The sequence below is a fragment of the Polynucleobacter sp. MWH-Braz-FAM2G genome (genome assembly GCF_018687635.1).
Classification (GTDB): Bacteria; Pseudomonadota; Gammaproteobacteria; order Burkholderiales; family Burkholderiaceae; genus Polynucleobacter.
Genome location: NZ_CP061300.1, coordinates 1894195 through 2124880 on the forward strand (window position 1 = coordinate 1894195; position 230686 = coordinate 2124880).

The 230686-nt window shown below is 44.4% G+C and carries 235 protein-coding genes, 2 tRNA genes, 1 other RNA gene and 1 riboswitch (2 of these 239 running past the window's edge); of the genes, 105 read left to right on the forward strand and 133 right to left on the reverse strand.

The genetic code is table 11. The features are described 5' to 3' along the window. The 3 genes in view from glcF to proC are tightly spaced (each overlapping or abutting the next) and all read left to right on the forward strand, a layout consistent with a single transcriptional unit that may run on beyond the window. Positions 1 to 231, forward strand: the end of a protein-coding gene (gene glcF, locus FD973_RS09570) for a glycolate oxidase subunit GlcF (RefSeq protein ID WP_215323249.1). The gene continues 1047 nt to the left of window position 1, outside the view; the window shows 231 of its 1278 coding nt (coding positions 1048–1278); its start codon lies beyond the left edge, outside the window; the stop codon is at positions 229 to 231. After that, complete coding sequence (locus FD973_RS09575) at positions 228 to 953, forward strand: YggS family pyridoxal phosphate-dependent enzyme (RefSeq protein WP_215323251.1); 726 nt, start codon at positions 228 to 230, stop codon at positions 951 to 953. Before glcF ends, FD973_RS09575 begins: the two co-directional genes overlap by 4 nt. Beyond that, a complete protein-coding gene (gene proC / locus FD973_RS09580) occupies positions 950 to 1819 on the forward strand; it encodes a pyrroline-5-carboxylate reductase (RefSeq protein ID WP_215323252.1) in 870 nt (289 codons plus the stop codon). Before FD973_RS09575 ends, proC begins: the two co-directional genes overlap by 4 nt. Here proC and ubiA read toward each other — a convergent pair. Together ubiA and recG are read right to left on the reverse strand one after the other, a co-directional pair. After that, on the reverse strand, positions 1816 to 2679 hold the full coding sequence (gene ubiA, locus FD973_RS09585; RefSeq protein WP_215323253.1) for a 4-hydroxybenzoate octaprenyltransferase: 864 nt from the start codon (positions 2677 to 2679) through the stop codon (positions 1816 to 1818). The genes proC and ubiA overlap by 4 nt on opposite strands. Before the next feature lie 10 nt (positions 2680 to 2689). After that, the gene (gene recG, locus FD973_RS09590) at positions 2690 to 4777 is read right to left on the reverse strand and encodes an ATP-dependent DNA helicase RecG (protein ID WP_215323255.1); all 2088 of its coding nucleotides are present in this window, start codon (positions 4775 to 4777) and stop codon (positions 2690 to 2692) included. Positions 4778 to 4807: 30 nt separating this feature from the next. Here recG and queA point away from each other — a divergent pair, with 30 nt between their 5' ends. The 5 genes from queA (at position 4808) to secF (ending at position 10330) form a co-directional block, all read left to right on the forward strand. After that, positions 4808 to 5854: a tRNA preQ1(34) S-adenosylmethionine ribosyltransferase-isomerase QueA gene (queA, locus tag FD973_RS09595; RefSeq protein ID WP_215323257.1), complete on the forward strand. Its 1047-nt coding sequence runs from the start codon at positions 4808 to 4810 to the stop codon at positions 5852 to 5854. Next, positions 5851 to 7008 (forward strand): tRNA guanosine(34) transglycosylase Tgt, encoded by a 1158-nt coding sequence (tgt, locus tag FD973_RS09600; RefSeq protein ID WP_215323259.1) that lies wholly within the window; start codon positions 5851 to 5853, stop codon positions 7006 to 7008. The genes queA and tgt overlap by 4 nt, the downstream gene beginning before the upstream one ends. Before the next feature lie 133 nt (positions 7009 to 7141). After that, a complete protein-coding gene (yajC, locus tag FD973_RS09605) occupies positions 7142 to 7468 on the forward strand; it encodes a preprotein translocase subunit YajC (RefSeq protein WP_215323261.1) in 327 nt (108 codons plus the stop codon). Between the two features lie 24 nt (positions 7469 to 7492). Further along, positions 7493 to 9352 carry a protein translocase subunit SecD gene (gene secD, locus FD973_RS09610; protein WP_215323263.1) on the forward strand — a complete coding sequence of 620 codons (1860 nt, stop codon included), beginning with the start codon at positions 7493 to 7495 and terminating at the stop codon, positions 9350 to 9352. Between the two features lie 3 nt (positions 9353 to 9355). Next, on the forward strand, positions 9356 to 10330 hold the full coding sequence (gene secF, locus FD973_RS09615; RefSeq protein ID WP_215323265.1) for a protein translocase subunit SecF: 975 nt from the start codon (positions 9356 to 9358) through the stop codon (positions 10328 to 10330). 10 nt (positions 10331 to 10340) lie between these two features. On the opposite strand, the gene FD973_RS09620 is transcribed toward secF, so the two are convergent. Together FD973_RS09620 and purB are read right to left on the reverse strand one after the other, a co-directional pair. Then, complete coding sequence (locus tag FD973_RS09620) at positions 10341 to 11702, reverse strand: 3-deoxy-D-manno-octulosonic acid transferase (RefSeq protein WP_251368769.1); 1362 nt, start codon at positions 11700 to 11702, stop codon at positions 10341 to 10343. After that, positions 11699 to 13078 carry an adenylosuccinate lyase gene (gene purB / locus FD973_RS09625; RefSeq protein ID WP_215323267.1) on the reverse strand — a complete coding sequence of 460 codons (1380 nt, stop codon included), beginning with the start codon at positions 13076 to 13078 and terminating at the stop codon, positions 11699 to 11701. Before purB ends, FD973_RS09620 begins: the two co-directional genes overlap by 4 nt. 95 nt (positions 13079 to 13173) lie before the next feature. Here purB and FD973_RS09630 point away from each other — a divergent pair, with 95 nt between their 5' ends. Further along, positions 13174 to 13788 (forward strand): glutathione S-transferase N-terminal domain-containing protein, encoded by a 615-nt coding sequence (locus FD973_RS09630; protein WP_215323268.1) that lies wholly within the window; start codon positions 13174 to 13176, stop codon positions 13786 to 13788. Positions 13789 to 13825: 37 nt separating this feature from the next. On the opposite strand, the gene mnmA is transcribed toward FD973_RS09630, so the two are convergent. Further along, positions 13826 to 14959 (reverse strand): tRNA 2-thiouridine(34) synthase MnmA, encoded by a 1134-nt coding sequence (gene mnmA, locus FD973_RS09635; RefSeq protein ID WP_215323269.1) that lies wholly within the window; start codon positions 14957 to 14959, stop codon positions 13826 to 13828. Between the two features lie 176 nt (positions 14960 to 15135). Here mnmA and FD973_RS09640 point away from each other — a divergent pair, with 176 nt between their 5' ends. From FD973_RS09640 to FD973_RS09655, 4 genes are all read left to right on the forward strand, one after another. Further along, a complete protein-coding gene (locus FD973_RS09640) occupies positions 15136 to 16266 on the forward strand; it encodes a Re/Si-specific NAD(P)(+) transhydrogenase subunit alpha (RefSeq protein ID WP_215323270.1) in 1131 nt (376 codons plus the stop codon). 24 nt (positions 16267 to 16290) lie between these two features. Then, the gene (locus FD973_RS09645; protein WP_068320920.1) at positions 16291 to 16629 is read left to right on the forward strand and encodes a proton-translocating transhydrogenase family protein; all 339 of its coding nucleotides are present in this window, start codon (positions 16291 to 16293) and stop codon (positions 16627 to 16629) included. 33 nt (positions 16630 to 16662) lie between these two features. Further along, positions 16663 to 18030, forward strand: a complete 1368-nt coding sequence (locus FD973_RS09650) for an NAD(P)(+) transhydrogenase (Re/Si-specific) subunit beta (protein ID WP_215323275.1) — start codon at positions 16663 to 16665, stop codon at positions 18028 to 18030. 151 nt (positions 18031 to 18181) lie between these two features. After that, positions 18182 to 19390, forward strand: coding sequence for an HD-GYP domain-containing protein (locus FD973_RS09655; protein ID WP_215323277.1), 1209 nt, complete (start codon positions 18182 to 18184; stop codon positions 19388 to 19390). Between the two features lie 91 nt (positions 19391 to 19481). On the opposite strand, the gene groL is transcribed toward FD973_RS09655, so the two are convergent. Further along, positions 19482 to 21134 carry a chaperonin GroEL gene (groL, locus tag FD973_RS09660; protein WP_215323279.1) on the reverse strand — a complete coding sequence of 551 codons (1653 nt, stop codon included), beginning with the start codon at positions 21132 to 21134 and terminating at the stop codon, positions 19482 to 19484. Positions 21135 to 21162: 28 nt separating this feature from the next. Next, positions 21163 to 21453 (reverse strand): co-chaperone GroES, encoded by a 291-nt coding sequence (locus FD973_RS09665; protein ID WP_072582790.1) that lies wholly within the window; start codon positions 21451 to 21453, stop codon positions 21163 to 21165. Between the two features lie 316 nt (positions 21454 to 21769). On the opposite strand from FD973_RS09665, the gene FD973_RS09670 reads away from it, so the two are divergent. The 4 genes from FD973_RS09670 to dacB all read left to right on the forward strand — a co-directional run bounded on the left by FD973_RS09670 (position 21770) and on the right by dacB (position 27283). Continuing rightward, the gene (locus FD973_RS09670; RefSeq protein ID WP_215323280.1) at positions 21770 to 22612 is read left to right on the forward strand and encodes a diguanylate phosphodiesterase; all 843 of its coding nucleotides are present in this window, start codon (positions 21770 to 21772) and stop codon (positions 22610 to 22612) included. Continuing rightward, positions 22612 to 23235, forward strand: coding sequence for a response regulator transcription factor (locus tag FD973_RS09675; protein ID WP_215323281.1), 624 nt, complete (start codon positions 22612 to 22614; stop codon positions 23233 to 23235). Before FD973_RS09670 ends, FD973_RS09675 begins: the two co-directional genes overlap by 1 nt. A 6-nt stretch (positions 23236 to 23241) precedes the next feature. Further along, the gene (locus FD973_RS09680) at positions 23242 to 25668 is read left to right on the forward strand and encodes an ATP-binding protein (RefSeq protein ID WP_215323282.1); all 2427 of its coding nucleotides are present in this window, start codon (positions 23242 to 23244) and stop codon (positions 25666 to 25668) included. A gap of 109 nt (positions 25669 to 25777) precedes the next feature. Next, entirely contained in the window at positions 25778 to 27283 is a 1506-nt protein-coding gene (gene dacB, locus FD973_RS09685) for a D-alanyl-D-alanine carboxypeptidase/D-alanyl-D-alanine-endopeptidase (RefSeq protein WP_215323284.1), read from the forward strand. On the opposite strand, the gene FD973_RS09690 is transcribed toward dacB, so the two are convergent. The 7 genes from FD973_RS09690 to FD973_RS09720 all read right to left on the reverse strand — a co-directional run bounded on the left by FD973_RS09690 (position 27229) and on the right by FD973_RS09720 (position 34766). Continuing rightward, on the reverse strand, positions 27229 to 28323 hold the full coding sequence (locus FD973_RS09690) for an L-threonylcarbamoyladenylate synthase (RefSeq protein WP_215323286.1): 1095 nt from the start codon (positions 28321 to 28323) through the stop codon (positions 27229 to 27231). The genes dacB and FD973_RS09690 overlap by 55 nt on opposite strands. 2 nt (positions 28324 to 28325) lie before the next feature. Next, positions 28326 to 29510 (reverse strand): 5-(carboxyamino)imidazole ribonucleotide synthase, encoded by a 1185-nt coding sequence (locus FD973_RS09695; protein WP_215323289.1) that lies wholly within the window; start codon positions 29508 to 29510, stop codon positions 28326 to 28328. A gap of 4 nt (positions 29511 to 29514) precedes the next feature. Beyond that, the gene (gene purE, locus FD973_RS09700) at positions 29515 to 30009 is read right to left on the reverse strand and encodes a 5-(carboxyamino)imidazole ribonucleotide mutase (protein ID WP_215323290.1); all 495 of its coding nucleotides are present in this window, start codon (positions 30007 to 30009) and stop codon (positions 29515 to 29517) included. A gap of 75 nt (positions 30010 to 30084) precedes the next feature. After that, the gene (locus tag FD973_RS09705; protein ID WP_215323292.1) at positions 30085 to 30984 is read right to left on the reverse strand and encodes a phosphoribosylaminoimidazolesuccinocarboxamide synthase; all 900 of its coding nucleotides are present in this window, start codon (positions 30982 to 30984) and stop codon (positions 30085 to 30087) included. Between the two features lie 7 nt (positions 30985 to 30991). After that, positions 30992 to 32056 carry a class II fructose-bisphosphate aldolase gene (gene fba / locus FD973_RS09710; protein WP_215323294.1) on the reverse strand — a complete coding sequence of 355 codons (1065 nt, stop codon included), beginning with the start codon at positions 32054 to 32056 and terminating at the stop codon, positions 30992 to 30994. A gap of 57 nt (positions 32057 to 32113) precedes the next feature. Beyond that, positions 32114 to 33550, reverse strand: a complete 1437-nt coding sequence (gene pyk, locus FD973_RS09715) for a pyruvate kinase (protein ID WP_215323295.1) — start codon at positions 33548 to 33550, stop codon at positions 32114 to 32116. A 4-nt stretch (positions 33551 to 33554) separates the two neighbouring features. Then, positions 33555 to 34766, reverse strand: a complete 1212-nt coding sequence (locus FD973_RS09720; RefSeq protein ID WP_215323296.1) for a phosphoglycerate kinase — start codon at positions 34764 to 34766, stop codon at positions 33555 to 33557. 209 nt (positions 34767 to 34975) lie between these two features. Between FD973_RS09720 and FD973_RS09725 the strand changes: the two genes are divergently transcribed. Genes FD973_RS09725 through FD973_RS09745 form a run of 5 tightly spaced genes read left to right on the forward strand, consistent with a single transcriptional unit; the run spans position 34976 to position 38264 of the window. Then, on the forward strand, positions 34976 to 35899 hold the full coding sequence (locus FD973_RS09725; protein ID WP_215323298.1) for a branched-chain amino acid transaminase: 924 nt from the start codon (positions 34976 to 34978) through the stop codon (positions 35897 to 35899). A gap of 22 nt (positions 35900 to 35921) precedes the next feature. Beyond that, positions 35922 to 36110 carry a zinc-finger domain-containing protein gene (locus FD973_RS09730; protein WP_215323299.1) on the forward strand — a complete coding sequence of 63 codons (189 nt, stop codon included), beginning with the start codon at positions 35922 to 35924 and terminating at the stop codon, positions 36108 to 36110. 44 nt (positions 36111 to 36154) lie between these two features. Then, positions 36155 to 37192 carry a lipopolysaccharide heptosyltransferase II gene (waaF, locus tag FD973_RS09735; protein WP_215323300.1) on the forward strand — a complete coding sequence of 346 codons (1038 nt, stop codon included), beginning with the start codon at positions 36155 to 36157 and terminating at the stop codon, positions 37190 to 37192. Between the two features lie 17 nt (positions 37193 to 37209). Beyond that, positions 37210 to 37644 carry a nuclear transport factor 2 family protein gene (locus tag FD973_RS09740; RefSeq protein WP_215323301.1) on the forward strand — a complete coding sequence of 145 codons (435 nt, stop codon included), beginning with the start codon at positions 37210 to 37212 and terminating at the stop codon, positions 37642 to 37644. A 5-nt stretch (positions 37645 to 37649) separates the two neighbouring features. Then, positions 37650 to 38264 (forward strand): DUF2946 family protein, encoded by a 615-nt coding sequence (locus FD973_RS09745; protein ID WP_215323305.1) that lies wholly within the window; start codon positions 37650 to 37652, stop codon positions 38262 to 38264. Here the strand turns inward: FD973_RS09745 and FD973_RS09750 are convergent. Continuing rightward, positions 38261 to 39961 carry a M48 family metalloprotease gene (locus FD973_RS09750; protein ID WP_215323308.1) on the reverse strand — a complete coding sequence of 567 codons (1701 nt, stop codon included), beginning with the start codon at positions 39959 to 39961 and terminating at the stop codon, positions 38261 to 38263. The genes FD973_RS09745 and FD973_RS09750 overlap by 4 nt on opposite strands. A 23-nt stretch (positions 39962 to 39984) precedes the next feature. Here FD973_RS09750 and moaC point away from each other — a divergent pair, with 23 nt between their 5' ends. Further along, positions 39985 to 40464: a cyclic pyranopterin monophosphate synthase MoaC gene (gene moaC / locus FD973_RS09755; protein WP_215323310.1), complete on the forward strand. Its 480-nt coding sequence runs from the start codon at positions 39985 to 39987 to the stop codon at positions 40462 to 40464. A 68-nt stretch (positions 40465 to 40532) separates the two neighbouring features. On the opposite strand, the gene FD973_RS09760 is transcribed toward moaC, so the two are convergent. The 11 genes from FD973_RS09760 to FD973_RS09810 form a co-directional block, all read right to left on the reverse strand. Next, positions 40533 to 41204, reverse strand: a complete 672-nt coding sequence (locus FD973_RS09760; RefSeq protein WP_215323312.1) for a class I SAM-dependent methyltransferase — start codon at positions 41202 to 41204, stop codon at positions 40533 to 40535. A gap of 77 nt (positions 41205 to 41281) precedes the next feature. After that, positions 41282 to 42214: a 2OG-Fe(II) oxygenase gene (locus tag FD973_RS09765; RefSeq protein ID WP_215323320.1), complete on the reverse strand. Its 933-nt coding sequence runs from the start codon at positions 42212 to 42214 to the stop codon at positions 41282 to 41284. 95 nt (positions 42215 to 42309) lie between these two features. Continuing rightward, on the reverse strand, positions 42310 to 42846 hold the full coding sequence (locus FD973_RS09770; protein WP_305798636.1) for a pilin: 537 nt from the start codon (positions 42844 to 42846) through the stop codon (positions 42310 to 42312). Between the two features lie 118 nt (positions 42847 to 42964). Then, a complete protein-coding gene (locus FD973_RS09775; RefSeq protein ID WP_215323323.1) occupies positions 42965 to 43672 on the reverse strand; it encodes a TerC family protein in 708 nt (235 codons plus the stop codon). Positions 43673 to 43784: 112 nt separating this feature from the next. Beyond that, complete coding sequence (sucD, locus tag FD973_RS09780) at positions 43785 to 44678, reverse strand: succinate--CoA ligase subunit alpha (RefSeq protein ID WP_215323329.1); 894 nt, start codon at positions 44676 to 44678, stop codon at positions 43785 to 43787. Positions 44679 to 44693: 15 nt separating this feature from the next. Next, complete coding sequence (sucC, locus tag FD973_RS09785; RefSeq protein WP_215323331.1) at positions 44694 to 45863, reverse strand: ADP-forming succinate--CoA ligase subunit beta; 1170 nt, start codon at positions 45861 to 45863, stop codon at positions 44694 to 44696. 188 nt (positions 45864 to 46051) lie between these two features. Further along, entirely contained in the window at positions 46052 to 46570 is a 519-nt protein-coding gene (recX, locus tag FD973_RS09790) for a recombination regulator RecX (protein WP_215323333.1), read from the reverse strand. 4 nt (positions 46571 to 46574) lie between these two features. Continuing rightward, positions 46575 to 47660 (reverse strand): recombinase RecA, encoded by a 1086-nt coding sequence (recA, locus tag FD973_RS09795; protein WP_371816888.1) that lies wholly within the window; start codon positions 47658 to 47660, stop codon positions 46575 to 46577. 124 nt (positions 47661 to 47784) lie between these two features. Then, complete coding sequence (locus FD973_RS09800) at positions 47785 to 48318, reverse strand: DUF2878 domain-containing protein (protein ID WP_215323338.1); 534 nt, start codon at positions 48316 to 48318, stop codon at positions 47785 to 47787. Between the two features lie 52 nt (positions 48319 to 48370). Continuing rightward, positions 48371 to 48447: transfer RNA gene (locus FD973_RS09805), tRNA-Met, on the reverse strand. Positions 48448 to 48515: 68 nt separating this feature from the next. After that, positions 48516 to 48950, reverse strand: a complete 435-nt coding sequence (locus FD973_RS09810; protein ID WP_215323340.1) for a hypothetical protein — start codon at positions 48948 to 48950, stop codon at positions 48516 to 48518. Between the two features lie 57 nt (positions 48951 to 49007). Here FD973_RS09810 and FD973_RS09815 point away from each other — a divergent pair, with 57 nt between their 5' ends. Further along, positions 49008 to 49325, forward strand: coding sequence for a DUF6150 family protein (locus FD973_RS09815; protein ID WP_215323347.1), 318 nt, complete (start codon positions 49008 to 49010; stop codon positions 49323 to 49325). A 17-nt stretch (positions 49326 to 49342) separates the two neighbouring features. Then, positions 49343 to 49954, forward strand: a complete 612-nt coding sequence (locus FD973_RS09820; protein ID WP_215323348.1) for an MOSC domain-containing protein — start codon at positions 49343 to 49345, stop codon at positions 49952 to 49954. Between the two features lie 66 nt (positions 49955 to 50020). On the opposite strand, the gene FD973_RS09825 is transcribed toward FD973_RS09820, so the two are convergent. Next, positions 50021 to 51691 (reverse strand): MFS transporter, encoded by a 1671-nt coding sequence (locus tag FD973_RS09825; RefSeq protein ID WP_215323349.1) that lies wholly within the window; start codon positions 51689 to 51691, stop codon positions 50021 to 50023. A 334-nt stretch (positions 51692 to 52025) separates the two neighbouring features. On the opposite strand from FD973_RS09825, the gene FD973_RS09830 reads away from it, so the two are divergent. From FD973_RS09830 to FD973_RS09845, 4 genes are read left to right on the forward strand one after another with little or no spacing between them, the layout of a single operon-like run. Continuing rightward, positions 52026 to 53111 (forward strand): TRAP transporter substrate-binding protein, encoded by a 1086-nt coding sequence (locus FD973_RS09830; protein WP_215323350.1) that lies wholly within the window; start codon positions 52026 to 52028, stop codon positions 53109 to 53111. Positions 53112 to 53131: 20 nt separating this feature from the next. Beyond that, positions 53132 to 53674, forward strand: a complete 543-nt coding sequence (locus FD973_RS09835; RefSeq protein ID WP_215323351.1) for a TRAP transporter small permease subunit — start codon at positions 53132 to 53134, stop codon at positions 53672 to 53674. Next, complete coding sequence (locus tag FD973_RS09840) at positions 53674 to 55116, forward strand: TRAP transporter large permease subunit (RefSeq protein WP_371816889.1); 1443 nt, start codon at positions 53674 to 53676, stop codon at positions 55114 to 55116. The genes FD973_RS09835 and FD973_RS09840 overlap by 1 nt, the downstream gene beginning before the upstream one ends. 39 nt (positions 55117 to 55155) lie before the next feature. Then, positions 55156 to 56754, forward strand: coding sequence for a gamma-glutamyltransferase family protein (locus FD973_RS09845; RefSeq protein WP_215323353.1), 1599 nt, complete (start codon positions 55156 to 55158; stop codon positions 56752 to 56754). Here the strand turns inward: FD973_RS09845 and FD973_RS09850 are convergent. Then, positions 56741 to 57370, reverse strand: a complete 630-nt coding sequence (locus FD973_RS09850) for a trimeric intracellular cation channel family protein (protein ID WP_215323355.1) — start codon at positions 57368 to 57370, stop codon at positions 56741 to 56743. The genes FD973_RS09845 and FD973_RS09850 overlap by 14 nt on opposite strands. 94 nt (positions 57371 to 57464) lie before the next feature. Between FD973_RS09850 and maiA the strand changes: the two genes are divergently transcribed. Continuing rightward, a complete protein-coding gene (gene maiA / locus FD973_RS09855; protein WP_215323356.1) occupies positions 57465 to 58145 on the forward strand; it encodes a maleylacetoacetate isomerase in 681 nt (226 codons plus the stop codon). Here maiA and FD973_RS09860 read toward each other — a convergent pair. Genes FD973_RS09860 through FD973_RS09870 form a run of 3 tightly spaced genes read right to left on the reverse strand, consistent with a single transcriptional unit; the run spans position 58116 to position 60842 of the window. Then, a complete protein-coding gene (locus FD973_RS09860; RefSeq protein ID WP_215323357.1) occupies positions 58116 to 59021 on the reverse strand; it encodes an AEC family transporter in 906 nt (301 codons plus the stop codon). The genes maiA and FD973_RS09860 overlap by 30 nt on opposite strands. Before the next feature lie 38 nt (positions 59022 to 59059). Then, positions 59060 to 59584, reverse strand: coding sequence for a gamma carbonic anhydrase family protein (locus FD973_RS09865; protein WP_215323358.1), 525 nt, complete (start codon positions 59582 to 59584; stop codon positions 59060 to 59062). Between the two features lie 55 nt (positions 59585 to 59639). After that, a complete protein-coding gene (locus FD973_RS09870; protein ID WP_215323359.1) occupies positions 59640 to 60842 on the reverse strand; it encodes an ammonium transporter in 1203 nt (400 codons plus the stop codon). A 136-nt stretch (positions 60843 to 60978) separates the two neighbouring features. On the opposite strand from FD973_RS09870, the gene FD973_RS09875 reads away from it, so the two are divergent. Beyond that, positions 60979 to 61341 (forward strand): Rap1a/Tai family immunity protein, encoded by a 363-nt coding sequence (locus FD973_RS09875; RefSeq protein ID WP_215323360.1) that lies wholly within the window; start codon positions 60979 to 60981, stop codon positions 61339 to 61341. 44 nt (positions 61342 to 61385) lie between these two features. Then, positions 61386 to 61673: a glycine zipper domain-containing protein gene (locus tag FD973_RS09880; protein WP_215323361.1), complete on the forward strand. Its 288-nt coding sequence runs from the start codon at positions 61386 to 61388 to the stop codon at positions 61671 to 61673. Positions 61674 to 61729: 56 nt separating this feature from the next. Here FD973_RS09880 and FD973_RS09885 read toward each other — a convergent pair whose 3' ends face one another. Together FD973_RS09885 and FD973_RS09890 are read right to left on the reverse strand one after the other, a co-directional pair. Continuing rightward, complete coding sequence (locus FD973_RS09885; protein WP_215323366.1) at positions 61730 to 62119, reverse strand: OsmC family protein; 390 nt, start codon at positions 62117 to 62119, stop codon at positions 61730 to 61732. A 45-nt stretch (positions 62120 to 62164) separates the two neighbouring features. Beyond that, entirely contained in the window at positions 62165 to 62575 is a 411-nt protein-coding gene (locus FD973_RS09890; RefSeq protein ID WP_215323368.1) for a rhodanese-like domain-containing protein, read from the reverse strand. A 58-nt stretch (positions 62576 to 62633) separates the two neighbouring features. Between FD973_RS09890 and FD973_RS09895 the strand changes: the two genes are divergently transcribed. The 9 genes from FD973_RS09895 to FD973_RS09935 all read left to right on the forward strand — a co-directional run bounded on the left by FD973_RS09895 (position 62634) and on the right by FD973_RS09935 (position 72609). Continuing rightward, the gene (locus tag FD973_RS09895) at positions 62634 to 63896 is read left to right on the forward strand and encodes a putative Na+/H+ antiporter (protein WP_215323370.1); all 1263 of its coding nucleotides are present in this window, start codon (positions 62634 to 62636) and stop codon (positions 63894 to 63896) included. 65 nt (positions 63897 to 63961) lie between these two features. After that, positions 63962 to 65308 (forward strand): tRNA (N6-isopentenyl adenosine(37)-C2)-methylthiotransferase MiaB, encoded by a 1347-nt coding sequence (gene miaB, locus FD973_RS09900; RefSeq protein ID WP_215323371.1) that lies wholly within the window; start codon positions 63962 to 63964, stop codon positions 65306 to 65308. Continuing rightward, a complete protein-coding gene (gene ybeY, locus FD973_RS09905; RefSeq protein WP_215323375.1) occupies positions 65298 to 65771 on the forward strand; it encodes an rRNA maturation RNase YbeY in 474 nt (157 codons plus the stop codon). The genes miaB and ybeY overlap by 11 nt, the downstream gene beginning before the upstream one ends. A gap of 30 nt (positions 65772 to 65801) precedes the next feature. Then, positions 65802 to 66641, forward strand: a complete 840-nt coding sequence (locus FD973_RS09910; protein ID WP_215323381.1) for an HlyC/CorC family transporter — start codon at positions 65802 to 65804, stop codon at positions 66639 to 66641. Between the two features lie 8 nt (positions 66642 to 66649). Beyond that, positions 66650 to 68182 (forward strand): apolipoprotein N-acyltransferase, encoded by a 1533-nt coding sequence (gene lnt / locus FD973_RS09915; protein ID WP_251368770.1) that lies wholly within the window; start codon positions 66650 to 66652, stop codon positions 68180 to 68182. 59 nt (positions 68183 to 68241) lie between these two features. After that, entirely contained in the window at positions 68242 to 69132 is an 891-nt protein-coding gene (gene glyQ / locus FD973_RS09920) for a glycine--tRNA ligase subunit alpha (RefSeq protein ID WP_215323382.1), read from the forward strand. Positions 69133 to 69159: 27 nt separating this feature from the next. Next, positions 69160 to 71298: a glycine--tRNA ligase subunit beta gene (glyS, locus tag FD973_RS09925; RefSeq protein WP_215323383.1), complete on the forward strand. Its 2139-nt coding sequence runs from the start codon at positions 69160 to 69162 to the stop codon at positions 71296 to 71298. Continuing rightward, positions 71295 to 71867, forward strand: coding sequence for a D-glycero-beta-D-manno-heptose 1,7-bisphosphate 7-phosphatase (gene gmhB / locus FD973_RS09930; RefSeq protein ID WP_215323389.1), 573 nt, complete (start codon positions 71295 to 71297; stop codon positions 71865 to 71867). Before glyS ends, gmhB begins: the two co-directional genes overlap by 4 nt. 7 nt (positions 71868 to 71874) lie before the next feature. Next, positions 71875 to 72609, forward strand: a complete 735-nt coding sequence (locus FD973_RS09935; protein ID WP_215323391.1) for a 1-acyl-sn-glycerol-3-phosphate acyltransferase — start codon at positions 71875 to 71877, stop codon at positions 72607 to 72609. Between the two features lie 34 nt (positions 72610 to 72643). Here FD973_RS09935 and rsmA read toward each other — a convergent pair whose 3' ends face one another. From rsmA to FD973_RS09955, 4 genes are read right to left on the reverse strand one after another with little or no spacing between them, the layout of a single operon-like run. Next, complete coding sequence (gene rsmA, locus FD973_RS09940; RefSeq protein ID WP_215323393.1) at positions 72644 to 73420, reverse strand: 16S rRNA (adenine(1518)-N(6)/adenine(1519)-N(6))-dimethyltransferase RsmA; 777 nt, start codon at positions 73418 to 73420, stop codon at positions 72644 to 72646. Positions 73421 to 73423: 3 nt separating this feature from the next. Next, positions 73424 to 74431, reverse strand: coding sequence for a 4-hydroxythreonine-4-phosphate dehydrogenase PdxA (gene pdxA, locus FD973_RS09945; RefSeq protein ID WP_215324785.1), 1008 nt, complete (start codon positions 74429 to 74431; stop codon positions 73424 to 73426). Continuing rightward, positions 74406 to 75863, reverse strand: a complete 1458-nt coding sequence (locus tag FD973_RS09950) for a peptidylprolyl isomerase (protein WP_251368771.1) — start codon at positions 75861 to 75863, stop codon at positions 74406 to 74408. The genes pdxA and FD973_RS09950 overlap by 26 nt, the downstream gene beginning before the upstream one ends. After that, positions 75860 to 78382, reverse strand: coding sequence for an LPS-assembly protein LptD (locus FD973_RS09955; RefSeq protein WP_215323395.1), 2523 nt, complete (start codon positions 78380 to 78382; stop codon positions 75860 to 75862). Before FD973_RS09955 ends, FD973_RS09950 begins: the two co-directional genes overlap by 4 nt. A 33-nt stretch (positions 78383 to 78415) precedes the next feature. Here FD973_RS09955 and FD973_RS09960 point away from each other — a divergent pair, with 33 nt between their 5' ends. From FD973_RS09960 to ruvB, 10 genes are all read left to right on the forward strand, one after another. After that, complete coding sequence (locus FD973_RS09960; protein WP_215323401.1) at positions 78416 to 79417, forward strand: aminoglycoside phosphotransferase family protein; 1002 nt, start codon at positions 78416 to 78418, stop codon at positions 79415 to 79417. Between the two features lie 13 nt (positions 79418 to 79430). Then, on the forward strand, positions 79431 to 80147 hold the full coding sequence (gene murU, locus FD973_RS09965; protein ID WP_215323403.1) for an N-acetylmuramate alpha-1-phosphate uridylyltransferase MurU: 717 nt from the start codon (positions 79431 to 79433) through the stop codon (positions 80145 to 80147). Continuing rightward, positions 80140 to 81507 (forward strand): aminopeptidase P N-terminal domain-containing protein, encoded by a 1368-nt coding sequence (locus FD973_RS09970; RefSeq protein WP_215323405.1) that lies wholly within the window; start codon positions 80140 to 80142, stop codon positions 81505 to 81507. The genes murU and FD973_RS09970 overlap by 8 nt, the downstream gene beginning before the upstream one ends. Before the next feature lie 16 nt (positions 81508 to 81523). Next, positions 81524 to 82681 (forward strand): FAD-dependent monooxygenase, encoded by a 1158-nt coding sequence (locus FD973_RS09975; RefSeq protein ID WP_215323408.1) that lies wholly within the window; start codon positions 81524 to 81526, stop codon positions 82679 to 82681. Positions 82682 to 82844: 163 nt separating this feature from the next. Beyond that, the gene (gene dusB / locus FD973_RS09980; protein ID WP_215323409.1) at positions 82845 to 83861 is read left to right on the forward strand and encodes a tRNA dihydrouridine synthase DusB; all 1017 of its coding nucleotides are present in this window, start codon (positions 82845 to 82847) and stop codon (positions 83859 to 83861) included. Between the two features lie 52 nt (positions 83862 to 83913). After that, entirely contained in the window at positions 83914 to 84153 is a 240-nt protein-coding gene (locus FD973_RS09985; RefSeq protein ID WP_068319558.1) for a helix-turn-helix domain-containing protein, read from the forward strand. A gap of 46 nt (positions 84154 to 84199) precedes the next feature. Next, positions 84200 to 85780 carry a bifunctional phosphoribosylaminoimidazolecarboxamide formyltransferase/IMP cyclohydrolase gene (gene purH, locus FD973_RS09990; protein ID WP_215323411.1) on the forward strand — a complete coding sequence of 527 codons (1581 nt, stop codon included), beginning with the start codon at positions 84200 to 84202 and terminating at the stop codon, positions 85778 to 85780. Positions 85781 to 85813: 33 nt separating this feature from the next. After that, a complete protein-coding gene (ruvC, locus tag FD973_RS09995; protein WP_215323413.1) occupies positions 85814 to 86329 on the forward strand; it encodes a crossover junction endodeoxyribonuclease RuvC in 516 nt (171 codons plus the stop codon). A gap of 38 nt (positions 86330 to 86367) precedes the next feature. Next, positions 86368 to 86949: a Holliday junction branch migration protein RuvA gene (gene ruvA, locus FD973_RS10000; RefSeq protein ID WP_215323414.1), complete on the forward strand. Its 582-nt coding sequence runs from the start codon at positions 86368 to 86370 to the stop codon at positions 86947 to 86949. A gap of 42 nt (positions 86950 to 86991) precedes the next feature. After that, positions 86992 to 88062: a Holliday junction branch migration DNA helicase RuvB gene (gene ruvB / locus FD973_RS10005; RefSeq protein WP_215323416.1), complete on the forward strand. Its 1071-nt coding sequence runs from the start codon at positions 86992 to 86994 to the stop codon at positions 88060 to 88062. Here the strand turns inward: ruvB and tyrS are convergent. Next, entirely contained in the window at positions 88059 to 89291 is a 1233-nt protein-coding gene (gene tyrS / locus FD973_RS10010; protein ID WP_215323418.1) for a tyrosine--tRNA ligase, read from the reverse strand. The genes ruvB and tyrS overlap by 4 nt on opposite strands. 76 nt (positions 89292 to 89367) lie before the next feature. Between tyrS and FD973_RS10015 the strand changes: the two genes are divergently transcribed. Continuing rightward, complete coding sequence (locus FD973_RS10015; RefSeq protein ID WP_215323419.1) at positions 89368 to 90495, forward strand: anhydro-N-acetylmuramic acid kinase; 1128 nt, start codon at positions 89368 to 89370, stop codon at positions 90493 to 90495. A 15-nt stretch (positions 90496 to 90510) separates the two neighbouring features. Here the strand turns inward: FD973_RS10015 and erpA are convergent, their stop codons facing one another. The 4 genes from erpA to rplM form a co-directional block, all read right to left on the reverse strand. Next, positions 90511 to 90885 carry an iron-sulfur cluster insertion protein ErpA gene (gene erpA, locus FD973_RS10020; protein ID WP_215323421.1) on the reverse strand — a complete coding sequence of 125 codons (375 nt, stop codon included), beginning with the start codon at positions 90883 to 90885 and terminating at the stop codon, positions 90511 to 90513. A 68-nt stretch (positions 90886 to 90953) separates the two neighbouring features. After that, entirely contained in the window at positions 90954 to 92012 is a 1059-nt protein-coding gene (gene argC, locus FD973_RS10025) for an N-acetyl-gamma-glutamyl-phosphate reductase (RefSeq protein ID WP_215323424.1), read from the reverse strand. Between the two features lie 137 nt (positions 92013 to 92149). Further along, positions 92150 to 92551: a 30S ribosomal protein S9 gene (gene rpsI / locus FD973_RS10030; RefSeq protein WP_215323426.1), complete on the reverse strand. Its 402-nt coding sequence runs from the start codon at positions 92549 to 92551 to the stop codon at positions 92150 to 92152. 9 nt (positions 92552 to 92560) lie between these two features. After that, positions 92561 to 92989 carry a 50S ribosomal protein L13 gene (gene rplM / locus FD973_RS10035; RefSeq protein ID WP_011903721.1) on the reverse strand — a complete coding sequence of 143 codons (429 nt, stop codon included), beginning with the start codon at positions 92987 to 92989 and terminating at the stop codon, positions 92561 to 92563. A gap of 419 nt (positions 92990 to 93408) precedes the next feature. On the opposite strand from rplM, the gene FD973_RS10040 reads away from it, so the two are divergent. After that, a complete protein-coding gene (locus FD973_RS10040; protein ID WP_215323428.1) occupies positions 93409 to 93831 on the forward strand; it encodes an OsmC family protein in 423 nt (140 codons plus the stop codon). Here FD973_RS10040 and rnpB read toward each other — a convergent pair. From rnpB to FD973_RS10105, 13 genes are all read right to left on the reverse strand, one after another. Beyond that, positions 93832 to 94138, reverse strand: an RNA gene (gene rnpB / locus FD973_RS10045) — RNase P RNA component class A. It lies immediately after the preceding gene. Positions 94139 to 94197: 59 nt separating this feature from the next. After that, the gene (gene pyrC, locus FD973_RS10050) at positions 94198 to 95256 is read right to left on the reverse strand and encodes a dihydroorotase (protein WP_215323430.1); all 1059 of its coding nucleotides are present in this window, start codon (positions 95254 to 95256) and stop codon (positions 94198 to 94200) included. Between the two features lies 1 nt (position 95257). Next, positions 95258 to 96610 (reverse strand): glycerate kinase, encoded by a 1353-nt coding sequence (locus FD973_RS10055; RefSeq protein ID WP_215323432.1) that lies wholly within the window; start codon positions 96608 to 96610, stop codon positions 95258 to 95260. A 9-nt stretch (positions 96611 to 96619) separates the two neighbouring features. Continuing rightward, on the reverse strand, positions 96620 to 98443 hold the full coding sequence (locus FD973_RS10060) for an ABC transporter ATP-binding protein/permease (protein WP_215323434.1): 1824 nt from the start codon (positions 98441 to 98443) through the stop codon (positions 96620 to 96622). A 37-nt stretch (positions 98444 to 98480) separates the two neighbouring features. After that, complete coding sequence (gene nudB / locus FD973_RS10065; RefSeq protein ID WP_215323436.1) at positions 98481 to 98924, reverse strand: dihydroneopterin triphosphate diphosphatase; 444 nt, start codon at positions 98922 to 98924, stop codon at positions 98481 to 98483. A 22-nt stretch (positions 98925 to 98946) separates the two neighbouring features. Next, positions 98947 to 100746: an aspartate--tRNA ligase gene (gene aspS / locus FD973_RS10070; RefSeq protein ID WP_215323437.1), complete on the reverse strand. Its 1800-nt coding sequence runs from the start codon at positions 100744 to 100746 to the stop codon at positions 98947 to 98949. Between the two features lie 15 nt (positions 100747 to 100761). Beyond that, positions 100762 to 101415 carry a DUF502 domain-containing protein gene (locus tag FD973_RS10075; RefSeq protein ID WP_215323440.1) on the reverse strand — a complete coding sequence of 218 codons (654 nt, stop codon included), beginning with the start codon at positions 101413 to 101415 and terminating at the stop codon, positions 100762 to 100764. Between the two features lie 55 nt (positions 101416 to 101470). Beyond that, positions 101471 to 103054 (reverse strand): ubiquinone biosynthesis regulatory protein kinase UbiB, encoded by a 1584-nt coding sequence (ubiB, locus tag FD973_RS10080; RefSeq protein ID WP_215323443.1) that lies wholly within the window; start codon positions 103052 to 103054, stop codon positions 101471 to 101473. A gap of 2 nt (positions 103055 to 103056) precedes the next feature. Then, entirely contained in the window at positions 103057 to 103677 is a 621-nt protein-coding gene (locus FD973_RS10085) for an SCP2 domain-containing protein (protein ID WP_215323445.1), read from the reverse strand. A 53-nt stretch (positions 103678 to 103730) separates the two neighbouring features. Beyond that, entirely contained in the window at positions 103731 to 104639 is a 909-nt protein-coding gene (locus FD973_RS10090) for a Tim44 domain-containing protein (RefSeq protein ID WP_215323446.1), read from the reverse strand. A gap of 68 nt (positions 104640 to 104707) precedes the next feature. After that, positions 104708 to 105451, reverse strand: coding sequence for a bifunctional demethylmenaquinone methyltransferase/2-methoxy-6-polyprenyl-1,4-benzoquinol methylase UbiE (gene ubiE / locus FD973_RS10095; RefSeq protein WP_215323447.1), 744 nt, complete (start codon positions 105449 to 105451; stop codon positions 104708 to 104710). After that, a complete protein-coding gene (locus FD973_RS10100; protein WP_215323449.1) occupies positions 105451 to 105849 on the reverse strand; it encodes a gamma-butyrobetaine hydroxylase-like domain-containing protein in 399 nt (132 codons plus the stop codon). The genes ubiE and FD973_RS10100 overlap by 1 nt, the downstream gene beginning before the upstream one ends. After that, positions 105849 to 109688, reverse strand: coding sequence for an FAD/FMN-binding oxidoreductase (locus FD973_RS10105; protein WP_215323451.1), 3840 nt, complete (start codon positions 109686 to 109688; stop codon positions 105849 to 105851). The genes FD973_RS10100 and FD973_RS10105 overlap by 1 nt, the downstream gene beginning before the upstream one ends. A 134-nt stretch (positions 109689 to 109822) precedes the next feature. Between FD973_RS10105 and ilvA the strand changes: the two genes are divergently transcribed. The 3 genes from ilvA to queF are packed head-to-tail and all read left to right on the forward strand — an operon-like array spanning position 109823 to position 113128. Then, positions 109823 to 111343, forward strand: a complete 1521-nt coding sequence (gene ilvA / locus FD973_RS10110) for a threonine ammonia-lyase, biosynthetic (protein ID WP_215323453.1) — start codon at positions 109823 to 109825, stop codon at positions 111341 to 111343. A 15-nt stretch (positions 111344 to 111358) separates the two neighbouring features. Then, on the forward strand, positions 111359 to 112267 hold the full coding sequence (locus FD973_RS10115) for a 5'-nucleotidase (protein WP_215323455.1): 909 nt from the start codon (positions 111359 to 111361) through the stop codon (positions 112265 to 112267). A 33-nt stretch (positions 112268 to 112300) separates the two neighbouring features. Beyond that, positions 112301 to 113128: an NADPH-dependent 7-cyano-7-deazaguanine reductase QueF gene (queF, locus tag FD973_RS10120; RefSeq protein ID WP_215323458.1), complete on the forward strand. Its 828-nt coding sequence runs from the start codon at positions 112301 to 112303 to the stop codon at positions 113126 to 113128. Positions 113129 to 113224: 96 nt separating this feature from the next. Here queF and ssb read toward each other — a convergent pair whose 3' ends face one another. Both ssb and FD973_RS10130 read right to left on the reverse strand, forming a co-directional pair. Then, the gene (ssb, locus tag FD973_RS10125; RefSeq protein ID WP_215323460.1) at positions 113225 to 113680 is read right to left on the reverse strand and encodes a single-stranded DNA-binding protein; all 456 of its coding nucleotides are present in this window, start codon (positions 113678 to 113680) and stop codon (positions 113225 to 113227) included. Positions 113681 to 113767: 87 nt separating this feature from the next. Beyond that, on the reverse strand, positions 113768 to 114946 hold the full coding sequence (locus FD973_RS10130; RefSeq protein ID WP_215323462.1) for an MFS transporter: 1179 nt from the start codon (positions 114944 to 114946) through the stop codon (positions 113768 to 113770). A 37-nt stretch (positions 114947 to 114983) separates the two neighbouring features. On the opposite strand from FD973_RS10130, the gene uvrA reads away from it, so the two are divergent. Then, positions 114984 to 117884, forward strand: a complete 2901-nt coding sequence (gene uvrA / locus FD973_RS10135) for an excinuclease ABC subunit UvrA (protein WP_215323464.1) — start codon at positions 114984 to 114986, stop codon at positions 117882 to 117884. A gap of 42 nt (positions 117885 to 117926) precedes the next feature. Here the strand turns inward: uvrA and FD973_RS10140 are convergent, their stop codons facing one another. Further along, on the reverse strand, positions 117927 to 119909 hold the full coding sequence (locus FD973_RS10140; RefSeq protein WP_215323465.1) for a monovalent cation:proton antiporter family protein: 1983 nt from the start codon (positions 119907 to 119909) through the stop codon (positions 117927 to 117929). Positions 119910 to 119920: 11 nt separating this feature from the next. Between FD973_RS10140 and FD973_RS10145 the strand changes: the two genes are divergently transcribed. From FD973_RS10145 to rapZ, 9 genes are all read left to right on the forward strand, one after another. Beyond that, the gene (locus tag FD973_RS10145) at positions 119921 to 120913 is read left to right on the forward strand and encodes an SIS domain-containing protein (protein ID WP_215323467.1); all 993 of its coding nucleotides are present in this window, start codon (positions 119921 to 119923) and stop codon (positions 120911 to 120913) included. A 35-nt stretch (positions 120914 to 120948) separates the two neighbouring features. After that, entirely contained in the window at positions 120949 to 121521 is a 573-nt protein-coding gene (locus FD973_RS10150; RefSeq protein ID WP_215323469.1) for an HAD family hydrolase, read from the forward strand. Positions 121522 to 121524: 3 nt separating this feature from the next. Next, entirely contained in the window at positions 121525 to 122166 is a 642-nt protein-coding gene (gene lptC / locus FD973_RS10155; protein WP_215323471.1) for an LPS export ABC transporter periplasmic protein LptC, read from the forward strand. 10 nt (positions 122167 to 122176) lie between these two features. Continuing rightward, on the forward strand, positions 122177 to 122743 hold the full coding sequence (gene lptA, locus FD973_RS10160) for a lipopolysaccharide transport periplasmic protein LptA (RefSeq protein ID WP_251368773.1): 567 nt from the start codon (positions 122177 to 122179) through the stop codon (positions 122741 to 122743). Continuing rightward, complete coding sequence (gene lptB / locus FD973_RS10165; protein WP_215323473.1) at positions 122740 to 123507, forward strand: LPS export ABC transporter ATP-binding protein; 768 nt, start codon at positions 122740 to 122742, stop codon at positions 123505 to 123507. Before lptA ends, lptB begins: the two co-directional genes overlap by 4 nt. A gap of 191 nt (positions 123508 to 123698) precedes the next feature. Beyond that, the gene (gene hpf, locus FD973_RS10170) at positions 123699 to 124022 is read left to right on the forward strand and encodes a ribosome hibernation-promoting factor, HPF/YfiA family (protein WP_012358449.1); all 324 of its coding nucleotides are present in this window, start codon (positions 123699 to 123701) and stop codon (positions 124020 to 124022) included. Between the two features lie 33 nt (positions 124023 to 124055). After that, a complete protein-coding gene (locus tag FD973_RS10175; protein ID WP_215323475.1) occupies positions 124056 to 124517 on the forward strand; it encodes a PTS sugar transporter subunit IIA in 462 nt (153 codons plus the stop codon). Next, a complete protein-coding gene (gene hprK / locus FD973_RS10180; protein WP_215323477.1) occupies positions 124514 to 125500 on the forward strand; it encodes an HPr(Ser) kinase/phosphatase in 987 nt (328 codons plus the stop codon). The genes FD973_RS10175 and hprK overlap by 4 nt, the downstream gene beginning before the upstream one ends. 3 nt (positions 125501 to 125503) lie before the next feature. Continuing rightward, positions 125504 to 126394 (forward strand): RNase adapter RapZ, encoded by an 891-nt coding sequence (gene rapZ, locus FD973_RS10185; protein ID WP_215323479.1) that lies wholly within the window; start codon positions 125504 to 125506, stop codon positions 126392 to 126394. Here rapZ and mutY read toward each other — a convergent pair. Both mutY and mutM read right to left on the reverse strand, forming a co-directional pair. Further along, positions 126339 to 127484: an A/G-specific adenine glycosylase gene (gene mutY, locus FD973_RS10190; protein ID WP_215323480.1), complete on the reverse strand. Its 1146-nt coding sequence runs from the start codon at positions 127482 to 127484 to the stop codon at positions 126339 to 126341. The genes rapZ and mutY overlap by 56 nt on opposite strands. Further along, complete coding sequence (mutM, locus tag FD973_RS10195) at positions 127469 to 128305, reverse strand: bifunctional DNA-formamidopyrimidine glycosylase/DNA-(apurinic or apyrimidinic site) lyase (protein ID WP_215323481.1); 837 nt, start codon at positions 128303 to 128305, stop codon at positions 127469 to 127471. The genes mutY and mutM overlap by 16 nt, the downstream gene beginning before the upstream one ends. A gap of 35 nt (positions 128306 to 128340) precedes the next feature. Between mutM and FD973_RS10200 the strand changes: the two genes are divergently transcribed. From FD973_RS10200 to pth, 6 genes are all read left to right on the forward strand, one after another. Further along, positions 128341 to 129828, forward strand: a complete 1488-nt coding sequence (locus FD973_RS10200; protein ID WP_215323483.1) for a lipoprotein insertase outer membrane protein LolB — start codon at positions 128341 to 128343, stop codon at positions 129826 to 129828. A 6-nt stretch (positions 129829 to 129834) separates the two neighbouring features. Further along, positions 129835 to 130713 (forward strand): 4-(cytidine 5'-diphospho)-2-C-methyl-D-erythritol kinase, encoded by an 879-nt coding sequence (ispE, locus tag FD973_RS10205; protein ID WP_215323485.1) that lies wholly within the window; start codon positions 129835 to 129837, stop codon positions 130711 to 130713. 5 nt (positions 130714 to 130718) lie between these two features. After that, positions 130719 to 130795, forward strand: a tRNA-Gln gene (locus tag FD973_RS10210). A gap of 53 nt (positions 130796 to 130848) precedes the next feature. Continuing rightward, positions 130849 to 131814 carry a ribose-phosphate pyrophosphokinase gene (locus FD973_RS10215; RefSeq protein WP_371816861.1) on the forward strand — a complete coding sequence of 322 codons (966 nt, stop codon included), beginning with the start codon at positions 130849 to 130851 and terminating at the stop codon, positions 131812 to 131814. 136 nt (positions 131815 to 131950) lie between these two features. After that, positions 131951 to 132595, forward strand: coding sequence for a 50S ribosomal protein L25/general stress protein Ctc (locus FD973_RS10220; RefSeq protein ID WP_215323487.1), 645 nt, complete (start codon positions 131951 to 131953; stop codon positions 132593 to 132595). Between the two features lie 106 nt (positions 132596 to 132701). After that, entirely contained in the window at positions 132702 to 133292 is a 591-nt protein-coding gene (pth, locus tag FD973_RS10225; RefSeq protein ID WP_215323489.1) for an aminoacyl-tRNA hydrolase, read from the forward strand. A 16-nt stretch (positions 133293 to 133308) separates the two neighbouring features. On the opposite strand, the gene FD973_RS10230 is transcribed toward pth, so the two are convergent. From FD973_RS10230 to FD973_RS10250, 5 genes are read right to left on the reverse strand one after another with little or no spacing between them, the layout of a single operon-like run. Further along, positions 133309 to 133575 carry a YfhL family 4Fe-4S dicluster ferredoxin gene (locus FD973_RS10230; RefSeq protein ID WP_215323491.1) on the reverse strand — a complete coding sequence of 89 codons (267 nt, stop codon included), beginning with the start codon at positions 133573 to 133575 and terminating at the stop codon, positions 133309 to 133311. 16 nt (positions 133576 to 133591) lie between these two features. Beyond that, the gene (coaD, locus tag FD973_RS10235) at positions 133592 to 134089 is read right to left on the reverse strand and encodes a pantetheine-phosphate adenylyltransferase (RefSeq protein ID WP_215323493.1); all 498 of its coding nucleotides are present in this window, start codon (positions 134087 to 134089) and stop codon (positions 133592 to 133594) included. A 36-nt stretch (positions 134090 to 134125) separates the two neighbouring features. Then, a complete protein-coding gene (gene rsmD, locus FD973_RS10240) occupies positions 134126 to 134761 on the reverse strand; it encodes a 16S rRNA (guanine(966)-N(2))-methyltransferase RsmD (protein WP_251368774.1) in 636 nt (211 codons plus the stop codon). Further along, entirely contained in the window at positions 134736 to 136073 is a 1338-nt protein-coding gene (locus tag FD973_RS10245) for a pitrilysin family protein (RefSeq protein ID WP_215323495.1), read from the reverse strand. Before FD973_RS10245 ends, rsmD begins: the two co-directional genes overlap by 26 nt. Further along, the gene (locus FD973_RS10250) at positions 136070 to 137437 is read right to left on the reverse strand and encodes a pitrilysin family protein (RefSeq protein ID WP_215323496.1); all 1368 of its coding nucleotides are present in this window, start codon (positions 137435 to 137437) and stop codon (positions 136070 to 136072) included. The genes FD973_RS10245 and FD973_RS10250 overlap by 4 nt, the downstream gene beginning before the upstream one ends. A gap of 63 nt (positions 137438 to 137500) precedes the next feature. Here FD973_RS10250 and ftsY point away from each other — a divergent pair, with 63 nt between their 5' ends. Both ftsY and rpoH read left to right on the forward strand, forming a co-directional pair. Next, positions 137501 to 138391, forward strand: a complete 891-nt coding sequence (gene ftsY / locus FD973_RS10255) for a signal recognition particle-docking protein FtsY (RefSeq protein ID WP_215323498.1) — start codon at positions 137501 to 137503, stop codon at positions 138389 to 138391. Positions 138392 to 138484: 93 nt separating this feature from the next. Beyond that, positions 138485 to 139408: an RNA polymerase sigma factor RpoH gene (rpoH, locus tag FD973_RS10260; protein WP_215323499.1), complete on the forward strand. Its 924-nt coding sequence runs from the start codon at positions 138485 to 138487 to the stop codon at positions 139406 to 139408. Between the two features lie 19 nt (positions 139409 to 139427). On the opposite strand, the gene FD973_RS10265 is transcribed toward rpoH, so the two are convergent. The 5 genes from FD973_RS10265 to FD973_RS10285 are packed head-to-tail and all read right to left on the reverse strand — an operon-like array spanning position 139428 to position 143478. Further along, on the reverse strand, positions 139428 to 140012 hold the full coding sequence (locus FD973_RS10265) for an SCO family protein (RefSeq protein WP_215323501.1): 585 nt from the start codon (positions 140010 to 140012) through the stop codon (positions 139428 to 139430). A gap of 7 nt (positions 140013 to 140019) precedes the next feature. Then, positions 140020 to 140913: a heme o synthase gene (cyoE, locus tag FD973_RS10270; RefSeq protein ID WP_215323503.1), complete on the reverse strand. Its 894-nt coding sequence runs from the start codon at positions 140911 to 140913 to the stop codon at positions 140020 to 140022. Continuing rightward, positions 140910 to 142037 carry a heme A synthase gene (locus FD973_RS10275; RefSeq protein WP_215323505.1) on the reverse strand — a complete coding sequence of 376 codons (1128 nt, stop codon included), beginning with the start codon at positions 142035 to 142037 and terminating at the stop codon, positions 140910 to 140912. The genes cyoE and FD973_RS10275 overlap by 4 nt, the downstream gene beginning before the upstream one ends. Continuing rightward, positions 142037 to 142693, reverse strand: coding sequence for a hypothetical protein (locus FD973_RS10280; RefSeq protein ID WP_215323507.1), 657 nt, complete (start codon positions 142691 to 142693; stop codon positions 142037 to 142039). Before FD973_RS10280 ends, FD973_RS10275 begins: the two co-directional genes overlap by 1 nt. Next, the gene (locus FD973_RS10285; protein WP_251368776.1) at positions 142690 to 143478 is read right to left on the reverse strand and encodes an SURF1 family protein; all 789 of its coding nucleotides are present in this window, start codon (positions 143476 to 143478) and stop codon (positions 142690 to 142692) included. Before FD973_RS10285 ends, FD973_RS10280 begins: the two co-directional genes overlap by 4 nt. Before the next feature lie 24 nt (positions 143479 to 143502). Here FD973_RS10285 and FD973_RS10290 point away from each other — a divergent pair, with 24 nt between their 5' ends. Continuing rightward, a complete protein-coding gene (locus tag FD973_RS10290) occupies positions 143503 to 143715 on the forward strand; it encodes a twin transmembrane helix small protein (protein WP_215323508.1) in 213 nt (70 codons plus the stop codon). A gap of 63 nt (positions 143716 to 143778) precedes the next feature. Here FD973_RS10290 and FD973_RS10295 read toward each other — a convergent pair whose 3' ends face one another. The 7 genes from FD973_RS10295 to FD973_RS10325 form a co-directional block, all read right to left on the reverse strand. Continuing rightward, positions 143779 to 144633: a cytochrome c oxidase subunit 3 gene (locus FD973_RS10295; protein ID WP_215323510.1), complete on the reverse strand. Its 855-nt coding sequence runs from the start codon at positions 144631 to 144633 to the stop codon at positions 143779 to 143781. 29 nt (positions 144634 to 144662) lie between these two features. Beyond that, the gene (locus FD973_RS10300; protein ID WP_114690197.1) at positions 144663 to 144857 is read right to left on the reverse strand and encodes a DUF2970 domain-containing protein; all 195 of its coding nucleotides are present in this window, start codon (positions 144855 to 144857) and stop codon (positions 144663 to 144665) included. Then, positions 144854 to 145438 carry a cytochrome c oxidase assembly protein gene (locus FD973_RS10305; RefSeq protein WP_215323512.1) on the reverse strand — a complete coding sequence of 195 codons (585 nt, stop codon included), beginning with the start codon at positions 145436 to 145438 and terminating at the stop codon, positions 144854 to 144856. The genes FD973_RS10300 and FD973_RS10305 overlap by 4 nt, the downstream gene beginning before the upstream one ends. A 14-nt stretch (positions 145439 to 145452) precedes the next feature. Further along, a complete protein-coding gene (locus FD973_RS11105; RefSeq protein WP_215323514.1) occupies positions 145453 to 145668 on the reverse strand; it encodes a cytochrome oxidase small assembly protein in 216 nt (71 codons plus the stop codon). After that, complete coding sequence (gene ctaD, locus FD973_RS10315; protein ID WP_215323516.1) at positions 145568 to 147187, reverse strand: cytochrome c oxidase subunit I; 1620 nt, start codon at positions 147185 to 147187, stop codon at positions 145568 to 145570. Before ctaD ends, FD973_RS11105 begins: the two co-directional genes overlap by 101 nt. 43 nt (positions 147188 to 147230) lie before the next feature. Continuing rightward, positions 147231 to 148388: a cytochrome c oxidase subunit II gene (gene coxB / locus FD973_RS10320; RefSeq protein ID WP_215323522.1), complete on the reverse strand. Its 1158-nt coding sequence runs from the start codon at positions 148386 to 148388 to the stop codon at positions 147231 to 147233. 179 nt (positions 148389 to 148567) lie between these two features. Beyond that, positions 148568 to 149365, reverse strand: a complete 798-nt coding sequence (locus FD973_RS10325; RefSeq protein ID WP_215323524.1) for a class I SAM-dependent methyltransferase — start codon at positions 149363 to 149365, stop codon at positions 148568 to 148570. A 236-nt stretch (positions 149366 to 149601) separates the two neighbouring features. Here FD973_RS10325 and FD973_RS10330 point away from each other — a divergent pair, with 236 nt between their 5' ends. Beyond that, a complete protein-coding gene (locus tag FD973_RS10330) occupies positions 149602 to 150132 on the forward strand; it encodes a ComF family protein (RefSeq protein WP_251368777.1) in 531 nt (176 codons plus the stop codon). A 10-nt stretch (positions 150133 to 150142) separates the two neighbouring features. Further along, positions 150143 to 150613 (forward strand): tRNA (uridine(34)/cytosine(34)/5-carboxymethylaminomethyluridine(34)-2'-O)-methyltransferase TrmL, encoded by a 471-nt coding sequence (gene trmL / locus FD973_RS10335; RefSeq protein ID WP_215323526.1) that lies wholly within the window; start codon positions 150143 to 150145, stop codon positions 150611 to 150613. A 22-nt stretch (positions 150614 to 150635) separates the two neighbouring features. Here the strand turns inward: trmL and FD973_RS10340 are convergent, their stop codons facing one another. The 4 genes from FD973_RS10340 to FD973_RS10355 are packed head-to-tail and all read right to left on the reverse strand — an operon-like array spanning position 150636 to position 152914. Next, positions 150636 to 151658 (reverse strand): NAD(P)H-dependent glycerol-3-phosphate dehydrogenase, encoded by a 1023-nt coding sequence (locus FD973_RS10340; protein WP_215323528.1) that lies wholly within the window; start codon positions 151656 to 151658, stop codon positions 150636 to 150638. Between the two features lie 24 nt (positions 151659 to 151682). Next, entirely contained in the window at positions 151683 to 152204 is a 522-nt protein-coding gene (gene secB, locus FD973_RS10345) for a protein-export chaperone SecB (RefSeq protein ID WP_215323530.1), read from the reverse strand. Between the two features lie 32 nt (positions 152205 to 152236). Then, positions 152237 to 152491, reverse strand: a complete 255-nt coding sequence (grxC, locus tag FD973_RS10350) for a glutaredoxin 3 (RefSeq protein ID WP_215323533.1) — start codon at positions 152489 to 152491, stop codon at positions 152237 to 152239. A gap of 9 nt (positions 152492 to 152500) precedes the next feature. Then, positions 152501 to 152914 (reverse strand): rhodanese-like domain-containing protein, encoded by a 414-nt coding sequence (locus FD973_RS10355; RefSeq protein WP_215323534.1) that lies wholly within the window; start codon positions 152912 to 152914, stop codon positions 152501 to 152503. 22 nt (positions 152915 to 152936) lie between these two features. On the opposite strand from FD973_RS10355, the gene gpmA reads away from it, so the two are divergent. From gpmA to FD973_RS10370, 3 genes are read left to right on the forward strand one after another with little or no spacing between them, the layout of a single operon-like run. Further along, positions 152937 to 153626: a 2,3-diphosphoglycerate-dependent phosphoglycerate mutase gene (gene gpmA / locus FD973_RS10360; protein ID WP_215323535.1), complete on the forward strand. Its 690-nt coding sequence runs from the start codon at positions 152937 to 152939 to the stop codon at positions 153624 to 153626. A gap of 11 nt (positions 153627 to 153637) precedes the next feature. Next, entirely contained in the window at positions 153638 to 155095 is a 1458-nt protein-coding gene (locus FD973_RS10365) for a S41 family peptidase (protein ID WP_215323537.1), read from the forward strand. 23 nt (positions 155096 to 155118) lie between these two features. Then, entirely contained in the window at positions 155119 to 155871 is a 753-nt protein-coding gene (locus FD973_RS10370; protein ID WP_215323539.1) for a HesA/MoeB/ThiF family protein, read from the forward strand. Positions 155872 to 155875: 4 nt separating this feature from the next. Here FD973_RS10370 and ptsP read toward each other — a convergent pair whose 3' ends face one another. The 8 genes from ptsP to FD973_RS10410 form a co-directional block, all read right to left on the reverse strand. Continuing rightward, positions 155876 to 157627, reverse strand: a complete 1752-nt coding sequence (gene ptsP, locus FD973_RS10375) for a phosphoenolpyruvate--protein phosphotransferase (protein WP_215323541.1) — start codon at positions 157625 to 157627, stop codon at positions 155876 to 155878. A 6-nt stretch (positions 157628 to 157633) separates the two neighbouring features. Continuing rightward, on the reverse strand, positions 157634 to 157903 hold the full coding sequence (locus FD973_RS10380) for an HPr family phosphocarrier protein (RefSeq protein ID WP_215323543.1): 270 nt from the start codon (positions 157901 to 157903) through the stop codon (positions 157634 to 157636). Positions 157904 to 157919: 16 nt separating this feature from the next. Continuing rightward, positions 157920 to 158342 (reverse strand): PTS sugar transporter subunit IIA, encoded by a 423-nt coding sequence (locus FD973_RS10385; RefSeq protein WP_215323545.1) that lies wholly within the window; start codon positions 158340 to 158342, stop codon positions 157920 to 157922. A 2-nt stretch (positions 158343 to 158344) separates the two neighbouring features. Next, the gene (gene gshB / locus FD973_RS10390) at positions 158345 to 159286 is read right to left on the reverse strand and encodes a glutathione synthase (protein WP_215323546.1); all 942 of its coding nucleotides are present in this window, start codon (positions 159284 to 159286) and stop codon (positions 158345 to 158347) included. 27 nt (positions 159287 to 159313) lie between these two features. Beyond that, positions 159314 to 160612: a glutamate--cysteine ligase gene (gene gshA, locus FD973_RS10395; protein ID WP_215323548.1), complete on the reverse strand. Its 1299-nt coding sequence runs from the start codon at positions 160610 to 160612 to the stop codon at positions 159314 to 159316. Positions 160613 to 160716: 104 nt separating this feature from the next. Further along, positions 160717 to 162213 carry an ammonium transporter gene (locus FD973_RS10400; protein ID WP_215323550.1) on the reverse strand — a complete coding sequence of 499 codons (1497 nt, stop codon included), beginning with the start codon at positions 162211 to 162213 and terminating at the stop codon, positions 160717 to 160719. 13 nt (positions 162214 to 162226) lie between these two features. Beyond that, the gene (locus FD973_RS10405; RefSeq protein ID WP_011903792.1) at positions 162227 to 162565 is read right to left on the reverse strand and encodes a P-II family nitrogen regulator; all 339 of its coding nucleotides are present in this window, start codon (positions 162563 to 162565) and stop codon (positions 162227 to 162229) included. Between the two features lie 24 nt (positions 162566 to 162589). After that, positions 162590 to 163507, reverse strand: coding sequence for a TorF family putative porin (locus FD973_RS10410; protein WP_215323552.1), 918 nt, complete (start codon positions 163505 to 163507; stop codon positions 162590 to 162592). Between the two features lie 262 nt (positions 163508 to 163769). Here FD973_RS10410 and FD973_RS10415 point away from each other — a divergent pair, with 262 nt between their 5' ends. Further along, a complete protein-coding gene (locus tag FD973_RS10415) occupies positions 163770 to 164024 on the forward strand; it encodes an accessory factor UbiK family protein (protein ID WP_215323554.1) in 255 nt (84 codons plus the stop codon). A gap of 32 nt (positions 164025 to 164056) precedes the next feature. On the opposite strand, the gene FD973_RS10420 is transcribed toward FD973_RS10415, so the two are convergent. Genes FD973_RS10420 through FD973_RS10450 form a run of 7 tightly spaced genes read right to left on the reverse strand, consistent with a single transcriptional unit; the run spans position 164057 to position 168739 of the window. After that, positions 164057 to 164641: a hypothetical protein gene (locus FD973_RS10420; protein WP_251368778.1), complete on the reverse strand. Its 585-nt coding sequence runs from the start codon at positions 164639 to 164641 to the stop codon at positions 164057 to 164059. Beyond that, positions 164634 to 165644, reverse strand: coding sequence for a lipoyl synthase (gene lipA, locus FD973_RS10425; protein WP_215323556.1), 1011 nt, complete (start codon positions 165642 to 165644; stop codon positions 164634 to 164636). Before lipA ends, FD973_RS10420 begins: the two co-directional genes overlap by 8 nt. Then, a complete protein-coding gene (lipB, locus tag FD973_RS10430; protein ID WP_215323558.1) occupies positions 165641 to 166285 on the reverse strand; it encodes a lipoyl(octanoyl) transferase LipB in 645 nt (214 codons plus the stop codon). Before lipB ends, lipA begins: the two co-directional genes overlap by 4 nt. Positions 166286 to 166293: 8 nt before the next feature. Beyond that, a complete protein-coding gene (locus FD973_RS10435) occupies positions 166294 to 166569 on the reverse strand; it encodes a DUF493 family protein (protein ID WP_371816890.1) in 276 nt (91 codons plus the stop codon). Positions 166570 to 166581: 12 nt separating this feature from the next. Next, the gene (locus FD973_RS10440; protein WP_215323560.1) at positions 166582 to 167295 is read right to left on the reverse strand and encodes an alpha/beta hydrolase; all 714 of its coding nucleotides are present in this window, start codon (positions 167293 to 167295) and stop codon (positions 166582 to 166584) included. A 24-nt stretch (positions 167296 to 167319) separates the two neighbouring features. Further along, entirely contained in the window at positions 167320 to 167628 is a 309-nt protein-coding gene (locus FD973_RS10445) for a ferredoxin (RefSeq protein ID WP_215323561.1), read from the reverse strand. 16 nt (positions 167629 to 167644) lie between these two features. Then, on the reverse strand, positions 167645 to 168739 hold the full coding sequence (locus tag FD973_RS10450) for a VanZ family protein (RefSeq protein WP_215323562.1): 1095 nt from the start codon (positions 168737 to 168739) through the stop codon (positions 167645 to 167647). Between the two features lie 37 nt (positions 168740 to 168776). On the opposite strand from FD973_RS10450, the gene FD973_RS10455 reads away from it, so the two are divergent. Together FD973_RS10455 and FD973_RS10460 are read left to right on the forward strand one after the other, a co-directional pair. After that, positions 168777 to 169562 carry a biotin--[acetyl-CoA-carboxylase] ligase gene (locus FD973_RS10455; RefSeq protein WP_215323563.1) on the forward strand — a complete coding sequence of 262 codons (786 nt, stop codon included), beginning with the start codon at positions 168777 to 168779 and terminating at the stop codon, positions 169560 to 169562. After that, complete coding sequence (locus FD973_RS10460) at positions 169559 to 170371, forward strand: type III pantothenate kinase (RefSeq protein ID WP_215323564.1); 813 nt, start codon at positions 169559 to 169561, stop codon at positions 170369 to 170371. The genes FD973_RS10455 and FD973_RS10460 overlap by 4 nt, the downstream gene beginning before the upstream one ends. Here FD973_RS10460 and rfaE2 read toward each other — a convergent pair. Next, entirely contained in the window at positions 170368 to 170856 is a 489-nt protein-coding gene (gene rfaE2 / locus FD973_RS10465; protein ID WP_215323565.1) for a D-glycero-beta-D-manno-heptose 1-phosphate adenylyltransferase, read from the reverse strand. The genes FD973_RS10460 and rfaE2 overlap by 4 nt on opposite strands. Before the next feature lie 106 nt (positions 170857 to 170962). Between rfaE2 and FD973_RS10470 the strand changes: the two genes are divergently transcribed. The 5 genes from FD973_RS10470 to FD973_RS10490 all read left to right on the forward strand — a co-directional run bounded on the left by FD973_RS10470 (position 170963) and on the right by FD973_RS10490 (position 175747). Next, positions 170963 to 171520 carry a glutathione peroxidase gene (locus tag FD973_RS10470; protein WP_371816891.1) on the forward strand — a complete coding sequence of 186 codons (558 nt, stop codon included), beginning with the start codon at positions 170963 to 170965 and terminating at the stop codon, positions 171518 to 171520. After that, positions 171517 to 172893: an NAD(P)/FAD-dependent oxidoreductase gene (locus tag FD973_RS10475; protein ID WP_215323567.1), complete on the forward strand. Its 1377-nt coding sequence runs from the start codon at positions 171517 to 171519 to the stop codon at positions 172891 to 172893. Before FD973_RS10470 ends, FD973_RS10475 begins: the two co-directional genes overlap by 4 nt. A gap of 3 nt (positions 172894 to 172896) precedes the next feature. After that, positions 172897 to 173682 (forward strand): DUF1365 domain-containing protein, encoded by a 786-nt coding sequence (locus tag FD973_RS10480; RefSeq protein ID WP_215323568.1) that lies wholly within the window; start codon positions 172897 to 172899, stop codon positions 173680 to 173682. 137 nt (positions 173683 to 173819) lie between these two features. Continuing rightward, positions 173820 to 174974, forward strand: a complete 1155-nt coding sequence (locus tag FD973_RS10485) for a cyclopropane-fatty-acyl-phospholipid synthase family protein (RefSeq protein WP_251368779.1) — start codon at positions 173820 to 173822, stop codon at positions 174972 to 174974. After that, the gene (locus tag FD973_RS10490) at positions 174971 to 175747 is read left to right on the forward strand and encodes an SDR family oxidoreductase (protein WP_215323570.1); all 777 of its coding nucleotides are present in this window, start codon (positions 174971 to 174973) and stop codon (positions 175745 to 175747) included. The genes FD973_RS10485 and FD973_RS10490 overlap by 4 nt, the downstream gene beginning before the upstream one ends. A gap of 28 nt (positions 175748 to 175775) precedes the next feature. Here FD973_RS10490 and FD973_RS10495 read toward each other — a convergent pair whose 3' ends face one another. The 3 genes from FD973_RS10495 to argS are packed head-to-tail and all read right to left on the reverse strand — an operon-like array spanning position 175776 to position 178809. After that, complete coding sequence (locus FD973_RS10495; RefSeq protein WP_215323571.1) at positions 175776 to 176423, reverse strand: thiol:disulfide interchange protein DsbA/DsbL; 648 nt, start codon at positions 176421 to 176423, stop codon at positions 175776 to 175778. Then, positions 176420 to 177043 carry an SPOR domain-containing protein gene (locus tag FD973_RS10500; protein WP_215323572.1) on the reverse strand — a complete coding sequence of 208 codons (624 nt, stop codon included), beginning with the start codon at positions 177041 to 177043 and terminating at the stop codon, positions 176420 to 176422. Before FD973_RS10500 ends, FD973_RS10495 begins: the two co-directional genes overlap by 4 nt. A gap of 38 nt (positions 177044 to 177081) precedes the next feature. Continuing rightward, positions 177082 to 178809: an arginine--tRNA ligase gene (gene argS, locus FD973_RS10505; RefSeq protein ID WP_215323573.1), complete on the reverse strand. Its 1728-nt coding sequence runs from the start codon at positions 178807 to 178809 to the stop codon at positions 177082 to 177084. Between the two features lie 35 nt (positions 178810 to 178844). Between argS and FD973_RS10510 the strand changes: the two genes are divergently transcribed. Beyond that, complete coding sequence (locus FD973_RS10510; RefSeq protein WP_215323574.1) at positions 178845 to 179162, forward strand: DUF1840 domain-containing protein; 318 nt, start codon at positions 178845 to 178847, stop codon at positions 179160 to 179162. Here the strand turns inward: FD973_RS10510 and metH are convergent. Further along, positions 179159 to 181909, reverse strand: a complete 2751-nt coding sequence (metH, locus tag FD973_RS10515) for a methionine synthase (protein WP_215323575.1) — start codon at positions 181907 to 181909, stop codon at positions 179159 to 179161. The two genes, FD973_RS10510 and metH, sit on opposite strands and share 4 nt — an antisense overlap. Next, positions 181906 to 182970 carry a homocysteine S-methyltransferase family protein gene (locus tag FD973_RS10520; RefSeq protein WP_215323576.1) on the reverse strand — a complete coding sequence of 355 codons (1065 nt, stop codon included), beginning with the start codon at positions 182968 to 182970 and terminating at the stop codon, positions 181906 to 181908. The genes metH and FD973_RS10520 overlap by 4 nt, the downstream gene beginning before the upstream one ends. Before the next feature lie 75 nt (positions 182971 to 183045). On the opposite strand from FD973_RS10520, the gene FD973_RS10525 reads away from it, so the two are divergent. Next, complete coding sequence (locus FD973_RS10525) at positions 183046 to 183495, forward strand: PhaM family polyhydroxyalkanoate granule multifunctional regulatory protein (protein WP_215323577.1); 450 nt, start codon at positions 183046 to 183048, stop codon at positions 183493 to 183495. Here FD973_RS10525 and FD973_RS10530 read toward each other — a convergent pair. Beyond that, positions 183407 to 184492 carry an MBL fold metallo-hydrolase gene (locus FD973_RS10530; RefSeq protein ID WP_215323578.1) on the reverse strand — a complete coding sequence of 362 codons (1086 nt, stop codon included), beginning with the start codon at positions 184490 to 184492 and terminating at the stop codon, positions 183407 to 183409. The two genes, FD973_RS10525 and FD973_RS10530, sit on opposite strands and share 89 nt — an antisense overlap. On the opposite strand from FD973_RS10530, the gene FD973_RS10535 reads away from it, so the two are divergent. Further along, positions 184485 to 184715, forward strand: coding sequence for a DUF1289 domain-containing protein (locus FD973_RS10535; RefSeq protein ID WP_251368780.1), 231 nt, complete (start codon positions 184485 to 184487; stop codon positions 184713 to 184715). The genes FD973_RS10530 and FD973_RS10535 overlap by 8 nt on opposite strands. Positions 184716 to 184718: 3 nt before the next feature. Here the strand turns inward: FD973_RS10535 and FD973_RS10540 are convergent, their stop codons facing one another. Continuing rightward, positions 184719 to 185702: an MDR family oxidoreductase gene (locus FD973_RS10540; protein ID WP_215323580.1), complete on the reverse strand. Its 984-nt coding sequence runs from the start codon at positions 185700 to 185702 to the stop codon at positions 184719 to 184721. An 87-nt stretch (positions 185703 to 185789) separates the two neighbouring features. Here FD973_RS10540 and FD973_RS10545 point away from each other — a divergent pair, with 87 nt between their 5' ends. Genes FD973_RS10545 through FD973_RS10555 form a run of 3 tightly spaced genes read left to right on the forward strand, consistent with a single transcriptional unit; the run spans position 185790 to position 187287 of the window. After that, positions 185790 to 186086, forward strand: coding sequence for a hypothetical protein (locus tag FD973_RS10545; protein ID WP_215323581.1), 297 nt, complete (start codon positions 185790 to 185792; stop codon positions 186084 to 186086). A 10-nt stretch (positions 186087 to 186096) separates the two neighbouring features. Further along, the gene (locus tag FD973_RS10550) at positions 186097 to 186606 is read left to right on the forward strand and encodes a flavin reductase family protein (RefSeq protein WP_215323582.1); all 510 of its coding nucleotides are present in this window, start codon (positions 186097 to 186099) and stop codon (positions 186604 to 186606) included. A gap of 18 nt (positions 186607 to 186624) precedes the next feature. Further along, positions 186625 to 187287, forward strand: a complete 663-nt coding sequence (locus tag FD973_RS10555; protein WP_215323583.1) for a glutathione S-transferase family protein — start codon at positions 186625 to 186627, stop codon at positions 187285 to 187287. A 17-nt stretch (positions 187288 to 187304) separates the two neighbouring features. On the opposite strand, the gene FD973_RS10560 is transcribed toward FD973_RS10555, so the two are convergent. From FD973_RS10560 to FD973_RS10595, 8 genes are all read right to left on the reverse strand, one after another. Continuing rightward, entirely contained in the window at positions 187305 to 190340 is a 3036-nt protein-coding gene (locus tag FD973_RS10560; protein ID WP_215323584.1) for an efflux RND transporter permease subunit, read from the reverse strand. A gap of 7 nt (positions 190341 to 190347) precedes the next feature. Next, the gene (locus FD973_RS10565) at positions 190348 to 191487 is read right to left on the reverse strand and encodes an efflux RND transporter periplasmic adaptor subunit (RefSeq protein ID WP_371816892.1); all 1140 of its coding nucleotides are present in this window, start codon (positions 191485 to 191487) and stop codon (positions 190348 to 190350) included. Between the two features lie 169 nt (positions 191488 to 191656). After that, a complete protein-coding gene (locus FD973_RS10570) occupies positions 191657 to 193195 on the reverse strand; it encodes an efflux transporter outer membrane subunit (RefSeq protein WP_215323585.1) in 1539 nt (512 codons plus the stop codon). Positions 193196 to 193324: 129 nt separating this feature from the next. Then, a complete protein-coding gene (gene glmS, locus FD973_RS10575; RefSeq protein ID WP_215323586.1) occupies positions 193325 to 195157 on the reverse strand; it encodes a glutamine--fructose-6-phosphate transaminase (isomerizing) in 1833 nt (610 codons plus the stop codon). Further along, positions 195157 to 196668, reverse strand: coding sequence for a bifunctional UDP-N-acetylglucosamine diphosphorylase/glucosamine-1-phosphate N-acetyltransferase GlmU (gene glmU, locus FD973_RS10580; RefSeq protein WP_215323587.1), 1512 nt, complete (start codon positions 196666 to 196668; stop codon positions 195157 to 195159). Before glmU ends, glmS begins: the two co-directional genes overlap by 1 nt. Further along, on the reverse strand, positions 196665 to 197573 hold the full coding sequence (gene ttcA, locus FD973_RS10585) for a tRNA 2-thiocytidine(32) synthetase TtcA (RefSeq protein WP_215323588.1): 909 nt from the start codon (positions 197571 to 197573) through the stop codon (positions 196665 to 196667). The genes glmU and ttcA overlap by 4 nt, the downstream gene beginning before the upstream one ends. Before the next feature lie 30 nt (positions 197574 to 197603). Beyond that, entirely contained in the window at positions 197604 to 197999 is a 396-nt protein-coding gene (locus FD973_RS10590; protein ID WP_215323589.1) for a dihydroneopterin aldolase, read from the reverse strand. Positions 198000 to 198021: 22 nt separating this feature from the next. After that, complete coding sequence (locus FD973_RS10595; protein ID WP_215323590.1) at positions 198022 to 198840, reverse strand: SDR family oxidoreductase; 819 nt, start codon at positions 198838 to 198840, stop codon at positions 198022 to 198024. Positions 198841 to 198865: 25 nt separating this feature from the next. On the opposite strand from FD973_RS10595, the gene FD973_RS10600 reads away from it, so the two are divergent. Beyond that, positions 198866 to 200053 (forward strand): class I SAM-dependent methyltransferase, encoded by a 1188-nt coding sequence (locus tag FD973_RS10600; RefSeq protein WP_215323591.1) that lies wholly within the window; start codon positions 198866 to 198868, stop codon positions 200051 to 200053. Between the two features lie 16 nt (positions 200054 to 200069). On the opposite strand, the gene FD973_RS10605 is transcribed toward FD973_RS10600, so the two are convergent. From FD973_RS10605 to FD973_RS10615, 3 genes are read right to left on the reverse strand one after another with little or no spacing between them, the layout of a single operon-like run. Then, entirely contained in the window at positions 200070 to 201194 is a 1125-nt protein-coding gene (locus FD973_RS10605; protein WP_215323592.1) for a polynucleotide adenylyltransferase, read from the reverse strand. Next, a complete protein-coding gene (locus FD973_RS10610; RefSeq protein ID WP_215323593.1) occupies positions 201194 to 202102 on the reverse strand; it encodes a complex I NDUFA9 subunit family protein in 909 nt (302 codons plus the stop codon). Before FD973_RS10610 ends, FD973_RS10605 begins: the two co-directional genes overlap by 1 nt. Positions 202103 to 202133: 31 nt before the next feature. Next, positions 202134 to 204092 (reverse strand): lytic transglycosylase domain-containing protein, encoded by a 1959-nt coding sequence (locus tag FD973_RS10615; protein WP_215323594.1) that lies wholly within the window; start codon positions 204090 to 204092, stop codon positions 202134 to 202136. Between the two features lie 83 nt (positions 204093 to 204175). Between FD973_RS10615 and FD973_RS10620 the strand changes: the two genes are divergently transcribed. Beyond that, complete coding sequence (locus FD973_RS10620; RefSeq protein WP_215323595.1) at positions 204176 to 204802, forward strand: 5-formyltetrahydrofolate cyclo-ligase; 627 nt, start codon at positions 204176 to 204178, stop codon at positions 204800 to 204802. On the opposite strand, the gene metF is transcribed toward FD973_RS10620, so the two are convergent. From metF to metK, 3 genes are all read right to left on the reverse strand, one after another. Continuing rightward, on the reverse strand, positions 204791 to 205621 hold the full coding sequence (gene metF, locus FD973_RS10625) for a methylenetetrahydrofolate reductase [NAD(P)H] (protein WP_215323596.1): 831 nt from the start codon (positions 205619 to 205621) through the stop codon (positions 204791 to 204793). The two genes, FD973_RS10620 and metF, sit on opposite strands and share 12 nt — an antisense overlap. 33 nt (positions 205622 to 205654) lie before the next feature. Beyond that, positions 205655 to 207100: an adenosylhomocysteinase gene (ahcY, locus tag FD973_RS10630; protein ID WP_215324792.1), complete on the reverse strand. Its 1446-nt coding sequence runs from the start codon at positions 207098 to 207100 to the stop codon at positions 205655 to 205657. A 61-nt stretch (positions 207101 to 207161) separates the two neighbouring features. Next, positions 207162 to 207274, reverse strand: a riboswitch (S-adenosyl-L-homocysteine riboswitch). A gap of 84 nt (positions 207275 to 207358) precedes the next feature. Then, the gene (gene metK / locus FD973_RS10635; RefSeq protein ID WP_215323597.1) at positions 207359 to 208525 is read right to left on the reverse strand and encodes a methionine adenosyltransferase; all 1167 of its coding nucleotides are present in this window, start codon (positions 208523 to 208525) and stop codon (positions 207359 to 207361) included. Between the two features lie 202 nt (positions 208526 to 208727). Here metK and FD973_RS10640 point away from each other — a divergent pair, with 202 nt between their 5' ends. The 3 genes from FD973_RS10640 to dapF are packed head-to-tail and all read left to right on the forward strand — an operon-like array spanning position 208728 to position 211417. Then, the gene (locus tag FD973_RS10640; RefSeq protein WP_215323598.1) at positions 208728 to 209588 is read left to right on the forward strand and encodes a lysophospholipid acyltransferase family protein; all 861 of its coding nucleotides are present in this window, start codon (positions 208728 to 208730) and stop codon (positions 209586 to 209588) included. Positions 209589 to 209603: 15 nt separating this feature from the next. Further along, entirely contained in the window at positions 209604 to 210503 is a 900-nt protein-coding gene (locus FD973_RS10645; RefSeq protein ID WP_215323599.1) for a lipid A biosynthesis acyltransferase, read from the forward strand. A gap of 59 nt (positions 210504 to 210562) precedes the next feature. Next, positions 210563 to 211417 (forward strand): diaminopimelate epimerase, encoded by an 855-nt coding sequence (gene dapF / locus FD973_RS10650; RefSeq protein WP_215324793.1) that lies wholly within the window; start codon positions 210563 to 210565, stop codon positions 211415 to 211417. Between the two features lie 12 nt (positions 211418 to 211429). On the opposite strand, the gene pyrE is transcribed toward dapF, so the two are convergent. Further along, complete coding sequence (pyrE, locus tag FD973_RS10655) at positions 211430 to 212098, reverse strand: orotate phosphoribosyltransferase (RefSeq protein WP_215323600.1); 669 nt, start codon at positions 212096 to 212098, stop codon at positions 211430 to 211432. Between the two features lie 8 nt (positions 212099 to 212106). On the opposite strand from pyrE, the gene FD973_RS10660 reads away from it, so the two are divergent. Then, the gene (locus FD973_RS10660; protein WP_215323601.1) at positions 212107 to 212889 is read left to right on the forward strand and encodes an exodeoxyribonuclease III; all 783 of its coding nucleotides are present in this window, start codon (positions 212107 to 212109) and stop codon (positions 212887 to 212889) included. A 17-nt stretch (positions 212890 to 212906) separates the two neighbouring features. On the opposite strand, the gene FD973_RS10665 is transcribed toward FD973_RS10660, so the two are convergent. The 12 genes from FD973_RS10665 to gatC form a co-directional block, all read right to left on the reverse strand. Then, on the reverse strand, positions 212907 to 214238 hold the full coding sequence (locus FD973_RS10665; protein ID WP_371816862.1) for an MFS transporter: 1332 nt from the start codon (positions 214236 to 214238) through the stop codon (positions 212907 to 212909). Further along, positions 214231 to 214824: a methionine biosynthesis protein MetW gene (gene metW, locus FD973_RS10670; protein WP_215323602.1), complete on the reverse strand. Its 594-nt coding sequence runs from the start codon at positions 214822 to 214824 to the stop codon at positions 214231 to 214233. Before metW ends, FD973_RS10665 begins: the two co-directional genes overlap by 8 nt. Beyond that, positions 214821 to 215960, reverse strand: coding sequence for a homoserine O-acetyltransferase (locus FD973_RS10675; protein ID WP_215323603.1), 1140 nt, complete (start codon positions 215958 to 215960; stop codon positions 214821 to 214823). Before FD973_RS10675 ends, metW begins: the two co-directional genes overlap by 4 nt. After that, a complete protein-coding gene (gene slmA, locus FD973_RS10680) occupies positions 215957 to 216607 on the reverse strand; it encodes a nucleoid occlusion factor SlmA (protein ID WP_215323604.1) in 651 nt (216 codons plus the stop codon). Before slmA ends, FD973_RS10675 begins: the two co-directional genes overlap by 4 nt. Positions 216608 to 216617: 10 nt before the next feature. Then, a complete protein-coding gene (gene argB, locus FD973_RS10685; RefSeq protein WP_215324795.1) occupies positions 216618 to 217520 on the reverse strand; it encodes an acetylglutamate kinase in 903 nt (300 codons plus the stop codon). Between the two features lie 13 nt (positions 217521 to 217533). Further along, entirely contained in the window at positions 217534 to 217911 is a 378-nt protein-coding gene (dksA, locus tag FD973_RS10690) for an RNA polymerase-binding protein DksA (RefSeq protein ID WP_215294376.1), read from the reverse strand. Positions 217912 to 218129: 218 nt separating this feature from the next. Beyond that, the gene (locus FD973_RS10695) at positions 218130 to 219194 is read right to left on the reverse strand and encodes a GTP-binding protein (RefSeq protein WP_215323605.1); all 1065 of its coding nucleotides are present in this window, start codon (positions 219192 to 219194) and stop codon (positions 218130 to 218132) included. Between the two features lie 68 nt (positions 219195 to 219262). Continuing rightward, positions 219263 to 220264, reverse strand: a complete 1002-nt coding sequence (locus FD973_RS10700) for a tyrosine recombinase XerC (protein WP_215323606.1) — start codon at positions 220262 to 220264, stop codon at positions 219263 to 219265. Further along, the gene (locus FD973_RS10705; protein WP_215323607.1) at positions 220245 to 220919 is read right to left on the reverse strand and encodes a DUF484 family protein; all 675 of its coding nucleotides are present in this window, start codon (positions 220917 to 220919) and stop codon (positions 220245 to 220247) included. Before FD973_RS10705 ends, FD973_RS10700 begins: the two co-directional genes overlap by 20 nt. Positions 220920 to 220945: 26 nt before the next feature. Then, positions 220946 to 222415, reverse strand: coding sequence for an Asp-tRNA(Asn)/Glu-tRNA(Gln) amidotransferase subunit GatB (gene gatB / locus FD973_RS10710; RefSeq protein WP_215324796.1), 1470 nt, complete (start codon positions 222413 to 222415; stop codon positions 220946 to 220948). Further along, a complete protein-coding gene (gene gatA / locus FD973_RS10715; RefSeq protein WP_215323608.1) occupies positions 222415 to 223932 on the reverse strand; it encodes an Asp-tRNA(Asn)/Glu-tRNA(Gln) amidotransferase subunit GatA in 1518 nt (505 codons plus the stop codon). The genes gatB and gatA overlap by 1 nt, the downstream gene beginning before the upstream one ends. Then, entirely contained in the window at positions 223929 to 224222 is a 294-nt protein-coding gene (gatC, locus tag FD973_RS10720; RefSeq protein WP_215323609.1) for an Asp-tRNA(Asn)/Glu-tRNA(Gln) amidotransferase subunit GatC, read from the reverse strand. Before gatC ends, gatA begins: the two co-directional genes overlap by 4 nt. A gap of 61 nt (positions 224223 to 224283) precedes the next feature. On the opposite strand from gatC, the gene FD973_RS10725 reads away from it, so the two are divergent. Genes FD973_RS10725 through rodA form a run of 5 tightly spaced genes read left to right on the forward strand, consistent with a single transcriptional unit; the run spans position 224284 to position 229857 of the window. Then, positions 224284 to 225327: a rod shape-determining protein gene (locus FD973_RS10725; RefSeq protein ID WP_215323610.1), complete on the forward strand. Its 1044-nt coding sequence runs from the start codon at positions 224284 to 224286 to the stop codon at positions 225325 to 225327. A 24-nt stretch (positions 225328 to 225351) separates the two neighbouring features. Then, positions 225352 to 226287 (forward strand): rod shape-determining protein MreC, encoded by a 936-nt coding sequence (gene mreC, locus FD973_RS10730; protein ID WP_215323611.1) that lies wholly within the window; start codon positions 225352 to 225354, stop codon positions 226285 to 226287. Beyond that, a complete protein-coding gene (gene mreD / locus FD973_RS10735) occupies positions 226284 to 226808 on the forward strand; it encodes a rod shape-determining protein MreD (RefSeq protein WP_215323612.1) in 525 nt (174 codons plus the stop codon). The genes mreC and mreD overlap by 4 nt, the downstream gene beginning before the upstream one ends. Before the next feature lie 8 nt (positions 226809 to 226816). Then, positions 226817 to 228724 (forward strand): penicillin-binding protein 2, encoded by a 1908-nt coding sequence (mrdA, locus tag FD973_RS10740; RefSeq protein WP_215323613.1) that lies wholly within the window; start codon positions 226817 to 226819, stop codon positions 228722 to 228724. Further along, on the forward strand, positions 228706 to 229857 hold the full coding sequence (rodA, locus tag FD973_RS10745) for a rod shape-determining protein RodA (protein WP_215323614.1): 1152 nt from the start codon (positions 228706 to 228708) through the stop codon (positions 229855 to 229857). The genes mrdA and rodA overlap by 19 nt, the downstream gene beginning before the upstream one ends. A gap of 82 nt (positions 229858 to 229939) precedes the next feature. Here rodA and FD973_RS10750 read toward each other — a convergent pair whose 3' ends face one another. Together FD973_RS10750 and FD973_RS10755 are read right to left on the reverse strand one after the other, a co-directional pair. Then, the gene (locus FD973_RS10750) at positions 229940 to 230224 is read right to left on the reverse strand and encodes an HU family DNA-binding protein (RefSeq protein ID WP_087908896.1); all 285 of its coding nucleotides are present in this window, start codon (positions 230222 to 230224) and stop codon (positions 229940 to 229942) included. Positions 230225 to 230337: 113 nt separating this feature from the next. Continuing rightward, positions 230338 to 230686: the 3' portion of a hypothetical protein gene (locus tag FD973_RS10755; protein WP_215323615.1), read on the reverse strand. The gene runs 17 nt beyond the window's last position; only the last 349 of its 366 coding nucleotides appear in the window; its start codon lies off the right edge, out of view — the gene reads right to left on this strand; its stop codon occupies positions 230338 to 230340.

A 230686-nucleotide genomic window follows, 5' to 3' on the forward strand; every position in this document is an offset into this window, starting at 1 on the left:
CTTTGCTGTGGATCCGCCGGAACCTACTCTGTCACCCAACCAGAACTATCCGAACAACTTCGTAACAATAAGCTAGCTCATCTTCATGCTGCGTGCGAAGAATCAGGTGCCGAAGTGATTGTTTCTGGAAATATCGGTTGCATTACGCATTTACAGCAAGAAAAAACTCCAGTGGTTCATTGGATAGAAATAGTAGATCAGCTAATCAGCAACTCAGTCAAGGCCTCATGAATTCCATCGTAGTTAATTTGCTGCAAGTCAGAGAGCGTATCGAACTTGCTGCCTTGGCAGCAAATCGAGAGCCCGAAGAAATCGAACTATTAGCTGTTAGCAAAACCTCTCCTGCATCTGCTGTAGAAGAAGCTATGCATGCTGGCCAATCTGCATTTGGCGAAAACTATGTTCAAGAGGCCGTAGAAAAAATTGAAAAGCTTGCCAAACTACGTCCTTGGCTTATATGGCATTTCATTGGTCCATTGCAAAGCAATAAAACAAGAGAGGTTGCGCAACATTTCGATTGGGTTCATAGCGTGGATCGCCTTAAAATTGCTGAGCGCCTATCCATGCAACGCGGCGAGTTTCCCGATTTACCACCTCTGCAAGTATGCGTTCAACTTAATGTGAGCGAAGAAGATAGTAAAAGTGGCGTCTCTTTGGAGGAAGTTGAAGCCCTATGCAACCAAATTACCTCTTTGCCCAATTTGGTTCTCAGAGGTTTAATGGCCATTCCAGCACCTACCTCGGACATCCATCAGCAACGCCAGGCATTTGCAGTCGTACGGGATTGTTTTAAACGGATACAAGTAGCCCACTCCACAGAGCTGGGATATCAATTTTTTGACACGCTTTCAATGGGAATGTCAGATGACCTAGAAGCTGCCATTCAGGAAGGCAGTACTATGGTTCGAGTAGGCACAGCCATTTTCGGGAAGCGGGATAAGATTAACAAATGAGCACAAACAAAATTACCCAAATTAATAGCAACGCACATATTACTTTCATTGGTGGCGGCAATATGGGGCGCGCCCTCATTAGCGGTCTACTTACCAGTGGATTTGAACCCAACCAAATCTCCGTTGTAGAAGCTAACGCAACAACCGCCTTAAAGCTATATGAAGATTTTGGTGTACAAGGTATTGGCGCACTAGAGCAAATTGCTTTTGACTTCTCAAAAAATAATGTAGTTGTGATGGCAATCAAGCCTCAAGACTTTAATGTTGTTGCTAAAGGACTAGCCGCCAAACTAAAGCATGCAAGCGCTCCAGGTCCATTAATTTTGAGCATAGCAGCCGGAATTCGATTGAAGGATATGAGTCGTTGGCTTGATCACACACGTTGCGTTCGCGCCATGCCAAATACGCCAGCATTAATTGGCAAAGGAATTACTGGTCTATTTGCGGATGCTGCCGTAGATCAGTCTGACCGCGCTCTAGCAGAAACCATTTGTAATGCAGTTGGCCAAGCAGTTTGGGTTGCAGAAGAAAAACTGATGGATGCGGTCACAGCTGTTTCAGGCAGTGGTCCTGCTTATGTTTTTGCATTTTTAGAAGCAATGCAATCAGCTGGCGTTAAGCTTGGTTTAGATGCTCATACTGCTCGCAAACTGGCTTATGCAACGCTTGAGGGGGCTACGCAACTTGCCCATAATTCCGATGAGCATGCTGGTGTATTACGCGAAAGAGTAACCTCCAAAGGTGGCACCACTGCTGCTGCACTTGATGTGATGAAACAACATGGCTGGCATGAGATTTTAGAAAAAGCAATTGATGCTGCTAGTCAACGTGGCAAGACTATGGGTGATGAACTGGGTAAAAGCTAGCTAATAGCCATCCCCAATACAATTCCAATAAATAAAAATCCACCCAACCAATTGTTGTGACGGAATGCCTTAAAGCAATCCTCTCGATTGCGCGTTGATACCAACTTCAGGTGATAGATAGCGCAAGCCAACGCTGGAAACCAACCTAATAAATAATAATTACTTAAACCCGCCAATTGAGCGACGCATAACTGACTCAAAAATAGCATTCCATAGCAAATCGCTATAGCGATGACATCGTTATTTCCAAATGTAATCGCTGATGTGCGTAGCCCTAAACGCAAATCATCATCACGATCTACCATTGCATAAGCTGTGTCATATGCAATTGCCCAAAAAATATTTCCAATAAATAAAATCCAAGCCTCTAAGGGTATGAAATCCAAAATAGCGGCGTATGCCATCGGTATCCCAAATCCAAAGGCAATACCTAAGACAGCCTGAGGCATAGCAAAAAAACGTTTGGTAAAGGGATAAATAAAGGCTACTAACAACGCAAGAACTGATAGTTGCTTTGTAAATATATTCAAGGGTTGAATCAGCAAAAATGCAAGAAAGGCTAAAAAACTAGCAACTGCTATGGCTTCTTTGCCTGAGATTTTTCCACTGGTTACAGGGCGACCCTCTGTTCTTTTGACATAGCGATCAAAGTCACGATCAGCATAGTCATTGATTGCGCAACCCGCACTGCGCATTAAAAACGTACCTACTACAAATATCGCCAGAATAGATAAATCTGGCATACCACTACTAGCGAGCCAGAGAGCCCAAAGTGTTGGCCATAACAATAAGAGCGTTCCAATAGGCTTATCTAGCCTAATTAAATACCCGTAAGAAATAAATCGTTCTTTTAAATTCATGGGGTAATTATCAAGCCTTTAAAAATTCCGCGCGAGATCCAAGCCAGCGCTCTAAATGGCGCTCTACAAGCTCAGCATGTTCGGCAAGTAATCGCTCGGCTGCCTTTTGAGCAAGCTCAATTAACCATGCATCTCGTTGTAAATCAACAAAACGCAACATAGCATCACCCGATTGTTTGGCCCCAAGGAGTTCACCAGGACCACGTAGAGTTAAGTCACGCTCAGCAATCACAAACCCATCGGAAGTTTCACGTAAGGTTTGGAGTCGTTCTTTTGCGGCCATCGATAGTGGTTCTGCATACATCAAAATACAGACTGAATCTGCCGAACCTCTCCCTACACGACCACGTAATTGATGAATCTGAGCATAACCAAAACGCTCAGCATGCTCAATTACCATCAAAGCAGCATTCGGGACATCAACCCCCACCTCTATTACTGTAGTGGCTACGAGGAGCTGAATTTCATTTGCCTTGAAAGCGGACATAACTGCCGCTTTTTCTTCCGCCTTTAATCTTCCATGCACCAAGCCAACGTTGAAATTTGGTAACGCTTGCGTAAGCTGTTCAAAGCTTTCTACTGCTGTTTGTAATTGCAAGGCTTCAGACTCTTCGATTAGTGGACAAACCCAATACGCTTGTAAGCCTTTGGATAACCAGCTTTGCAATCCTTTAATGACTTCATCACGACGCGTAGCCTTAACCACCTTAGTGGCAATCGGTTTGCGACCAGGAGGCAGCTCATCGATAACGGAAACATCCAAATCGGCGTAGTAAGTCATCGCCAAAGTACGAGGTATTGGAGTAGCTGACATCATTAACTGATGGCAGTAAAACAATTCAGATCCAACACGTTGCTGAATCTCTAACCGTTGCCTCACGCCAAACCGATGTTGCTCATCAATCACAGCTAAACCTAAGTTTGCGAATCTAACACTTTCTTGTATTAAGGCATGCGTACCAATAATCAGTTGCGCTTGCCCACTCTCAATTGCTTCTTGCGCCAATCTTTTCTCTTTTACTTTTAAGCTTCCTGATAACCAAGCAATCTGAACTCCTAGAGGCTCAAACCATTCTTTCATTTTGAGATAATGTTGTTCAGCCAAAATCTCAGTTGGCGCCATGATGGCAGCTTGATAGCCATGATCTATTGCACGGGCGGTAGCCAAGGCAGCCACCACAGTCTTACCACTCCCAACATCTCCCTGAAGCAATCGATTCATTGGAAAGGATTTGGAAAGGTCATTGCTAATTTCTAACCAAACACGCTCTTGTGCGTTCGTTAATTTAAAAGGTAATGCTTTTAGCAAACCCTCTTCAATACTTTGCTTGGCAGCTTTATTCCGTACTTCGTCTTGGATTTTTGAAAAACAAGGCGCATGTCGCTCACGACGAATAGCATGAGCGCGTTTTAAAGAAATTTGCTGAGCAAGAAGCTCTTCAAACTGAACTCGACGCCATGCAGGATGAGTACGCTCTAGCAATAATTGGGTATTTGCATCTGCAGGCGGCTGATGCAAATAAGTGATCGCTGATTGCAGAGTAGGCCATTCATTACCAGGCAATAACTCTGCCATGAGTTTTTTTGGCAGGAACTCTGCCAAACTTTCACTCAAACTAGGTTCACGTAAAGCCTGGTTAACTGCTTTACGAATAATGGATTGCGAAACTCCAACGCTAGCTGGGTAGACCGGAGTCAAACTAGTTGGCAAAGGAGCATCTGGAGCAACAGCCCTTACGCTAGGGTGAACCATTTCTGGACCCTGAAAACCCTCACGCACCTCTCCGCGCACCCGAATGTTCACGCCTACTGCCATTTGCTTTTGCTGGCTAGGATAAAAATTAAGAAAACGTAGATTTAAGGTTTCGGTTTCATCTTCAATCGTGACCACCATCTGTCTTCTAGGCCGAAATAAGACTTGATTGCGTATGACCACCCCTTGTGTCTGGGCTGGGTTAAATCTCCCATGAAGAATAGCCTCTTCAATAGTCAGTAACTCAGTTTCATCCTCATAGCGCGATGGCAAGTGCAAAGCAAGGGCCATTGGGCTGTCTAAACCCATCTTTTGGAGTGTGCTTGGCGCTTGTTTAGTAGTCATCGTTAAAATCTAATACCTGATGGTAATGCTATGCAACTCTCCGACTTCAATTACGAACTCCCGCCCGAACTAATCGCCCAATATCCATTGGCGAATAGAACTGACAGCCGCCTCTTAGAGGTCAAGACTGATGAGTCAAATCGCGTCGAACTGCATGATAGACAGTTTAAGGACATTCTTAGCCTAGTTCAGCCTGGGGACTTATTGATCTTTAATGACACAAAAGTGATTCCAGCTCGACTGCACGGCAAAAAAAAGACTGGCGGAAACGTTGAGATGCTCATCGAGCGTATTAGCGGAGAAAAACAAGCCTGGGTTCAAATTAGAGCCTCAAAAGTGCCAAAGATAGGTAGTACTGTTCAAATTCACAATCAGATGGGCGAATCCTTTCCAGTCGAGATGATCGGCTATGACGGGCGTTTTTATGAAGTCCGCTTTCCTGAAGATGTTCTTTCACTACTCGAGCGATTTGGCGAGCTACCCCTACCGCCCTATATTGAGCACCAACCTGATAATGAAGACGCACAACGCTATCAAACTGTAGTAGCTAAAAATCCAGGGGCAGTTGCAGCCCCAACAGCAGGTCTTCATTTTGATGAAGCGATATTGAAAAAAATTCAAGATTTCGGGGTGAACCAAGCAACAGTCACCCTACATGTCGGAGCGGGTACATTTACACCCGTGCGCGAAGAAGACCTCTCAAAACATAAGATGCACTATGAATGGTTCTCCATTCCCAATGAAACTTTGCGGGCAATTGAAACTACAAAACAAAATGGTGGGAGAGTCATTGCAGTAGGAACGACGAGCCTACGGGCGCTAGAGAGCCACGCAGCCAGCGGGAAAAGTAGCGGCGAGACTAATCTCTTCATCACACCAGGCTATCAATTTAAAACGGTAGATTGTTTGCTAACAAACTTTCATCTGCCAAAATCTACCCTACTAATGTTGGTAAGTGCTTTTGCAGGAATGGAAAACATTCGCGCAGCTTATCAACACGCCATTCAACAGAAGTACCGTTTCTTCAGTTATGGAGATGCGATGTTTCTTTGTCGACTCGAGAATGTAAAGCCATGACTAAACCAGTTCACTTTAATATCCTTGCACGCGACTCACAAAGTCCTGCCCGTCTTGGCCAACTTGACCTCCCTCATGGAAGCGTGCAAACACCGATCTTTATGCCAGTTGGCACATATGGCACAGTAAAAGCAATGACGCCACGCGACCTTCATGAAGCTAAGGCACAGATTATTCTAGGCAATACTTTTCATCTTTGGCTGCGACCTGGATTAGACGTCATTAAAAAACATGGCGGTCTACATCGTTTCATGGGCTGGGATAAACCCATCCTGACTGACTCAGGGGGCTTTCAAGTATTTAGTCTGGGCGCATTACGTAAGATTTCTGAGGAGGGCGTTACTTTTGCCTCCCCTATCAATGGCGACAAATTATTTATGTCTCCAGAGGTTTCCATGGAAATTCAGGCAGTTCTCAATAGTGATATTGCTATGCAGTTTGATGAATGCACCCCTTACGAAATGAAGGGACAACCCACTTCCGAAAAAACTGCCCGCTCCTCTTTAGAGATGTCTTTACGTTGGGGTGACCGATCCTTGAAACGCTTCCGTGAATTGAATACGGGCAACGGGCTCTTTGGCATTGTTCAAGGTGGCATGTTTGAAAACCTGCGTGAATTTTCTTTGGATGCTGTTAGTCAGCAAGGTTTTGATGGGATTGCTATTGGCGGGCTCTCTGTTGGGGAGCCCAAACCAGAATTTGAGCGTATTTTGAATTTCACCGCCCCAAAATTACCAGAACACATGCCCCACTATTTAATGGGGGTAGGCACTCCAGAGGATCTGATATTGGGAGTGAGCTTAGGTATCGATATGTTTGATTGCGTCATGCCTACCCGCAATGCCCGCAATGGCTGGCTTTTTACCCGCTTTGGTGACCTCAAACTACGTAATTCTGGGTACAAGGATGATGATCGCCCAGTAGACCCTACCTGCGGCTGCTATACCTGCCAAAACTTCACTAGGTCCTACTTAAATCACCTCCAAAAGGCGAATGAAATCCTCGGATCGCAGCTCAATACCATCCACAATCTGTCCTACTACCTACAACTCATGTCTGAAGTACGTGAAGCCCTCGGAAAAGACCGTTTTAGTGCTTATCGAGAGGAATTTCATAATAATCGTCAGCGAGGCGTCGAACCTGGGCAGGACTAATAGCCCCGTGGAGGGCAAAACCCTCGGCAAATCACCTCCAAAGCCCCACACAGTTTAGAATTGCGGGTTACGACTCAGGTTTCAAGGTCGAAAAATAAAGCAGTTTTTTATAGGTAATTAACGGAGGTTTTGTATGTGGATTAGTAACGCTTTTGCCCAAGCTCCTGCAGCGGGCGCAGATTCCGGTGGCTTGATGAGCTTCCTCCCATTAATTTTGATGTTTGCTGTTTTGTACTTCATCATGATTCGCCCACAAATGAAGCGTCAAAAGGAAACCAAAGCAATGTTGGACTCACTGGCTGTTGGTGATGAAGTGGTTACTGTTGGAGGCATTATGGGTAAAGTGACTGCGCTCAAAGACCAAGTGGTAACCGTTGAGATTTCTGCAGGTACTGAAGTGCAATTACAAAAAGGTGCTGTTTCCACAGTATTGCCAAAAGGCACACTGAAGTCCGCTTAATTTGTTTGTTTAAAAGTAATTAATATGAATCGTTACCCTCTCTGGAAATATCTAGTCATCGCTGTTGCCCTACTGATCGGCGGACTATATTCACTACCCAATTTTTATGGAGAGGCTCCAGCGGTTCAGGTATCGTCTGCCAAACCAACCATTAAGGTTGATTTGGCAACGCAATCTCGCGTAGAGAAGATTCTCACTGAAGCGGATATCCCTAATACGGGCATTTTCTTTGAAGTAGCTGGCAATGTTGGCTCTATCAAAGTTCGCTTTAACAATACTGATATTCAATTGCGCGCACGTGATCTCTTGCAGCAAAAATTAAACGTTGACCAAGCAGACCCAAATTACACAGTCGCATTAAATTTACTATCGAACACACCAGGCTGGCTAAATGCAATCAACGCACTTCCTATGCCGCTAGGTCTTGACTTGCGGGGAGGTGTTTACTTCCTCCTACAAGTAGACATGAAGGGTGCGGTCCAGAAAAAGGTTACCTCTTTAGCGACAGATATTCGCAGTCAATTACGCGATAAGAATATTCGGCATCAAGGAATCGATCGCGGCGCTGATTTCATTTCCATCAACTTTGGCAGCATTGCGGATGCGGATACCGCACGTTCAGTTTTAATGACAAGTCAACCTGAGTTAATTTGGCAAGTAAAGCCAACTGGCCTATCCCCAAAACTTGTTGGTGAATTTAAGCCTGCTGCATTAAAAGAAATTCAAGATAACGCAGTTAAACAAAACATCATCACCTTAAATAAGCGTGTAAATGAATTAGCTGTCAAAGAACCAGTTATTCAACAACAAGGTGCTGAGCGAATTGTGGTGCAATTACCCGGCGTTCAAGACACCGCAAGAGCCAAAGATATCATTGGTCGCACAGCTACTCTTGAAGCTCGTTTAGCAGACCCTCTAGTTTCAACAATTGCTATCGGTGAAACGCCGCCTCCTGGAATGGACACATTCCGCTTTGGTGAAAACCGTCTAGGTGTGTTTAAAAAGTCAGTGATCTTTAGTGGTGACCGCATTACCGATGCCAGTGCTGGCTTTGATCAGAATCAACGCCCTGCCGTCAATATTTCATTGGATGCTGCTGGCGGCCGCGTCATGCAAGAAGTGACTCGGGAGAATATTGGCAAGCCGATGGGCATGATCCTATTTGAAAAAGGCAAAGGTGAAGTATTAACCATCGCCACCATTCAAAGTGAATTCGGTTCCAAGTTCCAGATTACTGGCCAACCCACTACAGAGAGCGCAAATGACCTAGCACTCTTATTACGTGCGGGCTCTTTAGCTGCGCCGATGGAAATTATCGAAGAGCGCACTATTGGACCTAGTCTTGGCGCCGAGAATATTGAGAAAGGTTTTAAATCTCTTCTCATTGGCTTTAGTGCGATTGCCATTTTCATGATGGCCTACTACTTGTTATTCGGCACATTTTCTGTTGTCGCTTTAGCGGTCAACTTATTGCTATTGATTTCTGTTCTCTCAATGCTTCAAGCAACCCTTACATTACCTGGTATCGCAGCGATGGCATTAGCTCTGGGTATGGCGATTGATTCGAACGTATTGATTAACGAACGTATCCGTGAAGAGCTGCGCAATGGTGCATCTCCACAAACAGCGATTGCTGTGGGTTTTGATAAAGCGTGGGCAACAATTTTGGACTCCAACGTAACCACTTTAATTGCAGGTCTAGCACTTTTAGCATTCGGTTCTGGTCCCATTAAAGGCTTCGCTGTAGTCCACTGCTTGGGCATTTTGACTTCAATGTTCTCCGCCGTCTTCTTCTCACGTGGCCTTGTCAATCTTTGGTACGGCAGACATAAGAAGATTCAAAAACTCGCTATTGGCCAAGTTTGGCGCCCTCAGGAGAAGTAAGCCATGGAATTTTTTCGCATCAAAAAAGATATCCCTTTCATGCGCCATGCTTTGGTGCTTAATGCGATCTCTTTTATTACCTTTTTAGCCGCCGTCTTCTTCCTTTGGCATAACGGCCTACACCTCTCCATCGAATTTACTGGTGGCACGGTAATGGAAGTGACTTATCCACAAACTGCCCCTTTAGACTCAATTCGAGAAAAGGTTGAAAAGTTAGGTTACGCAGATACTCAGATTCAAAATTTTGGTAGCTCACGCGATGTGATGATTCGCCTGCCGCTACAAAAAGATGCTGAAGGAAAGTTAATCTCTTCTGCCGATCAAAGTAATGCAGTGATGCAAGCGTTAGACCCTGCAAGCTCAGGAGCTAAGCTCCAGCGAGTGGAGTTTGTAGGTCCACAAGTTGGCCAAGAATTGGCTATCGATGGATTAAAAGCCCTGGTCTTTGTAATCATCGGCATCGTTGTATATCTCTCATTTCGCTTTGAGTGGAAGTTTGCGGTTGCCGGCATTATTGCGAATTTGCATGATGTGGTCATCATTTTGGGCTTCTTTGCCTTCTTCCAATGGGAATTTTCACTTTCCGTTTTGGCGGCAGTACTTGCTGTACTTGGCTACTCAGTCAATGAATCCGTAGTTATCTTTGACCGAATTCGCGAGAATTTCCGTAAATATCGCAAGATGAATACCCGCGAAATTATTGACAACGCCATCACCAGCACGATTAGTAGAACCGTAATTACTCACGGAAGCACTGAAATGATGGTTTTAGCAATGTTAATCTTCGGCGGCCCTACACTCTTCTACTTCGCCCTAGCTCTGACTATTGGTATTTTGTTTGGTATTTACTCTTCAGTTTTCGTAGCAGCCGCATTGGCCATGTGGCTAGGTGTTACACGCGAAGATTTAGTCAAGGGCGAGAGAAAACCAGATGATGACGCCCGCAAAGATGATCCTAATTATGGGGCTCGGGTTTAACTAGAAACGTCTAGTTAAATGAAAAGTTTTGGCTTTCAAGGGCAGCTAAGATTCTTTTAGTTGCCCCTTGATGCTCTACCGAATAAGTTTTTGCGGCCGCACTCATCCTTGCAAGTTCGTCCGCATTGGTAAGCAACTCTTTCAAGGACTCCATTAAAGCAATAGGTTGGGTCAAGATCAACTCACCCTTAATTCGCTTTGCTGCGCCACTTTCAATCGCATCTAAAGTAGCCTGCTGAAAGTTATAGGTATGCTCACCCAGCAAAACAGGACAACCTGCTGCGCATGCCTCAATCAGGTTTTGACCTCCAAATGGCAACAGACTGCCGCCCATAAGCACCAAATCGGAGGCGCTGTAATACATAGGCATCTCGCCCATGGAATCGCCCAAGACAATATCTAATCCAGCGCACTCACTTGGAATGCCTGTCCACTCACTGCGACGGCGAAACTTGAATCCAGCATTCAAAATCTGATCCGCCACTTCTGGAAAACGCTCTGGATGACGTGGCACCAAACATAACAAAGGCACGATTGGAAAAGCATTGCTTAATAACAAGTCTTTCCAGGCCTTGAGTATGATTGCTTCTTCACCGTCACGCGTGCTGGCAGCGCACACCATTAAGCGTTGACTAGCATGTAATTCTTGGTGCCAAATTTTTCCCTGCTCCACAAGCACAGGATCAAGTGGCACATCAAACTTTAGATTTCCTACTATCTGGACATTTTGAACATCGAGACTGCGGTAACGATGTGCATCAAATTCTGTTTGCGCCAAGATGCCCACAAAAGCCTGAAATAATGATCGTCCTGCCTTGCCAAATCTATTTATACGACGCGCACTTCTCTCCGATAAACGGGCATTTACCAAGAACAGTGGCAATCTAATTTCTTTGCAACGAAAGACAACAGTTGGCCACGCCTCCGTCTCCATAAAAAGGCCGAACTTTGGCCTAAAGGTCTTGAGAAAATGCTCAACAGCCCAGCAAATGTCATACGGCAAATAAACCTGTTGAATTTGACCGGAGGCTATCTGCCTAGCAAATAACTGCTTTCCTGTGCGACGCCCATTTAATGTCATATGGGTCAGCAAAATAGATTCGCCTCTAGCTAGATAGGCTTCAATTAAGGGTTGAGCAGCGCGAGTTTCTCCTACCGATACGGCATGAATCCAGACAGAGCCCTTATTAATTGGCTGACTATACCCAAAACCAAGACGCTCTGGAATGTGATGCAAATAAGAAAAGGCATGGCGAGCTCGCCAAGCTAAACGCACAAAGGCAAATGGCAATAAGAGATGCCATAACAACTGATAAATAGCAAACCAGATTCGGGGTCGTGCCCCGTAGTCTGAATTGGTGGTCAAACTCACTTTTTAAGACGTTCGGTCAACTCGACCGCCTTACCCAAATAGGAAGATGGAGTCATTTCCAGTAAGCGTGCTTTTGCATCCTCTGGAATCTTCAAACCACGAATAAAAGTTTGTAAATCGGCTTGATTGATGCCCTTACCGCGAGTTAATTCCTTAAGTTGCTCATAAGGATTCTCTATGCCATAACGACGCATCACGGTTTGCACTGGCTCGGCCAATACTTCCCAGCAAGCATCTAGATCAGCAGCGATTGCAGCATAATTTACCTCTAGCTTGCCTAGTCCACGCAAAGCGCTGTCGTAGGCCAAAACACTATGGCCAAATGCAGGGCCTAGGTTACGCAAAACTGTGGAATCAGTGAGGTCACGCTGCCAACGAGAGATAGGTAATTTTTCGGCAAGATGACGAAGCAATACATTGGCAACGCCTAAATTGCCTTCAGAATTCTCAAAGTCAATTGGGTTAACTTTATGTGGCATCGTGGATGAACCTATCTCACCCGCTTTTGTGCGCTGCTTAAAATATCCAACAGAGATGTAAGCCCAGAAATCACGATCCATGTCCAAAAGTATCGTATTGGCACGAGCAATTGCATCAAAGAGTTGTGCCATGCCATCGTGCGGCTCAATCTGAATTGTGTACGGATTAAAGGTGAGACCTAGTCTGTTTTCCACTACATTCTTGGAGAAATTCTCCCAATCAAACTCAGGATATGCCGATAGATGAGCGTTGTAGTTTCCAACAGCACCGTTCATTTTTCCAAGCAATGGCACAGCAGCTATAGCGTCAATGGCGCGCTCTAAACGCTTAGCAATATTTGCAATTTCCTTTCCTAACGTACTTGGCGAAGCAGGCTGACCATGAGTGCGAGAGAGTAATGGAACCTTGGCGTGCTCAATAGCCAAATCAGTTAGAGCAGATAAGACTTTTCTAAGTTGCGGCAAAAGTACTTCATCTCGTGCGCCACGCAACATCAAACCATGGGAAGTATTATTGATGTCCTCTGAGGTACAAGCGAAGTGAATAAACTCACTCGCCTTTAATAAATCAGGACGCCCTGCAACTTTTTCTTTTAAAAAGTATTCAACCGCTTTTACGTCATGATTGGTTACAGCTTCGATATCTTTAATGCGCTGTGCATCGGCATCAGAAAAATTTTCTGGAAGAGAGAGCAAAAAAGCTTCATCTGACGCATTGATTTTTGGAACATCAGGCAAGCCAGCGGCAGCCAAAGCTAAGAGCCAATGAATTTCCACAAAAACACGTTGACGCATAAAAGCCGCCTCAGAAAGCCAAGGACGCAAACTATCCAGCTTTCCAGCGTAACGGCCATCTAGAGGTGAAAGAGCATTGAGGGTTGAAAGCGGCTGACTCACGAATATTGCCTTTACTTTGAATATGTCTATAAAGGCTAATTTTAATGCGTTCCGCAGGTCAGCAAACCTCAAATAGGATAGCTATACTTGAGCCCATGAAACTAATCGGATCCCTTACTAGCCCATACGTACGCAAAGTACGCATCGTTTTTAACGAGAAAAAGGTTGATGTTGACCTCGAACTAGAGAATGTCTGGGCTGCAGACACCAAAATTTCCCTAAATAACCCCCTCGGGAAGGTTCCCTGCCTTATTTCAGATGATGGAGAGGCTATTTATGACTCTCGCGTCATCGCCGAATATGCTGATGGCCTAAGCCCTGTTGGTAAGCTAATTCCAACAGATAACCGCGAACGGGCTTCAGTTAAAACCTGGGAAGCCCTAGCCGACGGTGTCATGGATGCCGGAATATTGGCTCGCTTGGAGCGCACCTTACGTCCGGCGGAGCAACAAAGTCAATCCTGGTATGACCGCCAAATGGGAAAAATTGATGCAGCCCTTCGTCAAATGTCGGAACGGCTTGGTGAAAATGCTTGGTGTCATGGCAATCAAATGACATTAGCCGACATTGCCGTTGGTTGCGCAATAGGTTATTTGCTATTCCGCTTCCCTGAAGTGAAATGGCAAATGCAATATCCAAATTTAAATAACTTGTATCAAAAGTTATTGCAGCGCCCTTCCTTTATTGAAACGGAACCACCTGCAGCGTAGTGATAAAAGCCAATCAAAACTGATTGGCTTTTTTGTATCAGACATCTATAGATGCAACTGATGAGGAAATAATTCCGCCACCAAGACAAATATCTCCGTCATAAAGAACGGCAGATTGCCCAGGTGTTACTGCCCACTGCGCATCTGGAAAACTTAAGTCAAAACTTAAAACTTCTTCATTCGCGCTAAACGTACATGCTGAATCTGCTTGACGGTAACGCGTCTTGGCTGAATAGTTCCCAGGTGTTGGCGCTACGCCAGAGATCCAACTTGCATCCATTGCAGAAAGCCTGTGAGCCAATAGCCATGAGTGTTCGTGGCCTTGTGCTACATAGAGCGTGTTATTAGGAACGTCCTTGCGTGCCACGTACCAAGCATCGCCATTGCCATCTTGACTACCACCCAAACCAATCCCCTTGCGTTGACCCAAGGTAAAAAATGCCAACCCCATATGCTCACCAACAGTCTTTCCCTCTGTCGTTTTAATCGGGCCTGGAACTCGTGGTAGATAGCGATTTAAAAATTCTCTAAAAGGACGCTCACCAATAAAACAAATGCCAGTGGAGTCCTTCTTTTTTGCATTATGTAAGCCAATTTTTTCGGCAATTTTTCTGACTTCCGTTTTTGGAATTTCACCAAGTGGAAACATGACGTTCGCTAATTGTTGCTGCGTTAAGCGGTGCAAGAAATAACTTTGATCTTTACTAACATCAACAGCTTTCAATAACTGCACTTTGCCACCCTGATGTCTTACACGTGCATAGTGGCCCGTAGCAATAGCGTCTGCCCCTAGGCTCATAGCATGATCGAGGAAAGCCTTAAATTTGATTTCAGCATTACATAAAACATCTGGGTTAGGCGTTCGCCCAGCGGCGTATTCACGCAAAAAATCAGCAAATACGCGTTCACGGTATTCAGCAGCAAAATTAACTGCCTCAACATCAATTCCGATCATATCGGCTACCGAAACTACGTCTAACCAGTCCTGACGCGCCGAACAGTACTCGTCATTGTCGTCATCCTCCCAATTCTTCATAAAAAGGCCAACCACTTCAAAACCCTGCTGCTTAAGCATCCAGGCTGCAACAGACGAATCTACCCCACCAGACATGCCAATAACGACTTTTTTGGCCTGGGAGGGTGGGTTTGAGGAAGAATTGAGCGAAGTCATCAAAAAATGCGAAAATCCAATATAAGCTGTTAAGCCATATTGTAGAAGTCTTAGCCCGTATTCACAGGATTTAGGGCAAAAACCAAGCATGCGGACGTAGGGGTAAGTAGATAGGTGTAAAAACGCCTATCTAATTAAAATAGATTTTTTATAAATTTTGCTTTTGGAGACATGCCATGCGCATAGGAGTGCCACTGGAAACAAGGCCTGGGGAAACTCGAGTAGCCGCCACACCAGAAACCGTAAAAAAATTCATTGGACAAGGTCATACTGTTGTCATCCAGAAGGATGCTGGGGTAAAAGCTAGCCAACCTGATTCGGCCTATGAAGCTGTAGGCGCAACTATTGGTAGCGCATCTGATGCATTCGGCGCGGAAATTGTTCTCAAAGTACGCGCCCCCGAAGCAGCTGAATTGCAGCAGATTAAATCTGGTTCTGTGCTTCTAGGTATGCTCGACCCATTTGATAACGACATGATTGCAGCCATGGCAGCACAAGGTATTACTGCATTCTCCTTAGAAGCTGCTCCACGTACAACTCGCGCCCAAAGCATGGACGTTTTATCCTCGCAAGCAAATATTGCTGGCTACAAAGCAGTCATGGTTGCCGCTAATGAGTACCAACGTTTTATGCCAATGCTCATGACTGCTGCAGGAACTGTTAAAGCAGCTCGTGTACTCATCTTGGGTGCTGGCGTTGCTGGTTTACAGGCAATTGCAACCGCAAAACGTCTTGGTGCTGTGATTGAGGCATCAGATGTACGTCCTGCCGCTAAAGAACAAATCGAATCATTGGGCGCCAAATTTGTCGATGTTCCTTACGAAACTGATGAAGAGCGTGAGATCGCTCAGGGCGTAGGCGGTTATGCTCGCCCGATGCCTGAAGCATGGATGAAGCGCCAAGCTGCTTTGGTTGCTGAACGCGCTCAACAGGCTGATATTGTGATTACTACTGCATTGATTCCTGGACGTAAACCTCCAGTCTTGTTGCATAGCGATACCGTTGCCAATATGAAACCTGGCTCTGTAGTGATTGACTTGGCTGCAGGCAAAGGCGATAACGGTTCAGGCAATTGTCCACTGACGCAGGCAGATAAAGTGATCGATGTGAATGGCGTAAAAATTGTGGGCTATACAAACTTAGCTAGCATGGTTGGTGCAGATGCATCTGCACTCTACGCACGTAACTTACTTGATTTCATGAAGCTCATTGTGGACAAAGAAGCTAAGCTGGTAATTCCAAACGATGACGATATCGTTACAGCTTGCTTAATGTGTCGCGATGGCCAAGCTATCCGCAAAAACTAAAAGCAAAAATACTAAGGAAACATTATGGATCTCGCTGCCTTTCAAAGCATCCTCACCGTTCAAAACATCACCGTATTCGTATTAGCCATTTTTGTTGGTTATCACGTTGTTTGGAACGTTACTCCCGCATTGCATACTCCCCTCATGGCGGTGACTAATGCCATTTCAGGCATCATCATCGTTGGTGCATTGCTACAAACTGAAGTTATCGGTGGCGATGAAATCACACTCACTAGCATCATTGGTGCTATTGCAGTGTTTCTCGCATCTATCAATATTTTTGGTGGCTTTATGGTCACCCGTCGCATGCTTGAAATGTTCAAGAAAAAAGCCCCAAAAGCTGATGCGGCTGGAACTAAATAAATCTAGAACAAGACCTATAAAGAGACCAAAACTATGTCAAACATAACCGCTATTTCTTATCTCATTTCATCGGTGTTGTTCATCCTCGCTTTGCGTGGCCTATCTTCACCAACCACTTCACGCCAAGGCAATACCTTCGGCATGATTGGCATGTTGTTAGCAGTCATTACCACCTTCTTTATTCCCGACTTCAAGCCAGTGATCTCTCTAATTGGGGTTGCTATTGTGGGTGGCGCGATCATCGGAACGATTGCTGCTAAGCGCGTTCAAATGACTAAGATGCCTGAGTTGGTTGCATTGATGCACTCATTTGTTGGTTTGTCAGCAGTATTAATTGCAATTGCTGCAGTATTCAATCCAGCACATGCCCATACCGGCGCACAAAAGATCGAACTCTTCATTGGCGCATTTATTGGTGCGATTACTTTCACCGCATCTGTAATTGCGTTCGGCAAGTTGTCAGGCAAAGTTAGCGGTAAGCCAGTTAGCTTTTCTGGTCAACACTTGCTCAACCTGATTTTGGCTGTATCAATGGTAGGAGCTGGTATTGCTTACTACATGACAGATAGCCATGCAGCCTTCTTGGGTATGTGCGCAATTGCATTGGTGTTAGGTGTGACATTAATCATTCCTATCGGCGGTGCCGATATGCCTGTAGTTGTGTCGATGCTTAATAGCTATTCCGGTTGGGCGGCAGCAGGAATTGGTTTCACACTAAATAACCCAGTATTGATCATTGCTGGTGCTTGCGTAGGCTCATCTGGCGCCATCCTCTCATACATTATGTGTAAGGCGATGAATCGCTCTATTCTGGCTGTACTTCTCGGTGGTTTCGGTGCCGAAGCAGCGGCAGGCGGTGGCGATGATGGTGGCCCCAAGAATTACAAAACAGGCTCACCTGAAGACGCAGCTTTCCTCATGGAAAATGCCGATACAGTGATCATTGTTCCTGGTTATGGCTTAGCAGTGGCACGCGCTCAACACGCATTGAAAGAATTGACTGAGAAGTTGACGCATCATGGCGTCACTGTGAAATATGCCATCCACCCAGTGGCTGGTCGTATGCCTGGTCATATGAACGTACTCTTGGCTGAAGCGGAAGTTCCATACGATCAAGTATTTGAAATGGAAGATATCAACAGTGATTTTGGTCAGGCTGATGTAGTTTTAGTGCTTGGCGCCAATGACGTGGTGAATCCTGCTGCACGCACACCAGGTAGTCCAATTTTTGGAATGCCAATCTTGGAAGCATTTAAAGCAAAAACAATTATTGTTAATAAGCGCTCTATGGCAGCTGGTTATGCTGGCTTAGATAACGAACTCTTCTATATGGATAAAACCATGATGGTCTTCGGCGATGCAAAGAAGGTCGTAGAGGATATGGTCAAGGCTGTTGAGTAATTCAAATAAGGCCCTACTTTGTAGGGCCTTATTTTAATATCACCCTAAAAATAATTCATATTCCCCAATAAGGGGTATTAGGCTGGTAAATCATATTAATCACCCCCTTGGGATTAATATGAGCTGTACTCTTAGATAAGTTTCACATCCCATGACCCCCGAATTTATTAGTCAATTTAAAGAAGATAAAAGAGTGTGGGCTTTGGCAGCATACGTCAACGCCTCTCGTGTTCTTATTCGCGCAAAATCCATAGATGAATTAATAAGCGGTGTTTGCGAAGGAATTACGAACCAGCCTCCCTATGTTCTGGCCTGTGTAGGTCTTTTTGAAGAACCTCCGAGCAAAACCATCAAGATTGTTGGTAAAGCAGGTAGCGCTCATAAGTATGCAGAAGGTCTATCTTTAAGCTGGGATGAAAATGATGCGCTCGGCCAAGGACCAACGGGCATTTCAATTCGAGAACGTAGACCTATCATCCTAAGTGACTCTGAGTCAGCAACAAACTATGGTGCATGGGTTAAAAGGGCGAGAGATAACGGCATTAGAAGCAGTATTTCAATTCCACTATATGAGGAAAATACCCCTCAAGGAATATTCATCGTCTACGCAAGCAAACCAAACACTTTTGGCGAAGCTGAAACTAAATTATTTGAGGTTCTTGCAGAAGAGCTCTCTTATGGAATCAATAATTTAAAACAACAAGAAAAACTACGAGAGGAAACTCTCTCAAAGGTCAAACTTCAAGAAGCGCTTTTAAATTCCTTTCAACTAGCAATATCAGCAATTGCTACCACTCTCGAGCTACGAGACCCATACACAGCTGGTCACCAAAAAAGGGTTGCTGATATTGCAGTAGAAATTTCAAAAGAACTCGGGCTCGCCCACGAAACAATACAAAGTGTCAAATTGGCTGCTTTAGTTCACGATATTGGAAAAATATCCGTACCCATTGAGTACTTGACTAAACCAACCAAGTTAAGTGCTCTTGAGTTTGCTGTAATCAAAGAGCATGTAGAAAAAAGCTATGAGATATTAAAAGACATACCTTTTCCCCTTCCAATTGCCACCATTGTTAGACAACATCATGAAAGAGTAGATGGCTCGGGCTATCCTTTTGGCCTCAAGAATAATGAGATTTTGCTCGAGGCTAAGATTCTAGCGGTAGCTGATGTCATTGAATCTATGGCAACAGATCGACCCTATCGATTTGCTGTTGGGCTAGAAAAATCGATTTCTGAGATTCTCAATAAATCAGGCACTTTGTATGATCCTGATGTAGTAAATGCTGTTAAATCACTTCATGAGAGAGGTGTATTTAAGGCCCTAAGCGCGCATCCGCGAACGGGACTTGAGAATTAATTAAAGTGTATATAAATATAAATGAAAAACGCCTGGTCTTTTGAACCAGGCGTTTTTGTTTCTACAGCAAAATTGCTAAGAGCTAGGGCTATTACATCATGCCGCCCATACCACCCATGCCGCCCATACCACCCATATCAGGCATGCCGCTTCCAGCAGACTCATCCTTAGGTGCATCGGAGATTGCACAATCAGTCGTCAACAAGAGACCAGCAACGGAGGCTGCATTAACTAATGCAGTTTTAGTTACCTTAGTAGGGTCAATAACACCTTGTGCAACTAGATCGCCATATTCACCAGTAGCTGCGTTGTAACCATTATTGCCAGTACTTGCTTGCACGGCATTAACCACTACACCAGCATCTTCACCAGCATTGCTGACGATAGTGCGCAATGGTTCTTGCATAGCGCGCAATACGATATTGATACCTGCATCTTGATCAGCGTTATCGCCTTTCAAACCTTTGATGCCCTGCATCGCACGAATTAATGCTACGCCACCGCCAGGAACGATACCCTCTTCAACTGCTGCACGAGTTGCGTGTAATGCATCATCAACACGAGCTTTCTTCTCTTTCATTTCCACTTCAGTAGCAGCACCAACACGAATCACTGCAACACCGCCAGCCAACTTAGCCACACGCTCTTGCAATTTTTCTTTATCGTAGTCGCTAGTTGCTTCTTCGATCTGAACACGAATGTTCTTCACGCGAGCTTCAATCGCTTTGGCATCGCCTGCACCGTCAATAATGATGGTGTTCTCTTTACCTACTTCGATACGCTTCGCTTGACCCAAGTGCTCAAGAGTTGTTTTCTCAAGTGTGAGACCAATTTCTTCAGCAATCACTGTGCCGCCAGTCAAAATGGCGATATCTTCCAACATTGCCTTACGACGGTCGCCAAAACCTGGAGCCTTAACAGCACAAGTCTTAATAATGCCGCGGATGTTGTTCACAACTAAAGTAGCCAAGGCTTCGCCTTCAACGTCTTCTGCAATGATCAACAATGGACGACCAGATTTAGCTACTTGCTCAAGCACTGGGAGCAAATCACGAATATTTGCAATCTTCTTATCAAACAAGAGGATGTATGGGCTCTCCAATACAGCAACTTGTTTTTCTGGTTGATTAATGAAATATGGGGAGAGATAACCACGGTCAAACTGCATACCCTCAACCACTTCAAGTTCGTCCTCTAAAGACTTACCATCCTCAACCGTGATAACACCTTCTTTACCTACTTTTTCCATTGCTTCTGCAATACGCTGACCAATACTGTGGTCGCTGTTCGCAGAGATAGAACCTACTTGAGCAATTTCTTTAGTGGTGGTGCAAGGCTTGCTGATTTTTGCAAGCTCATCAATTGCGGAAGTAACAGCCTTATCAATACCGCGCTTGAGGTCCATTGGATTATGGCCTGCAACAACATATTTCATGCCTTCGCGTACGATTGACTGAGCCAAAACTGTAGCGGTGGTAGTACCGTCACCGGCGATATCAGCAGTTTTAGAAGCAACTTCCTTAACCATCTGCGCGCCCATATTTTGAAGCTTATCCTTCAGTTCGATTTCTTTAGCTACGGATACGCCGTCTTTAGTAATAGTTGGTCCACCAAATGAACGCTCTATCACCACGTTACGACCTTTAGGTCCCAATGTAGTTTTTACCGCGTTAGCAAGAATATTCACGCCTTCGACCATCTTGGTGCGGGCGTTATCTCCAAATACAACGTCTTTTGCTGCCATGATTAAATTCCTCTCTTAAATACCGAAATTACTTCTGTACAACAGCCATGATGTCGTCTTCACGCATCACGATGAGTTCTTCACTGTCAACTTTTACTGTTTGGCCTGCATATTTGCCAAATAAAACGCGATCGCCCACTTTGACGTCTGGTGCGTTTAATTTGCCGCTGTCATCGCGCTTGCCTGGGCCTACTGCCAATACTTCACCTTGATCAGGCTTTTCTGCAGCAGCGTCAGGAATAATGATTCCGGAAGCAGTTTTTGATTCTTGATCTAAACGCTTGATGATTACGCGATCATGTAAGGGACGCAAATTCATCTCTTCTCCTATGTTAGTAAGTGTTAACTAATTAAATAAACTATATAAATCAATGCTTTAAAATCTCAATACCTGCAAGTCAGTAGTGATTTATGAATAAATCACCCTTTTAGCACTCGCTGATAGGGAGTGCTGATTATATAGGTGTGATTCCCACTATTTCAAGGGCATATCACCATAAATTCTTTAAGGATTAAGCCCCTAGATATACTGTGGACAGGCTGGTAGGTCATTTCCTACAGATAAATAAGCCTAAAGCCCTTACCCCTCCAATTCGTCCTGCCTAGACTGGATAGTCACCGATTGGAGAATGCTGATGAGCCCGAAATCCCGGCTGTACACGCTTGTAAAGGCATGGAAGAACAAACCCTTCCAAGAAGTACGAGACGCCTGTGGCGATCCATGGCTTGGCATAAGTAGCCAAGCCCTTGAAGAACACCAATCCTGGTCCAAGCGACAAGCGATTAGTCATGAACCCATATTTAACTGCAAGGGAGAAAAGCTGACTGGATCTTTATTTAGGCCGCTTCTTAATGCCACGGATATGCAATTACTACGTCTGTTTATGGAAGGCCTAGACACTATTGCATATTGGTATCGCAGTGGACGCTTAATCCCTGGAATACTGCCAATGCCTATACATGCAATTGCCTCTAGTAAATATATAGATGCAATGAGTGAGTTAATCCTGAATTCACGCCTTCCAGTTGGATTGGTTGCCGTCGGAATTTGGTCTACACCAGAAATTGATATTTCAGATGCCTGCAAAGAAGGTCTTCTTCGCTTGCGACGTCTTGGTGTTTTGCTTCACCACCTGAATTTCACAGGAAATGTTGACGAACTGCGGTGGATTAAGGAAATGCAAATGGAGGGTGTTCATATTGATATGAAGCAAATGCGTGAACACGTACTAGCCAGCAATGTCCTTTCTCAATTAAGAGAATCCCCCTACTCAGCAACACAAATTTATGCAAGCAATATTGGGCTGATAAATGATTTAGAAAACGCCACCTCGCTGATTGCCGACCATGCTTATGGTGGACTCATGATGTCCCCAGTAAGTCGCCATCAAATGCTTCAAATTAACGATAGTCGTATCGCTAAAGCCATTTTTTCGCTGCACCCTCATCAACACCTAAACCAAAATGGAGACAAGTAATGAGAAAACGCGTGATGTTGGTAGATGACCATCCAGCAATGCTGATGGCTCTTAAAAGTATGTTGCAAGATCAGTTGCTATTTGAAATAGCAGGACAGGCTCAGAACGGGGAGGAATGCCTCAGATCCATGAAAGAGGTTAATCCCAATATGGTGATACTGGATCTAGATATGCCAAAGACTGATGGGTTTGATGTCATACGACGCATTGGATTGATGTACCCAGATGTTCGGATGTTGATTCTCTCAAGCATGGATGAGGCTGTCTATGGGGGAAGAGTACGCTCCTTAGGCGGCCATGGATTTGTCAATAAAACTGCTGGGGCTGATGTCATCCTGGCAGCCTGCGTCGCCATCTCCCAAGGTTACAACTTCTTTACTCATGGCAAAAATGGAAATAGCTCATTAAGTGATAACGATAAGCTAGCTCTAATTTCTGACCGAGAATTACAGGTGATGAAGTACCTAGGCAAAGGAAATACCAATCAACAAATTTCCGACATGCTACATATCAGCAATAAGACAGTAGCAACTTATAAAACAAGAGTTTTTGACAAATTAGGCATAAACAATATTGCTGATCTTATCTTGTTCTGTCGCATGAACAACATTATTGAAAGCTAAGTAAGAATGCATCGATCCATTGTCAGAATTGCTCTGTTAACCCTACTAAATGGGTTCATCAGCAACGCCTCTGCGAATACGTTCACCCAAAAGGAACAACAGTGGATCGATGCCCACCCTGTAGTCAAATTTAGCATTCACGAAAAATATGCGTCTTATTTAGAGGCCGATGAAAAAGGTGAATATGGAGTATTTCATGGACTTTTAAGCAAGCTTAGTGAAATGACTCAGCAAGAGTTTTTACCCAAATGGCGCAAGAGCGAACAAGAAGGATTGCAACAAATTGCAAACGGTGATGTTGATTTCATTATTGATCCACCCTCCCTCGACGATGAGTATCTTAAATTTGGATCACTATCCGAGGCAATTTTTTGGGGTCACGATGTCATTCTGACCAATTTGCCTAAGAATTCTCTCGCAATTAATCCGCATAATGTTGCCTACTTTGATCGAGGTTTTGAAAATCCTCCAGCACCAAAAAACACATATGCCAATATCTCTAGTCATATAGATAAACTCATTTTTGATTTACTAAAGAAAGATATTGAAGCGCTTGTCCTGCCAATTCGCCTCGCGCATCAATTGGCAAAAAAATTCAATGGCGACAAACTGCGGATTGATGGCCTATATAGTAGAGAACCTTTTGAGTACCGTTGGCTTATCTCACATCAAGACAGCGCTCTACATGACGTATTAGACAGATTCTTAAGCAACCTAGATCCAATTGAATCACGTCAAATATTTAGCCTCAATCAAGCCGCTTTTGACACAGCTCCTCAACCCCATGTGATTGCCTTACCCTGGCTCTCCACTTTTGGCATTCTGATTCTCGGATGTAGTTTGCTCTGGCGCTTTCATCAGAAACACGCCCTTCAAAAACAGGAGGCTGAGCAGCTAATTTCTTCAAAAGAACAGGCAGAAAATGCCAATGCCGCCAAGTCTGCCTTTCTAGCCACCATGAGCCATGAAATCCGAACTCAAATGAACGCCATTTTGGGCGTACAGGAGCTATTACTTAACAGTCCACTTCCTAAAAATGAAAAAGCTTTACTCACCAGTGCACATTCTTCAGCAGAATCTCTCTTAGGAATTCTGAATCAAGTTTTAGACCTATCAAAAATTGAGGCAGGCAAACTCACCCTCAATATTGAGCCCTGCAATCTCAAGGCCTTGATCAATAACATTGATTCAGCATTCTCAACGGTTGCCCAAAAGCAAAATTTAAGGTTACTCACCATTCAGGATCCCCGTATTGCAGAAGTGTTGCTATTTGATTCCTTGCGTTTGCGGCAAATACTGCAGAACCTTATTAGCAATGCGATCAAATTTACAGAAAAAGGTGAAATCTACTTCTCAATTAACGTGCTAGCAGATGACCACGCTGGTCAACTCATTGAGTTCCGAGTAATTGATACAGGAGTTGGCATGGGTACAGAAGACATTGCAATTGCACTACAAGCTTTTGAACAAATACCGGGGCATAGCGAACAAGCAAACGGAACTGGCTTAGGCTTAACCATTACCAATCATTTAGTGACCTCTATGAATAGCCAGCTATATTTTGAGAGTGCGCCCGGACTTGGCAGCAACATTCATTTTTGTGTCGCCCTCCCACGTACTGGCATAGCTGCCACTGGATGCAAAACTTTAGAACATGCGAATACTTCTAGGAAGCTGACATCTAAGAATATTCAAAGTTATGAGAATCCGATAAAAGCCTTAGTAGTAGAGGACCACCCCGCAAGTCGTCAGATTATTTCTCTGCAACTTCAAGCATTAGGCATTGAAGCTTCAGTTTGTGAGAACGCCTCTACTGCGATAGAGCTACTTAAGCAAAATCATTTTGATCTCCTTCTTACTGATCAATCCATACCTGGAATGCAAGGTTCTGACCTAGCTAAATACATTCGTGATTTAGGCTATCAAGATCTAATAATCATAGGTATTACAGCTGATATTTATGCTCTTGATTCACGTCATCAATTTCTTGCTGCAGGCATGAATGGCGTTTTGATTAAACCTTTAAGCTTGCAAACATTAGACAATGAAATTTCAAGGCATTTCATTTGTGACGCAATTGAATCCCAATCAAAGCCCCCAAAATATTTGGGAGAGTATCTTGGTGGGACTTTCTCACAAATGCTTGAAAAGAAACCAGAATACTTATTAGCCATCCTCGAAGAAATTAAAAAAGTTCATGATGAAACACTATTAATTCTGAAATCAGATGAGGTAAGCGAGGAATCCTTTGCTGCTTTGGTTCATAAAGTTAAAGGGGGTGCTCAGATTTTAGAATTTAAGAACTTTATTCGGTCCATCTCCGCTCTCGAGAATGAAGGCAATTTACCTTGTAAAGTAAGCGCCTTTATTCAATTACTGGAAACAGAGAATCAGTTAATTGAACAAAAAATGCTGCTAATTCCCTTAAGCTAATTTCACTCCTAAAGCGACTGGTAAAGCATAAACCTCTTCCTATATAGGGACTGGGTTTATCCTATTACTAATGTATTCATCATTTAAGTCGCCCCTCACTTTAACAAGAATGCTCTTAGTAGCAAGTTGGTGCCTGTTCGCATACTCAGCAAGCGCAAATGATCGCCGCAGCACAATGCCACTTCCTTCGGCAGTTACCAGTAGCCTAGAGCGCAATCAAATACCTTTCGACACATTTAGCGCCGCTGTAGTGGAGATTGAACCAGGTCCCGCAGGGAAACATACGGCCAAAAAGGTTCTAGACTGGCGCGCTAACGATCCAATGAATCCAGCTTCAACAATGAAGCTACTTACTACGCTCTCTGGTCTAGATATATTGGGACCTCAATACCGTTGGCGCACGAATGTATATACCGATGGCCTCATTCGTCAAGGCACTCTCAAAGGCAATTTGTATTTACAGGGAACCGGCGATCCAAAGCTTGTTCCAGAAGAGCTGGCTAAGATGATGAAAGACCTTCAAGCCTTAGGTATACAAAAAATAGATGGAAACTTATTTTTTGATCGAAGTGCTTATGCGCCAAGTGTGATGGAACATAACACGATTGATGGTGAAGCCTTAAGAGCTTATAACTCTCCCCCAGACCCATTGCTTTATGCATTTAGAACGCTTTCATTTCAGCTAGGAAAATCACGAACCGCCGACTTCATTGATATTAGCTATTCCCCTGCACTCTCCCAGTTAAAAATATCAAATCAAATGCAGTTAGTAGACCGCTCATGCGATAACTGGAAAAGCAATATTCGTTTTAATTTGGATCCTGAGGGCATAAGCAATACCGACCAACCCCTCACTGCCCAATTTTCAGGCGCATTCCCAAGTTCCTGCAAGGGAGTGAACTTTAACGTCGTTGCCCTAGATGCAAATACTTTTTTAACTCAAGGATTTGCAGCCGCCTGGGAATTGGCTGGTGGCACCTGGACTCGGCCCCCAGTTGGCAAGAATGCAACCGTACCTTTGGCAGCAAGATTGCTCTTACAGTTTGAGGGCATTCGATTGGCAGATGATGTACTTGATATTAATAAGTACTCTAATAATGTGATGGCACGCCAACTTCTTCTCACATTAGCATTGGAGAAAATGGGAAAGCCAGCTACTACTGCCAATGGAGAGATGGTTATCCAGAGTTGGCTTAAACAAAATGGTTTGGAATTTCAGGGGCTTGTTATTGAAAACGGCTCAGGCTTATCTCGCAACGAGGCTATCTCAGCCAATCAGATGAACCAACTCTTGTTGACAGCTCGCAACCTACCCGTGGGCGATATTTTCTATAACAGCCTACCGATTGCCGGCACTGACGGCACTATGCGCAATCGCCTGATGACTCAATTACGAAAGTTCTTGCATCTAAAGAAAAAGCCTGAAGCTAGAATTAAAACGGGCTCGCTTGCAGATGTCAGGGCAATCTCGGGTTACGTGTTGAGTAAATCTGGCAAGATGTACGCAGTAACCTCATTCATTAACCACCCCAATGCTTGGAGAGGCTTAGAGGCCCATGATCAATTGCTCTCGTGGTTATTAGAGGATGGTCCAGAACCAAAACATGCGCGCTGAAGTCGATCTCTAACGCCATCCCATTCTTCACCAGCTGGTGGCTCAGGAAACAAAATTAAGTCCCAGCCCTGCTGATCCAAGTCACGTAAACATCGATACAAACGACTTGCAAAAACAGTACTATCGCTTGATACCTCCACCTCTTCAAAACGGGCGGATGGATGACCATCATGACTTAGAGAAGATTCGGAATCCCAAACCGCAACTGCAACCCGAGATTTAGTGTCAGGAAATTCACTTAATGCATCTAAGACACGACCTGATGCATATAAACGCAAAGGTGTAGTTGGCGCGTAATGGGCTTTGAGACTTCCAGATACCTTAGGAAGAACTTTCTCTTCGTTACTCGTTTTATTTTCTCCAGGTAGGTATACCTTTACGCCTGTCTTAGACAGAATCTCACCCGGAGTAATGGCGCCCGGCCTAAGAAGCACAGCCCCCTCACCAGAAGAGAAGTCAACAATCGTTGACTCAATCCCAACCTTGCAATCTCCACCGTCCAGCACCATCAAATCGAGCATACCTTCAAATTCTTCTCGAACATCAGCTGCACTAGTAGGTGAAACCTTGCCAAAACGATTGGCCGAAGGCGCTGCAACTGCACCTTTAAATTTACGCAATAGTTCTTTTGCTATTGGATGTGCAGGAGCGCGGATTGCCACTGTATCCTGCCCACCAGTCAGCTCATTTAAGACGCTTTTATCCTTTTTAAAAACAAGCGTAAGAGGTCCTGGCCAAAATTGATTAATCAGCTTTAAGGCATCTTCAGAAACATCTCGCGCCCAAGGAGCCAATAATGCAACCCAATCAATTTGCGTTTGATCAAATTTATCGGGAGCAGCCAAATGAACGATTAATGGGTGATTTGAAGGACGCCCTTTAGCGGCAAAGATTTTCTTAATAGCTTCAGGATTTCTAGCGTCAGCAGCCAAACCGTAAACAGTCTCAGTTGGTATGGCGACCAATCCACCATTTCGCAAGGTTTGAACCGCTTCATCAATCACTGCAGAAGAATGCAGTGGCGCACTATCGCTAGACATTTCTAGGGCTCAATACCTAATTCAGTAGCAACAGCTGCACAGTTCTGACGAGCTTCGTTCAACGCCTCACCAAGACAATTAATATGCCCCATCTTTCGACCAATACGCGGTGCGGATTTGCCATAAAGATGCAATTTGGCATCAGGGTGAGCCAGCACTTTATTCCAAGCTGGTTCACGAGCCTTATCTTCACTACCCTCAAACCAAAGATCGCCAAGAAGATTCAACATTGATACGGGTGCAAGTTGACGGGTATCACCCAAAGGCAGTCTAGCCATCGCCCTTACTTGCTGCTCAAACTGACTACTAACACAAGCATCCATGGTGTAGTGTCCGGAATTATGCGGGCGTGGCGCGATTTCATTGGCCACAATATCACCGCTCTTTAATACAAAAAATTCAACGCAAAGCACACCTACATAATCAATCTTTCGAATCAGCGCTTTTGCTGCATCAATAATTTTTTTCTCTTGAACTGGCTTGAGTGAGGGTGCAGGCACTGTTGAGGTGTGCAAAATTCCATTTCGATGAATATTCTGCGAGACTGGATAAGCCACCACCGCATCATCATAACCACGCACAACTAAAGCTGATACTTCAAAATCTAAATCCATGCGCTTTTCTAGAACACATGGCACGCGCCCAAACTCATTCCACGCTGTAGTTAATTCTTCTACGGTATAAACAGTTGCCTGACCTTTGCCGTCATAACCCATGCGAGCAGTTTTTAAAATTCCTGGGAAAAGCTCATCGGAGACATGGGCAATATCAGCATCATGCTCAATCACAAAGTTAGGTGCTGGACCTATATTCGTTTCTGATTTCCAGGTCGCTAAAAATTTTTTCTCGGCCACACGGTTTTGTGCCAAAGAGACACAACTACTACGGGGTGCCACAAAAACACCCAAGGCCTCTAATTCATCCAACGCTTGAGCCGGAACATTTTCAAATTCAGTGCTTACTGATGAGCACAACGCAGCCATTTCTTTTAATGCGGCACTATCCGTGTAATCAGCTTGAATGAATTTTTCAGCAATAGAGCCAGCAGGACTGTCTGATCCAGGATCTAAAACACAAACCTTATAACCCATAGCTTGCGCAGCTTGAGTAAACATACGACCCAATTGACCGCCACCTAAAATTCCTAAATACGAACCCGGCAAGATGGGTTCCAAACGATCGACCATCTAATTAATATCCCGGCAAATTCATAGAACGTGCTGTATCAGACTGCTTTGCACGGAAATCTTCTAATCGTTTAGATAAGGCAGCATCATGCAAGGCCAAACCCGCAATGACATGAAGAGCAGCATTAGCAGCACCCGCCTCGCCAATCGCAAATGTTGCAACCGGAATTCCTTTAGGCATTTGAACAATCGAATACAAAGAATCTTCACCGCGCAAATATTTACTAGCGACTGGAACGCCATAGACAGGAACAATTGTTTTTGAAGCGAGCATGCCCGGTAAATGAGCGGCACCGCCTGCGCCAGCGATAATTGCTTGTAGACCGTTAGCTTGGGCTTTTTCAGCATACTGAAACATGTCATCTGGCATACGATGGGCGGAGAGTACTTTAGCTTCGTGAGCAATGCCGAATTGTTCGAGCATTTGAGCCGCATGCTGCATGGTGTCCCAATCTGAATTGGATCCCATTACTATTCCGACGATTGGCTTTTTGCTCATTTACTCCTCCAAATACCCCAAAAATTAACTGCGAACTCCCAAGAGTAACTATTATCCCCGAGTTAGACTGCTTCGTTAAGCCTTCTCAGTAAGCCTATTCAAAGCTTCGCGATACTTTTGGGCAGTCTTTTCAATAACATCAGCGGGTAATTGCGGTGCCGGAGCCGTTTTAGGCCAAAGCTTGCCATTGACCATGGCTGTTTCCAGCCAATCACGCACAAATTGTTTGTCATAAGAAGGTGGGTTTGAGCCTACATAATATGTTTCTGCTGGCCAAAAGCGAGAGGAATCGGCGGTAAGAATTTCATCCATTAGGACCAATTCACCATTGGTATCCAAGCCAAACTCAAACTTAGTATCAGCAATAATGATTCCTCGGGTAGCAGCATATTCAGAGGCCTCTTTATACAGACGAATACTTACTTCCCGAATTTGATTGGCTAACTTCTCGCCAATTAAATCAACCACTTTTTCAAATGAAATATTTTCATCATGCTGACCAAATTCAGCTTTAGCTGCAGGTGTAAAAATTGGTTCGGGTAATTTTTGAGCGTTTTCCAAGCCGTCTGGCAAAGCAATCCCACAAACCCTGCCAGTTTCTTTGTAATCTTTCCAACCACTACCAGCCAAATAGCCACGCACAACCGCCTCTACCAAAATTGGTTTTAAGCGCTTAGCAACCACAGCACGACCTTTGACCTGATCTACCTCATCAGCAGCTACTACCGTCGCTGGATCAATACCAGTCAAATGATTTGGGATTACTGCCGCTAATTTATCGAACCAAAAATTGGCCATCTGATTCAGCACCACACCCTTTTCAGGAATAGGTTCACCCATCACAACATCAAATGCAGAGAGTCGGTCAGTTGTAATCATCAACAACTTGTCATCACCTAATGCATAAACATCTCGCACCTTACCTTTAGATAACAGTGGTAAAGACTTAATAGAGGTAGCGTACAAAGCGGGCATATTTAAATCACTTCACAATTTGAGTTAATTTACCGCTCTTATAAAGCTCAGCCATTTTTTCTAGGGGAATTGGTTTAATTTTGGATGCTTGGCCTGCAGATCCAAAAGCCTGGAAACGTGCAATACAAATCTTCTTTGCTGCTTCACGAGCCGGCTTTAAGTAGTCGCGTGGGTCAAACTTGCTGGGATTTTCAATAAAGTAACGACGAATCGCACCTGTCATAGCTAAACGAATATCTGTATCGATATTGATTTTGCGAACACCATTTTTAATTCCCTCTTGAATCTCTTCAACCGGCACACCGTAAGTCTCTTTCATATCGCCACCAAATTCACGAATCTCAGCGAGCAATTCTTGAGGAACACTGGAAGAACCATGCATCACTAAATGCGTATTGGGAATGCGCGCATGAATTTCTTTAATGCGATCGATCGCCAAGATATCGCCTGTAGGCTTTTTACTGAATTTGTACGCCCCGTGACTTGTACCAATAGCAATTGCTAAAGCATCGCACTGAGTCGCTTTCACAAAATCAGCTGCTTGTTCAACATCAGTCAACAATTGCTCGCGAGTCATCGTGCCATCAGCCCCATGACCATCTTCCTTATCACCCTTCATGGTTTCTAAAGAACCTAGCACCCCTAATTCAGCTTCAACCGTAACCCCAATAGAATGAGAAAACTTCACTACCTCCTTGGAAACATCCACGTTGTACTCGTAACTAGCTACGGTTTTGCCATCAGCTTCTAGTGAACCATCCATCATCACGCTAGTAAAACCGCTCTTAATCGCTGCCATGCAAACTGCAGGACTTTGACCATGATCTTGATGCATAACTACTGGAATATGTGGGTAAGCCTCAACAGCTGCAGAAATCAAATGACGCAAAAATGCTTCCCCAGCGTATTTACGAGCACCTGCTGAAGCTTGCATGATGACTGGGGAATCGGCTTCATTAGCCGCTTCCATAATTGCCGTTACTTGCTCTAAGTTATTTACATTAAATGCGGGCAGACCATAACCGTTTTCCGCCGCATGATCCAAGAGTTGTCTTAAAGATACTAAAGCCATGATGTTCTCTTATTAAATGTTGATTTTGGTTTATATAAATATGCTCTAAATACAGCTCTACTTCACATGCACAATTTTGAGAGTATTGGTGCCACCAGGTTCACCCATAGGCTCGCCAGAGGTCAGTACAACGGTATCGCCTTTTTTGACGGCGCCTGATTTTTTTAGGCAGGCTTCCACTTCTTGTAATGCGGTATCACGATCCTTGGTGTAGTCCAAACCAATTGGAGTGACATTGCGATAGGTGCTTAGTGCACGCTGGGTTGCTATCTTCGATGTCAAAGCGAAGATCGGCACGTGAATATTGTGACGACTCATCCAAATTGCTGTTGAGCCTGAATCGGTCAATGCAGCAATTGCATCCGCATTGAGATGGTGCGCTGTAAATAAAGCGCCTAAGGCAATCGTTTGATCAATACGAGTGAATGTTTTATCCATGAAGTCGGTATCGAGCTTCACGCGATCTGACTTTTCTGCTTCAACGCAAATCTCAGCCATCGCTTTAATGGTTTGCACCGGATACATACCTGCAGCAGATTCAGCGGACAACATTACTGCATCCGTACCATCCAATACAGCATTAGCCACGTCGCTCACTTCGGCACGAGTAGGGACTGGAGCATTAATCATGGACTCCATCATTTGCGTAGCAGTAATCGTAAATTTATCCGCTTCAAGCGCCCAAGCAATCATGCGTTTTTGCAAAGCGGGCACTGCCGCATTCCCAACTTCAATCGCCAAGTCACCCCGTGCGACCATAATCCCATCGCTTTCAGCAATAATACTTTTGAGCGCTTCTGGCTCAATTGCCTCTGCGCGCTCCACCTTAGCAATAGTTCTCACTTTGCCAACGCCATGCTTAGCACTCGCGGCATCAGCCAGCTTTCTGGCATAAGCCATATCAGCACCATCCTTGGGAAAGCTAATTGCCAAGAAATCTACCCCCATTGCAATTGCAGCATCCAAATCGGCAATATCTTTTTCAGTCAGAGCGGGAGCCGTTAAACCACCACCAGCACGATTGATTCCTTTGTTATTGGAAAGGGGTCCACCCTGCTCAACAATAGTAAAAATTTCACCACCTTTGACGCCATCGACGCGCAATACCACCAATCCATCGTTCAATAAAAGACGATCGCCTGGCTTTACATCGTTTGGCAGCTCTTTGTAATCAAGGCCAACACGATCTTGATTACCTAATTCACAGGCAACATCGAGGATAAATTTATCCCCCTCTTTAAGCTGAATTTTGTTATCAGCAAATTTACCTACCCGAATTTTGGGGCCCTGCAGGTCAGCCATAATGCCCACTTCTTTACCCGCCTCAGCAGAGATAGTGCGGACTAAATCATGGCGTGCTTTGTGGTCTGCGACTGTACCATGGGAAAAATTCATTCGGACCACATCAACACCAGCACGGATCATGTCACGCAAAACATCAGGCTTTTCAGAAGCTGGCCCTAAAGTTGCAATGATCTTGGTTGCTCTAAGCATATATTTAGTCTTTCGCCCTCTCGGCAAGCACTGCAAAGGCTGGCAAAGATTTGCCTTCTAAAAATTCAAGGAAGGCACCGCCACCAGTTGAGATGTAATCCACTTGATTTTCAATGCCGTACTTAGCGATAGCCGCCAATGTATCACCACCGCCAGCGATAGAAAACGCAGGTGAATGCGCAATTGCTGCCGCTAACATTTTCGTACCACCACCAAATTGATCAATTTCAAATACGCCCAATGGACCATTCCAAACAATCGTGCCTGCATGAGCAAGCATGATAGATAAACGCGCGGCAGTTTTAGGACCAATATCCAAAATCATGTCATCTTCAGCCACTTGATCTGAAGGCACACGATTTGCACGGGCTAATGGAGATAATTCATTTGCTACTACGACATCTTCTGGAATCGGCACATGGGCACCACGCTTTTCCATGATCTCCATGATTTCTCTAGCCTCATCGACTAAATCAGGCTCGGCAAGCGATTTTCCAATTGGCAAACCTTTAGCCAGCATGAAGGTATTAGCGATACCACCTCCAACAATTAGTTCATCTACCTTTTCGGATAAAGCTTTCAATATGGTGAGCTTAGACGAAACTTTCGAGCCTGCCACAATCGCCACTAAGGGACGCTTTGGACTAGCTAGTGCACGACTGAGGGCATCTAATTCAGCCGCCATTAATGGTCCAGCACAAGCAATCGGTGCAAATTTAGCTACGCCATTCGTGGTTGCCTCAGCACGATGCGCAGTTCCAAATGCATCATTCACATAAACATCACATAACGCAGCAATCTTTTTGGCCAAATCGTCGTTATTCTTTTTTTCGCCTACATTTAAACGACAGTTTTCTAACAGAACAACTTCGCCAGGCATCACCTCAAATCCGCCATCGACCCAATCGCTAATTAAAGGCACTTTACGACTAAGCAAAGCAGCAATACGATCAGCTACAGGAGCTAAGCTATCTTCCGGCTTAAATTGACCCTCAGTAGGGCGACCCAAATGCGAAGTCACCATTACAGCCGCTCCAGCGTCCAAACACATCTGCACCGCTGGCATGGATGCCCGAATACGAGTGTCCTCGGTAATATTTCCAGCATCGTCTTGAGGAACATTTAAGTCAGCGCGGATCAAAACCCGCTTACCCTTCAATTGACCTGATTGAGCTAATTCACTTAAACGCTTAACTTTAAATAAGGATTCCGGCATGAGTTTTAGGTAAATATGTAGGTTTATTGGGAGACCTCCATTCTAAATGCTCTAGCCTGCCCACCCCTGAAGATTCAAGCCAACAGACCACCCAGCCTGCTCTACAATAAGGACTAATGCGTTCTTGGCTAGAAAAGTTAAATCTGCCAGCCAAGTGACCAGCTAAAACCGTTTTTACAGATATTTAACAGATACAAAAGGTAAAGAAAATGTCGATGTCCGACCGCGATGGCTTTATTTGGACTGATGGGAAGCTAATTCCTTGGCGTGAGGCCAATATTCACGTGCTTACGCACAGTTTGCACTACGGAATGGGCGTATTTGAGGGCATTCGGGCCTATAAAACCCCCCAGGGAACGGCTATTTTCCGCCTTCCAGAACATGTAAAACGCCTATTTAACGGCACCAAAATCTTCCAAATGAGCATGCCATATAGCCAGGAGGAGATTACCAAGGGCATTATCGACGTCGTAAACAGCAATAAGCTTGAGGCCTGCTACATCCGCCCAATCATCTTTATTGGCTCTCAAAAGCTAGGCATCTCCCCAAAAGGGAATTCCATTCATACTTCTATCGCCGCTTGGGAATGGGGTGCTTATTTGGGTGAAGATGGCATCAATAAGGGTATTCGGGTTAAGACCTCCTCCTTTACCCGTCACTTTGTCAACTCTTCTCTAGTTCGCGCCAAGGCCTCTGGTTACTACATCAATTCTATTTTGGCTAATCAAGAAGTGACTGCCAATGGTTACGATGAAGCCTTATTGCTGGATACAGAGGGTTATGTTTCCGAAGGATCTGGAGAGAACGTCTTTATGGTGAGCAACGGCATTGTGTATACGCCGGATTTGGCCTCTTGTTTAGATGGCATTACCCGCAACTCTATTATTCAAATCGTAAAAGATTTGGGCCTTGAGTTGCGTGAAAAGCGCATTACTCGAGATGAAATCTATTCTGCTGATGAAGCGTTTTTTACCGGTACAGCTGCTGAAGTGACCCCTATCCGCGAGTTGGACGACCGCACCATTGGTGACGGCAAGCGTGGCCCAATTACAGAAAAAATTCAGAAAACGTATTTTGATGCTGTATATGGGCGCAATGATAAATACAAATCTTGGCTCACATACGTGAAGTAATTTCAGCGATCAGGAACAGCATATGACTCAAGCACAAGCAACCATGGTGGATGGCAAGGATTTACCTTTGCACTGTCCTACCAATCAAACTCCAGCATGGAACTCTCACCCACGAGTCTTCCTAGACATTACCAAAACCGGTGAAGCTAAGTGCCCGTATTGTGGCGCAGAGTACAAACTTATTCCCGGCACTGAACCACACGGTCACTAAGTCCATCAGCGTCTTCATAAAGACGCTGAATCGGCAAACATTACATGAACGGTATTTTGATTGTCGCTCCCAATTGGATTGGGGATGCCGTAATGACTCAGCCTTTACTGGCAAGCCTTAAGCAGCAATTTCCAGAAGCAAATATAGATGTACTTGCCAGTACTTGGGTGGCACCCATTTATCGCGCCTGCCCTGAAGTTTCAGAAGTTATCGAAGCAAAATTTGAGCACAAACAACTGCAATGGGGTTTACGCAAGCAACTAGCTAAAGAGTTATCAGCAAAAAAATATCAGGTCTGCTTTGTATTACCCAATAGCTTCAAGTCAGCTCTGATCCCATGGCTGGCTAATATTCCTCTACGCATAGGTTATCGTGGTGAGCTACGTTTTGGACTCATTAATCTATCCCTAGATAACCCAAGCAAAATTAATCGCCCACCCATGGTGGAACACTATCTTGCATTAAGCAAGCTACTAAATAGCGAACTAGCAACAACGGCAGACAACCCTTCACCTAAATTGTGCATCTCTGCAACAGCAAAACTTTCTGTTCTGAATAAATTTAATGACGTCAATTTTGATCCCACCAATACATACGTCATGTGCCCTGGAGCAGAGTATGGCCCAACAAAACGCTGGCCAATAAGTCACTTTGCTGAGTTAGCCAATAAATTAGTAACCCTCAATCCAGACGCCCAAATAATTCTCTTAGGGGGAAAAGCTGATCATGAGCTTGCTGAAGAAATTTGCGCAAAGGCCCATAAAGATAGCAAGATTCACAATTGGTGCGGCAACACAACTCTTGATGAGGCAATTGCCCTGATTGGCATGTGCAAAGCGGTTATTAGCAATGACTCTGGGTTAATGCATATCGCAGCAGCACTGCAAACACCCCAAGTCGCTATATTTGGGTCAAGTGATCCAGCCCATACACCTCCACTATCAAACAAGGCAAAAGTGCTTTGGTTAAATCTACCATGCAGCCCCTGCCATAAAAAAGTGTGTCCGTTAGGTCATTTAAATTGCTTAAATGACATTCTCCCTGACCAAGTATTCACTACACTCAAGACATTGCAGTCATAACTCAGGAAACGTAAGCCATGTCCAAACTTGCCAGACTCTTTCACAACGCTGATGATGTCGTTGATGCTTGGCGAGATGCCCTACGACATCGAGATGTTCAAGGAGCATTAGATATTTGGTTAGATGATGACTCTATCACCTGCGTTCTTCCTGAGGGTCATCGCTTAACCGGACATGCAGAAATCCGTGAGGGTTTAGAAAGACTTCTTAGTAAGCAAGCTTTATTTTTAGAGCCAATTGCTTGTATTAGCCACTCCATATTAGGAGCTGCTATATATGACACTACAGAAGCAGTTCATTTCAGAGCCGATCAAATCGAAGCTGAATTCTTTCTCAATATCACCTTGGTTCTTCTGCAGGATAGCGCTGGTTGGCGGATAGCCCATTTACATGCGAGTCACTCTACGGAAGAAACATTCGATTCTCCTTTAACACCGCACGGTCTTCACTAAATACCATGGATGATCAAGTGCTGCGGTCGCTAATGAAGTGGCCAAATGTGCCTGACTGTTTTGGCTGGCTCGCTCTAGACCGACGTGGGCAATGGCGTATGCGTGATGAATTCACGCAGCAAAACAATCTACCAGGTCAAGTTATTCAACACAGTGTTTTAAGTGAATTTATTTCACGCAACTATGCATGCGATACACGCGGAAGGTATTTCTTCCAAAACGGTCCTCAGCGTGTTTTCATTACTTTGGATGCAACACCTTGGATTGTTCGCATACACCCTAGCAAAGCGGGACATGAGCTGATTACACAATGCCATCATTCAATTGAACCTTGCGGTGCTTTAAGCGATGAAAACGGAAATATTTATATCCTTGGCGAAGCGAACCAAACTATTTATGAGGAAGCAAAGGATAGTCAATTTATCAAAAAAATTATGCTGACAATTGCTTTATTGCATGATCACGATCTTGATCATTTTTCTGAGCTTGCCAAGTTACATGAAGAGGCCTGTAGCTTTGGAGGATCATGGAATTGGAATGGAAAACGACTCTCTCTTGACCCCGTCCACTCTGGAGGGCTCTCCACGCGCTTTCACTTTATTAAAAAACCAACCGCTTAACCAGGGGCTTGCTTGCCCTGCTCCTTGAGCTCCTCTTGATATTGTCTTTGCATCTCACGTAGACGAGCATCAATACTGGATCCTTGATAAAAATCAGCGCCGCCAGCTGAGCGAGCAATACGAAGCTGCTCAATTGCCGAAGGCCAAGCCCCTTCCAATGCATACTTTTCGCCAAGAGCGTAGTGGCGCATAGGCACATTATTCGCTTGATCATAGGCCTTGGAAAGTAAAGACCACCAGACGATTTCATTCGGCTGAGATTTGGTACGAGATTTCAACCAATTAATTGCATCATTAGTGCGCCCGAGCTTAAGATCAGCACTAATCATGGCAGCGCCTGCCGCATAAGATTGTGGATAAGCTCGAAGTGAGGCTTGAGCAATTTGTAACGCCTCTTCACCTTTACCTTTGGCCAAAGCTAATTCAGATGCGGTGATATCTAATGCAAGGCTTTGCTTTTGATTAAGCAAATCAGATGCAACTCCCTTTTGAACAATATTACGAGCCTGCTGTAAATCAGACTCTGCTTGATCTATTTTTCCTTGACGTTGCGCTATTAGGGCCAAGCCATAAAAGCCTTCAAGCTGCTTTCCTATTGGCTGCTGCTTACTCAAGCTGTCAAATGTATTTTTTAAGTCATACATCCCGCTGGAACTACCAGATTGTTCCATGCGCGCCCGAGCTTTTATAAAATAGAACTCTGGGGATATTGTTAAATTGCCTTTGACAACCGTCCGTGCCCTATCTTGCATATCGGCAATCCGGTCAGTAGTTAACGGGTGGGTACGGACATAACCTGGAACCCCTTTATCCATAATTCCCGTTGCTTTTTGCAAACGCTGAAAAAAGCCAGGTGCGCCATTCACATCGTATCCACTAGCATTCAAAATCTGAAAGCCAATACGATCAGCTTCGCGCTCTGCATCTCGGGAGTATGACAGTTGATTATTAACAGCAAGGGCTTGACCACCTTGCATCAATCCAGCTGCTGCCGATGGATTGCGCGAAGCAGCTAGAGCCCCTAAAACCATTCCAGCTAAGGCAAGCATCATATTAGTGGTTTGTTTGTCCATTTGACGAGCAAGATGGCGTTGCAAGACGTGACCTGTTTCATGCCCCATGACTGAAGCTACTTCAGAATCACTTTCAGCACTCACTAGTAAACCAGTATGGAACCCGATAAATCCTCCGGGTAACGCAAATGCGTTAATACTGCTATCCCTTACAGCAAATACTTCAAAGTTATACGCACCACTTCCTTGTTCATTCGCACCGCCCAATTGCAATTTCTTTGCAGCTTGTAATAAACGACGCTCCATCTGATTTAAAAAATCATAGATGAGCAAATCATTTGAATAGTCAGCGTCTGGACGTATTTGACGCATGATCATCTCGCCATATTTACGTTCATCGAGTCTTGTTAAAACGTCTCCTCCAGGATCCCCCATATCGGGCAAGACAATAGTTGGCTGACTTTGCATTGAACTGCGAGTTGGTGCATTAGCAGGACGCGCGTCAGGTGACTGCATCGCCCGGCCAATATTTTGAAGAGCCGCTGAATTTCCCTCCACGGAGACATCCCCAACAGGTGAAGCGGAATACACCGGAAATCCAGAGCAAGCTAAAGCCAACATCAACTGAACTGTCAAAATACGGCGCAAAAGTGAGGTTTTTGTGACTGGCTTTATTTCTTGCATCTCTATATGGTAAAACTTATCCCATGAACAAACTAACTCATTTTGATGCCAGTGGGCAAGCCCATATGGTAAACGTTGGGGATAAACCAAGCACCCATCGTATTGCAATAGCTAGCGGCAAGATTAAGATGCTTCCAGAGACCTTCGAGATGGTGAACGCTGGCACCCATAAAAAAGGTGATGTACTGGGTATAGCCCGAGTTGCAGGCATCCAAGCATCTAAAAAGACATCTGAGCTTATTCCACTCTGTCATCCCCTAGCACTAACCCATGTTAGCCTAAGCTTTGAAACCATTCCCAATGAAAGTAGCATCAACTGCCAGGTCAGAGCGGAAACTACCGGTCCCACTGGCGTAGAAATGGAAGCCCTCACCGCAGTCCAAGTCGCCCTACTCACTATTTATGACATGTGCAAAGCCGTAGACCGTGGCATGGTGATAGGAGATGTCAAACTACTCGAGAAGAGTGGTGGCAAGAGCGGGGAATGGACATCAAATAACTAATATCATCTAGTTAAACACACTAGATAGTGCGACACTTAAAAATGAACTGCAGAATAAACTTTTAAAAACTACTTTTTAACAGCTTTCACCAAATACTGGTGAGACAAAGCATCTTGCATTGCTTCTGACGCATTACCGCCCGCACGTGTTGCCATTCTTTGAATAATGCTTAAATAATTTTCTCGACTTGTATCCTCGACAATTCTACCCGTGAGGTCCACAATTTTATAGCCAGTAGATTCAAACAGCTCAACAATAGTTTTTCTAGTAAACCATCTTAAATGAGTCCTATCTAGCAATCCCATATCTTGATATCTAAAGTTACCCAAGCTAATATCAACTTGAATACTCCAGTGCTGAATATTAGGGATGCAAGCAACAATACAACCATCATCAGGCAAGATTTGATGTATTTTTTTAAGGCACCCCCAAGGGTCTTTTAAATGCTCTAGAACATCTGCAAAAATCCAACACTGTATATTGGAGCTTTTCAACCAAAAAACTTCATTCAAAAATTCAATATCACCAACTAAAACATTGTCACAATATCTTTTAGCGAGCTGTGCATAGCTATCCTCAATCTCTAGCCCATCATATACACAATTAGGATTTATTTTTTTATATTCACGCGCCAATGCACCACTAGAGCATCCAACTTCTAATAAATATTTTATATTTGATGGAATAATTTTCAGTAAATCGAGATTTGCGATCTCATGCATAGGAGTTTGACTAGACATAATTTTTTCGAATAGCAAAGAACATAAATAATAGGCTGATTGAGTAAGTGACTGGCAAATTGACTAAGAATTTAAGGCTAAGATTTCCGACGTCTTTTACTTTTAAGGTAGCTCAAACCTGACTTAATACGCCGATATATAAATGGTGGCAATAAAAGCTTAGGATTCAATATTACCGGCGGAATCCAATCTCTCTTATAGTTTTGAGCATTAAATGCTAATACTTGCTTTCTAATTTCGGGACCATCCGTTGGCCTAGCAGCATACATGGTTGAGTGAGATGGCAACTCCTCATACACTTTTTTTGAAGCGGTATAGTAGTAAAGAGCAATTGATCTTCGCTTTATATGATCGGGCGTATTGAGTGGGTCTGGATGACCATGATATGAATCCGCGTCAGTATTAAATATTACGCATCTATTAAATATAGGCGCCACAGATCTAACTTTATGCTTCATATTCCTGTCCCAAACTTCTAGATACCCCCCATAACTTTCATTCCAATCTTTATTGAGATAAATAAGAACATTTAACCTTCTATTTAAATGCAATCTTTCATTAACCCTAAAATCGGCATGAATCCCAAGCTGACCTCCTCTAGAGGTCTCATGAAATCCTCCGCCCGCAAAATATGGATCGGGAATAATGCCACTAATAGTAGTTAAACCTTCTAAAAACTGCAAAAATGAAGCTGAATTAAAAAAATCAAATGATCTTCTTACAAAGTCATTGCAGTCGTTCGGAAATATTTGCCTCTTATGATGTCCCGCGTAGTGGCCCTCATGCATTACATCACCATCTAAAGCTTCTAGAGGAAAATTTGCCAATATTTTGTCAGCCAAATCTGTTGGCAAAAAATTATCAATGACTATGTGTGGGTAAGGTTCTGCAAAACAATATGATCCAGACAACTCTTCGCCAATTTCTCTTGCTTCTTTTAGGGATAAATTCAGCCCAGAATCAAATGAAATAGGCAAAGTACGACTAATGATTTCAGAGTCTTGAGTCATATTAAAGTTAATAATTTATCTTATGTTTATAAGAATAATATATGAAATGAAAGTCGCTTTTCAGCGACTTTCATTGCTACTACAGACTAATCAATTTATTTCCCAATTCTACATTCCGATGGCAGCAGCTGAGGAAGCAGGTTTGTTTCTGTAGATCTACATGACCAGCCTCCAGACCATGTAGAACCCTCAGACTTAGATAAATCTAAAGGCTTTGGCACGTTGGCATCAGGTTCGTTAGTTGGAATCAAATGCAAGGTATTCTTTCCATCTGGAGCAACGCTGATCTGGTAATCAATGGCAATTGCACCTGATGGAGTAATTTCTATTAGCTTCACACTACGAGTAGGCGAAAAAGTAAATGCTCCATTTGTAGCATCATCCATAGGCACAGTACCACGACTAGCAAATGCTTCTGTTACCGCGAGTTTTGCACTAGAAGATAAGTTCAGCCCCTCCACCACACGACTACGTGCAATGTAATCTTGGTATTGAGGCACTGCAACAGCCACCAAAATTCCAATGATCGCAACTACTACCATCACTTCAATAAGAGTAAAACCTGCCTGACCAATATCCTCCCGATCTTTTTCATGCGCCTTAACATCTAAATTGTTTAACTTGCTTTGCATATTTTTCATCTCCTTGTTAAATGACTCATCATCCAACTTAGACCTCACAGCAACAAGTCAACTGAACATAAAAAATGCCGGCATTCTTTGCCGGCATTTCTGATTTGAGAAGAGGAAATTATGCCGCTTCTTTATTCTTTTGCTTCTTTTTTAGATATGTACCAACCAACAATACGATGGCAACTCCAATACCCTCAAAGATCATATGAGCATCTTCTAATGCCGCCTGAATAGATTCCTTGATGGCAGGATCCTCAACCAACATTCCACCGGCCAACAAGCCCAGCAAACCAGCGCCAAGGGTAATGATGATCGGGAAGCGATCCATTACTTTCAGTAGCATGGCACTACCAAAAATAATGAGAGGAATGGAAAGGCCTAATCCAATAATCAATAAAACCAGACGTGTTTCTTCTGGCCCCTTTTGAGCTGCAGCAGCCACAGCTAAAACATTGTCCAAACTCATTACCAAATCTGCTACCAAGATCGTGCGAATTGCACCCCAAATATTTGGGTGAGCATGCATATCCTCTTCCTCGCCGCTATCAGCTAATAGCTGAACACCAATATAAAGAAGCAAGATAGCGCCAATAATCTTCAAATAGGGCAATGTTAATAACTGAACCGCTGTAATAGTAAGAACAACTCGCAAAATGATAGCGGCAGCACTACCCCAAAAAATCGCCTTCTTTTGTTGAGCGGGGGGCAAATTACGTGATGCTAGAGCAATCACGACTGCGTTATCACCAGATAGCAAAATGTTCGCAACAATAATTGACAAAAGTGCGGCCCAAAATGCTGCCCCTGAAAATACTGAGAAATCCATAATGTCTCCTACGTTTTTAATGTTTTATTTATGTTTTATATGCTAATTACTTCAACTACTATTACTTCAAAAAAGAATGCTGACAAATCAGCATTCTTTTCCTTATTACAAATTACAACATGGCTTTCAATAAAGCAGCCATTTCTGAAGGATTCCTTGTTACCTTAAATCCACACTCCTCCATTACAGCGAGTTTGGCATCTGCAGTATCAGCTCCACCAGAGATCAATGCGCCAGCGTGACCCATGCGCTTACCTGGAGGCGCTGTTACACCAGCAATAAAACCAACAACTGGTTTTTTCATATTGTCTTTACACCAACGAGCAGCTTCTGCTTCGTCAGGACCACCGATTTCACCAATCATGATCACAGCGTCTGTGTCTGGATCTTCGTTAAACATTCTCATGATGTCAATGTGCTTCAAACCATTAATTGGGTCACCACCAATACCTACTGCAGTGGATTGACCTAAGCCAATAGCAGTTAACTGACCAACCGCCTCATAAGTCAAAGTGCCGGAACGGCTAACAACACCAATACGACCTTTCTTATGAATATGACCAGGCATGATGCCGATCTTGATTTCATCAGGAGTAATAATTCCTGGGCAGTTAGGACCAAGCAATAAAGTCTTCTTGCCGCCAGCAGCTTCTTTGGCGTGCATCTTGTTACGAACTTCAAGCATGTCGCGCACTGGAATACCTTCAGTAATACAGATTACGAAATCGAGGTCAGCTTCAACAGCTTCCCAGATTGCAGCAGCAGCACCCGGAGGCGGTACATAAATTACAGAGGTTGTTGCGCCAGTTTGTTGAGCCGCTTCTTTAACAGTCGCATAAATTGGAATATTAAAAATAGACTCGCCTGCTTTTTTAGGATTTACACCAGCAACAAAACAATTCTTGCCGTTTGCGTATTCTTGACATTTTTCAGTATGGAACTGACCTGTCTTACCAGTAATACCTTGTGTGATGACTTTGGTGTTTTTATTGATCAAAATAGACATATTGAAATTCCTGGATTATTTGTTTTTGGCAACAGCGGCAACTACCTTAGTAGCAGCTTCAGCCATTGAATCGGCGCTAATAATTGGCAAACCAGAGTCTGCAAGAATCTTCTTGCCCAACTCTTCGTTTGTACCCTTCATACGCACTACCAAAGGCACTGTGAGGTTTACTGCTTTACATGCAGTAACAACTCCATCGGCGATCACGTCGCAACGCATAATGCCGCCGAAGATATTTACCAAAATCGCCTCAACGCTCTTGTTTTTCAACATAATCTTGAATGCTTCGGTTACCTTTTCTGCTGTAGCACCACCGCCAACGTCCAAGAAGTTTGCAGGCTCGCCACCGAACAACTTAATAGTGTCCATAGTTGCCATTGCCAAACCAGCGCCGTTCACGAGACAGCCAATATTTCCATCTAATGAGATATAGGCAAGGTCAAACTTAGAAGCTTCGATCTCAGCTGCATCTTCTTCATCGATATCACGATAAGCAACGATTTCCGGATGACGGAACAATGCGTTTGGATCAAAGTTAAATTTCGCATCCAAGGCCTTGATCTTGCCATCACCTTCAAGAATCAATGGGTTAATTTCAACCAATGAAGCATCGGTATCCCAATAGGTCTTGTACAAGTTTTTGAATACATCGCGTGCCATCGGAATAGAGGCTTCAGGGACGCCAATACCTCTAGCAACGATGTCACAGTCAGCATCGGTCAAACCAATCAATGGATCAACAAATACTTTAATAATTTTTTCTGGATGAGTTGCTGCAACTTCCTCAATGTCCATACCGCCTTCACTGGAAGCCATGATCACATTCTTTTGCGTGCCACGGTCAGTCACGATACTGAAGTAATACTCTTTTTTAATATCAGCGCCATCTTCGATCAATAGGCGATTTACTTTTTGACCTTCAGGTCCAGTTTGATGCGTCTTGAGCTGCATGCCCAAAATTTCAGAAGCATATTTTTTTACTTCATCCATGCTCTTAGCCAATTTCACACCGCCGCCTTTACCGCGACCACCAGCATGAATCTGAGCTTTAACAACCCATACAGGGCCACCCAGTTTTTCAGCAGCTTTCACTGCCTCATCAACACTAAATGCAGGAATGCCATTAGGAACAGGCACATTGAATTGGCGAAGAAGTTCTTTGCCTTGGTACTCGTGAATTTTCATAATTACTCCGAAACGGTATCTTTTTTAGCAAGCGATGAGGATAAGTAAAACCGATGTCGCGACAATCTCATACTTACTCTTAAACTGGCTAAATATGCCAAATTTGAATAAATGCGAACGGCTTGACCGACTCCATAAGTCTATCATGCTGCGATGCCGCAAATAGCGATTCTAGATCCGTAATTGCCCTAATTAGGGCTCTGACCACCAATGATTTTGGCCACCACTTCCGAACTAAAACCTTTTGAAGCCAAAAACCGATACTGTCTGGCTCGCTCCTTCTGATCTTGAGCACATACCCCGTATTTCTTGGCCCAAAGATCATAAGCCCGCTGAAACTCAGTTTCCTTCAAAGTATTTAGCAACTTGGCAGACTGTTTTGAATCAACCCCAGCTCTTTCAAGCTCATCAGCTATCTTGCGGATTCCATAACGTTCACTTCGGCGGCGAACCAAGGCCTCTGCAAAACGTTCATCAGACAGCCAGCCCCGAGCCTCAAAATCATCCAAAACCGCATCGATCTGAGATGCTCTGGATTCTGGTGTTTGCTCTGCTTGATCCTCTACTATCTTGCTCCATCTGACTTCCGATTCCATCAGTTTGGCAGCTAAATTTTTACGGCTATATTCTCGAAGCGACAAAAGGCGCAAAGCCCGAGCTTTGAGACTCGGGCTTTGTTTTACTTTCTTACCACCTTGATCAGGCATCGAATTATTCGACTTCTTCTTCCTCGCCCAGCACATCCGTTACCACCGCTGAACCAGTTTTAACACCTAATTTCTCACGGATCTTTGCTTCGATATCTTGGGCAATTGCTGGGTTTTCTTTTAAGAACTCACGAACATTGTCTTTACCCTGACCGATACGATCGCCGTTATAGCTATACCAAGAACCTGACTTTTCAATGAGGTCAGCTTCAACCCCCATATCAATAATTTCACCCTCTCTAGAAATACCAGCGCCATACATGATGTCAAAAATGGCTTCACGGAATGGAGGTGAAACCTTGTTCTTAACTACCTTCACGCGTGTTTCGTTGCCAACAACCTCATCACCTTTTTTGATGCTACCAATACGACGGATATCTAGGCGCATAGAAGCATAGAACTTCAGAGCATTACCGCCAGTGGTTGTTTCTGGAGATCCAAACATCACACCAATCTTCATACGAATCTGGTTAATAAAGATTACTGTTGTGTTGGTACGTTTAATAGCCCCAGTCAATTTACGCAAAGCCTGACTCATCAAGCGCGCTTGCAGGCCTGGCAAAGAGTCACCCATATCACCCTCGATCTCGGCCTTTGGAACCAATGCAGCAACTGAGTCAATGACAATTAAATCGATAGAGCCTGAGCGCACTAACGCATCAGCAATTTCTAAGGCCTGTTCGCCAGTGTCTGGCTGAGAAATCAAAAGATTATTTACATCAACACCAAGACGAGATGCGTACTGCACATCTAAGGCATGCTCTGCATCGATAAACGCACAGGTACCACCAAGCTTTTGCATTTCAGCAATCGCATGCAATGTCAGCGTTGTTTTACCGGAAGATTCTGGGCCGTAGATTTCAATCACGCGTCCGCGTGCAAGACCACCCACTCCAAGAGCAATATCCAATCCGAGTGAACCGCTCGATACCACCTGAATATCTTGACCAATTTCAGCATCACCCAATCTCATGATTGAGCCTTTGCCGAATTGTTTCTCAATTTGCGCCAGTGCCGCTGTTAATGCTTTTTGCTTGTCTCCGCTCATTCCTTCAAATTCTGAAGAGGCTGATTTTCTTTTGTCATCCAAGGCCATTTTTATTCCCTTTTCGCTATGTACTGGGCTTTTTCCCGAAGTTTTATCTACTGTGTAACAACTTAATGGTTACTGTATATAAAAACAGTACTATTTGCAAGCAACTTTTCAGTCGAATTTACGGATTGTTTATTAGGCCACGTTCGATTGGAGTGCGATCCCAATAGAAAAAGAGGGGAATTGCGACTGCCCAAACCACTCCAACCAAAGCAAATCCAATCATTTGGCCACCAGGAGCCCACATTCCAGCGCCCATCCGAATACCGGCTTCATAAGACATGGGACCGCAAATACCCCCTAAAACAGCCCCTAAAACTGGTCTACCTCTCAACCAACTCAAAGAGCCATTAATCGTAGTCGCAACCAATGCCCACAATACCCACATCCAAATTGGCGATAAATATGGGGATGGCCAGGCATCCTGAAAATCAAGATATCCCAAATGCATGATCAGGGTATCAGCCACCAATCCAAATATAAAAGCTTTAAATAAAAGACTTATTTCAGTTTTTGATGAAGGGGAGCGCCAAGCATGGAAAGCAATATAGGAGAACGTACCAAGCACCGCCCAAAGCACGTCTTTATTGGCTGCGCCTAGTACACAGGCAAACCAGCCGAGCTGGAAAATAACAAAGTTCCAAAATTTAGCCATTCCCAGCACCCTAAGAAAAAGGCCACTGCTAATGGGCAATGGCCTTTTGATTTGGTGGCGAATCAGGGATTTGAACCCCGGACCTGCGGATTATGATTCCGTCGCTCTAACCAGCTGAGCTAATTCGCCGAACTCGCTATTGTAAATGATCAGACTTGATCTGTCTAAGGGACGCCTACCCAGTCGACTAAAACCTCTTATTTGATCAAAAAAGTACTAACACTCTCTTCGCGCCCATAAAAGACATTAAATTCAATCTTCTTGGCCAAAAAAAGCTTTTTGAGCACCTCATCTTTGTTATCAAAAATAATCGCGGTTTGCTCAGGGTATCTTGAGAAAGGGTCGCTAGTAACCTCTACCACCATTCCGTCTATTTTAATTTGCTTAATTGATCGCTTATATAACTTATCAGGTCGTATAAAAATTAAACGTTTTACATACTTATCCAATACAAGCTTTTGACCCTGTTCATTTGTCTTGTAGTAATAAATCAGTTCTTCTTTGCCATTAGTAGTCATATCGCGCTCTTCATCCCACTTGGCAGAAACATTCTGACTCGCTAATACGCCTAGAAATATCAAAGCCAATTCAATGGCGACAATAATGACTTTCGTTCCAAATAAATTTCTCATTTAGTTATCTTAGTCCAACCAACACATAAAATGCAGAAGGCATAATATTCTTCAATCATGAGCTTACGATCAATTTTTCTTGTTTCAATGATGTTAAATGCCTGCATGCACACTTACGCATCTGCAGCTCAAATCTTCATCACCAATTACCCATCGGAAGCGACCGCAAAAGTCTTCATCACCAAATATCCATCGGAAGCAAATTGCATCGTATATGACACTCAATATTCCAGCGATAACGAACCTGGTGTCTGGTTTTATACCAAGTATAAAAGTGATGCTCGTGCGGTGATTTATTACACTCAATACAAGTCTGAGGCTGATCTTATTGTTTATTTCACCAAATACAAAAGTGATGCTCGCTGTCGCTTTTAAAAGGAATCTCTTCTTAGATGAAAATTCTTTCTATCTCTGCTGGCAAGGTGGCACCCTTATTTGGCAATCACCACCCAAATTACAAGCTAGTTGCCTCAGCGATTCATAAAAAAGCAATCAGTACTTTAGAGAAACCGAGCCCCATAGAAATTACTACGCTTGGCATAAAAGGCGATGAGCAGGCCGATCTATCGGTACATGGCGGTTTGGAAAAAGCTATCTATGTTTACCCCGCGGAGCACTATGCTTTTTGGAATGAATTACTTACACGTGAAACGAATAAGTCAGTTGATTTGCAATATGGCGCCATTGGTGAGAACTTCACTATCGAGGGCCTTTTAGAATCAGAAGTTTATGTCGGTGATCGATTGCAAATTGAAGATCTAGAATTTGTAGTAACAAAACTCCGTGAGCCTTGCTTCAAATTCAATGCTGCCGTAGCTTATAAGGGCGCATCTAAAGCGATGCTCCAATCGGGCTTTAGCGGCTGGTATCTCAGAGTATTAAAAACCGGAACTCTATCTGCTGGCGCTGAAATTACGCTCATCCCAGGTTTAAGAGAAACATCCATTGCCCAGCAAAATAAAAAACTCCTGAATAACCGCAACCAAAAAGATTTATGGGAATAAAAAAACCCGATCATTTCTGATCGGGTTTCTTATTTAATGCAGACTTAAGAATCTTAGTAGATCCGCTTAGTCACGTGCATAGATGTCTACGTCTTTAGTTTCACGTACAAACAGTGTACCGATTACCAATGTCATCGCAGCGATGATGATTGGGTACCAGAGACCATAGTAAATGTTACCGTTTTGCGCCACCAAAGCGAAGGAGATCGTTGGCAACAAGCCACCGAACCAACCGTTACCAATGTGGTATGGCAAGGACATAGAGGTGTAACGAATACGGGTTGGGAACATCTCAACCAACATCGCAGCGATTGGGCCATAAACCATGGTTACCAAGATCACTAAGTACACCAACAAGAGCAATACAGCAACGTAGTTAACGCCAGCTGGATCAGCTTTGGTTGGGTAACCCTCTTTTGTCAAAGCTTCACGAATTGCCTTCTTGAATTCAGCATCTTTCGCTTTGGCTTCAGCTGGGTCCATTCCGACTGGTGAGTAACCAGGAATCTCAATATCACCAATCTTCACAACAGCATTTGTACCTGCTGGCGCTGGAATCGTTGAATAGCTAGCAGAGTTTGATGCCATCACTTGTTTTGCGATATCGCAAGAGCTGGTGAACTTAGCTGTACCGGTTGGGTTGAATTGGAAAGTACACTGAGCTGGATCAACAGTAATCGTTGCAGGCGCAGTAGCCATTGCCTTTTCCAACGCTGGATTAGCGTAGTGTGTCAAAGCGTTAAACACGGAAACTGGAGTGTTAGGGATGTAAGTAATTACAGCCAATAACAAACCGCCCATGATGATCACTTTACGACCAATCTTGTCAGACAAGCTACCAAAGACTACGAAGAATGGTGTGCCGATTACTAACGAAGCAGCAATCAACAAGTTTGCAGTCTTAGGATCTACTTTTAATACCTGTGTGAGGTAGAAAAGAGCATAGAACTGACCTGTGTACCAAACCACTGCTTGACCTGCAACCAGACCAAACAATGCCAAGATAACAATCTTCAAGTTCTTCCATTGACCGAATGACTCAGACAAAGGAGCTTTTGACAATTTGCCTTCTTCTTTCATCTTCTTAAATGCTGGTGATTCATTCATGGACAAACGAATCCATACAGAAATCGCCAACAATGCGATAGAAACGATGAAAGGAACACGCCAGCCCCAAACGTCAAAGTCTGGACCAGTGAATTCACGAGTGAACAAAATCACGAGCAAGGAGAGGAACAAACCTAAAGTAGCGGTTGTTTGAATCCAAGCCGTGTATGCACCACGACGACCATGAGGGGCATGTTCTGCTACATAAGTAGCAGCACCACCGTACTCACCGCCCAAAGCCAAACCTTGAAGCATACGCAATGCGATCAAGATCACTGGAGCGGCAACTCCGATAGTTGCATAGTTAGGCAGAATACCCACGATGAAAGTTGCGCCACCCATCAATAAGATGGTTACCAAGAAGGTATATTTACGACCAATCAAATCGCCTAAGCGACCGAACACCAACGCGCCAAATGGGCGCACGATGAAGCCGGCAGCAAACGCTAACAAAGCGAAAATGAAGGCAGAACCTGCATCTAGGCCTGAGAAGAATTGCTTAGCAATAATTGCCGCAAGTGAACCGTACAAGTAAAAGTCATACCACTCAAAAACCGTACCCAAAGAGGATGCAAAAATAACTTTGCGTTCTTCAGCGGTCATTGGGGCTGCTTTGTGTGCTGTTGACATCAGTAGCTCCTAACTATTTTTATTAAATAAAAAACAACGGGTTGATTATGCTTTGAAAAAAATCAAAGAAATCCATTACTTAGGGTAATTCCCCATCAAATCGACTCGGGGTTTTCCCGAAAAAGTGTGGATTTGATGCAACTCTCTAAATCCATGATTACTTTAGGGTTTTGCACTATTTAATAGCAATGTGCACAAGCCAGGTGCAGACTGATTGAAGCAAGTGCAATACCTTCATTTTGTCAATTTGCAGTTCTATTTAATTGTGACTGAAGTAAATAAAAGGCATTACTAAAAATGCCATCAAATAAATATTACATAAGGAGCAACTCAAATGAAAAGACGTGACTTTTTAGGTAAGACCGCACTTGGCGCTGCTGCAGGAGTTTTAGCTGCACCAGCAATTGCACAATCTATGCCAGAAGTGAAATGGCGCTGTGCCTCTAGTTTTCCCAAAAGCTTAGATACGATTTATGGTGGCGGGGAATTTATTTCTAAACGAGTAGCCGCTCTAACCGATGGCAAATTTCAGATTCGCATCTTCGGTGCCGGTGAAATCGTTCCCGCATTCGGAACTGTGGATGCAGTTCAGCAAGGTACTGTGGAATGCACACATACAGCTGGCTATTACTTTGTTGGCAAAAACAAGACTTTTGCTTTTGATACTACCGTCCCTTTTGGCATGAATCAGCGTCAGCAAAATGCATGGATGTATTGGGGAGGTGGCCTTAAGCTCCAGCGCGAATTCTTACGCGACTACAACATCATTTCTTTTCCAGCAGGTAATACTGGTACTCAAATGGGCGGTTGGTTTAAAAAGCCTGTCAAAACGGTTGCGGATCTCAAAGGCCTCAAAATGCGGATCGCTGGCCTTGGTGGTGAAGTGATGGCTCGCCTCGGTGCCATCCCACAACAAATTGCAGGTGGCGATATTTACCCAGCACTCGAAAAGGGAGTAATTGATGCAGCCGAATGGGTTGGTCCATATGATGATGAAAAGTTAGGTTTTTACAAGATCGCACCTTACTACTACTACCCAGGTTGGTGGGAGGCTTGCTCGATGTACTCCATGTATGTCAACATCAAGGAATGGGAAAAGTTACCTAAGCAATATCAAGAAGCTCTAGCTTCAGCCTGCGCCGAATGCAATATCGACATGATGGCTGAGTACGACTACAAAAACCCAATCGCCCTACAAAGCTTAATTAAGAATGGCGTGAAGTTGCAATCCTATTCAACAGATATTATGAAAGCAGCCTCTACAGCTGCTTTCGAAATGTATGAAGAAGAAGCGGCCAAAAATCCATCATTCAAGAAAATTTACGAGCCTTGGAAAAAATTCCGCAACGATCAAATGTTGTGGAACAAAGTGGCTGAGCAAACCCTCATGAGCTTCATGCTAACCAATCCCGTCAAATAAACCTTAAGCGAGCAACTGAAATGCCAAAACAATTTTTAGTTTTTGCAAATTTCATTGATCGCCTAAATGACCGTTTTGGAGTCTTAGCAAGTTGGATGGTTCTTATTGCCGTACTGGTTAGCACTGCAAATGCGCTAATTCGGTACGGCTTCAACATAAGCTCAAACGGTTGGTTAGAAGCGCAATGGTATTTGTTTGCGGGCATGGTGATGTTTGGTGCAGCCACTACATTTCGCCTAAATGAGCACGTTCGAGTCGATGTGCTTTATGCCTTATATCCCAACAAAGCCCGCCTCTGGCTAGATTTCTGGGGAGGAATTGTTTTTTTTCTACCCATGACCGTCATCATTGGCTACTACTCTTGGGAATTTTTTATTACCTCAATCGTTCAAGCTGAAACCTCCAGCAATCCAGGTGGCCTCATTCGTTGGCCGGTGCGCGGTGTGATTACTTTGGGCTTTTTCTTATTAACGCTTCAAGGCATCTCAGAAATCATCAAACGCTACGCCGCCATTATCGGCATGATAGAGATCGATCCTAAATACGAAAGACCCCTCCAATGATTAGCCAAGATTTAATGGCCCCCATCATGTTTGGGGGATTGATTGTATTTTTATTACTCGGATATCCAGCCGCATTCTCACTGGGTGCTGTTGGTTTATTTTTCTCCTTAATCGGCATTGAAATGGGCATGTTTCAGCCCACCTTCTTGCAAGCATTACCAGATCGAGTGTTCGGCATTCTTTCGAATGACCTGTTGTTGTCAATCCCCTTCTTTACGTTTATGGGTGCGATTCTCGAGAAGTGCGGACTAGCAGAAGATATGCTTGAAGGTTTGGGTCAATTATTTGGCCCCATTCGAGGCGGTTTAGCCTATGCGGTAATTATTGTTGGCGCAATCCTTGGTGCGATTACTGGAACAGTAGCTGCCTCTGTAATTGCAATGGGCTTAATCTCTTTGCCGATCATGTTGCGCTATGGCTACAACCCACGCGTTGCAACGGGTGTGATTGCGGCTTCTGGCACGATTACGCAATTGATTCCACCTTCACTTGTTTTAATTGTGTTGGCTGACCAGTTAGGCAAATCTGTTGGCGACATGTATGCCGGCGCAATTGGCCCATCGATTATTCAAGTAGTGTTGTTCTGCTTATTTATCTTTTTCTTATCTATTTTTAGACCACAAGATGTACCGGCTTTACCGCCCGAAGCACGCCCAAAAATTGATTGGAAATTATTTAAGCGAATCTTATGGGGGATTGTTCCTTCCATTGCTCTCATCTTCTTAGTGCTGGGAACCATCTTGATGGGTCTAGCCACTCCAACCGAAGGCGGTGCTATGGGATCTGTCGGCGCATTAGTGCTCGCTGCCATGAATAAGCGCCTAGAAAAGCCTTTAGTTTGGGAGGCAATGACTTCTACCATGCGCATCAACGCTATGGTGATTTTCATTCTGATCGGCTCAACAGTGTTTGGATTGGCGTTCCGCGGGGTCGATGGTGATCTTTGGATTGAGCATCTTCTATCAGGTCTGCCAGGCGGTCAGGTTGGCTTCCTTATTGTGGTGAACTTGTTTGTTTTCTTCTTAGCCTTTTTCTTGGATTATTTTGAAATTGCATTCATTATCATCCCGCTATTGGCCCCAGTCGCAGACAAGCTCGGCATAGACTTGATTTGGTTTGGCGTGTTATTGGGTGCAAATATGCAGACCTCCTTTATGCATCCGCCGTTCGGATTCGCATTGTTTTATTTGCGAGGAGTAGCCCCCAAATCACTAAAGAGCTCTGATATTTACTATGGAGCACTTCCATGGGTTGGACTACAGCTCATTTTGGTTGCCATCATCATTTTCGTTCCTGAAACAGTCACTTACTTTGTAGATAAACCAACCGCTGTTATCGATGCAAACAGCCCATCAATCGATCCATTGGCTGGGGTTGAACAAAATGAAGTCACTGTAGACTCAAGCTCAGAGATAGAACGTCAATTGCGAGAAAATAAATAGCTATTGCTCATAGCAAAATAACGATAGAGGGGTTTGACGATGCAAGCAAAGTGGGGTATCAGAGGGATGGCGGTAGCGCCGCACTCCCTCGCATCCGAATCAGCATTAGCGGTTCTTAGGGAAGGTGGCAATGCATTGGAGGCAATGGTGGCTGCTGCCGCAACCATTGCAGTTGTCTACCCTCATATGAACTCTATTGGAGGAGACTCATTTTGGGTGATTCATTCTCCAGGCAAAGCAATGGGGGGTATAGATGCCTGTGGAGCTGCTGCTGGATTAGCGACTAAACAGTGGTATGCAGAGCGAGGTATCACTAAAGCAATTCCCTTTCGAGGGGCTGTTGCAGCAAATACTGTGGCGGGCACCATCTCAGGCTGGGGCGCTGCTCATCAGCTTTCTAAACAAGGCTTAGGTGGAAAGATTCCGTTGGCACGTTTATTAGCTGATGCAATTCATTACGCAGAAGCTGGCGTTCCAGTCACCTTCAGCCAATCCAGTCTGACGGCAAAAAAGCGTGAGGAACTAAATCCTATTCCTGGCTTTGCAAAAACTTTCTTGGTTAACGGCAAAGCACCTGAGGTAGGTAGCATTTTTAAGCAAGAGCGACTTGCGAAAACCTTACGTCAAGTTGCACGTAAAGGTACCGATGATTATTACCGTGGTGAGCTTGCAGAATTATTGGCTAAAGAATTGACCGAAATTGGTAGCCCCCTTCGCCTTGACGACTTGCGACGTCATCATGCCAAACTCATAGACCCTTTGGAACTTAAACATAGCTTAGGCAATGTTTACAACATGATTCCACCAACACAGGGTGTTGTGTCTCTCATGATCATTGGCATCTTGGATCAATTGAACTTAAAACGCTTCAAAGTCGACAGCGCTGAATATGTCCATCATTGCGTAGAGGCAACTAAGCAGGCATTTAAGATCCGCGATCAATTTGTGACTGATCCCGCTTATATGACTAAAAATGCGCAATCTTTTCTGTCTCCAGCGTTCTTGAAAAAGCTGGCTAAGAATATTGATCCCAATAAAGCACTCCCTTGGGGCCAAGGGAAAGGTCCGGCAGACACTATTTGGATGGGGGTAATTGACGGTAATGGCAATTGCGTATCGTTCATTCAGAGTATTTATCACGAGTTCGGCGCCGGCATTGTGCTACCCAAGTCAGGCGTGAATTGGCAAAACCGAGGATGTAGTTTTTCTTTAGATCCAAAAACTCTTAATCATCTTGAGCCCTACAGAAAACCATTTCATACGCTGAATCCAGCGATGGCTTTATTTAAGGATGGCCGTTCGATGGTTTATGGAACGATGGGTGGAGATGGTCAACCACAAACTCAGTGCGCAGTATTTACGCGGACTGCAACTTATGGTCTGGATCCACAAGATGCGATTAGCCGCCCCCGCTGGTTACTTGGACGAACCTGGGGACAAACAAGTGATAGCTTAAAACTGGAGTCACGCTTTAGTCCTTGGGTAGCAAAAGAACTGCATGCGCTAGGTCATGAGATTGAAATGCTGGATGCTTTTGATGAGACTGTAGGGCATGCGGGTTGCATTATTCGAGATCCTTCAGGAACCTTGCGAGGCGGATGGGACCCTCGAAGCGATGGTGCAGTTAGCGCGTTTTAGTAATAAACATTTTGGGTACGCGCAAATTCCAATGAATTGCTGCTGCGCGTAACCCAAATGTTCCGAGCATGCATATTACTGATCCCTCAACTACAAACTGAGGCATGAAATTTAATATCAATACATATGCACAACATCCCAATGTCACTGGAATTGCATAAAGCTCGTGTGACATGAGCAATGTTTTTCTACCTGCCAACACATCGCGCAATAAGCCACCACCAATCGCAGTAATCACCCCCAAAATAACTGGCGCAACTGGCAAACCAAAATCTAGATTCGAAGCCTTATCCGCACCCTGTATTGCAAAGAGTGCCGCACCAAAACCATCGATATATAGCATCCAGCGATAAATCTGAGGCTGAGTAAAAAAAGATTCGGCAAAGAAAGTAATAACACTGGCAACGATAGCAAGCCAAACATAGATTTGGCTTTCAGACCAGAACACAGGTACTTCTAAAATAATATCGCGTATAGTTCCGCCACCAATCGCAGTAATCAAACCAAGCACCAATACCCCGAAGAGATCGACACCGCGATCTGCAATGGCCAAGACTCCCGTCACCGCAAAGGCCATGGTAGCGATAATTCCAATCCAGTAGCTGATATCTTGCATATGAATGAGTCTATAAAGTGCTTGGCTTAAATTCGAATCTAATTAACTAACCTCAATATACTATTAAAGAAATAAATTCATATAAGGTATTGATATGACCCCTAAGCTTTATAGCTTCTGGCGTAGCTCTGCCGCATTTCGAGTGCGTATCGCCCTCAATCTTAAAGGCTTGGATTATGAAGTAATCCCTGTTCACCTTAGCAAAAATGGCGGCGAACAATTGAGTGAGGTTTACAGCAATAAAAACCCCAATCACCTAGTACCCCTATTTGAAAATGGGGAACAAAGTATTCACCAATCATTGGCAATTATTGAGTACCTTGAAGAGATTCAAGCAGAACCGGCGCTTTTACCGACGCTGGCCATTGATAGAGCTTGGGTTCGCTCAGTAGCTATGGATATTAGTAGCGATATTCATCCGCTTAATAATTTAAGGGTACTTCGGTATCTCGTTAAAAAACTTGGCGCAAGCAATGAAGCTAAAGATGAGTGGTATCAGCACTGGATCAAAATAGGTCTTGAAAGCTTGGAGAAGCAATTAAGCAGTGACCCCAGAAAAGGTAAATTCGCCTACGGCAACCAACCAAGTTTGATTGAAATCTGTTTAGTACCCCAAATATTTAATGCCCTAAGTGCCAAGGTAGACGTAAGTCCATTTCCCACCATCATGCAAATTTATGATGAATGTATGAAGTTAACTGCTTTTATCGATGCATCTTGGGAAAAACAAATTGATGCTGAAGGATTAAATCCGACTGCCCCACCACAAAAATAATGAGATTGTCAGCAAGGAGCACACGGTAGTAATCAATACCACACGAGAAATAACACTACCATCTGCCTTGTAATACTGAGCCAACATAAAAGGTCCAGTGCCTGTCGGAAGAGCGCTCAAAATAACCGCCGCACTAACCCATAAATCAGATAAGCCCAATATAGGACTGGCTATTACCCAAGCAATTAAAGGTTGCAAAATTAACTTTGCCAAACTAATGCCCCATGCCTGAGTTGGTGCAGTTGTACTTTTTTGTATCAGAAACAAACCAATTGAAACAAGGGCACACGGTGTTGATGCAGCAGCTAAGAATGTAATGACCTGCGCAATCGGATCATACAAAGTCAAGCCACTAGAGGCCCACACCAAACCAGCAATCGGAGCTATTAATAATGGATTGGTGCAGAGAGATTTAATAACACTCCACACAATCTCATGAAACTTCTTGTGTGACAAGACACCAATTTCGATGAGCACTGTCGCCAAAGCAAACATTACAAAGACGATGAAGGTAGAAATAATCGCCGGCGCCAAACCATCTTGACCAAGAGCAAGTACGCACAACGGAATGCCCATATACCCAGTATTTGAGTAAGACGCACTGAGACCATCAAAACTTGCTGCTGCTAAATCTCGATTGCGCATCCAACTCATGAGCAACACCAAAAGAAAAACAATTAAACAGCTTAGAAAAAATGCAGCAATGAAATCTAGTTGCCAAAGTGTTTGCCAACCACTACTAGCAGCAAAACTAAAGAGTTGTGCCGGCAATGCTAGCCAAACAACAAATCGATTCAACTCAACCGAAGCATTTATACCCAACTTGCCAGAACGCCCTCCAATATACCCAATCAAAATGAGTAAAAAAACGGGCAAAACTACATTAAATACGTAGAGCAAAATTAATGGATGGGTTAAGAAATTTTCTTGAGCGTCTTGACATAACGCTGTGCATTTTGAACATAACGCTCAGCAATATCGTGAATGCCTTTTATTTGCTCGGACGTTAACTGTTTAACCGCCTTGGCAGGACTTCCTAAAATCATGGAGCCCTCTGGAAATTCTTTTCCCTCGGTCACCAGCGCACCTGCGCCCACCAAACAATTTTTACCGATCTTGGCTCCATTCAAAATGACAGCGCCAATACCAATCAAACTGCCATCGCCAATCCGACATCCATGAAGCATCACTTGATGCCCAACGGTTACACCCCTACCAATCATAAGTGGATATCCAGGATCGGTATGCAAAACAGATGCATCTTGTACATTACTGCCCGCCCCAATTTGAATGAGATCGTTATCGCCACGGATAACTACTTTAGGCCAGATACTGGCATCTTGATGAAGTTCTACTTTGCCGATAACTTCCGCACTTTCAGCAACCCAAGCGCCCTCAGATAATTGAGGGACATTTCCGTCTAGTTCAAATATAGCCATGACTCATTATAGGTATGAATCAGGCTATAGATGAACGACCATGTATTAGAGAAAATTACCAGTTTGGCTCACGATCAGGTGTTGAAGAAATACGATGCACACTTAAATCAGCGCCTTCAAATTCTTCTTCCTGGGACATGCGAATACCCAAAACTGCTTTAAGCGCGCCATATACTACAAACCCGCCGATCAATGCAATGCCAACTCCCAACGCACTCCCAATCAGTTGGCCAGTAAAGGTGATACCGCCAATCCCACCAAAAGCTTTTGTTCCGAAAATACCAGCGGCTAGTCCACCCCATAAACCGCACAATCCATGTAGTGGCCAAACTCCAAGAACATCATCCAGCTTCCAGCGGTTTTGTACCAAGGTAAACATATAGACAAACAAGCCACCCGCAACCAAACCAACAAATAAAGCGCCCAAAGGATGCATTAAGTCAGAGCCAGCACAAACGGCTACAAGTCCAGCGAGCGGACCGTTATAGGTAAATCCAGGATCGTTACGACCTACCACCCAAGCAGCCAAGGTTCCACCAACCATCGCCATTAGGGAATTCATCGCAACCAAGCCGCTAATTTTGTCAATTGTTTGCGCGCTCATCACGTTAAAGCCAAACCAACCTACCGCCAAAATCCATGCACCTAAGGCCAAGAATGGAATGCTCGATGGTGGATGAGCAGAGATTTGACCCTCTTTTGTATAGCGTCCGCGACGAGCCCCTAAAAGAATCACTGCTGGTAAAGCAATCCACCCACCGACCGCATGAACCACCACCGACCCAGCAAAGTCATGAAACTCTTCACCCGTCAAACCTTTAATCCAAGCCTGAATACCATAGTGCTGATTCCAAGCAATACCCTCAAAAAATGGATAAACAAAGCCAACCAATACAAACGTAGCTACTAACTGAGGATTAAATTTAGCCCGCTCGGCAATGCCACCCGAAATGATTGCAGGGATAGCTGCTGCAAAAGTCAGCAAGAAGAAAAACTTGACCAACTCATAGCCATTCTTTTCTGCCAGCAACTCTGCGCCAGAGAAAAAGTTCACTCCATAAGCAATGCTGTAGCCAATAAAGAAATAGGCGATTGTTGATACTGCAAAGTCCACCAAAATTTTGACTAAAGCATTCACTTGGTTTTTCTTGCGCACTGTTCCTAACTCTAAGAACGCAAACCCAGCATGCATGGCAAGAACCATAATTGCACCGAGCAATATAAATAGCGCATCACTACCTGACTTCAAAGTTTCCATGAATTTCCCCCCTTATTTTTTGCATCATTATGGGGAATTTAAAAACCTAAAAGAGTGCAAATTGCACCTATTTAGTGCACCAATTGGTCATTTATTTGGTTTATTATCATTTCTACACATACTTAAGGGAGAACCCATGAAGAAATTCCTCGTTGCCATGGCTGTAATTGGCGCATTTTCAGGTGTTGCACAAGCCGAAGAAAAAGTTCAAGTGCTTAGTACTCAAGAGCTCGTAAATGTTTGTAAATTGCCAGCAAGTCCAGAATCCCGAAGTTTCTGCATTGGCTACACTACGAGCGTTTATGACACTTATTTAGTGACACGTCATCCACAACGTGCCAAGCCATTCATTTGTGTAAAACAACCTGCACCACAACGCGATACAGTGATTGCAGATTTTGTTAAGTGGGCTGGAGAAAATCCTCAAACTGCTGATAAACCTGCCGCAGGTGTTGTTATGGGCTATTTAGCTTCTCGTTTCCCTTGTGGCAAAAAATAAGCAACAACACTAACCCAATTCAAAATATTTAAGGATTAGATGATATGAAAAAAATTATCGCCATTACAGCTGCTGCTGTAGCAATTACAGGCTGCTCTGGTATGAGCAATACTGAGCAACGCACTCTTTCAGGAGCATCCATTGGAGCGGTTGTTGGTGGTGTAGGTACAGCCATTTTCCACGGCAATCCAATTTGGGGTGTAGTGGGTGGTGCAGCTGTGGGTGCCGCATCAGGTTATGCATATGACGCATACAAGAAAAATGAAGGTGCCAACTATAACGCTGGTTATAACGCTGGTAAAAATAATCAGCCTAATAGGGCTCCTAACTAAGCTTTATTAATCAGCCCTTTTGGGCTAGATTTAAGCATCACTAAACCCAGCTTGTTTTAATTTACAAGCTGGGTTTTTATTTGGATTTGACCTGCTAGTGCTTTGTGAATCGGGCACTTGTTTGCTATCTCCAACAAACGGTCTTTTTCTTCCGAACTGAGATTTCCTAGCAACTGAATATCTCGAGCAAACATCTCAATATCATTTGCGCGTTCGATATCGACTGTAACAATCGCATTTTCCAACTCCATGCCTTTGCGACCAGCATACATCTTCAAAGTCATTGATGTGCAGGCTGCTAATGCTGCCCCAAGATATTCATGCGGACTAGGTCCAGTTCCAGAACCGCCCTTAGATACTTCTGCGTCAGACAAAAAGTGAAGATCGCCAGTTGTCAATTTCTGCTGTAATGGCCCTTCACCAAATTGCGAAATTACTTTTCTCATAGAGAACCTAAAAAATAAATGAAATGATTGAATTACAGGCTCAAATTAACCAGCATGTGGCTTGCTAGTCTTTTCTACTACCGGGAGTTGCGCTTTCTTCCAAGCACTAAACCCACCCTCTAAATGACAAATATTAGGTACACCCATTCTTTGCAAAGTTTGAGTGGCCAATGATGAACGCCAAGCAGACGCGCAATACAAAATCAGTCGCTTGCCTTCGCCAAAAATAGGCTTGAAATATGGGCTATCAGGATCCACCCAGAACTCCAACATCCCTCTGGGCGCATGGAAGGCATTCGGAATCATACCGTCTCGCTCCAACTCTCGTAGATCACGAATATCTACAAATACCGAATGGGGATCATCTAAAAAATGCTGCGCTCTATCTAAGGGCACTGTCTCAATCTCAGACATGGCACTCTGAATTAACTCCTGATGACCAATCTTTAATTTCATCAAAATCTCCTAAACTCACAATGCTTTACTCACTTCAAGCACCTGCTACCATTCTGCTATGAACTTTACTCCAACAGAACTTGGCGCAAGCATTATCTTTGCAATTGCCGTCTTACATACCTTTTGCACGGGTTATTTTGAATCGCTTGCTAAAAAATCTGTACGCCATGCGGGACTTTGGCATCTTTTGGGTGAGGTCGAGATTGTTTTTGGTTTTTGGGCGGCCATCCTAGTTATCTTCATCTCCATATATGATGACCTCAACACAGCAAAAACCTTTTTAAATCATCGCAATTTCACTGAACCTCTTTTTGTCTTTGCGATCATGATTGTGGCTGGCACAAAGCCCATTCTATATTTCGCAACGAAAATTTTGCATGTCTTAGCCAATGTATTGCAGGGTATATTTCGAATCAGAAGTGCGCCAGCTTTATATTTTCTAACTTTAGCGATTACTCCGCTATTAGGTTCTGTGATTACTGAACCAGCGGCGATGACTTTAGCGGCATTTTTATTGCGTGATTTAGTCTATCGCCATCAATGTACTAAAGCGCTTCTATTTGGCACGCTTGGCGTGCTGTTTGTAAACATATCAATTGGCGGGACGCTGACTAACTTTGCGGCGCCACCCGTTTTGATGGTGGCTTCTACTTGGGAGTGGAGTTCGGCATTTATGTTTGCTAACTTTGGCATTGAATCCTGTATTGCCATTTTCATCAATGCTGCTACTGCCACACTTCTATTTCATCGTCAGCTAATTGAATCGGATAACAACAAGAAAGAAGCGAAAGTTCCACTAGCTGTCATTCTGATGCACTTATTATTCTTATGTGGGGTCGTAGTATTTGCACATGACCCAATTATTTTTATGTGGATTTTGCTTTTCTTTATTGGCTACACAACAGCCTACCCGAAGCATCAAACGCCACTGATTTTGAAAGAGGCACTTCTAGTAGGCTTTTTCTTGGGTGGTCTTGTGGTGCTTGGTGCACTACAAGGATGGTGGCTACAACCAGTATTAGAGATGATGAGCCCTACGGCGGTCTTTTATGGCAGTCTCGTTCTAACTGCTTTTACAGACAATGCCGCCCTAACCTATCTGGGCTCCTTGGTAACTGGAACCTCTCCAGAATTTAAACTCGCACTAGTGGGTGGAGCAGTGGCAGGCGGAGGTTTAACAGTGATTGCCAATGCGCCCAATCCCGCTGGAATTGCCATCCTACGCAATCATTTCCCCAATGGCGCAGTTTCAGCCGTCTTTTTATTATTAGGTGCCATACCACCCACCATAGTAGCTATCTTGGCTTATCGACTCATCTAGGGCAACCAAATACTTAGGCGGTAAAATCTGAGCTTCGCCCCCAGCTATAAACCTGAGAACGGCATATGAAAAAGCTCTATATCAAAACCTTTGGCTGCCAAATGAACGAGTATGACTCGGGCAAGATGGCAGACCTTCTGCATGCCGATGAAGGCATGGTCATGACTGATCGACCAGAAGACGCCGATGTGGTTCTTCTCAACACTTGCTCGATTAGAGAGAAAGCAGAAGATAAAGTTTTCTCTGATTTAGGTCGCCTACGTGAACTAAAAAAAACGAAGCCCAACTTATTAATCGGAGTTGGTGGATGTGTAGCCAGCCAAGAAGGTCAGCAAATAGTTAGTCGTGCGCCTTATGTTGATGTTGTCTTTGGTCCACAAACATTACACCGCCTTTCCGATCTAATCACACAACGTCGCAATACCGGCATCCCTCAAGTAGATATCTCCTTCCCAGAGATTGAAAAATTTGATCACCTACCAGCATCACGGCAAACCCGTGGCTCAGCTTATGTATCCATCATGGAGGGTTGCTCTAAATATTGCAGCTATTGTGTAGTTCCCTATACCCGTGGCGAAGAAGTATCGAGACCTTTTGATGATGTGCTGACAGAAGTGGCGGGGCTCGCTAGCAAAGGCGTTAAAGAAATTGTCTTGCTGGGCCAAAATGTGAACGCCTATCTTGGCAAGATGGGTGATACAGAAGAAATCGCCGACTTTGCTCTTTTGATTGAATACATTGCTGATATTCCTGGAGTGGAACGCATTCGCTTTACCACCAGCCACCCCAAAGAATTTACACAACGCCTAATTGATGTCTACGCCAAGGTGCCAAAGCTAGTAAGTCATCTGCATTTGCCCGTGCAACATGGATCCGATGCCATGCTCTCTGCAATGAAGCGCGGTTATACGGCATTGGAATTTAAGAGCATCATTCGAAAAATGCGTGCCGTTCGCCCTGACCTCACTCTCTCTAGCGATTTCATTGTGGGATTTCCGGGTGAGACAGAGGCTGATTTTGAGAAGTTACTCAAGATGGTGAAAGAGCTTAATTTTGATAATAGCTTTTGCTTTATCTTTAGTCCACGCCCTGGCACTCCGGCAGCCAATTTAAATGATGACACGCCATATGAAGTTAAGCTTAAACGCCTGCAAACTCTATTAGCTTTAGTTGAGGATCAAGCCAACCAGATTAGCCAAAAAATGTTGGGCAATACTGAGAGAGTATTAATTGAAGGGCTTGCCAAGGATGGCATCAATTTACAGGGACGCGCTGAAAATAATCGCGTCATTCATTTCACTCCCCCAACGCAAGACATCGACGGTCTCATTGGTCAAATGGTGGATATTCGCATTACTGAGGTCCTCAACTACACTTTGAGAGGCGAACTGGTAGAGGCGCATGTCAACTAAGAACATACCAGCTTCGCCGAAACTAGCAATTGATTTTCAATATGCTAGTCCTGCAATTGAATCTACCCTTAACAAAATTGCCTCTGCTACTTTAATAAAAAAATGGGTAAAGAGCGCTATACCAACTAGCGGCTTAATTACTCTACGATTTGTAAATACCGCCGAAGGCAAAAAATTAAACTTTGCTTTTCGAAAAAAAGACTACGCAACCAATGTGCTCACCTTTCCTTATGAGCTTTCTAAAAAAACTGTGGTCGCAGATATCGTCTTTTGCCTGCCAGTTCTACAAAAAGAGGCAAAAGCTCAAGGTAAGCTTTTAAATTCACATTTAGCGCACTTAATTATTCATGGATGTCTGCATGCACAAGGCTATGATCATGAGTCAGCACGAGATGCCAAAAAGATGGAGGCTCTAGAAATCCAAATTCTTCAAAAATTGGGCTTTGCCAACCCGTATTCCTGATTTGCAATATTTCTGCGCTATTCTTGCTATATGCCTGACCCCAACAAATCCCTTTTAGACCGTTTGGCTGATTTTTTAACTCCACAGCCAATCGAACCCAGTGAACGCCGTCGAGAGCTCATTAATACCCTGCGTGAAGCGCAAGCCGAGGGATTGATTGATGCAGATGCCCTCTCTATGATCGAGGGAGTTTTTCAGGTGGGTCAACTTTGCGCCCGTGACATTCTTGTTCCCCGTGCGCAAATTGACTGGATTGATATCAATAAACCACTACCTGAAATTATCAAAAGCGTAATTGAAGCCGCACATTCTCGCTTTCCTGTGTTTGAAGGAAGTAGGGACAATGTCATTGGAATTTTGCTAGCTAAAGACCTATTGCGTCACGCAACTGAAAATGACTTCCAAGTGCGGGACTGGTTACGTCCAGCAGTATTTATTCCGGAGTCTAAAAGACTGAGCGTCTTGTTACGCGACTTCAAAGACAATCGAAATCATTTAGCGATTGTGGTTGACGAATACAGTGGCGTAGCTGGAATCATCACCATTGAAGATGTGCTTGAGCAAATTGTTGGTGATATTGAAGATGAACATGACATTGATGAAGAAGCTGATAATCTGATTGCCCTAGATAACGGCGACATTCGGGTTAAAGGCATCACTGAGCTTGAGCAATTTAATAAAGCCCTTGGCACTCATTTTGAAGTTGAGGATATCGAGACAGTGGCAGGCCTAGTAATTCAACATCTAGGTCGCGTCCCCAAAATGGGCGAACTCGTCCAAATTGACAATATTGAATTTGAAGTACAACGTGCTGACCCAAGACAAATTCATATTCTGTTAGCACGACAAATAAATAAGAAATCAGACTGAGACTTAGATTGTTAGATCAACACTCTTATCAACAGCATATTAGCGTCAAAATCTTTTCAGTATTTCTGCTGTTTGCGTTGGGCGCAGTTTTGGCCGCGAGTGCTGAATTAACATATGGCGGTTGGATTCAGATCCCCATTCTCAGCATTCTTTGGTGGCGCCTTGACTCACCTGTAGCCAATACACTTAAGAAACAATTCGGACTCGGCCTCTTATTCGGCATTGGTTATTTTGTTGTAGGTCTTTGGTGGATCTATATTAGCCTTCATGATGTTGGCGGTATAAACGCACTACTGGCTTGCATTGGCGTACTTTTGCTCTCAGCCTATGTTGCACTTTATTTTTCTTTAGCTACGCTTGCCATTTCAGCATTTAGCAAGAACCGGCTAACGGGTCTATTTTTGGCGGCAAGCTGGGTTCTTGCGGAATTTTTGCGCGGCTATATCTTTACTGGCTTCCCTTGGATGGGCTTTGCTGAGACACAGTTCAATGGCCCATTTGCTCCTATAGCACCTTTCTTTGGTGGTCTTGCCTGCACTTTTTTGGTTATATGGACATCCTGGGAAATCTATCAACTTCGCAAACATATAACTTCGAGCCTACTGCTAATTACATCTGCATTAGCTATCTCGCTATTCGCAAGCTCATTTAGCTTTACTAAGCCTACTGGGGAGCCAATTAGCGTAAGACTTATTCAAGGAAACTTTGAACAAAGTCTCAAATTTAATCCCCAAGCAATTGGGCAACAAATAGATTTTTATACCCGGGAAATCACAAAAGAAGCTGCCAATCTCATCATCATTCCCGAGACCGCCTTTCCATGGCCACAACCAAATTTACCGTTTGGCCTTTTGCAATATTTACAAACTTTTTCCAATAGTAGCGGCAGCAATATTTTGCTTGGTTTAATCGGGGAGGTGCCAAAAGAAAACGGGGTGCAGTATTCCAATCGTGCGACTGGACTTTCCCCCAATCAGCCTCCTTATCAATACGATAAATCACACCTTGTTCCTTTTGGAGAATTTATTCCTCCTGGATTTCAATGGTTTGTTAAAGCCTTTCATGTACCAATGAGTGACTTTGCTAGGGGCGATTTGAAACAAGCACCGCTCACCATTGTTCGCAAAGGTCAAGACGACCTTCATGCAGCCATTACGATTTGTTATGAGGATGTCTTTGGCGGCGAGCTAGCTTATCGCATACAAAATAGTGATAAGCCTGTTAATTTATTAATTAATATGACCAATCTTGCATGGTTTGGAGACTCCCAAGCGCCCACCCAGCAACTCAGACTTTCACAATTACGCTCGCTGGAAACCGGTCTTCCCGCCTTACGCGCTACCAACACGGGCATAACGGCGGTTTTAGGTCCTGATGGCAAATTACTGCAATCGCTCCCAGAATTTACCCAAACTACCTTGAGTGCCAACGTACAAGCTTATGCTGGAAAGACGCCCTATGTTATTTGGGGCAATTTACCAATTTTGGTTCTTTCGTGCCTGCTACTGCTCTGGGGTCTGATTCGTCATAGACGTTTTTGAGCATTTTTAACTCTTGAGTACCATAGCCATGTAAAATCAATGGCTTAGCTAGGTTAATCATGCTTACTTTTCAGCAAATCATTCTCAAACTACAAGATTATTGGGACCAACAAGGTTGCGCCCTATTACAACCCATCGACCTTGAGGTAGGAGCAGGCACATCCCATACCGCAACTTTCCTTCGGGCTATTGGTCCTGAACCCTGGAAGGCGGCTTATGTTCAGCCATCCCGCAGACCAAAAGATGGTCGTTATGGCGAGAACCCAAATCGTCTACAGCACTACTACCAATACCAGGTAGTTTTAAAACCAGCCCCTGACAATATTCTCGATCTATATTTGGGGTCTCTTGCCGCATTGGGCTTGGACCTCAAAGAAAATGACGTCCGCTTTGTAGAAGATGACTGGGAGAATCCGACTTTAGGAGCTTGGGGTTTAGGTTGGGAGGTCTGGCTCAACGGCATGGAAGTAACCCAATTTACCTATTTCCAACAAGTCGGTGGCTTAGATTGCAAGCCTGTTCTTGGCGAAATCACATACGGTATTGAACGTTTAGCAATGTATATACAGAACTGCTCAAACGTCTATGACTTAGTTTGGGCTGATGGCATCTCATATGGTGATGTGTATCACCAAAATGAGGTTGAGCAATCTTGCTATAACTTTGAGCACTCAAATACTGATCTGCTATTTGTTAATTTCACTAACTATGAAAGTGAAGCGAAGCGTTTAATGGAAGTTCCACTAGCGCTGCCTGCATATGAAATGGTTCTCAAGGCAGCGCATACATTTAATTTGCTCGATGCTCGCGGCGCCATCTCAGTTACTGAACGTGCAGCCTATATCGGACGCATTCGCAATCTTTCTCGGGCCGTTGCTCAAGCCTACTTTGAGTCTAGAGAAAAACTAGGCTTTCCTATGTGTCAACGTCAAGCTAAAGCACAGGCTTAAGCGTATCAAGATTTCTGCATTCCACTTATGAGCACATCTAATTCAAAACCTCAATCAGCTACTTTATTGATTGAAGTATTTACCGAAGAATTACCTCCGAAGTCATTGCGCCGTCTAGGTGATGCTTTTAGTGCAGGCATCTTTGCAGCACTCAAATCTGCTGGATTAGCAACCGAGTCATCACTGGTGACTGGCTTTGCAACACCACGCCGCTTAGCAGTTCAAATCACTAATGTTCTAAATCAAGCGCCGGATTATCCAGTCCGTGAAAAACTCCTGCCAACCAGCATTGCTTTTGATGCTGAAGGCAAAGCAACCCCACCTTTACTCAAAAAATTAGGTGCACTAGGATATGCAGATGTTGACCTCACCACCTTAGAAAAAGCTGGTGAAGGCAAGAATGAAGCGCTTTATCTGAATGTCATCGCCAAGGGCGCCGCTCTTGAACAAACAGCTCAAATGGCACTCGAGCAGACGTTGAATAAGTTACCGATTGCAAAAATGATGCATTACCAAGTGCCGCAGAAAGATGGTCAATTGGCTGACGTCCAATTTGCTCGTCCTGCTCACCGCATTATTGTCCTACATGGGGATGCTGTGCTTAATATCAGCGCACTAGGTATCAAGGCAAATCATCAAACCGAAGGGCATCGCTTTTTAGCACCTGGAATTATCACTATTAATAATGCGGATCAGTACGAATCTGAACTGCAATCTAAAGCTAAGATCATCCCCAGCTTTAGCAAACGTCGTGACCAAATTGAATCTGCTCTTTTAAAAGCGGCTGGCGATGATTTGGTGTTGATGCCAGAAAGCCTTCTTGATGAGGTAACCGCTCTTGTTGAATGGCCAGCTATTTATGAATGCCACTTTGATCAAGAATTCTTGGAAGTTCCACAAGAATGCTTGATTTTGACCATGCAAACCAATCAAAAGTACTTTGCATTGACCGATAAAAATGGCAAGTTACGTAATCGATTTTTAATTGTCTCCAATATTGAAACCAAAAAGCCTGACGCCATTATTTCTGGTAACGAGAGAGTTGTACGCCCCCGTTTATCTGACGCTCGCTTCTTCTTCCAGCAAGATCAAAAGCGCCCACTAGCTTCACGCATAGCTGATCTAGGCAAGGTGGTTTATCACAACCAGCTTGGTAATCAGCTAGATCGTACCAAGCGGGTTCAAGGACTTGCAATTGGAATCGCCAAAAAACTAGGTGTCGATGAAAAGTTGGCCTCACGTGCTGCTGAAATTGCTAAAACAGACCTATTAACCGATATGGTTGGTGAGTTCCCAGAATTACAAGGAATTATGGGTCGTTATTACGCAACTCATGATGGTGAGCATCTTGATGTAGCTAGCGCTTGTAGCGAACACTACATGCCACGCTTTGCTGGTGATGAGCTACCGCAAACACAAACTGGCACTATTTTGGCAATTGCTGACAAACTAGAAACACTGGTAGGGATTTGGGGTGTAGGACTTGCGCCCACTGGCGATAAGGATCCTTATGCACTGCGCCGTCATGCCCTCGGCATCTGTCGTTTGCTTTTGGAGAAAAATCTTTCGCTCAATTTGCCAGATCTTATTGAGATGGCTCGCGCCCAGTTCTCTCAAGCAGACGTGCAAGAGAAAGCAAATACGGCTGATATCTACGCATTCATTATTGATCGTTTACGCGCCTATCTAAGAGACCAATCGGTTGCTGGTAAAGCATTCACTAGCGCTGAGATTGACGCTGTCCTCAGCCAAGAGCCAGCGCAAATCAATGATTTGATTGAACGCTTGAGAGCATTGCGTGAATTTAATGCTCTTGAAGAAGCTGCTCAGCTTGCTGCCGCCAATAAGCGTATTAGTAATATTTTGAAGAAGACCTCCACTGCCATACCGGCAACTTGCTCAGAAAAATTACTGCAAATACCAGCAGAGGCTACATTACATAAGGCCCTAGAAGCAGTTACTCCAGCACTCACTGCTGCTTATGAAAAACGACAGTTTGTGGAACTCTTAAGATCTCTTGTAGCCTTGAGTAAACCTATTGACCAATTTTTTGCCGATGTCATGGTCATGGATCCAAATACCGAGTTACGCGATAACCGTTTAGCGCTCTTGCAACAACTTCACCAGAAAATGAATCTCGTTGCCGATCTCGGCAAACTAGCATGAGCACTGGCTCCTCTAAACTGATAATTCTGGATCGCGATGGCGTGATCAACGAGGATCGCGATGATTATGTGAAGTCGGTAGACGAGTGGATCCCCATACCTGGCAGTCTAGAAGCAATCGCCCTATTAAATCAGGCCGGTTATCAAATTGCCATTGCAACTAACCAATCCGGACTTTCTAGAGGTTATTTCAGCATTAACGATTTGCATGCCATGCATAGCAAAATGGAAGCATTGTTAAAGCCCTTGGGCGGACGTATCGATAGTATTTTTTTCTGTCCTCATCAGGATGCCCACCAATGCGATTGCCGTAAACCAGCGCCTGGTCTCATGAAAGAGATCGCATTACGCTACAAGAAGATTGATAGCACTCACCCTCTTGCTGGCGTTCCCATAGTTGGAGATTCTTTACGTGATCTACAAGCTGGAGTGGCTTTAGGAGCAACACCTCATTTAGTACTGACTGGAAAAGGCCAAAAGACGATGGCAAAAGGTGACTTACCTGCAGGCACACAAATACACGCTGATCTACTAGCATTTGCAAATACACTTTTAGAAAATAAGGTTTAGAACAGACATGATGTTGATTCGCTCCATCCTCTTCGCTTTATTTTTACTGGTGTTCACTCCCATTTGGTCAGTACTCTGCTTGCTGGCTTTTCCATTTTTGAACCCAGAAAATCGCTACACCTTCATTGGACTCTGGAACAAAATAGTGATTGCCTTATTAAAGCCACTGTGTGGAATTCAGTATGAGATCCGCGGCATGGAAAATATGCAGGCTGTCCTAAACGAGCGCGTCATTATCTTAAGCAAACATCAGTCTGCTTATGAAACGATTGCTTATATTGCTTTGCTACCCAAGCAACTTTGTTTTGTTTTTAAACGTGAGTTACTTTGGATCCCATTTTTTGGCTGGGCTTTGGCTCTGCTGAAAATGATCCACATAGATCGTTCTAATAAACAGAGTGCAGCCCATTCAGTAGCAACTCAGGGTCGTAAACGCTTGAGTGAAGGTAAATGGATTATGCTTTTTCCGGAAGGCACTAGAACCCCTACAGGGTCTACTAAGCCATATCGCAAAGGTGGTGCACGTCTAGCGAGCGCTACTGATGCTTTGGTTATTCCGATTGCACATAATGCCGGTCGCTGTTGGCCAAAAAATAGTTTTCTAAAACATCCTGGCACAGTGATTTTTTCAATTGGACCGGCAATCAACTCAGCCAATAAATCAGCGGAACAACTTCAACAAGAGGTAGAGAGTTGGATTGAAGCTGAAATGCGTGTAATTGATCCCACTGCATACAAATAAAAATACTGTTTTAAAGATTGGCGCCTAAGCAGAATTAAGCCGCTTGGATCTTTGCCCACTCAATGTACCGGTCTACTGAAATGTCTTGAGCTCTCGACTTGAGCTCTTCATCTGTCAAGCCTAATTGCTCCGAAAATACTTGCAAATTGGTACGCAACATTTTTCTTCTTTGGGAAAATGCAGCTGCCACAATCTTCTCTAAAGAACTCCATTGCACTTCGGTTAATGAAAAATCTCTTCTTGGAATCATGCGTACCACAGCAGAATTCACCTTGGGGTGAGGTTCAAAGGCTTCAGGAGGCACCTCCAACACCAATTCCATATCGTAGCGGGCTTGTAGCATGACAGATAAGCGGCTGAAATCAGAGCTACCCGCCTTCGCGACCATTCTTTCAACCACTTCAGCTTGCAACATAAATACTTGTTCATCAATAAAATTAGCGGCAGAAACTAAATGAAATAGCAATGGTGATGAGATGTTGTAAGGCAAGTTACCAACAACCTTACATAAGCCTTGTTTGCTTAAACGATTTTGAGCCCATGCCAAGAAATCAAATTTAAGGGCATCGCCCTCAATCACGTTGAGGCCCTTAAGATTCTTTTCATTCCAAAAAGCTACTAAATCACGATCAATTTCTAAGAGGTCCAACTGATCAAGACTACTTAACAAAGGCAGCGTTAAGGCACCAAGACCAGGTCCAATTTCGATAACATGCATATCCGAACTAGGATTGATGAGCGAGACAATCGAATAAATAATTCCGTTGTCTTGTAGAAAGTTTTGCCCAAATCGTTTACGTGCGCGATGCATGAATTAGTTTAGCCTTTGTTGATTAAGGGCTAATTGATAGGCTAAACGAAGGGCTTCAAGCATGCTACCAGCGTCCGCTATTCCTTTACCCGCAATGTCCAAGGCCGTTCCGTGATCTACCGATGTGCGAATAATCGGCAACCCGAGAGTGACATTGATTCCATTTCCAAATGTCACAAATTTAAAGGGTGCCAAGCCTTGATCATGATAAATTGCAATGAACGCATCGACTTTGGAGATGGATTCAGCATCAAACATCGTATCGCCTGGATGAGGACCAGATACATTCACTCCCAACTCTTTAGCCGCTTCGATTGCAGGGGTAATAATTTCTATTTCTTCCCGCCCTAAATGACCGGACTCCCCAGCATGGGGATTTAGACCAGCCACACGAATTAATGGTTTAGCAATGCCAAATTTTTTTTGTAAATCTTGATTCACGATTTGAATCGTATTTAATATCAACTCATAACTTAGGGCTTGTGGCACCTCTTTTAAAGGAAGGTGTGTTGTAGCTAAAGCAACTCGCAAATCTCGCGGAGCCGTTAGCCCCAGAAAACCATTGGGTAATTGGGCGCATAACATCATGACTACATGAGAACTATTGCAGCGTTGCGCCAAGTACTCCGTATGCCCCGTAAAGGGTGTGCCAGCGTCATTGATAATACTTTTTTGAAGTGGTGCGGTTACCATGGCATCATAGCGACCTTGCAAGCACCCATCGATAGCGTAGTTCAATTGATTAATAACATACGAGGCATTATCAACATTTAAGAGGCCCGGCGTTACAGTCGCCCCCAGCGAAATTGGATGAAATTGCAGCCTATCCAATAACTCTGAGGAAATACCTTTGGGCACTAAAAATAATGTTTTATCGCCCAATAAAGTAATCTGAACATTAACTTGTTCACGCAAAAAATCTAGTGAAGCTACAAGAGAAACTTCAGGCCCTACTCCAGCTGGCTCGCCAGTACTTACAACGAGATTAACGTGGCGGGCTACTTGCTGCATCATCCACATTCAGAATTTTTACAGTTGCGTTATCACGCAGCTCTCGCAACCATTCTTGGTAAGCTTGCTCAAATTTTCTTTCACGAATTGCCGCACGGGCAAATTGACGTTGCTTTTCGACAGTAAGCTGGCCTTCACGACGATCCAACACTTGTATCAAATGCCAACCAAATTCAGTTTTTACTGGGTTACTTACCTCACCAATTTGCAAACGATTCATTGCCTGCTCAAACTCGGGAACCAGGTCACCAGGACTCATCCAACCCAACTCCCCGCCATTTTGAGCGGAGCCATCTTCAGAATATTTTTTTGCTAGTTCTGCAAAATCAGCAGTCTTAGCGCGAATCTGATCGCGATAACCTTGCAAACGTCTCTCTGCGTCTTGATCAGTTAAACCAGGGCGACTCCGCAACAAAATATGACGAGATAAGGTTTGTGTGATGGGAATATTTTGTGGCATGTTTGAACCAGAAACTGGAGTAGCAGCCTGCTGTGGGGGAGGACTTGCTCCAACTGCACGTCTATCCAACACTTTAAGTACGTGATAGCCCGCAGGACTTTTCACCACAGTATTAGCCACTTGCCCACCACCAGTGTTGCGAATTGCCTCATAAAATAATTGAGGCAATCGATCGGCAGTACGATATCCCAACTCCTGAAACTTGATCTTCGGATTATCTTTTGCTGCCATAGCACCCAATTGCAAGAAATCAACATCTCCACGAGCATCTTTTAAAAGAATGTCGGCTTTCTTCTTTGCATCAGCCTGAGCACCAGCACCAGCATTAGCATCTACAGGGATAAATATCTGCGCAACATCAATCTCCTCGATATCACCTTTGCCAGCTGGAACAGAACGCGATGCGCCAACCGCAGTCATAGCGCGCGTACGATCGGCAATAAAGTTATCAATCTCAGCATCGGATATTTTGATCTTTGCTTCAATTTCGCGCTCTCGATATCGGCTCACCATAATATCGTCTCGCAAAAGTTCCTTATATCGCTCAAACGTTGTACCAGAAGCGTTTACCTTAGCCTTAAACTCGGCATAAGTAGACTTATTTTTTGCAGCAAGATCCGCAATTATCTTATCCAACTCTTTATTACTAACCCTAATTCCTTCTTGCTCAGCATTTTGCAATTGAATTTTTTCAAGAATTAGGCGATCCAAAACTAATTTTCGCAACGATCCATCTTCGGGCAATTTAACACCTTGCTTTTTGAGAACTGCAATTCGATCATCGATTTCCTTGCGTGTTACAAAGCCAGTATTAACCACTGCGGCAACACCATCTATATTTCGTATCTTAGAGTCAGCAGAAATATTCGACTTTGCTGCATCTTGAGCAAAGGACATATTCACCAATAAACAGAGGCCAAAAAAAATGGTGTGAATAATAATTTGTTTAAAGCGAATCACAGAAAGCATCATTGATAATTCTCGTATATTGATGGTGGTATAGGCTTAGAGGTGGGCATATATCCTGGAACATTTAACTTCATGATATCAACTGGATTGCTTCCAGCGCTAGCAAAGCCCCTAAATTCAACCTGAAAAAGCACTTGGGTTGTCGTAATTTGAGAAGTATTAAGCACCTGAGAATAGGCTCCGCGGAAAGTCCAGCAATCCCTGGTCCACTCCAAAGCCACTAAAGTATTCAATGTTTTAGTGGTCAGCGCATCATATCCCCAGCGGCCCAAAACAGAAATTTCCTTAGTAATAGGCCACTGTCCAGAGATATTGTATTGATCTGTAGTGGTAGCGGCTGGCACAAATGACTGATTATTTTGTATAGATGCCTGTACTGGTGGAGACCAGACATTTCGGTAGCCAAAATTTAGACTTCTGCCTTGAGTTGGCCGCCAGCTAGCACCAACCGTTGTCTGTACGAATCGATTCAACTGAGTGTTGTATTGCCCGAATACATCCGCACTGAAATTACCTAGCAAGCGAAGAGATCCCGAACCTAGAGTGTCTGAATAAGTGGTGGGATTGGCAATATTTCCATTTAGACCTACTCGCTGTCCAGTGAATTGCTGCTTTTGCGCGAGAGTTACATTTGCACGTTCAGTACCCGTATTTGCCTCAATCATGCGGCTTGTTAAACCAAGCGTGGCCGCATTACTGTCTGCAATACGGTCATTACCAATAAAAGTATTTTCACTAAAAATTTGAGAGATACCAAAACCCGCATCTGCTGTATCGAATAATGGGGTTTGGGCTTGACTCTGATAAGGGGTGTAAACATAAAATGCGCGAGGCTCCATCGTCAACAACATATCTCTACCAAAGAAGCCCTTCAATTCTTTAGCATCTCTTTCAAAAGCCAAGCCAGAATCTAGACTTAGGGTTGGGATAGTAAAACCTTGAGCTACTGGTGCGCCACCAGTTATAAATGGGGTGGCATTATATGTATTGGATTGAAAGCTCACCTTAGGAGTAATGTAATAGCCTGGCGTTATTTGCGGCAAGGACATCGCCCCTTTAATAACAGTCCTATCTGCTTGACTATAAACACCAGGAGCAGTAGCAGCTAAGTTGCCGCCGATGTTATAAGAAAATCTTGTGAAGTCAGTTGAAAATGTTGTTGCCGGGCCGGTGGGCAACGTAATGTATTTTCCACTTGTATCTGCGACTGCTGGAGTAAGGCGGTTGTTATAGGTAGCGTTAATATTTGGCAACACGTTATATGGTGCTTGTACCGTAGAGGTGGGATCAGGCTGCAGAGTTTGAAAACTCAAAGCTCTAGCTGATACAACCCAATTACTTAAACTACCAGTCAATCCCTTTGTTGTTCCAATTTCTTGGCGAAACTGGCTAGTTACAGATCCAGCAATACTTTGAGAAAAATCTGTAGGATATAAATTATCGGAAACGCGAGACATATTAGCGTAAGCAGTCCATGATCCTGGCAATGGCACCCCACCCGGCGCAAGTCCACCGCTAAAGACCTGTCGTTGTTGCCAGTCGTAACGCCAGCGACTGGTTCCTGTTTTATTGTCATGAGCCAGATAATCGCCAGCCAAGATTCCGCTATATTTGGTATCTAAAAAACGATAATTGGCACCCAACTGGAGTCCACGCTCAGCCATATATCGTGGCAATATCAATAAATCTCTATTTGGCGCAATATCAACATAGTATGGTTGGGTAATATCAAATCCATTATTTGAGTTATAACCTGCTACCGGAGCCAAAATACCAGAACGACGCTGATTCGAAGTCGGTGCAGTGAAATACGGAACATAGGCAATCGGCACATCAAAGAAACGCATCACCCCATGCGTCCCCACCATTTCTTTTTGCTCGTTATCAATTTCTAATTTGTCAGCCGTGAAATACCAATCCATATTTTGAGGGGTACAGGTCGTATAAGTAGCCTTATCAAATATAAAAATATCGGAATTTTCTATTGTTATTTTATTTGCTGTACCGTTTCCCCGGGTATCCCGAAGTTCATATGTCGGCGTTTCCATTTGACCTTCACGAGCATCTACCTTAAATTGCGCTGTTGGCCCTTTAAGACTTGTATTCCCTTTGGACAATTCAACATTGCCTACTAAGTCAGCAATATCAGTATCAGGGTCATAAGTAATTTCATCGGCTTTAATTACTGTGCCATTACGACGAATTTGTGCTCGACCTTTCAAATTCATCTGGCGATTAACAACACCATCAATCGAATCGCTAGATGTAAAAGTAAGCGCTTTGTTGTCATCCAATGGAAGCCCAACACGCAATTGATCATCCAACTTTAAAATAGTGACATTACCGCGATCCGGTAGCAAAACAGTATTAGCGCCAGCCTGAGAAACTGGGGGTAAAGGTGCAGGGGCCTGAGCGCGTCCGAAGTGGGCAAATTGAAGCAATGCCACCCCCATCATCACGCGCAGGGTTACATGCAAAAAAAGAGGGGCGCAAAGGCCGGCGCGACGGCGATAATGACTCATAGATACAGACCCGCCTTATTATACGAATCGACCATGACTGACTCACGCTTAAACACCCTACGTAACTGGCTAAAGGCCCTAGAAGCTAGCTGGCAATTAGATCTCGACACTTTGGTACCAGCTTCCGCGGATGCCAGCTTTCGGCGCTATTTCCGAATTGAGTCAAAAAAGCCCGATTTCAGCACTTTAATCGTGATGGATGCTCCGCCTGAACATGAGCCCTTAGATGCCTTTATTAAGGTCGACTTATTGCTCACAGTAGCGGGTTTAAATGCACCCAAAATCCTCGAGCAGAATCTTGAAAAAGGCTTCTTATTGCTAAGTGATTTGGGAACCAAAACTTACCTAGCGGAACTCAACAACGAAACGGCAGATCATCTCTATACAGATGCAACACATGCATTGGTTTTGATGCAAAAAGCTAGCAAGCCAGATGTATTGCCAAACTATGATGAAGCCCTTTTGCAACGCGAGCTGGATCTATTTCCTGATTGGTATCTAAAGAAGCATCTCAATATTGAGCTCAATGCCCAACAAACAGAGCAATTACAAAAAACGTTTCAACTGATCATTAAAAACAATTTAGCTCAAGCCAAAGTGTATGTTCACCGAGATTATCATTCACGTAATTTAATGGTGACAGAAATCAATAATCCTGGCGTGATTGACTTTCAAGATGCTGTCTACGGACCAATTACTTATGATGCCTCCTCGCTATGGCGTGATGCTTACATAGCCTGGCCAGAGGAACGAGTAATTGATTGGGTCATTAAATTTTGGGAAGAAGGTCGTAAAGCAGGCTTACCAATGCCAGATGATTTTGGACAGTTCTATCGCGACTTTGAGTGGATGGGATTACAGCGTCACCTGAAAGTTCTTGGCATCTTTGCAAGACTATTCCATCGTGATGGCAAGGATGGCTACCTTAAAGATATTCCCCTTGTTCTTGAGTATGCGATTGCCTGCGCAAATCGATATATCGAATTAAAACCCTTAGCGCGACTTCTAGAGTCCACGCGTACTGCTAAAGATTAGCCAATCATTCACGATGCTTATGAGTAATCCCATTCCTTGCTTTTTGCTAGCCGCTGGCAGAGGCGAGCGCATGCGTCCTCTCACGGACAACTTACCCAAACCCTTGCTCAGCATTCAAAATAAATCCTTGTTGGCATGGCATTTAGAGACTCTATCTAAAGCAAAGATTCAAGAAGTGGTCATTAATCACGCCTGGTTGGGTGAAAAAATTGAATTGGCATTAGGAAACGGACAGCAATTTGGTCTTCATATCCAGTACTCTCCTGAGGGTAGCGCTTTAGAGACGGCTGGCGGCATTTGTAAGGCGCTTCCCATCATTGCACCCAAAGATTACTTTCTGGTGATTAATGGCGATGTATTTAGCCCCAACTTGCCTGTAGACCAACTTTTAGAGACTGCCTCCAATATGCGTATGGATGCAAATAAACCTTTAGCACACTTATTAATGGTCCCAAACCCAGTTCAGCATCCAGAGGGGGATTTCTACCTCCGTAACTCCACAGTAAGTAATGCTGCATCAGAGGGCGCTGAAAAACTAACCTTTTCAGGCATTGGGATTTATCACAAAGACCTTTTCCAAGATCTTGAAATAGGGATACCAGCCAAGCTAGCGCCCCTTCTAAGAAAGGCAATGGAGCAAAATAAAGTGTCCGGTGAAAAATATATTGGTCCATGGCACGATGTAGGTACACCACAACGCTTACAAGAGCTCAACGCAGCATATGAATAAAACAGATATTTATCGACTTCGTAGAAATCAACTAGCGGAACAAATTTTTGCTAAAACTGGAGGTGGAGTTGCCATCATTTCTACCGCCCCTGAACTTACCCGCAACCGCGACAGCGAATTTCCTTATCGCCATGACAGCGATTTTTATTACCTAACAGGCTTTGAAGAGCCAGGCGCCACTCTAGTTATGAAGGTTGGTAAAAGTGGAAATCACTTTGAAGTTCAATCTCATTTGTTTTGCAGACCCAAAGATCCAGAACGAGAAATTTGGGATGGTATTCGCCTTGGCCCTGATGCGGCCCCGGAAACATTGGGCATTGAATTTGCTCATAGCAATCAGGAGTTAGATCAAAAATTAAATGACTTATTGGCTGACCAGAGCGCTCTATATGTTCGTCTAGCTGATAGTGCGGAATCTGATAGACGCCTACGTCACTGGATGAAACAAGTTCGAGCACAAGCTCGCTCTGGAGTAAATGCACCTTCTCAACTTCATGATATTGATGCGATGATTCATGAAATGCGTCTGTTTAAAAACGTTCATGAAATTGACATCATGCGTCGTGCTGCAGCCATCTCGGCTCGCGCCCATATCCGTGCGATGCAAGCCTGCAAGCCAGGCATGAGGGAATATCAACTTGAAGCAGAGCTACTACATGAATTTCGTAATAGCGGGGCTCAATGTGTTGCCTACAACAGCATAGTTGCTGGTGGCGCCAACTCTTGCATTCTTCACTATCGCGCTGGTTCAACCGAATTACGTAGTGGTGAACTATGCTTAATTGATGCGGGTTGTGAGCTTGATAGCTATGCATCCGATATCACGCGCACATTTCCTGTAAATGGTAAGTTTTCAGGTCCGCAACGCGCTCTTTACGATATTACTTTGGCAGCTCAGGAAGCCGCTATTGCCATGACAAAACCAGGTAATACTTTTATGCAACCACACGAAGCGGCACTGCAAGTATTAACCCAAGGTTTGTTAGATGAAAAACTATTAAAGCTTACTGAGCTGGGTTCGCTTGAGAACGCCATTGAAACAGGCGCTTACCGTCGCTTTTATATGCACCGCACCTCACATTGGTTAGGGATGGACGTGCATGATGTTGGCTCGTATCGCGAATCCGCCCTAGAATCATCTGGCGCCGATAAGCCTTGGCGCATCTTAAAGAGTGGCATGGTGATTACTATTGAGCCGGGCCTCTATATCAGACCAGCAGACGATATAGATGAAAAGTTTTGGAATATTGGCATTCGCATTGAAGATGATGCCGTCTTAAATGATGCTGGATGTGAGTTGATATCCCGTGGCGTACCCGTCAAAGCAGATGAAATTGAAGCAATCATGAAAAACGTATAACAATTTCTGAATAAAAATGAATTCCTCCAATTGCGATATCTTGATTCAAGGCGGCGGTCCAGTTGGACTAGCTTGTGCCGCATGGGTGCTGCAAAAATTTCCTGATGCGAATATCACATTACTGGATCGCAACCCAAAGGGTGACGATGAATTAGCCAATGCTGATAGTCGTGGCATAGCCCTCTCACATGGCAGCAAAATATTGTTAGACACGATTCAGGCATGGCCAAAAGAATCTGCCGAAATACATCAAGTACATGTTTCGCAAGCCGGACGTTTTGGCAGAGCACTAATGACACGTGAAGAGCTCAAGCAAGATGCGCTAGGACATATTATTCGTTACCGTGATATACACATCACACTACGTCAAGCCTTGCGATCCGTACAAACTTCGAGTCCAAACTTTGTGTGGAAGCATAATCAAAAAGAATCAGAAGAAAATCAGATTCATGCGAAATGTATCGTGCATGCCGAGGGCGGCTTATTTAAAAATCAAGATTGGGTTGAATCCGGTCGCGATTACAGTCAATCAGCTCTTGTGGGTTTGGTTGAAGTAGAGAATGCAACACCCCATCAAGCGTGGGAACGATTTACCGCAGAGGGTCCTCTAGCAGTTCTACCAAGTCATTATGGCCCCCATATTTTGAACCTCATATGGTGCGGCTCACCCGAATCTTCACAATACCGATTACAACTCAATGATGTGGATTTCCTATCTGAATTGCAAAAAGAATTTGGTTCACGTATTGGACGTTTTATGAAAGTACAGGATCGACGTCTATATGAACTCGGCTTAAATTATCGAAAAGAAATTATTAAAGATAATCACGTTTGGATCGGCAATGCCGCTCAAACTTTGCATCCAGTTGCTGGCCAAGGATTAAATCTAGGATTGCGTGACGCCTTTTTGTTAGCAGAAAAATTGGTGGGAATATTCTCCAGCCCATTAGAAGGACAATATCCTGCGGACATAGATAAAGCACTTCAAAGCTATGCTCAAAGTCGCAAAGCCGATAGAACAACAACCATAGGGCTTACTGACTTTATGGCCAGGGTCTTCACGTCAAATCTAGCCCCAGTAGTGCTTGCCCGTGGATTAGCCTTAAGCGCCCTTCAGTGGCTTCCACCTGTTAAAACAGCCCTAGCACGACAGATGATGTTTGGCAGGCGCTAAAGACCTAAAATAGGCTCCAAAACCAAAGTCTTCTTTATTTGATTCAGGACAAGTAATCTGCCTAAAAAATAGGCAGATTTGGGCTTGAGTATGCTAAAGTGACATGCTTTGGGTCTAAGCAACCCGCCCAACAGCGAAATACTCAGCTCTCAAACCTTTTTAGATGAAGATTGGCTCCCACCAGCTTGCAAATAAGCTATTTGTTGCCCCTATGGCTGGGGTTACAGACCGGCCTTTTCGTCAACTTTGCAAAAAATTAGGGGCTGGCTATGCCGTCTCTGAAATGGTGGCCTCAAATGCCCTGCTTTGGAAGAGTGAAAAGACGCAACGTCGCGCAAACCATATTGGTGAATTCAAACCTATTGCAGTACAAATTGCAGGCGCTGATCCAGCGATGATGGCTACCGCTGCAAAAATGAATGTTGATCATGGCGCGCAAATTATTGATATCAACATGGGCTGCCCAGCCAAAAAAGTATGCAATGTTGCAGCAGGCTCTGCCTTGCTTCGCGACGAACCTCTAGTGCGGCAAATTTTAGAAGCCGTCATAAAAGCTGTGGGCGTTGGCCCGGATGCTGTACCAGTCACTTTAAAGATTCGAACTGGCTGGGATCGTGAACATAAGAATGCCATCGAGATTGCACGTCTTGCAGAAAAATCTGGCATCTCCATGCTGACCGTTCATGGGCGCACACGCGCTGATTTGTATCACGGCGAAGCTGAATATGAAACCATCACCGCTGTCAAAAATTATGTAGATATACCAGTAGTGGCTAATGGTGACATTAATAGCCCAGAAAAAGCGGAACATGTATTAAAAATCACTGGGGCTGATGCCATCATGATTGGTCGAGCCGCTCAGGGGAGACCATGGATTTTCCGCGAAATCAATCACTATCTCGAAACAGGTGACAAGCTTCCAACACCAGAGATCAATGAGATACAGGCCATCATGAATGCGCATCTCCTAGATCACTATGAGTTTTATGGCGAGCATATTGGCCTTCGCACCGCCCGTAAGCATATTGGTTGGTACTGCAAAGGACTTCGTGATTCTCACGCCTTTCGCCAGCGCATGAATACTGCGGACGATTGCAAAACACAATTACAAATGGTGAATGATTACTTTGATGAAATGAAATCTCATTCTGACCGCTTGCTATTTTTAGAGGCTGCATAGTTCTTGTGATCAATATTTTTCTTATTTTTAGTTCTTGCATTGATAGATTTTTATGACCAATAAGCACCCAATTACCGAATGCATCGAAACCCAATTACAGGGTTACCTAAATGATCTCAAAGGAACAGCGCCAACTGATATCTATCAAATGGTGTTGGCCGTCGTAGAAAAACCCATGCTTGAATTAGTGATGCAGCATGCTAAACAGAATCAATCTTTAGCAGCGCAATATTTGGGCATTAATCGCAATACTCTTCATAAGAAGCTAGTTGAGCATCAACTTCTCAAGTAAATAGAATCACATAGCCCACTCCTTTTCATTTAAAACTACGAAAACCATGATCCGTACAGCCCTCCTCTCCGTTTCCGATAAAAATGGCATAGTGCCTTTTGCAAAGTCCCTTCATGAACAAGGCATAAAGCTCATCTCTACGGGCGGGACTGCAAAACTCTTGGCTGAAAATAATCTCCCCGTCGTTGAGGTTTCCTCCTTGACCAAATTTCCGGAGATGCTTGATGGTCGTGTCAAAACACTTCATCCGATGGTGCATGGGGGCTTATTGGCTCGCAGGGATTTTCCAGAACATATGGCGGCGTTGAAGGAGCACGGTATCGACACCATCGATATGCTCGTGATTAATCTTTACCCTTTTAATGAGACTGTTGCAAAAGAAAAATGCTCGTTTGAAGATGCCGTTGAAAATATTGATATTGGCGGACCCGCTATGTTGCGTGCAGCAGCCAAGAATCATCAAGATGTGACTGTCTTGATTTCACCAGCGGATTACGCGCCTATCTTAGCTGAAATGAAAGCCAATAAGAATGTGGTTTCCTACAAGACAAATTTAGCTTTAGCTAAGAAAGTATTTGCGCATACCGCTCAGTACGATGGCGCTATTGCCAATTATCTTTCTTCATTAGGCGATAACTTGGATCACAAAACACGCTCTGCTTATCCAGAAACTTTGAATCTTGGTTTTGAAAAAGTACAGGAGATGCGTTATGGTGAAAACCCCCACCAATCTGCAGCCTTCTACAAAGACATCTATCCAGTTGATGGTGCGCTGGCGAACTATAAACAATTACAAGGCAAAGAGCTTTCCTATAACAATATTGCAGATGCTGATTCTGCTTGGGAATGCGTCAAGAGCTTTACTGGCAACACGGGTGGCGCTTCAGCTTGTGTCATTATTAAGCACGCCAATCCTTGTGGTGTCGCTGTTGGTGCCACACCCCTTGAAGCCTATCAAAAAGCGTTTAAAACTGATCCAAGCTCAGCTTTCGGCGGCATTATTGCTTTCAACGTACCGTGTGATGGCTCAGCCGCAGAAGCAATCTCTAAGCAATTTGTAGAAGTATTAATCGCCCCTAGCTTTAGCGATGAGGCAAAAGCTATTTTTGCAACCAAACAAAATGTACGTTTACTAGAGATTCCTTTAGGAACAGCATTTAATACTTATGATTTCAAACGCGTTGGTGGAGGGTTGTTAGTGCAATCTCCTGATGCAAAGAATGTTCTTGAAAATGAAATGCGTGTTGTTAGCAAGCGTCTACCTACTCCAAGTGAGATGCATGACATGATGTTTGCGTGGCGTGTTGCTAAGTTCGTAAAATCTAATGCCATCGTTTATTGCGCTAATGGCATGACTCTTGGCATTGGCGCAGGTCAAATGAGCCGTGTAGACTCTGCGCGCATGGCTAGCATTAAGGCTGAAAATGCCGGCTTGAGTCTTAAAGGTTCAGCAGTGGCTAGTGATGCATTCTTCCCATTTCGTGATGGCTTGGATGTAGTTGTAAATGGTGGTGCAAGCTGTGCAATTCAGCCCGGAGGTAGCATGCGTGATGATGAAATTATTGCTGCAGCCAATGAACATGGCATTGCAATGATCTTTACCGGTACACGTCACTTCCGTCACTAAACACACAAGCAATACGAGATCGCTCTAACTAATATGCGCTGGATTGGTATCGACCCAGGATTGCGTACAACTGGTTTTGGCGTCATTGATGTTGATGGCCAAAAACTGACCTACGTAGCCTCTGGAACGATTGAGAGTGGCGATCCAGCCAAGGGATTGCCCGAACGACTGGGCATCCTTTATGCAGGAATTAAAGAGGTTCTAGAAACTTATCATCCAGAATCCGCAGCAATAGAAGAAGTTTTCTTAAATGTTAATCCTCGTTCGACCCTTATGCTGGGCCAAGCTAGAGGTGCTGTAATCGCCGCTCTCGTCTCAGAAAAACTACCTGTTGCTGAATACAGCGCACTTCGGGTCAAGCAAGCGATCGTGGGAACTGGTCGCGCAGCTAAACCTCAAGTACAAGAAATGGTTAAACGTTTGCTACGCCTCAATCGCGCCCCAGGAGCAGATGCATCCGATGCTTTAGGTGTTGCCATTTGCGCGGCACATCATGCGCAACTACCAAAAGCAATTACTACAGCTTTAGCACCTAAGAAACGCCGTTAGTAATAAATATTCAATACATTACAGGTTAAGATCTCTCTATGATTGGTCGAATTCAAGGTACCCTCGTTTCAGTACATCCCCCTCGGCTCTTGGTCGATTGCCAAGGCATTGGGTATGAAGTAGACGTACCAATGAGCACCTTGTACCAATTGCCGCAAACAGGCCAGAAAATCACACTTCTTACCCATTTCCAGGTGCGCGAAGATGCTCAGCAGCTTTTTGGCTTTGCAACCGAGACAGAGCGAGAAGCTTTTAGACAACTGATTAAGATTAGTGGCGTAGGTTCCCGTACAGCTTTAGCAGTTCTTTCTGGCATGAGCGTCAATGAGTTGGCTCAAGCCATTGCTTTGCAAGAAGCTGGTCGACTTACTCAGGTTCCGGGGATTGGCAAGAAAACGGCGGAGCGACTCTGCCTGGAACTTAAAGGTAAGCTAGCTCCTGATCTTGGCGTTACAGGTGGCAAACCTGCAGCGATTGAAGCTAGCAGTGAAGTTTTGCAAGCACTCTTGGCTTTGGGCTACTCAGAAAAAGAGGCGCTATTGGCGCTCAAACAAATTCCATCCGATACCGAGGTATCGGATGGAATCCGCATGGGTCTAAAGTATTTATCTAAGGGCTGACATTAAATAGAAGCTTTCTTCAATAAGCACTAAACTTGTGGCATGGCCATTCATACAGACGACCTCAACTCAATTCCTGAAGATTTACCAGAAGGTAATGACCGCATTGTGAGTGGTTCTGCTGGTAATGCTGAAGCCGTCTTTGAAAGGGCGCTCCGTCCAAAGCATCTCGATGAATATGTTGGTCAAAGCAAAGCGCGTGCCCAATTAGAAATTTTTATTAGCGCCACCCGAGCACGCAAAGAGGCATTAGATCATGTGCTTCTATTTGGTCCTCCAGGACTTGGCAAAACCACTCTTGCTCACATCATCGCAAGAGAGCTTGGAGTAAATTTACGCCAAACAAGTGGTCCAGTGTTAGATCGCCCTGGAGACTTGGCCGCCTTACTCACAAACCTAGAAGAAAACGATGTTCTCTTTATTGATGAGATTCATCGCCTTTCTCCAGTAGTAGAAGAAATTCTATATCCTGCACTGGAAGACTATAGTCTTGACATCATGATTGGTGAAGGCCCTGCAGCACGCAGCGTCAAAATTGATCTCAAACCCTTTACCTTAATCGGTGCAACCACTCGTGCCGGCATGCTGACCAATCCATTGCGCGACCGTTTTGGTATTGTGGCAAGACTTGAGTTCTATACCACCGAAGAGCTGACAAAAATTATTGATCGTTCAGCCACTCTATTAAAAGCGAATATCGATCCAGATGGTTCTGTAGAAATTGCTAAACGTGCACGCGGTACTCCGCGTATTGCCAACCGCTTGCTGCGTCGCGTAAGAGACTATGCCGAAGTAAAAGGTACAGGAACCATTACCAAAGCCATGGCTGATGGCGCCCTCAAAATGCTTGATGTAGATCCAAGCGGCTTTGATGTGATGGATAGAAAATTACTGGAAGCGATCTTGCATAAGTTCGATGGCGGCCCAGTCGGCATTGATAACTTAGCGGCAGCGATTGGTGAAGAACGCGACACCATAGAAGATGTCCTAGAGCCATATTTGATTCAACAAGGTTATTTACAAAGAACTTCGCGTGGCCGAGTGGCTACCCGTCAGGCTTATGAGCACTTTGGCTTAACGCCACCAAGCGGTAATGCCAGCCTAGATATTTAAACTAAGGTTACTTTCGCAAACTTGCGTTTACCAACCTGAACTACGTAAGTTCCAGCCTCTACTTTTAACTGTTTATCAGCAATCGTAACGCCATCAATCTTCACGCCATTCTGCTCAATATTGCGGTTAGCCTCCGATGTGGATGGAGCCAAACCAGCTGCCTTTAACAGATTCGCAATTTGTATTGGAGCGCCAGAAAGACTTACTTCGGGAATATCATCAGGCACCCCACCTTTAGCACGGTGATTGAAGTCCTCTAAGGCTTTTTCTGCGGCAGCTTGTGAATGGAAGCGGGCGACAATCTCTTGCGCAAGAAGCACTTTGCAATCTTTTGGATTGCGACCAGCGGCAACTTCTTGCTTCATTAAATCAATCTCAGCCATTGGTCTAAATGAAAGCAAGGTAAAGTAATCCCACATCAAATCATCAGAGATGCTTAAGAGTTTTCCAAACATATCGCCCGCGGGCTCGCTGATACCAATGTAATTACCTTTGGATTTACTCATTTTCTCAACGCCATCTAGACCAACTAGAAGCGGCATGGTCAAAATACATTGTGGCTCTTGGCCATATTCACGTTGGAGTTCACGACCAACTAAAAGATTAAATTTTTGATCAGTGCCACCTAACTCTAGATCACTTTTGAGCGCAACGGAGTCATAGCCCTGCATCAGCGGATACAAAAATTCATGAATGGAAATTGGCACGCCATTGCGATAGCGCTTCGTAAAGTCATCACGCTCTAACATACGCGCAACAGTATGTTTAGCAGCAAGCTGAATCATGCCACGCGCGCCTAATGGGTCACACCACTCACTGTTGTAACGCACTTCGGTTTTAGAGGGATCAAGCACCATGCTGGCCTGTCGATAATAAGTTTCTGCATTGACAGCAATTTCTTCGGCAGTCAAAGGAGGACGCGTAGCATTACGACCAGATGGATCACCAATCATGCTAGTGAAATCACCGATCAAGAAAATAACGGTATGCCCCAAATCTTGTAACTGACGCAATTTATTCAGAACTACTGTATGTCCCAAATGAATATCTGGCGCAGTAGGATCTAGACCTAATTTAATCCTCAAGGGAGTCTTGGTAGCCTGACTTCGAGCCAACTTCTGGACCCAATCGGCCTCAACCAATAGCTCATCACAACCACGTTTTGTAACTTCAAGCGCTGCAAAGACTTCGGGGGTCAAAGGATATTTTGGTTCTAGTTTGTCCGTCATGCTGATTCGGCTTACTGATTCAGTTAAATTAGTAGTTAAATTGCTAAAGCATAATTGTCGCATTCCTGAGAGCCACATGAACAAACCCCATTCCCTCTATATTGGCCTAATGTCTGGCACGAGCCTAGATGGGATAGATGCCGTTCTTGCCAAGATAGGGTCAAATGGGGAGACGAGTGCCTTGGACGCTATAAGCACCCCCATCTCCCCCGATCTCCGTAAAGCCTTATTTGAGCTTCAAAGCCCTGGACCAAACGAGCTTCATCGGGAAAAACAGGCTGGGAATGCTTTGGCTCTAGCCTATGCAAATACAGTGAATCAGCTCCTCAAAAAGACTAATTTAAAGGCCTCCGATATAGCCGCGATTGGCGCTCATGGACAAACTATTCGCCACCAGCCCCATCTTGGTGACATGGCTTACACGCACCAAACTCTCAATGCTGCCCTCTTGGCAGAGAAAACTGGCATTGATGTCATTGCTGATTTTAGAAGCCGTGATATCGCTGCAGGTGGTCATGGCGCACCATTAGTACCCGCTTTTCATGCACAACAATTTCCTTCATCTGAAAATTTAGCCATTCTGAATATTGGCGGAATCGCAAACCTAACATTGCTACCTCAAGATGGCGAGGTATCTGGTTTTGATTGTGGCCCCGGCAATATGCTGATGGATGCCTGGATCCATGAACATCAGGGCAATACATTTGATAAAAATGGTGAATGGGCATTGCAAGGAAGTGCCAATGAATTACTGCTCATGAAAATGTTGGCCGACCCTTACTTTGCCAAAACTCCACCAAAGAGTACAGGTAGAGATGATTTTCATCTTGCTTGGTTACAAGAAAAATTGGGGGATGAAAATTATCTTGCTGAAGATGTGCAAGCTACCTTACTACATTTGACAGTTGACTCAATTTTAAAATCTTTGCTACGGCACGCCCCGCAAACCCAGAAGCTGATTGTCTGTGGAGGTGGCGCTAAAAATATTGCTCTCATGAATTTACTTCATACCAAGGCACAACTTCTATTTAAATACCCACTAGAAATTTCCACGAGCGATTCGGCTGGGATCGATCCACAGCTAGTTGAAGGTCTTGCTTTTGCATGGCTTGCATGGGCTCATAAAGAAAAACGGCCGGCTAACTTGCCAGCCGTTACAGGCGCTAAAGGGCTTAGAATTTTGGGCGCTTGTTATCCAGCTTAATTAAATTCGGTTTATTTAAGCCGAGAAAGAAGATCCACAACCGCAAGTTGTAGTTGCATTTGGATTCTTAATCACAAACTGTGAACCATTGATATCTTCTTTGTAATCAATTTCTGCTCCAACCAAGTATTGGAAGCTCATTGAATCCACCAATAAAGTAACGCCGTTCTTTTCAAAAAGAGTGTCATCTTCGTTCACAGCATCATCAAATGTGAAACCATATTGAAATCCTGAACAACCACCACCTTGAACGAATACTCGGAGTTTCAACTCTGGATTACCTTCTTCCGCAATCAAGTCAGCTACTTTTGCAGCAGCGCTATCCGTAAACACTAACGGAGTTGGTGGCTCAGCCAAGTCTTCTGCGGGTTTTGTCGCTAATTCAGTCATGATTTACTCCTAATTCAAAAAGCAATGTCTTATTTTAGGCTTTTAATGTCCAGTTTGCTGAAGGGTCATTATGGAGAGACGGCTATCTGGGTAAGGCCTGTCGTTTCTGGCAAGCCAAACATCAGATTCATGCACTGCACACCTTGACCAGAGGCGCCCTTAACCAAGTTGTCTTCTACAACCAAAATAACTAAAGTATCGCCTCCACCAGGCCGATGAATTGCTATGCGAATGCCATTACTACCACGTACAGAACGCGTCTCTGGGTGGCTGCCTGCTGGCATCACATCGACAAATGGCTCATCCTTATAGAAATTCTCATACAGTTTTTGGTAATCGACATCTTTGCCAGCATCAGTCAAACGCACATACAAGGTAGAGTGAATGCCTCTAATCATGGGTGTTAAATGTGGCACAAATGTCAAACCAATCTGATCGTGCCCAGCAATAGCCTTTAAACCCTGCACAATCTCTGGCAAATGGCGATGGCCCTTCACTCCATACGCCTTGAAGTTATCACTTGCTTCAGAAAGTAGTGTGCCAATTTCTGCTTTACGTCCAGCACCAGAGGTACCAGACTTCGAATCAGAAATAATGTGCGTACCATCGATTAAATGCTTGCCTCCAGTCGAGCTTGGCGATAGCAACGGGGCAAGACCAAGCTGGACTGATGTTGGATAACAACCAGCCAAACCAACAACACGCGCTTTCTTAATTGCTTCACGATTAATCTCTGGCAAACCATAAACTGCTTCAGCCAAAATATCTGGGCAGCTATGCTCCATGCCATACCACTTAGTAAACTCTTGGATGTCCTTCAAACGAAAATCTGCCGCCAAATCTAATATCTTCACATTATTGGCAAGCAACTCTTTGGCTTGAGCCATAGCAACACCGTGTGGAGTCGCAAAGAAAACAACATCACATTCATTTAATTTAGCTTCATCCGGCGTTGTAAATTTGAGAGCGACACGACCACGCAAAGAAGGAAACATCTCCGCCACTGGCATACCAGCCTCTGTACGAGAGGTGATTGCAGTAAGCTCAACTTCAGGATGTTGCGCTAATAAGCGCAACAACTCCACTCCGGTGTAACCAGTCCCGCCAACAATACCCACTTTGATCATGCTTTTCTCCAAATTACTGCGCAACCATTAATCTACTTAAGAGAGATTAATACATCATTCTTACAATTTCCTTCATTGTAGAAACAAAAAGGGCCGCTTGCGCGACCCTTTCGATAAAACTAAAGCGACTGAAAGAATTAGCGCTTGCTGAACTGCTTACGACGACGCGCGCCGTGCAGACCAACTTTTTTACGCTCAACTTCACGAGCATCACGAGTTACCAAACCTGCTTTAGACAGTGTTGGCTTCAAAGCGTTGTCGTAGTCAATCAATGCACGAGTAACACCGTGACGAACTGCGCCAGCTTGACCAGTTTCACCGCCACCAGAAACGTTTACTTTGATATCAAAGGTCGTTAAGTGGGCTGTGAGAGCCAAAGGCTGACGAGCGATCATGCGTGATGTTTCACGAGCAAAATAAGCGTCGATAGGCTTACCATTAACAATGATGTCACCTTTGCCAGATTTAATAAATACGCGCGCAATAGAACTCTTGCGGCGACCTGTACCGTAATTCCAATTTCCGTAATTAATAGCCATTTGGTTTCCTTAAATCTCTAACGCTTTTGGCTGTTGAGCCGCATGCGGATGATTGGCATCGCCATAGACTTTTAATTTCTTGATCATGGCATAGCCTAGTGGGCCTTTTGGCAACATACCTTTCACAGCCTTCTCCAAAGCACGACCTGGAAAACGGTCTTGCATCTTGTCGAAATTTGTTGAGCTAATACCACCTGGGTATCCGCTGTGACGGTAATAAATCTTGTTCAAGCCTTTTGTGCCTGTAACACGTAGCTTAGAAGAGTTGATAACAACAATAAAGTCGCCAGTATCAACGTGTGGGGTGTATTCAGGCTTGTGCTTGCCGCGTAGACGGAGTGCCACTTCACTGGCGACACGACCGAGGACTTTGTCCGTAGCGTCAATCACGAACCATTCATGCACTACCTCATGGGATTTTGCAGAAAAAGTTTTCATGATTTCTCAAATTGTTATGGTCAAAAAAATTACTCCAACCAAATTACGTCCACCTTGGCCCTGCTTATGTTTGCAAGCTCGCAGATTCTGCAATTTAACTGGTACAACAAATTACCGCTGACCGGCTCGGTAACTCAGTAAAGCCTTGAATTGTAACCTAAAAAAAACCCAGGAACGAGTCCTGGGTTGGAATCCACCTATGTTTGGGTGGAGGAGACACTGGGAGGTAAGTCGCAGTCTTATACAAGACTGACTACCAATATGGTTATTCTACACAAGGAATATGGTGCAACGCAAGAATATTGACCAAAATCAATTTTTGTCCAATTTTTAGTTGTTTTTTTCAACAAACCTTTACCTATAAATATTGGTAAACTATTGATAATATTGATTAATTTAGTAAGTTAGGGGTCACTACTATGGATTGTCGAGTAACTTGGTTGGGTAATAGTGGCATGGCTTTTTCAGCCGAAACTGGCAGTGGTCACCTCGTCAATATGGACGGCGCACCTGAAGCTGGTGGCAGAAACCTAGCCCCAAGACCTATGGAGCTCCTTTTGGCAGGCGCTGGCGGCTGTTCAGCATTTGATGTGGTTTTAATCCTACAAAGGTCTCGTCAGGCCATTATCGGTTGCGAAGTAGCCCTAAAAGCAGAACGAGCCACTGAGGACCCCAAAGTCTTCACCAAGATCAATTTGCACTTTACGGTCAAAGGAAAAGATCTTGACCAAGCCAAAGTAGAACGCGCCGTCAAACTATCACATGAAAAGTATTGTTCAGCCACCACTATGTTGGCAAAGACCGCCGAACTCACTTACAGCATCGAAATTGTTTCAGAATAAGTGCAGAGTCAATCGATAAGCCGGATTCTGTCGCCTAGATTTTCATCCAGGGGCAATCATTCCTCTAGGCCGGCAGTTACCTGACGGCTCAAGCTCCCTACCCGCAGACTCAGCGGGACGCCTCGTCGCCTGCTTACTTGGGATTGCTCCAGGTGGAGGTTACCGCGTTTCACCGTAACTAAATACGCTCGTCTCTGTGGCCCTATTCCTCACGTCGCCGTGGATGGCCGTTAGCCATCACCCTTCCCTATGGAGTCCGGACTTTCCTCCCCCTCAATCAAGAGGCGGCGATTGCCCAATTGACTCTGCGCCTGCAGTCTAACGCAGTCAGAGCAATTTAGCTAAGAAAGTAATGAAGTTTGGTTTTTAAACGAGTGACCATGCAATCGCTTCACCAGCACGGAGCGGAACTATGGTGGCATCACCCAATGGCAATTCTGCTGGAATGCTTTGCGTTTCTTTAACGAGAGTAATTTTTTTACTATTGCGTGGCAAAGAGTAAAAATCAGGACCAAAGAAACTTGCAAAGCCTTCTAATTTATCCAACTTACCAACACTTTCAAATGCTTCGGCATATAAACCCAATGCATTAAATGCGCTATAGCAACCCGCGCAACCGCAAGCAGCTTCTTTAGCGCCCTTAGCATGTGGAGCGCTATCAGTTCCCAAGAAGAAACGGGGATTGGCGCTAGTAGCCGCCTCCAACAAGGCCACCCTATGCTCTTCACGCTTAAGCACTGGCAAACAATAGTTGTGAGGGCGAATGCCGCCAGCAAAAATTGCATTGCGATTCATTAACAAATGCTGAGGGGTAATAGTTGCAGCAATGGTATTTTTTCCACTTGTCACAGCATCGCGCACATAGTGGGCTGCCTGCTTCGTGGTGATGTGCTCAAACACAATTTTGAGTTCAGGAAATCTTTTACGTAAAGGCTCTAATACCGTATCAATAAATACAGCCTCACGATCAAAAATATCAATCTCAGAACTTGTAACTTCTCCGTGTACCAAAAGTGGCATACCAACATCTTGCATCGCCTCCAGGGCTGCGTGGCAATGTTTGAGATCACTCACTCCTGCATCGCTATTGGTAGTTGCACCTGCAGGGTAAAGTTTGAATGCGGCAATACCTTCTGCTTTAGCCTTACGAACCTCATCTGCAGATGTATTGTCAGTGAGGTACAAGGTCATTAAAGGTGTGAAGCCACTAATACCCAATGTCTTCAAATTACTCTGGATGCGCGCTTGGTATGCTTTGGCTAAATCTACAGTCGTTACCGGAGGCTTGAGATTGGGCATGATGATAGCGCGTGCAAATTGACGCGCAGTATCGGCCAAAACATCTTTCATGACTTCGCCGTCACGAATATGTAAATGCCAGTCGTCTGGCTGAATTAATTCAATTTGAGTAGATTTATTGGCCATATTATTTATCAAGCAAGATGATGCGGAAATCATTCACATTCGTAAGTGTAGGGCCAGTTTCCACTAAAGCGCCTAGTTCAGCGAAGAATCCATAACAATCATGCGCCGCCAAAAATTTCTTAGGCGCCAATCCAGCAGAAAGACTTTCATCGCGTACATTGCTATCAAACCAAGCGCCAGCATTCTTTTCGCTACCATCAATGCCATCCGTATCTGCTGCTAAAGCGGCAATATTTGATAGATCAGAGCTTGCAGCAAACAAAGAGAGTAAATATTCACTACAACGACCGCCACGCCCCTTAATGCCTGCCGCAATAGTTACAGTACATTCGCCGCCAGAGATAAAGGCTAGCGGCTTATCAATCCCCTTCGCCACATAATCACGCACTAGAGAAGCTTGCTCAACACCCACCTCTTGCGCCTCACCCGTAATCGTATCGCCCAAAATAATGGGCTCATAACCATGAGTACGAACATAATCCGCAGCAGCTTCTAAACTTTTATAGGCTGTGGCAATCACATGATTAACTACTTGAGCATTAACCAAATCGGCGTCTTTTAGAGTCTCTGGTTTTTCACCCACTAGCCCTTGCTTGAGATGATTCAAGACCGATGCTGGAATTGCAGACTCATTCAAATCATATTTTTGCAAAATATTGAGAGCATCTAGATAAGTTGAATAGTCTGCAGCACAAGGTCCGCTCGCAATATCTGCAGGTGAATCACCTGTGACATCGGAGATTAATAAAGCCTCTACTCTCGCACCGCGAGCAATAGCAACTCTAGCTAAATTGCCGCCCAAAATTGCAGATAAATGTTTACGCACTACATTCATTTCTTCAATAGGAGCACCACTTCGCAGAAGTGCCTCTGTTGTCTTGCGCATGTCATCAATAGAAATACCTTCTTGGGGCAAAGTCAAAAGGCTTGAGCCTCCACCAGACACCAAAGCAATTAATACATCACCTTGTTCTAACTGACTCGTTAACGCTAAAACCTCTTTAGCCCCATCCATACCTAACTGATCAGGTACAGGGTGGCCGGCCTCCACTATTTTGATATGTGTGGTTGACGAGTTATGACCATAACGCGTAAGGACAACACCCTCTAGAACTGTGCTTGGCCAATTACTCTTTGCGTAAGCTTCTAAGGCACTAGCCATCGATGCACTAGCCTTACCAGCACCTACAACTAAACACCTACCTTGAGGTTCTTGTCCTTTTGGAAATATCTGTGCCAAATATTGCGGGACAATGATTTGTGGATCAGCAACCGCCACGGCTGCAGCAAAGGCATTTTTTAATATTGCTTCTTTACTGCTAGCAAGAGAAATAGAAGAGGTGCTTTGGATCATCAAGCTATTCTAATCAAGTGTAGAGCGCTCTTGCATTTGCCACATTTCAGCATACTTACCTTTAACCGCCAGTAATTCTTCATGAGTACCTCGCTCGACAATCTGCCCGTGATCCATCACTAAAATTTGATCCGCATGAATGATTGTTGAAAGTCGATGTGCAATGATGAGTGTCGTACGATTTTTAGCCAGTCCGAGTAATTCTTCTTGAAAGGCACGCTCAGTTTTAGAGTCTAAAGCGGAAGTTGCTTCATCAAAAATAAGCATTGCAGGTTTTTTGAGGAGTGTTCTCGCAATTGCCACCCGTTGCTTTTCACCCCCCGACAATTTAAGCCCCCTCTCTCCCACTTGGGTATCGTAACCCTCAGGCAAACGCTTGATAAAACCATCAATTTGGGCTGCTCTTGCCGCTTCTTGAACTTCCCCAATTGTTGCTGATGGATCCCCATAGGCAATGTTATAACCAATCGTGTCATTAAATAGGACCGTATCCTGCGGGACGATGCCAATCGCCTTACGCAAACTGGCTTGCGTAACATCCTTGATATTTTGACCATCAATCAAAATTTCACCGGACTGAACATCGTAAAAACGAAACAACAGTCTAGCCAAAGTACTCTTACCCGCTCCGCTTTGGCCCACGACTGCTGTAATAGTTCCGGCAGGGATATTAAAACTCACATTACGCAGAATTTCACGCTTGGCATCATATTGAAATGACACATGCTCGAAGAGTACGTCTGGGCCATGGCCATGATTATCGACTTGCAACGCTTTTGCATCTGGAGAGTCGGCAATCTCTTTCTCAGTATTGAGTAAAGAAAACATCCGATCCATATCAGTCAACGATTGTTTAATTTCTCGATAAATCACTCCAAGAAAATTCAATGGAATATAAAGCTGAATCATCAGAGTGTTTACTAAAACCAAATCACCCAAAGTCATCGTTCCATCAACTACACCTATCGTTGCACGCCACAAAATCAGCATTAAACCAACTGCGATAATGATTTGTTGACCAAGATTTAAAAATGCTAGTGTTTTTTGTGACTTAACTGCGGCCGCTTGATAACGCAGTAAATTCTCATCGTAGCGATTAGCTTCAAATGTCTCATTACCAAAATACTTTACAGTCTCAAAGTTTAATAAAGAATCAATGGCCTTTTGGTTAGCCTTTGAATCCATATCATTCATCGTGCGGCGGTAATGTGTACGCCACTCTGTAACTACAATAGTAAAAATAATATAGAGAACTAAAGCCACTAGCGTTATAGCGGCAAACCAAATGTCATAGGAATATGCAAAATAGCCTAAGACCAAACAAAACTCGATAAGCGTTGGCAGAATGCTGTAAAGAGAATATGAAATGAGTGATTGAATACCGCGGGTACCGCGCTCAATATCACGACTCACGCCACCCGTTTGACGAGCCAAGTGAAAACTCAGTGCCAGCGAATGTAAATGCTCAAAGACTTGAAGCGCTACTTTACGAACAGCATTCTGAGTCACCTTGGCGAATAAGGCCTCACGCAATTCTGTAAATAAGGAGGCAGATATTCTGAGGAATCCATATGCAAGAATAATGCCCAATGGAACCGCAAGAAGCGCCTGTGGAGAATTTGGTTGGATGTCCAAAGAGTCAATCAACTCTTTCATCACAATCGGAATTCCGAGATTAGCTACCTTAGCAAAAATCAAACAACTTAAAGCAATAATTACTCGGAATCGATACTCTAAGAGGTAAGGTAGGAGATCGCGAATAACGCGCCAGTCACCTCTTTGGGGTGTTTTTGAATCTACTCTACTATGATGATGTCCCGATGAATGTCTCATCGTTCTATCTTATCCCTAATTTGCAATTTGACTCTGCTCAGCTTGCAGAAAATAACTTCAGTATTGCCTCGCCATTACTAGGGGAAAAGCATTTCTTTGCGGCCTTTTTAAATGGCAGCCACTCATAAGCCACATGCTCTCTAGGAGCCAACTGAATTGAAATCTGATCAGGCACTCGCAATGAAAACCAGTGTTCAATATTTCTGGTTACCCCTGGTGCATATCGAAAACGCCATTCAGGATAAATTTCATATTCGATCTGGTGATGCATGTTTTGCAATGCATCTGCTGGTAATTGCGCTACGTTGATACCAGTCTCCTCAAAAACCTCACGACTAGCAGCCAGGGACAAATCTTCATCGGGGGCATCAAGACTGCCAGTCACAGATTGCCAAAAGCCAGCACGATCAGCTCTCTCGATCAATAAAACATCCCCATTCGGTTTGTAGATAACTACTAAAACCGAAATAGGGATTTTCAAGATAAATACTACTTAAAGCGTTTTAAGCAGTGGGTGTAGCTTGACGCAAGCGAATGTGCAATTCACGCAACTGACGCTCATCTACGGGGCTAGGGGCTTGAGTTAGCAAGCATTGCGCACGTTGTGTTTTCGGGAAAGCAATCACATCGCGTATTGATTCTGCGCCTGTCATCATAGTCACAATGCGGTCCAAACCAAAGGCAATACCGCCATGTGGAGGAGCTCCATACTGTAATGCGTCCAATAAGAATCCAAATTTAGCCTTTGCCTCTTCTGCATTAATCTTCAATGCACGGAATACTTGGCTTTGTACCGCTTCTTGGTGAATACGCACTGAACCGCCACCAATCTCACTGCCGTTCAGCACCATGTCATATGCTTTAGCCAAGCACTTACCTGGATCAGATTCCAAGTACTGCATGTGCTCATCTTTAGGACTAGTGAACGGATGATGGCAAGCAACCCAACGCGCTTCACCCTCATCGTAATCAAACATTGGAAAGTCCACTACCCACAATGGCTTCCAACCTTCGGTAAAGAGACCATGCTCTTTACCCCAAGCAGATTGACCAATACGTAAACGTAAATTACCAATAGCATCGTTTACTACTTTTTCTTTGTCGGCACCGAAGAAAATAATGTCGCCATCTTTCGCACCAGTACGCTTCAAAATGCCTTCGATAGCGGCATCATGCAAATTTTTCACAATCGGCGATTGCAAACCATTGCGACCTTCAGCAACAGAATTTACCTTAATCCACGCTAAACCTTTGGCACCATAAATGCTTACAAATTGGGTGTAGTCATCGATTTCGCTACGGCTAATTTCAGCACCACCAGGAACGCACAGGCCCACTACACGACCACCAACTTGATTAGCTGCGCCAGAGAAAACTTTGAAATCAACGTCTTTCATCAAGTCAGTCAATTCAGTAAATTCAAAGTTCACGCGTAAATCTGGCTTATCAGAACCAAAACGTGCCATACCCTCAGAGTACGGCATGGTTGGGAATGGATTTGGCAATTCCACGTTCATGGTCTTCTTGAAAATATGACGAATCATGTTCTCAAATAAATCACGAATTTCTAACTCACTTAAAAAAGCAGTCTCACAGTCAATCTGGGTAAATTCAGGCTGACGATCAGCGCGCAAATCTTCATCGCGGAAACATTTTGTAATTTGATAGTAACGATCAAAGCCGGCAACCATCAACAATTGCTTAAACAATTGTGGAGATTGTGGCAAAGCAAAGAACTGTCCATCATGTACACGTGATGGCACTAAATAATCGCGTGCACCTTCTGGTGTGCTCTTGGTAAGCATCGGCGTTTCGATATCAATAAAACCAGCATCATCTAAATAACGACGGCACTCCATCGCTACGTTGTAACGCAAGCGTAAATTCTTTTGCATTTGTGGACGACGCAAATCTAATACGCGATGAGTAAGTCGCGTTGTCTCTGACAAATTCTCGTCATCAATTTGAAATGGTGGAGTTACTGAGGCATTCAAAATGACTAAGCTATGACAAAGAATTTCTACCTTGCCACTAACCAAATCCGTATTTTCAGTGCCCGCTGGACGCGCACGAACTAGGCCTTTGATCTGAATGCAGTACTCGCTACGAACTTGCTCTGCTAGCGCAAACATTTCTGGACGGTCAGGATCACAAACCACTTGAACAAAACCCTCGCGGTCACGCAAGTCAATAAAGATCACGCCTCCATGGTCACGGCGACGATTCACCCAACCAGAAAGGGTGACTTCTTGACCAATCAGTGAATCGGTTACCTGTCCACAGGTATGACTTCGCATCGACATAAAATTTCCTATAAATCAAAAATGGTGTGGTAACTGTGATGCAGCTAAACCACTAGAACTATTGGGAGGAACGGAGCCCATTGAAACAATATGTTTCAGAGCCTCTTCAACACTCATCTCTAATTCAATCGTTTGTGCACGAGGTACTATCATGAAAAAACCAGAGGTGGGATTTGGGGTTGTTGGCAAAAATACGTTTACGTAATCTTCACCCAATTTAGAGCTCACTTCTTTTGCTGGTGTACCAGTTTGAAATGCAATCACCCAAGAATCTGCATGGGGATAACGAATTAATAGCGCCTTACTAAAAGCCTGACCACTGCCAGAAAATAAAGTAGATGAAACTTGTTGAACGCTTGAGTAAATGGATCGCACAATCGGAATGCGATTAATCTGCTTATTCCACATCCGAATCCACCACTGACCGGCAAAGCTAATCGCCAACAAACCAGTAGCCATAATCACGGCGATCACAATCAAAATACCAACGCCAGGCAATTCGCGGAAACGCTGTAGATCTTGCGCTGCATCCTGAGGAAGAACCAAAATGATGGCATGCATCACCGAACCGAATACACCGTCGAGCAAACCTAGGCCCCATGCAATCACCCAAATGGTGATCGATAATGGTGCCCATACGAGGATGCCAGCGATAAAGTATTTTTTCATTTGTTTTGCCTAACCCGCTATTTTAACGGGTAAGCAGCCATTCAGCGAGAGACTATTAATTCACTAAGCTGATGAGCAGAATTCCAGCCAAAAACCCACCAGCAAAGAGTAAAGCCCCCGCCAACAGACGATGAGTGCGCCTTTCCTGCAGCAAAAGAGCCTTTAAAACCTCTAATTCACCATTTTGGTCTTTGATTTGATGTCTGCTTTGGGCCAAACTATCGGCAATGAGGCGTGGCAATGTAGGCAGAATTTTGGCCCAAGTAGGCGCCTCCTCCTTTAAGCCATCTAAAAGTCCGCGCCAACCCAATTGCTTGCTGACCCATTTTTCCAAAATAGGCTTAGCGGTTTTCCAAAGATCTAGATCAGGATCAAGCTGACGAGCTAAACCTTCTACATTTAAAAGGGTCTTCTGCAATAAAGTGAGTTGAGGCTGAATTTCCACCTTAAAGCGTCGTGATGTTTGGAATAAACGCATCAAGACGATACCCAAGGAAATTTCTTTTAATGGGCGATCAAAATACGGCTCACAAACTGAACGCACTGCACCCTCTAACTCTTCAACACGGGTATTTGCTGGAACCCAACCCGACTCAATATGTAATTCAGCTACACGCCGATAATCACGATTAAAAAACGCCAAAAAGTTCAAGGCTAAATAATTTTTATCCGACTCGCTTAAAGCACCAACAATTCCAAAATCAAGTGAAATAAATCGGCCAAATGTTCCCGGCTCCAAGCTAATCATAATATTTCCAGGATGCATATCCGCATGGAAAAATCCGTATTCAAACACTTGGGTGAAGAAAATTTCTACGCCATCTGAGGCTAGCTTTTTAAAGTCAACACCAGCCTCGCGTAATTCAGCAGTTTTGCCAATCGAGATGCCATACATTCTCTCCATGACAATTACATTAGTGTGGCAAAGATCCCAATACATCTCAGGAATCATCAATTTCTCGGAATCTACAAACTGTCTACGTAGCTGGCTGGCATTAGCAGCTTCTCGCATCAGATCAAGCTCATCATGCAAGTAAGTATCAAACTCTGCAACATTCTCACGAGGCTTTAATCGACGGCCATCCTCAGAACTTTTTTCTATGACTTTTGCCAAGTCATACATCAACGCCAAATCCCCTTCAATCACTGGCAAAATGCCAGGACGCAAGACTTTAATGGCTACTGCACGACCTTCCCACTCAGGGTGTTTATCTGTTCCACGTAGCACCCCAAAATGCACCTGTGCAACAGATGCGCTCGCTACAGGAGTGGCATCAAAACTTATAAATACAGATTCAATTGGCTGACCTAAATCTTCCTCGATCAAGCGACGAGATTCTTCATTAGAAAAAGGTGGCACCTGATCTTGTAGTTTTGCCAATTCATTAGCGATATCTTCAGGCAATAAATCACGACGAGTTGAAAGGACCTGACCAAACTTCACAAAAATCGGACCAAGAGCTTCAAGTGTTAAGCGAATACGTTCGCCTCTAGGTAGGTGACTGCCTGGCGAGATCCAACAAAGAACTGTCAAAAATCCACGACGAAGTCCGGGCTTCAAAAGGTCGCGCAAAAGTGGCAGTAAACCATAGCGCCATGCGGTAAAGAAAATGAAAAAGAGACGAGCAATGCGACGCACGATTACTTAGCCTTTTGTTCTAAAAGTTGAATACGTTTTTCCATGCGATCAACGGATTCGCGTAATTTGCTTAATTCAGATTTGTGCACCATGAAGTCACGCTTATTTAACAGCACTTTCTTTTCTTCGCTAACGTACTCAACCACATTGTCCAACAAATCAGCAGCAGCCGAACGAGTGGCAGAAGCAAATTTTTTTCCCTGTCTTACAGCGAAGTTTGCAGGTGCATCGCCCACCAGGCGAGCCAAATCTTCCTCATACTCCCAGCGTAGCTGTCCCGCTAGACGACCCAATAGCTGTGCCAAATCTGCATCACCAGTGATTTTGACGGCTTTAAAAGCTTGCTCCCGTAAAGAGCCAGAGCTACCAGCTAGGCCACTCAATGCGCTAGTAGATACCTCTAAGGTCAGCGATGGGGAATCAATCTCTTTCAAGCTAGCTAATAAACCGTCGGGTTTTATCTCAAAGCAAAGGTTACCCAAAGGTAGCTGCAACAAAATTGTTTTACCTGAATGGCGAGCCAATTCAGCGGCTGCCCATGGTTCGCTACTTAAAACATGATTTATTCCCTGGCAAGCAGCCCCAGAGGCAATCGAATGGGTGGTTGAAAATTGTTTGTTCATAAGTGTAAAAAACCCGCACTAGTGCGGGTTTTCCTACGGAAAGTACCTCAAGCTTAAACCAACTGAGAGATGCCCGCTAGTACCCAGCCACCAGGACCCTCTACAGGCTTGCTTAAATTCCAGATTTCAGAGAAATCGGTTGCAGCCGCACCTGGTTGCTCGCGAATCATTCCACTGAACTGAACGCTACAGAAATAATGCGCATCTGCTGTCTCAATACCCAAGAGTTGAGCATTAATTGTGACAACATCAGTTTGATTACTCCCATCAGTTCGACCCGCTAAATCTTGTTGAATCGTATTAAACATTTCAGGGGTAGTAAATTCACGCAAAGAAGGAAGATCTCCTTGATCCCAGGCCTTTTGTAAAGTCACAAAATATTGCTTTGCATTCTCTAAAAAAGTTCTTTGATCAAAACCAGGGGGTAAGGTTGATTGAAATGGTTCAGGCTCAACACTCACCCCGCCAAATGCACTGGCAGCAGGCGTAAAAGCAGGCTCTTGTCTCGGCATCTCAATCGTATTGCGCTGCATACCTTTAGATGGAACATTGGAGCCATATCCAGCGCCCGACATTGCTGGCAACAATCTACGAATCACAAACATAATTGCAAAACCTACTAGCATCGCAATTAGCAAACCTGTAATCAAAGATGAAGCAGCCTCACCCAAGCCAAAATGGGATAAGAGATAGCCAATGCCTAAACCAGCAGCTAAGCCACCCAAAATACCGCCCATACCTCCAAAACGACTAGGCGCAGGAGCTTGAGGTGCCGGGGCTGGGGCAGAGGGCTGCGCCTGTTGGGAAGGCTTTTGTACTGGAGCAGCTTGACGCTGTATGGGAGCACTTGGCGCACGCCCAATACTTTTGCCACCACCCAAACGTGCGGCCTCAACATAACCAACAGATGTGAATATCAAAATAAAGCTTAAGAGAATTGCTTTAAAAAAATGTTTGTTCATTTTTATGTACCCCTTCAAATAACTTCTGTGCTTCATTAGTTTCTAAAAGCTTAAAAACTCTACGACTATCAATATTTAATACCAATATGTAGGGCAACGATACCCCCAGTCATTCTGTGGGTTTCCACTTCATCAAAACCTACCCCCAACATCATTTCTTTGAGAGTTTCAGCATCAGGATGCATGCGAATAGATTCCGCTAAATAACGATAGCTCTCAGAATCTTGAGCAATCTTCTCTCCCAGCCAAGGCAAAACCTTAAAAGAGTAAGCGTCATAAACAGGTTGCAAAAAAGCATCTGGTTTTGAGAATTCCAAAACCAAAACACGACCGCCAGGCTTAATCACTCGACGCATCTCACCCAAAGCAACATCTTTATGGGTCATATTACGTAAACCAAAGGCTACCGTTACCACATCAAAGTGATTGCTAGGAAAAGGAATTTTTTCAGCATCAAATTGCACACAAGGCAATGCGATACCGCGATCCAACAATCGATCACGTCCAACTCCCAGCATAGATGCATTGATATCACTTAACCAAACCTGTGCATCGGGATTGCGGCCTAAGTCCGCTGCTTTTGCAAAAGCAGCGGCTAAATCACCAGTACCGCCAGCTATATCTAGAATCTTTTGCCCAGGACGCACATTTGCGCGAGCAATCGTTATTTTCTTCCAAACACGATGCAAACCGAAAGACATCAAGTCATTCATTACATCGTATTTACTAGCTACCGAATGAAATACTTCAGCAACCTTTACTGCCTTCTCGGCCTCATCAACGCTTTGATAACCGAAGTGGGTTTTACTCATTAGTGGCTTCCACAAGAATGGCCATGCGAATGTCCCGCTTGCGCCATAGGCGCATCCCGATCAAGACCTGCAGCAGCTAACTTATCTAAATGCTCTTTCCATAATTCATCTTGGTTTTCACACAAGAATAATAGATATTCCCAGGTATACAGACCTGAATCATGTCCATCAGAAAAGCTGGGCTTCAGAGCATAATGACCAACTGGTTCTATATTAGCAATTAAGACTTCACGTTTTCCAGTTTGCAATGTTTCCTGTCCAGGACCATGCCCTTGAACCTCGGCTGAAGGAGAGAGAACTCTCATCATCTCAAAAGGTAATCGATAGGTTTTCCCGTTCTCATAAGTGAGCTCCAAAACCTTGGACTGCTGATGCACCACTATATTGCTTGGAATCATTAAACGAGAACCCTCTCAATACCGCCTTGGTTTGCCTTGCTTACGTAGTCTTGCATCCAATCTTTACCAAGTAACTTTTCGGCCATTTCAACAACAATGTAATCAGCAGTGGTATCACTATCAGCATCGAATCGTGTTAAGCCTTGCAAGCAAGATGGGCAACTAGTTAGAACTTTGACTTCACCAGTGAAGTCACCTTTACGTAATTCGTTGGCAGCCTTTTCCATTTCAATCTGCTTGCGGAAGCGCACTTGAGTAGAAATATCAGGTCGAGTAACAGCCAATGTTCCCGATTCGCCACAACAACGGTCATTCTTTTGAATGGCTTTGCCATCTTCAAGCTGAATTAATTCATTAACTGTCTTCAGGGGATCTTGCAACTTCATTGGGGAGTGACAAGGGTCGTGATACATATACTTCACACCAGTAACGCCAGAAAGCTTGACGCCCTTCTCCGCCAAATATTCATGAATATCCACTATTCGGCAACCAGGGAAAATCTGTTCAAACTGATAGCCCGCCAATTGGTCATAACATGTGCCACATGAAACCACTACGGTTTTGATATCTAGATAATTCAGAGTATTGGCAACACGATGGAATAGAACACGATTGTCCGTAATCATCTTCTCTGCTTTATCAAATTCACCATTACCTCGTTGCGGATAACCACAGCAGAGGTAGCCTGGAGGAAGAACAGTTTGCACGCCAACATTCCACAACATCGCCTGAGTCGCTAAGCCAACTTGCGAGAACAACCGTTCAGAACCGCAACCAGGAAAATAGAATACCGCTTCGGTTTCTGTGGATGTCGTCTTTGGGTCACGAATAATTGGGACGTAATTTGCATCCTCTATATCCAATAAAGCACGCGCAGTTTTCTTAGGTAAATTGCCCGGCATTTTCTTATTCACAAAGAAAATGACCTGCTCTTTAACGCTGGGATTGCCTACCGTTGCAGGAGGATGAGCTGTTTGCTGTTTTGCAAACTTACGCAGTACGTCGTTACCCAAACGCTGTAGCTTATAACCCCAACCAATCATGGTCTTGCGGGCAAGATGAATGGTTTCAGGACTAGTAGCATTCAAGAAGAACATTGAGGCGGCAGTACCCGGATTGAAACGTTGCTGCCCCATCTTGCGCAAAAGATTGCGCATGTTCATAGTGACATCACCAAAGTCGATTTTGACTGGACAAGGCGTCAAACACTTATGACAAACAGTGCAATGTGCAGCTACATCGTCAAACATTTCCCAATGGCGGATCGATATACCGCGGCGTGTTTGCTCCTCATACAAAAAAGCCTCGATCAATAATGAGGTTGCCAAAATTTTGTCGCGTGGGCTGTAAAGCAAATTCGCACGTGGCACGTGAGTTGAGCAAACTGGCTTACATTTTCCGCAACGCAAACAATCTTTCACGCTATCCGCAATCGCACCAATATCACTTTGTTGCATGATGATCGATTCATGACCCATCAACCCAAAGCTAGGGGTGTATGCCATGCTCAGATCAGCATGGGGCAACAATTTACCTTTATTAAAACGGCCTTCTGGATCAACCTGATTCTTGTAACTACGGAAGTCTTTTAATTCAGCTTCAGTAAGGTATTCGAGCTTCGTAATACCAATCCCATGTTCACCAGAAATCACACCATCTAATGAACGCGCCAACTTCATGATGCGGTCAACAGAGCGATGCGCGTCTTGCAACATCTCATAGTCATCCGAGTTAACAGGAATATTTGTGTGAACATTTCCGTCACCAGCATGCATATGTAAAGCCACAAATACCCGCTTACGCAAAATATTTTTATGAATTGCTTCAAGCTCGGCAAGAATGGGCTCGAATGCGAGGCCGCCAAATATGATGCGCAATTCAGAGCGAACCTCTTCTTTCCAAGAGGCGCGCAAGCTATAGTTTTGCAACTGTGGGAAATACGTATCCATCTGCACGAGCCATTCAGCCCAACGCATACGTACTTTTGAAATTAACTCCAAAGCCTGTTGAACGCGGTCGCCCAGAATTTCAGCAGTAGGGATTTCGTAATCCTCATCGCTTTTACCTAAAGGCAAAGCACTCTTTTTCAAGAAGCTTTCTAGCCCATCGAGTACTTGTAACTTGTTTTTAAGTGAAAGTTCGATATTGATTCGATCGATACCATCCGTGTACTCGCCCATGCGAGGTAATGGGATGACAACGTCTTCATTAATTTTAAATGCGTTGGTATGACGAGCAATGGCGGCCGTACGTGCACGATCTAGCCAAAACTTTTTACGGGCTTCCGCACTTACAGCAACAAATCCTTCACCAACCCGCAAGTTCGCCATTCGCACAACTTCACTAGTGGCGGCAGCTACAGCCTCCTCATTATCGCCAGCAATGTCACCGATCAATACCATCTTTGGCAAGCTATTGCGCTTTGATTTAGTTGAGTAACCCACTGCGCGCAAGTAACGGTCATCAAGATGCTCAAGTCCGGCCAAGATTGGTCCGCCTTGCTTACTTAGGCCATCTAAGTAAGCTTTGATCTCCACAATACTGGGAATTGCTTCTCGCGCCTGACCAAAAAACTCTAAACAAACGGTACGCATGTACTTTGGCATGCGATGTAACACCCAAGTTGCACTGGTAATCAAACCATCACAACCTTCTTTTTGCACGCCGGGCAATCCTGATAAAAATTTATCAGTTACGTCTTTACCCAATCCTTCTTTGCGAAAACGTTTACCCTCAACTTCCAATAATTCTTTTTTGAGAATTCGCTCTCCAGGTTCACTATTTCCATCAGACCAAGTCAATTGAAAACGTACTGTCGCCACATCATGAATCTTGCCCATGTTGTGATCAAGACGTTCAATATCTAACCAGTTACCTTCTGGATCTACCATGCGCCAGCTAGCAAGATTATCTAAAGCCGTTCCCCAAAGAACTGCTTTTTTACCACCAGCATTCATCGCAATATTGCCACCAATGCAGCTTGCATCCGCAGAAGTAGGATCAACCGCAAAGACAAGCCCAGCATGCTCTGCAGCATCAGATACTCGACGAGTAACTACACCTGCACCAGTAAAAATAGTAGAAACTTCGTGATCAAGTCCAGGCAACTTCTTGGACTTCACGCCACCAATATCTTGCAACTTCTCAGTATTGATTACTGCTGACATTGCGTAGAGCGGAATGGCGCCACCCGTATAACCCGTGCCACCTCCGCGAGGAATGATAGTCAAGCCCAGTTCAATACAGGCTTTGACCAAACCAGGAATCTCAGATTCGTAATCAGGCTTTAAAACTACTAATGGAAACTCAACGCGCCAGTCAGTAGCATCTGTCACGTGAGCAGCGCGAGAAACGCCATCAAAACAAATATTGTCAGCTGCCGTATGGCGACCTAATTCCTTACGAGCACGTTTACGAATTTGCTCAACATCTTTAAAGCCAATTTCAAAATTCTCAATTGCGCGATAAGCAGCGTTTAACAAAATCTCTACTTGGTCGGCAGAATCACCAATGTTACGTTTCTTCACTTCGCCCAAGCGATGCCAAAGCGCATCAATTAATTGTTTGCGACGATCGGGGTTATCTAGTAAGTCATCCTGTAAGAAAGGATTACGTTGAACAACCCAAATATCCCCCAAGATTTCAAACAACATACGCGCAGAACGACCTGTTCGGCGAACCCCACGCAAATCATTTAGAACGCGCCAAGACTCCTCACCCAATAAACGAATGACAATTTCTCGATCAGAAAAGGAGGTGTAGTTGTAGGGAATTTCACGGAGACGGGGAGAGCCCGCCTCAGCATCCAACAACTGGTTCAAAGCTAATGGTGCGTTCATAGCGACATATTTGATAAATAAGCATTTTAATTGAGCTATCCCGATAGTGGCAGGATTCCGAGAAAGTTGCTCCTGAATTGGATAAACCCTTGCAAATCTAAGGGCTTAGGAGTCATCCGTGGTACGCTCATCGGATGGCAACGAACTATTTAAAGAAAATTTTATCGGCTCGCGTCTATGACGTAGCCAGAGAAACCGAGCTACAGCTCGCCCCTGAACTCACTAAACGGTTGGGTAACCTGGTTCTTCTAAAAAGGGAAGACAACCAGCCAGTTTTCTCATTCAAACTACGTGGCGCCTATAACAAAATGGCCCATTTACCCCCAGAAGCCCTAAAACGTGGCGTTATTGCTGCTTCAGCAGGCAATCATGCTCAGGGTGTAGCTCTTTCCGCGGCCAAAATGAAGTGCAAAGCGGTCATTGTGATGCCGGTAACCACACCCACTGTCAAAATTGATGCCGTTAAGGCCAGAGGTGGTTCTTGGGTGGAAATCATCCTCCATGGCGAATCCTATAGCGATGCTTTCAAGCATTCTGAAGTGCTGGGCAAAAAAAGAGGTTTAACTTTTGTTCACCCGTTTGATGATCCAGATGTTATTGCGGGACAAGGAACCATCGCCCATGAAATTTTTACCCAGTACGAAAAACCCATCGATGCGGTTTTTGTAGCCATCGGAGGCGGTGGACTTATTGCCGGCATTGGTGAATACATTAAGGCAATCAGCCCTAAGACTAAAGTGATTGGTGTTCAAGCTTCTGATTCTGATGCCATGAATCAATCTCTCAAAGCAAATAAGCGCATTGAGATGAAGGATGTTGGCCTATTCTCAGACGGCACTGCTGTGAAACTCGTTGGCAAAGAAACGTTTCGCATCTGTAAAAAGGTAGTAGATGAGATTGTGACGGTCGACACCGATGAAATCTGCGCAGCAATTAATGATGTATTCACAGATACTCGAAGCATTCTTGAACCTGCTGGCGCCCTAGCGATTGCCGGCATGAAGAAGTATGTCGAGAATAAACGGATCAAGAAGAAAACCTTGGTAGCTGTGGCTTGCGGAGCAAATATGAACTTCAGCCGTCTTCGCTTTGTTGCTGAACGTGCTGACGTAGGCGAGTATCGTGAGGCGATATTCGCCGTGACCATCCCCGAAGAGCGTGGCTCCTTTAAACGCTTTTGCGAACTACTCGGCAAACGCAATGTGACTGAGTTTAACTACCGTATTGGCGATCAAAACGAAGCACATATTTTTGTCGGCATTAGTACTCATAAAGCGGGTGATAGTGATGCAATTGCAAAACACTTCCGTAAAGCAAAGTTTGCAACGATTGACCTCACGCATGATGAGCTAGCAAAATCACATTTACGCCATATGGTTGGCGGTCACTCTGCGCTAGCAAAAGATGAATTGCTGTATCGCTTTGAGTTCCCTGAGCGACCAGGCGCCTTGATGAAGTTCTTAACCAGCATGGCACCCAACTGGAATATTAGCTTGTTCCATTACCGTAACCATGGTGCTGACTATGGTCGCATTCTGGTTGGCATTCAGGTTCCCAAAAATGAGCAGAAAAAATTCCAAAGCTTTTTGGCTGGTCTAGGTTATCCGCACTGGGATGAGAGCAACAACCCTGCATATCGCCTGTTTCTTAAATAAGACGTAAGCAATCTGATGTCATATACGCTCACTGGAAAACTCGTCGTAGCAATCTCATCGCGAGCCCTGTTTGATTTTGAAGAAGAAAACCGCATCTTCGAGTCAACTGACGATAGCGCCTATATGAAATTACAACTTGAGCGTCTAGGCACTGCAGCTCAAACTGGCGTAGCCTTCCCTTTGGTAAAGAAACTTCTCGCTTTTAATGATGAAGGTGAGCAGCGAGTGGAGGTTGTGATTCTCTCACGCAATGACCCTGTTAGTGGCTTACGTGTTTTTCGTTCTGCAGAACATCATGGCTTGCATTTAGAACGCGGAGTATTCACCAGAGGTCGACCTCCATATCACTATCTTCGCTCACTGCATGCCAATCTATTTTTGTCTGCCAATGAAGATGATGTTAGGGCAACAATTGATGCGGGCTTTCCAGCCGCGCGTGTTTATCCAGAGTCCAGTAAAACTGCCGAGTCTCATCCTAATGAAATTCGCATTGCATTCGACGGTGACGCAGTTCTGTTCTCTGATGAAGCTGAGCAAGTATTTCAGAAAAAAGGCCTAGAAGCTTTTGTGGACCATGAGAGCAAGAAGGTTGACATTCCTTTGCCTCCTGGCCCATTCAAGCCCCTACTAGAAGCGTTACACAGACTACAACGCTCTACCAGCGAAAGTGGAATGCGTATACGCACCGCACTGGTGACAGCTCGCTCTGCACCCGCACACGAACGCGCGATTCGGACGCTAATGGCATGGGGCATTGACGTTGACGAGGCGATGTTCTTGGGGGGCTTGTCGAAGAGCGAGTTCTTGCGAGAGTTTGAACCCGACTTCTTCTTTGATGATCAAACCGGTCATTGCCAATCTGCTGCATCAGTAGCGCCAACGGGACATGTTGTATCGGGCGTATCTAACAAGCCTAAAAACTAAACTGCAACGAGTCAAAAAGAAATAAAGTAATTCATGGCAACAATTCCACTAGGGCAATCAACACAATATCCCGATCAATATGATCCGAGTTTGCTGTTCCCCATCCCAAGAATTGAGAATCGCAAGAAGCTTGGCATTAGTGAGAGCCAAGTATTGCCTTTTGTAGGCGTCGATATTTGGAATGCATTTGAACTGAGTTGGCTTAATCAAAAAGGAAAGCCACAAATTGCGGTGGCAGAGTTTCAAATACCAGCAGACTCACCAAACATGATTGAATCGAAATCATTGAAGCTGTATCTCAATAGCCTGAATAACGCTCGATTTGAAGATGAAAATGAAGTTAGACATCGCTTGATTACCGATCTATCTGCAGTTGCTGGTAGCAAAATTACTACTCGCATCAACTCTACAGAATCAACTGCCAAAATGGGCATGCAAGAAATGGGTGGCATATTGATGGATCGTCTCGATATTGAAGTGGATCCCAATCAGCCCGCTGACCCAAGTCTACTGGGCGTCAATGAATCTTTTGGGCCTATTGAGCAATGCTTAGTCTCGCACCTACTCAAATCAAATTGCCCTGTTACTGGCCAACCTGATTGGGCCAGTGTACAAATTCGATACCAGGGCAGACCAATCCTTGAAGAAGGTTTATTGCGTTACCTGATCGGCTTTAGACAGTTGGGTGAGTTCCACGAGCACTGTGTAGAAACCATCTTCACTGATATTAAGCGTCAGTGCAAACCAGAAAAACTATCTGTGTATGCGCGCTATACACGACGAGGCGGTCTAGATATTAATCCTTTCCGCACCGATCACAATTCTCCGTGGCCAGAAAATATTCGGCACGCACGACAGTAAACTATTAAAAACAGACAAAGAAAAACCCCTTGTAGGAAAACCTAGAAGGGGTTTTGTAATTTAAGCATCAGCAATTAAGCAATGCTTAATCCATACTTAAAACGGAATATCGTCATCCATTGCACCAAGTGATGCAGCACTTGATGAGGCTGGAGAAGACTGCTCAGCCGGCTTTGAACGACTATAGCTCTCGCCACCATCACCGCCTCCGCCCACTGGCTTACCACCGAGCATCTGCATGGTTTCGGCAACGATTTCGGTGGAATACTTTTCTTGGCCACTTGCGTCGGTCCATTTACGAGTACGCAAACGACCCTCAACATAAACCTGTGAACCTTTTTTGAGATACTGTCCAGCGATCTCTGCAAGCTTACCGAAGAATGCAACACGATGCCATTCTGTGGTTTCTTTCATTTCGCCAGTTTGTTTATCTTTATAGCGATCTGATGTTGCTACTGAAATATTTGTAACGGCGTCGCCGCTTGGCATGTAACGCGTTTCTGGATCACGTCCTACGTTACCTACGATGATGACCTTATTTACCGAAGCCATGTTGTCTCCCGAAGAAAAATACTGCTGTTATCACTGCTAAAAAATAAACTGCTCGCTCTTACTAAATGCATGAAGCTGCGGTTATGTCTATGTGGCTATATCCTTTGATTCTGCTGCTCTTACCGGCATTTCACCCATCGACCAAGCAATTATAAGCCAGCAAATTAAGAGTGCGGCACCCATTACAAAGACCGATAAATCACCATGGCTATCCATCAAATAACCTCCAATAGCAGCCCCAGAGAACAGACCAATCGATTGTGTAGTGTTGTAAACACCTAATGCAGTGCCCTTAGATTCCTTAGCAAAACGTGACACCAAGGATGGCTGTAAAGCTTCGAGTAAATTAAAGCCTACAAAATAAACTAGCAATGCACATGCAATAGTCATCACTGAATTTGCTTGAATAAAGATCCCTTCTGCAATCAGCAATAAAACAATTGCAACTAACAAAACCGTTCTCAATTTCTGCTTCTTTTCACCATAAATTATCGCTGGCGCCATGAAGACAAATGACAGAAGAACTACAGGTAAATAAATTTCCCAATGAGAGGAAAGAGGCATTCCTGCTTGCACTAACAAACGCGGGACCACTAAGAACATAGCCACTTGCGTTGCATGCAATACAAATACGCCGAGATTCAAGCGCATCAACTCAGGGCGAAAGAATACTTCTCTTAAAGAAGCTTGCTGCACTTTTGCTTCTGGTTTGTTAGTAGGCAAGATGTAATAAGTAACAAACATTGCCATCACGCCCAATACTGCAAGAACAATAAAAATTCCACTAAGACTAATTGCTCGGTAGATCGGCGCGGCGATTACTAATGACAAAGCAAAGGACAAAGCAATACTGCCCCCAACTAATGCCATGGCACGAGTGCGAACTTGCTCACGCGTTAAATCAGCCACCCAGGCTGAGATAGCAGCCGAAACTGCGCCAGCTCCCATAATGCCGCGGCCGATAGCAATCCAAATTAAATCATCCTTAGCCGCACAAATCAGAGCTCCAGCCACAAACAAGGAGAGTCCCCACAAAACCACTGGTTTACGCCCAATACGGTCGGATAAGCGCCCAAGCGGGATATAAAAGCAGGCTTGGACAATATTGAAGATTCCAAGGGTTAAACCGACCCAAAGAGCATGCTCGCCACCCGGCAAGCCTCGAGCATGAATGCTGAAAATGGGTAGCAGCAGGAATAGACCCAGCATACGGAGGCCAAATATGCCTGCTAAGGCCAGAGTGGAGCGAAGTTCAGAAGGATTCATGGGAAAGAGCTATATTAACAAGTTACGCTAAAAAATCATGAATAACGAAATTAAGATCCGCGGTGCCCGCACCCACAACCTCAAAAACATCAATCTAGACATCCCTAGAGAGAAACTAGTCGTCCTTACTGGCTTGTCTGGATCAGGCAAAAGCTCTCTAGCTTTTGACACTTTGTATGCCGAAGGTCAGCGTCGCTATGTTGAATCTCTGTCAGCTTACGCTCGTCAGTTTTTGCAACTTATGGAAAAACCAGACGTCGATACGATAGAGGGCCTCTCCCCGGCGATTTCCATCGAGCAGAAGGCAACGAGTCATAATCCACGCTCGACGGTTGGCACCGTAACTGAAATTCATGACTACTTACGCCTGTTGTTTGCACGAGCAGGCACCCCACATTGTCCAGATCACAATTTGCCATTGGAAGCGCAAAGCGTTTCTCAAATGGTCGATACTGTTTTAACTCTGCCAGAAGATACCAAGCTAATGATCCTTGCTCCAGTAGTAAGCGAGCGCAAAGGAGAATTCATAGACCTGTTTCAAGATCTACAGGCTCAAGGATTTGTACGTTTTCGTGTGCGCTCTGGTGGTGGAACCGCAAACCTTGCTAAGGCAGAAATTTTTGAAGTAGATCAATTACCTTCACTCAAAAAAAATGACAAGCATTCGATTGAAGTCGTCGTAGACCGCATTAAAGTTCGACCAGACATTCAGCAACGTCTTGCCGAATCATTTGAGACCGCCCTACGCTTAGCAGATGGCAAGGCCATGATTGTGGATATGGATACTGGTAAAGAAATGATCTTCTCAAGCAAGTTTGCTTGCCCAGTTTGCTCATACTCACTACAAGAATTAGAGCCACGTCTCTTCTCCTTCAATAATCCAATGGGCGCTTGTCCATCATGTGATGGCTTAGGCCACCAATCCTTCTTTGATCCAAAGCGTATCGTTGCTCACCCTGATTTATCTCTGGCCTCAGGCGCAATTAAAGGCTGGGATCGCCGTAATCAGTTCTACTTCAAACTGCTCCAGACTTTGGCAAAACATGGTGGCTTTGATGTAGAGAAGCCATTCGAAACGCTGAGCAAGAAACAACAAGATCTCATTCTCTTGGGCTCTGGCGATGTCACTATTCCGTTTGAGTACATCAACGAGCGTGGCAAAAATAGTATTCGAGAACATGCCTTTGAAGGCATTGTTGCTAATTTTGAAAGACGGTATCGAGAAACCGATTCAGTAACAGTGCGAGAAGAGTTATCGCGTTATCAAAACGTGCAGACCTGCCCAGAATGTAACGGTAGTCGTTTGCGTAAAGAGGCACGTTTTGTCAAAGTGGGTGAGAAAAACCAATCACGTGCCATTTACGAAATCAGCGCCTTACCACTCAAAGAAGCAAAAGAATATTTTGAATCCCTTGAACTCAAAGGCGCCAAAAGAGAAATTGCGGACAAGATTATTAAAGAGATTAGTGCGCGCCTGCGTTTCTTAAATGATGTGGGCCTTGACTACCTCTCGCTAGAACGTAGTGCCGACACCTTGTCGGGCGGTGAAGCGCAACGTATTCGTCTCGCAAGCCAAATTGGTTCTGGCTTAACTGGTGTGATGTACGTTTTAGATGAACCTTCTATTGGATTGCATCAACGCGACAATGATCGTCTTATTGGCACCTTAAAACACCTGCGTGATTTAGGTAATAGCGTTTTAGTAGTTGAGCATGACGAAGACATGATTCGCGCATCTGACTGGGTGATCGATATCGGTCCTGGCGCAGGTGTTCATGGGGGCGAGATTGTTGCTGAAGGCACGCCAGCAGAAGTTGAAGCCAATCCAAACTCTCTAACTGGTGCTTACCTCGCAGGGCGTGAGGCAATCGAAGTTCCAGAAAAAAGGATTCCTGTTAATGATCGCTTCCTTGAGATCATCGGGGCCCGTGGCAATAATTTGCAATCAGTGCACGCGAAGATTCCAGTTGGATTACTTACGTGTGTTACTGGTGTATCAGGATCTGGCAAGTCCACTTTAATTAATGACACTCTTCATCACGCAGTTGCCCAACATCTATATGGATCCAATGCTGAACCTGCAGCGCATGATGCAATAAGGGGTTTAGAACATTTCGATAAAGTCATTAGCGTTGACCAATCTCCGATCGGCAGAACGCCACGCTCTAACCCAGCTACCTATACCGGGCTATTTACCCCAATCAGAGAACTTTTTGCTGGCGTTCCAGCATCACGTGAACGCGGCTATGAAGCGGGTCGCTTTTCCTTCAATGTCAAAGGCGGTCGTTGTGATTCCTGTGAAGGCGATGGTGTTCTTAAAGTAGAAATGCACTTCTTGCCAGATGTATATGTGCCTTGCGATGTCTGTCACGGTAAACGTTACAACCGCGAAACCTTAGATATTCGTTACAAAGGTAAAAATATTCATGAGGTGCTTTCGATGACCATTGAGCAAGCCCATGAATTCTTTGAAGCAGTTCCAGTAGTGAAGCGCAAACTCAAAACGCTACTGGATGTCGGGCTTGGTTATGTGCAACTAGGCCAGAGCGCCACCACTCTTTCTGGCGGCGAGGCACAACGCGTAAAACTTTCTCTGGAGCTATCCAAGCGCGATACAGGCAGAACACTATATATCTTGGATGAGCCAACTACAGGACTTCATTTTCATGATATTCAATTATTGCTTACAGTAATTCAGACACTCAAAAAACAAGGCAATACGATTGTCATCATTGAGCACAATTTAGATGTTATTAAGACGGCTGATTGGATAATTGATCTTGGGCCTAAAGGTGGTGCGGGCGGCGGCCAGATTATCGCCACAGGCACCCCTGAAGAGGTTGCTCAGAATGAAGTGAGTTTTACAGGTCACTACCTAGCGCCTTTATTGACGCGTAAATCTCCAATGTCCAGCAAAAAGAAAAGTAGTGGCAAATAAAAAGGGGTTCCTAGCAATCAATATTTGCTAGGAGTATCTATCTCAGAGCAATTTAGCTTCAGCTATATCGGTTGCCTCTGAATTGCCAGAGATCACCAATATGTCATTGGCCTCTAGAGAAAGATCGGGACTTGGGTCTAACTTTACATAGTCAGCATTTTTAGTTTTACGGCGTACAGCTTGAACGCTGACGCCATCTGATTCAAGATCCAAGTCGCCTAAAGTTTTTCCAACAGCGCGAGACTGTGGCAAAAGTGTTATTGCATGTAAACGCCAAGATTCATTTGATCCAAAGTCATCATCAGCAGAACCTCGGAAGTAGCCCCTCAACAAGCTATAGCGCTCCTCACGAGCTGTAGTTATGCGTCGCACTACTTTGCGCATAGGCACGCCCATAATCAATAGAACATGTGAGGCGATCATTAAGCTACCTTCAATTAATTCAGGGACGACCTCGGTAGCACCTGCCGCTTGCAACTTAGCAATATCTGCGTCATCTCTGGTGCGTACCAAAACTGTCATGCCTGGTCGCAAATGCTCAACCTGACGTAGCACTCGTAAACTTGCAGCACTATCAGCATAGGTAATTACTACGGCTTTTGCTCTAGAGAGTCCAGCTGCAACCAAATAATTTTCTCGACTAGCATCTCCATAGACAACATTATCGCCAGCCGCTGCAGCCTCTTTAACTCGATCGGGATCTAAATCTAAGGCGATATAAGGAATCTTTTCTTGATCTAACATGCGTGCCAAACTTTGACCTGATCGTCCAAAGCCACAAATGACAACATGGTTTTCATTGCGCACACTCTTGGCAGCAACGCGAGTCAATGCAAGCGATTGCAACAGCCATTCATTGCTAGAAAATCGCATAGCAATTCGATCACTGTATTCAATCAGAAATGGTGCGCAGAACATCGAGATCAACATTGCTGCTAATACTGCTTGACTCAAAGTAGGATCAATTAAATCCAAACCATCAATTTGATTAAGCAATACGAAACCGAATTCACCCGCTTGAGCAAGGCACAAGCCTGTTCTTATCGAAATACCTGGACTTGAGCCAAAGGCTTTTGACAACAAAGCAATGAGTCCAAATTTGAAGATCAAAGGGCCAATCAGCAAAAGCAAAACCAGCAACCACTGCTCCCGTATCACATTGAAATCGAGCAACATGCCAATCGTAATAAAGAAGAGACCAAGCAAAACATCTCTGAAAGGTTTTACATCCTCTTCAACTTGATGGCGATAAGGAGTCTCTGATATCAACATGCCAGCTAAGAACGCGCCCAGTGCTAATGACAAACCAAAGTGCTCTGTTAGCCCTGCCATACCCAGCACAATCAACAAGAGGTTCAACATGAACAACTCTTGTGAGCGTAACTTTGCGACCAATCTAAACCAATGGCTCATCAAGCTCTGGCCAATGAAGAAAATTAAAACTAAAGCAACGGTGATTTTGATAGACGCGGTAGTGAGAGCAACAAATAAATCGGAAGGATTTTTTCCGAGGGACGGCAATAAGATCAATAGGAATACAACTGCCAAATCCTGGAATAGCAAAATACCCACAACATTGCGACCATGCTCGGTTTCGAGCTCAGCACGATCAGAGATTAATTTAGTCACAATTGCTGTAGAGGACATTGCCAACGCCCCACCCAAAGCAATTGCTGCATGCCATGAGATGGGATAAATCCAATTCATCAGCAAGCTGGCGGGAATGGCCAATAGCATTGTCAGAATGACTTGGCTGCCACCAAGACCGAAAACGATAGTTCGCATTGCCCGCAATTTATGCAGGTTAAATTCAAGACCAATCGAGAACATCAGAAAAACCACGCCAAATTCGGCTAAATACTTAACTGTGGCCGAGTCATTTGCCAGACCAAAGGCATGAGGTCCAATAAGCACCCCAATGGCCAAATAGCCCAAAATGGGGGGTAAGCCAAAATAGCGGAAAATAACCACTCCAGCCACACCCGAGGCCAGAAGAATGAGGGTTAATTGAAGGACTGACGGCATATACTTACTCGATGATAGCTAAGACTCGTGAACGTACCCTAAAGCTTGCGCGCGATACCCTCACAATTGAGGCTGCTGCACTGCAAACCATGCGTGACCGCCTGGAGGGCGCCAATGCAGATGCTTTTGTCCTTGCGGTAGAACTGCTACATAGCTGTAAGGGCAGAATCGTGGTGTCTGGAATTGGGAAATCCGGTCATATTGCTCGCAAAATTGCAGCCACCTTTGCCTCAACCGGTTCACCAGCCTTTTTTGTGCACCCCGCCGAAGCCAGCCATGGTGACTTGGGTATGGTCACTAGAGACGACGTTTTTGTAGCCCTTTCTAACTCTGGTGAAACCGATGAATTACTCACCATTGTGCCCATAGTCAAACGCACTGGGGCAAAGTTGATTGCCTTAACTGGAGCCCCTAACTCCTCACTTGCCAAACTGGCAGATGCCCATCTTGATACTAGTGTTGAAAAAGAGGCTTGCCCCCTCAATCTCGCGCCCACTACGAGCACTACTGCAGCACTAGCGATGGGAGATGCCCTAGCGGTTGCCCTTCTAGATGCCAGAGGTTTTGAAGCTGAAGACTTTATCCGCTCCCATCCCGGCGGCAGACTAGGTCGCAAACAACTGATGCATGTAAGCGAAGTCATGCGCAGTCTTTCAGACACGCCTCAGATTTCCATAGATGCATCTTTGCAAGAAGCATTGTTAGAGATGACCTCTAAGCGCATGGGGATGGTAGTGATCTTAGATGCAAACAAAAAGGTATTTGGAATTTTGACTGATGGCGACTTACGTCGCCTTTTAGAGAAGACCACCAATCTTGATGGCATCAAACTTCAGAGCGCCACCACTGCGAATCCCCGCACTATTCCTGCAGAACTTCTGGCCGAAGAAGCTATTGAAATGATGGAAAAACATCGCATCAATCATCTAGTGGTAACTGATGAAAATGGCCATTTATTGGGCGCATTAAATCTGCACGATTTATTTGCAGCAAAAGTTATCTAGTCATTTAATTTCATTACTAGTCGAGCATCCCTTTCATGTCTAGCGCCTTTACTCCACACAATACCAACCCGCTATCTCAGTATCCACAAGCCTGGGAGCGTGCGGGTCAAGTGAAGCTCCTAGTTTTGGATGTTGATGGCGTTCTTACTAATGGTCAAGTTTGGATTGGCGCTGATGGTAAAGAGTCTTTAAAAGCTTTTGATATTCAAGACGGTTTAGGTATCAAACTATTAGAGCAATGTGGTATTCCTACCGCCATCATCACTGGCAGAAACTCCAAAATGGTTTTGGCTCGCTGCGAAGAATTGGGGATCAAACATGTTCACATGGGTGTAGAGAACAAAGCGCTTGCTTTAGCCGAAGTCATTAAATCTTTAGGTCTTACCTATGCAGATTGCGCAGTCATGGGTGATGATTGGCCAGATTTGCAAATGATGAAACAAGCTGGCTTCAGAATATGCCCTGCGCAGGGACATGAAGCCGTAAAAGAATTTGCGCACTTAGTGACCACCCATACGGGTGGCAATAGCGCTGTCCGCGAAGTATGTGACTTAATTCTCAAAGCACAAAATCGCTATGACGAATTACTCCAAAAGGCTTGTAGTTAAGTAATGCACGTAAGCCCTCAGCAACTTAAACTCAGTATTGGTCGTACGCTTTTGCGTTTAATGCCGCTGATTTTGATGGGGGTCCTAACCTTAGCTACTTTTTGGTTAGTGCAAAAAAATACTCCTCCTGATAAACCCGCCTTAGAACGAGTACGTCTTCATGAACCTGATTACACAATCAGAGATGGGGCACTATCAGCTCTAAATGAACTAGGCACTACTAAGTATCGGATCTTAGGCGTTAAGGTGACCCACTACGATGACGATGCATCTATTGATATTCAGGCGCCACGAATGCGCTTGTTTCAAACAGATAAGCCTCCGGTGACCGTCAGATCAGACACTGGACATCTCGATGGCGACCTCACCATACTGGATTTATTTGATAACGCAACCATTTTTCGTCCAGCCCAAGAAGCTACTGCAACCCAAGCGGCTACCCTGAGAATGTTAGCCAGCTCAAGCTACTTCAAAGTTTTAATTAATGATGACATTATTGAAACCAATAAGCCAGTTACCCTTCAGCAAGGTATGTCGATCATGAGCTCGACTGACGGCGGGATATTTAATAATGTAGAACAAAGTATGGTGCTCACCGGCCAAGTTAAGGGTCGTATTGAACGTGCGCCAAAGAGCACTCAATAAAATGATTTCAATGAATCCTCTTCTGACTCGTACCACTTTGCAAGGCCTATTTGTCATCCTGGGTCTATTGTTTGCAAACTATAGTTTTGCTGAAAAAGCTGATCAAGATAAGCCAGTTATCTTGGAGGCTGAGAAAGTATCCGTTAACGACGTCAAACAGGTCTATGACCTCAATGGTCAAGTACTTCTCATTAAGGGAAGTATTGTTGTTACAGGCGAGGATGGGCACATTACGGTTGATCCACAGGGGTATGAGTTTGTGGATGTAGTCGGCACACCAGAAGCGGTTGCAAGCTTTAGACAGCGTCGCGAAGGCTTAGCAGATGAGTTCATGCAGGGACGAGGTGCTCAAGTTACCTATGATGCGAAGAGCGAGTTTCTAACGCTCACTGGTGATGCTAGTTTGAAGCGCTTACTTAATATGCAAATGATTGATCAATTGAAGGGCTGGCAAATTGAGTACGATGATGTAAAACAGTACTATCGGGTTGTACCCCCCAAAGATGCAAAACCAGAAGACCTACCTTTAGCAAGAGCGATTCTTTCACCAAGACGAAAAGCAACCTTAGAGAAATGACAGCGGATACCATTCAAGCCAATAGCACCCCTACGCTAAGCGCTCATCACCTACAGAAGCGTTACGGCTCAAGAACTGTAGTTCGAGATGTATCCGTACAAGTCAAATGCGGCGAAGTTGTAGGTCTACTTGGGCCTAATGGCGCCGGCAAAACCACCTCTTTCTATATGATTGTTGGGCTAGTGCCACTCGATGGTGGAAACATTATTTTGGATGGCGCAGACATCACGCATCTTCCCATTCATGAAAGAGCTCGAATGGGTCTCTCTTATCTGCCGCAAGAAGCATCCGTTTTTCGAAAATTAAATGTGGCCGAAAATATCCAAGCTGTTCTTGAGCTACAAGTTCACGGCGGCAAGCCCCTTAGCAAGGCGGAGATTAGCCATCGCTTAGATGAACTTTTAGGTGAACTCCAAATTAGTCATCTTCGCAATAATCCTGCCCTATCTTTATCGGGCGGAGAACGCAGGCGAGTCGAAATTGCCAGGGCCCTTGCTTCACAGCCAAAATTTATCTTGTTAGACGAACCCTTTGCTGGCGTTGACCCTATTGCAGTTGGGGAAATTCAGCGAATAGTCCGCTTTTTAAGAGATCGCGATATCGGGGTATTAATCACTGACCACAATGTTCGCGAAACACTGGGCATCTGTGACCACGCATACATCATCAGCGAGGGCAGCGTCCTAGCCGAAGGCAAACCAGACCAGATTATTCAAAACGATGCCGTCCGAAGAGTGTATCTAGGTGAAAATTTCCGGATGTAAATCTGGAAGAATCCCCACATTTAATGCAATAAAAATTAGTTACCCCCCTTGGTTTTCAGCAAATTCACTGATACGCTGGAGGTTCATGGTTTATTTTCCAAAAAAAACAGTCAAAAGATTTCAGGGGCCCGCTGCGCACCCCGGGTATCAGCATGCGCACGCATCTATAGTATTTATCAAAGGAGTTGCTCATGAATTTGAAAATTAATAGCCGCCATGTTGAAGTTACACCCGCTATGCGTTCTCACCTTGAGGCGGGGCTAGCTAAAATTCGTAAGCACTTCGATCACGTCATTGATGCCTCCGCCTTTTTGGTGGTCGATAAAGCCAAAGAGAAAGACTTACGCCAAAGCGCCGAGATAACCATTCACCTCAAAGGTAAGGATCTATTCGCAGAAGCACACAACGCCGACCTGTATCACGCTATGGACGCAGTAGTCGATAAACTCGAGCGCCAAGTAGTTAAACACAAAGAAAAGATTCAGGATCATCATCACGAAAAGCATTTTGAGTAATCTTGACCGTCAGGACACCTATAATCAATTCACATGAATGCCCTGACCAATCTTTTTACCCCTGACTGCATTGCATTGGACGTCCCTGCGAAAAGCAGAGCCGATGCATTTGCAGCCGCAGGAGAGTTATTTGCCAAGCAAACGGGAATCGATGCAAACTCTGTAGTCGGATTTCTCAATGCTCGCGAAGATTTAGGCTCTACCGCTCTCGGAGCTGGTGTCGCCATACCCCATGGTCGAGTAAAAGGTCTTAAACAGCCAAGCGCTGCCTTTATGAGGCTCCAAGAACCGATTGAGTTTGCTGCCCCAGACGGTGATGCAGTATCTGTTTTGATCTTTCTATTAGTACCCGAAAAGGCTACTCAACAGCATTTAGAAATCCTATCTTCTATCGCGCAATTACTTTCTGACGCTGACGCCCGAGAAACTCTGTCTTCCACAAATGATCCCTCAACTGTTCGCGAACTATTGCAACATTGGGGTACGGCAAAATGACGCAGCCTTTACTCCTAGATGGAGTGACTGCGCAGCAGATTTTTGATGACAATGTTTCAGATTTAAAACTTTCCTGGATTGGCGGCCTAGAAGGCGCCGATCGCACGTTCCCGCCAGAAGCCGTAAAAGCGGCGGCAGCCAGCTCGGACCTAGTGGGTCACTTAAACCTCATTCATCCAAGTCGAATTCAAATTTTTGGTGAGCAAGAGGTTGACTATCACGCCGCACTAGAAGCAAAACAAAGACAGGAACAAATTGCTAACCTGATCTCAAAGACTCCACCTTGTGTCATTGTGGCCGACGGTAAAGCTGCAGACCCTGACTTACAGTTATTTTGTCAGCGCTCATCTACACCCTTATTTACTACCGCCATCTCTGCCGCTGAAGTCATCGATCATCTGCGCACTTATCTAACTAAAATTGGCGCCCCACAAATCACAATGCATGGTGTCTTTATGGACATTCTGGGCTTAGGTGTTTTGTTAACTGGTGAATCTGGCTTAGGCAAAAGTGAGTTAGGGCTTGAACTGATTTCTCGGGGGCATGGTCTAGTCGCTGATGATGCAGTTGACTTCTCCCGTCTTGGACCGGACTATATCGAGGGTCGCTGCCCAGTAATCTTGCGCAATCTTCTCGAAGTACGTGGCTTGGGTTTGCTAGATATTCGTACTATTTTTGGCGAGACAGCCGTACGTCGTAAATTAAAGCTGCGCCTCATAGTGCAGCTTGTTCGCAGAACTGATGGCGAATTCGAACGCCTTCCTCTCGAAGCGCAACATATTGATGTACTTGGCATCCCCATTCGCACTGTAAAGATTCAGGTTGCCGCAGGTCGAAACTTAGCTGTACTTGTTGAGGCGGCTGTGCGCAATACGATTTTGCAGTTGCGCGGCATCGATACCCTAAAAGAATTCATTGAACGTCAACGCCAACAAATGAACGTTGAGGCCGAAACCACAAAGTCACAAGGTCGCTTACTCTAAGCCATGCAAATTAATCTGATTACCGGAATCTCAGGCTCAGGTAAATCAGTAGCTCTGAGAGCTTTTGAGGATGCGGGCTACGATTGTGTCGACAATCTACCAGTTTCTCTTCTAGAAAATCTCATCTCCACTCTTCAAAGCGAGAAATGCGAACAGGTTGCTGTCGCTATTGATGCACGACGCGGGCAATCTATAGCAGATCTCCCATCCATTCTTGAAAATTTACGACAACATCATCAGGTGCGGGTGGTTTTCTTGAATGCAGATACCAATACTCTGGTGCAACGTTTTTCCGAGACTCGCCGCCGTCATCCGTTATTTAAAGGCTCCAAGCAATCTCAATCAGCAACTCTGATCGAAGCGATTGACAGGGAGCGTAGCTTATTAGAGCCCCTACGCGCCCAAGCACACAGCATTGATACTAGCAACATCCCTGCGCATGCATTGCGCTCTTGGATTCAGGATCTTCTCAAAGACAAGCCCATTGGTCTTACTGTAGTCTTCGAATCATTTGGCTTTAAAAAAGGTGTACCTAGCGAAGCCGACTTAGTCTTTGATGTGCGCTGCTTACCTAATCCTCACTATGACAAAGAATTAAGACCTCTCACCGGCAATGACAAACTCGTTAGAGAGTTTTTAGAAAAAATTCCAGAAGTGGTCAATATGGAGGCAGATATCACGCAGTTCATTCATCGCTGGCTGCCTCATTACATTGCTGATGGGCGCAGTTATTTAACGGTTGCCATTGGATGCACCGGAGGTCAACACCGCTCCGTATACCTTGTCAATCGTCTAAGTGAATACTTTCGCAACCAAAAAGATTACGACAATCTTCAGCTTAACTTTTTAGATCGCCACCGCGAACTAGATTCAATCCCTGCAACAAAACCTTAATAGGCTGCGGTAACCCGTAGCGACCTAACTGAGCTAAGGGCACCCATTTCAGATCCGAATTTAAAAATTGGAACTCTGTTGGGGAGCTTGTCTGCCAAATATGCATCCATAAGCGTCGATGAGTAAAGACATGCTTTATTTCATTTGTCTTCTTTATCCCCTTACATACCTTCATCAGCTGCGCCAAGCTTTCTTTAGGGAGCTCACTTGCTAAAAATTCTTTAAGATTTAAATCACTGCTCTTGGAACTCAATTCCCTCGCCGACCAGGATGACTCGGGTAGGGACCAAAGGCCGCCCCAGATAGCCTTATCAGGACGCTTTTGCAATAGAACAGAATTTCCGCAACGGATTAACAACATATTGCAATCAAATTCTGGCGATTTAATCTTAACCGTTTTTTTCGGGAACAAGAGTGCTTGCCCACTTAAATTGGCCTGACAATCTCTTGCAAAAGGACATCTTTTTTCAGAGTCCAAACAAACTGGTTTGCGTGAGGTGCACCAGGTAGCCCCAAAATCCATTAACGCTTGTGTGTAGACAGGCATATCACCAGAATTGGATGGCAATAAATCGGTTGCCAAGGACCAAAGATTGTCACTTACCGCCTTATCCTGAATGACACCTTCGATTGCAAATAGACGGGCTATGATGCGCTTAACATTTGCATCCAAAATTGGGGCGCGCTCATGAAAAGCAAATGCAGCAATTGCTCCGGCGGTAGATCGTCCAATGCCTTTTAATTGCTCAAGCAAGCTAGGGTCACTTGGAAATGATCCGGCAAACTCTGACATCACTTGTTTTGCACAGGCATGTAAATTTCTAGCACGCGAGTAGTAGCCCAAGCCAGCCCATTCAGCCAATACATCATCGATTTTGGCAGCGGCTAATTTTTTAACTGTTGGAAATCGTTTCATAAAACGAGGGTATCTCTCCAGCACTGTAGCAACCTGAGTTTGTTGCAACATGATCTCTGAAACCCAAACTGCATAAGGATCCCGATTACCCTGCCAAGGCAAGCCCGATCGTCCGCTATTCGCATGCCAGGCAATTAACTTTGGCGCAAAAGTTTTGATTAGCGTTTTTGACATTGAGGACAAAAATAAGTGGATCGCTGACCTTGTACTATCTGGCTAATGGGCGTTCCACATACCTTACATGGCAAACCTTTGCGATCATAGACTTTAGTTTGAACCATAAAGTGGCCTGGGTCTCCATCACTATTTACAAAGTCTTTTAATGAACTACCGCCAGCATCAATTGCTTTTTTTAGTATGGACCTGACGGCCTGCGCCAAACGAGAGCACTGCGGTCGAGTCAGTTTGCCAGCGGCTTTAGCTGGATGAACTCCAGCCTCAAATAAACTTTCTGAACAATAAATATTCCCAACACCAACAACAGCTTGCCCAGCCAAAAGAAACTGCTTAACGGCCACACTCCGCTTACGAGACATTTGATACAAAATGTCTGTGCCTAGCTCACCAGAAAATTCTGGAGAAAATGGCTCCACTCCTAGCTTTTGTAAAAGAGCAAAGTTTTCAATCGGTCCTTTTGATTTAGGATGCCATAAAACAGCACCAAATTTTCTTGGATCGTGCAAACGCAAACTAAGCTTGGTGAACTCAAGAGTAACTCGATCGTGAGTTTTTAATGGGTCCGAACTAGGGAGCACGCGTAGCGTTCCCGTCATCCCCAGATGAATTAATAAATAACCGGAATCCATCTCCAGCAACAGATACTTGCCACGTCTCTTAATGGCATGAACTTTTTGTCCAGGCAGGTTTTTAGAAAGGCTTTTAGGAACAGGCCAACGTAAGCCTCCATCAATAATCTTGACGGCGCTGACTTTGCGCCCCTCAAGGTGGGGGGCGATACCTAATCGGGTGACCTCTACTTCTGGAAGTTCTGGCATAAATGAATTGTAGATTCGCGGATTAGAATGTGCTTATGAGTAAATTCACACCAAAACCTCTCTTGAGGGCTTTATTCCTAGGAACATTGGTTGCCAGCGGAATTTCATTGGCTCAGGCTCAAACGACTCCTAATGGACTGCAAACGGGTGAAGCTGTCTTCGAGGTACTTGCCTCTGAAATTGCCCTACAACGTGGTGAGGCAGGGTTGGCTTACAACACCTACTTAGAGATGGCCCGTCAATACAAAGATCCCAGATTGGCACAACGAGCCATGGAAATAGCCATTGCAGGCGGTTCGCCAGATTTAGCAATGGAGGCCGCAAAAACTTGGGATGAGCTATCTCCAGCTTCAGATACCAAACCCAAGGAAGTCTTCATAACGCTTTTAATCTTAAGCAATCGTTGGTCAGATGCCGTCAAACCAGCAACAGCCTTGTTAAGACAACAAACTCCCGCTCAACAAGAAAATACCCTTTTGCAGTTACAAGCCTTGCTATCCAAGGCAAAAAATGAGTCCGATGCTTTGCGCGCTTTTTATGAAATCGCCTCTACCGTCAAGACCCCTATTCAGAATCCTAGCTTGCTCTACACCTATGCCATGTCAGCAGAAAAAATGGGGCATACGGACATCATGGAAAAAACATTGCGTGATATTTTGCGCAAGAATCCAAACGATGTGAACTCTTTAAATGCACTTGGTTATTCTCTAGCCGATCGCAATGTAAAGTTACCCGAAGCATTTGCATTGATCACTAAAGCGCATCAACTTTCTCCAAAAGATGCTTTTATTTTGGATAGCTTGGGGTGGGTAAATTTTCGGCTCGGCAAAAACTCTCTTGCCTTAGAGCAACTTCAACAAGCATTTGCTATGAAACCAGAGGCCGATATTGCTGCCCATACTGGTGAAGTGTTATGGGTGATGAATCGCCGCCAAGAAGCTGAAGATATGTGGCGTAAAGGACAAAAATTAGATGCCAATAATCCAACCTTAAAAGAAACACTTAAACGTTTAAAACCTGATTGGGCACGAGATGATCAAATCTCAAAAGGCTCTTGGGATGGGCGATTTGCTGTCAAAGTTACTGGCTTAACAGAATCTCAAAATCAAGGGGGTTCTGGGGGCTTTTCTTTAACTCAGGATTCATTAAAAGATGTACTAGAGATACGTAACCCAATGGGCGGATCAATTGCAAAAATTACTATCACTCCTGGCGAAGCCACTCTAGAAAGCGATGGAAAAGTGGTTACAGCAATTGATGCCGACACCTTGGTACAGAATAGCTTAGGTCTACCACTTCCTGCACGCGGTCTATCCAATTGGCTGAGAGGTGAAGTACGCCCTGGAAGTGAGGCAAGCGTCGAAAGAAACTCCAAAGGTCAAGTAAGCAAAATTACTCAAGACGGTTGGGATTTAACCTATACATGGAGCGATACTAGCCGCCTCGAGAAACTTACGATGATGCGTAGCTCAAATATTGGTTCTATCGATATTCGTCTCGTATTTGATCGTCCGAATGACTAACGCTCAATGGCGAATACTCAGTCTTTAACGCTTCGCTCGCCTGCCAAGCTCAACCTTTTTCTTCATATTGTTGGGCGAAGATCTGATGGCTATCATCTCCTGCAATCTGTATTTCAACTCATTGATTGGTGTGACACGCTTCACTTAAAAAAAGTTCCTGAGAACACTGTTAGGCGAATTAACCCTATCCCAGGGGTATCACCCGAACAAGATTTGGTGGTTCGCGCTGCTAATTTGCTCAAAGATTTTTGCAACATTGAGGCTGGAGTAGAGATTGATCTTCAGAAAGAAATTCCGATGGGAGCAGGCATGGGGGGCGGCTCCTCAGATGCAGCAACAACACTAATTGGCCTGAATGCTCTTTGGAATCTCAATTTAAGCAAAGAAACACTTTGCACTCTTGGATTACAACTGGGCGCAGATGTCCCTTTCTTCATATTTGGTAAAAATGCGTTTGTTGAGGGAATTGGCGAAAAAATTCAAGAAATTTTTCTTGATACCCCCAATTTTTTGGTCATTTTTCCCAATAAAGGAATTCCGACCGTTAGCATTTTTCAAGACCCAGATTTGACCCGAGATCATGCTCAGATTACAATTGATGGCTTTCTTGCATCGCCATTGTTATTTCAATCAAACGATTGTCAGGCAGTAGCGGAGCGGATTTGCCCAGAAGTGAAGCAAGCTTTGGATTGGATTACCCAGGAATTACCGGGCTCACGGCCCCGAATGTCTGGTTCTGGTAGTAGCGTTTTTACAGTCTTGGACCCCAAGATTGAGCCCGCAAAACTAGAAAATCTTCTACAAAATCTTCCTAAAGGGTGGGTAGGTCGAATTGTTCGGGGGCTAAATAAAAATCCCGCTTACAATTTGATTTCTTCAGATTAAGCTGTAGGGGAATCGCCAAGCTGGTTAAGGCACTGGATTTTGATTCCAGCATGCGAAGGTTCGAATCCTTCTTCCCCTGCCAAATACTGCAGAAACGACAAAGAAAACTTTTTGACCCACAAAACCCTTAAGCCTATGTCCTCCATAAACGCAGATTTATTGACACTTTTCACAGGCAACGCAAATCCCGTTTTAGCAGAGGCTGTAGCCAAAGAACTCAATCTTCCAATGGGAAAAGCTTTTGTTGGCCGCTTTTCTGATGGTGAGATCCAAGTAGAAATTCAAGAAAACGTCCGCGGCAAAAATGTAGTCGTAATCCAATCAACCTGCGCTCCCACAAACGATAGTTTGATGGAACTCATGATCATGATTGATGCCCTAAAACGAGCATCCGCAAGCCGCATAACCGCAGTGATCCCTTACTTCGGTTATGCCCGTCAAGATCGTCGCCCGCGTTCTGCACGCGTTGCCATCTCTGCGCGCATTGTGGCAAATATGCTTCAGTCAGTTGCCGGTATTGAACGTGTTTTGACGATGGATCTGCACGCAGACCAAATTCAGGGCTTTTTTGATATACCGGTAGATAACATTTACGCCTCCCCAGTTCTATTGGCGGACTTACAAGCACAGAAGACCCAAAAAGACCTCATCATTGTTTCTCCAGATATTGGTGGTGTAGTCCGTGCACGTGCTATGGCCAAACAATTGGGCACAGATTTAGCGATTATTGATAAACGTCGTCCAAAAGCAAATGTATCAGAAGTAATGCACCTCATCGGTGAAGTAGAAGGCCGTCACTGCGTCATCATGGATGACATCATTGACACAGGCGGAACCCTCTGTAAAGCCGCTGAAGCGCTCAAAGAACGTGGTGCCAAGGGAGTTACCGCCTACTGTACACATGCCGTCCTCTCCGGCGGCGCTGTAGCCCGAATTGCTGCATCCGAATTAGATGAGTTAGTCGTCACCGACACTATTCCTCTAACCCCAGAAGCCATGAAAGTAACCAAAATTCGCCAATTGAGCGTTGCTCCGATTCTTGCTGAAACCCTTTCTCGCATTAGCAAGGGTGATTCAGTGATGTCGATGTTTGCTGAATAAGCCAAAAATCAACGTTTTACCCCGATTTTTGGCAGTTTTATGCCTTTTCTAGGCAAAAACATCCATTTCCACGATATAATCAAAGGCTTTTCTGTTTGGTCGCGAACGGAAATTAACCTTAACTAGGGAATTAATTATGAAAGTAGTAGCCTTTGAAAGAAGCGTACAAGGAACGGGTGCGAGCCGCCGTCTGCGCAATTCTGGAAAAACTCCAGGAATCGTTTACGGTAGTCAAGATCCAGCCATGGTCATCGAGTTAGACCATAACGCGTTATTCCATGCTCTCCGTAAAGAAGCATTCCACTCATCTATTTTGGATTTGGAAGTTGGAGGTAAGACACAAAAAGTGTTGTTACGCGATTACCAGATGCATCCATTTAAGCCATTGGTATTGCACATTGACTTCCAGCGCGTTTCTGCGACCGAGAAAGTACATATGCGCGTTCCGTTGCACTTCACAAATGCTGAAACTTCAGCTGCCGTGAAATTGCAAGGCGCTGTTATCAGCCACGTACTTAACGAAATCGAAGTATCTTGCCTCCCTGCAGATTTGCCAGAGTTCATTGAGGTAGATTTATCCAAGATTGAAGTTGGACATGGTATTCACGCTAAAGATATTGCATTGCCAAAAGGCGTTACCTTGGTATTGCATGTTGAGCAAGAAAATCCAGTGCTTGTAAATGCACGTATCCCAGCAGTTAAAGCTGCTGAGTCTGCTGAAGCTCCTGTTGCTCCAGCGGCTGCAGCTCCTGCTGCTGATGCGGGTAAGGACAAAGCTTAATTTTTAGCTTAAGCTCTTATTTAAGAAAGCCCGCTTATGCGGGCTTTCTTATTTGCTCATTTCATTTCTTTTTGGCGAAATACTTTTATATCTTTAAACTCTCTGCATGACTAAATTAATTGTTGGCCTAGGCAACCCCGGAGATGAGCACGAAGCAGATCGACACAATGCTGGCTTTTGGTTTGTTGACGCCCTAGCAAAACAATTCGACATTCGTTTTGAATCTGAGAAACGTTTTCATGGCAAGGTAGGTAAAACTAAATGGGAAGGTGAGGATCTTTATCTTCTTAAGCCAAGCACTTATATGAATTTGAGTGGTCAATCCGTTGGAGCGCTATGTCGCTTTCATAAAATTACTCCCGCAGATATTTTGGTAGTTCAAGATGAGCTTGATCTAAAACCGGGAACGGCGCGCCTGAAATTAGGCGGTGGCACTGGCGGACACAATGGCTTGAAAGATATTCAGGCGCATTTAAGCACCCCTGATTATTGGCGCTTACGCCTAGGTATTGGCCATCCGAGAGATTTAGCAGGGGATGGTCGCCCCATGGATGTTGCGGATTATGTACTACGCAGACCTCAGTTAGCCGAGCAAAAACTCATTGATACCAGTATTGAGAATGGCCTGCAAATATTGCCACTCTTTTTAAAAGGCGATACCCAAACCGCGATGATGGAATTGCACTCGAAGGGATAGTGTAGGCCTGACTCAGTTAGGCTGTATTGGCTTTTTTTGCAGCAGTCAAAAGCTTAAACTTCATCATTAACTGATCTGGAGTTTCAACAAACTGCGGATTAAATGGAATGCAGTCTACTGGGCAAACCTGGCGACACTGTGGAGCGTCATAGTGGCCAACACATTCTGTGCATTTATCAGGGTCTATTTCATAAATTTCCAGACCCATGTATATAGCATCATTTGGGCATTCTGGCTCGCACACATCGCAATTGATGCACTCGTCCGTAATCATTAATGCCATGATTTACTGACTAACCTCACTCTTTATTCTGAGCGCCAGAGGCAATTTTTTTAACCAACCATTTCTCTACAGAAGGAAATACAAATTTGCTCACATCACCGCCCATAGAGGCAATCTCACGAACAAAGGTACCAGAGATAAATTGATACTGATCAGATGGCGTTAAAAATAAAGTTTCAACATCAGGCAATAGGTAACGATTCATACCTGCCATTTGAAATTCATACTCAAAATCAGATACTGCTCGCAATCCACGAACGATCACTCGCGCGTTATGTTCGCGGGCAAAATCCTTCAACAAGCCACTAAAGCCAACCACTTTTACATTTGGATAATGGCCAAGCACTTCCTTTGCGATATCTATGCGCTCTTCTAAGGTAAAGAATGGACGCTTACTGCGACTATCAGCAACACCCACAATTAATTCGGTAAAGATGCTTGATGCGCGTCGCACCAAATCCTCGTGACCACGAGTAAATGGATCAAATGTTCCAGGATATACAGCAACAGTCATAAGACTCCTAAGGCTTTTTCGGCTACAGGCAAGAGTTTAGCCTTTTCCACCACGAAAAAGACAAGCTTTTACCTGCCCAGCCTCTAAGTATTTTCCACAATGCCATTCCGGGAGGAGAGCTTCCAGCTCTTCACGCTGTCGACTAGAGGGAAATTCCACGTAAATACCGCCTCCAGCAGAGTCATCACAGACTCTGCCAGCCTCAATGACGGCTCGATCCAACAGACTTGAGTCCTGAAATGGAGGATCAATGAAAATTAAATTGCTGGAACGATTTGGCTGTTGCTTCAGAAATTCAAGACTATCTCGTTGCAATATTTCTACATGCCCAGATGCTGGGGATGACTGTAATAAAGCAAAATTAGTGTTGAGGTTTGCACAAGCCTTTTTTTCTTTTTCCAATAAAACTACTAACGCAGCGCCTCTTGAGGCAGCCTCAAATCCTAAAGCGCCAGTTCCTGCAAAGAGATCCAAGCAACGCAAGCCCGTCAAATCCTGCCCCAACCAGTTAAATAGAGTTTCGCGTATGCGATCGGTCGTTGGGCGTAATCCTGGAAGATCTAGAACGGTTATCAGACGACTTCTCCAATTGCCGCCAATAATTCGAATTTTCTTGGGCAGCTCTTTTTTTAAGGTCTTAATGGGCTTATTTATTTTTTGCTCCCAAGACAACAATCTTCATTCGATCCATTGCAAGGTATTTTTGAAATGCCGCCCTCACTTGCTCCAATGTAACTGCCTCGACTTTCTTAGTCCATACATCCATCGTATCTAAAGGCAAATCATTCCAAGCGATTGAAGAAACGTTATCCAATAACTTACGATTGTTATCTATACGAAGAGGATAGCCATTAATTAAGTTTGCTTTTGCAGCCTCAAGTTCAGATGGCAAAGGTCCATCAGCAATAAATTGCGCAATAGTCGAGCTCATCACATCTAAAGCTAAGCTAGCCTGATCACTCTTCGTTTGTAGTCCAGCTTGGAAAATGCCATTCTCTTTTCCGGGGGCAAAATAACTAAACACGCTGTATGCAAGCCCCCTCTTTTCTCGCACCTCTGACATCAAACGAGAAACAAAGCCACCACCACCCAGGATATAGTTGCCCACAAGCAAGGGAAAGTAATCGGGATTACTACGCGCCACCGCAGTCATCCCCATTGCTATATGTGCTTGCTGAGAGTCAAAAGGAATAAATATCTCTCGCTGAGCCAAAGGCTCAATGGGAGAGCGCTCTAATTCAGGCAACTTCGGAATCGGCTGACTATTTGAAGGAATTTGCTTTAACAAACTTTGCACGATTTCATTAGCCTGCGAACGATCAACATCCCCAACTATGCTCACAATCATGCGATCACCGCGGTAAAACTGTTTATGAAATTGCGTTAAATCAGCAGGTGTTACTGCAGCAATTGACTTGGTTGTTGGGGCATTGGCTAATGGATAATTTCCATAAACTGATTTTTTGAAACGGCGCTCAAGAACAAACTCAGGCTTTGTCTCCGCTTCTTGCAAACTCGTGATTGTTCTCTGCTTTTCACGTTCTACAATTTTTGGATCATAAGTTGGTGAGCTCAACATCGCAGCAGCTAATTGAACCGCCCTATCGCGCAAGTCTTTTCTACTCAAACTACGAATGCGCAAAATTGCGCGCTCACCGCCAACAGACAATCCAATATTGGCGCCTAAATCAGCAATTTCATCGGCAATTTGAGCTTCACTTAAAATCCCTTTTTCACCTCTAGCGCCATAATTCATTAGGCCTGCAGTCATGTCTGCCAAACCGCTCTTGTTGGGAGGGTCATAACGATCGCCAGCATCAATGCTGACCTCAATATCCACCATAGGCAAGGCTTTAGTTTGTACTAGATATGCCTTAGCGCCTTTATAACCATCTAATTTTTCAATTGGCAAAATGGCATTTGCATTCCCGATATATACCAAAGTTAAGAGGCATGTTGAAATAAGCTGGTATGTAAACCTCATTTCTTACCCTCCATGCCATTAGCTTGACGAGCTTGTGGATCAAGCACCGCAATCGTCAAGCCCTCATCTACTAGGTATTTTTTGGCAACCGCCTGAACTTGATCAGGCGTAATGGTCTGCATTTTTTCCAGCATGTAATCAATGTCTTTCCAAGAGAAACCAGCCATCTCAGTGCTACCAATTTCCATGGCTTGTCCAAAGATAGAATCGCGCTTATAGATTTGCTCTGACAAAATGCGCACCTTAATTCTCTTGAGTTCCGACTCTAGTATTCCCTTTTGCTTTAGATCATCAAGAGCCTTCCGAATACTTGCCTGCGCCTGATCAACCGTCTTACCCTTCGCCATAGTTGCGCTAATTAGAAACAGCTCCGGTCCGCGAGAGATCATGTCGTAACCCACACCAACATCATTCACCACTTTTTCTTGCTTAACGAGCGTACGATTCAAGCGAGCATTGTCATAACCATCAAGGACTGCTGTCAGCAGCTCAAGAGCGTATGGTTCGGGATCATCCAACTTCCCAGGCTCTAGGCGGGGCGCCTTCCAGGCCATTGCCAACTGAGCACTGTCAGCTGGCGCTTTCACTTGGACCCGCTTCATCCCTTTTTGAGGTGGCTCAATCTGTGGTTTGCGAACAGGCAACTCGTGAGCAGTTGCAGCCCCATAATATTTCTCCACCAAGCCCAACACTTTTTTGGCGTCGACATCCCCAGTGATTACGACTGTCGCATTATTTGGTGCGTACCAACTACGATACCAATCACGCGCATCAGATGCCTTCATGTTCTGTAAGTCATTCATCCATCCTATGACGGGATGACGATAAGGCGAGCTCATGTAAGCAGTAGCCATGAGCGATTCATTTAACAAACTGCTTGGATTGTCTTCCGTCCTTAAACGACGTTCTTCCATGATGACTTGAATTTCTTTTAAGAACTCAGCATTATCAAAGTTCAGATTAGACATGCGATCTGCTTCAAGTTTAATAACGTCTTCTAATTTTGATTTTTCAACTTGTTGAAAGTAAGCAGTGTAATCACGGGAAGTAAAAGCATTTTCACGGCCCCCAACAGCTGCGACTAAACGCGAAAATTCACCCGCCTTCACCTTATCGGTACCCTTAAACATCATGTGTTCAAGTACGTGGGCAACGCCTGTCTTACCATTTACCTCATCCATAGAGCCTGCGCGATACCAAACCATATGAGCTACTGTTGGAGCGCGATGGTCCTCTCTGACAATCAACTTCAGTCCATTACTTAATTGATATTGATGGGTATCTGATGACTCAGCGCTAATAGCCCAATTGAACTGGGCAAATAACAAGAATAAGAAGAAAATTCGGAGTAAATTGGAAAGCATCTGCTAAATCACCATATCCCAAGAATTAAATTGATAAGATGCAAGTTTTAAATTGTATCGATTATGTTTGGCTTACGTAAAACCCTCGGATCCCTTTTTAAATCAAGCAAAGTTGACGAATCTTGGTTTGATGCATTAGAAGACTCACTCATTCAAAGCGATGTGGGACTTCCTACGACCGAACAACTCATTAGCAAACTTCGTAAAGCCGCAAAATCAGAAAAAGCTTCTAGCCCAGAAGAGTTGCGAGCACTCCTTATTGAAGAGGTCAGCTCTTTGCTTGGCGCAATTGAACTGTCGCCAAACCCATTATTTGCCAATCAAAAAGTGAATATTCCAGAAGTATGGTTAGTAGTAGGGGTAAATGGCGCAGGCAAGACCACAACCATTGGCAAACTTTGCAGATTATTTCAATCTCAAGGCAAATCAGTCCTATTGGCCGCTGGAGATACCTTCAGGGCGGCCGCCCGCAATCAATTACAAGAATGGGGTGGTCGCAACCAAGTTGATGTCATTACTCAAGAAGGTGGTGATGCCGCTGCTGTTGCACATGATGCAATTCACGCTGCCATTTCACGTAAATGCGACATTCTTATTATTGATACAGCAGGTCGACTTGCCACTCAAGACCATTTGATGGAAGAGCTCAAAAAAGTAAAGCGAGTAATCGGCAAAGCTCTTCCTGGCGCACCTCACCATACATTGCTCGTTCTAGATGGCAATACAGGACAGAACGGCTTAAGCCAAGTTAAGGCCTTTCATGCAGCCCTAGGACTAACTGGAATCATTGTTACGAAGCTTGATGGCACCGCCAAAGGCGGTGTTATTTGCGCATTAGCCCACACCCTGCAAGAAGCGCCAAAACCATTTGTTCTTGCCCTTGGTAAAGGCGAAGGAATTGAAGATTTAGCCCCCTTTACAGCAGGGCAATATTCCTCTGAATTATTCAATTAAATCAATAACTTGTAAGCCTTTAAAACCATTAGCACTCTATTGACAAGAGTGCTAAAATAGAACTCTATTAACACCTCATATTTATAAGAAAAAATGGTACAAAAGAAATCCGACAAACCGAATATGCAAAAACTGCCTGTCGCGCAGCCTGCGACGGCGTCTGCATTTCCAATGTTGCCAACTCTTGGGGTTGGCACTCTCGACTCATACATTGCCTACGTCAATCGCGTACCAATGCTCAGCGCTGCAGAAGAATTGCATCTTGCGCAGGAGTTTCGTCGCACAGAAAATGTGGATGCTGCTAAAACTTTAGTGCTCTCGCATTTGCGCCTAGTAGTCTCTGTTGCACGTCAATATCTTGGCTACGGCATTCCACACGCTGACTTAATTCAAGAAGGCAATATCGGCCTTATGAAAGCAGTCAAACGTTATGACCCAAGCAATGGGGCACGTTTAGTTTCATATGCAATCCATTGGATTAAGGCAGAGATTCATGAGTACATTCTCAAAAATTGGCGTTTAGTAAAAACTGCAACTACTAAAGCACAGCGTAAATTATTCTTTAACTTACGTAGCAACAAACCGACTTTAAGCGCACTTACTCCTAGCGAGGTAGATGCCTTGGCCAAAGCCCTCGATGTTAAGGGTTCTGATGTTAAAGAAATGGAAATGCGCCTTGCTGGTGGTGATGTAGCGCTTGAAGGCGATGACAATGATGATGACTCAGCATATGCACCTATTCAATGGCTAGCAGATAGCTCTCAAGAGCCCACTGCTCGCATTGCAAGCGCTGAAGCTGATGCACTACAAGGACCTAAGTTGGATCAAGCCCTGATGGCATTAGACGAACGCAGTCGAAACATTGTTCAATCCCGTTGGTTGGCAATGGATGCTGAAGGCAATGGCACTAAGACATTGCATGATCTTGCGAGTGAATACGGCATCTCTGCCGAACGGGTTCGTCAAATCGAAACTGCCGCTTTGAAAAAGATGCGTGGTTTACTACAAGCAGCCTAAGCAAACATCTTCCGCTTTATTACTTTAGCAATTCTTTCAAGTCGTGAGCCAAGGTCTCCGGACCTTGGGCATGCTTGATATACAAGCGTAAGCGACCCTCAGGATCAAATGCATAGCTACCTGCTGTGTGATCCATCGTATAGGACCCAGGCTTGTTACCTGGCACTTTCTTGTAATAAATCTTAAAGTCTTTAGCAACTTTCTCCAAGGATGCTTCGTCTGCTGGACGTAAACCCAAGAAACGAGGATCAAAAGCGGGCACATATTGTTTCAGAATCTCTGCTGTATCACGCTCTGGGTCTACCGTTACAAATAACACCTGAACCTTATCGGACTGCGGCCCCATTAGAGACATGACTTGCTGCATTTCCGTCAAAGTGGTTGGACATATATCAGGGCACTGGGTGTAACCAAAAAACATCACCACTACTTTGCCCTTAAAGTCCGCCAAGGTCCGTACTTTTCCATCGGGATCCACCAAGCTAAAGTCTTTTCCAAAAGCGGTGCTACCCGTGATGTCAATATTTTTGAATTCTTGCTTTGGACTACATGCAGACAACACCAAAAAGATGGCTGTTAAAAAGCAAAGGCGCAGAAAATTCATATGGATCTTAGAGAAAATAATGGTCTACCAAGAGCGCTGCAAATAACAGCGATAAATAGGTGATTGAAAAACGAAATGTTTTTTTAGCCAGCGCATCACTATAAGAAATAAATAGCGCCAGCACATAAGCCAAGAACAATAAACCCAGAATAATTGCTGATACCAAATACACAAGACCACTCATGCCATAGATGTAAGGCAGCAAAGTGGCAGCAATCAAGATTAGCGTATAGAGCACAATATTTAAAAGCGTAAAACGCTCACCATGAGTTACTGGCAACATTGGCAATCCTGACTGGACATAGTCATCACGACGATATAAGGCCAGCGCCCAGAAGTGTGGAGGCGTCCACACAAAGATGATCAAAACCAAGAGCCAAGCTTCTGCAGAGAGTGTATTTGTTACCGCCGCCCAGCCAAGTGCTGGCGGCATAGCGCCTGACAATCCGCCAATCACGATGTTTTGTGGTGTCGCAGGCTTTAGCAACCAGGTATAGATCACCGCGTAACCTACAAATGTTGCGAGTGTTAACCACATCGTTAGCGGGTTACAGAAATTCCACAAGATAATCATTCCGAGCGAACCCAAAATGATCGAAAAAATAATAATGTGAAATGGTGTCACTTCGCCAGTAGCAGATGGACGCCAAGAAGTACGCTTCATCTTGGCATCAACAGCTTGCTCAATCAGGCAATTCACCGCAAATGCTGCACCAGCTAAAAGCCAAATTCCGACAATGCCTCCCAAGAGCACTGGGTATGGAACCATGCCAGGCGTTGCCAAGAACATTCCAATTACCGCACAAAAAACGGCGAGCTGAGTTACCCTGGGTTTAGTTAAAACCCAATATTGACGCCAACGTGGCATAGCCACTACTGCGCTAGTTTTAGAGTCACTCATATTGATGCCGTCTTCTTTTGAATGATGGGCCTCCAAGAAGCCCAAAAACTCATTCTGACCAAACAGAATACCAAAGCAGCAGAGCCAGCAGTATGCAATAAAGCCGCTAATAAGGGCCACTGGAACACTACATTAGATATACCGGTAGCAATTTGCAATAACAACACCCCCAACATCAGCTTGGCCACTCGACTTAGATCCGATAGAACGGGGGTTGCAAGTTGAAGGGCTTTTAACCCTAAAGCACCCAACACTATTAACACCACTACTGCAAATAGACGATGTGCCCAATGAATAGTTTGAAGAGCTACAGGGGAGATAAATTCACCCTGAGCATTCAAACCCAACTGGCGCCAAAGAGTAAATCCTTCACTCCAATTTGTCTCAGGCCAGGCGCTACCTAAACAAGTCGGAAAATCAGGGCATGCCAAAACCGCATAGTTGGTACTCACCCAAGCACCTAAAAAAACTTGAATAAATAGAGTGATGGAGCCGAGCAATATCAATTGCGCTGAAAGCGGCCGAATCCGAATAGCACGCACTGAAGAAACTTTTTCTTCCCATGATTGTTGGGCATATGCAGTCAAACACGCCAGCAATACTAGGGCCAGCATCAAATGAGTAGTGACAATAATTGGTTGCAATTTAAGGGTGACCGTCCATGCACCAAATGCACCCTGAATACAGACTAATAACAACAAACCCAAGCTACCATATAGGGGCTTGTTTCCCAAGCTCTTCATCTTTTTAAAAGCAAGCCCAACTTGTACCAAAATTAATGCGCCCACTGTCATTGCCAAATAGCGATGGATCATTTCGATCCAGGCCTTAATTACTGTCACAGGACCACTAGGTAGCACACTTTCAGCTTGCTGTATATCGCTTAGCGCATGAAAAGGATTGGATGCGCCATAACATCCAGGCCAATCAGGACAGCCCAAACCTGAATCAGTTAATCGAGTAAAGGCGCCGAAAACAATTAAATCGAAAGTCATAAAAACTAAAAACCAATTGAGTTTCTGAAAAAAACTATAGCCTGGCTTCCTCCACAGATAAAGAAGCGGCAAGCCTGCAAAAACAATAGCGATCGCTGCTAACTCCAGAAATAACATCAAACTTGGCATTACAAATTCTCACCCTTATGATTTAACTTTAAGAGCTTTTCCAAATCCTTTTTCATGCTAGAAAATTCTTTTGGAGAATTAGTAACTGGAAAATACATCATCTTTGCAGGCGTAGGATCGAGCAACTGAATCTGTTGGCCTGCACCTTCCTTATTTAGCCAAGCCTCAAATTCAGACCTGAGCTTTGGATCTGCTGGAAGCGCAACTACCTTTAAGCCTGCTACTTTCTCGTCATAAATCTTGATTACTTCTCGATCAACTGGCTTACCATCTGTGTTCACCCATATAAGTTGCAAGCGTCCACTTTCTCTTCCCATGGCAACTCTTACTTGACGCATTAAAAACAAGGCCTCAATGCATTTCTCATCTTTTAATTGGCAATCATCTGCGGGGCGTGCAATTAAAAGGGTCCATTTACCCTGAGTTGGTGTGTCAAGCCAAGCTGCATTAAATTCTTGCGCTGGATAAACCAAGGTTCCCAAATTCGTTTTTCCACCTGCGGGCTTAATGACATAGTAGGCAAAATACGATGCAATCACTGGTGAAGCACAAGCAAGTAATAACAACAGCATCTGAATGCGACCACGGCGAGTACGTGCATTAATAGCAGACGAATCTATCTGCGATGCCGGAATTAACAAATCTTTATCGCTCACCCTTGATCCCCATTCATAAAGCCCTGACGTTTGTATTGCCGCAAACCCGTTAATAGCCAAAATAAAAATCCAGCAAAAGCCAAAGCAAACCACTGGAATGCATAAGCATAATGGCGATCGACACCAGTCGTCAGAGGCGCCCAATCACGAAACAACCCATCATCAATGCCAGTGTCGACCTCACGCAAAATAAAGGGGCTTTGCTGCCATCCATGTAATTTGCCCTCAGCCACTAAATCAAAGTTTTGCTCGATTCTAGGCTTAGCAGGATCAATATCTGCCTTACCACCACCCAGCTCATATACCCTGCCAGGCTGTGCAAAAACAATACCTTCGATATTTACCACCCTATTTGGAGTCTGGACTGGCGGCAGAGTTTCGCGATTTTCATTATTGCGTGGCGCCCATCCACGGTTTACCCATAGAACCTCATTCCTACCTTCAAGTCTCAGTGGCATCATCAGGTAAAAGCCCGACTGCACATTAGCACTTCCAACTGGAGGAATTGGCCTTGGTCGGTTATCCAACCAAATTGCTGCATCGGGAATATATTCACCCCGAGCAATCATCCGACGCTCAGATGCCTCCTCCAAGGTCCAGGAGCCTGCATTTGCACTCAAAATAGGCATTTGTTGTTTAGCCAATAAATTCGCTGCCAAGGCAATTTTGGTATCCGCCCTGCCCAACTGCCAAATGCCCGCCCCACAGCCAATCCCAATAACCAGTAAGGCTGATACAGTAGCGACTATGCGCTTAGTAATGAGGGCAATAAAAAGACTGTTCAAGAGATTGATAAATAAGGATTTGAAATGAAGTGGCTTATTCCGATTGTCCTACTAATGATAGTTTTTAGCTTAGGATCAGCCCTGTATTACATGATGAAAGATAGGGGCAATAGCGCACGAATGGTTCACTCGTTAATGCTTCGCATTGGCCTATCTATCGCGTTATTTATTGGCATCCTTTTGGCCAATTATTTCGGACTGATACAAGCTACCGGAATTAAAGTGGGCACTAATTAAGTCGCCCAATAATCTTGGGAGCTTAAAAACAAATCGGGGCTTTAAGCCCCGATTTTTAATTGCTTACATCCAGTAAACAGCGATGTAGAGGCCGAGCCAAACAACGTCAACAAAGTGCCAGTACCAAGCGGCGCCCTCAAACGCGAAGTGGTGCTGAGCAGTGAAGTCGCCACGAATCATACGACGCAACACAATTGCCAACATAGTGCCACCAAGAAACACGTGAAAACCATGGAAGCCTGTCAACATGAAGAAAGTGGAACCGTAGATACCTGAAGTTAATTTGAGGTTCAATGCATGGTAAGCATGGTAGTACTCATACATTTGGAAGCCCAAGAAGATAGCGCCCAAACCAACCGTGGCGGCTAAAAAAACAATCGCCTTCTTCATATGGTTCTCTACCAATGCATGGTGAGCAATAGTAATGGTTACTCCAGAGCTCAACAACAATAAAGTGTTGACTGTAGGAATTGGCCATGGACCCATGGTGGTAAATTTTTCAACCAAACCAGCTGGGCCATCATTTGGCCATACCGCCTGGAAATTAGGCCAAATCAATTTGCTTTCTACATCGCCCATCCAAGGCATGGCGATATTGCGTGCATAGAACAAGGCAGCAAAGAATGCACCGAAGAACATGATTTCAGAGAAGATGAACCATGCCATTGACCATCGATAAGAAATGTCAACGTTGACACCGTTCTTGCCAGAATTTGATTCTGCAATCGTATCGCCAAACCAGTGATAGAGCACAAACAAAATCCAAGCCACGCCAACTAAGGTCAGAGGACCGCCCCAAGAAGTGTGATTAACCCAGCCTGACATACCGGCGCCAAAAGCAATTAAGCCGGCGGCAGCCATAGCAGGATGTCTAGATAGTCCAGGGACGAAATAGTATGGGGTTGAATTGGATGACATCTTATTCTCTCTATTCAATCAAAAAATAATCAATGGGACACAACTGCTTTCACTATCAACAGGAGAACACCCATAAAAATCAAGGCACCTACTACACCTGCAATGATAATGTGCACAAAACTTAATGAAGCTACATCTTCCTGCAAACCTGCTTTTTTACGCACACCCAAAAAGCCCCACATCACGGCTTTCATCGACTGCATAAAACTACTTTTCTTCTTCATGAAGCCACCTTTGATTTTGGCGCTGGTGGAGTACCACCCAAACCTAACTCAAAGAAGGTATAGGACAAAGTGATTGTTTTTACATCATCAGGCAAGCCTGCATCGATTACAAAAACCACTGGCATCCTCTTCGTTTCATTTGCTGCAAGCGTTTGTTCCTGAAAACAAAAACACTCTAATTTCGTAAAAAACTCTGTTGCACTTTTAGGCGCATAGCTTGGTATTGCTTGAGCGCGCACTGTACGACCGAGATTGTTGGTAACTTCATAAACAATCTCCGTCATTTCACCTGGATGAACCTCCAAGAAGTTCTTCACTGGCTTAAAAGTGAACGGCCCACGGCTATTTGAGTCAAACTCAATAGTCACCGTACGAGAATAATTAACTTGTGTATTGCCAACCTTATTAGGACTAAAGGCACGAACACCATAATCATTCTTACTAGTAACCACATTAATCCCAGTAACCTCACACAAGGCCTTATACATTGGAACTAATGCATAACCAAAACCAAACATCATTACTGCTGCTACTAAAAGCTTTAACAAAATCTGCCGATTTAACGTTTGAGTTGTAACCATCCTAATAAGCTGGATTAACCCAACACACTCCGTTTAATCATTATTCCAATAAAAAACACCAACACAATACTCAAAAGCACAAACCCTAATCTACGGTTATTCGCAGTTAGGGCTTGTTTATGTGAAGAATTAAATTCCTGCTTCACGCATTTGCTCTGCACTAGGCGGAGTCTCAAATGTATGGTGCGGAGCTGGTGATGGAACAGTCCACTCCAAACCTTTTGCACCATCCCATGGCTTCATCGGAGCTTTTTCGCCCTGACCGCGATACGCTGGCATTACAACGAAGAACAAGAAATAAACCTGTGCCAAACCAAAGCCCAAGGCGCCGATTGAAGCAATCATATTGAAGTCTGCAAACTGAGTTGGATAGTCGGCATAACGACGTGGCATACCTGCTAAGCCCAAGAAGTGCATTGGAAAGAAGGTGATGTTAAAGAAAATCATGGAAGCCCAGAAATGGATCTTGCCGCGAGTTTCGCTAGCCATGTAGCCAGTCCACTTAGGACACCAATAGTAGAAGCCAGCGAACATAGCAAACAATGAACCGGCAACTAATACGTAATGGAAGTGAGCGACAACGTAATAGGTATCTTGAATGCCGATATCAATAGGAGCCATTGCGCACATTAAGCCTGTAAAACCGCCCATAGTGAAAACGAAGATAAAACCGATAGCCCACAACATGGGAGTTTCAAATGTCATTGAACCTTTCCACATGGTTGCAACCCAGTTAAAAATCTTCACACCAGTTGGAACAGCGATCAACATCGTTGCATACATGAAGAACAATTGGCCTGTTACTGGCATGCCAGTTGCAAACATGTGGTGAGCCCAAACGATGAATGACAAGATCGCAATCGATGCGGTTGCATACACCATTGAGCTGTAACCAAATAATGTTTTTCTGGAGAACGCTGGAACGATTTCACTAATGATTCCGAATGCAGGAAGAATCATGATGTAAACCTCTGGATGACCAAAGAACCAGAAAATATGCTGGAACATGATTGGGTCACCACCACCAACAGCAGAGAAGAATGAAGTACCAAAATGACGGTCAGTCAAAACCATCGTGATCGCACCAGCCAACACAGGCATAACAGCAATCAATAAATAAGCAGTAATCAACCAAGTCCAGCAGAACATTGGCATCTTCATCAATGTCATGCCAGGAGCGCGCATATTCAAAATGGTCACGATGATGTTGATCGAACCCATGATGGAAGAGGCGCCCAATAAGTGAAGAGCAAAAATTGCCATATCCATGCCAGGGCCCATTTGCGAAGTCAAAGGAGCATAGATAGTCCAACCACCAGATGGAGCGCCACCAGGAACAAGGAATGAGCTCAACAACAATGTTGCAGCTACTGGAAGAATCCAGAAACTAAAGTTATTCATGCGAGCAAATGCCATATCCGACGCACCAACTTGCAAAGGCACCATCCAGTTAGCAAAACCAACGAATGCCGGCATGATTGCACCGAACACCATCACCAAACCGTGCATAGTGGTTAATTGATTGAAAAATTCAGGGCGCAAAAATTGCAAGCCAGGCTGAAATAATTCCAAACGAATTCCTAACGCCATCACACCACCAGCTAACAAACTTACGAATGAGAAGATCAAGTACATCGTGCCGATGTCTTTGTGGTTAGTTGCGAACAACCAACGACGCCAACCATGTGGCGTGTGATCATCATGTGCATGATCATGTGCGTGATCGTGGGTAGTAGAGACTGTGCTCATAAATTACTCCGGTTTCGTTTTTATCTGTATTTGTTAATCTGAATTAGTTGCCACCACGTGCGGTAATAACCTCTTGGGTCTGAATCACTTCACCCGTCTTATTACCCCATGAGTTACGTGTATAGGTCATCACTGCAGCGATATCAGCATCAGAGATCACACCGGCCCACTTTGGCATCGCGCCCTTACCGTTGATCAAGATGTTGAACTGACCTGCTTTAGGACCATTCACCACTTTGCTGCCATCCAATGCTGGGAATGCACCTGCACCTTTACCATTTGGTTGATGGCAAGCCGCACAGTTCGCCGCATACACTTTGGCACCGCGCTCTTTTTGCTCTTCCAATGTGTAAACCTTAGATGGATCATCACCGCCAGCGCCCATTTCTTTTTTCTTCTGCGCAACCCAAGCTGTGTAGTCTTCTTGAGAAACTACTTTCACAACGATTGGCATAAAGGCATGTTCTGCGCCACATAACTCAGAACACTGACCGCGGAATGTACCAATTTTTTCTGCTCTAAACCAAGTGTCACGCACAAAGCCAGGGATAGCATCTTGTTTCACACCAAATGCTGGAATGGTCCATGCATGGATTACGTCATTAGCAGTGGTGATCAAGCGAATTTTCTTACCAACTGGAACAACCATTTCATTATCGACTTCCATCAGATAAGTATCTGACTTAGGAGCCAAGTTATTAATGGCCTCGCGTGATGTAGATAGGGTAGACAAAAAGCTAATACCTTCGCCTTCGCCTTTAATGTAGTCGTAACCCCATTTCCACTGATAGCCAGTGGTCTTAATAGTGATGTCTGAGTTGGTTGTGTCTTTCATTGCTACAACTGTTTTTGTTGCAGGCAATGCCATACCGATCACTATCAATAATGGAATGACAGTCCAAATAATTTCTACAGTCGTGCTCTCATGGAAGGATGCTGACTTATGACCCAATGATTTACGGTGCTTCAAAATGGAATAGAACATCACTCCAAAAACACCGACGAAAATCAATGCGCAGATTACCAACATCATCCAATGCAACCAATGGATCTCTTGCATGATTTTGGTAGCTGGAGGGGCAAAATTCAGCTGATTGACAGCTGGGCCACCAGGCATATTTTCTGCTGCATAAGCAAAAGCAGTGCCAAAAGCTGCTACGAAATAGAGCGAAGCCCTAGTGACTTTTCCAAATAAATTCATCTTATTCTCTGTTTATTGTCGTGAGCAAAGTAGCAAAAATGCCAAAAAATGCCCAAAAAACGGTCTCAAGCCAATACATCCTGCCGTGATTATAGGGTTAATTAAGCGCAACAACAAACAGGGTTAACCCAGCTTGATCCAATCTTGGTCAAGGTTTAAAAGATAGTAAGTACTTACACTTAAGCAGAATCTGACCTAGTCTTGCGTCCAATTTGATTTAGATCAATATAGGCCACGTTGTCCTTTGCTTTTGCAAGGTGCTTTCCGATGGCCCACGCATGCCCATAAACCACTTCTAAAGTGAGTTTTGGTGGCAAAACACTCATTTCATTGATCGCAAGAGGGGTGGGGTGGATCAATTTCAGGGCACTAACATCCGCCAACAATAGGACCGGCTTTTCATAGTCCAAGGTCAGATACTCCATATCCATTACTGGGTCAGAAAAACGCTCAGAAAGCAAGGCATCTCCCATGTCATGCATATCCCAAGGGCTTAATAAATTCTTTAGCTTTAGCTCCGGGATGCTTAGTGAACGCAACTCTTTTCCAGTATCTGGGCCCAAGTAGCTAAAAGTAATTAAACCGCCCTCGCGTAATACCCGCCAACACTCGCTTAAAAAATGCTTGGGATCCGGCAGATCCTGCATCAAGAGATCGCTAAAAACTAAGTCAACAGAATTATCTGGAAGATTAAATATGCCTGATGATCTGAAGGCTGCTAAGGCTGTTGTATTGCTAGCAAATGCAGATCGCCAATTACTGATCGCTTTGGCACGCCACATTTGCATCCCAGAAACACCCTCTTCTGCAATACTAAAAGTACGTGCATTTGGATATCGCTTTGCAATTGCACCTAAATGATTTCCAGGAAAATCTGGCACGATCAGGATATCTTTTACATCGAGCTTAACGATGTCTAACTTCTGCAGCATACGATCTGCAATTTCGTCTTGTAACCATTTGATTGGCTGGGTCATTGGCTCAGTATACTCAGCGCCCCATGCGATTTCCAGAGAACATTCTTCAAACCATTTGCGAAGAACTTTTACCCACTTCCTGCATCACTTGTCAGAAGTTTCAAAAATATTCAATTTGCAAAAGCTGTTTAAATACTTTGCAGAGCGAAGGCTTATTCAATTATCAGTGCTGCCATCAATGCGGCATTGCACTAGAGGCTCAAGAAATTAAGCGGCAACAATGTACGACCTGCCAAATGCTGCAACCAAATTTTGATGAAACTTACTGTCTTGATCGGTATGAAGGCATACTTCAAAACCCACTACATGAGTTCAAGTATCAGAGGCGGATTGCATTCGGAAGTGCCCTCAGCACAATATGGAATTTGCTTCTCTCACAGCAACTTGAAAACACTAATGCAAATTACTTGTTTCCAGTTCCACTAAGCACAAAAAAATTATCTCAACGCGGCTTTAATCAAAGTTGGGAAATTGCTAAACGCATTCGATGCGGTAAGCATATTTACAAATCTCCTTACATCCTCCAACGTCATCATTATTCAAGCCATCAAGCTGGCAGCAATCTAAGTAATCGTCAAGTAGCAATACGGGATATGTTTTATATTGAAGAGGCATATGTTGAACGCATTCAAAATAAAACGATCATTGTTTTTGATGACGTCATGACGAGTGGGGCAACTCTCAATGAAATTGCACGCATTCTGAAGGACAATGGTGTATCTCGCATAATTAATTGGGTGCTACTCAGAGCTGCGCGACCAATTTAATGAGTACCACATGTTTAATATTGTTTTATTCGAACCAGAAATTCCGCCTAATACCGGCAACATCATTCGCCTCTGCGCAAATACTGGGGCAAAGTTGCATCTCATAGAGCCCTTAGGGTTTCCAATGGAAGATGCAAAGCTGCGTAGGGCTGGATTGGATTACCACGAGTTTGCAAGAGTCAAGGTCCATAGAAATTGGGCGCAATTTTTACAGGATGAGAAACCCAATCCACAACATCTCTTCGCATTAACAACAAAGGGTTCCGGGAAATTTCATGAAGGGAGTTACGCCCCCAATGATTATTTTGTATTTGGCTCTGAAACCAAAGGTATTACCGATGAGGTAAGGAATTCCATACCCGCTGAAAATCGTATGCGATTAGCAATGCAAGATAGTAGTCGTAGCCTGAACCTGTCAAATACAGTAGCAATCGTTGTATATGAGGCTTGGCGACAAAACGGCTTCGCGGGTGGCCAGTAAAGATAAGTCTTATAGACTTTGGTTACGATTCAATTTTTGGATCGCGCCCCATCAACTTTCTGACAGCATCATGTGGCTTCATTTTTCCAGCTAGCACTTCACCCATCATGGCAATAATTGGCATCTCAACACCAAGACGCACAGCCAAATCTCTAACTGCAGCAGCACAAAGCACACCCTCAGCGACATGACCAAGACTTGCAAGAATCTCGGGGAGAGATTTTCCGGCAGCTAACTCAAGGCCAACTCGACGGTTACGGGATAGATCTCCAGTAGCAGTCAAAATTAAGTCTCCAACCCCAGTCAAGCCCATACAGGTTTCTGATTTACCACCTGCAGCTTTTACAAGGCGCATCATTTCAGCTAAACCTCTGGTAAGAACTGCAGCACGAGCATTAAGGCCCAAATCCAGGCCGTCGCCAATTCCTGCTGCGATGGCTAAAACATTCTTAATGGCGCCACCCAACTCAACACCAACCAAATCATCGCTTGAGTAAATGCGCATATTGCCGTGATGAAAGGCAGCTTGGACTACCTCGCATAATTTGGCGGAATTACTTGCTACCGTGAGGGCGCAAGGCATTCCTGCGCCAACCTCACGAGCAAAACTAGGTCCAGATAATGCGCCATATGCATGCGCGATTCCATGAGCATGAAGAGCATTTTCTCGCTCAACCACTTGATGCGGTAATAAAGCGGTATTGGGCTCTAGTCCCTTGCAAAGCCAAATAATATTCAAGGGATGTTGCGCAATCTTTAAAACTTGAGCAATCGTTTCCGAAAGTCCCGACATTGGAGTTGCTACTACTAATAAATCATCGCTCGAGAGTCTTTTAATGGCCGCAGATAAATCTTCCTCAAATTGGAGTCCTTCTGGCAGCGGAATGCCTGGGAGATAAGTGCAGTTCTGGCCATTCTTACGAATATCTGCCAATTGTTGCTTGCTACGAGACCATAAACAAACATCACCCCCTTGAAGATGACGAGCCGCTTGCGCAGCCATCGCCGTTCCCCAAGCACCAGCACCAAGCAAGGTCACTTTCATGATCTGTTGGCTCGTTTTAGAGACTTAATGAGGAAGAATAATTTTGCTTTCATCTGCCGCTGGCGCATCTTTAGCTGCAGCTTCGTGAGCCTGCATCAGTCGCTGCTCATACATGCCATGGAAATTAATTTCATTCAAGTGGATTGGCTGGAAGCCTGCGCGACTAATAGTGTCGGCGATATTGGAGCGCAAATAAGGATACAAAATGGTAGGGCATGTAATACCCAGCATTGGGTCAACTTGCTCTGGAGGTATATTGATAAATTCAAAAATACCTGCTTGCTTGGCCTCAACCAAGAAAAGCACTTTACCCTCAACCTTTGCCGTAACAGTGCAAGCAAGGGACACTTCGAATATTTCGCTATTTACAGGATCGACCGAGATATTAATCTCAACCTGAATTTGAGGCTCAGATGCCACCAACAAAATCTGTGGAGCATTGGGCTGCTCAAGAGATAAATCCTTTAGATAGATTCGCTGAATACGAAAGCTAGGCTCTTTAGATTGATCAGAGTTTGTTTGTGGGGCAGAAGTTTGTTCGGTCATTGCTAACTTTCTTTATAAATTTATTTAATCAATTAAGCCAATAATGGATCAAGTTTTCCAGCACGATCTAATGCCACTAAATCGTCATAGCCACCCACATGGGTATCGCCAATATAAATTTGAGGAACAGTTCGGCGCCCGGTACGAGTCATCATGATTTCTCTTTGGGATGGATCACGATCAATCAAAATCTTATCTAGATGAGCAACGCCTTTTTTAAGTAAAAGCTTTTCTGCCATTACACAATATGGGCAAACTTGAGTGCTATACATTGTTACTGGAGGCATTATTTCCCCTTATTTCACCAAAGGCAAAGCCGCTGCTTTCCAAGCCTGTACGCCGCCTTCTAAAACACCCACTTCCGCAAACCCCAGTTTTTGAGTTTCAACCATAAGCTTACGTGACTGAGCCCCTGTCTCGCAAACTAACACCAAGGGATGCTTACGATCCAATTTCAACTTTCCAATCCCTGCGGTTAAGTCAGCTGCATTGACTAATTTCGCCCCAGGAAGATGCCCTGTTTTAAAGACCTCTTCGGAACGCAAATCAAGCACATATGCTTTGCGACGATTAATCCAAATAGTTGCCTCAGTTGGAGACAAGCCTTTTCCGCCAATAAGCGTAGATAATGTGGGTAGGAAAAGCGCCAAGCCCGAAACCAAAAGGAGGGCAATGAGCGCTAAATTATCAATTTGAGTGAGAAAGTTCATCACTGGATTATAGAATGGCTCTATGAAACAACTTGTCCTTATTCGTCATGGCGAATCCGCCTGGAACCTTGAAAACCGCTTCACTGGCTGGGCGGACGTCGACCTAACTCCAAAAGGGGCTGAACAAGCCCTAGCCGCGGGCGAAAACCTACGTAAAGCAGGCTATGAATTTGACATCGCCTATACCTCGGTTTTAAGACGTGCGATTCGCACTCTTTGGAACGTCCAAGACACCATGGACTTAATGTGGCTCCCTGTTGTTCATAGTTGGCGGCTTAACGAGCGTCACTATGGAGCGCTCACCGGTCTAAACAAAGCCGAAACAGCAGCCAAATATGGTGATGAACAAGTTCATATCTGGAGACGCTCTTATGATGTGCGCCCTCCACTTCTTGGTAGCGAAGACGAACGTAATCCCAAGAATGACCCTCGCTACTCCAAACTAAACTCATCTGATATTCCATTGGGTGAATGTCTAAAAGATAACGTTGAGCGAGTTCTACCTTTATGGAATGAATCTATTGCCCCCGCACTCAAGGCTGGCAAGCGCGTACTCCTTGTAGCACATGGAAATAGTATTCGCTCATTAATTAAATATCTCGATCAAATGTCTGATGAAGCCATCATGGAGGTTAATGTCCCTAACGGCATTCCTCTTGTTTACGAACTAGATGACAACCTGAAACCTATTCAACACTTTTATTTGGATTAAAGCAAAAAGATATGCGCCATTTTCTGAAGAACTTTGCCTTAATAGCTATTGGTCTCATAGCTGGTGTTGCAGCCACCATCCAGCTCTCTGCGACTGCACAGCAGGGCTCACAGCCTATTGCACAGCAAAGTACACAACTTCCGCTCGACGAGTTAAGAACACTTTCAAATGTCTTTGCTCAAATTAAGCGTGAATATGTTGAACCTATTGAAGATAAGCAATTATTAACTGATGCTGTCAAAGGAATGGTAAGTAGTCTTGATCCTCATTCCACCTTTCTAGATAAAAAAGATTTTGCAGAAATGCAAGAAATGACCACAGGAAAGTTTGCCGGTCTTGGTATTGAAATTACCTCAGAAGATGGTGTAGTGAAGGTTTTAAACCCAATTGAAGATAGCCCTGCTGCACGCGCTGGACTTCAAGCTGGCGATCTCATCACAAGACTGGATGACAAACCAGTTCGTGGAATGTCTTTGGATAAGGCTGTCCGCACTATGCGTGGTACGCCAGGCACCAAAATAACTTTGACAGTCTTTCGTAAGAGCGAGGAACGTAGCTTTCCCGTAACAATCACCCGCGCGGAAATTAAAGTTCAATCCGTTAAAACTAAAATTCTGGATAACGATATTGCCTGGGTCAGAATCACCAGCTTCCAAGAAAGAACTGTGCCAGATTTAGCTAAAAAGTTAACTGATATTGCTAACCAAAATCCGAAATTAAAAGGCATCATCCTCGATCTTCGCAATAATGGTGGTGGCCTATTACAAGGCGCAGTCGGTGTAGCTGCCGCATTCTTGCCTGCTGATGCAATTATTGTTTCAACCAAAGGGCAATCGCCTGATTCGAAACAAGTGTTTAATGCAACGCCAGCCATGTACCGACTAAATGAGCCTGGAGATCCTTTGGCTGGTGTGCCGCCTATATTTAAGAAATTGCCCATGGTTGTCTTGGTAAATGCCTATTCTGCTTCTGCCTCTGAAATTGTGGCTGGCGCACTTCAAGATTACAAACGCGCAACGATTATCGGCAAGACCACCTTTGGCAAAGGTTCCGTTCAAACTGTCCGCCCACTCACCAACGACTCTGCACTCAAAATCACCACAGCCTATTACTACACCCCAAGCGGGAAATCGATTCAAGCATATGGTGTGAAACCAGATATTCCAGTTGATCAAAACAAGGATGGCGATCCAGATGACGTATTAATTACTCGTGAAATTGATAGCGAGAAACATTTACGCAATAAACAATCTGCGGAAGATAAACTCATTAAGGATCGAGAACAACGCCGTCTCGAAGAGTTGCAGCGTATTGAAGAAAAAAATGCCAAGAAGACTCCTGAAGAAAAAGAGAAGGAGAAAAATAAGAAGCCTATCGAACTTGGCAGCGCTGATGATTTCATGCTCTCTCAAGCGGTGGCCTTTATCAATGGACAGCCTGTAAAACGATCTTCTTCCAAGCTTGAATAAAGCTTTTACTTTTTCAAAAGCATATGGATGATCAGCAACTACTTCGCTACTCTAGGCATTTATTGCTAGATGAAATTGATGTTGATGGCCAAGAAAAACTGATTCATTCGCATGTCTTAGTGATTGGCGCAGGCGGCCTAGGTAGCGCTGCCGCCCCCTATTTAGCAGCGGCAGGAATAGGACATATCACCCTGATCGATCACGATACGGTAGAGCTCACCAACTTACAGCGCCAGATCATGCACACTGAAGGGAGCATTGGCGAAAGTAAAGTTGCATCTGGGAAAGATTTTTTGCAACGCCTCAATTCTGATATTCAAATTGAAACTATTCAATCAAAAGCTAATGCAACGCTTTTAGATGATCTACTACCAAGTGTTGATATCGTTTTGGATTGCACGGATAACTTTTCAACCAGACATCTTATTAATGCTGCCTGTGTTAGACATCGTGTTCCACTAGTCTCGGGATCTGCTCTTAAATTTGATGGTCAATTAAGCGTGTTTGATCCACGCAACTCATCCTCACCCTGTTATGCCTGCATCTTTTCTCCCGAGGAGAAATTTGAAGAAGTCAGTTGTGCCAGTATGGGCATCTATTCGCCCCTAGTTGGAATTATTGGCGCAATGCAAGCTGCTCAAGCACTACAAGTATTGATTGGTTTCGGGGAACCTTTGGTTGGGCGAATGCTGCTTTGGAATGGTCAGACTACCCAAATCGATGAAATCCGTATTAGCCGCAATCCCGACTGCTTAGTATGCGGATCAACACATTAAGAAACTAAGAAAGTAATCGCTCTAAAGCCTTAGCCTGCTCTTCAGGCTCATATGCTTTTAAAACTCTAGGTACGCGAGCTCTCAAAAGCCCTACATTTGCTTTCAATATTTCTCGCTTCACTAGCAACAACTGACTGAAATGCATCGAGAAGTCAGTCAAACCTAAACCAAGTAAAAGTTTTGTTAATGTCGGGTCTCCAGCCATCTCACCACAAATAGCAATCGGCACATTCGCTCGTTTAGCTTGCCCGATGATATTTGCCAATAAATTCAAAATAGCTGGATGTAAAGGGTCATATAAATGCGCAACAGCATGATCGGCACGATCAATTGCCAAGGTATATTGAATTAAATCGTTTGTGCCGATTGAAAGAAAATCAAAGCGATCAATAAATAAAGGAAGTACTAAGGCAGCCGCAGGAATTTCAATCATGGCGCCGACTTGAATATTCGGATTAAATGCTTTTCCTCGTTGATGTAATTGCTGCTTAGCTTTTTCAATCAATCGGAATGTTTCATCAATTTCTTTAGCATGCGCCAACATCGGAATCATGATACGCGCCTGACCATGGGCCGATGCACGTAAGATCGCTCTGAGCTGGGTTAAGAATATTTCTGGCTCAGTTAAGGACCAGCGAATCGCGCGCAATCCGAGAGGCGATGTGCCTGTTTGCGCAACATCGCCAGCGCCACCCAATGCTTTATCAGCACCAACGTCAATGGTTCTAATGTTCACTGGCAAACCATGCATTAAATCTACCACCCGACGATATTCTAAATACTGCTGCTCTTCATCTGGTAAGGCCTGCTTCCGATCCATGAATAAAAATTCAGAGCGGAATAAGCCAACACCAACAGCACCCAGCTTTACAGCTTGAACAGCGTCTTCCGGTAATTCAATATTGGCAAATAACTCAATCTCCACACGATCAGCAGTTTCGGTTTTTGCATGCTTTAACTGTTGAAGCTTACGAGTCTCTTTTAAGACTTGAGATTGCAACTTGCGATATTCGGCAAGTAGTTGCTCATCTGGAGCAACAATCACGATACCTCGCTCGCCATCCAATACCAGCCAATCGCCATGACGAATCATTTCGCTGGCATGCCTTACACCTACTACAGCTGGAATCTCCATGCTTCGCGCAACAATCGCTGTATGAGATGTTTTTCCGCCAAGATCAGTAACAAAGCCTGTAAAAGCATGTTCTTTAAAACGCAACATGTCATGCGGAGCAATATCATGCGCAACAATGATGGATTCAACACCAATATCACTAGTAGGCAAAAAATCGGGGTCTACTAGCGGGTCTTGTTTTTGTGCATTTAAAGCTTTAATTACTCGCTCAGCAACCTGCCGAATGTCGTTAGCACGTTCCTTTAAATAGGCATCTTCAATATCCGCAAATTGCTCTAACAGATCATTTAGCTCGGTTGTTAAGGCCCACGCAGCATTTAAGCGCTGTGTACGAATCAATGCGATAGGCTTTTCAGCCAAGGCAGGATCAGCCAATATCATGCCGTGAACATCTAAGAACGCAGCCATCTCTTGCGGAGCATCTTTTGGAAGCCCATGGCGTAATTGGTCTAGCTCTAGACGAACCTGATTAAAAGCATCTAATAATTTTTGAGCCTCCGCTTCTTCTTTACCGGGCTCGACTAAATAGTGACTAACTTCCAATGCTGCACGCGAAATCAGTACCGCCTTGCCAATAGCAATGCCTTTCGATACTGGAATTCCATGCAACGCAAAAGTCATATCTCTTTACTCGCCTTCACCGAAGCGGTCATTAATTAATGCCGTGAGAGCCTGCATAGCTTCATCTTCCTTCTCGCCAACCGTCTCTAGCGTGACAGTACTACCCATACCAGCCGCAAGCATCATCACACCCATAATGCTCTTTGCATTAATTTGACGCCCATTACGTGACAAGAATATTTCACAAGGAAACTGAGCTGCTAACTGCGAAAGCTTCGCAGATGCTCGCGCATGCAAACCTAATTTGTTAATAATTTCAATTTCTGCACTTGGCATGGTCAGTTATTCCTTTTTACCCTTGATTGACTTTTGTGCCGAGGCGCAAAATTCCATGCTGTCCACCAGTCAGCGCCTTTTGCGCCAACTCTTCCAGACCCTCTCCACGATGCGAGATACAGCGCATCAGCATAGGAAGATTGAGGCCTGCCAACACAACGACGGGCGCGTTTAATCCAGATAAAGGACCGAGTGCCTCGAGTTTAGATGCCACATTGGCAGGTGTTGCACCCATCACATCTGTCAGGATAAGTACGCCATTGCCTGTATTTACACCATACGCAGCTTTCAGTAAGCGATCAAAGCTTACTTTCGTATCTTCATGTGGCGGAATATCCACCGCTCTAACACGTTCAGGCAATACACCAAAAGTATGCTCTGCGAAACCTAGCATTGCGCTAGCAACTGGTGTGTGTGCAACGATGACAATTCCAGCCATTTTTAAGTCAACGCCTTCTCAAGTGAAGTCAACCAAAATTGTGAGACATTAAAGTCAGTTTGGTCGGTAATTTCAACAAAACAGGTGGGGCTAGTCACATTGATTTCTGTGAGATAACCACCAATTAAATCCAATCCAACTAAGAATAATCCACGCCGATTTAAAGTTGGTGCCAATTCTTCGGCAACTCTTGTTTCGGCCTCAGTTAAAGGCATTGCAACGCCTTTGCCACCAGCGGCTAAATTACCTCGAATTTCCTTACCCTGAGGTATTCGAGCCAGCACAAACGGCACAACCTCTCCACCAATCAAAAGCACCCGCTTATCGCCCTGGGTAATTTCAGGAAGAAAGCGCTGAACCATCAGTGTTCTGGCGCCATTCTCTCCAAGTGTTTCAACAATACTTGCAAGATTGAGGCCATCGGGACCCACTCTAAATACACCCATTCCCCCCATGCCATCCAAAGGTTTAATCACGATATCGCCATGGGTTTGGTGATATCGCTCAACCGCACTTAATTCACGAGTTACCAATGTGGGCGGAATAAGGTGTGGAAACTCTAAGATAGAAAGTTTTTCTGAATGATCGCGTACAGCATTTGGATTATTGAATACTTTTGCACCCTGACGAACCGCTGCCGACAGCAACCAAGTTGTATTGAGGTACTCAATATCAAATGGTGGATCTGTGCGCATCAGTACTGCAGAAAAAGACATCAAAGCTCTTGGCTCTATATCACCCAACTCAAACCAAGCAGTAGAGCTTGGTTTAATTACCAAAGACTGGCAATCCGCTACAACAAGATCATCTCTCCACAGCACATTACGACTTTGACAAAACCATAATCGGTGACCTGCTTCTTGAGCCACACGCATCATCGCTAAGGTAGAGTCTTTTTGAATCTTAAAAGACTCAAGCGGGTCTGCAATAAAAAGAAGGTCCATATTTTCTATTGAGCGGCTTATTTTTATTTATGCAACTTCAGCATTCGGGTCAGTACGCTCTAGCTCTAGTGATGAGGCAAGAAGCGCTAGGCGAGCAACAACTCCATATAAATAGAAACGATTAGGAGCGGCGCTACCTGGCTTAGCCCCAAGATCAGGCATTGAGTTTTGCTCAAAGGCCAGCGGTACAAAATGCATACCTGGTGCATTGAGATTTTCGTCTGGACCACGATCTGTATGCACTCGATAGAAACCACCAATCACATATCGATCAATCATATAGACCACTGGTTCGGCAACAGCCTCATTAACCTTCTCGAAGGTATAGACACCCTCTTGAATGAGTACATCGCTTACTTCTAGACCCTCTTTAACAACGCTCATCTTATTGCGGTCTTTGCGATTCAAACCTTTTAGCTGTGCAGGATCGTTAACCACCATTACACCCATGCCGTACGTGCCTGCATCGGCCTTAACTACAACATAGGGTTTTTCTTTAATCCCATATTCACGATATTTTTTTGCAGTCTTCTTGAGCACTTGCTCTACTGCAGTTTGCAATTCATCTTCGCCTTTGCGCTCATGAAAATTAATATTTGAACAACTCGTGAAATAAGGATTAATCATCCACGGATCAATATCAACTACCTTGGCAAATTTCTTGGCCACCTCTTCATATGCAGCAAAGTGATTTGATTTGCGCCGCACATGCCACCCAGCGTGTAATCCGGGCAATAAATACTGCTCATAGATATTCTCTAAAATTGGTGGAATACCTGCAGACAAATCGTTATTTAACAAAATTGAGCAGGGATCAAAGTCTTTTAAACCTAAACGTTGCTTCTTGAGCCCAAGTCGCGAGAGTGGCTCCATCAGCAGGCGATTACCATCTGGCAATTCAATCCAAGTAGGCTTCTTAATTTCATCTGAAAAAGTACCTAAGCGAACATTTAATCCTGCTTGACGCAAAATTGAAGACAGACGAGCAATATTCTGCAAATAGAAAGTATTGCGAGTATGGCGCTCTGGAATGAGTAATAAATTCTTAGCCTCTGGGCAAATCTTCTCAATTGCAGCCATTGCAGCTTGAACAGCCAAAGGCAACATTTGCGGAGAAAGATTATTAAAGCCGCCCGGGAAAAGATTGGTATCTACTGGAGCCAGCTTGAAGCCAGAATTACGTAAATCGACCGAGCAGTAAAACGGCGGAGTATGCTCCTGCCATTCCAGCCTAAACCAACGCTCAATGGTTGGGGTCGCTTCTAAAACCTTTGACTCTAATTCGAGCAAAGGGCCGCTGAGAGCAGTAATGAGATGTGGAACCATTCCACCATTGTAAGATTATTAAAAGAAAGACGCGGGATCCGAAAATCCCGCGCTTAAAACTAGGCAGCCAACCAGAGCCGCCTAGTGAGGGGTAAATCTATAAATTAAGACTCGTAAGCAGTCTCACCATGTGAGCTGATATCAAGGCCTTCGCGCTCTTCTTCTTCCTTAACACGTAAACCAATCACGATATCGATCAATTTAAAGGCAACGAAAGAAACCACGCCAGACCAAATTACAGTAGTAATCACGCCTTGAGCTTGGATCCACAATTGGCTAGCAATAGAGTAGTCAGGAGCAACTGCATTTGCTACATAATCCCAAATACCAGAGCCGCCCAATGCTGGATCAGCAAATACGCCGGTTAACAGTGCACCAGTAATACCGCCTACACCGTGAACACCGAATACGTCCAAGCTGTCATCTGAACCCAAAATCTTCTTAAGGCCAGTAACACCCCAGAGGCAAACTACGCCAGCGATGAGACCAATGATGATTGCACCCATTGGACCAGCAAACCCAGCCGCTGGAGTAATAGCAACCAAACCTGCTACGCAACCAGAAGCCGCACCCAACATAGATGGCTTACCCTTAAGAACCCACTCAGCCACTGACCAGCCCAATACAGCAGCAGCAGTTGCTAAATAAGTATTCACGAATGCCAAACCAGCAGTACCGTTTGCTTCAAGAGCTGAGCCAGCATTGAAACCAAACCAGCCGAACCACAAGAGTGCAGCGCCAGTCATTACATAAACCAAGTTATGTGGCTTCATCGCTTCTTTGCCGTAACCCAAACGCTTGCCAACAACATAGGAACCAACTAAACCAGCGATTGCAGCATTGATGTGTACAACTGTTCCGCCAGCAAAGTCTAGAACACCTTTTTGCCATAACCAACCAGCACGAGCAGTAATTGCCTCGAGTGATGCGGCATCTTTAATGTCATCAGGACCAGGCCAGAACCAAACCATGTGAGCGATCGGCAAGTAGCTTAGTGTGAACCAAATCACCATGAACACCAAAATTGCAGAGAACTTAGCGCGCTCAGCAAATGAACCGATGATTAAGCAGCAAGTGATAGTTGCGAACACTGCTTGGAATGCCATAAATACAAACTCAGGAATTACAACCCCTTTACTAAAGGTTGCAGCAACTGAATCTGGGTTAATGCCGCCCAAGAAGAGACGATCAAGCCCACCAATAAATGCTCCGCCTTCCGTGAATGCAAAGCTATAACCATAAATGGCCCATAGCACTGTAATCAATGAGAAGACCATGAAACATTGCATGCAGATAGACAGGATGTTCTTGCTGCGAGTTAACCCACCGTAGAACAAAGCTAAGCCAGGAAGGGTCATCAGCAATACCAAAGCCGTACAAACCATCATCCAAGCGATATCTGCCTTATTGCACTTTTCAGAGCAAAGAACCGGAGCAGGCTCTGCAGCAGCGGGAGTTGCCGCAGGGGTAGCTGCAGGCGCAGTTACAGCAGGTTTTTTAACTTCATCAGCATGCGCTGGCGAAGTAACCATTACACCAGTAGCACCAATAGCTAAAGCCATAGCACCACCAGCAACGAGTCGTTTCATCCAAGTTAACATTTTGAACCTCTCTTTAAAGTGCTGACGCGCCGGTTTCACCGGTGCGGATACGAATGACGTGCTCGACTGGGGAGACAAAAATCTTGCCATCGCCAATCTTGCCTGTACGTGCAGATTTTTCAATTGCTTCAATTGCACGCTCCAAGATGCCATCTTCAACAGCAGCTTCAATTTTTACTTTAGGTAAAAAGTCGACAACATACTCAGCACCGCGATATAACTCGGTGTGTCCTTTTTGACGACCAAAGCCTTTAACTTCAGTGACGGTAATGCCCGAAACTCCCACTTCCGAGAGAGCTTCGCGCACTTCGTCAAGCTTGAATGGCTTGATGATTGCGGTAATTAATTTCATATGTTTCTCCGTTCAGAGTGGAAATTAGAAAGTTTTTGTCAGAGAGATAAGGCCAGTTGATCTGCCCAAGTTCTTGCCTTGCGGACTGGAATAGGAGTAGCCACCTAGGTATGTTGAAGCATTAGTTCCAACATAAGCGATGGCTGCTGATAAGCCGCCACCAAAGTCTTTTGTAACGCCTAACTTCCAATCAGTGTATGAGTAGAGCGTACTATTGCTTACGCCGTTAAGTGACGCACCAACATAATTGGTTGCTCCTCCAGGGGTGTTTCCAGCAACATATTGATATCCAATATGTCCATTTAACGCCAATCCCCAGTAACCAGTGTCATAGTTCAAAGTTAGATCTGGATAGTAAGAGCCAGAAGAATTAACAGTGCCGAATAAAGTTGATACTGCGTAAGAGAATTTAACAAAACCAGTCAATGATCCAAATGTAAAGTTTTGGGCCACATAGATTTCACTAGTATTAGGATTCGCAGTTAAACCTCCAGTATTAGGAATACCAGTTGTTGGATAGTAGTACTGCAAGAATCCAATATCGGAAGCAAAACCTTCGCCAATAAATTCTTTCTTAAAACCTGCATAAAAGTCCATCTCGATAGGGGCAGATACTGAGCCATATGGACTTTGTGTATTTCTGCCTACATTTGAACCATTGGTGGCATATGAATCACTAATCCAACTAATTGAGCTGTTCCAGTTTCCAATGTATAGGCCACTCTCATGCGCGTAGTCAAAACCACCTTGAATAGCTGGCTTAAAGTCTGATTGACTGATGCCGCGATAACGATAGTCATTAACAATGGTAACGTTCGCAGTAATAGGGCTAGCCTCAGGCGCTTCAGCAGCAGGCTCATCAGCCGCTAACACTGATGAAGATAGTCCGGTCAACAATGCTACTGCTGCCGCAGAGATTGCTGTCTTATGTAAATTTTTCATGTGCTACTCCTTGCTGGTTGTAATAAAAATTGGTTAAACACTTAATGCATGGAGTGATATTGAGTCTCCGAGGGTTTTTGGCTTTGACAGAAATCCCTCTAATAAGGCAAATGCTCTATTTTGGTGCACAATAACGCACCGCATGAGTGAATTCTGGTCATTTTTAGCTTTTTTACCCCTTTTTGGGCATTTTTCCCCGCACAACTTAAAATACGAATGTGTATCTTTTCTGCAACGACTAATAGAACAGCGGGACCCCATCATGCAAAAACCTGGCGAAATACTCGAGCAAATTCAACGCATCGCAAGCGATATGCAGAATAAGGTAGGTGACGTGATACGCAACTCACCAGCCCAAGAAATTGAGAAGAATGTGCGTGCGATGATGAATCAGGGTTTTCAGAAAATGGATTTAGTAACGCGTGAGGAATTTGAACTTCAATCAAAAGTTCTCGCAAAGACAAGAGAAAAATTAGAGGCGCTTGAAGCCAAAGTTGCAGCGCTTGAAAAACAATAAAAACAATTTTTACATCAGATCAATTCTTTGATTCACTCTGGAGAAAAATCACTGAAGAAATTGTCGTACGCTTCTTTAGCAAAAAAAGTTTTAGTGCTTTCTGACTCTGCATTCGTATGGAGAACAGATACCTGATAGATCCAGCTATCGCCATTTACCGCAACTCTGTTAATCCAACGTACACGCATTAACTGTTGTGTCTTACCATCTTTCTTCAAATCAAGATAATAATCTTTGGTAGGTAAACGTTGTCCCTCTGACGTTTTGTAAAAGCCATCCTCAATAAGAACATCGCCACCAGATGCTCTCGCTCTATCAAGCAAATTACTTTGCAATAGTGAAATTAGTTTGCTTAATGAAGCGCTTTGACTAGCTGGCAATTGAATAGTGCTGACCGAGTAAATATCTTCATCAATTTTTACCGCCTCAAGTGTTTGTAAAAATTCTTGATCAAGATAAGGAATACGCCGCTCTAACTTATCTGGCTTTCCAGGAAATAAAGCTGTGTATCTTTCTTGTGGCGACTGAACTGTACGCCAATCTAATTTAGGACTACATGCAACAAGAAGGGCAGTTGCCATCAATAAAGTGATGGCATTAGAAATACTTCTAAACAACCCCCGCTCCATGAGCTTGTTGATCTGCGTGATAGCTTGAGCGCACCATGGCACCAACTGCGGCATGGGAGAAACCCATCTCATATGCCTTTTCCTCAAACATCTTAAAGACACCTGGGTGAACATATCGCGTGACAGGTAGGTGATGTCCTGAAGGGGCGAGATATTGGCCAATGGTAAGCATATCAATATTGTGCTCACGCATATCACGCATTACTTCTAAAATTTCTTCGTCAGTTTCGCCCAAGCCAACCATCAAACCACTTTTAGTGGGGACATGAGGAAAGCGCTCTTTAAAGTCTTTCAAAAGCTTCAAAGAATGTAAGTAATCAGCACCAGGTCTGGCTTGTTTATACAAACGTGGCACAGTTTCTAGATTGTGATTCATGACATCAGGCAAACCAGCAGGTGCATGCTCAGCAAAAATATCCAGCGCCTTATCTAAGCGTCCACGAAAATCCGGAACCAACACCTCAATACGAGTATCGGGTGAAAGCGTGCGCGACTGAGAAATACAATCCACATAATGCATTGCACCACCATCACGAAGATCATCACGATCTACACTTGTGATCACCACATAATTTAGTTTGAGTGCCGCAATAGTGCGAGCCAAATTTGCTGGCTCTTTGGTGTCAAGTGGATCTGGTCTTCCATGGCCCACATCACAGAATGGACATCGACGAGTGCACTTGTCACCCATGATCATGAATGTTGCAGTGCCTTTACCAAAACATTCGCCAATATTTGGACAACTTGCTTCTTCACAAACAGTCACCAATTCGTTCTCACGCAATATCTTTTTAATTTCAGTAAATCGTGAGTTACCAGAGGCTGCTTTAACGCGAATCCAATCAGGCTTTTTTAAAACCTGTTCAAGAGGGACGATTTTGATCGGAATACGAGCAGTCTTCTCGCTCGATTTTTGTTTACGTGATGCATCGTAATTGAGGTCTTGGCGCGCCTCAATAGATGTGTTGTTGTCGGTCTTATTTGTCGTCATGATGGCATCAGTTGCTTTTCTAGGTGCTGCAAAAGCCTTTGGCTAATAGTGTCTATATTGTCCTTGATCCCAAGAGTTTGCATATCAACCGTCTTTAAACCCTCATAACCACAAGGGTGGATACGCTTGAATGCCTCCAAATCAGTAGCCACATTAAGAGCTAAACCATGGTAAGTGCACCCTTTAGAGACCTTTAGACCTAGAGCAGCAATCTTGGCGCCAACCCATTCTGAGGACACCCCCCGTTGCTCAGAGACATAGATTCCTGGTGCCCCAGGGTGTCTTTCAGCATCTAATCCAAAGTCTGCCAAGGTATCAATCACAGCTTGCTCGATACGGGATACCAACTCCTTCACAAATATCCCCAGACGCCTAAGATCGAGCAAGAGATAAACAACAATCTGGCCAGGACCGTGATAGGTGATTTCCCCGCCGCGATCCACCTGAACAAGTGGAATCTGATTGCTCGGCGAATGAAGATTGCTGGCATCCCCAGCCAATCCCAAAGTGAATACGGGAGGATGCTCTAAAACCCAAATTTCATCGGGTGTCTCACTAGTTCGCTCTTTAGTAAATACTCGCATTGCCTCATATGTGAATGCGTAATCAGCTAATCCAAGTTGTTTTACTAAAGCCGACATGTATTCAATTACAGAACAATACTGACTAATGGGTGTGTTGATAAAGTTCTATAAAGCTCATCCAACTGTTCGCGACTAGTGGCAGTGATTGGCAGAGTAATCCCTAAATAATTTCCATCTTTGGAAGGACGCTGCTCAACTTTGCTCTCATCAAATGTAGGATCGAATTGCTTAGCAATATGCATGATTGCAGGAAGATACTCGGGATTTGCTTTACCCATAACCTTAATTGGAAATAACGATGGGTACTCTATTAAAGATTTTTCTTCGGCCATGATTTCAATCCCTAATTCAAATTATTTACGATGATCTGGCATACCCAACCATGCGCCAGTAATGATGTTGCGAATGCAATGTAAACGACGATGGAAGAAATGATCGGCACCAGGCACAACTTGCACGGTGAGCTCCTGCGGGCGAGCCCAATCCAAGACATCAATCAAAGGAATGGTTTCATCTAATTCGCCGTGTATCAAAATCGTATCTGCAGGAACTGGTGATAGCGTCCACTTACCAGCGGCACTACCCACCATGACAAGGCGTTCTGCGGGGCGCCCCAGTTCCGCAAGTCTTTGCACTAAATGACTGCCAACAAAACTTCCGAAAGAAAAGCCAGATACAACCAAAGGCAAAGTATTGGCGCTCGTTACCCAAGATTGATTGGCGGTTACCTCATACTCTCCCCAACTCGAAGGAGTCCGCATCCAATCAGTAACATGGAGCAAATCTTCTAGCTCTCCAACACCATCATCATGAATGCCCTCGGTTCCGCCCACTCCACGAAAGTTTGGGCGCACACTCACATAACCTAATTGATTAAATGCACGCGCCATAGTTTGCGCTACTTTGTTGTCCATGGTGCCACCCAAAAGTGGATGAGGATGCGCAACAAGCGCTAAACCACGTACAGAAAATGCGGGATTATTTTTTAATTCATCAGGAAGATCAATAGACATCTCCATTGATCCAACAACGCCTTCAATATGAATTACTTTTGTGCGACTATTCATAAAAAACTCTCAGATATGGAAACACTAAGCTAATTGCAAGCGCTCTACAGGGCGCCCTTCGATTAAATGAGATTGAATAATTTCTTCAACATCATCCACATCAACCAAGGTATACCAAACACCCTCTGGATAAACGACCATTACAGGACCTTCAGCACATCGATCTAAGCATCCAGCTTTATTTACACGAATCTTCCCTGGCCCAGAGAGACCGAGCTCCTTCACTCTTTTTTTTGCGAAATCAAATAAAGCAAAGGCATTGTGCTGATCACAACACTCCTCGCCATTGCCACGTTGATTTAAACAAAAAAATAGATGGTGTGAAAAACTCATAAGAAAATTATATTCATCAGTGTGATTGTTTAAACTTAAAAGCGCTCCAGATCATCCAAACTAGAGCCATAGGTAACCATACTACCGAAACCCACTGCATCAACTCATTAAAATGCAATAAACGCCCTTGATACCAGTGTCTGAGTGTCAGTATGAAATAAGGATTGTCAGGCAAAATATTGACGGCGATTGTGGTGCCAACTAAACAAATTAAGGCCAGCCAAAATTTAACTCTCGGCTCGAGCTTCAGAGCCCAACTTAATAAGAGACTACCCAAGAACATTCCCCAAAGCGCCCCTGCAGTTAGCCAAATAAAGCTAAACTCCGCGCCAAATTGAAGACCGCTAAACAAAATTTTAATGAGCACTGTTAAACCTAGAAGCCCATTCAGAATGCGCACTTGTGGCGCCTTTTGGCGCAACCCCAAGGACAGCAGCAAGGCAACTCCAAGCCAACAGAGCGAGGTAATAACGGTCTCTTGAATCACATGATTAATAACTAAAGTACCCCAATCAACCGAACCAAAAATTGCATGGCCCCAAACACCAGTTCCAAGCCATGAGCTTTGTGGATAAATTTGTGACCATGGGAATAGTATGAAGAGGGCACAAGCTGCCCAATTTAAGCCAAACCACTGATCGAAATGGCGACGAATTGTGCTTCCAGAAAGCCACTGAGGGCCTAAAGGAATGGCCAATAAGCCACCTAACAGACCCCCCAAAACATTAGCCCACCAGTCCATCTGACTCGGTATTCGGGTAGGCAACCAAGATTGCAATGTTTCCACAACAAATGCCAGAAAGGCGCTCAAACCAATAGCAATCCCTAGCGCAACAAAGTTACGCCAACGTGGATAGCTTGCAAACATTACCAAAAATCCAAATGGGATGTAAGCCAAAATGTTGACCGACACATCAAATAATGTAATAAAACGAGGCAATGGGGCATCCAGCCATGCCCAAGCAGCTATGCCATTCTGAAAATCAAAATCAAATGGGTTTAGGCTCACATAGATGATCAAAAGTGCGTAGCTAAGACATATAGCCCTGGCTAAAGGCATAGCCTGCAAAGGCCAAGCTAATTTCCGTGGTCGTTGATCTTTATGATCCATTCCACAATTCTAGGTCAGACCTTTCTACAATGTTGAAATGACAGCAAATTGCATCCTTGAGCGCGTTAATGAAACCAGATCAACAAATGACGATCTTTTGGAGCGCTGGCGCGCAGGAGAGTTAATTGATCCAGTAGCTCGTATTGCCCACAAGCAAACTGCTGGCAAAGGAAGAGCAGGTAGGTCATGGCTCACCAATCCAGATGACTCTCTATGTTTCTCGATAGCCTTTCCTTTTAAAAGAACCCCCGCCCAATTAAGCGGATTGAGTTTATCTGTTGGTTTAGCAGTTATAGCCGGCATCGCTCAGGCTTGCAATTTAAGCGAAAGAGAACTTCAACGAGCTGGTTTATGTTTGAAATGGCCAAACGACTTGTTGCTAAACAGAGCAAAACTCGGTGGCATCCTTATCGAAGGCGGGCAAGCAAAATCTGGTGACTCCACCTGGATGATTATTGGCATTGGCATTAATCTACGCAATTCAGAAGCTATTGAATCAAATCTAGATAACGGACTTAAGGTTGGCTCCTTAGCTCAGTTAACAGACTCGTTACCTGATATTGAATACCTTTGGCTTCAATTAATAGCGTCTCTTGAACACATTCTTGCTGAATTTGATTTATATGGTTTTGATTTGTATAAAGAGCATTGGATGAAATGGGATGCATATCGAGATCAATCTGTATGCATCTCTGGCGTTGGTAAAGATCCCATTTACGGAATCGCCAAAGGTGTTGATGAAAAGGGAGCGTTACTATTGCAGCAACAAAACCAAACCATTGCTATTCATGCAGGTGATGTTTCATTGCGGATGCAATCATGAGTCTTTATTTATTTTTTGATGTTGGTAATACGCGCCTCAAATGGGCAGCAGTCGAATCTACACAAAATCCAAGCGATCAACAAAAAAAACTGTGGGCTTATTCGGGATCCATTTCTAGCAAAACCTTGCAATCAGAGGAACATCGATCAGAGTTAGCAGACTATATTTCCAAAACACTTCCAAAGCCAGCAGTCATTGGATTTTCTTGTGTCGCAGGGGATGAAGCAGTAGCTCAACTTAAATTACTTTTTCCTCAGTGGAATGATATTGATTGGAGGCAGTTAAGAGGTGACAGCGTATTTGTCGGAATGCGAAGCCTATACAAAGAGCCTAGCAAACTCGGCGCTGACCGCTGGGCTGCACTAATTGGAGCCCGTGCCCTATCCAACAAAAATACCTTAATTGTGAATGCTGGTACCGCTACCACCATCGATTTACTTGGCTCTAATGGCGTACATTACGGTGGATGGATCTTGCCTGGTCTTGGGCTAATGCAAGAAAGTCTACAAAGCAAAACTGCGCAACTCCCTTTAGCCACTCGAGAAGATCATCAGGAACAATTTGGAACAACGACTAATGAGGCAATTATTAGTGGTTGTGATGCAGCACAGATCGGTGCAATACAGTTTGCTCTCATGCAGGCTAAAGAAATAAATATTCCAGTTGAGAAAATTTTGCTGGATGGCGGTAACGCCAAAATCCTATCAAAAGAGATTTCTCAAACAAACTTACCAAGCAAGCAATTAATCGAAATAACGGAAGGGTTAGTTTTACGCGGAACTTGGGCGTGGCTAATACAGCAACTTTAAGCTCGTATCTTGCCCAAAAGACTTGTTGTAGAGCGTTCATACAAAAAAGGTATAGCAACTGCTTTACCGCCCCAACTTTTTACTAAATCAGTCTCAGCTAGCTTATCGATTTCATAATCACCACCCTTGACGTAAATGTCAGGGCGAATCTTTTCAATTAAATTAACTGGCGTTTGTTCGGTAAATAATATCGCCATATCGACACTCTCTAGTGCAGCCAACAAGGCCTGACGATCCGCTTCAGAATTAATCGGCCTGTCATCACCTTTGCCCAACATCTTCACAGAAGCATCTGAATTAACGCCCACTACCAAACTAGCCCCTAAAGCACGGGCTTGCGCCAAATAGCTGGCGTGTCCACGATGCAATATATCGAAGACTCCATTAGTAAACACCAAGGGACGGGGAAGCTTTGCCAAACGAGCACTTAATTGCTCTGGAGGGCAGATCTTGGCTTCAAAAGAGGGGGATGATAGCTGGCTCATAGCTCCATATTAATGGCATTCCGACAAGCTCTGCGATATTGGCCAGAATGTCTTAGACTTGACCTCTATTAAATGAATTAAAAGGTGTTAAATGACACGTCCTGCGATGAATTGCCTCTTGGGTCTATTTGCCCTTTTTTTATTTGGCCTTCAACCTGCTAATGCCATGAATAATTGCAGTCCACTACTCTCACACACCTTTCCTCGTTTACAGGATGAAGCTCCGCAAAGCCTTTGCCAATATCAGGGTAAAGTCATTTTGGTTGTTAATACAGCCAGCTTCTGTGGATTTACCAGTCAATATGAAGGCTTAGAAAAAATTTACGCCAAATACAAAGATCAGGGATTTGTGGTGCTCGGCTTTCCATCGAATGATTTTGGGCAACAAGAACCTGGAAGCAATAAGGAAATTGCGGATTTCTGCAAGAATACTTATGACGTGAAATTTCCGATGTTCGCCAAGAGTGCCGTCTCCGGAAGCAGCCCAAATCCTTTTTTTAAGATGTTAATTGCCAAAACAGGCACAACTCCTAAATGGAATTTTTATAAGTATTTAATCGATCGAAATGGCAATGTGGTGGATTCCTTTGGCAGCATGACCAAACCAACTAGTAGCAGCATTACAGGCCAAATTGAAAAGCTTCTAGGAGAAAAAGCTCAGTGAGCAAAAAACATATTGCCATTATTGGCGCGGGTATCTCTGGTTTAGGTTGTGCCTATGCTTTAAAACACCACCCAGAATTTGCAATTACTCTCTATGAAGCTGGTGATCACATTGGTGGTCACAGCAATACAGTTGATTTCAATTGCAGTATCAACGGCAAGGAAATCACCCATGGGGTAGATACAGGGTTCTTAGTATTTAATCGCAAGACATACCCCCGCCTAGTTCGCCTATTTGAAGAGATTGATGCGCCAATTGCCCCATCAGAAATGTCTTTTTCAGTATCAATCGATTCATTTTCAAAATCTGGATCGTCTAAGAAGATCGAATGGGCTGGTAATGACATCAATTCTTTCTTTGGGCAAAGAGCTAATCTTCTTTCTCCATCCTTTTGGAGAATGGCCTATGACATCTTGCGCTTTAATCGCTTAGCGACTCGATTGGCACATGAGCAAATTGATGCCGGTCATCAATACAAAGAGCCCGATGAAAAAATTGCGGATTTTTTAGAGCGACATCGTTTTAGTCAAAGCTTTAAAGAAAATTATTTTTTACCGATGATTGGTGCTATCTGGTCATGCTCAGTCGATCAGATGCTTGCATTCCCTATTCAGACTATGGTGCGCTTTTGTCACAATCATGGTCTTTTGCAAATCCAAAATCGCCCTCAATGGTTAACGATTAAAGGTGGATCACGCGAGTATGTAAAAAGAATTGTTACAGCACTAGAAAATCATCAAGTAACCATCAAGCGAGAGCGAATTTTACAAGTAAATACAAATCGTGATGATGGTCAGGTTGAGGTTATTAGCAAAAATGGGTCTTCCTATTTCGATGAAGTAGTTATGGCTTGTCATAGCGATCAAACCTTAGATTTAGTGCGTGGAATTGATCAACAATCTAGAAATATCCTTGCAGCTATTCCTTATCAACAAAATCGAGCGATTTTGCATACTGACATCCACTTCTTACCAAATGCGAAACGTTGCTGGGCGGCTTGGAATTACACTGCCAAGTCTGGTGACAAACCAAGCGCAAAACAACATGTCAGTGTTAACTATTTAATCAATCGCTTGCAACCACTCCCAGAGCAACTTAAGGATACGCAAATTATTGTTAGTCTAAATCCCTCTCAAGAGCCAGACCCAAAACTAGTGCACCAAGAGATCCACTATTCACACCCCGTCTTTGACATGAAAGCAATACAAGCACAAAAGGAGTTGCCTTTAATTCAAGGGACTTCATCCATTTGGTATTGCGGAGCATGGACAGGTTTTGGATTCCATGAGGATGGCTTACGATCCGGCGAATTAGTTGCTGAAGCCCTTATCGAAAGCGTTCGTCAACCAATCAAAACCAAGCAAGACAGCTAGTTAATGCCACAAGCAAAAATTAACTTTGGCGTAGTAAAGCATCAACGCATTCGGCCAAGCAGAAATGCTTTTGGATATGGCGTATTTACCATTTCTATTCCCATGCGTGCCCGAGGAGCCAACCCCGAACTCCTAAAGCAATCTGGACTGAGTGATAACAAATGGGGTTTTTGTGCATTTTTTGATAAAGACCATGGTCTAGGCGGAAAAGATAGTCTTGCATGGATCGAGCAAATTCTGGCAGATCATCAAGTCACTAATGTTGATGGAGAAATCTGGCTGCAGACATTTCCAAGGGTGCTGGGCTATGTCTTTAATCCCGTAAGCTTTTGGATTTGTACGCGAGCAGATGGCAAAGTACAAGCCGTTTTAGCTGAGGTAAACAATACCTTTGGCGAGCGGCATTGTTACCTACTCCATAAGGATTCAGGCGAAGAATTATTCTCCGGAGAAACACTTACTAGTAAAAAAGTATTTCATGTTTCACCCTTTTGCGAAGTGCGTGGTGAATATCATTTCCGCTTTTTGTTTCCAAAAGATAGTAGCAGCGGAAAAAACAATGTCTGCCGAATAGAGCTTCACGAAGATGGACAACCCCTCATTAACACTAGCATTAGTGGTGTCAGTCGCCCATTAAGCCATGCCAACGTCATTTTGGCCCTCCTTCGTTATCCTTTAATGAGTCTAGGGGTGATATTGCGCATTCATTGGCAAGCATTGAAATTATGGGTAAAAGGTGTACCCTTTCACTCTAAGCCCAAACCACCAGAACTTGAAGTTAGCAGATGAATCGCCCGGGACAATCACTTCTCTCTAGATTAAGTTTTTCTCGCCCCCCATCAAAGGCGGCCTCTTCACATTCAAATTCATTAAGCAGTAAATCATTGTTAGCCCTGCTGACCCAACTGAGTAGTGGTCATTTAAAAATGACGCTGCCCAATGGAGAAAAACGAGAATTTGGCAATCCAAGCGATGCGTTACATGCTGACATTCAGATTTTGGAATGGTCGGTATTTAAAGAGATCATGTCTCATGGTGATATTGGTTTTGCCGAAAGCTTTATTCAAGGCAAATGGAATACTCCTGATCTAAAAGCGCTCCTTGAATTAGCAATTCGCAATCGAACCATTTTGGAAAAAGCGATATACGGCAATTGGTATGGCTCCATTTTTTACCGCTTGAAACATTGGTTACGTGATAACAGCAAATCAGGAAGCCGTAAAAATATTCACGCGCACTATGACCTAGGCAATGCTTTTTATACGCTTTGGCTTGACCCCACCATGAGCTACTCAAGCGCTTGGTTCTCAGAGGGAGATAAACAATCCTTAGCTGATGCTCAGCGCGCGAAGATTGGACGTATTCTAGACTCCCTAAAAACACTGCCTGGGGATCGAATCTTGGAGATTGGCTGTGGCTGGGGTGGAGTTATGGAGGAGTGTCTTCGTAACCAAAGAGCCATTACTGGTCTCACCCTATCAACAGAACAAAAAGTGTTTGCTGAAAAACGCTTGTTGGATGTGCAGGCTCAATTAGTAAATCCGCCGACATTTGAAGTGCGCCTCCAAGATTATCGTGATTGCCACGAAAAATTCGATGGTATTGCCTCCGTTGAAATGTTTGAAGCAGTTGGTGAGAAGCATTGGCCAGAGTATTTTGAAGCAATTTCACAGTGCCTAAAATTTGGTGGCAAAGCCTGTGTTCAAACTATTGTGATTGCTGAAGATCTCTTTGATCGTTATCGCCGCAATACCGACTTCATTCAACAGTATGTCTTTCCAGGTGGCATGTTGCCATCTAGATCAAGCTTTAAAGCGAGCGCAGAAAAGGCGGGGCTTCAAATAGAAAAAGAGTTTTCCTTTGGCGCAGACTATGCAAGAACACTTTGCATATGGCGCGACAACTTTAATAGCAAATTACAAGAGGTGCGCAAATTAGGGTTTGATGAAGCCTTTATTCGCCTATGGAATTTCTATCTCATGTACTGCGCTGCTGGCTTTACTGAGCGTAATATCGATGTGGTGCAATTCACGTTAAGCCACCAAACTTCAACGTTATCTTCCAATACTCAAAGCACATGAAACAACTTGGTTTAGATAGCTTTACGGATAAAAGAATTTGGATTATCGGGGCTTCTAGCGGTATTGGTGAAGCGTGTGCCAAAGCATTACTGTCCAAGGGTGCCAACATTGCCCTATCGAGCAGAAGAGTTGAGCGACTAAACCAAGTTGCAGCTACTGGAAAGATTAACCAAACGCTTGTCATTCCATTGGATGTCACCGACGATAGGCAGTTTCAGGATGCTTACAAGATTATTCTAGACACCTGGGGAGGAATTGATCTCTTACTTTTTGTGTCTGGAGTATATATTCCACTGCGTGCAGATCACTTTGACATTAATATTGCAAGACAAACAATTGATGCAAATCTCTTAGGTCCTATGAGAGCAGTCGCATTAGTGACACCAGAAATGGTGAAGGCAAAATCTGGACACATTGCCATCGTTGGAAGTGTTGCAGGTTATAGTGGACTCCCAAAAGCCTTGGCTTATGGCCCAAGCAAGGCCGCTATCATTAATTTTTGCGAGAATTTATATTACGATCTCCTGCCAACAGGAATAAGCGTTCATATGATTTCGCCTGGATTTGTGGCGACAGAAGCAACCGCCAAAAATGACTTTGAAATGCCAGCACTCATCAGTGCTGAAGAGGCTGCTCAAGAAATTTTGACTGGGATTCAGGATGGTGAATTTGACATTCACTTTCCTAAAAGATTCTCTCGATTCTTAAAATTTCTGAGGATCCTGCCTTACCCAATCTATTTTTGGATTGTGCGTCGTTTTGTCAAAATTTAAGCACTGCTTTAGCATTCCGCCTAAGCGCTCACTGCTTGTATTTATCTTTACGAATTTTTTCTTCTAGATAATCCATTACTACAATTGCCTTCGCCTTTGTTCCAGCAATAGAAGGAGATGTAACGTACTTACCTTGCATCACAATGGTTGGCACGCCATCAATACGATACGCTTCAGCCAATTGCTTCGCTGCCCGCGCCTTAGAAACCACCGCAAATGAACGGTAAGTAGTCAAGAACGTGTTGCGATCAATTCCCTGAGAAGCAACCCAATCAGCAATCTCTGGCTCAGTTAAAAGGCGCTTATTTTCTTTATGAATGGCATACATCACTTTGTCATTCAAAGCATCTCCCTTGCCCATTGCCTCTAGAGCATAAAACAATTGGCTATGCGGCAAAAGATCGTCTCGAAAGGCTACAGGAACTCTCCGAAACACCACATCCTTGGGCTGTCGCTTTACCCAGGCGCTAAGTTCAGGCTCAAAATCGTAACAATGCGGACAGCCATACCAGAAGAACTCAATGACCTCAACCTTTCCCTTGGTTTCTACAGGCTGGGGAACTGGTAAGACTCGGTAGTCGAAGCCCTCTTCTATTTTTTGACCTTGAGCAAATGTAAATCCGCTCAAAGAAAGTAATGTCAATAAAGTAAGGAATCGCTTGCTATATGAAATCATGATTTACTAGATTTAATTAAAGTTGGTTTAATACCCATGCCACTCAATTTATCCCGAACTGGGTTACTTTCTTCAGCAGTGTTGTAGGGTCCAACACGCACACGCCAAAGTGTATTGCCATCACTAGTGACTTCACTTAATTGCGCTTGAATTCCTTGGATGGCTAAGTTAGCTTTTTGTGCATCCGCATCTGATCGCTTTACAAATGCACCGACCTGTAAGAAATAAATTACATCTGATTTCGCGCTAGAGGGTGCATCTGCAGGTTTATCAGCAGATTTTTTGCCATTCACTAAATCACCAATTGGATCAGTAGCAGGAGGAGCTGGCGATTTGCCTTGAAGTGGTTTATTTAAATCGACTGGTTCGGCAGGAGCAGTCCCTTCACCTTCAACTGGTGTGGGAGCGGGCTTAATAGTCAGCGGCAAACTAGGTGCGCGCATGCCAGGCCTCTCCTGGGGGGTATTTTTGGAAAGATAAAAAGCGATGACAAATGCGATTCCAAGACCAGCACCTAAACCCAATATAAAACCTAGGATAGTGCCGCCGTATTGAGCATTCTTGCTATCAATGCGGTTAGAGCGTCCAAGGAAGCCAGTTTGTTGATTCGGTATATTCATTATTTCCTCATCTTACATCCACACTTCACCCTTCGCCATTACATCTTTGCCGGCGCAGAGACTCCAAGTACTTTTAAACCGTTTTGTAAAACCTGACGAGTCGCGGAAAGCAAAGCAAGACGCGCCAACTTTAGATCCTGATCATCAACCAATACGCGATCAGCGTTGTAGAAGGTGTGGAAATCGCCAGCCAAATCACGCAGATAAAAAGCGAGTGCATGCGGAGCCAATTCCTCTGCTGCAGCAGTCAATACCTCAGGATATTCAGCCAAACGACGAAGCAAATGATCAGATGCCTTGCTTTGTAAAAGTGAGAGATCGACTGAACTTAAGTCAGATAGCTGGCCGCCCCATTGCTGCAAGATTGAACTAATTCGTGCATGCGCATATTGAACGTAAAACACTGGGTTTTCATCGTTTTGCTGCAATGCTAAATCTATATCAAATACAAATTCTGTATCTGCCTTTCGAGAAATTAAAAAGAAACGCACAGCATCACGACCGCGCTGGAGTGCCAATTCTCTTTCATCAGGCGTCATCTCTGGTGTCACGCCACCAGACCACTCCACCAAATCACGCACAGTGACATATGAACCAGCGCGCTTAGAAATTTTCACTTCTTCGCCATGACGCATCACCGTTACCATTTTATGCAACACATAGTCTGGATATGTTTTTGGTATATCCCAACCACGCTTCTGAGCTACGCCCTGCAAGCCTGAGCGAACACGGGCAATCGTGCCATGATGATCACTGCCTTGTACATTGATGACCTTTTGGAAGCCACGCTTCCACTTACTGGTGTGGTAAGCAACGTCAGGCACAAAGTACGTAAAAGTACCGTCCGACTTTCGCATCACGCGATCTTTATCGTCGCCGTCATCTGTAGTCCTTAACCACAAAGCACCTTCAGATTCATACGTTTTGCCAATACTCTGCAAATCGTCAACAATTTGAGCGACACTGCCATCCGTGTACAAAGATGACTCTAAGTAATAGCAATCAAATTGAATACCGAAAGTTTTTAAATCAATATCTTGTTCATTGCGTAAGTACGCCACTGCAAATTGACGGATTGCCTCAAGATCATTCTTAAATTGTGGAGATTCTTTAAATGCCGTGGCGATCTCTGCAATATATTCACCGTTATAAGCCTGTTCTGGCCACGCAGCATCGCCTGGCTTTAGACCCTGCAAACGAGCCTCTACAGATAAGGCTAAATTGGCAATTTGCACACCAGCATCGTTGTAGTAAAACTCACGATGAACCCGAATACCCTGTGTCGCTAATAAATTTGCCAATGCATCACCAAGCGCTGCCTGCCTTCCATGACCCACATGCAATGGACCAGTCGGATTGGCGGAAACAAACTCAATCATGGCGCTCTGAGAGGATTGATTGCTTGAGGAAGACTCCCCAAAATGGGCGCCCGCGGAGAGGATCTCTTGAACTACTGCAGTCTTGGCTGCATTGCTGAGTCGAAAATTAATAAATCCAGGGCCAGCAATTTCACAAGATGCAATCAGCTCATTAAAGCCAGCTTGCTGTTGCAGGCGCTCGACCAAAGCTTGAGCTAGCTCACGTGGGTTGAATTTCCAGGCCTTAGAAAGCTGGAGGGCGATATTACAGGCTACATCGCCATGATCAACGGCTTTTGGGCGCTCCAAACGGGGTACAGGAGGCGCCTCTAGACCCCGCTCCTGAGCCAAGCCCGCCAATGCGGCACTCAGCATTTCAATTAAGCGATTTTTATTAGTGGACAACATAGGTTAGTGAGTTTATCAGGTGGTAAGCTATCGAAATGATCTATCAATTTCGCTCGAAAGCTGGTCCGGATGTCATCATGCTTGCGGATCTGACCAAACGAATTTTCGATATTTTGGGGCGCCCCCTTGAGCCTCGGGGCATCCTCACAGTTGAACAACTCCCTGGTTTGATCACCGCTCTAGAGACTGCCATTCTTAAAGACCTCGAGGAGCGGGCAAAGGTTAATGAAGACTCTGAGAATGGTACTGAAAAGCCTAAACTAGCCGATCGCCTTGGTCAGCGCGCCTATCCATTTCTTGAGCTCATGAAACAAGCTAAAGCCAAGGATGAACCCGTAATGTGGGGCGTTTAATCCAATAAACTCGCTAACTGGCGACGAGTATCCTCTACGGTCTGGCCTCGGCGTTTTGCTAGATCCTCAACCTGATCATCTGAGAGTTTGCCTACATTAAAGTAACGCGCATCTGGATGTGCCAAATAGAAGCCGCTTACGCTAGATGCTGGATTCATTGCCATCGACTCTGTCAGAGTCATCCCAATATCTTCAGAACCAATCACGCGCAATAAATCTTCCTTAACCTCATGCGCAGGGCAAGCTGGGTATCCAGGCGCCGGACGAATTCCACGATACTCTTCGTTAATCATTTGATCATTAGTCAAAATCTCATCAGTTGCGTAGCCCCATAAGTCAGTACGCACTCGATGGTGCATCAATTCAGCAAAAGCTTCTGCCAAACGATCTGCTAAGGCCTTCAACATAATGGCGCTATAGTCATCGTGCTTTGCCTGAAACTCCGCCACCTTCTTTTCAAGACCATGGCCTGTTGTAACTGCAAAACAACCAAGGTAATCAGCGACACCAGAATCTTTAGGCGCAACATAATCGGCTAAGCAACGATTGGGTCTTCGCACACCATCAACAACTGGTCGCTCAGATTGTTGACGCAAGTTATGCCAAACAAATAAAGGATGCTCACGAGATTCATCGCTATACAAAACAATATCGTCACCAATAGTGTTTGCAGGATAAAAAGCAACTACGGCATCTGCCTGTAACCATTGCCCCTGAATGAGTTTATTGAGCAACATTTGAGCATCCTCGTATACCTTGCGAGCCTCAATTCCCACAACCTCATCATCCAAGATCGCTGGAAATTTTCCTGCTAAGTCCCAAGTCTGAAAGAAAGGTGTCCAGTCGATATATTTAGCAATATCACTGAGTGCAAAGTTTTTAAATACACGGCGCCCAATAAACTTTGGCTTCTCGGGTACGTATGATGACCAATCTAGCATCTCACGATTTTTGCGGGCCGCCTCTAAAGAAATAGTTGGAACCGCTTTTTTGTTGGCATGTTGCTCGCGAATCCGCGCGTAATCATCGCGCAAATCTTGAATAAACTTTTTGGCGCTCTCATCCGATAAAAGACTAGAAGCAACAGAAACTGATCGAGATGCATCTGGCACATAGACGACTGGGCCATCATAGTGTGGGGCAATCTTTACAGCAGTATGCACACGGGAGGTGGTAGCGCCACCAATCATGAGCGGTATTTGACGTTCACGGAAATAATCATCGCGCTGCATCTCTTGCGCAACATAGGTCATCTCTTCCAGAGACGGTGTAATTAAACCAGATAAGCCAACAATGTCAGCATTCTCTTCCTTGGCATGCTTCAGAATCTCTGCGCAAGGAACCATTACACCCATGTTGGCTACTTCAAAGTTATTACATTGCAGAACAACTGTCACGATATTTTTTCCAATATCATGAACGTCGCCCTTCACGGTGGCCATCACAATTTTGCCTTTGGCTTTGGCCTCGCCACCAGCAGCAATGTGTTGGCGCTTTTCTTCTTCAATATATGGAATCAAAATTGCAACGGCTTGCTTCATCACACGCGCACTTTTGACTACTTGCGGTAAAAACATTTTGCCGGCACCAAATAAATCGCCGACAACGTTCATACCATCCATAAGAGGACCTTCAATTACCTCAATTGGCCTACCACCCGCGCCCATAATTTCAACGCGCAATTCTTCGGTATCTTCTTCAATGAAAGTAGTAATTCCATGCACAAGAGCATGCGTAAGTCGCTCGCGCACTGGTGCCTCACGCCAAGCTAGATTCTCAACCTGCTTAGCGCCACCACCCTTAAATTGATCAGCAATATCCAATAAGCGTTCTGTTGGTGTTTTGCCATCCTTCTCTTTAAAGCGATTCAGAACCACATCTTCTACGCGCTCACGTAGCTCAGGATCAAGGTCAGCATAAACACCCAATTGCCCTGCATTCACAATACCCATATCCATACCAGCCTGTATGGCGTGATACAAGAACACCGTATGAATAGCCTCACGAACCCGATCATTGCCGCGGAAGGAGAAGCTCACATTGGAAACACCACCACTTACCTTAGCGCCCGGTAAATTTTCTTTAATCCATCGCGTGGCATTAATAAAATCTACTGCATAGTTATCGTGCTCTTCAATGCCAGTGGCAATCGCAAAAATATTTGGGTCAAAAATAATGTCTTCAGCTGGAAAGCCAATTTCATTCACCAAAATGTCATAGCAACGCTGACAAATCTCTGTCTTACGTTTAAAAGTATCGGCTTGTCCAATTTCATCAAAAGCCATCACTACAGATGCAGCACCATAACGACGTATTAAACGCGCTTGCTTTCTAAAAGGCTCTTCACCCTCTTTTAAAGAAATTGAGTTGACGATGGGTTTGCCCTGAATACACTTCAATCCCGCTTCGATGACGCTCCACTTAGATGAATCAATCATGATCGGAACGCGTGCAATATCAGGTTCGGATGCAATTAAATTTAAGAAGCGAGTCATAGCCGCCTCAGAATCCAGCATCGCCTCATCCATATTGATATCAATTACTTGAGCGCCGTTCTCAACTTGTTGACGAGCCACAGCGAGTGCTTCATCAAATTGATTATTCAAAATCATGCGTGCAAATGCTTTAGAGCCTGTGACATTGGTGCGTTCACCAATATTCACAAAACCAACATCAGCAGTAACATTAAATGGCTCGAGACCTGAAAGCTTCATTGTAGGCATTGCTTTTTTATCGACTTGGTTCATGCTGAGACCTCATCATTCTCACGATAAAAAGCACGGGGCTTACGCTTTGCAACAGCATTTGCTATCGCACGAATATGATCTGGCGTAGTACCGCAGCAGCCGCCAACCAAATTCACCAAACCATCCTTAGCAAATCCATCGACCAAGCTCGAGGTAATTTCGGGCGTCTCATCAAAGCCCGTATCACTCATTGGATTAGGCAATCCTGCGTTTGGATAGCAAGAGACTGCTGCATCGCAAATCCTTGCAAGCTCAGCGATATACGGACGCATCAACGCAGCACCGAGCGCGCAGTTTAGGCCAAAGGTAAGGGGCTTGATATGACGTAAGCTATTCCAAAATGCTTCGACAGTTTGACCAGACAGAATACGCCCTGATGCGTCAGTCACAGTTCCAGAAATCATGACTGGCAGACGTTCGCCCGTCTCTTCAAAGAACTCATCAAGCGCAAAGAGTGCAGCTTTTGCATTGAGCGTATCGAAAATAGTTTCAACTAAAAATAAATCTACTCCACCAGCAAACAAACCCTCGATCTGCTCACGATACGAAGCACGTAATGCATCAAACGTTACATTACGCGCACCTGGATCATTAACGTCTGGTGAAATACTAGCAGTCTTTGGCGTTGGTCCAATTGCTCCCGCAGCAAAACGAGGCTTCTCAGGAGTGCTGTATTTTTCACAAGCTGCACGAGCAAGTCTTGCAGAAACTTCATTCATCTCTCGAGCAAGGCCAGCCATGCTGTAATCTTCTTGCGCAACCGATGTTGCACCAAAAGTATTTGTTTCAATAATGTCTGCGCCAGCATCCAAGTACTGTTCGTGGATCTTGCTAATAATTTCAGGTCGAGTTAAGACCAATAACTCGTTATTGCCCTTGACATCCCCAGGATGATCTTCAAAACGGGTATTTGTCGGTAAGCCACGATAATCAGCTTCAGTTAACTTGTACTGCTGAATCATGGTTCCCATTGCGCCATCCAAAATCAAAATGCGCCGCCTCAACAGCTCGGGAAGCTCCTGACCTCGGGTGTAGGGCTGGGAAAAACCATTAGATTGCATTGTTAAACCGGGATTAATCTCTAGAATCCCTTATTCTATTGGAAAAGCTACTTTTTATTTACCTCGGAGCCCCTTATGTTTGGAACCATTCCAGAATTCAATCAAAGCCTAGAAATGTTTAAAACCATGTGGGGACAAGGTGCCGCAGGTCAAGCGGGACAATTTCCCTTCACGACAGATGCCACTAAGGCGGCTGGCGGCTTCGGATCAGCCTTTCCTGGTCTTGACGTGGATGAGTTAGAAAAACGCATTAAAGACCTTAAAAGCGTTGAAAACTGGCTGAATCTAAACCTCAATATCCTCAAATCAACTATTCAAGGTCTTGAGGTTCAACACGCCACCATGATGGCCCTTAAATCTTTTGGTGATGCTGTCTCAGCGGCAGGAGCAGCCGCTACCGGATCTAACCAAGAATCCGAAACTAAGACTACTAGTGCTAAACCTCGGAAAACCGCAACACGCCGTCGTCGCAAAGCTGGCGACGCAACTTACCTCGACGAAGTAGGTAATTCAGATGAGCAATAGCTTCCCCCATCGCAAATGTGAGTTGATGAATATCTAATTCACGTTTAAATAAAACCGGCACAATCTCTCTAGCATGTGCCGGTTTTTTGCAGGCACCCAATGTGTCCGTCAAACGATCAACATGATGTGCTTTCAATTGCGCAATACGCAGCTTGATCCCAGTAAATGGCTTGCCGTGCGAGGGTAAAACTAAGGCATCTTCAGGCAAGGCCAAATACTTTTCAATAGAGTCTAAATATAAACCCAGCGGATCTGCATCAGGATCAACATCAAAGACGCTCACATTAGTTGATATACGGGGTAAAAGCATGTCTCCTGAGATGAGGACACCAAGCTCTTTGCAAAAAAGAGAGGCGTGCTCAGGTGCATGCCCATAGCCCATGATCACTTTCCATTCGCGCCCACCGATCAAAATCGACTCACCGTCCATAATGCGACGATATCGACGTGGCACGCCCGGAACCATATTGCTATAGTAATTTGAGCGAGCACGAATTTTTTCCAAATCTTCAGGTGCCGTTAAACCATGCCGCTGAAAGTGATCTGCTGAGCCACCGCCACCAGCTCGCGATCCAACCGCAGCACCACCCTCTTTGCAACTTAACCATTGTGCAGTTAAGTAATCTGTCATAGAAATCCACAAAGGCACATTCCACCTTTCGCATAACCATTGTGATAAACCTACATGATCGGGATGCATATGGGTGACAATCACTCGCAAGATCGGCATACCCTCAAGCTGCGTTGCAAATACCTGCTCCCAAGATGCCCTTGTCTCGTCATTAGCTATGCCGCAGTCAACAATTGTCCAGCCTGCTACACCATCAATTTCATCGCGCAATAACCACAAATTGATGTGATCAAGAGCGAAAGGCAATCGCATTCTGAGCCAACGAACGCCTGGAGCGACCTCAAGACTGCCCCCCACTTCCGGAAGTAAGTCTCCTAATGGATAATAGACTTCAGCTTTGGCACTGAATTGGTTTTGAGTGTTCATATTTAACGAGATTTCTTTTATCTTTTCTACTAGGTTTACTTTGACAACAGTTCCATCACCATGCATTAATTGGTGTGATATCAATCCCGAAAATGGTTACTGTCGAGGTTGTTATCGTACCTTGAGTGAAATTGCTAATTGGTCAGACTTAACCAATCCTGAGAAACTTGAGATCTGGTCTCTATTACCTAGTCGCAAATCTCAAGCACCACAGAAAATCTAATCTTTATTTATTAACGTCGACAATTAATCGTCCACGCACATTTCCAGCCATTAACTCTTGTGCGTACTTAATCGAATCCTCAAGCGTAATTTCATGAGAGATTTCGTCTAAGGTTTTCAAATCAACCAACTGACTCAATTGTTCATATGCGGCAATTCTTTTTGCACGAGGAACAGTCACACTATTGATGCCATACAAGGTCACACCACGCAAAATGAATGGCGCAACAGTAGAGGGAAAATCCATACCTTGAGCCAGCCCGCAGGCAGCAACCGCACCATCACTCTTAGTCTGCGCACATGCGTTAGCCAAAGTATGACTGCCCACACTATCAACCACTGCTGCCCAACGCTCTTTTGCCAACGGCTTACCAGGAGCTGATAAAGTCGCACGATCTATTACTTCGGATGCGCCCAATTTCTTCAAGTAATCAGCTTCTGCCATACGCCCCGTACTAGCCACAACTGTGAAGCCCAATTTACTCAGCAGTGAAATAGCAAAGCTGCCAACCCCACCTGCTGCACCAGTTACTAAAACTTCGCCATCACTTGGCTTGAGACCATGTTTCTGCAAGGCCATGACACACAGCATAGCGGTATAGCCTGCAGTACCAATAGCTAGTGCTTGTTTAGCAGTAAAGCCTTTGGGGAGCGGAATCAACCAGTCACCCTTCACTCGAGCCTGCTGTCCTAAACCACCCCAATGACCTTCGCCGACTCCCCAGCCGTTGAGAAGAACCATATCACCGGCCTTGAAATCAGGATTGGTGCTTTCAAGTACCTCACCAGCAAAATCAATCCCGGGGACCATAGGGAAGCTACGTACCACTGGACCTTTGCCTGTAATGGCCAGACCATCCTTATAGTTCAGAGTCGAATACAACACTTTTACACGAACATCACCCTCTGGGAGCCTAGCCTCGTCTACTTGGGCTAATTCGGCACGATATCCCTGATCATCTTTATTCACCAATATTGCTTTAAACATGTCTCTTCCTTTTAGAGCGAGGGATTTCCCCGCAACAATCGCTTAATAGGTTTATCCTAACGAGCATTGCTGATTATGGAGGTTTCCATGAAAAAAATTCTACTATTAACCACGATTTCTGGCTTAGCGCTATCTGGCTGCTACTCCACCCAAATTAATATGTCTATGGGCAATATGCGCCTGATCACCTCAAGCGCATCCCCTCAGGATGTGATGGATTTCGCCACCAAGACCTGTAGAGATGATTTTTATGTAGGTGCTAGCTTCTTATCCAAAGCCGGCAAAGAATATCGTTTCAAATGCGTAAAAGCAGAGGAAAACGAAATTCTCATCCCTATTCCTGGCACCACGATAGAAGCTACAGCAAAACCTGAAGCCAAGTAAGCAGAGTCTGATGACCCCATTTACTTCTCAAGAGCTGCGCAAAGGTTTTTCATCATTTGCCACTGGGGTCACTGTTATCACCTGCCTTGATGAAGATGGAAATCCTCACGGCATTACTATTAGCTCCTTCAATACAGTTTCTCTAGAGCCACCATTAATTCTCTGGAGTTTAAAAAAGCATTCACGCCTAATGCCCTGGGTTGAGCTTGGTAAAAAACAATTAATTCATGTTCTTGAACGTTCTCAAGAGCATTTAGCAATGCATTTCGCCACAGTCAAGGTAAATCAATTCAATGGCATAAGCCATAAGATTGCAACAAGTGGGCTCACACAAATAGATGATTGCGTTGCTTATTACGAATGTGAAACCGTTTGTGTTCACACTGGCGGAGATCACAACATCATTGTTGCTAAAGTCATCAACTTAAAGAATCACCCAGAGCGAGATCCTCTCATTTTTGCGCGCAGCAAATTTGTTGGCCTTGATTTCGCAGAAACTAAAACCAGCCAATCTGAATAACCTTCACAGGAAAAAATCATGATGCGTTTATGGGGTCGCAAAAGTTCTATCAACGTTCAAAAAGTATTGTGGTGCCTTGCGGAGCTTGGGCTTGAAGAAGGCAAAGACTTTGAACGTGTAGATGCAGGCCTTCACTTTGGAATCAACAATACACCTGAGTTTCTGAAGATGAACCCAAATGGGCTTGTTCCCACATTAGAAGATGGAGACCTAATCCTCTGGGAATCCAACACCATCATGCGTTACTTGGTTTCGCAGTACGACAAAGCTGAACGCTTTCCAAAAGGTGTCGCAGCTCAATACAGCTCTGAAAAAATGATGGATTGGCAACTTGCAACCCTTTGGCCTCCATTGCGCACTGCCTTTCTAGGGCTAACTAGAACACCCGAAAAAGATCGAAATTACGATGCCATATACAAAGGCTATCAAGCTACAAACCAAACCCTTGGCTTGCTAGATCAGATCCTATCTTCGCAAGACTATTGTTCAGGCAATCAATTTAATATTGGCGATATCGTGGTTGCTCTAGGCGTTCATCGCTGGGTTTTACTAAACGATACCTTTCCAGAAAAAACTGGTTCTCGCAGCGAACTAAAAAATGTTGAGCGCTGGTTAAAGCAGTTAAGAGCTGAAACTCTCTTTAGCGAGTTTGCCGACAAAGAATTGAATATCGTTAAATAAGTTCGGTATTAATAAGATTATTCCTGCTTGAACTTCTTAGCGTGGTGATCAGCCCCGATAAATAGATACATCGCTGGTACAACAAAGAGCGTAAATAAGGTTCCAATTGATAGGCCAGTGAAAATCACTATACCCATTGATTTTCGCCCAGCAGCACCTGCGCCAGATGCGATCACCAAAGGTAAAACGCCTAAGACCATAGCGGCTGTTGTCATCAAAATAGGGCGTAAACGCACGCTACTAGCCTCAATGATGGCGTCCAGTTTTGAACGGCCAGCCTCCTGCAATTCATTGGCGAATTCAACAATCAAAATACCGTGTTTACTAATTAATCCCATCAGCGTAACCAATCCAACCTGGGTATACACATTCAATGTAGTAAATCCTAGATTAATAAAAATCAAGGCACCGAATAAAGCCAGTGGCACAGAAACCAAAATCACAATCGGATCACGGAAACTTTCGAACTGCGCAGCAAGAACCAAGAACACAATCAAAATAGCAAAGAACATGGTCACTAAGAATCCTCCGGACTCCGCCATAAACTGGCGCGAGGGACCAGCGTAGTCCATACTGTAGCCATTAGGCGCCACTTCTTTTAAAGACTGACGCATAAACTCCAATAAATCGGCCTGCGAAATAAATGGAGTACTCACGCCAGAAATCGTTGCGGAGTTCAATTGCTGAAAGTGATTAATTGATTGCGGTACAACTCTTTGTTTGATAGTTGCAATAGTCCGCGCTTGAACCATAGCGCCACTCGGAGTACGAATGTAGTAATCCAAGATTTGATCTGGGTTTAAGCGATCAACCTGCTTAACTTGCGGAATGACTCGGTAAGAACGTCCTGCCACAGAGAAGTAATTTACATATCCACCGCCTAGCGCTGCCGATAAAGCGGCACCGACTTGTTGTTGAGTCATACCTAAGGCCGCCACTTTCTCCCGATCGATTTCCAATACGTCTTGAGGTTTATCGATTTTCAAATCAGAATCCACAAAAAAGAAGTTGCCACTACGACGTGCTTTATCAAGAACTGCTTGAGATACTTCATTTAGCTGCGCATAAGATTCCGTTGTATTGATCACAACCTGCACTGGCAAACCTTGTGCTCCCGGCAAAGCAGGGAACTGGAATGCAGCAACGCGAGCACCAGCAATGGTGTTCCACTTTTGCTGCATATCTTCTTGGAACTTGGTTGCATTACGATTACGCTCACCCCAGTCCTTTAGCAAGATGCCGCCGAAACTAGATGTTGGGCTTGTAATCTGAAAGGCCTGTTCGTATTCTGGTTCAGCAGCTGCAATGGCATAAATTTGATCTGCATAAGTCTGCATTTGGGTAACAGTGCTGTTAGGCGGACCTGATGCTTGCATCAGAACAATGCCTTGGTCTTCTGTTGGCGCCAACTCTGACTTAGCGGTGGCATATAAATACGCAACTCCCCCCAACAAAATAAAGCCCATTACGATAATGACCTGCCAAGTACTTAATAAATCTCGTAAGGTACTTTGGTAACTGTGGTGGACTTTGTCAAAGACCTGATCGATCTTATGAACAAATGAAGATGCCTCTTGTTCTTCGGTAAAAATACGTGAGCACATCATGGGGGAGAGAGTTAAAGCAATCAACCCTGATACAGCGACTGCACTAGCGAGAGTAAACGCAAACTCAGTAAAGAGTGCGCCCGTCAAACCACCCTGAAATCCAATCGGGATATATACAGCGATCAGCACTACGGTCATTGCCAAAATAGGGCCGCCTAATTCACGGGCGGCAATTAAGGATGCCTCGAGCGGAGACTTTCCTTCTTTCATGTGCCTATCAACGTTTTCCACCACAATAATTGCGTCGTCGACCACCAATCCAATTGCCAAGACAAGTGCCAACAATGTCAATAAATTAATTGAATAGCCCAATACCTGCATTAAGAAAAATGTGCCAATGAGAGACAAAGGCATTGCTATGACTGGCACTGCAACTGCGCGAACACTTCCCAAGAAGAGATAAATTACGATCGTCACAATCACGAGGGCTTCCAACAAAGTTGAAATCACTTCATCGATAGAGCTGGTGATAAATTGCGTAGAGTCATAAACAATCTTGCCAGTCATCCCAATTGGCAATTGTTTCTGAATTTCAGGAACCACATTTCGGACTCGTTGAGCTACGTCCAATAAGTTTGCTTGAGGCGCAACCTTGATAGCGATAAATACAGAACGTTTGCCACTAAAAGCAACATTGGTGTTGTAGTCCTCGGAGCCAAGTGTGACATTGGCCACTTGGTCTAAGTAAACAATATTTACGCCATCTTTTTTTATAACTAATTTGCGGAATTCTTCTAACGTATGCAAATCAGTGCCCGCTACTAAATCCACCGATACCATATCGCCTTTGGTACTTCCCACGGCAGAAAGGTAATTATTCGCAGACATAGCACTGTAAACATCATCTGCACCAACGCCCAATCCAGCCATCTTTTCTCGATCAAGCCAAGCACGCAACGCAAATTTGCGTCCCCCAGTAATTTCTGCGTTTTGCACACCCTCAACGGAATCCAGCTTTGGTTTTACAACGCGCAATAAATAATCTGTAATTGCGTTATTAGGAATCTCATCGCTATAAAAACCCATATACATCGCAGCAGTTGATTGACCTACTTGCACAGTCAAAATTGGCTGTTGAGCTTGGGGTGGTAACTGGTTTTTAACCGCGCTTATTTGCGTTTGAATTTGCGTCAAAGCCGCATTCGAGTCGTAATTCAACTTTAGTGTGGCAGTAATAGTCGATACACCACTCACGCTTGTTGAGGATAAGTAATCAATACCTTGAGCTTGAGCCACAGAGGCTTCTAAAGGCTGCGTAATAAAACCTGCGATCGTTTCTGGGTCTGCACCATAGTAGGCAGTCGTAATCGTCACAATCGCATTTTGCGTCTGTGGATACTGGTTTACAGGCAAAGAACCTATTGCCTTTAGACCAAAAATCAACACTAAAGCACTCACCACCATGGAGAGTACCGGCCTGCGGATGAATATATCAGTCCAATTCATCTGCTATTTATTCCTGTGGTTTTGGATTAGGTGAATTTGCTGGCTGCACCTTATTGTTAATAATTAGTGGTGTGCCATTCTTTAGCTTCAACTGCCCACTAGTTACTACCGTAGCACCCTCTTCCACGCCCTTCAGAATAGCAACTTGATCACCACGAGTTAATCCCGTTGTTACAAATACTTGCTGAGCCTCTAGAGCAGGATTTCCTTGTTTATCCTTTTTACCAGTCGGCTTTGCAATAAATACGGTTGAGCCATATGGGTTATATGTAACAGCAGTTTGGGGCAAGGTTAGATATTTGACTTGATCACCAAGATTAATATTCACGTTAGCAAACATGCCCGGCAAAATTTTCTTGTCGGGATTTGCAAGCCGAGCCTCTACTTGAATATTTCGAGTATTAGTATCTACTTTTGGACTAACGGCTGTAATCTTGCCAGTAAAGCTAGCGTCCTTGAATGCATCCGTTGTAACAACCACTTCTTGTCCAACTTGAACTTGCTCGGCATTATTTTGCGGCAAATTAAAATCAACAAAGATGGGGTCCAATGTTTGCAGTGTTAACAACTTATCGCCAGGATTTACAAACTGACCTGGATTAATTGACACAATACCAACTCGCCCACTAAATGGTGCCTTGAGATTTTTCTTTGCCACTAATGCCGTCTGTTGTTCAACTTGCGCTTGCTTAGATTTGGCATCGGCAGCACTAGTGTCGAATACGTTCTTACTAATTGCCTGAATAGCTAGCTGTTGTCTATCACGCTCATTAATCACCTTTGCCAAATCAGCCATCGCTTTTAATGAATTCAATTGCGCAACATCAGAGGCATCATTAAGCTTAATAAGGAGTTCGCCTTCTTTGACATCCTGGCCAGACTTGATGGGTACGCTCTGAACTAAGCCACCAATTTCTGTACTGAGCTCAACGCCCCTGAAAGCCCTAACGTTACCAACACTAGTTAACTTGGGTTGCCACTCAGAAGAAGTAATCACCATCGTAGATACAGTTGCAGGCGGAAGGCCCATGCTGGAGATGAAATGCTTAATCATGAATGTCTTTACTTGATTAAATGTAAAGATCAAACCTAATAGCAAAAATACTCCGCAGAGCATAATGACCATACGACGCTTCATGGGCTCCATTGCCATAAGCTTTTGATGTGCTTTAGTGTTGCGCCATTTTTGACCTACCCACACCCAAAAAGACTTTACTTTTACCCAAAGAGCAATTGCCCTATCGCGCAATTTCCACTCAACTGCCTTACGCCCCAGCCAGGCCCACAAGCCAATCACTATGGCGACGAGAATGTTTTTAATTTTTTCCAGAAGTTTCATTTTGATCTTTGTTCGCTATGTCTTTTGGTTTAAATGCGGGGCCTTCACGATTCCACCAGCCGCCACCAAGTGCTGCAAATAATGCCGCCGTATCCGAGAAACGAGTTGCTTGTGCCGCAACAGATTTCACTTTTGCTTGTTGATACTGGTTTTGGTAATACAGCACTGCCAGGTAGCTAGCTGTACCCAACTTGTATTGCTGCTGCACTAAATCTAAAGTTTCGTAAGCATAGCGCTCAGCATCTGATGCCGCCTTAAGCGCCTGAGCACCAGTCTCTAATGCACGCAATGCATTCGCAACCTCTTGAAATGCATTTAAGACTGTTGCCTGATACTGGAAAGCAGCTTGTTCATAATTTGCAATGGCGCCACGGCGTTGCGCCAATAATGCGCCGCCCTGAAACAAGGGCTGCAAGATACCGCCACCTAAAGTCCATAAAGAAGAGTTTGGTCCAAACAAATTTGCAGATGTCAACGCAGCCGCACCAATCGATCCAGTAATATTAAATTGAGGCAATAAATTAGCAGTTGCAACACCGACAAATGCATTCTGTGCTTTTAGTTGAGCTTCGGCAGCCCGCACATCTGGACGTTGACGCACTAAGCTAGACGGTACTGAAAGCGGTAATTTTTCAGGCAGATGTAAATTTGCAAGATCAAACTTAGCAATGTTTGCATTACTAGGAATTTCTCCGACCAATACAGCCAACTGATTTCGCGCAAAAGCCAGATTTCTCTCGTAGTTAAAAAGATCTACTTGAGAACTTGAAACCAAAGTGCGTTGTGAAGTCACATCTACTTTAGAGACTGTGCCAATCGCTAATTGCTTCTCAGTTACCTCAGCAAGATTGGTCTGGGCTTTTAAAATTTCTTCTGTGGCCTGCATCTGCGCACGCAGAGCCGCTTCCTTAACCGCAGTGGTTACAACATTGGCAGTTAAAGAGAGATAGGCACCTTCTAATTGAAACTGCGCAACTTCTGCTTGTGCACGAGAGCCTTCAACCGCACGTCGCGCTCCGCCAAAAACGTCTAACTTATAAGTGACATTAACTGTAGCGTTATAAAGATTATATGTATCAGTGCCGTAGTTCAAACCATAAACTGCTGATGGCTGCTTTTGTCTTAAAGCATTTGCGCCAACGCCGATCGCTGGAAAATATTGACTACCAATTTGTGCATTGACATTTTCTTGTGCTGCACGCAATGCGGCGTCTGCCGCTCCCAAATTAGGATTTTGCTCAAGCGCCTTTTTAATCAGCGCATCCAGCTCAGGAGATTTATACAGCGCCCACCACTGCGCTTCAATATCAGCTCCCTCGACAAATTCTTGCTCACTTCCCCCAGGAACACCAGGTGCAGGCGTGAGCTTCTTGGATAAGGTTGTTTCTGTATAAGAAGAGGTCTTGGGTGCTTCTGGTTGCTTAAAGTCAGGACCTACAGCGCAGGCCGATAGAGCCCCCACACATATGAGCGGGAGCAAATGTAAACGCAAAAACTGAAGTTTGGATAAAAACATGAGTTGCAACAAATATCCTCTTTTACAAGAGTTATTTGAACACAAAAATGTAATCTGAGCTTCGTAAAGCCCTGATTTATCTACTAAATTTTGTCCACAACTTTGAAAGATTGTCAAACGCACTAGAAATTATTCAACAGTGACGCTTTTCGCAAGATTTCTAGGCTTATCAACATCAGTACCACGAGCACAAGCCGTGTGATACGCAAGTAATTGCAATGGCACTACATGCAAAATGGGTGAGAGATTGCCATAGTGCTCTGGAAGCTTGATGACATTAATGCCTTCACCACTTGAAATATGAGTATCTTGATCGGCAAATACATAAAGCTTTCCTCCACGCGCTTTTACTTCCTGCATATTGGATTTGAGCTTTTCAAGCAACTCATCTTTAGGCGCCACAGTTACCACCGGCATCTTATCTGTGACTAGTGCAAGCGGTCCATGCTTTAACTCCCCAGCTGGATAGGCCTCTGCATGAATATAAGAAATCTCTTTAAGCTTCAGAGCCCCCTCTAATGCAATTGGGTAATGTAAGCCGCGACCTAAGAACAGCGCATTTTCACATTTTGCGAAAGCGTCACTCCAGGCAATAATCTGCGGCTCTAGCGCTAGAACTGCATGCAATGCTTTAGGCAAGTGACGTAAATCGCGTAGCAATTCCTTTTCTTTTTCCACAGAAATTCTGCCAGCACGCTTTGCTAACGATACTGCCAAGATATACAAGGCCAGGAGTTGAGTAGTAAACGCTTTTGTTGACGCAACACCAATTTCTGCGCCAGCCTTAGTCAAGAAATGCCAGTTTGTTTCACGAACCATCGCACTACTTGCAACATTACAAATTGCTAGGGTGCGCTGATGCCCCAAACTCTTGGCATGGCGTAAGGCAGCTAAAGTATCCGCTGTTTCGCCAGACTGGGAAACCACCACAATTAAAGTTTTTGGATTAGGCACAGTAGTGCGATAGCGATATTCACTCGCAATTTCTACCTGCGTTGGAATACCAGCAATATCCTCTAACCAATATTTGGCTACGCATGCAGAGTAATAGCTTGTTCCGCAAGCCAGAATCAAAATTTGATCGAATGTATTCCAATCTTCCAGCTTTGCATTGAACAACTCTGGACCAAACTCGGCAATATTGGCAAGGGTGTCGCCAATTGCTCTAGGCTGCTCAAAAATTTCTTTTTGCATGTAGTGCTGATATGGACCCAAATCAACTGAGTCAGCCTGTGCGGGCATTGGCTTTAATTCTCTATGAATAGAGTTGCCCGCTTGATCAATGATCTCTAAAGTATCTGCCTTAAGGACTGCAACGTCGCCCTCTTCCAAATACATCATAGAATGTGCGCGACCAGCCAACGCTAATGCATCGGATGCCAAAAAGTGCTCATGCTCACCAATGGCAACTACTAAGGGCGACCCTACGCGTGCACCAACTAGTGTGCTTGGATTATCTTGAGCGATAACACCAATAGCATATGCGCCATGCAATTTAGGAAGTACTGCCCTTACTGACTCAGCGATATCTTTTTGTCCGCTGGCAATATATTGCTGATGAACCAAATGCGCAATTACCTCAGTATCGGTTTCTGATGTGAATTCGTAGCCTGCGGCTTTTAATTCGGCGCGGAGTAATTCGTAGTTTTCAATAATGCCGTTATGAACGACTGCGATTAATGCATTGGAAATATGTGGGTGAGCATTTTGAGTGTCTGGCTTCCCATGGGTTGCCCAACGAGTATGCGCAATGCCAAGTGTGCCAACAAAATCTTTCCCTTGCTCAGCCAACTCAGAGACGCGAGCTGTCGTTCGAGCCCTTTCAATAGAATGAACTGCATCATTGCCATTAATTACTGCAAAACCACAAGAGTCATACCCGCGATACTCTAGACGGCGCAAACCTTCGACCAAGACATCAACAATGTTTTTATGGGAAGCTGCACCGACAATACCGCACATTATTTTTTATCCTTTACAGCTTTTTTGACTGTATTCTTTACAGCTTTCTTTGTCACTATTTTTTTTACAACGACTTTTTTAGTTGTCACTTCTTTGGTGACTTTCTTTTCTTGCTTTACGGGACGCTGCCATTGGAGTGACACTTGCTTTGCCCTAGATACAGTTAACTGATTAGCTGGGGCATCTTTAGTCAAGGTAGTGCCCGCACCCAAGGTAGCGCCACGACCTACACGTACAGGCGCAACTAGCTGTGTATCCGAGCCAATAAAAACATCATCTTCAATAATAGTTTGATGTTTATTCACACCATCATAGTTGCAGGTAATTGTTCCGGCGCCAATGTTCACCCTAGATCCAACAATCGAGTCCCCGACATAAGCCAAGTGATTTGCCTTGCTATTGGCTGCAATCTTACTGTTCTTTACTTCTACAAAATTACCAATATGAACATCATTTAATAAGTCTGCTCCAGGGCGCAGTCGAGCATAAGGACCAATAACAGATTGACTACCAACCTTTGCGCCCTCTAAATGACTAAATGCATGTACTGCTACCCCATTACCAATTGCACTATTACGAATCACGCAATATGGTCCAATCTTGACGCCGCTACCTAAGGTGACACATCCCTCAAATACACATCCAACATCAATCGACACATCAGTGCCACACTCTAAGACACCGCGCACATCAATGCGTGCAGGGTCAGCAAGCGATACACCCGCATCCATTAATTGATTAGCAATGTTAAGTTGATAAATGCGCTCAAGAGCAGCGAGCTGATCGCGACTATTCACACCCACAGTCTCGAATTCATCATCGGCCTGTGTTGTTCGAATTGGCACACCATCTTTAACGGCCATCGCAATCACATCAGTTAAGTAGTATTCGCCTTGCGCATTGCTAGCGCGTAATGCCTTGAGCCACTTTTTTAAAGAATTCGTTGGTAACACCATAATTCCAGTGTTGATTTCTTGAATGGCTTTTTGAAGCGGCGTTGCATCTTTCTCTTCGACTATCTCTTTTACAGAACCGTCAGCATCTCGAACGATGCGGCCATAACCAGTAGGATTAGCAAGCTTCTGTGTCAGCAATGCCAATGCGGAATCTTGTCCCTTTGCCCCGTCGGCCAGTTTCGCTAACTTCGCTAGCGTCTTATTGGTTGTGAGAGGAACATCCCCATACAAAACCAATGTGGGCTCTTGAGTATCTAATTTTGGCAAAGCCTGAAGAAGTGCATGGCCCGTTCCTTTTTGCTCAGCTTGCAGGGCAGTTGTAACTTTGCCAAATCTTGCGTCTTCATTACCTACATTTGCTATGAATGCCTTTACATCTGCTGCACCATGTCCAACCACTACAACGGGGCCAATCTTGGATTTCTTATCTTGCAAAGAAAGTGCCGTATTTAGAACATGCTGGAGCAGGGGTTTGCCAGCCAGAGTTTGAAGGACTTTGGGAAGAGCAGATTTCATCCGCTTTCCTTGTCCAGCAGCCAATATGACGATATTCATAAAGGGGGATTATAAGTCTCCTGAATGATGGTTCCACAGGCTAATTCGTCCAATTCAGCCTCATCAATTGCTTTATCACCAGATGATCTAGCGGCAATACCTGTTAGCTCAGTGGAAATCTCCAAGTTTTTGAAATCAAACGCCTCTCCATCCATCAAATGGGAGGGAACAATGTGGTGCATAGATCGAAATAAGTTCTCTACTCGGCCTGGATGCTTCTTTTCCCAATCACGGAGCATTTCTTTCATCGCTTGACGTTGGAGATTGGGCTGACTTCCACACAAATCACATGGAATGATTGGAAAATTCATATCTCCCGCATATCGCTCTAACAACTTCTCAGGGACATACGCCAAAGGACGAATGACGATATGTTTGCCATCATCAGATCGCAACTTTGGCGGCATACCCTTGAGCTTGCCTGCATAGAACATATTAAGCATCAGGGTTTCCAAAATATCATCGCGGTGATGACCTAATGCAATTTTTGTGGCACCCAATTCATCAGCCACTCGATACAAAATACCGCGACGCAAACGTGAACACAAACCACAAGTAGTTTTTCCTTCAGGGATTACTCGTTTCACAATGCTGTATGTATCTTGCTCTTCAATGTGATACTGAATACCCAAACTCTTCAAATAATTGGGCAATATATCGGCTGGGAAATTAGGCTGCTTCTGATCTAAGTTGACTGCTACGATTTCAAAATTGATTGGTGCCCGCTCACGCAATTTCATCAATATGTCGAGCATGGCATAACTATCCTTACCACCAGATACGCACACCATTACTTTATCGCCGTGCTCAATCATGCCAAAGTCGCCGATTGCTTGACCCATTAGACGACAAAGCTTTTTCTCTAACTTATTTTCTTCAAAAATAATTTTACGAATATCGCCCATAACAATTGTGTTCTTTTAAATTTTTATATCTCAAGAATTTTTGATACGAAACACCTCAACACCAACCGAGTGACAGTCAGGGTATACATCTGGCTTAGCAGTACTAACGCGTGCGGCTAATACTTTGGGATGGGAAAGCATTGCACTAACGATGTCATCACAAAATGTTTCTTGTAAATGGATATGACCCTTAGAAGCCCTATCTTTAATGGTTTCACGCATGAAGTCATAATCTACCACTTCATCAAGCTGATCATGTGTGGGCGTATTCATAGCCAATGGAATATATAAATCCACATTCAAAATGACGCGTTGCTCTGCTTTTTTCTCAAAATCATGAACACCAATATTGATAAAAATTTCATAGTCACGTAAAAATAAACGACGACAGTCAATGAGTGCTGGGTGAGAAAGAATGGCATGCATGAATGTTTGCTTTTTTAGGTTGCTAATTAGTTTTGAACATGACATCACGTGTTGATGGCAATAAATGCTGTCCACCATCAACATATAAAGTAGTTCCAGTAATTGCACTAGACTCCGCCAAAAAGACCGCGGCTTTTGCTACGTCTTCGGGAGTTGATGATTTTCCTAGTGGCGTCATTTGATGAGCTTTCGAAAAACCTTCGCTTGTTTGGTTGCCTGATGGCAATGAAATTCCAGGCGCTAAACCGACCACTCGGAGATGGGGCGCAAAATCCATGGCCAACAACTCAACAGACGTCAAAAGAGCCGCCTTGGATAATGTGTAAGAAAGGTAATCTGGATTGAGATTAACCAACTTTTGATCCAATAACTGAATCACAGATGGCACAGAGGAGAATGTCACTGCGTTATCTGGTTTGCTTTTTTGATACTCAAACATCAGTTGGGATAACAGAATTGGCGCGGTCAAATTAACTTGCATATGATCTTGCAAACTTTTTCCAGTCAATGGAATGCTTGAATTACTTCGGTCATATTCAAATATAGATGCGCTATTGACGAGACACTCTAAATGAGGAAAAGCTTCGCTAACTGCCTTAAAAAGGCTATTGGTTTGTATTTCGTCAGATAAATCTGCCTGAAAAGCCTCAGCCTTGACCCCTAGCCCCTGAATTTCCTCAACCGTTTTAGCGGCTTCTTGAGCTGATCGCCCATAATGAACGGCAACATCCCAGCCCTGTCGGGCAAACTGCAAAGCAATTTCTCGACCAAGGCGTTTAGCTGCACCAGTCACCAAAACTGCTTTTGGTTGCTGGGATGGATGTTTTGAACTCGGGTTCAATTAAATTCTCTTAGACTAGCGAGCTATGGATATTACCTTGACCAGCCTTGAAATGGAGCATAGTGAGCTTCTAAGGGCCAAAATAGCCTCTCAGATAGCCCTCCAAGGGGGTTGGCTCCCCTTTTCCCGCTTTATGGAGATGGCGCTGTACGAGCCAGGCATGGGGTACTACAGTGCAGGGGCACATAAGCTAGGAGCTGGCGGTGATTTCACCACTGCACCTGAATTAAGCCCCTTATTTGGCGCCGCTATTTGCTCAACCCTGTTGCCAGTACTTGAAGGACTTAAAGAAAAGGGTTTGCCCGCACAAATCCTTGAGTTTGGCGCTGGTACTGGAAAGTTAGCTACATCCATCCTGACTCGATTGCATGACCTAGGCTTTAGCTTGGACCAGTACGACATTATTGAAATTTCACCAGACTTAGCGCAAAGACAACAGGAAAGGCTTCTTTCAACAGTCCAGCAACTAGAGTTGGACACAAAATGCAATTGGCTTACTCAATTACCTCTAGATTTTAAAGGGGTCATTTTGGCCAATGAAGTAATTGATGCCATTCCCTGTGACGCCATTATTTATCAAGACGGATTTTGGTATTGGTACGGTGTTGCATTGCATGAAGAAAAATTTATCTGGAAAGTAGGTTTACCTGTTGAACAAAAATTACTTCCCGAGAGTCTTCTTGTTGGCAATTTCTCTGAGGGATATGTCACCGAACTTCACACCCCAGCAAACTCATGGATGCAACAAGTAGCTAGGCATTTAGATATCGGCCTGTTTCTTACGTTTGACTATGGCTTTCCCGAAAGCGAGTATTACCATCCACAAAGACTTGAGGGTACCTTGATGGCTCATCACCGTCATCATGCAATTCAGGATCCGTTTTATCTTCCAGGACTTTGTGACCTAACAACACACGTTGATTGGTCTCAAATTGCTCGTAGTGCTTTAGCTGAAAAAGTTGATGATGTTTTTCTCACCAACCAAGCTGCTTACTTACTTGATGCAGGCATAGGTGATATTGCTTTAGAAATTGGTGACCCTAGCGATCCGGAAACCTTTCTGCCTATCTCTAATTCATTGCAAAAATTGCTATCTGAAGCAGAGATGGGTGAGCTCTTTAAAGCATTTGCCTTTTCCAAAAACTTAAAGAGCTTACTTCCAGGTCATACACTTGAGGATCTACCTGGTCTACGCGGCAGGAATAGACTGTAGATTGACTCACTAATACTTAAAGGGCTGCGGTGATTGCAGCCAATCTAGCAGACTCAAATGCGCTACCAATACGCTCACCATTAGAGCGATCCTCCGCAGCAACACTAGCAATAATCTCTGCTGTATTCAGAGTTTGCGCATTGCGCATTGCATTGATCAATGGCGAAACATTTAGCCCCAACTTTTCTGCAAGAGTTAAAAGTGCCTGGGAACGATCAGGCTTTCGCCAAACATCTGCTCGATTAAACCAAGCCAGCACATCGACTGCATCGTACGCTCGATTAGCAAATTTATTTGTCAACAATCTCAGTTCGCTAAATATTTCGCTAAAGTCTCTGATATCGATAGGCATACGAACACAATCTGCCCATGATCGAATTTCACCAGCAGATAAGTCCATCAAGGTAATTGCACAACGTTCTTCTAAGCTATTACCGGCTAATGCAAAATGCGTGATGAGTTCTTCACGAAATGGCTCTTCAGATAACTTAGCAGTCAAAGTAGAGGGTAGTATTGTTTTGGCAGCGCCAGTATTCAATAAAACCTGAAATAAATGCATAGGCTTAACTGCAACCAAACCTCTAGCCAGCTCCTGCCAAATACGCTCTGCAGATATAGCGTTTAACTCCCCTGACTGAACAATATCTTTTAAGGCGGCAAGCGTTTCATCGGCCACACTAAAGTCCGGAAAGCGAGCAGCAAAACGAGCAATACGCAGAAGTCGTAATGGATCTTCTGCGAATGCATCAGATACATGCCGAAAGATTTTGGCGGCCAAATCTTCCTGTCCGTTATATGGGTCAATAATTGGGCCAATCATTTTTCCGTCAGCACCAATCTCTTGCGCCATTGCATTAATCGTTAAATCACGGCGCTCTAAATCCTGCTCCAAAGTAACCGAAGGATCCGTATAAAAATGAAACCCTTTATAGCCTTTGCCAGTCTTTCGCTCAGTACGAGCAAGCGCATATTCAGCTTGCGTATCTGGATGCAAAAAAACGGGGAAATCTTTTCCTACTGGGCGATAGCCCTTAGACACCATCTCTTCTATGCTTGAGCCCACAACAACATAATCAATGTCATGCACTGGTAAACCCATCAGGGCATCCCGAATGGCTCCACCTACAGCATAGATTTTCATTACCGCATGCTCTCTAAGTTACGACGACTCACTTTGAATACCTCTGCAAGCGCATCGACTCCATTCGCCGGCAATGTATTAGGCAATTGCATAGAAGCAATATTGTCGCGAGACATTAAAGTTGGTCCTGGTAAGAACTCAAAAGCCAAGGCCTGGATATATCCAATAAACGCAGGTACGGGAATAATGGCACAGTTTGTTTTTGCTTTACGAGCCGCAAATTCAACAATTTCTTTCATGGTGTAAACCATTGGACCGACTAAATCGTATGATCGATGAATAGTTTGTGGCATCGATATCGATTTCACAAACGCAGTTGCAACATCATCAACGCTGACTGGCTGAAACTGAGCTTGATAGTTTGCCAAAGGCATTGCCGGGAACATCTTGGTTAATTTAGAAAATAAATTAATAAATTGATCTTGCGCACCAAATATGACTGATGGTCTGAAGATTGTCCAATCTAAATTGCTTGCTTTTACTACGACCTCGCCATCCCCCTTGCTACGTTGATACATAGATGGCCCATGAGAATCCGCACCTAATGCACTCATATGCAAGTAGCGTTTTAAACCATGCAATTGCATTGCTGTAATAATATTTTTTGGTAAATCAACATGAGCTGCTTTAAATATTTTTCCGTAAGGCTGAGCGGGCTTGTCGTGAAGCACGCCCACCAAATTAATAACTACTCCATTTGGCTTAATTCGACTACATAAATTTTGTAGTTCATTAAACTCATGAATATCAACTTCTTCGATATGTACTTTAGGCAACATACGTAACTCTCGCGCAGCTGCCAAGTGACTCGTTGGGATCAAGACAGAATATCCAGCAAGCTGAAGTTGCGCAGCAATGACGCGCCCTACAAATCCATTGCCGCCGATCAGAAGAATGTCATATTTCATGAAAAGCTTTCTTTATATAACGATGGATAATTTAAGGTAGCTCAGACTGTGTTGCAGCCTTTGGAGTAATTACGCCTAAGCGTTGCTTTAGAGATTGGGTTTGACCATTCATAACAGAAGCATAGTAATTGGCGTTTGAAAGAACATTCTTTACATAGACACGAGTTTCGGTAAATGGAATAGTCTCAGCAAAGATTGCGCCTTCAGTTGGACCAGTTAGCTTTTCACGCCAGGCTTTAGATCTAGAGGGTCCAGCGTTATAGGCTGCGGAAGCCAATACCCAAGATCCATCTAAATCTATGAGGACCATATTTAAATAATTACTTCCCAATGTCAGGTTGGTATTGGTATCACTCAATTTGTCATTGGTGTAATTTGTCATTCCAATCTTCTTAGCTACATACTTCGCGGTATTTGGCATCACTTGCATTAGGCCTGAGGCGCCCACAGAAGATGCGGCATTCATAATGAAGCGTGACTCTTGTCGAATCAAACCATAAGCCCAAGCAAGATTCAAATCAATTTGTCTTGCAATGGGTGATAGCTCATCTTTATAGGGAGTTGGATAGCGCAAGCTAAAGTCATGCTCTTGTTTCGTACGGTCTGCAGTATTCACTACACGGTCATACAAGTTAATACGCTTTGCATACTCTGCTGCTGCCAATAATTGCCTGTCGGTCATATTGCGCAATTCCCAATTCCACTCTCTGTTACCTTCAAAGCGAAGATTCATGGCATACAAACGCTCCCCGCGAATAAAGCCTTTCCGACTTGCCATCGCATCAATCTCTTGCTCAGTCACTTTAGTTTTTGCGGGAGCGTGATTCGACTTACCCAATTCCTCACGCGCAAGCTGGCCATAAAAGTTGTACTGATCTGCAATAAGTTCAAAACTTTCTTTGGCTTTCGCATCTTGACCTTCAGCCTTTAATGCGCGCCCATACCAGTATGTCCAGGCTGGATCCTTAGTGCGAACGGCGGAGTTCATGCCATCAATCGCATTTTTTACTAAGGCCCAATCTTTAGCGCGCAAACCTGCTCGCACCTTCCACTCTTGCGACTCAACCGAAAGTAATTCGTTATATCCAAGCTCTTGCTGCAGGCGATATACATCATCCGCATTGGGATCCAATTTCTTTGCTAGAAATTGTCCAATTACGCCCCATGCGACAGCTTGATTTTCTTTGCTGTAACGCGTGGCAATTTGAGAAAAATCACGATAAGCTTTTGCTGGATCTGCTTTAGCGGCTTTGACAATCTCTGCAATTGGATCATCACCCCCTAAACGACGCGCCATAGTGTCATACCCTTTTTCACTGGCTGCACGACCAATTGCCTTGGCTTCGCTAGGAGACATTCCTCCAGCAGCAACGAGAGCGGGGACCAGCTCTTGGCATGCCTGCCCGAAATAACTTGGGTCTAATAAAACAGCGCGCGAATCAATTGCTAGTTTTGTTGGGTTTTCACCCTGGGATAACTTTGATAACAAGGAGTAGCACTTTACCTGCGTATCGTCATCCAATACAAATTTGGCGTACTCAGCATCAAAGCGTGCCCAGTCTTTGCGTTTACCCAAAACCAAGAGCCAGTCATTGCGCATACGGTCTGCCAAGGCGGTGCCTTGATATTGGTTTAAAAATGCAACAACTTGTGCATCAGCACTGTAATCCCCGCGAGCACCACCTGCACTATCAAACAATTGGGGCTTGATACGAAAGTAAGCCACATAATCATCAAAAGGATAATTCGTTAAATTAGAAGAGATTTGCTGAGTACGAAAAACGTCATTCTTTTTGGCTGCCTCACGCAAATCTATAAACATCCGGTCGGTATCCGTAATTTCTTCGGGGCCAACCTTGCTTTCATAAGATTTAGGCAGGCTTGGCTTTTTCAACTTGTCTGCAAAAGCATGGGATGCGCAGAGTACTAAGCCCAAAATCAGAATCTTGGCCCATTGATGGTATTTGCTACTAGCTGATACAGACTTCATTATTGCGATCCAAACCTATCTTTATTTGTAAGACTAATGCCTTAGAGCATTTGGTTACTATATTCTTTAATTTTCGCCTGATAATGAACGATATGCACGGTAATTCGCTAAAAACTCTTCGTCAAAATTTACTAAAACAGCGAACTGCGTTTGCCGCTGAACAAAATTACGCAGAAATTCAGGCCAGCCTAATCGATCACTTAAATCAGCTATTGTCAGATCAAGGCAACTCTTGGCAATCTATTGCGCTTTATTGGCCAATCCAAGATGAAATCGATCTTCGCTCTACCTTGCTAGCTTGGGCCAAAAAACAACCTGGCCGGACTCTTGCGCTCCCATTTGCCCGCCCAGATAAACATCTTGATTTTTATCAATGGCGTCAAGGTGATCCATTACTTGCAAGTAAACACGGAATTCTAGAGCCCGACCCTAGAAATGTAGAAAGACCGCCCATCAATCCAGACTGCATTTTCATCCCTTGCGTAGGTTGGTCTAGTTCGGTAATAAATGGACAAAGTCATTACTGGAGACTTGGATATGGTGGCGGCTACTTTGATCGCACTCTAGCTGAGCTCAAAAAGATCAATTCCAATCTAGTCTGCATTGGCATTGGTTTTGATTGGCAGCAGCTTAATGATGCTCAATGGGCGGCGCAGACCCATGACGAGCCCTTAAACATGCTCCTAACGGAGTCTGGCTTACTTCGTTAAATCTAAGTTATCAGCAATTGCTAAAACAGCATCTGCTTGATTCAGCGAGTAGAAGTGAATTCCAGGCGCTCCGGCAGTTAGCAGCTGATCGCACAAATCAGTCACAACCTCTTCACCAAATGCGCGAATAGATGCGATATCGTCGCCATAGGATTGAAGACGCAAACGAATCCAACGTGGAATCTCCGCACCACACGCGTCTGAAAACCTTAATAACTGACTACTGTTAGTAATCGGCATAATGCCAGCAATGATGGGCTGAGTAACACCGAGATCATAAGCCTCATCCACAAAGCGGAAATAAGCATCGCTGTTATAGAAATACTGTGTGACAGCAGAGTTAGCACCTGCCTTCATTTTTTGCACAAAGAAATCAACATCACTTGCAGGTGACTTCGCCTGAGGATGCGTCTCTGGATATGCCGCTACATCAATATGAAACCAGTCACCCGTTTCCGCCCGAATAAATTCAACCAATTCATTGGCATGGTGAAACTCGCCATATTGACCCATTCCAGAAGGTAGGTCGCCACGCAAAGCCACGATTCGCTTCACACCCAAAGCTTGATATTGTTTGAGCATCTCACGAACACTTTCACGTGAGCTGCCAACACAAGATAAGTGGGGAGCAACAGCCGCACCAGCAGCATGAATGTCACTCACCACCTTTAATGTGCCCGACTGAGTAGATCCACCGGCACCAAAGGTCACGGAATAAAAAGTTGGCTTGAGTGTTTCAGAAAAACGCTCACGCACAAGATGCAACTTACTCTCACCTTCAGGTGTTTTTGGAGGAAAGAATTCGACGCTTAATTCCATGATTTTGGGCCTAGAGATCTATTGATGTTTGGATTAATAACGATAGTGGTCAGCTTTGTAAGGGCCTTCCTTGGTTACGCCAATATATGCAGCCTGTTGATCGGTCAATTCAGTCAACTGCGCATTGAGCTTCTTCAACTGTAAGCGAGCCACCTTTTCGTCCAAATGCTTAGGCAACGTATAAACACCGATTGGATATTTATTTGTGCCTACTGCATTCCATAATTCGATTTGAGCGATTACTTGATTTGCAAATGAAGAGCTCATCACATAAGAAGGGTGTCCTGTACCGCAACCTAGATTAACTAGGCGCCCTTTAGCCAAAATGATGAGGCGCTTCTCAGGCATACCGTTTGCGGCCGGGAAAATCACATGATCAACTTGTGGCTTGATCTCTTCCCACTTGTACTTTTCAATACCCGCCACGTCAATTTCATTATCGAAGTGACCAATATTACAAACGATGGCTTGATCTTTCATCTTGGCCATATGGTCATGAGTAATGACATGGTAGTTACCTGTTGCAGAAACGAAGATATCCGCTTTATCAGCAGCGTAATCCATTGTTACAACACGGTAGCCTTCCATTGCAGCTTGTAAGGCACAGATGGGATCTACTTCGGTTACCCAAACTTGAGCAGATAAAGCACGCAATGCTTGGGCTGAACCTTTGCCCACATCGCCATATCCACAAACAACCGCAACCTTGCCAGCCACCATTACGTCGGTAGCGCGCTTGATTGCGTCAACCAAAGACTCACGGCAGCCATAGAGATTATCAAACTTACTCTTAGTTACAGAGTCGTTTACATTGATTGCAGGAAACTTCAAGTCACCTTTTGCAAACATTTGATACAAGCGATGTACCCCTGTAGTTGTTTCTTCGGTGACGCCTTTTACTTTTTCTAAACGTGTTGAGTACCAAGTTGGATCTTGCGCTAATTTTTTCTTAATTGCAGCAAATAAAATAGTTTCTTCTTCGCTGGTTGGATGATTCAAGCATGCTTGATCTTTTTCAGCACGAGCCCCAAGATGCAACAACAAAGTAGCATCACCACCATCATCCAAAATCATATTGGTGTATCCACCATCAGCCCATTCAAAAATGCGGTGAGTAAAGTCCCAGTATTGCTCAAGAGTCTCTCCCTTGATTGCAAATACAGGAGTGCCGTTAGCTGCGATTGCAGCAGCTGCATGATCTTGTGTGGAGAAAATATTGCATGATGCCCATTGAACTTCCGCACCAAGTGCCTCAAGGGTCTCAATCAATACTGCTGTTTGAATGGTCATATGCAATGAACCAGTAATACGTGCACCACGCAATGGCTGCTGTGCAGCAAATTCATCACGAATAGCAATCAAGCCAGGCATCTCAGTTTCAGCAATGGCGATTTCTTTTCGGCCAAAATCAGCCAAGGTAATGTCTGCAATTGCGCAACGAGTTGCAACAAAATTATTTAAATCAGAAACGGTATTCATTAATGCTCCAGCTAAATACGATCCAATGCTGGAGTAGAAACTCGCTAGCCATTGAATCATGGGTTAGCGAGCGCAGTTGCAATTAGCAAACTCCGGGGGTAGCCTCAGAATCCACTCCCTTCAAGCCTGGGGAAGTGCTGGGTCTCAGCAATCCTTGCAACGCTCCTTGAAGGTATGCCGTAATTGTAAACAATTACGGCATATTTCGCCTTAATACAAATACAAACTGCTTTTTACGCCATTAAATGCGCTTTACGCTTATAGGCCTGCTGCTGCACGTAATGCAGCTGCTTTATCCGTTTGCTCCCATGTGAATTCTGGCTCCTCACGACCAAAGTGGCCGTAAGCAGCAGTCTTCTTATAAATAGGACGCAAGAGATTAAGCATCTTCACAATACCTTTTGGACGCAAATCAAAGTGCTCAGAAACTAATTGAGCAATCTTCTCATCAGAAATCTTGCCTGTGCCAAATGTGCTCACCATCACTGAAGTTGGTTTAGCAACACCAATTGCATAGGAAATCTGAATTAGGCACTTGCTCGCTAAACCAGCTGCAACTACGTTCTTCGCAACATAGCGTCCTGCATAGGCTGCTGAACGGTCAACCTTAGATGGATCTTTACCAGAGAAAGCCCCGCCTCCGTGAGGAGCGGCACCGCCATAGGTATCAACAATAATTTTGCGACCAGTTAAACCACAATCACCCTGTGGGCCGCCAATCACAAACCGACCTGTTGGATTAACTAAGAAGTTAATTGCACCTTTAATCAAATGTTTTGGCAATACTGGTTTAATAATTTCTTCGATGACTGCTTCACGCAATTTTTCGAGAGAGATATCTTCATCGTGCTGAGTAGACAAGACTACTGTATCGATAGAGTCAGGCTTACCATCCACATAACGCAAGGTTACTTGTGACTTGGCATCTGGACGCAACCAATTTAAACGACCGTCGCGACGCAGTTGTGATTGACGTTCTACCAAACGATGCGACAAATGGATCGGTAACGGCATGAGCTCGGTAGTTTCATCACATGCGTAACCAAACATAAGGCCTTGGTCACCAGCACCCTGATCTAACCCATCATCATGTGCCTTATCAACGCCTTGAGCAATATCAGGACTTTGCTTGTCGTAAGCAACTAGTACTGCGCAACCTTTGTAGTCAATGCCATATGCAGTGTTGTCATAACCAATTTCACGCAGCGTATTACGAGCCACTTGAATGTAATCGACGTTAGCGTTAGTAGTAATTTCACCAGCTAAAACGACGAGTCCAGTGTTGCACAATGTTTCAGCTGCGACACGTGCAGTTGGATCTTGAGCCAAGATGGCATCAAGAATTGAATCGGAGATCTGGTCTGCTACTTTATCGGGGTGACCTTCAGAAACAGATTCTGAGGTAAAGAAGTAATCATTTGCCATTGCATATTCCTTTAAAAATTAACACGATCATGGGACAACTCGACGTGCCAGGAACTACAACGGCGACGCTTTAGCAGAATTTATGAATCGCCCTGCAAGTTGCCTTAACTCAGCGATGCAGTGATTCTATCCGAAAAGTAGTCAATTCAGCAAGGCAAGGCAAAATCCACACATCAAGAGCGGCATTGAATATCATTAAGGGGTGCGAAAACTCCTACTCAAGCTCAGCCTTAATACAATTGCCGTGCTTCCCCTTGCCTTTATGCAACTAATAGGGGCATCTTTGGGTCTTTTGGCATACGTTGGCTCCAAACACTATCGCTCTCTTTTCCGACCCCAATATGAAGCTGTAGTCAGTGCCCGTAAGCTACCACTAAAGCTTTGGGAGGCTGCGAGGGCCTCTGGAATGCTGTTTTCAGATAGCTTATGGATTTGGCGAAACCCTGTAAAAGCACTAAAGCTAGTTGAAGTGCAAAACTGGGATGTCGTTGAAGCTGCAATTGGTGAAGGGCACGGCCTAGTCATGCTCACACCTCACCTTGGTGGCTTTGAAATTATCCCCCGCGTATTAGCACAACATTTTCCTGCAACGATTCTCTATCGCCCTTCTCGCCAAGAATGGCTGAATGAGGTTGTTGAAGAAGGTCGCGCCTATCCCAATATGCATTTCGTTCCGACTAATCTGAATGGTGTGCGTCAAATGACTCGGGCGCTAACACGAGGTGAAGCGATAGGCATTCTGCCGGATCAAGTACCCAGTGGAGGCGAAGGCGTATGGGTACCATTTTTTGGACGCCCTGCCTACACCACTCCATTACCAGCTCGACTTGCAAACCGCAACAACACGCCGGTCATTATGTTTACCGCCAAACGCAAAGGCATTGGTAAGGGTTGGGTAATGCAAGCAACTCGCCTTGCTCCTTTTTCCGAGGATGCTGAGCGTGCAGCCACAGAACTAAATATCGCCATTGAAAATGCAGTTCTTCAAGCGCCAGAACAATTCATCTGGTCATATAACCGTTACAAGCATCCTGCTGGCGCCGAATTACCCCCAAGCAACTAGCTATAAAATTTTGCAATGACCCGGCTACAGAACCTTTTTAACTTTTTGGCGCTTAGTCTCTTACGCCTGTTTGCTTTTTTGCCATACTCCATCACAGTCCATGTTGGATACGGCCTGGGTTGGCTTGCAGCGCACATTCCGAATAGTCGTCGCAATGTGGTTAAAACAAATCTGCGCTTATGTTTTCCCAATCTCAGCGAAAAAGAAATTGATGACCTAGCAATTGAGCACTGGAAACTTTTTGGACGCAGCGTAGTTGAACGTAGCAGAGTTTGGCTCGGAACGAGCGATCAAATTTTGTCTTTTGTGCATCTTGAGTCAAAAGTTCCCTTAGGAGATCTAAAACCGCGCATCCTAGTTAATCCGCACTTTGTTGGACTGGAGGGAGGATTTATGGCGCTCTCAGCTCTTGGAATGAAAAATGGCTGGCCCTGCGGAGCCGGTCTTTATCAAAAAATGAAGAACCCATTTTTTAATCAAAAAATGGTTGAGTGGCGCGATCGTTTTGGAGCTAAATCGATTGAAAGACAGAGCCGACTAAGAGACCTCATTAGAGAAACACGAGCTGGCAACTTTGTGGTGATTGCACCAGACATCGATCTAGGTCCACGAGACTCTATTTTTGTGCCCTTTTTTAACATTCCAACAAGTACGGTAACTTCAGTATCTCGCCTAGCAAAGCTCAGTGGTGCGGAAGTATGTCTGATGACGACTTTTTTAAATGAGAATAAATCAGGATATACATGCACAATTGGAACTCCGCTCAAGGACTTTCCAAGCGATGATCCTGATAAAGACACAGCTCGCCTCAATCAATACATTGAAGAGCTTGTTCGTGAAAGACCAGCGGAGTACTATTGGGTGCATAAGCGCTTCAAACATCGGCCGCCTGGCGAACCCAGCCTTTACGATTAAACGGAAATATTTTGAGCATCAACCCTAACAAGCAGGCAAGAAAATTACGCTTCACCAAAATGCATGGTGCAGGCAATGATTTCATCGTGCTCAATGGTATAGATCAAGATCTTAGTGACATTACACGCGAGCAGTGGCAAGCATTGGCGCATCGCCAATTTGGTATTGGTGCCGATCAAATTCTGTTAGTTGAAAAAGCCACCCGCTCAGACGCTGATTTCCGGTATCGTATTTTTAATGCGGATGGTGGCGAAGTAGAGCAATGTGGCAATGGCTCACGCTGCTTTGTCCGCTTTGTGTTGGACCATGGTTTATCCGATAAAAATCCGCTTCGTGTGGAAGTGGCTCACACTGTCCTCACACTCAAATCCCATCCCGATGGTCAGGTTGAAGTAGATATGGGTGCGCCTATTTTTGAACACAGTCATATTCCATTTAATGCAAATGGGCTAGCGAGCGTTCAAGAATTTCAGGAAACGCTTTACGCACTACCATTAAATTTTCCCGCCATGCACGACAGCTTAGTTGGCGTTCTTTCCATGGGAAATCCACATGCTGTTCAAGTGGTTGGTGATATTGATAGCGCACCTGTTCTACAAGAGGGCGCCGAGATTGAAAAATTTTCAGCCTTCCCAAAAAGGGTCAATGCGGGCTATATGCAAATCATCAATCGAAATGAGATCAAATTACGGGTCTATGAGCGCGGTGCTGGCGAAACTTTAGCCTGCGGAACTGGAGCTTGCGCAGCAGTAGTTTCTGGCATCCGTAGAGGTTTATTGGATTCACCAGTAAAAGTGCATACGCGTGGCGGTGACTTACAAATAGCATGGGGTGGAATCATTAACGACACCACTCAGTCCGTAATCATGACCGGCCCAGCAGTTACCGTCTTTGAAGGTGAAACAGAAATCTAAGAACAATTGCGCTTAGATGCCGTATTTTTCACGATAGGCTTTTACCGCTGGCAAATAATTTGTCAGTTGAGCATCACTCGATGCAGTCAAGAAAGCCATTAAGCCTGCAAGATTGGCAATCGAAATTACTGGCAAACCAAACTCCTGCTCTACTGCTTGAACAGCCGATTTGTCACCAATCTCCACTGCATTACCAGAGCGCTCCATGCGATCTAATGCAATCAAGACTGCGGCTGGCTCACCTCCAGCACCACGAATCAGATCGACTGACTCCCTCACAGATGTGCCAGCAGATATAACATCATCCACAATTACAACCCTACCCTTCACTGGCGCACCGACCAATACGCCGCCCTCGCCATGATCCTTAGCTTCTTTACGGTTGTAAGCATAAGGAACATTAATACCATCATCTGCCAATGCAATTGCCGTAGCCGCAGCTAAAGCAATTCCTTTATACGCAGGCCCATACAGCATGTCGAATTGTATTTTGGAATCTTGTAAGGCCTTTGCATAGGAGCGTCCCAATGCACTTAAACGAGCGCCATCGTTAAATTCACCTGCATTAAAAAAATAAGGTGAGAGTCTTCCTGCTTTAGTTTTAAACTCCCCGAAGGACAAAACCTTTGCCTCCAAGGCAAAACGAATAAAGTTATCTTGATTTGAATTATTTGAGCTCATAGGTCTACATGTTACGCATCATTTCAGCGAATCTCAATGGTATCCGCTCCGCGATAAAAAAAGGCTTTCTGCCTTGGGCCATCAAACAAAGGGCTGACTTCATCTGCATGCAAGAGCTCAAAGCTCAACGCGATGACTTAGAGGATGCCATTCTCAATCCAGACGGTATGCATGGCTTTTTTCACCATGCCGAAAAAAAAGGCTATAGCGGCTGCGGCATTTACACCCCCCACACGCCCGATGAAGTCTTGTACGGCTATGGCAATGAAGAGTTTGATGCTGAGGGACGTTATGTAGAGGCACGCTTTAAAGGCCTATCTGTTATTTCTGTTTACATGCCCTCAGGCTCAAGCTCACCCGAACGTCAAGAAGCTAAATATCGATATTTAGATAGCTTTTTACCTCATCTAATTTCCCTCAAAAACTCCGGCCGAGAAATCGTGCTTTGCGGAGACGTCAATATCGCCCATCAAGAAATTGATCTGAAGAACTGGAAAGGCAATCTCAAAAACTCAGGCTTCTTGCCCGAAGAGCGTGCATGGCTTACCAATCTGTTTAGCAACATTGGTTATGTGGATGTTTATCGCAAGCTAGAACCCGAAGCAACTGAATCTTGCTACACCTGGTGGAGCAATCGCGGACAAGCCTATGTTAAGAATGTGGGTTGGCGCATTGACTATCACATCACCACACCTGGTATTGCCGCGAGCGCTAAAAAAACAGCTGTATATAAAGATGAAAAGTTCTCAGACCACGCGCCACTTACGGTTGACTATGACTGGAAAATTTAAGCTGCAAAAATTGAGGCTTACTCACCCTCTTTCTTGATCTGAACGAGCTTGAAATGAATTGTTGTCCAGATTAAAAGCAACACTGGTGCGCCGATAATGGCGGTGCCATAAAAGAAAGCTTGGTATCCATAGTGATCCACGAATACGCCTGAGAAGCCCGCTAACCATTTAGGCAGAAGCAACATCATCGAACTAAATAAGGCGTACTGAGTTGCAGAATAACGAATATTGGTTAGCGCAGATAAGAAAGCAATAAATGCTGCGCTAGCAATGCCCGAACTAAGATTGTCCGCAGATATGACCCAAATTAAGCCGTGTAGGTCATGTCCTCTTGTGGCCAACCAAGCAAAGAGTAAATTACTCACCGCCGAGAGTATTGCGCCCACAAGCAAAATTCTTAAGACACCAAAACGAAGAGTGAGTACACCGCCAACAAATGCGCCTGCCAAAGTCATCACGACACCAAATACTTTGCTGACTGCCGCTACTTCATCCTTGGTATACCCCATATCTACATAAAAAGGATTTGCCATGATGCCCATGACAACATCACTAATTCGATAGACGGCAATTAAAGACAAAATCAAAATAGCATGCCAGCGATAACGGCCAATAAATTCTGCGAAAGGCTCAATCAATGTTTGATAAAGCCATGCTTTAGCTGTGCGAACTTTTGCTAACTCATACTGAGCAGGCTCTTTGCTTAATAGAGTTGTCATTACGCCTACACCAATAGATGCGGCCATACAAAGGTATGCAAATTGCCACGCAGCAGGATCATAACCAATGCTTGTTTCTGCTCTAGCTGCAAGCCAGAGCACACCAGCGCCAGCCCAAATTAATGCGAGTCGATAACCTGTTTGATAAGTGGCCGCCAAGGCTGCTTGATGATCGCTATTAGCTGACTCAATTCGAAAAGCATCAAGGGCAATATCTTGGGTTGCTGAACCGAATGCAACCAATAGAGCACACCAAACAATGGAATCGAGCGAAAGCTTAGGATCCAAAGTCGACATCAAGACCAAGCCCGTGATGATAAGAGCTTGCGCAAAGAGTAGCCAACTACGGCGTCGACCAAATAATTTTGTTAGAAACGGAATTTGTAAACGATCAACCAGGGGTGCCCATACCCATTTGAATGCATAAATCAAGCCAACCCAGGTTAAGTAACCAATCGTACTGCGATCAATGCCTGCTTCACGCAACCAAAAACTGAGGGTTCCAAGAATCAAAAGCAAAGGAAGGCCAGCAGAAAAACCCAAGAACAACATACGCAAACAAGGCCATTCGAGATAAACACGAAAGTCTTTGAGCCATGACTGCACTACATTGAGTAGTTTGTTAGGCACGACGAATGCGGAATAAAGCGAGACTACCAAATAGGTTTGGCATCATAGTAACTTGACGACCTTCATGCAGAATGCATTGATCGAGCACCTTAAGGCCAAGGTTTGAAGCCAACCTTTCAAAGTCGGCAACAGTCAGGACGCGCACATTAGGAGTGTTGTACCACTGGTAGGGCAAGCTCTTGGAAACTGGCATGTGACCCAACCCTACAGCGAGGCGATGTGACCAATGCCCAAAGTTTGGAAAAGAAATAACAGACTCTTTACCTACGCGCACTACTTCACGCAATATCTTTTCAGTTTGATGAATGGTTTGGAGTGTCTGCGACAACACAACGGTATCAAAACTATTGTCTTCAAACAATGCTAGACCACCTTCTAAGTCTTGCTGGATAACGTTCAAGCCTTTTTGCACGCAGGCAAGAACTCGGGAATCATCAATCTCAACCCCATATGAATGGACTGGTTTTTGTTTCTGCAAAAATTCCAAGAAGCTGCCATCGCCACAACCAAGGTCAAGTACTTGGCTATTAGGCGCAATCCAATTTGCTATGGCGGAAAAATCCGCGCGCATATTTAGGATGCTCATGATTGCACCTCAAGCATTTGCTTAAAGTAAGCGCGAACGAGATTATGGTACCGCGCATCGTCTAATAAGAACGCATCGTGGCCATGCGGTGCATCAATCTCCGCATAAGTGACCTCACTCTTGTTGCTAAGCAATGACTGAACAATCTCACGACTACGATCTGGAGGGAAACGCCAATCAGTCGAAAAACTCACCACCAAAAATTTAGCCTGTACCTCTGCTAAAGCCCGATTTAAACTTCCATCATAACGACGCGCTGGATCAAAATAATCTAAAGCACGCGTAATTAACAGATAAGTATTAGCATCGAAGTACGTTGAAAATTTATCGCCTTGATGACGTAAATAGCTCTCAACCTCAAACTCAACATCAAAGCTAAAACGATAGTCATTAGATTCGCCATTTGGACGTTGCAATTCACGTCCAAATTTCTCGGCCATGTCATCGTCAGACAAATAGGTAATATGGCCGACCATTCGAGCCAAACGCAAACCACGCTTAGGCACCACACCATATTCGTAATAGTTTCCGCCATGAAAATCAGGGTCGGACAAAATGGCATTTCGTGCCACTTCATTAAAAGCAATATTTTGCGCGCTCAATCTTGGTGTAGAAGCTACTACTACACAATGCTCTATGCGCTTGGGAAACTGAATTGCCCAAGCCATTGCCTGCATGCCGCCCAAACTACCACCCATCACAGCTGCAAATTTACGAATCCCTAGTTTGTCAGCCAAGCGAGCCTGAGTATTTACCCAGTCTTCGACAGTAACTACTGGGAAGTCTGCCCCATAAGGTTTGCCAGTGGCAGGATTAATGCTCATTGGCCCGGTAGAACCAAAACACGAACCTAAATTATTTACGCCGATAACGAAGAAATGATTAGTATCTACCGGCTTACCAGGACCAATCATGTTGTCCCACCAACCTAGATCTTCAGGATCTTCTGGGCTTGGGCCTGCTACATGATGAGAAGCATTGAGTGCGTGACAAACTAGCACCGCATTACTTTTATCAGCATTCAGTTTGCCGTAAGTTTCAATAACTAAATCGTAACCAGCTAACATGGCGCCACTCTGCAAAGGCAGGGGCTCGGCAAAATGAATGGTATTTCTAGAGAGGTTTAACTCGCTCATTCTGACAGGAGAAGTCGCAAACTAACATCGGAAGCTTCAGTAGGCAGCTTTTTAAACCCACTTCGAGCAAAGCGATGCCAACGACCCAATATAAAACTCATCAACATGGCGGCGCGAATACTCACCTCTTCTTGTCCTAACTGCCCCCAGTTACCGCCTTGGGTTTGAGCAATTCGTAATGCCTGTTTAAGAGAAGCCTCAACTCGGTCCAACACTTGTGTAATACGCTCTTGCAAACGATCGTCTTCTTGCAATAAAGCATCGCCCAATAAAACACGTGTCATGCCAGGATTTTTTTCAGCAAAGAAAAGCAGCATTTGCAAAATCCCGCGCGCTTGAGCAAGACCAGATTCTTCCTTTTGATTGATTTGATTGATCAATCCAAAAACAGTTTGCTCAATAAAAGAAATCAGACCTTCAAACATCTGCGCCTTACTGGCAAAATGGCGATACAAAGCGGCTTCTGAAACCTGAATCTTTGCTGCTAAAGCAGCCGTAGTCACGCGCTCACCTTTAGGGTTTTGCAGCATTTCAGCAAGCACCTGCAGTATCTGCAGACGACGTTCGCCTGGGCGTGGACGCTTGCGCGCTTTACCAGCGTCAGCGCTGCTGTCGTTGATGTCTGCTGGATCTAGGGAGTCGCGCATCGTGATTTACTTATCTAGAGCGGATCATCGTACCGAATGCTTGCTCGGTCAAAATTTCTAGCAATAGTGAATGCTCAATACGACCATCAATGATATGGACTGAATTCACTCCACTCTTAGCAGCATCTAGCGCGGAAGAAATCTTTGGCAACATGCCGCCTGAAATAGTGCCATCAGCAAATAACTCATCAATTTCTCGAGCGGTTAAATCAGTTAATAGTGTGCCATTTTTATCCATTACACCAGGAATATTAGTCATCATGACTAATTTCTCTGCATGCAGAATTTCAGCCATCTTGCCTGCAACTAGATCAGCATTGATGTTAAAGGCTTGACCTTCTTCGCTAAATCCGATTGGGGAAATTACAGGAATAAATGCATCATCCTGCAAGGCTTTTACAACCGCAGGGTTAATAGCCTCAATCTCACCAACAAAACCTAGATCAATCATTCCGCCAGCTTGCTTTTCATCGGCAACTAACATTTTTTTGGCGCGGATAAGTCCACCATCTTTACCTGTTAAACCAACTGCTTGGCCGCCAAAGTGGTTTATTAACATCACGATATCTTGTTGCACTTCACCACCAAGAACCCACTCCACCACTTCCATCGTTTCTTCGTCAGTGACACGCATACCCTGAATGAAGGTACCTGTCTTGCCAATTTTCTTGAGAGCTTCATCAATTTGTGGTCCGCCACCATGAACCACCACAGGATTCATACCGACCAATTTCAACAAAATAACGTCGCGCGCGAAACTCTCCTTAAGACGCTCTTCAACCATAGCGTTGCCGCCATACTTAATCACAATTGTTTTGCCGTGATATGAGCGAATATAAGGCAATGCTTCCGCCAAGATCTCCGCCTTCAACAAAGGAGGAATATCACTAATAGTTGGTAAATTCTTAGTCATCACTGCATCAAATTTATTCGCCAAATAATTTTTGGCGGAGTTCACGACGCTCTTGCGCCTCAAGAGATAAATTGGCTGTAGGTCTAGCAATTAAACGGTTTAAGCCAATCGGCTCACCGGTTTCTTCACACCAACCATAGTCACCAGATTCAATACGCGCTAAAGCCTGCTCTACTTTTTTGAGCAATTTGCGTTCACGATCGCGTGTACGTAATTCCAGCGCATGCTCTTCTTCGATTGTTGCCCGATCAGCTGGATCAGGAACCAAAATGTTTTCGCGCAGATGCTCGGTAGTTTCAGAAGCATTCTTCAGAATGTCTTCTTTAAGAGTAAGTAATTTTTGACGGAAAAAATCTAACTGCGCAGCATTCATATAGTCCTTATCGGACATCTTGAGCAATTCTGCCTCTGTAAGCGCTGCGCCTTTTGCAACTTTTGTGCTTGCAGCTTTGCTACTAGCTTTTGCAGGAGCCGCTGGTTTTGTTGCTGTTTTTGCCGTCATCTCATTCTTCCTTGGTTTGAAGCATTATTGCCTCATTCTGCCAAACTTTACTGCCACAGAATCAATATTTAGCAATATTGCCCGTGGCGGCGGATTGTACCCGAATCCTACTTAACCAAACATCCCTCAAGCCCAGCCAGCAGGGTGTCTTTAGGCAAATCGATGCCTATAAACACCATACGTGTTTGCTTGGGTTCTGCCCCCCATGGACCAGCCAAATCGCTTCCCATCATCTGATGAACCCCCTGAAACACCACTTTTCGGGCACTTCCCTTCACATAGAGCACGCCTTTATAGCGCAACATCTTATCTCCGAAGACCTCCAAAATACCCCCTAGGAAATCTTCCAGTTTTTTATGATCAAAGGGTTTATCACTACGAAAAACAAAGGATTGAATGCGATCCGTATGGCCAGTATGGCCATGGTGGTGGTCATGGGCATGATCGTGCCCACAGCTGCTGTGATCATGATCATGACTGTGGTCGTGACCGCAATGGGCATGATCGTGATCATCTTGCTCCAAGAAATGGGGGTCAATGTCGAGCTTGGCATTCAGATTGAACCCCTTTAGGTCTAAAACCGCATTTAGGGGCACCACGCCCTTAGAAATGCCTGCAATCGGCGCCCTTGGGTTCATGTGCATTAGGCGGTTGCGTAAAGCATCCACCTCTGCCGGAGTAACTAGATCTGTTTTGGTAATAAAGATTTGATCTGCAAAACCTACCTGACGCTGAGCTTCTTCATGCTCGTTGAGTTGCTGTTGACCATGCTTAGCATCTACCAATGTAACTACCGCATCCAAAACATAATGATCAGCAACATCATCATCCATAAAAAAGGTCTGGGCAACCGGACCTGGGTTGGCAACGCCGGTAGTTTCAATCACTACACGATCAAAGCTAATTTTCTTATCCTTACGTTGCTCCCATAGTTCATTGAGAGCCTCCACCAAGTCGCCTCGAATGGTGCAACAAATGCAGCCATTACTCATCTGAACAATATTCTCTTGGTTATCTTGAACCAAGATGTCGTTATCAATATTTTCTTCGCCGAACTCATTCTCAATCACGGCAATTTTTTTACCATGCTCTTCAGTCAAAATGTGCTTAAGCAAAGTGGTTTTGCCGCTTCCCAAGAAGCCCGTCAAAATAGTTACAGGAATTAATGCCATGGATGATCCAATCAAAATCTAAAGCCATTATTTCCCGAAGCGGGAAACCTTCTATATTACCGAGTTCTTCAGCCTTTGCCAGCCTTTGCACGCGGATGCGCTTTATCGTATGCCTGAGCAAGGTGTTGAAAGTCTAGGGAGGTATAAATCTGGGTACTTGCAATGCTGGCATGCCCCAGCATCTCCTGTACAGCACGTAAATCCTGGGAGGATTGCAGTACATGACTTGCAAAACTATGACGCATCATATGTGGATGCACATGGGTTGGCAAACCAGCACGCATGGCTAGAGTGCGCAAGCGTGCCTGAACTGTACGAGGAGATAAGCGCTTCCCGTTGGCAGATAAAAATAGGGCTATAGATTCTTCTGAGAAATCGCCCGCATTCCGAATTTCCCGCCATGCCATCAGTGATTTCATCGCAGGTACACCGACAGGTACTGAGCGACGTTTTCCGCCCTTACCCAAAACAGTTACTTCTGCCGCATCCCAGTCTAACCAGCCAGCAGATTCATGCTGACGATCCTTGCTTTGTATGACATCGATTCCTAGCAATTCCGATAAACGCAAGCCAGAGGAATACAACAAATCAATAATTGCGGCATCCCGTATAGATTCAAGATCCTTCTTTTCCTCAGCCTCTTTAACCGCCTGATTTACTAACGAGAGAGCCTGTTCAACCGAAAGAGCTTTGGGTAAGGACTTCAAACGTTTTGGTGCTTTAACGTCATCTACCGGGTTAGCGACCAAGTGATTGGCTATCTTGCCAGCATGTGCATCGCGTCGCGCATCTTTTTCAGTGAGCCAGTCATACCAACCGCGCCAGGCAGAAAGAGCTCTAGCAATGCTTCTCGAAGACTTGCCTTTGGAATGTAAGCGCCCAGCCCAACGACGAACATACCCATTACTGACTTTTAATAATTCAATCGAGTCCTCAAGTGCAAAATTTTGTAGGTCACTTAGATCCATGCCATATGCTTTGAGCGTATGCGGCGAGAGTTGACGCAACACATGTAACTCATGCAGGTACTCCTGCATGAGCGGATGAAGATCAGTCGCCTTTAGTTTCATAAGCTTGGATGCGATCCAAAGCTGCGGCAGTTAACTCGGCTATTTGACGCAAATAAAATGCGCCCATATCAGCTGTGAATCGCGACTCGTCTTTACTTGCCAATAACAATACTGCTGGGGATTGATTCACACCAATGCTTTTGCCTATTGGCAAACCAATTGCAACCATACTTTGCCAATCTGGATCAATTGTTGTTTGGCTTGCTAAGAGATCTACGCTAGCAGCAGCCAACTCTTTAGCTGAACCGCATAAGGGCGTATCCACCCAAGGACCAAAAGCTGAATTGGGTGATAACAACTGAGCAGAATCCACTTCAAAGACGTTTGCCAATCCTAAAGTAATTGCATCTTCGACGTCTGCCTTGTTATTTGCTTTCATTAAACGCAATAACCACGCCACCAAGCTTTGTTGCGTTTTATCGTTACGACTACCAAAGTGCAACATCTCACTTAGACGACGATTGAGCTCTTGATTTTGGGTGCGCAAAACAGTCATCTGCCGCTCTTGTAAAGAGATGGCGCGATCCTCATGCGGATGCTTAATTCGAATCTCATTAAAGAGATCGGCATAGCGCTCAAAAAAGCCTGGGGTTGCGCGTAACCACTCTGCGACCAACTCTTCTTGCTCGGCTTGTTTTGGATCTATCGCACTCATCAATTTCCTTCTAAAAATAATCTTTTTTAACTAAGCTTTTTACGCAAGAGTTCATTCACTTGGCTAGGATTAGCTTTGCCTTGTGAAGCTTTCATGATCTGCCCCACCAGAGCATTGAAGGCCTTCTCTTTGCCCGAGCGAAACTCTTCGACAGATTTCTGATTAGCGGCTAATACCTGATCGATAATGGCATCAAGCGCACCGCTATCACTTATTTGCTTCAAACCCTTAGCCTCAATAACTTGATCCACAGTACTGATGGCTTTGCCTGCAATCGCCTCTTCCCAAAGAATCGCAAAGATATCCTTGGCAATCTTATTGGAAATAGTTCCATCTGCCACACGAATAAGTAATGGCGCTAAATGACCCGGTTTTAATGGCGCATCAGCAGTAGCAATACCAGCACGATTTAAAGAAGAGGCAAATTCACCAGCGATCAAATTAGCCGCCGCCTTAGCCAATGGAATACCTACAATTGCTAACAATTCTTCAAATACTTTTGCAGTGTCACGATCCTGCGTAAGTAACTGCGCATCATAAGCACTTAAACCAAATTCACTTTGCCACTTTTCACGCAGTTGTGCAGGCAATGCGGGCATCTTGCTACACACATCAGCAATCCAAGCATCATCAATTACCACAGGCAATAAATCGGGGTCAGGGAAATAACGGTAGTCATTTGCATCTTCCTTGCTCCGCATGCTGCGTGTTTCACCACGATCCGGATCATACAAACGGGTTTCTTGAACCACAGTACCACCATCCTCAATCAACTCAATTTGACGGCGCACTTCATATTGAATTGCTTCTTCTAAAAAGCGAAAGGAGTTCAAGTTCTTAATTTCACAACGAGTACCAAACTCAGTCTGACCCTTAGGGCGAACAGATACGTTTGCATCACATCGGAATGAGCCTTCTTGCATATTGCCATCACAAACCCCAAGCCATACCACTAGGCTATGCAATGCTTTGGCATAGGCAACCGCCTCCGCTGCGCTGCGCATCACTGGTTCAGTCACAATCTCTAGAAGTGGAGTACCTGCGCGATTTAAGTCAATGCCGCTGGACGGTTCGCCTTGGGGACCTATAAAACCCTCCTCATGAACTGATTTGCCAGCGTCCTCTTCCATATGGGCGCGAGTGAGTTGAACTACCTTCACCTCATCACCAACCAGAATTTCTACCTGACCACCAACCACGACGGGAATTTCCATTTGGCTAATTTGATAGCCCTTGGGCAGGTCTGGATAAAAATAGTTCTTGCGCGCAAAAATGCTTGCTGGAGAAATCTTTGCATTAACCGCCAAACCAAAACAAATAGCATGCTCTACAGCTTGACGATTCAGCACTGGCAAGACACCAGGCAAAGCTAAGTCCACTGCGCATGCTTGTGTGTTTGGCTCGGCGCCAAAACGTGTACTTGCTCCACTAAAAATTTTTGATTCTGTTTGTAATTGTGCGTGGGTCTCTAGACCAATAACAACTTCCCATTGCATCATGCCACCTCACTTGCTGAACGCAAATGCCAATCGCAGGCTTGTTGATATTGATGTGCCACTTGCAATAGGCGCGCCTCTGAAAAATAATTACCTATTAATTGCATACCGATAGGTAGATTATTTGCATTAAACCCACATGGCACGCTCATTGCTGGCAAACCTGCTAAGTTCGTTGAAAGTGTATAAATATCCTCTAAATACATTTGCACTGGATCTTTCGATTTCTCGCCTAATCGCCAAGCAACATCTGGGGCTACTGGTCCTAGAATCACATCACATTGATTAAATACAGCCTGAAAATCTGCTGCAATAATCCGACGAATCTTTTGTGCTTGAAGATAATATGCATCGTAGTAACCATGACAAAGAACATAGGTTCCAATCATGATGCGACGTCGTACCTCAGCACCAAAACCTTCAGTGCGCGACTTCTGATACATATCACCAAGATCTTTGTACTCACTAGCTCGATGACCATAACGCACGCCATCAAAACGACTCAAATTACTAGATGCTTCTGCTGGAGCTAAAACGTAATAAACCGGAATGGAGAGTTTAGTTTTTGGCAAACTCACCTCAACCAAGGTTGCGCCCAAGTTTTCTAAAAGCTTAGACGCCTCATTAACCGATTTAGCAACGTCATTTGCCAAGCCTTCAGCAAAGAATTCTTTTGGCAAGCCAATACGCAAACCCTCTAATGGCTTACCTGCATTTGCATTACCTTCTTGCCAAGCCTGATTTAAATAACGGCCATAGTCTTCACCAGAATCAGCAAGAGATGTAGAGTCGCGCGGATCGTGTGTTGACATGGCAGAAAGTAGCAATGCGCAATCTTCAGCCGTTTTACCCATAGGGCCTGCCTGATCTAAGGATGAAGCGTAAGCAATCATGCCGTAACGCGATACACGCCCATAAGTTGGCTTAATACCAGTTAGCCCACAAAAGGCTGCTGGTTGGCGTATGGAGCCGCCAGTATCAGTACCTGTAGCAATAGGAGCCAAGCCTGCTGCAACTGCTGCCGCAGATCCGCCAGAAGAGCCACCCGCCACATGGGAAGCATTCCAAGGATTTAGAACAGGGCCATAAGCTGAGTTTTCATTGGACGAGCCCATGGCGAACTCATCCATATTGGTTTTTCCTAAACAAACCATGCCAGCAGCATTAGGATTGCTTTCATCTGGAATGCCCAAGTTCGCAACTACGGTGGCATCAAAAGGACTTTGATATCCAGCCAGAATCTTGGAGGCTGCGGTCGACCTCCAGCCACGCGTTACAAAGACATCTTTATGAGCAACCGGAATCCCAGTCAATTTGCCTGATTTACCGGATGCAATGAGTGAATCTGCCTTATTTGCTTGCTCTAGGCTTAAGTGAGCATTCACATCAAGATATGCATTCCATTGCTTTCCAGCTTCAATGCGATCTAAAAAGTACTGGGTCAACTCCGTACTGGAGACCTCTTTTTCGGCCAATGCTTTTGCCATTAAGGCAATTGAAGTGTTATGCCAGCTCATTCAATCACCCTTGGAACTAAGAAATAGCCATCATGTTGGGCGGGGGCTGATTGCATGTTTTCGGCACGATGATCAGACTCCGTAACCTGATCAACACGCATTGGCTGAGCCAAATCACGCAAAAAGAGGATCGGATGAGCCAAAGGCTCGAGACCAGTTGTATCAACAGCCTGCATTTCTTCCACCAGGGAAAAAATCGCCTGCAATTGAGGCAAAACTGCCTCTGCTTCCGCCTGATTTAACTCAAGCCTAGATAGGTGCGCAATGCGCTGGACATCATCAAGTTTCATGGGGCGCTAGAGTATCATTCCTATATATTTTCATTAACACCTTCTATTTTCCCACTACATCATGTTTGGTTTTTTCCGCAGCTACTTTTCCAATGACCTAGCCATCGACCTAGGAACCGCCAACACCTTAATCTATATGCGTGAGCGGGGTATTGTCCTCGATGAACCCTCTGTTGTGGCGATTCGCCAAGAGGGTGGTCCAAACGGCAAAAAGACCATTTTGGCCGTCGGAAAAGAGGCAAAAGCGATGTTGGGACGTGTTCCAGGCAACATTGAAGCCATTCGCCCAATGAAAGACGGCGTTATTGCTGATTTCACCATTACCGAACAAATGCTCAAGCAATTTATCAAGCTTGTGCATGAAAGCAAACTATTAAAGCCAAGTCCACGCATCATCATTTGTGTTCCATGTGGATCCACTCAAGTTGAGCGTCGTGCGATTCGCGAATCGGCACTGGGTGCTGGAGCATCACAAGTATTTTTGATTGAAGAACCAATGGCCGCTGCAATTGGTTCTGGCTTGCCAGTATCCGAAGCGGCTGGATCGATGGTTGTTGATATCGGTGGTGGCACAACTGAAGTTGGGGTGATGTCATTGGGTGGCATGGTTTATAAAGGTTCAGTTCGCGTTGGCGGAGATAAATTTGATGAAGCCATTACAAATTACATTCGACGTAACTATGGCATGTTGATTGGCGAACAAACGGCTGAGTTGATTAAGAAGACAATTGGCTCCGCATTCCCCGGCACAGAAGTGCGCGAGATGGAAGTAAAGGGACGCAATCTTTCCGAAGGCATTCCACGCAGTTTCACCGTTACAAGCAATGAAATTTTGGAAGCATTGACTGATCCATTAAATCAAATTGTGACGGCTGTGAAAGCGGCTCTCGAGCAGGTCCCACCTGAATTGGCGTCTGACATTGCCGAACGCGGCATGATGCTGACAGGCGGTGGCGCCTTATTGCGCGACCTCGATCGCCTTTTGCTAGAAGAAACTGGTTTACCTATTCATGTTGCAGAAGATCCTCTAACCTGCGTTGCCCGCGGTTGTGGCATTGCGCTGGAGCGCATGGATAAGCTAGGCGGAGTGTTCTCGCACGAATAAGCGACATACACGTCGAACAGGGAATTGCAACATAGCGCTCCACCACTTTTCAGACAGGGCATTCCGGCCTTACTTAAACTGATTGTCTGTCTGTCGATCAGCATCGCTCTGATGCTGATCGATTTTCGTTTCAAAGCACTTGATCCCATTCGCAATAATGTGAACTGGGTTTTACGTCCACTTGAATACATCATGATGGCCCCAAGAAATGCCTTTGAAGCAACGTCTGAATATTTCACGACACGCGCAACGCTTGACCAAGAGAATCAAGTAATGAAAGTGCGCCAAGCTGAACTTTCATTACTAGCAAATCAATCCGAGTTTTTGATGGTTGAAAACCAAAATTTGCGCGAATTGATGGCATTGCAAAAACAGGTTCCATTCAAAACATTGCCCGTTGAAATTCTGTTTAATCCACCAAATGCTATCTCTCAACGTATTGTGATCAATCGCGGGAGCAACGATGGCTTAAAGCTTGGCAATCCAATTGCCAATGATTCTGGAATATTAGGCCAGGTAGTACGCCTTTATGAACGTTCTGCAGAGGTTTCCCTGCTTGAGGATCGTGATTTCACAGTACCCGTCCAAGTAGCGCGCAACGGTCTTCGTGCCGCCGTATTTGGTGCTGGGCGTGGCAACCCGCTAGAACTACGCTATCTGCCGGTAGCTAGCGATCTCGAGGTTGGGGATATTTTGCTTACTTCAGGGATTGATGGCATTTATCCCCCAGGATTCGCCGTGGCTGTCATTAGCAAAATTGAGCGAAACGTTGATAAAAATTCCTCTAATGTATTTTGCGTTCCAGTGGCTGCAGTAAATCGCTATCGCCAAGCGCTTGCGCTTTTATACGATCCACAGTTTGATGCTAAAGCCCCAACTGTGAACAATAAATCTGCTACTGGTGCACCCTTAACCAATACACCCGGTCGCCGGCAAACTCGTGCGCGAGGTATGCAATGATTGATTTTCAAAGCGGCTACATTCTTCGCCCGGTCAATCCCGCATTCATTTACTTCAGCTTATTTTGCGCGCTGCTGTTAAACCTCTTGCCGATTGGAAATTATGGCTGGGTACCTGATTGGCTAATTCTTTGCATTGTGTTTTGGAATATTCATCAGCATCGGTATGTCAATGTAATTACCGCATTCATTCTTGGCTTAATGATGGATGTTCACAACTCAGATCTATTGGGTCTGCACGCTTTTAGTTATTCACTGGTTGCATACATTGCAATTTCTTGGCACAGGCGAATTGTTGCGCTCACTGTTTTCTCGCAAGCTTTACACCTACTTCCAATCTTTTTATTGGTATCACTGTTCCCTGTATTGGCGCATTGGTTACTGAGCGGCGATTTCTATTGGTGGGCTCTCACTGGCATTATTCAAGCACTCATTGAGGCAATGCTCTGGCCATTAGCTACTCGCATACTGCTAGCACCGCAACGTCGTCCTATAGATGTTGATCACAATCGACCTCTTTAAGAAGTAGCATGGTTTCTTTTAAAAAACCTGATCTCGACTCCTTTCAAGAGCGCATCCATATTGCGACTCTTTTTGTAACCTTCTGCTTCTTGCTTTTGATTACTCGCTTGGTTTGGTTGCAACTAGTTAGTCATAGCAAATATTCTCTTCTAGCAGAAAGTAATCGCATTGCTCTGGTTCCAGCTCCCGCCAATCGCGGTCTTTTAATTGATAGAAATGGAATCGTTATTGGACGAAATTATTCGGCTCTTACTCTTGACGTCAATGCTGAAGAGGTAAAAGGGAATATCGATCAGCTCATCAATGATCTTTCCGAAATTATCGATATCTCTCCTCGAGACCGCCGTAATTTCAAGAGATCTCTAGAAGATTCTCGAAATATGGGCACTTTTCCGCTCCGCTCCATGCTTAATGAGACGGAAACTGCTCGTTTTATGGCAAATCGCTTCCGATTTCCTGGGGTAGAGATACGCGCTAGAAGCTTTAGGGAGTATCCATATAACGAATTGGCCTCCCATTTAATTGGCTATATTGGCCGAGTTTCTCAGCGCGATAAAGAGCGCATGCTCTCTGAAATTGAGGGCGCCAAATCTGATGACCCAGATGCTTTACAGGCTTCTTTTTTGCCAGGCATTCAATATGTTGGGAAGATTGGTCTGGAACAAAGTTATGAGAATGTTTTGCGTGGCGTACCAGGATACGATCAAGTAGAAATTACTGCAGGCGGCAAACCCGTGCGTACACTTTCTAGCTCGCCCTCTACTCCAGGAAAAAACATTGTTCTCTCAGTTGATATCAAGTTGCAATATTTAGTTGAGCAGCTATATGGAAATTTTCGTGGCGCATTTGTAGCAATTGAACCCGAGACTGGTGATGTACTGGCGTTTGTTTCTAAGCCCAACTTTAATCCCAATGATTTTGTTGAGGGCATTGATTCGGTTACTTGGAAAGAACTTAATGACTCACCACAGAAACCCCTATACAACCGCCCACTCAAAGGCATCTATCCACCAGGCTCAACTTATAAACCTTTCATGGCGCTAGCCGCCTTAGAAAATAAAAAGCGCACTCCTTCACAAACAATTTCTGATCCTGGTTATTTTGACTTCGGCAACCATACATTTCGCGACGATAAAAAAGGTGGTCATGGCATCGTAGATATGCAAAAGTCCATTATTGAATCTTGTGACACTTATTACTACATGCTGGCACGCGATATGGGCGTCAACATGATGCATGACTTTATGAAACCGCTTGGCTTTGGTCAAATAACTGGTATAGATTTACAAGGTGAAGCAAAAGGCGTTCTGCCCTCTACCGAGTGGAAGAAAAATACCTTCAAGAAACCTGAGCAACAAAAATGGTACGAAGGTGAAACTATTTCTTTGGGTATTGGTCAAGGCTATAACGCTTTCACAATTTTGCAACTAGCCCATGCAATGGCAAACGTCGCAAATAATGGCGTCGTGATGAAGCCCCATTTAGTAAAAGCAATTGAAGATCCTTTTACCCGCAATAGAGTTCTAACTACACCCAAAGAAAGTTATCGAATTGATCTTAATGCGGACAATATTGAAGTAATCAAGAAGGCAATGATTGAAGTAAATAATTCTGGTACATCAGCCGCAGCATTTAAAGGCACTGGTTATCAAGTCGGCGGAAAAACTGGAACCGCACAAGTTTTCAGTTTGAACTCTAAAGATTACAAGCATGGAGCTACTGCAGAGTTTTTGCGTGACCATGCTTTATATATTGCTTTCGCACCAGCGGAGAAGCCAACTATTGTGATTGCAATGGTTGTTGAGAATGCTGGCTTCGGTGCGCAGTATGCCGCTCCAATCGCCCGTAAAGCATTGGACTTTTATATTGAGGGCAAATGGCCTAAGGAGATTCCTGAGTGGAAAAGAGCCCCTTAAAAAAGATAAAAGGTTTTTTCTTCGGCATCTTTGCTGGTCTAGACAGGACGCTAGGCCTTATTCTGCTTGGCTTAGCGGCTGTTGGCTTTTTGACATTTTTATCTGCAAGTCAAAATACACCCGTACAAATTGCAGATGAATTACGAAATCTCGCACTGTCATTTGTCGTGATGTGGATAGTGTCTCGCATACCGCCAAAGTGGTTAGAGATGGGGGCGGTATGGATATACGGAATAGGTGTCGCCCTACTAATTGCAGTTGCTGCGTTTGGCTTAATAAAAAAAGGTGCGCGTCGCTGGCTTAATATTGGTGTTGTGATTCAGCCATCTGAAGTAATGAAGATCGCAATGCCACTAATGCTGGCTTGGTATTTTCAGAAACGTGAAGGCATACAAAAATCTTGGGATTATGGAGTCGCGGCAATTATTTTAGCGATCCCTGTTTTTTTAATTGCGCGACAACCAGACCTTGGTACTGCACTTTTAGTTTCTGCTGCAGGTCTTTACGTGATCATTTTGGCTGGCCTTCCTTGGAAATGGATTCTGCCGTTTGTTGGACTTGGCGCCGTTGGCATCATATTAATTATTATTTTCGGCGGCACTATTTGCGCACATGATGTCGTTTGGCCATTTGTTCATGACTATCAAAAACATCGTGTCTGCACCTTACTGGATCCAACTAGCGATCCATTAGGAAAAGGCTTCCATACTATTCAATCAATGATTGCAATCGGATCGGGTGGATTTTTTGGCAAAGGCTGGTTCCAAGGAACGCAGGCCCACTTAGAATTTATTCCTGAAAAACATACTGACTTTGTCTTTGCAGTTTTCTCAGAAGAATTTGGGCTACTAGGCAACCTAATATTGTTGGCTCTTTTCTTCGCTCTAATTAAGAGGGGGTTAGCAATTTCAGCAAGCGCTCCAAACTTATTCACGCGACTTTTAGGCGCCTCAGTCACTTTAATCTTCTTTACCTATGCCTTTGTCAATATAGGCATGGTAAGTGGTGTATTGCCCGTTGTTGGAGTCCCCCTTCCTTTTATAAGTTATGGGGGCACTGCATTAGTTACGCTTGGTTTTGGCGCCGGAATATTAATGAGCATTCATCGTCACCGCCGTTTGGTGCAAAGCTAATTAAAATAGCTTTGTAAGCTTCAGAATTCTTGAGGAAATAAAAAAGCCCGGCATGCCGGGCTTTTTAACAATTGAGGAAGAATTACTTCTTACGCTTGTTAACTGAATCTTTAAATGCTTTACCAGCAGAGAACTTAACAGTTTTTGCTGCGGCGATTTTGAGTGGCTCGCCAGTTTTTGGATTGCGGCCCATACGTGCAGCACGCTTACCAGATGCAAAAGTACCAAAGCCGATCAGTTGTACTGAGTCACCTTTAGTAACAGCTTTGATGATGTTTTCGATAGCTGAATTCAATGCAAATTCAGCCTTGGCTTTTGAGATCTCCGCGTCGTCAGCAATCGCTGCGATTAGTTCGGCTTTGTTCAAGTGAAGCTCCTTATAGATATTGATGTCAGCGCACATTACGCTTACATGATTTTAACCACAAAAAATTACAAAAATAAAGTTGCGTTACAGCAATTTTTTAAATCGACTACAAATTATTCATCCAAAACTGTTATATCAGAAACAAAATACTCGGTGTCACCAAAACAAGTTGTTGGCAAGCCAATGTGTTGCTCATACTTTAATGCCACTTTTTTACCTAAGTTAGCATTTATTTTTTGCGCCACAGCATCCTCGCGCACCGTAAAGAGGAATTTTTCTGACATCGTTCCTGGCATAGAAACCATTGCTAACTCACCTTCCCAGGTTTTACATAAATAACCGCGATTAGAGAATTTCTGCACATAACCTGCCCGCTCCCCACTTCCATAGCTCCAATTGAGCATTACCCAGGTATAGCCTGAAATCCCCAGGAAACCAATTAAAACAAGGCCTAACAGCCAC

What these genes read in the sequence shown, in the direction of transcription:
- FD973_RS09575 (WP_215323251.1), top strand. Translation starts at nt 228, where the DNA reads ATGAATTCCATCGTAGTTAATTTGCTGCAAGTCAGAGAGCGTATCGAA.
- proC (WP_215323252.1), top strand. Translation starts at nt 950, where the DNA reads ATGAGCACAAACAAAATTACCCAAATTAATAGCAACGCACATATTACT.
- ubiA (WP_215323253.1), bottom strand. Translation starts at nt 2,679, where the DNA reads ATGAATTTAAAAGAACGATTTATTTCTTACGGGTATTTAATTAGGCTA.
- recG (WP_215323255.1), bottom strand. Translation starts at nt 4,777, where the DNA reads ATGACTACTAAACAAGCGCCAAGCACACTCCAAAAGATGGGTTTAGAC.
- queA (WP_215323257.1), top strand. Translation starts at nt 4,808, where the DNA reads ATGCAACTCTCCGACTTCAATTACGAACTCCCGCCCGAACTAATCGCC.
- tgt (WP_215323259.1), top strand. Translation starts at nt 5,851, where the DNA reads ATGACTAAACCAGTTCACTTTAATATCCTTGCACGCGACTCACAAAGT.
- yajC (WP_215323261.1), top strand. Translation starts at nt 7,142, where the DNA reads ATGTGGATTAGTAACGCTTTTGCCCAAGCTCCTGCAGCGGGCGCAGAT.
- secD (WP_215323263.1), top strand. Translation starts at nt 7,493, where the DNA reads ATGAATCGTTACCCTCTCTGGAAATATCTAGTCATCGCTGTTGCCCTA.
- secF (WP_215323265.1), top strand. Translation starts at nt 9,356, where the DNA reads ATGGAATTTTTTCGCATCAAAAAAGATATCCCTTTCATGCGCCATGCT.
- FD973_RS09630 (WP_215323268.1), top strand. Translation starts at nt 13,174, where the DNA reads ATGAAACTAATCGGATCCCTTACTAGCCCATACGTACGCAAAGTACGC.
- mnmA (WP_215323269.1), bottom strand. Translation starts at nt 14,959, where the DNA reads ATGACTTCGCTCAATTCTTCCTCAAACCCACCCTCCCAGGCCAAAAAA.
- FD973_RS09640 (WP_215323270.1), top strand. Translation starts at nt 15,136, where the DNA reads ATGCGCATAGGAGTGCCACTGGAAACAAGGCCTGGGGAAACTCGAGTA.
- FD973_RS09645 (WP_068320920.1), top strand. Translation starts at nt 16,291, where the DNA reads ATGGATCTCGCTGCCTTTCAAAGCATCCTCACCGTTCAAAACATCACC.
- FD973_RS09650 (WP_215323275.1), top strand. Translation starts at nt 16,663, where the DNA reads ATGTCAAACATAACCGCTATTTCTTATCTCATTTCATCGGTGTTGTTC.
- FD973_RS09655 (WP_215323277.1), top strand. Translation starts at nt 18,182, where the DNA reads ATGACCCCCGAATTTATTAGTCAATTTAAAGAAGATAAAAGAGTGTGG.
- groL (WP_215323279.1), bottom strand. Translation starts at nt 21,134, where the DNA reads ATGGCAGCAAAAGACGTTGTATTTGGAGATAACGCCCGCACCAAGATG.
- FD973_RS09665 (WP_072582790.1), bottom strand. Translation starts at nt 21,453, where the DNA reads ATGAATTTGCGTCCCTTACATGATCGCGTAATCATCAAGCGTTTAGAT.
- FD973_RS09670 (WP_215323280.1), top strand. Translation starts at nt 21,770, where the DNA reads ATGAGCCCGAAATCCCGGCTGTACACGCTTGTAAAGGCATGGAAGAAC.
- FD973_RS09675 (WP_215323281.1), top strand. Translation starts at nt 22,612, where the DNA reads ATGAGAAAACGCGTGATGTTGGTAGATGACCATCCAGCAATGCTGATG.
- FD973_RS09680 (WP_215323282.1), top strand. Translation starts at nt 23,242, where the DNA reads ATGCATCGATCCATTGTCAGAATTGCTCTGTTAACCCTACTAAATGGG.
- dacB (WP_215323284.1), top strand. Translation starts at nt 25,778, where the DNA reads ATGCTCTTAGTAGCAAGTTGGTGCCTGTTCGCATACTCAGCAAGCGCA.
- FD973_RS09690 (WP_215323286.1), bottom strand. Translation starts at nt 28,323, where the DNA reads ATGTCTAGCGATAGTGCGCCACTGCATTCTTCTGCAGTGATTGATGAA.
- FD973_RS09695 (WP_215323289.1), bottom strand. Translation starts at nt 29,510, where the DNA reads ATGGTCGATCGTTTGGAACCCATCTTGCCGGGTTCGTATTTAGGAATT.
- purE (WP_215323290.1), bottom strand. Translation starts at nt 30,009, where the DNA reads ATGAGCAAAAAGCCAATCGTCGGAATAGTAATGGGATCCAATTCAGAT.
- FD973_RS09705 (WP_215323292.1), bottom strand. Translation starts at nt 30,984, where the DNA reads ATGCCCGCTTTGTACGCTACCTCTATTAAGTCTTTACCACTGTTATCT.
- fba (WP_215323294.1), bottom strand. Translation starts at nt 32,056, where the DNA reads ATGGCTTTAGTATCTTTAAGACAACTCTTGGATCATGCGGCGGAAAAC.
- pyk (WP_215323295.1), bottom strand. Translation starts at nt 33,550, where the DNA reads ATGCTTAGAGCAACCAAGATCATTGCAACTTTAGGGCCAGCTTCTGAA.
- FD973_RS09720 (WP_215323296.1), bottom strand. Translation starts at nt 34,766, where the DNA reads ATGCCGGAATCCTTATTTAAAGTTAAGCGTTTAAGTGAATTAGCTCAA.
- FD973_RS09725 (WP_215323298.1), top strand. Translation starts at nt 34,976, where the DNA reads ATGTCGATGTCCGACCGCGATGGCTTTATTTGGACTGATGGGAAGCTA.
- FD973_RS09730 (WP_215323299.1), top strand. Translation starts at nt 35,922, where the DNA reads ATGACTCAAGCACAAGCAACCATGGTGGATGGCAAGGATTTACCTTTG.
- waaF (WP_215323300.1), top strand. Translation starts at nt 36,155, where the DNA reads ATGAACGGTATTTTGATTGTCGCTCCCAATTGGATTGGGGATGCCGTA.
- FD973_RS09740 (WP_215323301.1), top strand. Translation starts at nt 37,210, where the DNA reads ATGTCCAAACTTGCCAGACTCTTTCACAACGCTGATGATGTCGTTGAT.
- FD973_RS09745 (WP_215323305.1), top strand. Translation starts at nt 37,650, where the DNA reads ATGGATGATCAAGTGCTGCGGTCGCTAATGAAGTGGCCAAATGTGCCT.
- FD973_RS09750 (WP_215323308.1), bottom strand. Translation starts at nt 39,961, where the DNA reads ATGCAAGAAATAAAGCCAGTCACAAAAACCTCACTTTTGCGCCGTATT.
- moaC (WP_215323310.1), top strand. Translation starts at nt 39,985, where the DNA reads ATGAACAAACTAACTCATTTTGATGCCAGTGGGCAAGCCCATATGGTA.
- FD973_RS09760 (WP_215323312.1), bottom strand. Translation starts at nt 41,204, where the DNA reads ATGTCTAGTCAAACTCCTATGCATGAGATCGCAAATCTCGATTTACTG.
- FD973_RS09765 (WP_215323320.1), bottom strand. Translation starts at nt 42,214, where the DNA reads ATGACTCAAGACTCTGAAATCATTAGTCGTACTTTGCCTATTTCATTT.
- FD973_RS09770 (WP_305798636.1), bottom strand. Translation starts at nt 42,846, where the DNA reads ATGCAAAGCAAGTTAAACAATTTAGATGTTAAGGCGCATGAAAAAGAT.
- FD973_RS09775 (WP_215323323.1), bottom strand. Translation starts at nt 43,672, where the DNA reads ATGGATTTCTCAGTATTTTCAGGGGCAGCATTTTGGGCCGCACTTTTG.
- sucD (WP_215323329.1), bottom strand. Translation starts at nt 44,678, where the DNA reads ATGTCTATTTTGATCAATAAAAACACCAAAGTCATCACACAAGGTATT.
- sucC (WP_215323331.1), bottom strand. Translation starts at nt 45,863, where the DNA reads ATGAAAATTCACGAGTACCAAGGCAAAGAACTTCTTCGCCAATTCAAT.
- recX (WP_215323333.1), bottom strand. Translation starts at nt 46,570, where the DNA reads ATGCCTGATCAAGGTGGTAAGAAAGTAAAACAAAGCCCGAGTCTCAAA.
- FD973_RS09800 (WP_215323338.1), bottom strand. Translation starts at nt 48,318, where the DNA reads ATGGCTAAATTTTGGAACTTTGTTATTTTCCAGCTCGGCTGGTTTGCC.
- FD973_RS09810 (WP_215323340.1), bottom strand. Translation starts at nt 48,950, where the DNA reads ATGAGAAATTTATTTGGAACGAAAGTCATTATTGTCGCCATTGAATTG.
- FD973_RS09815 (WP_215323347.1), top strand. Translation starts at nt 49,008, where the DNA reads ATGAGCTTACGATCAATTTTTCTTGTTTCAATGATGTTAAATGCCTGC.
- FD973_RS09820 (WP_215323348.1), top strand. Translation starts at nt 49,343, where the DNA reads ATGAAAATTCTTTCTATCTCTGCTGGCAAGGTGGCACCCTTATTTGGC.
- FD973_RS09825 (WP_215323349.1), bottom strand. Translation starts at nt 51,691, where the DNA reads ATGTCAACAGCACACAAAGCAGCCCCAATGACCGCTGAAGAACGCAAA.
- FD973_RS09830 (WP_215323350.1), top strand. Translation starts at nt 52,026, where the DNA reads ATGAAAAGACGTGACTTTTTAGGTAAGACCGCACTTGGCGCTGCTGCA.
- FD973_RS09835 (WP_215323351.1), top strand. Translation starts at nt 53,132, where the DNA reads ATGCCAAAACAATTTTTAGTTTTTGCAAATTTCATTGATCGCCTAAAT.
- FD973_RS09845 (WP_215323353.1), top strand. Translation starts at nt 55,156, where the DNA reads ATGCAAGCAAAGTGGGGTATCAGAGGGATGGCGGTAGCGCCGCACTCC.
- FD973_RS09850 (WP_215323355.1), bottom strand. Translation starts at nt 57,370, where the DNA reads ATGCAAGATATCAGCTACTGGATTGGAATTATCGCTACCATGGCCTTT.
- maiA (WP_215323356.1), top strand. Translation starts at nt 57,465, where the DNA reads ATGACCCCTAAGCTTTATAGCTTCTGGCGTAGCTCTGCCGCATTTCGA.
- FD973_RS09865 (WP_215323358.1), bottom strand. Translation starts at nt 59,584, where the DNA reads ATGGCTATATTTGAACTAGACGGAAATGTCCCTCAATTATCTGAGGGC.
- FD973_RS09870 (WP_215323359.1), bottom strand. Translation starts at nt 60,842, where the DNA reads ATGGAAACTTTGAAGTCAGGTAGTGATGCGCTATTTATATTGCTCGGT.
- FD973_RS09875 (WP_215323360.1), top strand. Translation starts at nt 60,979, where the DNA reads ATGAAGAAATTCCTCGTTGCCATGGCTGTAATTGGCGCATTTTCAGGT.
- FD973_RS09880 (WP_215323361.1), top strand. Translation starts at nt 61,386, where the DNA reads ATGAAAAAAATTATCGCCATTACAGCTGCTGCTGTAGCAATTACAGGC.
- FD973_RS09885 (WP_215323366.1), bottom strand. Translation starts at nt 62,119, where the DNA reads ATGAGAAAAGTAATTTCGCAATTTGGTGAAGGGCCATTACAGCAGAAA.
- FD973_RS09890 (WP_215323368.1), bottom strand. Translation starts at nt 62,575, where the DNA reads ATGAAATTAAAGATTGGTCATCAGGAGTTAATTCAGAGTGCCATGTCT.
- FD973_RS09895 (WP_215323370.1), top strand. Translation starts at nt 62,634, where the DNA reads ATGAACTTTACTCCAACAGAACTTGGCGCAAGCATTATCTTTGCAATT.
- miaB (WP_215323371.1), top strand. Translation starts at nt 63,962, where the DNA reads ATGAAAAAGCTCTATATCAAAACCTTTGGCTGCCAAATGAACGAGTAT.
- ybeY (WP_215323375.1), top strand. Translation starts at nt 65,298, where the DNA reads ATGTCAACTAAGAACATACCAGCTTCGCCGAAACTAGCAATTGATTTT.
- FD973_RS09910 (WP_215323381.1), top strand. Translation starts at nt 65,802, where the DNA reads ATGCCTGACCCCAACAAATCCCTTTTAGACCGTTTGGCTGATTTTTTA.
- glyQ (WP_215323382.1), top strand. Translation starts at nt 68,242, where the DNA reads ATGCTTACTTTTCAGCAAATCATTCTCAAACTACAAGATTATTGGGAC.
- glyS (WP_215323383.1), top strand. Translation starts at nt 69,160, where the DNA reads ATGAGCACATCTAATTCAAAACCTCAATCAGCTACTTTATTGATTGAA.
- gmhB (WP_215323389.1), top strand. Translation starts at nt 71,295, where the DNA reads ATGAGCACTGGCTCCTCTAAACTGATAATTCTGGATCGCGATGGCGTG.
- FD973_RS09935 (WP_215323391.1), top strand. Translation starts at nt 71,875, where the DNA reads ATGATGTTGATTCGCTCCATCCTCTTCGCTTTATTTTTACTGGTGTTC.
- rsmA (WP_215323393.1), bottom strand. Translation starts at nt 73,420, where the DNA reads ATGCATCGCGCACGTAAACGATTTGGGCAAAACTTTCTACAAGACAAC.
- pdxA (WP_215324785.1), bottom strand. Translation starts at nt 74,431, where the DNA reads ATGCAGCAAGTAGCCCGCCACGTTAATCTCGTTGTAAGTACTGGCGAG.
- FD973_RS09950 (WP_251368771.1), bottom strand. Translation starts at nt 75,863, where the DNA reads ATGATGCTTTCTGTGATTCGCTTTAAACAAATTATTATTCACACCATT.
- FD973_RS09955 (WP_215323395.1), bottom strand. Translation starts at nt 78,382, where the DNA reads ATGAGTCATTATCGCCGTCGCGCCGGCCTTTGCGCCCCTCTTTTTTTG.
- FD973_RS09960 (WP_215323401.1), top strand. Translation starts at nt 78,416, where the DNA reads ATGACTGACTCACGCTTAAACACCCTACGTAACTGGCTAAAGGCCCTA.
- murU (WP_215323403.1), top strand. Translation starts at nt 79,431, where the DNA reads ATGCTTATGAGTAATCCCATTCCTTGCTTTTTGCTAGCCGCTGGCAGA.
- FD973_RS09970 (WP_215323405.1), top strand. Translation starts at nt 80,140, where the DNA reads ATGAATAAAACAGATATTTATCGACTTCGTAGAAATCAACTAGCGGAA.
- FD973_RS09975 (WP_215323408.1), top strand. Translation starts at nt 81,524, where the DNA reads ATGAATTCCTCCAATTGCGATATCTTGATTCAAGGCGGCGGTCCAGTT.
- dusB (WP_215323409.1), top strand. Translation starts at nt 82,845, where the DNA reads ATGAAGATTGGCTCCCACCAGCTTGCAAATAAGCTATTTGTTGCCCCT.
- FD973_RS09985 (WP_068319558.1), top strand. Translation starts at nt 83,914, where the DNA reads ATGACCAATAAGCACCCAATTACCGAATGCATCGAAACCCAATTACAG.
- purH (WP_215323411.1), top strand. Translation starts at nt 84,200, where the DNA reads ATGATCCGTACAGCCCTCCTCTCCGTTTCCGATAAAAATGGCATAGTG.
- ruvC (WP_215323413.1), top strand. Translation starts at nt 85,814, where the DNA reads ATGCGCTGGATTGGTATCGACCCAGGATTGCGTACAACTGGTTTTGGC.
- ruvA (WP_215323414.1), top strand. Translation starts at nt 86,368, where the DNA reads ATGATTGGTCGAATTCAAGGTACCCTCGTTTCAGTACATCCCCCTCGG.
- ruvB (WP_215323416.1), top strand. Translation starts at nt 86,992, where the DNA reads ATGGCCATTCATACAGACGACCTCAACTCAATTCCTGAAGATTTACCA.
- tyrS (WP_215323418.1), bottom strand. Translation starts at nt 89,291, where the DNA reads ATGACGGACAAACTAGAACCAAAATATCCTTTGACCCCCGAAGTCTTT.
- FD973_RS10015 (WP_215323419.1), top strand. Translation starts at nt 89,368, where the DNA reads ATGAACAAACCCCATTCCCTCTATATTGGCCTAATGTCTGGCACGAGC.
- erpA (WP_215323421.1), bottom strand. Translation starts at nt 90,885, where the DNA reads ATGACTGAATTAGCGACAAAACCCGCAGAAGACTTGGCTGAGCCACCA.
- argC (WP_215323424.1), bottom strand. Translation starts at nt 92,012, where the DNA reads ATGATCAAAGTGGGTATTGTTGGCGGGACTGGTTACACCGGAGTGGAG.
- rpsI (WP_215323426.1), bottom strand. Translation starts at nt 92,551, where the DNA reads ATGGCTATTAATTACGGAAATTGGAATTACGGTACAGGTCGCCGCAAG.
- rplM (WP_011903721.1), bottom strand. Translation starts at nt 92,989, where the DNA reads ATGAAAACTTTTTCTGCAAAATCCCATGAGGTAGTGCATGAATGGTTC.
- FD973_RS10040 (WP_215323428.1), top strand. Translation starts at nt 93,409, where the DNA reads ATGGATTGTCGAGTAACTTGGTTGGGTAATAGTGGCATGGCTTTTTCA.
- pyrC (WP_215323430.1), bottom strand. Translation starts at nt 95,256, where the DNA reads ATGGCCAATAAATCTACTCAAATTGAATTAATTCAGCCAGACGACTGG.
- FD973_RS10055 (WP_215323432.1), bottom strand. Translation starts at nt 96,610, where the DNA reads ATGATCCAAAGCACCTCTTCTATTTCTCTTGCTAGCAGTAAAGAAGCA.
- FD973_RS10060 (WP_215323434.1), bottom strand. Translation starts at nt 98,443, where the DNA reads ATGAGACATTCATCGGGACATCATCATAGTAGAGTAGATTCAAAAACA.
- aspS (WP_215323437.1), bottom strand. Translation starts at nt 100,746, where the DNA reads ATGTCGATGCGAAGTCATACCTGTGGACAGGTAACCGATTCACTGATT.
- FD973_RS10075 (WP_215323440.1), bottom strand. Translation starts at nt 101,415, where the DNA reads ATGAAAAAATACTTTATCGCTGGCATCCTCGTATGGGCACCATTATCG.
- FD973_RS10085 (WP_215323445.1), bottom strand. Translation starts at nt 103,677, where the DNA reads ATGAACAAACAATTTTCAACCACCCATTCGATTGCCTCTGGGGCTGCT.
- FD973_RS10090 (WP_215323446.1), bottom strand. Translation starts at nt 104,639, where the DNA reads ATGAACAAACATTTTTTTAAAGCAATTCTCTTAAGCTTTATTTTGATA.
- ubiE (WP_215323447.1), bottom strand. Translation starts at nt 105,451, where the DNA reads ATGAGTAAAACCCACTTCGGTTATCAAAGCGTTGATGAGGCCGAGAAG.
- FD973_RS10100 (WP_215323449.1), bottom strand. Translation starts at nt 105,849, where the DNA reads ATGATTCCAAGCAATATAGTGGTGCATCAGCAGTCCAAGGTTTTGGAG.
- FD973_RS10105 (WP_215323451.1), bottom strand. Translation starts at nt 109,688, where the DNA reads ATGAACGCACCATTAGCTTTGAACCAGTTGTTGGATGCTGAGGCGGGC.
- ilvA (WP_215323453.1), top strand. Translation starts at nt 109,823, where the DNA reads ATGGCAACGAACTATTTAAAGAAAATTTTATCGGCTCGCGTCTATGAC.
- FD973_RS10115 (WP_215323455.1), top strand. Translation starts at nt 111,359, where the DNA reads ATGTCATATACGCTCACTGGAAAACTCGTCGTAGCAATCTCATCGCGA.
- queF (WP_215323458.1), top strand. Translation starts at nt 112,301, where the DNA reads ATGGCAACAATTCCACTAGGGCAATCAACACAATATCCCGATCAATAT.
- ssb (WP_215323460.1), bottom strand. Translation starts at nt 113,680, where the DNA reads ATGGCTTCGGTAAATAAGGTCATCATCGTAGGTAACGTAGGACGTGAT.
- FD973_RS10130 (WP_215323462.1), bottom strand. Translation starts at nt 114,946, where the DNA reads ATGAATCCTTCTGAACTTCGCTCCACTCTGGCCTTAGCAGGCATATTT.
- uvrA (WP_215323464.1), top strand. Translation starts at nt 114,984, where the DNA reads ATGAATAACGAAATTAAGATCCGCGGTGCCCGCACCCACAACCTCAAA.
- FD973_RS10140 (WP_215323465.1), bottom strand. Translation starts at nt 119,909, where the DNA reads ATGCCGTCAGTCCTTCAATTAACCCTCATTCTTCTGGCCTCGGGTGTG.
- FD973_RS10145 (WP_215323467.1), top strand. Translation starts at nt 119,921, where the DNA reads ATGATAGCTAAGACTCGTGAACGTACCCTAAAGCTTGCGCGCGATACC.
- FD973_RS10150 (WP_215323469.1), top strand. Translation starts at nt 120,949, where the DNA reads ATGTCTAGCGCCTTTACTCCACACAATACCAACCCGCTATCTCAGTAT.
- lptC (WP_215323471.1), top strand. Translation starts at nt 121,525, where the DNA reads ATGCACGTAAGCCCTCAGCAACTTAAACTCAGTATTGGTCGTACGCTT.
- lptA (WP_251368773.1), top strand. Translation starts at nt 122,177, where the DNA reads ATGAATCCTCTTCTGACTCGTACCACTTTGCAAGGCCTATTTGTCATC.
- lptB (WP_215323473.1), top strand. Translation starts at nt 122,740, where the DNA reads ATGACAGCGGATACCATTCAAGCCAATAGCACCCCTACGCTAAGCGCT.
- hpf (WP_012358449.1), top strand. Translation starts at nt 123,699, where the DNA reads ATGAATTTGAAAATTAATAGCCGCCATGTTGAAGTTACACCCGCTATG.
- FD973_RS10175 (WP_215323475.1), top strand. Translation starts at nt 124,056, where the DNA reads ATGAATGCCCTGACCAATCTTTTTACCCCTGACTGCATTGCATTGGAC.
- hprK (WP_215323477.1), top strand. Translation starts at nt 124,514, where the DNA reads ATGACGCAGCCTTTACTCCTAGATGGAGTGACTGCGCAGCAGATTTTT.
- rapZ (WP_215323479.1), top strand. Translation starts at nt 125,504, where the DNA reads ATGCAAATTAATCTGATTACCGGAATCTCAGGCTCAGGTAAATCAGTA.
- mutY (WP_215323480.1), bottom strand. Translation starts at nt 127,484, where the DNA reads ATGTCAAAAACGCTAATCAAAACTTTTGCGCCAAAGTTAATTGCCTGG.
- mutM (WP_215323481.1), bottom strand. Translation starts at nt 128,305, where the DNA reads ATGCCAGAACTTCCAGAAGTAGAGGTCACCCGATTAGGTATCGCCCCC.
- FD973_RS10200 (WP_215323483.1), top strand. Translation starts at nt 128,341, where the DNA reads ATGAGTAAATTCACACCAAAACCTCTCTTGAGGGCTTTATTCCTAGGA.
- ispE (WP_215323485.1), top strand. Translation starts at nt 129,835, where the DNA reads ATGGCGAATACTCAGTCTTTAACGCTTCGCTCGCCTGCCAAGCTCAAC.
- FD973_RS10215 (WP_371816861.1), top strand. Translation starts at nt 130,849, where the DNA reads ATGTCCTCCATAAACGCAGATTTATTGACACTTTTCACAGGCAACGCA.
- FD973_RS10220 (WP_215323487.1), top strand. Translation starts at nt 131,951, where the DNA reads ATGAAAGTAGTAGCCTTTGAAAGAAGCGTACAAGGAACGGGTGCGAGC.
- pth (WP_215323489.1), top strand. Translation starts at nt 132,702, where the DNA reads ATGACTAAATTAATTGTTGGCCTAGGCAACCCCGGAGATGAGCACGAA.
- FD973_RS10230 (WP_215323491.1), bottom strand. Translation starts at nt 133,575, where the DNA reads ATGGCATTAATGATTACGGACGAGTGCATCAATTGCGATGTGTGCGAG.
- coaD (WP_215323493.1), bottom strand. Translation starts at nt 134,089, where the DNA reads ATGACTGTTGCTGTATATCCTGGAACATTTGATCCATTTACTCGTGGT.
- FD973_RS10245 (WP_215323495.1), bottom strand. Translation starts at nt 136,073, where the DNA reads ATGAGGTTTACATACCAGCTTATTTCAACATGCCTCTTAACTTTGGTA.
- FD973_RS10250 (WP_215323496.1), bottom strand. Translation starts at nt 137,437, where the DNA reads ATGCTTTCCAATTTACTCCGAATTTTCTTCTTATTCTTGTTATTTGCC.
- ftsY (WP_215323498.1), top strand. Translation starts at nt 137,501, where the DNA reads ATGTTTGGCTTACGTAAAACCCTCGGATCCCTTTTTAAATCAAGCAAA.
- rpoH (WP_215323499.1), top strand. Translation starts at nt 138,485, where the DNA reads ATGGTACAAAAGAAATCCGACAAACCGAATATGCAAAAACTGCCTGTC.
- FD973_RS10265 (WP_215323501.1), bottom strand. Translation starts at nt 140,012, where the DNA reads ATGAATTTTCTGCGCCTTTGCTTTTTAACAGCCATCTTTTTGGTGTTG.
- cyoE (WP_215323503.1), bottom strand. Translation starts at nt 140,913, where the DNA reads ATGAGTGACTCTAAAACTAGCGCAGTAGTGGCTATGCCACGTTGGCGT.
- FD973_RS10275 (WP_215323505.1), bottom strand. Translation starts at nt 142,037, where the DNA reads ATGCCAAGTTTGATGTTATTTCTGGAGTTAGCAGCGATCGCTATTGTT.
- FD973_RS10290 (WP_215323508.1), top strand. Translation starts at nt 143,503, where the DNA reads ATGAAGTGGCTTATTCCGATTGTCCTACTAATGATAGTTTTTAGCTTA.
- FD973_RS10295 (WP_215323510.1), bottom strand. Translation starts at nt 144,633, where the DNA reads ATGTCATCCAATTCAACCCCATACTATTTCGTCCCTGGACTATCTAGA.
- FD973_RS10300 (WP_114690197.1), bottom strand. Translation starts at nt 144,857, where the DNA reads ATGAAGAAGAAAAGTAGTTTTATGCAGTCGATGAAAGCCGTGATGTGG.
- FD973_RS10305 (WP_215323512.1), bottom strand. Translation starts at nt 145,438, where the DNA reads ATGGTTACAACTCAAACGTTAAATCGGCAGATTTTGTTAAAGCTTTTA.
- FD973_RS11105 (WP_215323514.1), bottom strand. Translation starts at nt 145,668, where the DNA reads ATGGTGCAAAAGGTTTGGAGTGGACTGTTCCATCACCAGCTCCGCACC.
- ctaD (WP_215323516.1), bottom strand. Translation starts at nt 147,187, where the DNA reads ATGAGCACAGTCTCTACTACCCACGATCACGCACATGATCATGCACAT.
- coxB (WP_215323522.1), bottom strand. Translation starts at nt 148,388, where the DNA reads ATGAATTTATTTGGAAAAGTCACTAGGGCTTCGCTCTATTTCGTAGCA.
- FD973_RS10325 (WP_215323524.1), bottom strand. Translation starts at nt 149,365, where the DNA reads ATGACCCAGCCAATCAAATGGTTACAAGACGAAATTGCAGATCGTATG.
- FD973_RS10330 (WP_251368777.1), top strand. Translation starts at nt 149,602, where the DNA reads ATGCTGCAACCAAATTTTGATGAAACTTACTGTCTTGATCGGTATGAA.
- trmL (WP_215323526.1), top strand. Translation starts at nt 150,143, where the DNA reads ATGTTTAATATTGTTTTATTCGAACCAGAAATTCCGCCTAATACCGGC.
- FD973_RS10340 (WP_215323528.1), bottom strand. Translation starts at nt 151,658, where the DNA reads ATGAAAGTGACCTTGCTTGGTGCTGGTGCTTGGGGAACGGCGATGGCT.
- secB (WP_215323530.1), bottom strand. Translation starts at nt 152,204, where the DNA reads ATGACCGAACAAACTTCTGCCCCACAAACAAACTCTGATCAATCTAAA.
- grxC (WP_215323533.1), bottom strand. Translation starts at nt 152,491, where the DNA reads ATGCCTCCAGTAACAATGTATAGCACTCAAGTTTGCCCATATTGTGTA.
- FD973_RS10355 (WP_215323534.1), bottom strand. Translation starts at nt 152,914, where the DNA reads ATGAACTTTCTCACTCAAATTGATAATTTAGCGCTCATTGCCCTCCTT.
- gpmA (WP_215323535.1), top strand. Translation starts at nt 152,937, where the DNA reads ATGAAACAACTTGTCCTTATTCGTCATGGCGAATCCGCCTGGAACCTT.
- FD973_RS10365 (WP_215323537.1), top strand. Translation starts at nt 153,638, where the DNA reads ATGCGCCATTTTCTGAAGAACTTTGCCTTAATAGCTATTGGTCTCATA.
- FD973_RS10370 (WP_215323539.1), top strand. Translation starts at nt 155,119, where the DNA reads ATGGATGATCAGCAACTACTTCGCTACTCTAGGCATTTATTGCTAGAT.
- ptsP (WP_215323541.1), bottom strand. Translation starts at nt 157,627, where the DNA reads ATGACTTTTGCGTTGCATGGAATTCCAGTATCGAAAGGCATTGCTATT.
- FD973_RS10380 (WP_215323543.1), bottom strand. Translation starts at nt 157,903, where the DNA reads ATGCCAAGTGCAGAAATTGAAATTATTAACAAATTAGGTTTGCATGCG.
- FD973_RS10385 (WP_215323545.1), bottom strand. Translation starts at nt 158,342, where the DNA reads ATGGCTGGAATTGTCATCGTTGCACACACACCAGTTGCTAGCGCAATG.
- gshB (WP_215323546.1), bottom strand. Translation starts at nt 159,286, where the DNA reads ATGGACCTTCTTTTTATTGCAGACCCGCTTGAGTCTTTTAAGATTCAA.
- gshA (WP_215323548.1), bottom strand. Translation starts at nt 160,612, where the DNA reads ATGGTTCCACATCTCATTACTGCTCTCAGCGGCCCTTTGCTCGAATTA.
- FD973_RS10400 (WP_215323550.1), bottom strand. Translation starts at nt 162,213, where the DNA reads ATGTTAACTTGGATGAAACGACTCGTTGCTGGTGGTGCTATGGCTTTA.
- FD973_RS10405 (WP_011903792.1), bottom strand. Translation starts at nt 162,565, where the DNA reads ATGAAATTAATTACCGCAATCATCAAGCCATTCAAGCTTGACGAAGTG.
- FD973_RS10410 (WP_215323552.1), bottom strand. Translation starts at nt 163,507, where the DNA reads ATGAAAAATTTACATAAGACAGCAATCTCTGCGGCAGCAGTAGCATTG.
- FD973_RS10415 (WP_215323554.1), top strand. Translation starts at nt 163,770, where the DNA reads ATGCAAAAACCTGGCGAAATACTCGAGCAAATTCAACGCATCGCAAGC.
- lipA (WP_215323556.1), bottom strand. Translation starts at nt 165,644, where the DNA reads ATGACGACAAATAAGACCGACAACAACACATCTATTGAGGCGCGCCAA.
- lipB (WP_215323558.1), bottom strand. Translation starts at nt 166,285, where the DNA reads ATGTCGGCTTTAGTAAAACAACTTGGATTAGCTGATTACGCATTCACA.
- FD973_RS10440 (WP_215323560.1), bottom strand. Translation starts at nt 167,295, where the DNA reads ATGAATAGTCGCACAAAAGTAATTCATATTGAAGGCGTTGTTGGATCA.
- FD973_RS10445 (WP_215323561.1), bottom strand. Translation starts at nt 167,628, where the DNA reads ATGAGTTTTTCACACCATCTATTTTTTTGTTTAAATCAACGTGGCAAT.
- FD973_RS10450 (WP_215323562.1), bottom strand. Translation starts at nt 168,739, where the DNA reads ATGGATCATAAAGATCAACGACCACGGAAATTAGCTTGGCCTTTGCAG.
- FD973_RS10455 (WP_215323563.1), top strand. Translation starts at nt 168,777, where the DNA reads ATGACAGCAAATTGCATCCTTGAGCGCGTTAATGAAACCAGATCAACA.
- FD973_RS10460 (WP_215323564.1), top strand. Translation starts at nt 169,559, where the DNA reads ATGAGTCTTTATTTATTTTTTGATGTTGGTAATACGCGCCTCAAATGG.
- rfaE2 (WP_215323565.1), bottom strand. Translation starts at nt 170,856, where the DNA reads ATGAGCCAGCTATCATCCCCCTCTTTTGAAGCCAAGATCTGCCCTCCA.
- FD973_RS10470 (WP_371816891.1), top strand. Translation starts at nt 170,963, where the DNA reads ATGAATTGCCTCTTGGGTCTATTTGCCCTTTTTTTATTTGGCCTTCAA.
- FD973_RS10480 (WP_215323568.1), top strand. Translation starts at nt 172,897, where the DNA reads ATGCCACAAGCAAAAATTAACTTTGGCGTAGTAAAGCATCAACGCATT.
- FD973_RS10485 (WP_251368779.1), top strand. Translation starts at nt 173,820, where the DNA reads ATGACGCTGCCCAATGGAGAAAAACGAGAATTTGGCAATCCAAGCGAT.
- FD973_RS10490 (WP_215323570.1), top strand. Translation starts at nt 174,971, where the DNA reads ATGAAACAACTTGGTTTAGATAGCTTTACGGATAAAAGAATTTGGATT.
- FD973_RS10495 (WP_215323571.1), bottom strand. Translation starts at nt 176,423, where the DNA reads ATGATTTCATATAGCAAGCGATTCCTTACTTTATTGACATTACTTTCT.
- FD973_RS10500 (WP_215323572.1), bottom strand. Translation starts at nt 177,043, where the DNA reads ATGAATATACCGAATCAACAAACTGGCTTCCTTGGACGCTCTAACCGC.
- argS (WP_215323573.1), bottom strand. Translation starts at nt 178,809, where the DNA reads ATGTTGTCCACTAATAAAAATCGCTTAATTGAAATGCTGAGTGCCGCA.
- FD973_RS10510 (WP_215323574.1), top strand. Translation starts at nt 178,845, where the DNA reads ATGATCTATCAATTTCGCTCGAAAGCTGGTCCGGATGTCATCATGCTT.
- metH (WP_215323575.1), bottom strand. Translation starts at nt 181,909, where the DNA reads ATGAACCAAGTCGATAAAAAAGCAATGCCTACAATGAAGCTTTCAGGT.
- FD973_RS10520 (WP_215323576.1), bottom strand. Translation starts at nt 182,970, where the DNA reads ATGCAATCTAATGGTTTTTCCCAGCCCTACACCCGAGGTCAGGAGCTT.
- FD973_RS10525 (WP_215323577.1), top strand. Translation starts at nt 183,046, where the DNA reads ATGTTTGGAACCATTCCAGAATTCAATCAAAGCCTAGAAATGTTTAAA.
- FD973_RS10530 (WP_215323578.1), bottom strand. Translation starts at nt 184,492, where the DNA reads ATGAACACTCAAAACCAATTCAGTGCCAAAGCTGAAGTCTATTATCCA.
- FD973_RS10540 (WP_215323580.1), bottom strand. Translation starts at nt 185,702, where the DNA reads ATGTTTAAAGCAATATTGGTGAATAAAGATGATCAGGGATATCGTGCC.
- FD973_RS10545 (WP_215323581.1), top strand. Translation starts at nt 185,790, where the DNA reads ATGAAAAAAATTCTACTATTAACCACGATTTCTGGCTTAGCGCTATCT.
- FD973_RS10550 (WP_215323582.1), top strand. Translation starts at nt 186,097, where the DNA reads ATGACCCCATTTACTTCTCAAGAGCTGCGCAAAGGTTTTTCATCATTT.
- FD973_RS10555 (WP_215323583.1), top strand. Translation starts at nt 186,625, where the DNA reads ATGATGCGTTTATGGGGTCGCAAAAGTTCTATCAACGTTCAAAAAGTA.
- FD973_RS10560 (WP_215323584.1), bottom strand. Translation starts at nt 190,340, where the DNA reads ATGAATTGGACTGATATATTCATCCGCAGGCCGGTACTCTCCATGGTG.
- FD973_RS10565 (WP_371816892.1), bottom strand. Translation starts at nt 191,487, where the DNA reads ATGGAGCCCATGAAGCGTCGTATGGTCATTATGCTCTGCGGAGTATTT.
- FD973_RS10570 (WP_215323585.1), bottom strand. Translation starts at nt 193,195, where the DNA reads ATGTTTTTATCCAAACTTCAGTTTTTGCGTTTACATTTGCTCCCGCTC.
- glmS (WP_215323586.1), bottom strand. Translation starts at nt 195,157, where the DNA reads ATGTGCGGTATTGTCGGTGCAGCTTCCCATAAAAACATTGTTGATGTC.
- glmU (WP_215323587.1), bottom strand. Translation starts at nt 196,668, where the DNA reads ATGAATATCGTCATATTGGCTGCTGGACAAGGAAAGCGGATGAAATCT.
- ttcA (WP_215323588.1), bottom strand. Translation starts at nt 197,573, where the DNA reads ATGGGCGATATTCGTAAAATTATTTTTGAAGAAAATAAGTTAGAGAAA.
- FD973_RS10590 (WP_215323589.1), bottom strand. Translation starts at nt 197,999, where the DNA reads ATGCATGCCATTCTTTCTCACCCAGCACTCATTGACTGTCGTCGTTTA.
- FD973_RS10600 (WP_215323591.1), top strand. Translation starts at nt 198,866, where the DNA reads ATGGATATTACCTTGACCAGCCTTGAAATGGAGCATAGTGAGCTTCTA.
- FD973_RS10605 (WP_215323592.1), bottom strand. Translation starts at nt 201,194, where the DNA reads ATGAAAATCTATGCTGTAGGTGGAGCCATTCGGGATGCCCTGATGGGT.
- FD973_RS10610 (WP_215323593.1), bottom strand. Translation starts at nt 202,102, where the DNA reads ATGAAATATGACATTCTTCTGATCGGCGGCAATGGATTTGTAGGGCGC.
- FD973_RS10615 (WP_215323594.1), bottom strand. Translation starts at nt 204,092, where the DNA reads ATGAAGTCTGTATCAGCTAGTAGCAAATACCATCAATGGGCCAAGATT.
- FD973_RS10620 (WP_215323595.1), top strand. Translation starts at nt 204,176, where the DNA reads ATGAACGATATGCACGGTAATTCGCTAAAAACTCTTCGTCAAAATTTA.
- metF (WP_215323596.1), bottom strand. Translation starts at nt 205,621, where the DNA reads ATGGAATTAAGCGTCGAATTCTTTCCTCCAAAAACACCTGAAGGTGAG.
- ahcY (WP_215324792.1), bottom strand. Translation starts at nt 207,100, where the DNA reads ATGAATACCGTTTCTGATTTAAATAATTTTGTTGCAACTCGTTGCGCA.
- metK (WP_215323597.1), bottom strand. Translation starts at nt 208,525, where the DNA reads ATGGCAAATGATTACTTCTTTACCTCAGAATCTGTTTCTGAAGGTCAC.
- FD973_RS10645 (WP_215323599.1), top strand. Translation starts at nt 209,604, where the DNA reads ATGACCCGGCTACAGAACCTTTTTAACTTTTTGGCGCTTAGTCTCTTA.
- dapF (WP_215324793.1), top strand. Translation starts at nt 210,563, where the DNA reads ATGCATGGTGCAGGCAATGATTTCATCGTGCTCAATGGTATAGATCAA.
- pyrE (WP_215323600.1), bottom strand. Translation starts at nt 212,098, where the DNA reads ATGAGCTCAAATAATTCAAATCAAGATAACTTTATTCGTTTTGCCTTG.
- FD973_RS10660 (WP_215323601.1), top strand. Translation starts at nt 212,107, where the DNA reads ATGTTACGCATCATTTCAGCGAATCTCAATGGTATCCGCTCCGCGATA.
- metW (WP_215323602.1), bottom strand. Translation starts at nt 214,824, where the DNA reads ATGAGCATCCTAAATATGCGCGCGGATTTTTCCGCCATAGCAAATTGG.
- FD973_RS10675 (WP_215323603.1), bottom strand. Translation starts at nt 215,960, where the DNA reads ATGAGCGAGTTAAACCTCTCTAGAAATACCATTCATTTTGCCGAGCCC.
- slmA (WP_215323604.1), bottom strand. Translation starts at nt 216,607, where the DNA reads ATGCGCGACTCCCTAGATCCAGCAGACATCAACGACAGCAGCGCTGAC.
- argB (WP_215324795.1), bottom strand. Translation starts at nt 217,520, where the DNA reads ATGACTAAGAATTTACCAACTATTAGTGATATTCCTCCTTTGTTGAAG.
- dksA (WP_215294376.1), bottom strand. Translation starts at nt 217,911, where the DNA reads ATGTCCGATAAGGACTATATGAATGCTGCGCAGTTAGATTTTTTCCGT.
- FD973_RS10695 (WP_215323605.1), bottom strand. Translation starts at nt 219,194, where the DNA reads ATGGCATTAATTCCTGTAACTATTTTGACGGGCTTCTTGGGAAGCGGC.
- FD973_RS10700 (WP_215323606.1), bottom strand. Translation starts at nt 220,264, where the DNA reads ATGAAACTAAAGGCGACTGATCTTCATCCGCTCATGCAGGAGTACCTG.
- FD973_RS10705 (WP_215323607.1), bottom strand. Translation starts at nt 220,919, where the DNA reads ATGAGTGCGATAGATCCAAAACAAGCCGAGCAAGAAGAGTTGGTCGCA.
- gatB (WP_215324796.1), bottom strand. Translation starts at nt 222,415, where the DNA reads ATGCAATGGGAAGTTGTTATTGGTCTAGAGACCCACGCACAATTACAA.
- gatA (WP_215323608.1), bottom strand. Translation starts at nt 223,932, where the DNA reads ATGAGCTGGCATAACACTTCAATTGCCTTAATGGCAAAAGCATTGGCC.
- gatC (WP_215323609.1), bottom strand. Translation starts at nt 224,222, where the DNA reads ATGAAACTTGATGATGTCCAGCGCATTGCGCACCTATCTAGGCTTGAG.
- FD973_RS10725 (WP_215323610.1), top strand. Translation starts at nt 224,284, where the DNA reads ATGTTTGGTTTTTTCCGCAGCTACTTTTCCAATGACCTAGCCATCGAC.
- mreD (WP_215323612.1), top strand. Translation starts at nt 226,284, where the DNA reads ATGATTGATTTTCAAAGCGGCTACATTCTTCGCCCGGTCAATCCCGCA.
- mrdA (WP_215323613.1), top strand. Translation starts at nt 226,817, where the DNA reads ATGGTTTCTTTTAAAAAACCTGATCTCGACTCCTTTCAAGAGCGCATC.